Source organism: Paenibacillus thalictri, from assembly GCF_004307995.1.
Classification (GTDB): domain Bacteria; phylum Bacillota; class Bacilli; order Paenibacillales; family NBRC-103111; genus Paenibacillus_AF; species Paenibacillus_AF thalictri.
On sequence record NZ_SIRE01000009.1, the window covers coordinates 1 to 230,686 of the forward strand.

The window sequence follows — 230,686 nt, forward strand, 5'->3', positions numbered from 1 at the left end:
TCCTTCGTCAGTTGTCGCAAACTTAACGATAGGAGGATAATGGGATGCTGGCAAGTGTCTCTTTTCTTTGCAATTAGTTAAGCATTTTTATGCTGCAATGTTCGGCACTTTTAGTATGCAATATACAGCAGGCATTGCTGGGGATGCCACACGGCTAGTGACGGGGTGCAGGGGGCGTGCTCCCTGCGGTTCCCCTATAAGGGACGGAAGGGGATCTGTTAATGGCGCATGCTTCCCGGAAGGGTGGCTCAATTGAGCCGGAGACGTGGCTCAAACTTTCCGGAACAATGGCTCATTTTGCGCCGGAGTATTCATTAATTATAAAAAAGTAACAAACGATTTTGGTAATGAATAATAAATAGTCATACAAGGAGTACTCAAAAATCAAGGATAAGAAATTGAACTTAATAATTGGGCCGCATGTGTAGAGAGCGGCCCATTCTTATACTATAAGATATTTTTTTTTGAGTCTTTTAAAGTCTTTTTCTTTAACAAAATAAAGTTCATTTGTAGCTCTAGTCATTGCTACATAGAGTGGATTTATTTGAGCAGGTGATAAATTTGCATATGAGAAATCTTCATCAAATAATTTCTCAAAAGTCTTAGTAAGGATAATACAAGATTTATTGTAAGTATCACCTTTAGAATAACCCCAATTGATAGTAGGCAAACAATTGAATTTACGGCTGTCTTTATAGAATAACTTTATAATACTTGGATCTTCTATAACCTTAGTTATTCTAGTGTCGTCTTCTAGTAACTCATAATGCCCTTTAATTGTACTTGATGAATGTATATCAATTTTTAGCTTGTTTCTAACAAATTGGCATATCTCTTCTGGAACACGCCTACTCTTGATTAGGGTGCTTTCATCTATGTCTACATCTCCTTTAAAAAGTATTTTATATTCATCCTTTGAGATAAATGATTTTCCTTTCTTTGAAAAGGGTTTACTCGCTGTAAAATCTGACTTACTAACAGAATGTTGATGAAAGTCTCCTACTGCAAAGAGCTTTATTTTCTTTTCCTTAACAAACGTTAACAATAAATCAAAATCTCTACCCATAAAATCTTGAAGTTCATCAAAATAAAGATGATCAACAAATTTGGACAGACGTTCAATGATTATTTTTTTTACTTTCTTTGATTGAGATAATACTAAGCTAGACATTCTTGATGAATAATATTTTCGATTATATAAATAGTGTCTATAGTCATCCTGCGTAAAATACTTATAATTTGGTTTTCCATTAATTCTCTGAGGTTCGGGTTCTTTATTTATTTCCACTCCTGTTGTAATTATAGCTGCACCACTTCCAATATTTAAGATCGGTTCAAAGGGTTTCAGCAGCCATCTATATACGAAACTAGTGAAAGTTAGAATTTGTGTGTTGTTTGGCACCTCTCCATGTATATTCTTTATCTCTCTTTTTAAATTAGCCACATTCTGTTTAGTATATGTAATGACCAGATTTTTAAGAGTTGGATTTAGGTGATTTGCTATGCAATATGTTTTTCCTGATCCAGCTACTGCAAGCATTATTGTTGAACGAGCCACTTTATTCCCTCCTGAATGAACTCAGGTAATACAATAGCTTCTTTATAAAATTCTTCTTCAGATATTCTTAAAGCAGCTTCAGTCTTGTTTTTAAGCATATAGGCTATATCCTTATCCATTGGTACTTTACGATATTCAGCAATGGTACCTGGCTTAATATCCGAAATATTTTTAAGTGTAGGGGCATTCTTATTGAATAGACAAACTTCAAAAGTGAACTCACTAACCAAATCAGAACATTTGATTTGAATATTGCTATATTTCTTATTTAGTTCATGAATAGATTCAATAGTTTCTTGTTCTCCATCATTGTCAGTAATAACCAATAGAGAGTTTTTAATTACTTTAGATAGTTCAATATAATGTTTATAAGTAATACCCCCACCGGATAGGATTTCAATGTTTTTTTCATCTAGCGTATATGTGAGAGAATTCTTTGTAAGCTGTGGTAACAGAATAAATTCACTATTTCCCTCAACAAGAATTACTTTCTGAGCTAATATAAAATTCAATAATTGCATATTATCCGTTTTCATAAAGTAATCTGAGGTTTCTTGAGGAATGGTACTTAAGGAATGATATGTTTTTTCATTAATCCATATCGTGTTTCGTAAATCTAATCTACTAACAATTAAAGGATTATGAGTAGTTATTATCAATTGAGCACCGTCACACATATTTTGAATATCTTTGATAAGCTTTCGGGTACTAACATAACTTAAATGATTCTCTGGTTCTTCTAATAGTATTAAGTCACTTTCTACCTCTAAGGCAATTTCCGTTTTGATTAAATTTTCTTTACCTTTTCCTTTATTTTGAATTGAAACACCATCACTCTTTAAATCCAGTAGATTTTCTAAAATAGTTTTGTTTTCATCAATTCCGAAATTGTACTCGTTTATGGTTAATTGTGTGGTGTTTTCGTCTACAAAGTTTTGAATATTCTTTCTAAATTGATAAGAAAGATTCTGCTTATCTGACATCTTTAAATTATTATTAAATATTCTTTTTGAATAAGAATCAAAGAGATTGTTTCTTCTAATTGAATTATCAATTAGTACGTTTTTAATGGGAGATTTGTTGTTAATATATTTTCTGCCGGCGAAAGTGGTCCATTCTGCTATGTAGTATTCTGTTGGTATGAAGTTTCCATCATGACTATCATCATACATGCTCTCTAAAAGTTCACGATAATTTTCATCAAATCTGTATGAAAATTTTATGCCACTCTTGGAAATCGGAGAAGATGAAGAATGGAGTCCATTGAAGTATTCGTAATTTAAGGTATTTTCATCACTAAAAAACAACTCAATTTCAATTTGAGGTAGAGTTTCAATAGAAGGGGAATGCTTATATTGATTCACTAGATCATTAGTAAAATATTTTTCGAAGTTATTTGTAGTATTGAAAATTTTTTGATTAAGTGCGATATCAATAGCCTCTAGAATGGTACTTTTTCCAGCCTCATTCTCTCCAATCAATACATTAATACTTTTTTTAAACTCAATGGTAAAATCTTTGAACTTCTTAAAACCCTTAATCTTCACCTGCTCTATATACATAAGCCCTCCTTCAATCAAAAGAACTAGCGATGCAATTAAAATGATACCATTTTTTGTATGTTAATTGTAAGTGTTATATTTGGGTGAGCCGTTTCAGTAAATTCTTAAATGAAATGCTATGCGATAGCTAACGATTTATTATGGATATAAAGAAGTAATAGCTGATACAAATTCAATCATACCGAGGGTCTTATAGAGGAATTTCGGAAGAAATGAGTATGTCTTATTTCAAAGCAGATAGGGATACAGTAAGAAAGCAATATATGTGGGGAAGTGACTCTCATTTCTTTTCTTTTTCTTAGACTGTATCTACAGGAAAATAATGTCGTTTTATAGCCGATGTATTATAATGGAATTTATTAAGAACAGGTCTAGAGGAATAGTACTTTAGAATAGAAAGGAACAAGAAAAAATATGTCTGTAGTGCGTGGGATTAAGTGGATAATTTAACTGAATTGATTATATGTGTTTACGAATGTAGCTTAGATTATGGACGAACACGGTAGAAGTTTGTGGTGATGATTCATGTATCGCGAGTGGCTCTCAGTCAAAGAAAAGAGAGGTGTAAGATTAATTTGACGAAGAACTTACCAGAAGTGGCGGAATCCCACATGCAGGAGGCAGATAGTCTTAAATATTTTAACATATTAGTTCCATCTGACATGTTCTTAATACGTCAAGAAATTGGTGGGGACTATGGAGTTGACTTGATACTCGAGTTAAAAGAAACAAAATATGCTACTAATATTCGCGCTCATATTCAACTGAAAAGCACATCTAATAAGATATATGAAAATGATAGGCCATTTTCCTTTCCAATTCCGATAAAAACAATCAATTATTTGATGAACCAACCTAATTCAATTGTTATTATCTATATTAAACAAAGTAATGTATTTGTTTGGGAGTGGGCGTCAAAAATTAATGAGTTCTTAATTGGAAAGGAAATTAATATTGAGCGTACTTCTCAAGTTACGACATCATATCCATTCACATCTCTATTAACGACAGAATCATTTAAATCGATTTATGATCATATATCTAAGACAAGTACTCTTGTCAGAGAGATGGCTCTTCAATTTTCATCCTCACTTTTTAAAAAAGTAAGAAATGATAGCTTTAAAGCGATGTTATCACAAATGAATAATGAGTATTATGAAGCTGAAGAATTACTAAAAAAAAGCCGATATAAGGAAGCCCTATCTAGATTAAAACCCCTGAGTAAATATATAAAAGACGAAAGTATCTTTTTACGCTGTGCCTTAATATCTATCGAACTCGGACTATTTAAGGATTCTGTCAGGTATTGCGATGAGATATTGAAATTAAATCCCTACAGTAGCCAGTCTTATATACTCAAGGGGATCTCACAGTTTCAGCTGTCGCTTTATGATCAAGCAATTGGTTCTTTTGAAATGTCACTTAGCATTGTACAAACAGTTTTAGTCCGTAACTTACGTGCATTGGCAATATGGATGAATGGAGATGCTATTACTGCATTATCAGAATTATCTGAGTCATTAAAATTAACTAACGGAAAGGATAGGCAAGCCCTTTTGTATACTGCCATTTTGCAGTTTGAATTCTACAATTTCGATCAAGCTTTTCGCAATATCAACTTTTTAATTAAATTGGAGCCGAATAATGCTGATGCCCTAGCTGCGAAAGGAAGGTTTTTAAGATTTCTTGGTAAACGAGAAGAAGCTGACAGCTTCTTTAGAAAATGTCTCGTAGTAGATAAGGATCATTACCATGGTTTAATTGGTTTAGCATTAAATCTAGTAGAAAATAATGATGTTTTGGAGGCACTTTTATATTTATCATCTTGGATTAACCTGCATAGTAACATCATCTTTAAAAAGAAACTAAAAAATGGACAAGCAGTTGTCCTTATTGATTTGTTGTGGAAAACAACATTGTCAATTCATCTCGAAAAGTTAAATAATAGAGATTATGTCATTTCGATGCTAGACGGATCCAAAGTTAAATTCGATATATCTAGACCAAATGACTCGGTTATAATTGGAGCAATTTCAACATCTAATCCTTCTTACATGGTTCCATTCATTGTAAAGGCATATGAGAAAAACAGCGACTTTAAGAAGGTCCTTGATCGGATTACATCTACAACAAAATTAATACCTTTCTTTAATCCAAATCAACTTATATTTACAGGATTTTTTGAAAACGATAGCATAATTGTGAATATTAAAGAGAGATATGATGGAACTTATTTTGAAGTGTTGTTCAATGATCAACCTATGATATGCGGAATGACAGATACAGATAACAATAAAATTGGTTATAATGCCTTCAGGGAACACTTTAATAAAAACAAAGAAATCCAACTTAATTTGGTAAACCTTGAGAAGAAAGAAGAAAAAATAATACAAGGTATTAAAGATGTTAGATTTCATTGTGATATTAATCAAAATCGAGTTGGTAGGTAGTCCTAATATACAATCAAAGGATTATCTATTTTTTATGGGGGGGACGTGGGAATTCCCGTTGCCGTTGAAAGATAATGTCCAATTGCTGACGGGATTGCCTGTCGGAGAGTTGCTGAATATAATGACCTCACATTCCGCACCCGAATTTGAAAATGGTGAATTCTGGCATGTGCTAGAGTCATAAAATCGAGAGTCGGGTCGGGAGCGGATGGCGAACATGCAGATAGAAAATTTCTATGAAGTCAGTTATCTGCCGTTACTGAGCGGCCATCATGAACAATCTAGGATTGCGTCGGAAAAATCGATGAGCTTGTGCTTACCGCAGGCGGAGCCGTCCAGTTGTTAGTACTCGACACACTAAGCGGTCGAAATGCCTTGAAGAATGTGGACAAATGGGCAGCAGAGCAAGATTTGGACCCATTGCTCCATCCCGGTTTGCAGGCGTCCTGGTTTAACGACGATGCGCTCGGCCGTCATCTGGACCGGCTGAATGAAGCAGATATCCATCAAATCGACTCCGCGTTCCAATTGCATGTGTATCAACACGAGCGCATCCCGATAAGCGTGTTTCATGGCGATACAAAGAGCATGCCCGTCTAAGGCGCGTACACCAAACCGAGCAAAGCGCTGCAAATTGTCGAAGGCTACAGCCTCGACCGGCGAGGCGCGAAGCAAATCCAGTTCGGGTTGATCGGAAATAGCAACGGGATCCCCCTCTACGGCGATGTGCACGACGGGAACACCTCGGATAAAACCTGGAATCCGGATGTGCTGGAGAAACTCCATGCGCAGTGCGCCGCGGTGAAGCTGAAGGATTTCCTTTATGTAGCCGATTCGGCTGCGATGAGCAAGGCGACCCTCGACTCCGCGAAAGGCGCAGATACCTATGTATTGACCCGTGCCCCCAACCAATTGAAGATCGTCAAAGTAGCGATGGCGTCTGCTGATGCACCGAATGCGCCTTGCTCAGAGATGGTGACGTTTGTGTCATCCAAGGAAGGCGCCACATACCGCTGGCTGGCCACCGAGGCGGAGCACGAAGGCCATTCGCTCCGCCTGATCGTGGTGGAGTCCAGCGCGCTGGACAAGAAAAAGGAAACCACGTTAACCCGCGAACGGTAGTCTGAATGCGACCGGCTTACACAAGCCGCAAAAGAAACAGCCACAACGCTGTTTCATTGTCTGACCGATGCGGAGCAAGCCGCCGAAGCCTTTCGAGAGGAGCAGTTCTCCCGGTTTCATCAAGTGGACGTTACCGTTGAGCCGCAGGAAATCGTTCGCAAAAAACGCGGACGCCCGAGGCAAGGAGAGATTCCTGCGATCGACACCATCTATGTGCTGCAGATTGCGATCACCCCGGATGAAGTGCGTTTCAGGAAGCGCGGCGGCGGGCGTCCCGCTTTGTATTGGCAACCACCCTGCCGTCCGAGTGGCGGGGAGAAACGATGGAGGGGACGGACGGCGCTCCTCGGCCTGTATAAGGGACAAATTCATATGAATTTCTCCTTCCTGAAGGATCCGGTGTACACCGATGAAATCTACCTGAAGAAGCCGGGCTCGTGAAGGTGCTTGGGTACTTGTTCTTGTTGGCACTCACCGTCTACAGTGTGTTCCAGCGTCGAATTCGACAGGATATCACTGAGCAACAACCGATGCACGGATCGGGTGGTCGCATCCTGCGCAAGCCCGCTGTTTCCATCATCCTCCAAATCTTTAAGTACCGCAAAGTCGTCGTGTTTCGCATGCCGGACGGCACCCGAAGCCCACCCTTTGACCAAAGAGGAGAAGCGCGTGTTGACCAGTCCGGCTTGAATGAATCGGTGTGTCTCGGCTAATCAAATCGACCTGCTCCAGCGGTGGTTTTGCTTCTTGTACCATTGCTATATTCGTTTAATGGCTTGTTTGCCATCGAAAATTCCATCCGCTACCACGTGCCTGGGGTGCGGAATGTGAGTTACAACTTTTTCATTTTAAATCATTCACATTAAGAGGTTGTGGAGATTTGAAGAGATATAAATTAATTTGTTCCGATCATTAGGATAGATGTTTAAAGTGTTAAACGAAATAATGGAGTTAAATGGAAAACGGGACTGTTCCAATAAAGGTGATAGTTTGGAGAGGGATGTACAGATATGAGAAAATATATGACCGAATTCTGTTTAAATGTCTATTGTTCTTATAAAACATTTATTCCCATTGAACATATCGATAAGGTGAATGATGGTAAGCAATATAACATTTATGCTATCTTAACTAAACCTAGAGTTTACATAAAGCAAGGAAGCATAGGAAAACTCGGAGATACCCTAAGTTTTGAATTATATATGTTCAAAAATGGAAAAAAGGAACAAATTGCAATTAAGGATTTTTATCTTGGTCGTGACACAGAAGAGATTGAATTCGAAATCTCAGATAATGAAGAACAAATTAATATTACAATTAACGGTAAGAATGAGATTCCTTTTCGTGCTGAATGGTTCTATCAGCAGTACTGCTATCAAAACAATATTATTTATGAATTGGAAGTTCTATATGTTGGTCAAGCATTTGGAAAGAATGGAGAAAAGACTGCTCAAGAAAGGTTGAAAAATCACTCTACATTACAAAAAATACTAACTTACTATTTTGTAAATAATAGGGATAAAACTTTATTTGCACTTTTAATGGAAATGACTGACCAACATCATCTTTCAATGGACGGTATTACGGACGTCTATCAAAAGAGTGATGAAGAAGACTTGGCGCATATGGAGCAAGTTTTGAAAGCCCAACATACATACAGGCAGATTGTTAATATCTCAGAAGCTGCGATAATAAACTATTTCAAGCCGGAGTATAATACTAATTTCATTGATAATTTTCCTTCAGATACACATACCGGTTACAAGACATACTTCGACTTAGATTATAACCTTCTCGTTGTAGAGCTTGATATGGAACTTAACAATTTTCCGCAAATTGTTTTATATACAAAGTTTAATAAACTAAATAATCCATGGGAGTTTATTGAATATAAGCTTTATAATGATCCAAATAGAACTGTTATGTATGATATATTTAGTGACTCAAACGAAGATGAGCAGTAATTTTTCAAGACTTTGAAAATGAGTATCCGTTTTGCTTGGAAACTATGACTAATCCTTAATTGTACTATGATGGATAAATTGGTTTTCAAAAAACGATAAATAATTCATCATGAGAAAAAAGGTAAATATACTAGTGGAAACTTACTGTTCTTCTCGAATAAATCATTGGTGTTACTTAGTTCCGACTATCAACTTGGTTCACAACTTTCTTAACATGGTAATTCCTGACGGTTCACGACTTTCTTTTTTTCGCTTTTATCACGTGCCGCGGCGAACCCAGTAAAATCAACAAAAATGGTTCACGACATTTTTATCACGTGACACGAAATTATGGTTTTCATAATTTCGAGGTTCTTTGTATTTTAGGTGTTAAATGAAAATATAGTATTAGACTGGGAATGGCATTAAGCTACCGGGAGGATAGCTGGTTATGATAAATCGTAATCGACGAGCTTGAGGCGTTCGGTGGAGATCCAGCTGTCGTTGCGACCGCTCTGGCACTTAGAAATAAAGGAGTCGTGAAGTTGAATGAATGTAAATACAGTAGTTTTAGGCGGCATCTGACGATGCTGCCTTTTTGCCTTTAAAATCATGGAATTTCTATAAAAATAAAAGTGTTTTCCTCTTAATTCGCCTCATCCTCTTTTAATCATCCATGTAAAAAAACGTTTTATTTATATATGCTTATACGAAAGCCAAAGCTTTTTTAAGCGGCAAAAAATAAATAAAGGGGAATTTTGGGTGAACTCAAACACTGCTCTTTTAAGAAAAGGCGGAGCAAACGTGTCGTCTTCCAAACGTCTTCCGTGGGTCGGGTTGCTGGCCTTAGCCATGGCGGGATTCATCTGCATTCTTACGGAAGGACTACCTGCTGGATTACTGCCGCAAATTGCACATGATCTTGGGGTCACAGAAGCTCTTGCCGGACAATTGGTTACTCTCTATGCGGTTGGATCTCTTCTGGCCGCTATTCCTTTGACAACGGCTACCCGCGGGTGGAGGCGCCGGCCGCTTCTGCTGTTGTGCATCATCGGCTTTCTTGTATTTAACACCATCACCGCGTTATCTTCTGCTTATGTGCTGACGCTTGTCGCTCGTTTCTTCGCAGGTGTCTCGGCAGGTGTTCTGTGGGGGATGACGGCAGGTTATGCGCGGCGCATGGTGCCTGATTCGCTGAAAGGAAGAGCGATTGCCATAGCCATGGTTGGCACCCCGTTGGCATTGGCGGTGGGCGTTCCGCTTGGTACTTTTTTCGGTACTTATACAGGTTGGCGTCTCATTTTCGGAGCTGTATCATTACTGGCTGCAGCCCTTATTGGCTGGGTACTCTGGAAGGTGCCGGATTATGCCGGCGAGCCTGCCAGTGATCAGCTCCCTTTTCACAAGGTTTTCCTGATTCCCGGTGTACGGCCGATTCTGTTCGTCGTTTTGGCATGGATACTAGCTCATAATATTTTGTACACCTATATTGCACCGTATCTTGCGGAAACCGCGTTTGCTCAGCGAGTGGATTTGGTTCTTCTTATTTTCGGAATTACCTCTGTTGTCGGCATTTGGGTGATAGGCATGCTTATTGACCGTTTTCTAAGAATACTGGTTTTAATTAGCATCACGGGATTTGCTTTGGCTTCTGCAGTCTTGGGAATCGAAATGGATCAGCCTGCAATCATCATTCTTGGTGTTACGGCGTGGGGGCTTACGTTTGGAGGGGCAGCCACTTTGCTGCAAACAGCAATAGCACAAGCTGGGGGAAATAGCGCAGATATAGCCCAATCAATGCTGGTCACCGTGTGGAATGTGGCAATCGGCGGAGGAGGGATTATCGGTGGGTTTCTTCTCGAACTGCTTGGAGCCGGATTCCTTCCGGGCTCATTAATCATCCTGCTGCTTCCCTCCTTGCTTGCAGCTTGGCTAGCTAAAATGCATGGCTTTCCTTCCTAAAGGAATCCACGAGTGCAACATAAGCAAAAAAATGAATCCGCTGCAAATGCGGATTCATTTTTTGGGATTATCGAATTACGTCTTATGCGAGCAAATTCGTTTCTCCAATGAGATTTTTATAAGCGATCGGTGAAGACATTACGATCAGAGTCGTATAGGTTCCGTATTGATCGCACCGGTTTTCAAACTCCTCCAGCTCCTGGGTTGTTTCCGTGAGGACCTTCAATAAATAATTATGCTCACCGCTTATCCGATAACATTCCGTGACCTCCGGTGATGAACGACAAAAATCAAGGAAAGGATAGCAATTCCTGGTTCGAACAAGCATATAGGCTGTGCATTGCTTACCCACTTTTTGCGAAGAAATGACGGTTCGGTATTCCTCGATAACACCCTTTTCTTCCATGCGTTTTACACGTTCAGTTACGGCTGGCTGAGACAATCCCACCAGCTTTCCTAAATCTGTCATTGATAATCTCGCCTGGTCCTGCAAATGGAGCAGGATGTTTTTATCGATTTCGTCCAAGAAAATCGTTCTCCTTTAATTTAAAAGTTATTACTTTTAGATACCTTTAGAATCATCGAAAATTTCTTTATCTAACTTGTTTGTTTTATATAAGGAAGCGGAAATTATTTATATAATAAACACACTTGCTTTAAATAATCAAGTAAATTACAGCAGGAGAGGATTGAGAAACATGAGAAATATTGATCTGGAATTGGTGCATAAAAGCGTCAATGAGGTAATTGACCGCACACTTGAGGAAAAAAGGATCGTGGGTACCGTAGTCCAAATTGTATTAGGCGGAAACCTCGTTTACAGCAGGCCTGCTGGTTGGACCGACCGCGAGCAGAAACGGCCGATGCAGGAAAATGCTTTGTTTAGATATGCTTCGGTAACCAAGCCGGTTGTGTCAACGGCAGCCTTAGTATTAATTTCGCAAGGGAGAATGCAGTTAAACGATCTGGTGGAAAAATGGTTGCCCGCATTTCGTCCCAAACTGCCAAACGGACAGTATGCCTCCATGACCGTTCACCATCTGATGACGCATACCGCCGGCTTAACCTACCGTTTCTTCCAGGAAGAAAAGGGAACTTATGAGCTTGCTGGGGTATCGGACGGCATGGATTTGGCGGGAATTACACTTGAAGAGAATTTGCAAAGAATCGCTTCTGTACCGCTTCTATATGAGCCGGGGAAAATGTGGAGGTACTCTATAGCAACAGACGTGCTCGGAGCGGTCATCGAAAAGGTTACTGGAATGCCGCTTAGTGAAGCTGTACAGATGCTTGTAACTCATCCGCTTTCCATGATGGACACTGATTTCAAGGCCGTGGACATGGACAGATTGACCACAGCTTACGCAGACAGCGCTGGAGAGCCCCGGCGCTTGCACGATTTTGATACCGTTCCTTTCGTAGAGGGGACGGCAGGATTCCTCCTTTCACCCAATAGGTTTGCCGATAAGACGGCTTACCCTTCCGGAGGAGCCGGCATGATTGGCAGCGCAGGAGACTTTCTTAAACTGCTAGAAGCTTTGCGGCTGGGAGGAAATCCGATTCTACCGAGGGCTCTTGTCACAGAAATGACAACCAATCAAATCGGTAAGCTTGTAATGCCCAATTGGCCGGGGAGAGGCTTTGGACTTGGTTTCACGCTGCTTAAAGACCCAGCGAATGCCAATACACCTGAATCGCCGGGAACGTGGCGGATGGGTGGCACCTATGGTCACTCCTGGTTTGTTGATCCGAGTGAGGAGCTTAGTGTTGTAGCGTTCACCAATACGGCGCTTGAAGGAATATCAGGCAGATTTACAACGGAGCTGTGCGAATCTGTCTACAAGGGTATTCGAGGAGTTAAGTAATGAGTAAGAACATTATCTTGAACAAATATTCGGAGTATATAGACTCTAGATGGATATCTGATTACATTTACTTTTACTAAGTTAATTTGAGATGAGAATTTACCATATGAGCTATACAAAGCCTACGTATACCCTTGCTGTTGCGGATCCTGCGAAGCAGGAACGGTTTGTCGAAGAAACGTTTCCCGCTATAAAAAAGGGTTGAAGATGGCGAAATTGATCATCTTTTGTTTGAAGATGAAAGCATGATCCGTGATTATCAAGCGCTGCAACAAACGTGGTTTGAGAAAGGCAAGCATTACGATGGTGCTGGACAATGCTCGGATTCATCACGCCAAGTTACTCGAGCCGTTCATGAACGAAAACAAGCGACTCACATTCGTCTTCCTTCCACCTTACAGCCCGCAGCTCAATATTGTGGAAGGGCTCTGGAAGTGGATCAAAGGCGATGTCGTTAATAATGTCTTTTACCACACGGTAGCAGAAATACGTAACAATGTTCGTTCCTTTATGGAATCAATTATGAAGAATCCTCAAGCTATAATTGACCGTCTCTGCGTCCGCATGGAGTCCAATAGAATTGTGCAATTTCTTTAATTCAAGTTATATAGATGGTCATTGCGCTAGCGGCTAACTATAGCGTCATGACGAACAGGCAACTAGCATTATTGGCTGCCTGTTGAATTAATTAACAATCAAATTACGCAACTGTAAGTAGGTTATAAGCCAATTGTTGGTGACAACAGCGGCAGTCTAAGACTTTATTTTTCAAGTTTGGTTAGCCGCTGTTCCTTTTAATTAATCAGTCTAAAACTTATACTTCAAAAGCCGACGATTTCCTAACTCACAAACCGCGTCAAATCAACAACTCCAGTCTAATACTTTATTTTCTTCGAACACGAAATTATGGTTTTCATAATTTCGAGGTTCTTTGTATTTTAGGTGTTAAATGAAAATAAACCATTAGACTGGAAAATAAAGTGTTAGACAGAAATAAAGTTTTCTTAGTGTTTCATAGCTCAAACTAAAACTACATGCTACTATCGTAGGCAATAACCCTTGAAATAATTGGGCATATCATAACCTCTTTGTATAATATGGGTTTTACTGCACTATCATTAAATCCTGATATGCTACATTGGTCCCTTAGGAGCTCTAAAGAAAATTTGGATAGATAGTGCTTAGCTGCAGCAATTTTTGGAAGATTTATGAACAATCAAATTTCCATTGAAGTTGAAAAGCACAAATCAGAAATTAATAAATGGTATCAATTTTATGTGGGTTTAGACATCGGTGCAGATTTTCATGTTGCTGCTTGTATTTCCTTTGAAAAGTTCCGAGTGAAGGCCAGTGCAGCACTTCATCCTCGATTACCTGCAACTGCTCCATAGCCCAGATCATATTCAGCCAGTAGCTGTTGCAGATGAAGCTTGTACGCTTTCTAGGCATGCTTGCGAATGGGTGAACGAAGTATTTTTAAGCGAGAAAGTGGAGACCACTCGAACGATTGTTGTGCGAGAACGATGAAATCGCCGGGCATATGCGCTCAGCTCTTTGGATTTATATTTTAACGTTGATGCTCTTCGTTATCCCTGGCCTTCCGACGCAGTATTGTTCATGAAGTTGATCGCCCACGCCCACATATGGCCGTCCAAGACCTCGAAGGCCCATGATAAATAAACCCATGATCCTGCTAGTTATTCTATTGAGGCTGCTAGCTTCATTGCATATAATGAAGGTACTGCCCTTCGGGGAGATCGTTAAGGGAGGCCGCGATGAACGAGAATGCATTTGACGAACCATTATTTGCAGGCTTGAAGCCGGGCTTAACCTCGTTCTGTTACCGAATGCTAGGCTCCATGGACGATGCGGATGATGCCGTTCAGGAGACGAGTATTCGGGTCTGGCAGAGCTGGAGCACGTTCAGACAGGATTCCTCGTTTAAAACTTGGGTCTATCGGATTGCCTCCAACCTGTGCTTGGACAAGCTGAGACAATCCAAACGCCGCGCGCTTCCCGTTGACCTGTTCGATCCGGCCGTCGCCATCGTCGAGCCGCGCGACACGCTGCCGGACTCTGCCTGGATCTGGCCGTCTCCCGACTTTGGGGGCAATCCGGAGGATCGGCTCGTCCGCAGAGATACCCTTAAACTGTGCTTCATCGCTCTCTTGCAGACCTTGCCTCCGCGGCAGCGCGCGGTACTCATTTTGAAGGATGTATTTGAGTGGTCCTCCAAGCAGATCGCGGAAACGTTGGCGATGTCGCCGGCAGCGGTGAACAGCGCCTTGCAAAGAGCCCGAGAGACGATGGACCGGGCGCAGCTTCGCTCGGATGAGCTCAGCAGCATGGACGTTCAACCGGAGCAGCAGCTGCTATCTCGGTATGTGGAGGCCTTCGAGCAATTCGATATTGCTGCGCTCGTCGCGTTGTTCCACGAGGAAGGCTGCATGTCGATGCCGCCCTTCGAGATGTGGATCCGCGGCAAGGAAAATTTGTCCGCCTTCTATTCGCTTACTCGCTGGCATTGCGAAGGTTCGCGATTTGTGCCCATTACGGTGAATGGCGGTTATCCGGCGTTGGCCCAGTATATGCCGGGCAAAGAGGGCTCTGGTCTGGTACCCTGGGGTATCCACGTCATCGAAACCAAAGAAAATCAAATCCTGCACGTTCAAAACTTCATTCATACGCCATTATTTTCGCGATTTGGGCTGCCTGAGCGAATTGACCGATGAATTTCGTCATTGGCTTACGTCTATATTATTGAAGAATAAACAAATGACGAATATCATGAGAGAGGTGTCTATTTAATGGAAACGAGTCAACCGACGAAAGTAACCGTGCAAGCCGTCATTCAAGCCCCTGTCGAGAAGGTATGGCGCTATTGGACCGAGCCGGATCACACCACGAAGTGGAATCAAGCGTCCGAGGACTGGCACGCGCCGAGAGCCGAAAACGATCTGCGGGTCGGCGGCAAGTTTCTGACACGGATGGAAGCGAAGGATGGCAGCATGGGCTTTGATTTTGGCGGCGTCTACGATGTCGTGAATCGGCATGAGGCGATCGGCTACACCATGGAAGACGGAAGAAGAGTGGATATTGCTTTCGTCGATCAAGGGAATGAGACGAAGATCATTGAAACGTTCGACGCGGAAAGCTCCAATCCCGTTGAGTTCCAGCAAGCAGGCTGGCAAGCGATCATGGACAATTTCAAAGTCTATACCGAACAAAACTAATCATCGCGAAGAAGACGCCGGGGAAGATGCCCGACGTCCTTCTTTTTGAACCCTAGTACGAGCGTGCTCTCCGTTAGTTAGCCTTGACCTTGTGCCGCATCCATGTTCATGTAGTTAATTGCCCACAGATGGCCGTCCAAGTCCACGAAGCCCCAATGATACATGAACCCATGATCTTCAGGTTCAGCGTGCAATTTCCCGCCCAAGGAGACCGCGGTATTCACGATTTCATCGACCTTTTCCCGGCTCTCGAAGGCCAATGCGATCGTCATCTGCGCATACTTGCTCGTATCGACGGATTCCTTCTCCGTGAGCGTATTAAAGAATGCTTGATTGATCAGCATGACCTGCAGGTTGTCGCCAATCACGATGGCTACCGAAATCTCGTTCTCGGGGAATTGCGGGTTGAGCTCGAATCCGAGTCCGGTGAAGAACGCTTTCGATTGTTCTACGTTTTTTACAGGCAGGTTGAAGCTCGTGAATGCGGATGTTAATGCCATTTTCAAAACACCTCTTCGTCAAATTAGTTTGTGTTCATTTATGCCCTCGTTTATATAGACGACAGCCGATCCGGGAATTCATCGGTCTCATGGATTCGGAAGCGTAAATTTTTGAAAAATAACTTGGTATTGAGTTCGGATACCCGCCATTCCCGTAAGGTTGCTTATTCTTATTGTGCAGGGATAAAGATTGAACCTCTCTAAAAAGGCAGCAGATCGTATATTCGATCTCAACTCAGTCCTTATACTTTACTTTCAAAACAGGCTTTAAGCAGGAAGCGGCGGAGGCGCTGGCTGCAAAACTCGTGCAGCTATTTAACGAAAAAGGCAAGCGAATTCCAAGCCGTTGACGACTGAGGAAATTATCGAGGCTATGGACATCAAAGGCAGAACGCATCTGCCATTCCAACAAAGACGGATCAAATCGGGACTTTCAAAGGAAATAATTAAAAAACACAAAAGGAGCTTTGCCTTTAAACAATGGCATGCTCCTATTTTTGTATTACAAAGGCCATTACAAAGAATGAGCGATGTGTGTTAACCCTTTTGATCGTGCTTATACTTTTGAGCGGACAGGTCGGGCTTTTGAGCATGCAACTCTTTTTCAATGGTGGACTGAGATTTGGTGTTCTTGGTTTTGCTTTTATTTGACATAGAGAGTTCCTCCTTACGAATGGAATATACAGCATTGTTAATATGGGTAGTAATGCGAAAAAAATACAGAGCAATTGATAACTGGGATTGAGATGACTTCTATATGTTTTCTGGAAGTTTCGGGAGTTCTGTGTTTTACCTGATTTGGTGAGAGTATAGATTTCGTTACACCGGTAGGGACAGTTTTACTGTTCTTAGAATTTGGAATTCAGTAAAGAAAGGACAGGGCGGGTGCCCCTGTCCTTTCTTAATAGATGAGATTAAACGCGTGAAGAATTTATGGTCCGATCAAGGTTTACAGATCGACTCTCAAGGTGCCCAGCAGCTTGGCGAATTTTGGATCGTGGTAGGATAAGAAAAGAGTTTCCCGCGTATCGAGGGCGGAAATTTGTTGGATATCGTCCGCGCTCAATTCAAAATCGAAAATGTCGAAGTTTTCGACGATCCGCTCTTTTCTCACCGATTTTGGAATTACAACGACTTCACACTGAACAAGCCAGCGCAACACAACCTGGGCGACGGACTTGTTGTGTTTCTCTGCGATCGAGACCAGTACTTCGTTGCCGAACATGTTGTTAAGCCCTTCAGCGAACGGCGCCCACGACTGGTGTTGAACTCCCTGCTCTTTCATAAAAGCGGCGCTCTCAGTCTGCTGGTAGAACGGATGCGTTTCGATCTGGTTGACGGCGGGTACGATTTTGTTATGCACGATGAGGTCCATCAGACGGTCGGGCAGGAAGTTGCTGACACCGATCGCCCTGACCTTGCCTTCGTGGTACAGCTCTTCCATCGCACGCCAAGCGCCGTAGTAATCGCCGAACGGCTGGTGAATAAGGTATAGATCAAGATAGTCAAGCTGTAGCTTATTCAGGGATTTGGAAAACGCCAGCTTGGCACTCTCGTAGCCGGCATCCTGAACCCAAAGTTTGGTCGTTATGAACAGCTCCTCACGCGGTACGCCGCTACGTTTGATCGCGCGTCCAACCGCTTCCTCATTCAGATAACCGGCGGCTGTGTCGATCAGGCGGTAACCAGCCATCAGTGCTTCGTATACCGCGTTCTCGCATTCTTCAGCATCGGGAATTTGGTAGACACCAAAGCCGATGATCGGCATTTTCACACCGTTGTTCAATGTTACAGTTTGCATTGTAATTCCTCCTTGTTCAAATGTAAAACGACAAATGGCCGCGAATCCCGGGAATCGGGCACCATAGCGAGGATTTCGCTTACGGCGGATTTGCATTATAATAAGCCTATCGCCTTCGTGTTACACGAAGTCAAGTCCTATTCAACAATAGTTTTGCAAGGAGGATTGCACATGCATACGGTCAAAGAAGCCGCCCAGATAACGGGACTCACCGAGCACGCCGTACGCTTTTATACGGATAAAGGCCTGGTACCAAGCGTACAGCGCAATTCAAACAACATTCGGATGTTCGACGAAGAATCGATCAACTGGCTGCATGGCGTCAAATGTCTCAAGCAATCCGGGATGCCGATTGAAGTCATTAAAATGTACGTCGATTTCTGTCTCGAAGGGGATTCGACCATTCCGCAACGCTACACACTCATGATGGAGCATAAAGAAGCGGCGCTCGTTAAGCTCGAAGAAGCCAAGCAGCACGTTGCCCATTTGGAACAAAAAACCGCTTTATATCAGGCCATTCTGGAGCACCGCTCTCCAGACACGACCAATCCCGGCAACTGGGACAAAATCCAGCATATGCATTGTGACGTATTTTACTCGCCCTCTGTTCGTAAGGCGTGAGCGATATCGTGAGCACATCAACCGCTCTGAAGAAAATCTTCTGTTTAAAACTCCTGAATTGGCTTGGCAATAAAATGTAGACTGTTTAACCCGTCGCGATTTTTAACCGACTCACTTCGAATTTCTTGGGGAGGAAGCCGATTATGACGAAGCAAAAATTGGATAAGGCGAAGGCGAGCGCGCTGCAAGTTTTCCTTTCAAAGTATTTGTAGTATTTTCTGGATCCCGTTTTATGCCACGCTTATGATAAAAGAGCGGTAATTTTGACAGTCTGAATAGGAAAAAGAAGGAGTTAAACCTAATGGAACAAACGATGGCTTTCATTCTTATCGGTGCAGTTTGCATGATCGTTGTGATCGTGCTTCTGCGATTTACGAACCAGCCGGACTCGACTATTGAGGCTGCAAGGAAAGGATATGAGGAGGAGAAGAAAGCGAACGAAATCATTCGTCGCGGGCGGGAAAGGAACGAGCAAATAAGAAAAGAGCGAGAACGGATAAAATCGGAGCATGAGGCCAATATGAAAAAAATGAAAGATGAACATGAAAAGCGGCTTCAAGAAATAGAAGAAGCAGCGCGCCGGGAGCGTATCCAGGCCAATAAGGCAGAGTTGGAGCGGGATCGCCGGTTTCAACAAAGTATCGTCAATCAGCTTAGGATATGCAGGCTGAACGGAGAAATAATTGCCCTGGACACGAACATTCTTATGGAATTTGTCGCCCGTTATTCGAAAGTAGGGGAAGAGCTGAGCGAGTGCCGCGTCCTCATAAGCGATATTATTTTGGAGGAGCTGGACGGGCTGAAAAAAGCGGATTCCGCAGACGGTCATATTAAAGCGAAAAAGGCACGCGAGGCATCCGATTATTTACAGCTGCTTCAGGACAAGAAGCATGTTGAACTTCAATATTATCCGTCTTTCACCCAGGAGGATGAGCTTTTGCTGAGAAGCTGGGGGGCTCCGTCGCGACCCGACAAATTCGAAAAGCTGTATAACGACAAGCGGATCATCCGCCACTATTCTTGGCTTCGGCAGCATGAAGGGCTTCTGCTTAAGGTGTTCTCCGCAGATAAAAATTTCCGGATTATGGCTGAGAAAGCGGGTTTATCCCCGTTTGATGTGCGGTTGCCACAAGATGAGGGAGACGAGGCGCAGGGAGAAATGCAAGGTTTTACCGCATTAAAATAATTGTATTTTCACATTATGCCAGACGAGGGTTCTCCATTACAATGGGGCTGTTTCAGAGGACAACTCTAGATCAGCTCATGTCGAAGCAGGCGGTCCATTACGAAGATTTCGACTACATATTAAGGCCGCTGAATCGGAAGCAAATTTTATCCGCGCTGGAACGGGCGAAAACGATTATGAGGCTTTCCTTCAAAGGCCGTGAGGACGTGCTGAATACGGTACCGGTGGCACCGCAAGCGCCCTAGCTTATGAGGCCGCCGCGGGATCGATTGGGCAGCCTCATTAAGCCAAAGGGCAGTTTAATGGGGAAATGAATGAGATTATTGTCGATCTCTAAATTTCTTTATCGAGCACATGCTGCGATTTTTTAATTGTAAAACCAATTCGATTATAGAATTGGACGGCATCTGATCTAGTCTGATTGGTACGCACTCTTATTTTTGTGAATCCGGATTCTGCTGCCCATTGCTCACATGCTTGTACTAATTGTTTGCCAATCCCATTTCCTCGATAGGCACTGTCGACGACAAGTCCAGCTATCTCAACAAATGGTGTCGATTCGATTAAGAAACGTACATTAGCATGAATCCATCCGAACAAAACGTGGCTTGATTCCATCACATAAACAATATGGTCGTTGTGGTTAGAGATATATTGGAGTCTCTCTTCAAGTTGGGAGACATTTACTGGATAGCCCAATTGGCTTGAAAGCCTAGCGATCTCTTGGGAATCGCTCAGAAACGCTTTTCTAATCAAAATAACAACACCCTCTCGATGAAAGATACCAAATTGAATTTAACATAGATGTGTATAAGTATATAGGAGGACATGGGAATGGAACCGAACGTGAGAGGCATTAGTTTTGAAATACCTAACGAGTACGGTCAATGGCTTATTAATATTTTGAAGCCGATTGATTGTAAAAAATACAATTGGCTTATTGGATCAGGAGAAGAATATAGACTGAGAGATAATGATCTAATACCGTTATTTCCTCAAGGTGATAGGATACTTAAGGGTGAGGAATTACTTAGATTTATTGACACAGCGGAGTCTCAGTACATTATCTTTGTGGACCTAAAGGCTTTCCCTGAAGGTGCCAGTGTATTAGAGATCGATAAATATGATGATTTTGATGGCAAGTGACTGTGAACTAATAGTGTTAATTGCAGATTCTGCATACACGTCAATTTACTGTAAAGACTCCAAGGTATTGAGAGAATTGTACGACAACATGGAGTCACTCAAGGTTGATAAATTGGCATATATAACAGATGAAAATGACTTTAGACATACAGTAAAAGTGCGATAACAATGTTGTATCAAACTTTTGCACTGCTTTTGTATCAATTAATTGTATAGTCATTATGTAAGTAACAGGTACGCAAGGGGATGAGAACGAAACAATGAAAAAGTACATTCTCTTCGATCATGATGGTGTTCTGGTTGATACTGAATTCTGGTATTACAAAGCGGGAGAACGTGCTCTGGCTGACATTGGATTTACCTTGGATAAAGATCAATACCTCCGCGACATGACCCAGTCATTGGGCACTTGGTCCCAAGCTAGGGCGGCAGGTATTGATGAACAGACCATCAGCAAGCAGCGTGAGGTCCGTAACGTCTATTATCAGGAATATCTAAGAACAGAAGCTATAGAGGTTGAAGGTGTAGTTGAAACTCTAGCCGAACTGTCAAAGTACGTCCGCATGGCCATCGTGACGACTGCAAAACGTGTGGATTTCGAGCTTATTCATGAAAAGCGCCAGATTAGAAAATTTATGGAATTCGTCCTTGTTCGCGAAGACTACGAGCGCACCAAGCCGCACCCGGAACCATACTTGACCGGCCTAAAGCACTTCGGAGCTACCAAAGAAGAGACCCTGGTTGTAGAGGATTCAAACAGAGGGTTGAACTCAGCTGTGGCGGCTGGTATCGACTGTGCAATTGTCCATAACGACTTCACAAAAACACATGACTTCTCACAGGCCAGCTATCGAATCAAGACTTTGATTGAACTAAAGGACATTATTCTGAATGTAACCTGAGAGAGCATACGTCAGCGTGTCCCGTACTCACTTTAAAAGTGAAGAGCAGTGCGGGCGGCGCGGACTCACGTGATGCCCGTGGAACGCGGAGCTTGGCTACTGGGTACCATGGCATGTTCGGGTTGAATTAATCTTACTGATGATTTGAGAGTTGAAACGATTCAGGGAATGACTGCCGCGGCAGTCGTTTCCTATTTTCATTAAGCTATCTGGCAGTTTTGCGTAACATTGTTGTCTGCAAAAAAATTCAGATTCCCCCTTGAACCTTACGTAACGTCATGATGTATAGTGAACGTAACAGCAGGACAAAACACAGGGCAATGGCCAAATCATCGAACAAGATAAATTCGAAATCGAAGGAGAAACGGACATGAGAAAACTCGTATTGTTCATGCATGTGTCGCTGGATGGGTATGCGTCAGATTCGAACGGAGGACTGGATTGGATTCCGTACAACGAGGAATTAGAGAAATACGCCGAGGAGGTCGTAGCGGAAGTCGGCGCTCCCGTTTACGGACGTACTACGTATCAGATGATGGAGAGCTACTGGCCCGCGCTGTTGGATGATCCGAATGCGTCGAGGCACGATATAGAGCATGCTAAATGGCTGCAGGATGTTAAGAAGATCGTCATTTCCGGCACGATGGACAAGGCGGAATGGAACAATACGATGCTGGTCAAGGACAATATCGCAGAGGAAATCAAAGCGCTCAAGGAGCAGCCTGGCAAAAATCTCGTTATCTTCGGCAGCCCGGGGGCTGCGAAGACGCTGCTTGAGCTTGGCATGATCGATGAATTCCTGCTGACGATTTGCCCGGTGGTCCTGGGCAGGGGAAAATCGGTATTCGACGGCGGCATCGAGAAAATCAGGCTCAAGCTGCTGTCCAGCCGAACGCTCAAGTCGGGCATTATCGCGACCCGCTATGAGTTAGAGAAATAGCCGCGCCGTACAAGATGTTCCGCTCTAACGGGGACGTTACTTTAATTAACAGCCTGCCGGCGTGATCCGGCAGGCTGTTTAATTAAAGGGCACGAGGGCAATAAATATCACAGGGGCAGGCGACGCGGCGAACTGCCCCTGTTCTTTGAAGGGGGCAGTTTTAGTGCAACAATTTATCTGTTATGTCGTCTATACCAATATTCTATTTAATTCCAAGCTTTCACTTGCTGAAAGGAGCTTCAAAGCGTGAGCGACCATACCCCAGGTATTCAGTTAAGCCAATTGTTTTATGAAAATTATATTGTGCCTCGTCTTTCGTCTGCTATGTCCTCATTAATGTATGCATCAGCGCTTGTAGGCCCGGGTAGCGAAGTTCTAGGTTTTGATACTCCGATGTCGCGCGACCACGATTGGGGCCCACGTGTGCTGATATTTATCCGCGAAGCCGACGTGTCCCAGAGGGAATCCATTTGGGCGGCCCTCCATACGACAGCGCCCGCTATGTTTAATGGTTATCCGCTCCATGTCGATCAAACGATTGTTACCACTGTCTCCGCCTATTACGGCAGACGATTAGGACTCCCACGCTCCAATTTCGAGGGATTGGAATTACTCGACTGGTTAACTATCCCTTCACAGACGTTGGCAGAGCTTACGGGCGGAGCTGTCTTCCGGGATGATTTCGGCGAACTGACAACTGCACGCACGCACTTAAGTTATTATCCGAAGGATGTTTGGCTATTTCTGATGGCATCGGTTTGGAATCGTATCGGGCAGGAGGAGCATCTTATGCCCCGAGCAGGCTATGTTGGTGATGAGCTGGGGTCTGCTCTTATTGCATCTCGGCTCATTAGAGACGTAATGAGCTTGTGTTTCTTAATCGAACGACGTTATGCCCCTTATCCTAAATGGTTCGGAACCGCTTTCCGGCAACTTGATTGTTCAAATAAGCTATTCCCTTATCTGAAAGAAGCCCAAAATGCAAAAGATTGGCAAGAGCGTGTGCAAGCTCTGGCCAATTCTTATCAAATCATTGCACAGATGCATAACGATTTGCATTTGACCGAACCGATTGATGCAAAAGTAACTCCTTTCTTCGATCGACCATTTTCGGTAATCGGCGGTAGCCGTTTTGCAGAAGCATTGGTTTCTATGATTGAGGATTCATCGTTACGTAAACTAGCTGCTTATAAGTTTGGCGGCATCGACCAAATCAGCGATAGCACTGATTTTCGCGCTATAAGGGAACGGTTCGAATCACCATCTGGTGAAACAAACCCAATTCGTGCATTCTTTGAACGCTTGTTGTAGATTACGCTAACGGTGAACGAATGCTTATAAATATCACATGGGCAGCCGACGCGGCGAACTGTCCCTATTTTTTGAAGTAACGGGCAGTTACGCTTAGTGAAACAGTGAGGGAATGCCGTTATGGCATTGGTAGCATTGGTGATATAATCAAAGATGAAGCAGATCAAGATAGACCCACTTTTTCGATTGGAAGGTTGGTAAGATGACCATGGAAGCAACAGCCGAGCAGGTGGCCGAATGGATGCTGGAGAAGGTGAGGTTCGCGGGAATTTTGTACCAAGAGGAGGCCGTGAACTACATTCGTACAAATTTCGGAGAGCAGTTTATTTACGTGAATGAGAACGGGAATGCGTCGATTGATAAGAATGTAAAGAAGGTTTTCAAAAAGCTCCACAGCGGAAAAGCCGCTTGGGATCGGGACGGTTTTTTCTGGGGTTGGACATAAGGAAGGGACTAGCCGTCATGCTGGTCTCTTTTTTATATCATAGCGCAGCAGCTTCTCATTCCCTTGAATCGTATGTATATTGGCGGCATTTAATTATACGTGTTTGCAACAAACAGTACATTGGCTTCGTCATATGAATAGAAGAATTTTACATTGGAAGAGGAGAGGACGAATTGAAGAAACATTTTATTGCAGGTGTGTTGAGTGGTGCCATCTTAATGGCAACAACTTCTGTATTTGCTTCGAGTGCAATTGAAGCAACAAGTTTTCCAAGTAAAGTTACTTTTTTTCTAGCTAACGGACTCTCCAAAGAAGTACAACTACAGGAAGGTGAAGAGGTGCTGAACTATAATAACAAGGCCTATGTACCTCTTCGTTTATTCGCTGAAAGCAGTGGCGCTCTTGTAAAATACACAGAAGCTTCTCCTGAGACGGATAACAAACAAAAAATAGATGTTCACTATGTTGCTGAAGAGGCTCTTTCAGAGCAAACTTCAAACGCAGCCGGTAATAAGCCGCTTGAGGACTCAAAGGAACTGCAGCTACAAGATATGCTTGTCCTAAGTCTACTTCCGCATATGCAAGAGAAACTTGCCGATGTATACAAAGATGTTATTACAATACCACCCATTATCCATCCGGATTCTGTAAATGTGAAGAGCGTTGAAAGGGTAGCTGCTTTTCGAGGCTTTGATTTTTTAATCACAGTAGATGTTCAACCCATAGTCGGTCCGCATATACCTGTCGGTGAAGATGTACTTACATATCGGATCACGTCGGCTGGAGTTGAGCTTAAAAATTTTGAACATCTTAAAGGACCTGACAAGGATGACTTTCTCCCCAATTACCAAAATCTTTTGAAGTAACGAAAGACTCGCTCAATGTCCAGGGAGCAGATCGCCGCGGCTGGCAGCTGCTCCCACTTCCTTGGACATCTTCAATAAGCGCCGATTCTGGCCGCTGAACCGATAAGAAATGGAGCTGCCGATCCTTCGAGAAGCCCGCCAAATCTAAGCATAAGCATGATGCTGCACGAACAGATTGCTTTTTTCATAGAACAAAACCACCCCTTATCGGTCACGTTCAGCGCGCTTCGCCAAGATACGAAGCCCATGCTACCCGTATTATCCATAAGATGTGGTTTTGTTAAGTTAGCAAATTGGCTTAATTGTTTTCAGTGATGGAAAAAACGATCGAGTCGCCGTTATCCGCCGTACGAATATCTACGTTATAACCTCCTATGGTTGTTATGCTGTTGTCCATAAGTTGACCTGTCTGAAAATGATCCATTGCTTGTCCGAAAAGCTGCTTAAATGTCGCGGCGTCATAATTGAAAAAATAGCGCACGAACGCATCAATCGCTTCCTGATTTCGTGCGAGCACGCCTTCTTGCTTTCGAATCGTGATGCCGGATGTATTGTAGACAGGCTCCAGCCACAGCGAAACCTCATCGTAATGCGTATTTGCATCCGAGATCCTGCCGTTCAACGCCTTCGCTTTGGCATCTGCATCTTTAAACAACTGCAGCGTCGTTTCCGTGAGATCGTAATTCGTTCCTCGCGTGTAACCCGCTTGTTCGATGACACTGTAGGCCTTCTTCATTTTATCGGATGGAAAAACGATTTTCTTGTACTTGCCGTCCTTAGTCGGCACAATAAGCGTATTCGATTCCGCCGCTGCTTCTTTAGTGTGAACCCGTTTGGAACGATCCGTAAGCCGTTCAAGAATGGTCAGCGATTCCGCACGGGTTACATATTGCCCGATACCGAAATAGCCGTTGGGATACCCGTCCATAATGCCTTTCGTGAGCACTTCCGCCATAAATTTCTGTTCTCGCGGTTTGGCGCTCGCAAAATCGCCCATCCCGGCTGCAGCCTGCATACTAAAGGACTCGTCTTCAAGAAACTCGGTTGCCTTGATCGTGTAATAAGCGATTTCCGCCGCCTGCTCCCGCTTCAAATTGACTTTGAAATCCGGGAAGGAACTCTTGCTTACGAAATTCAGGTCGCTTGCCACATCGATAAAAGGCTTCGCCCAATAGCCGCTGCTGCTCGGCGTGAACGTAAAATCACTATAGTCCCGCTGCAAAATCGATTGGTTCAATTTGCTTAACGATTGTACAAAAGGCTGCTTCCAGCTGCGATCACCGTTCGGGTATTGATCTGAGTACGATAGGATAAGCATTTTGACGAATTGATCGGCTGTTACAGGTTCGTCCGGCCGAAATGTGCCGTCTTGGAAACCGTCCAAGATCCCCTCCCCGACCAGATGATTCACCGTCTGCGTCGCCCAATGTCCCTTTATGTCGCGAAACTCCGTCGCTGCACTCGCAGGCGCCGCTATTGCACTCCCCAAGACCCATGTACTTACCAATAAAAATAAAAATTTCTTGCCAATTCGACCTTTCATGCCGCTGTTTCCTCCGATTTGCCGTCTATTGGTGTAAGCGGACCTACTGCGTCCGCGACTTCCCTAGAATACGAGGAAATGGAGAGCGGGGGAAGCTACATTTTTCCTAAACATTCGACTTTGCTGTTTATTGCCTTTGTACTAGATCGAAAGACGCAATAAGGTGAAAGACTCATTTGAATCTCATGCATGGCCCCTTTTGAACCGTGAAATTGCTGGTAAAGCGGTGCTAACTATCCCATAATGGTGTTGCGTCGGAGACTATAGTAACAAACGAGCTGACGGAATCATCGACAGCCCGCTGAACGAGCGGGCAGGTTTGCTTAAATTGATATTTGACTGTACCACTAATGTCATGCTTTATAATGGCCTCATCATCCAGAAGGGAGTTGAAGTCATGATTGTATTGACATTCTGTTACAAACGGGATATCCCATTTGACGAAAACTATTATTTCAATTCGCACCTTCCCAACATGTCCAGGAAAACCGTTCTTGAAATGGGAGCTTCCAAGTACGAGGTCAAAAGGGTTTTATCTTCAGCAGACGGTTCGCCTGTACCCTATTCATTTGTATTTCTTCTGTATTTTGAATCTAGGGAAGCTTTAGAGTCATTTATTAAAGACCCAAGAATTAAAGCTTTGCAAGATGACGTTTCTAAATATTACATCGGAGAGCAGGATATATTTATTGAAGAAATCGTCACATCGTTTCCAGTAACCGGCTAAACTACGAGGGGGAACGATAGTTGAACCTAAAGAAGGAGCAGTTTGCCACGTTGGATATTCATTTTTCTAAATAAATATTAGCACATGTTAACTACTAGGCAATGAAAGTGAAATGGTTACAACTGGGCAGGCGCCGCGGCGAAGTATTGCTCAGGAGCGGAATGGGTTCCCTCATACAAGACAAAGAACGCCCAATAAAACGGAGGCGTTCTCGTAGCGTCGTAAATAGCCGTGTGAACTGGACTTAACGCGATGAAGAATTAAGTAAGCTTGTCATAAACAATGTTCAGGGAAATGATCGGGATTTCAGAACAAAAACCGACTAGCGTAAGGTTCACTACTATGGCTAAGAAAATAAGCAAATTGAGTCTTCGTGGAAACTGAAAGGGAGCTGCCTAAGACAAAAAACGACTTCACGTTACCGTGGCAACCTGCTTTAAGCTGGGACCATTATGATTTTCGCCCCACGCACACATGACTTCCAAAACCGGGATCAGCGTTTTTCCATATTCACTGAGCGCATATTCCACTTTAGGAGGAACCGAAGGGAAAATCGTACGTGTCACTAACCTGTCGGTCTCCAGTTCCCGCAGATGCTGCACCAGCATCTTCTGGGTTACCTCGGGAATAAGTTTCTCCAGTTCGCTGAACCTCTTGGTAGAGTCCAACAAATGCCATAAGATCAAAGGCTTCCATTTGCCACCCACTACTTGAATCACTGTCTCAATAGGGCATTTCCTTTCCGCCCCAGCCTCCGCGCGGACAAACATGATATCCCTCCTCCTGCCCATGCTTACTTTAAAGTGAGTACCCTACATGAAAGTGGGTTCTTAACAAGATTTTAGAGCGATGCTAAGCTTGAGTCAATTCGAAGATGTAATTACAAGGAGGAACGGTCGATGAAAATCATTGTTTTCGGAGCAACGGGAAATACGGGAAGAAGAGTGTTGGCGCAAGGGGTTAAGATGGGACACGAAATGACTGCATTTGTGCGAAATCCTGAGAAGCTTTATGAACAGCAAGGTGAGCATCTCGTACAGCATGTGAAAGTGATAGTGCGGGATATCATGGACCCGGAAAGCGTTTACGAGGCGCTCTCCAATCAAGAAGTAGCTATTATTGCAGCTGGAAATGCAGGCCAAGGAGAAGAGTTCGTTCGTATCGTCGATAACATTGTAAGCCAATGTGAAATTCACCCGAGCTTTCCTGGGCGGGTATGGTTAATAGGAGGCGCCGGCCTACTGGATATTCCATATACCGATCTCATTGGTAACAATTTACCGGGCTTCCCACCCATGTATAAAAATCATAATCGGAATCTTGAACGGCTGCGGCAGACTCAGCTCGATTGGTCTGTTATGTGCCCGGGAACGATGGTTGATTCGATAGAGCATCCGGCGCCGGTTCGTTTGCATGTGACAACGGAAACCTTGCCCGTAGCGATTCCGGAAACGATAAAGGAATTTTCCGAGGCCGATATGGCCGGTTACTTGTTCAGCCGGTTTCAAGAGCTGGATGTCGCTTACGAGGAGGTTGCGAATTGCATGCTGAACCATATCGAGCTTGCAGGGCCGTTTAAAAGGAAGAGGGTCGGTCTCGCCTACCGTAGCGATATTCCGGTGTGTTGAGGAAGGAGAGGACTGGTTTGTTAGGATTGCTTCTCGTTTTGCATATATTGGCTACAATTGCCGTAATCGGTACCGCTTTCGTGGTCCCCTTCATCCGAAGATCCGCCAGAACCGCCGGCCAACTGCGCTTTGCTTTCAGTATAACGACCAAGCTTGCCCTACTGCCTAAGATTGGCGGAGCGGTACTTATTGTTACCGGTATTTGGCTTATGATCATAACTAAGATGGGTTTATCCCAAATGTGGTTGAATCTATCCATCCTCTTATCACTACTCATGATCGTGATGATCGGCGGATTGATCGAACCACGTATGAAAAAGATCATGCAGATTGTATCAGAACGCCAAAGCCAAGGGGATGAAGTTCCTGCCGGGTTAACACGGTCGATGAGAAAGATCACGCTGCTTGAGTCGACGGCACAACTGCTGATGATTGCCATAACCGTACTTATGGTCGTTAAGCCATTTTAATAACATCATGACGTAAAAAGGCCATTCCCCAAAAGGATGGCCTTAAAACGATTACGCCAGCTGCTATAGGCTTGGGTTCAGTAATTCTGACTGCAGCCGGAGTTGCAGTTTCTCAACAATTGAAAAATCCGTCGCAGCCGTATAAAAGGATTTGATCTGTGAATCGATGGCTTCAGCTGCCGCCAAATATGAGGTGGCTTCTTTCATCTTTGCCGAGTACCGCTCTTTAATTGCGGCTATTTCCGCTGCATAGGTTTCATCCGTCCCTGGGGTCATGGCGCGTTCATACATATCCAAGATCTCATCCCCGTCCCGATCCGGGAAGTATTCATGAGGGGCGGTGCTGTCGAAAATAGCTGAACTCAACTGCGGGAAAATCAGCATATCTAGGCTGTTTGGATCCAAACCGCAATGATACACTTGAACTTCGATGCCTTTCTTCTCGGCTGCGGCAGCAAGTGTTTTCAGAAGCGTGGATTTACCGGATCCCGGTCTTCCTTTGATAAAAATCCGCCTGTTCAACTGAGCTGTCAAGCTTTGAATAAAATCAAACGCACCCTTCGGAGTCGCTGCCCCGAAAAACAAGTGACGTCCAATCGATGGTGTCGAGTTTTCATGACCAGCGTACAATTCCTGAATCAGCTCCTGCGTGATTTGGTCGGCCTTACCGAAGTCCATGCTTTCGATATAAAATTTTTCCCATTCATCATGAATCCGTAAAGCGGTTGCAAAGGATTCATATGTTTGGGAATAAGCATCGATGAGCTTTCCTTTGAGCTCTTCGATCGTTCCAAGAGTTTCCGTGGAAATACCTCTGTTATCAAGCGCCGCTCCGAAATCGTACTCAATGGTTGCAGCTGCGCTGTCCTCTATGATCCACTCGCTGGCTTGCCCATCGACAATACCAATCTTTAATTCGGTTGCAATCATGCCGTCCAGCTCATTCGGCCGAAGCGGGGAATGGAAGTATTGCACGTGCTGCCCTCTGTCCACCAGACTGTCCGCTAATTTACGAATGATTGTAGATTTACCTGTACCAGAGGGACCCGTCAGGACAAGAATTTTATCAAGCCCTTGGAAAGCCGATTTATACAAAAAGTGAGCTCCGCGTGCTGTATTGCCGCGGGCAAAATAGTGGGATGCATTGTCAATCAACCTGAACACTCCTTTGCGCGCCTATCCTGTGACCAGCAAAATTCGCATTTGTCATGGATCGGTAGGGATATAAGCGCATATGGGTTAGATGCCTATGATTCAACTTATTCCGGATGGTGTACAGAGGTGTTTATAATATTGAGATATATAAAGATAAACAAAGATCTCGTTTTCTGAAAACCCAATAAACAGGCACAGTAGGGCGAATGTATGTTTCTATCTCGAAAGCAAACGTGTGTTTTTAAGGTTTGCCAATTCATTCATAGTGTAATAACATAACTTCACGTCAACCAATTATTGGGAAAACGAGAAGGTTATTTGTTATCAATTTACCGGTGAAAAAACAAGAAAGGAATTTGCTTATGATTACCATTTATGATTGGTTTGGTTATGAATTGCCGATTAAGGATCGTTACCAGTTCATAAAAGCGGCTGGATTTGATGGGGTTTTATTATGGTGGAGTGAAGATTTTAACCGGAACGATTACCGCAATGGGCCGCAAATTGCGCGAGAAGCGGGTCTTTTTATAGAAAATATCCATGCGCCTATCAAAAACCAGAACAGCCTCTGGCTTGACAATCTGGACGGTGAAGCCTTAACCGATTGTTATTTGCAATGTGTTGCAGATTGCGCCGAGTTTGAGATTCCGACAATGGTGGTGCACCTGCCGAGCGAAGACAAACCATATAACGCATTGGGACTGGATAGAATCAAGAGAATCACTGAAAAAGCTGAACATCTCGGTGTCAATGTTGCACTAGAGAATTTACGGAACCTTGCCAACGTAGCATATGTGCTGGAGCAGGTAGATTCCCCGCGAATCGGATTCTGTTATGATTGCAGGCATCACTACCGCCACTATCCAAGCGACGATTTATTATCCATGTTTGGTTCCCGGATGATGGCACTACATTTACATGACAATAACGGGAGTCATGCTCAACATGGGTTACCCTTCGACGGCACGATGGATTGGTCTACAACGATGAAAAAAATTACGAAAACAAATTATTCAGGCGCGACTGCAATAGAGGCCATGAACTGGGATTATGAGCATTTATCGGCTAAAGAGTTTTTGCATAAAGCGTTTGAGCGGGCAAAAAGGCTGGAAGCCTTACGCTAACAAGTTACAAAGGTTAAAGGCGCCGGCTATTACGCCGACGCCCCCATTTCGTTTCATTTCCTAAAACACCTTCGTTGTCCACGATTCGCAATTCCACGTCTCCGTCACGACGTCCCGGTAAAATTCCGGTTCGTGTGAGATCAGCAGAATGCTGCCTTTGTACGCTTTCAGCGCGCGCTTCAGCTCTTCCTTCGCGTCCACGTCCAGGTGGTTCGTCGGCTCGTCGAGCACGAGCAGGTTCGTTTCGCGGTTAATCAGTTTGCACAACCGCACCTTCGCCTTCTCGCCGCCGCTCAGTACCGCGATTTTGCTCTCAATGTGCTTTGTCGTCAGCCCGCATTTCGCGAGTGCCGCGCGTACCTCGAACTGAGTGAACGAAGAGAACTCCTTCCACACTTCCTCGATACACGTGTTGTAGTTCGCATCCTTCACTTCCTGCTCGAAATAACCGATGTGCAAATATTCGCCGCGCTGGACCGAACCCGAAAGCGCCGGAATCTCGCCGAGGATGCTGCGCAGCAGCGTCGTTTTCCCGATGCCGTTTGCGCCGACGAGCGCCAGCTTCTGCCCACGCTCCATACGCAGGTTCAGCGGCCGCGACAGCGGGCTGTCGTAACCGATTACGAGCTCCGAGGTTTCAAAAATCAGTTTGCCCGACGCTCGCGATTCCTTGAAATTGAACTGCGGCTTCGGTCTATCCTTCGCCAGCTCGATCACATCCATCTTGTCGAGCTTCTTCTGACGCGACATCGCCATATTCCGCGTGGCCACACTCGCCTTATTGCGTGCCACGAAATCCTTCAGGTCGGCGATTTCCTGCTGCTGGCGCTTATAGGCGGACTCCAGCTGCTGTTTTTTCATCTCATAGACCTGCTGGAAATGGTCGTAGTCGCCGACGTAGCGGGCCAACTCCTGATTTTCCATATGGTAGATGAGGTTGATGACGCTGTTCAAGAATGGAATATCGTGAGAGATCAGAATAAACGCATTTTCGTATTCCTGCAGATAACGCTTCAACCAGTCGATATGCTGTTCGTCGAGGTAGTTGGTCGGCTCGTCCAGCAGCAGAATGTCCGGCTTCTCGAGCAGCAGCTTGGCCAGCAGCACCTTCGTCCGCTGTCCGCCGCTCAGGTCGTTGACGTCCTTATCCAGGCCGATGTCGGTCAAGCCTAAACCACGTGCGGTTTCTTCGATTTTGGAGTCGATCATATAAAAATCCTGGTTTGTCAGCGTATCTTGAATCGTGCCGACGTCCTCGAGCAGCTGCTCCAGCTCCTCAGGCGACACTTCGCCCATCTTGGCGTACATGTCGTTCATCTCTTGCTCCATATCGAACAGGTACTGAAAAGCGCCCTTCAGCACGTCGCGGATCGTCATTCCTTTATTCAGCACGGCATGCTGATCAAGGTAACCGACGCGCATCCGCTTGGACCATTCGATCTTGCCTTCATCCGGCTGCAGCTTGCCTGTAATAATATTCATGAAGGTGGACTTGCCTTCGCCGTTCGCGCCGATCAGCCCGATATGCTCCCCTTTGAGCAGCCGAAAGGACACATCGTTAAAAATCGCCCGATCCCCAAACCCGTGACTTAACCGTTCTACATTTAATATGCTCATCAATGACACCTTTTCTTCCTGGTCTATTTATCAGCCTCTATTATAAATGAGAATGGGGCCGGAACTCAATCCGCCGAAGCCCGCCAGACTTTGGATTTTTGCGATACGTGTTATCTTTCTCACTTATGGCCAAAGGTGACGTCAACCAAGCTAGGTTTGAGCGGCAGGGGTGTCCCGACGTAGGCGGACGGCATGTCCGCGGCGCAAGCCGCCGACTTCATCGTGCGCTCCGTGAGCAGGGATGCAGCCCCGGCTATATCGTCGTGGAGCTGACGCAGCTCGTCATCGCTCACAAGATTTATGAAGAAATGACACGTTTGGCCGAGACGATGCGTCCCTTCCAATTCGAATCCAGCTCGGTTACCGTAACGCCGATACCAACGCGATACGTATGCAGCAGCTTGTTATCGCCCAAATAAACGGCGACATGCCCGATTCGCTGCAGCCCCTTCTCGTTTTTGCGCTGCGGCGTTGTGAAGAACAGCAGATCGCCCCTGCGCACATCCTCGATCTTCACGTCTTGGCCGGTCTGGCTTTGCTGCCGGGAATCGCGGGGAAGCGTCACCCCGTTCTGACCGAATATATATCGGGTAAACGAGGAGCAATCGAACGTATCGGTTTGCTTCGAGGATGCCCCGAATTCGTAGGGGGCGCCCATATGCTTCAGCCCCGCGGCGATCACGTCGTCCGCCTTCTGCTCCCAAGCCGGGCGATCCGCCTTAAACCGGTAGTCCGTCGCCGATGCGGCGACATACCCGGTGCGGCCGTTCACGGCAACGGCAAGCCAGTCCCGGCTTGTCTCCGCCGTAACGTCCACCTTCGTACCGGCGGTGAGTGTCTCCAACACCGCTGCATTTTTGTCCGCTTGCGCCAGCATAACGGCGGATGATCTCAGTTCAGCGGCGCCGGGCATGTATTCGGTTTTAGAGGGGGCGGGCATATCCGATGCCGGGTCGTCGCTGCGGGCCGGATCGAGGATCGTGGCGGTTTTCGTCGCATCGTCCCAACCGACCTCGTAACCGAGCGTCTCCGTCAGCAGCCGAATCGGAATGTACGTCGTCCCTTTATAGTTCAAGCTGCCTGGAAGCTGCTCGGTACCGTCGTTATATCCATCGACCGCGGAAAAACGGGCATCCCCCGCCTTCCAATAAAAAGGTGCCAGATCCGCCGTTACCTGCTTCAGTTGACCTGAAGCAAGGGATACGCCCGAGCCGAGCCCTCCCGCAAAAACAACAAGCCCAAGCGCCGTATAGAGCAGTGACTTTTTCGCCATGATGTGCCTCCCGATGTAGATGTAGTTCATTGTCTCTACAAAGTTCGGAGAAACTTAATTATTTTGGCGGGAGCGGAGCGCAGACAGGGCAATCCAATTTTTACATGTATAAATTAAACGCCAAGCAGCTGCCTTGGACTTGTCATGCCGGGCCCCTTATCAAATCGCTGTTCCAGCAGAAGTGTATCGAATGTTCCAGCGCGTGCGATCCCGAGCGCTCGTTGCGGCGCTGCACGGCGGTTGGTTGAACCCCCAAGATCCTCTTGGACCAGTGACTTCTTTAGCTATTATCTTCCCCTTGCTCTTGTATAGCTGAGTGATTTCACAGAAATATCGGTGTATTTCTTGTATAATTAATAAGTTATTCAATTTCTTCCATCCAGAGGAGTTATTTCATGAAAAAACAGCTTTCCATTTTGTCATTATCTATTGCAATTCTAAGCACTCAATCAGCTTGTATGATGCTGGGCAGCCATCGTGCACAAGCTGAGTCATCTGTAATCATGTTCTCAGATATCCAATCGCACTGGGGGAAAGACACCATCGAGTGGGCAATAAGACAGGGGATTGCTAATGGCTATGAAGATGGCTCTTTTAAACCGAATGAGAATGTTTCTGAGTCTGAATTTCTCGCTATGCTCGTTCGTGCGTATAACCCCGATATCAAGAGTGGTCAAGGTAATGAGTGGGACAGACCCTATTACGAGTATGCCATCGTAAATAATTACCCGGTTATGGGGGCCAGCGATCCTCAAATCAGAAGCGCAGGGATATCCCGCACGAGAGTAGCAGAACTCATTTCCTCTACACAAGGAGTGAATTACTCAAACAATGATGCAATCAGATATATGCTTGGAAACTCTCTTGCAAGCGGCAGTGATCCGCATCATGTAACAATTTCCGGCTACAATGGCTCAGGATTACTGACACGTGCTGAAGCAGCGCAGTTCATTAAGAATTTGTTGGAACATGGAAATAAGAGTGCGCAACCAAGACCAAAGAAGGCCTCGGATTCATCCAAGTTAGCTAATATACCTGAAGTTACTGCACCGGACATTGCTGAGCAGCCAACAGAAGTTGTGGTAGAACAACAAACGAAAGAGGAATCCAATTGGGTACCCGATCTTCCGTATCAACCACCTGCCGGGTGGGTTCCGCCATTGATAAAATCGACAGCATCGGATTCTGATCAAAAAGCGAATTGGAAAGCATTAGATGAAGAGCTGGGACTTGTAGCTCTTAGCAATGGAGCGTGGTATAACTCCCGTGCAAAAACTACTGTACTTAAAAGCTTCTCTATACTTGGCGGTGACCGCTTCCTTGCTCAGATCGATTTTAGAGTTTGGAAAGGTACGGAATATACTCCAGAAGATTATAAAGTTCCCTATATTGCAAGGGAAGTGTTTAAATTTTATTTTCCTGAAAGTTACCAGACTTTATTTAAAATTATGGATGATGGTTATAGTGGCAAGGATGTCTCTGAGTACATAGGCAAAATCCTTAGTTACGATGGCAGACAAGTCAAGATTATTGAAACTGATTCCGGAGTTCGAGTAGTTATTGGGAGGAAGGGAGTAGATCTTCCCTAAATTGACGACATGTACGAAAAATGCGGTGATTTTTCCGGGGGCTTATTCATGTAACGGGGATGATCGTGAAATGATTACGACTGGAGCAGGCGCCGCGGCGATCTGCTCTTGTTGGTTCGACTAACGGGCAGGTCTGCTCATATTCATGAGAGCAGGATAGATTTGTTGAAGAAATCGTCACATATTATCGCGCTTTGTTCTGCCGGAGTAACACATCCGCTTCACCTACAATATGATGATCTAGGAATCTAAAGAGGTGAGCAAATGGCAGTCGTAAAAGCGAGGAAACAGGATATCGATATGTTGGCAAGGTTGCTTCGGGCTGAAGCTGAGACCGAAGGCGAAACGGGCATGCTCCTTGTTGGAAATGTTGGCATTAACCGAATAAGAGCGAATTGCTCCGATTTTAAAGGAATCCGGACAATTCCCCAAATGATCAACCAGCCGCATGCGTTCGAAGCGTTGCAACATGGTATGTATTATCAAAACGCAAGAGAGAGGGAACGCCGTTTGGCGCAACGAGCTGTGAATGGAGAGCGGAATTGGCCGGCCAAATTCTCGCTATGGTATTTCCGCCCAGGAACGTTCGAAAATCCCGGACCATGTCCACCAACTTGGTATAATCAGCCGCTTGTAGGAAGGTTTAGAAAGCACTGTTTTTATGAGCCAACCGCGGAAGAATGTGAAAATGTATATTCTACATTCTAATTCTTTAAGCGCAAAATTCAGGATCTCTTTGAATAAAGATGATTCCGCCGGAAACGCAAAAGAGGGGCTCACTGCCTCTCTTTTGCGTTTAATGTAATGCTGAAGATACTTTTTTTTCGGTCAGAAGACTTTGGAAAATAGCTCACAGCATACCTAATCGATCCCCCAAATCCCCCGTTTGGGGGATTTTTTTATAGCGAATATAGTCGTATAGTTAGGAACAATGGCGAAAAATGACGTGGGTTTCCCGCCATTGGGGCTTGATAATGAAGCTTTTATGACAGAGAAATGTTGGAGGCGTGTTGTGAGAAAGAATCAAAATTGTATGGTGTTCGTTGTTATTGCATGTTTATTGTGCTCATACTTTGGACCGGTTGTACAAGCCAAAGCATCTGATGCAACGGACATTCATGGACATTGGGCGCAAAATCAAATCTCTGCATGGATCGATAAGGGTTTTGTAACAGGGTATGAAGATGGCAGCTTTAAGCCAGACAGCCCGATTACCCGAGCAGAGTTTATCGTATTGGTCAACCGGGCGTTTGGGTTTACCGCACAAACTGCAATATCATTTCATGATGTGCCATCGAGCAGTTGGGCCTACGCTGATATCGCAAAAGCGGTACAAGCAGGATATATTACCGGCTATGAGGATGGCACTATAGGTGTGAATCTTCCTATTAGCAGACAAGAAGTAGCTGTCATCGTCAGCAGGCTGTTGAAATTGAACACGGCTCATGCCGAGGGAAATGCAATCATTGCGGATGCAGCCGGGCTTGCCAGTTGGAGTAAAGATGCAATTAACGCGGTAATTGCCGCGAAGATTATGCAAGGCTACAGTTCAGATCATACATTTAAACCAACAGCGTTTATTACTCGTGCAGAAGCGGTAGTCACGTTGGGGCGAGCAGCGGAAGCACAAACGCAAATGCAAGCGCATGTAGTTGCATTTGACCAAGCCGGCACTTACGGGCCGAAAGAAGGTGTAGAGACTGTTAATCAGAACGTTGCCGTCAATGCACCTGGGGTCACTTTAAGAAACATGGTGATTAATGGGGACTTGCTTTTGGGTGAAGGCATCGGTTCGGGGGATGCTTTTCTGGAAAATGTAAAGGTTACAGGAAAAGTAACGGTCCGTGGTGGCGGAGAGAACAGTATTCACTTTAATAACTCTGTCCTTGTTGATGTAGTTATCGATAAACAATCAGGGACAGGCGTTGTCAGAATTGTATCGGAAGGCGCAACAACGATAGCCTTAGTTATCGTGAATTCTCCGGCAACACTCAAAAACTCAAGCGCGTCAGGATTTGGCTTTGGGAATGTAAATGTAAGTTCGGATTTGCCGGCGGGTTCGAAAGTGACTCTGCAAGGCTCATTTGATACAGTGAATGTAAGCTCCATTCAAGCTCAAGTGGATTTGCCGGAAGGCAGTATTAATACCATGAGCGTCAGCTCTGCATCTGCTGGAACATCAGTTAACTTAAGTCAGAGCATGACTGTAAATTCGCTTGTTCTGGATGCCGTTGTTAACATACTGGGTAAAGGTACGATTGTCGCAGCAACGGTGAACGTGCCCGGATCAACGTTCGAAAACCCGCCTTCGTCGATAAAAACACCAGAATCACAACCAGCTACGACACCAAGCTCATCATCAAGTTCAGGTTCATCAAGTTCTTGGGTTAAATACCCACCGACAGCTTCCGGCGTTTCCATCAGTGGAACAACAGCTGTAGGGCAGACGTTGACGGGTATTTATACTTACTCTGATCCATATAGTAGTGCCGAGAACGGGACAACATATCAATGGTATCGCTCGTATGATGCGCAGCTTGCGAATCATACGAAAATAGCAGATGCAACCAATCTGACCTATGTGCTTCAGAGTGAAGACTTAGGTAAGTATATCTCTTTCCAGGTTACGCCGAAGAACGCAACTTTAGCGACAACGGGTGCAGCGGTGGAAAGTGCGGCAACGACAGTCGTAGTGAAAGCCCCTGCGGCTCCTGTGGCAAAAAATGTGACGATCAGCGGGACGGCTACAGAAGGTCAGACGTTAACTGGCACTTATACATATGAGGATGCTAACGGGGATGTCGAGAACGGTACAACGTATCAATGGTACCGGTCAGATGATGTGCAGCTCACGAATCATACGAAAATAACGGGTGCGAGCAACCTAACCTATGTACTGCAGAGTGAAGACGTAGGTAAGTATATCTCCCTTGAAATCACGCCAAAAAACGCAACAGTGCCGACAACGGGTGCGGCGGTGGAAAGTGAAGCAACAACAGTCGTAGTGAAAGCTCCTACGGCTCCTGTGGCAAAAAATGTGACGATCAGCGGGGCAACTACAGAAGGTCAGACGGTAACAGCCACCTATACGTATGAGGACGCTAACGGGGATACCGAGAACGGGACAACGTATCAATGGTACCGGTCGGATAACGCACAGTTCACGAATCATGCGAAAATAACGGGTGCGACCAGTCTAACCTACTTGCTTCAGAATGAAGACGTAGGCAAGTATATCTCGTTTGAAGTCACGCCAAAAAACGCAACAGTGCCGACAACGGGGACAGCGGTGGAAAGTGCGGCAACGACAGTCGTAGTGAAAGCCCCTGCGGCTCCTGCAGCAAAAAATGTATCGATCAGCGGGACAACCGCAGAAGGTCAGACGTTAACAGGCGCCTATACGTATGAGGACGTTAACGGGGATGCCGAGAACGGTACGACGTATCAATGGTACCGGTCGGATAACGCGCAGCTCACGAATCATGCGAAAATAACGGGTGCGACCAGTCTAACCTACTTGCTTCAGAATGAAGACGTAGGCAAGTATATCTCTTTTGAAGTCACGCCAAAAAACGCAACACCGCCGACAACAGGTGCGGCAGTGGAAAGTGCAGCAACGACAGTCGTAGTGAAAGCCCCTGCGGCTCCTATAGCAAAAAATGTGTCGATTAGCGGTACAACCACAGAAGGTCAGACGTTAACCGGCACCTATACGTATGAGGATGCTAACGGTGATGCCGAGAATGGGACGACATATCAATGGTACCGTTCGGATAACACGCAGTACACGAACCATACGAAAATCACAGGAGCAACCAGCTTAACCTATGTACTGCAGAGTGCAGATGTAGGTAAGTATATCTCTTTTGAAGTTACGCCAAAAAACGCAACACCGCCGACCACGGGCGCGGCTGTTGAACAAATGGCTTCCAGCAAAGTTCGAGCAATGCCCAACGTGCAGTTGGATGGCTCTTTATCGAACCACATGCCGGTTATTAACGTGAGCAATATAGACTCCGGAAACAAAGTGAAAGTATACGATACGGATGGCGTTACACTTGTAGGATCGGGAGACGCAACCGGGACCACCCTTACTATTTTATTGGACGCTTTAAGTACCGGATTGCATAATATCCATCTGCAAATCACCGATGCAACAGTTTCAAACAACGTGTACTCCAACGTGCTAAATTATTCAGTTGATCCTATCACCATAACTCCAGTCAATCAATTGTCTGAGGGAGCGGGCCATATGGTGGTGTTGGACAGAAACGGACAAGTCTATACGTGGGGAGCAAACTGGGGTGGCCAAATAGGAGACGGGACGATGACAACGCATCCTCAGCGATATCCGGTACCGGGCCTGCCCCAAGATATCATTGCTGTACAAGGTGCTATGAGCCAAACATTGGCACTGACCTCACGCGGCCAAGTCTGGAGGTGGGGGGCAGGATCAGCGAATACGCCTAGTGTGTTAAGCAGTCTTGATCATATAGTTGCCATTTCGTCAGAGGGCGGATCGAAATCTTTAGCTTTAAAGAGCGACGGTACCGTCTGGGCATGGGATGATTATGGAACACCGGCTAAGGTTACCGGTCTGGATCATGTGATTGCATTACAAGGCAGATGGGCGGCTACTTATGCGTTAAAATCAGACGGAACCGTCTGGGCATGGGGCATCAATTCGCACGGGGAATTGGGCGATGGCACGACGACCAATAGAACAGAGCCAGTTCAAGTAACCGGCCTGCCGCAGATTGCCTCGATCCATATGGGCAATACGCATGGATTGGCATTAACGGTTACGGGTACGGTATATGCTTGGGGTTCCAACGATAGAGGTCAAATAGGAGACGGAACAAATACGAACCGGCTGGTTCCCGTTCAAGTCCCGGGTTTATCTCAAATTAAGATGATTAGCGCTGGGGATTATAACTCATTTGCCCAAGATGTTAGCGGCAATATCTATTCATGGGGGTATAACGGCAACGGTCAGCTAGGTTTTGGTCATAGTAATGATACGAATACTCCTGCGGTTATCAACGGACTCACGGATGTGATCGCCATTACTGGGGGTGGAGGAAACACGACGATTGCCCTCAAAGTGGACGGAACGGTTTGGACATGGGGCGATGGCTACAATGGCATGCTTGGCGACGGAGGAAATAATAGCCGCTCAACGCCTGGCGTAGTAGCTGGTTTTAACTTGATCTCACCGCAGTAATGGTATCTGGGAGATCGTAGGGAAGGAAACCTTCTTAAATTATAAATGAATCGCGGCAGCCAGGGACTTGGAGTCAAGTTCCTAGCTGCCGTATTCTTTTTCAAATAACAATACTCACGGATTCGGGCTATAATAATCCATATGACTATTATGGATGCACTCGCTATTTTAAAATAAACGGTGATTATGATGAATCCTTCTTTGCACTTGCTGTACCGGCCGATCCAAGCGAACGGCAGAGTCGCCTCCCACCGCTATATAGAGATCCTGCCCTCGCCTGAACTGAGGCCCTATGTCGCATGTTACTGGTCGTCCGAGCCGCGTTTCCCGCCGGACTTATCTGCAGACGCTGCGGACATAACGGTCGTCGACCGGGTGCTGCCTGACGGATGCACCGACATTATCTTCGAGCAGAATCTTCGCGATCACCATTATCAAATCCGTTATTGCGGCATGTTCGATCATCCGTTCTTGCTCCGTTACGATACAGAGCGCCCGGTTCGCAGCTTCGGGGTACGTTTCTTCCCGGGCGGATCCTATTCGTTCATCCGCGCGTCCATGGCCGAATTTTCCAATCGGCATCAGGATTTGGATGGAATTTGGCCGGGGATAGCCGGCCAAATCGGCGAGCGCATCATGGAAGCGGCGACACTGGACGCCAAAGTGCAGGTTATGGAGCGTTTCCTGTTGACCATCGCCATGAAGAATGAAATGGCAGCCGATCACTTGACGGCTAACCTGCTTCATCGTATTTTTGCGGCCATGGGGAATGTTAAAGTCCGCGAATTGGCGGAGAAGGAAGTGGTCAGCGCAAGGCAACTGAACCGAAAATTTATCGAGCGGATCGGCTTCAGTCCGAAAACGTTTTGCGATATCGTCCGTTTTCAAACCCTTGTTTGCGATCTCAACGTGAATCGGGAAGCGGATATGCGGATGCTTGCATTAGAGCGCGGTTTCTTCGATCAAGCGCATATGATTCATGATTTCAAAAGATTTTATGGGGAGACACCGCTCATCGCAGCAAGGGAATATCGAAGGATGTCCGATTTTTACAATCCCGCTCGTAAGTGAATCTTTATAATAAAACCGAGACGAAATATTTAGGAGATGATGAAATGAGCGGCATTTTTCCATCAAAAACGTTGAGCGTTGCCATCAACCGCAAGCCCGCCGAGGTCTGTGAATATGTGTGGGACGGGAACAATCTCCCGGAATGGCTGATCTCCTTTTGTCAGTCAGTGCAGCAGGCGGGCGATGCGTGGATTCTCGAAACGACGGAAGGCCGGATGACTTTCAGATTCGTGGAAAAAAATCCATTTGGTGTGCTGGATCACGAAGTGACGCTGCCCTCCGGCAGCCGGATCATGAATCCGATGCGCGTTGTTCCGAACGGCTCCGGGTGCGAGGTGCTTTTTACGCTGCTTCAGCTGCCTGAAATGTCGGACGAACGATTTGCTGTGGATGCAGGGATGGTCGAGCGAGATTTATTGTCTCTAAAGGTCAGAATGGAACGCGCGGAAGCGAACAGTGAGGGCTAGTTGGGCAGCACTGCGAATGAATATTTGAAGCCTAGGCTAATTATTCGGCCTAGGCTTCTTATGCGAGTTATGGTGTAGACAAAATGGCATTATGAAAGTTCACTTCTAGCTGCTTTGCTTGGTTGGATAAGCTGCGCTTTCTCTTTTGCCGCTTTTTTCACCAGCAGGAAATAAGAAAGCATTGCCGCTGCGCTAGTGCATAGAATGATGGCGCCCAGCGGAACTGCCGTGTTTTCCCCTGCAATGCCAACTAGCGGAGAAACGACCGCGCCGAGCAAAAAGGGAATAACGCCCATCAGCGCAGCCGCACTACCCGCCATATGCCCCTGGCTCTCCATCGCAAGAGGAAAAGCGGCAGTGGATGTAATACCGATGGAAGCTACGAAGAAAACAAGCGGAATGACGAGTGCGTACAGCGGTCCGTGGAAAATGGCTACCAATAACACCGCGATGCTGGCAGCGCCGGCAAGGCATAAACCAAGCAGCAGGAAAGTCTGCTCCGACACGCGGTGAGCCATCCGGCCGACCAACTGCGAGCCGATGATCAAGGTGATGCCGTTGGAACCAAACAACAGTGCAAATACCGTAGGGGAAACTCCGTAAATATTTTGATAAATAAATGGTGTCCCGGAAACGTAAGCGAAAACCCCCGCAATCATGATCCCTTGTGCGAGCATATAACCTACAAATGAACGATCAAGCAAAAGCGACCCGTAGTTTCGCAGCTGCTGAGCGAAATTGCTGGGACTGCGGCGCTCGACCGGCAGCGTCTCTTGGAGTCTCCATTTTGTAATGATCAGGAGGTAGATCCCCAGGAGTGCCAAAGCAATAAAGACGCCGATCCAACTCGTGAGTGCTAGAACGCCACTTCCCGTCACCGGCGCCACCAGCGGCCCCAAATTTCCGACAAGCAAGAGCAGCGAGAAAAATTTGGTGAGCTCGTGCCCGCTAAATAAATCGCGTGCGATGGCGCGGGAGATGACAATGCCTGCCGATGCAACAAAACCTTGCACAAGCCGTGCAAGGATCAGCAGCCAAATACTCGGCGAGATCGCACAAGCTAACGATGCCACAACATAGATAGCCATGGATATGAGCAGCGGCTTGCGCCTGCCATACACGTCACTGAGAGAACCCATAACCAGTTGGCCGACGCCAAGTCCTAATAAGCAGGCGGTCAGGCTGAGCTGGACGAGGGAAGCTGTCGTGCCGAATTGTTCTACAATCTGAGGAAAAGCGGGTAAATACATATCGATGGTAAAAGGGCCAAGTGTCGAAAATAAGCCGAGAAGCAGTGCAAGTCTAACGGCTTGCTGTTTGTTCTTACCGGTCATCGTATGATGTTCTCCTATTCTTCATTCCATATCCGGAACTCTTATCTTTTTTTGTTACACCACTTTATCATAACTGAGTTGATTTTGACAACAGTTTTATTGTGATATTACTGTTAAGAAAAGATTCGCTATTTACAAGGAGGATAGGTGGAGAAAAAGGGGCATATAGATCAAGTTTAAGCAGAAAACAGTGCTGGCAAAAATATTCAGAATGCTTCGCAACTATCAGGAGATGCTAAGAAGAAAATCGTTGATTACTTGGAAAATCTACCGGACGGAAACTGCTTATGCCATGGGATTTTCACCCCAAAAACGTTATAATCGGCGAACGTAACTGGATTATTGATTGGATGACGGGTTGAACGAAAAACGCCCTTTAAGCTGCATCACAGCCTAAAGGGTGTTTTGATTATTTACTCTTTAATGCCTCATTTAGTTCCTGCGTAATCTTGGTGAAATTCGCGTCGGATTTCATCTTGGCTACGAAATCGTCCCAAGCGGCCAGCGGCTCCTTGCCCATAATGATCTTGATTTTCATATCCTGGATTTTCTTGTTCAGATCCGGTCCGGCGGTCAGGGCAGTATTGGAAATCAGGCCATAAGCCGGATCGGCCACGCTGAGGTCGGTGCGGTCGTCGATGAGCTTTTTGTTGCGCTCGTAGTAATCTTTTGGAATACCGCTGTAGAAAGCGCGCAGGTACTTATCGTACCGGTTGAAAATTTGCAGCAGATTGTTGCTGACGTCCGGAATATTGTCCGTTTTGGCCTGTTCGGTCGGAACTTTAAAGCCGTCGACGATCGTGTAGTGCTTATCCTTGAGGCCATAGTTGGCCAAATCGACAACGTCCTCGTTCATAGCTTTGTCCATGAACCCAAGGAGCTGTTTCATCTTAGCCTCGGGGACCGTCTTCGGAATGACGTACATTCCGAGCAGGCCGCTGTCCTTACCGGCAAACTTTTTGCCGTCCGGGCCGATCAGATAGGTTAGCGGGTAAGAATCCGCCTTCGGATCGATTTTACGCATAGCGTCGGTAAACAGCCATTGCGGATTTAAGGCCGAACCTAACATCCCCGCTTTATTGCCCATATATTGCTCACGGCTCTGCGTGGATTTGAGCACGGCGAAGTCTTGCACGAGCACCTTCTCGTCATAAGCCTTTTTCAGCCATTCCAAGGCCTGCCGCTCCGTCGGTTCAAAAATGACCGGCACCAGCTGCCCGTTAACCGTCTTATAGCTGCCCGGTGTGCCATTAAACACATTCTCAATCCAGGTTAATGAGCCCATCGACTCTTGGGTGACATCGCCGACGAGACCAATCGTGTCAGCTTTGCCGTTGCCGTCCGGATCTCCTGTAGTGAATGCTTTAACCACATTAAATACATCGTCCATCGTTTCGGGAACCTTGAGCCCGAGCTTATCCAGCCAGTCTTTGCGCAGCTGCACCCCCCAGCTGCCATCCAGCGGACGCGGACGCGGCACGCCGTAGTTCTTGCCCTTGACCTTGGCGTTGTCCCAGATAATCTGGGGCATTGAGCTTAAGTTTTTATAATCCTTGATGTAAGGAGTGACGTCCCAGAACGCCCCGGCTAATGACATTTGCACGACTTGGGCATCGTACGGGTTGCCGATGTAAGTGAGCTCCGATAAATCGCCCGAAGCGAGCATGACCTTTGTTTTTTCGTTAATGGTATTAAACGGTACCCAGTTAATGTTCAGCTTGGAGTTCGTCAGCTTCATAATTTCTTGCAGCACCGGATTGGATGGGTCGATGGCCTGAGCTCCCTGCTGATTAGCGAAAATGCTGATCTCGACCGGACCGGCTGGCGCAGCTGCAGTACCTGCCCCTGTACCCGTACCCGAGCCGGTATTCCCGGCTGGCGGGCTTTCTTTACTGCTGCAAGCGGCGAGTGTTGTGGAGAAGAGGAGAACGGTTGCAATGGAGAGCATCGTAGTCTTGTTCGGCATTTGAATAAGAACCCCCTTAATGATTATTGTACCATGTATAGAAAGGAAGACGGAGCTTTCCCTCTAACCTTTGACGGAACCAACCATAACGCCCTTGGCAAAATGTTTCTGCAGAAAAGGATAAACGAGCAGAATAGGTGCGGTCGAGATGATAATCGCCGCCATTTTCAGCGTATCGGTCGGAATGCGGATGTCGCTGGCAAGCGTGTTCGCCAATTCGCCCGAGGCGGAGCTGGAATTGTCGATCAGCAGCATCTGCAGCACGATTTGAAGCGGCCGCAAGTCGGCTTTGTTGATGTAAAGAACGGCGGAGAAGAAGGTGTTCCAATAACTCACGGCATAGAAAAGGCCAAAGGCGGCAAGAGAAGGCAATGATAGCGGCAAAACGATGCGCCAGAAGGTGCCGATGTCGGTGGCCCCGTCGATTTTTGCAGCTTCCTCAAGCTCGTCGGGCAGGCTCTCGAAGAAGCCGCGCATCAAGATGACGTACCAGCCGCTTGTCAGCACCGGGATAATGAGAGACCAGATGCTGTTGATCAGGTGAAGCTCGCGAACCAATAAATAAGGAGGAATAATGCCCGGGTTAAACAATGTAGTCATTAGAATCAGGATCAGCAGCACCCGGCGGCCTTGCAGCCGCTTGCGCGACAGCGCATAAGCTCCGGCGGACGTTACGATCAGGCTGAGCAACGTGCCTGCGGTAGCGAGAAAGGCGCTGACGCCGGTTGCTTTGACAAAGACGTTGTTCGCAAGCAGATAACGGTAGGAAATGAGGGACCATTCCTCCGGAAATAAAACGAGACCTTTTCGTAAATACTCTACGGGAGTTGTGAAGGAAACAACGAAGACATAATAAAACGGAAACAACATGATCAATGCAACAAACAGCAGCAAGACGATGATAAAGCTGTCGAACAGACGGTCGGATGAGCTTCGGATCATAAATGTAAGGCCTCCTTACGAAAGCGATAGGGTTAATAAACGCCTTCGCCGAATTTTTTGGCTAACCGGTTGGTGAGCACAACGAGGATGACGCCAACAATCGACTTGAACAAACCAACGGCGGTACTGTAGCTGAACTGTGCTTGTTGAATCCCGCTGCGGTACACATAGGTATCGAAGACGTCGGCCACTTCCGACACCGCTCCGTTTGTCATCAGATACACCTGCTCAAAGCCGACGTCCATCATATGACCGATGCGCAGAATAAGAAGGATGATGATGACCGTGCGGATGGCAGGCAGGGTGACATGCCAAATCTGACGCAGTCGTCCGGCGCCGTCCATCCGGGCGGCTTCATAAAGCTGAGGGTCAACGGAAGCAATCGCCGCGAGAAAAATGACGGTGCCCCAGCCGGCTTCCTTCCAAATCGATTGAAACGTTAGCAAGAGCCAAAACACGTTCTGATTCGTAAGGAAATCGAACTTGGCGAACCCCAACCCGGCAATCAACTTATTAATGATGCCGTCCGATGTGGAAAGCATCAGAAACGTGATGCCGCTGATGACGACCCATGAGAGAAAGTGGGGCAGATACACCACGGATTGAACGATACGCTTGAGCCATTCCTTCCTTACTTCGTTGAGCATGATGGAGAGCAGGATCGGGAGCGGGAAAAACAAAAGCAAGCTTAGCAGATTGATGGCCAGCGTGTTGCGCAGCAGCTGCCAGAAAGCTTCATTAGAGAAAAACCGTGCAAAGTGCGCAAACCCGACCCACTCGCTATTCCAAAAACCGGTATAAGGCGTGTAGTTTTTGAAGGCGATGAATACCCCCCACATGGGGACGTATTTAAATAATAGAAAATATAGCAGCATGGGAGCTGCGATGAGATAAAGAGCCCGGTCGCGGACCAGTCCGCGCCAGATGGCGGACAGTCTGCTGCGTCTTACACTCGTGTTTCGCTGTGCGCCCTCCTGATAAGGGAGCGTTGCGGGTTGTGATTGATTCGTATCCATGCATTCACCTCGCTAATGTGGTCTGTGGCTTAAGCTTATGACCGGCCGCCATTTTCCGCAATTGGACGTTCATTCCCGCTGCTTTACCGGAGATGCACTCTTTTTCCGGGCGATTTCCTGTCATTGCACTTTCATTCTGGGCATGATTTTCAATTGTTGCAGCGGAATTTTTGTAATATGATGTAGGTATTTCACGGGACTGGAGGTGGGGAGGATATGTGGAGAGGAAGAGGGAAGCATCAGCGGAGGAGCTTTCTTGTCGCCGCGATCAGCGCCTGCCTGCCTGTGGCATTGATTGGAATTCTCGTATATTTGATGGTGACGGACAGGATCGAAGCGGAGACCAAGAAGTTCCGCCAGAGCCAAGTCGCCTTCGCAACCGAGAGGATTGACAGCAATTTGAATCATTTGGAGCTCGCCATGGCACAGTGGACGTTTCGGCTTCCGCTCGAGACCAACCTTGGCGATCTGAATGTGGAAAACGATTACAAGGATGTCCAGACGATCTACCGGGCTCTGACCTGGGTGAAATCGTCCGATCCGCTTATTGAAGAGGTTACGTTGTATCTGGAAAATCAAAAGGTGCTTGTTCGCGACAATTCCGGCATTATTCGGCTGACAACACCTGACGAGATTGCGAGTTACCGGAAGCTGGCGATGGGGGATACGGATCTAAGCTGGACCCCGCTCTATTCGAAAAATGCGAACGCCGCCCAATATATGCTGGTCGTGCGTCTGCCGGGTCGCCTTGCTGCGCTGTTTGTCGAAATTAATGCCAAACAGCTCGATAAGCTGATCGGCGAGCTGGAGCCCGAAGGCAAGGGGGCGACGATTTTGCTGCAGGAGGAAGGAAAGCCGATCTCGCTTGGCCGCAGGGCGATCACCGATCCGTCCGATCTGGACGCGAAACTGCTGGAATCGGCCCGGGAGCTGCGGGGAACGGCGGGAGAACCGCGCATCGAGCGGTGGGAGGGCGGCACCTACTCCGTCTCTACCGGCAGTATGAAGCGGATCGGCAAGCTGTGGACCGTAGCCGCTGCTGCGCCGATCGAGCAGCTGACGAAGCCGGTGCAGGTACTGTCGCGTATCATTGTCGCAACCGGCGGCTTCGGACTGCTGCTTGCGCTTCTCTTATCATGGCTTGCTTACCGGCAAATCTATAGCCCGTTTCGTCGTCTTGCGCAGCAGTTAACGGGCCGGGCGGGCCACGATGCTCTTGATGACATCACAAGCGAGTGGAAACATCTGTCCCGCGAGAGCCAAATTCTGCAGGAGCGGGTCGATAGCCAGCTTCCGACATTACGGGAGAGCTTCCTGCTTCAGCTCGTGCAGGGGCATCTTTATTTCCTTAGCGAAAAGGAACTTGCGGAACGGATGGGGCAGTATGGCTGGGATGTGAGGGAGCGTATCTTCGCGGCGATGGTCGTGCAGGTGCACGGACTTTACGAAAGCGAGGGCAGGTTCTCGGAGGGGGATGAGCAGCTTGTCACCTTTGCGGCGGCGAACATAGCGGAAGAGCTGACTATGGGTAAAGCGTTGGAGGTTAGCGTCATTAACTTTCAAGATTTGACTGTTGGGCTGCTGCTGCGTTTCCCGGCACACCTTGCGCATGAACTCTTGAAATCCGGCTTGTATCATCTGGCGGATGAGCTCGCCGCTACCTTGCGAGGACTGCTGAAGGTCGAAATCGCCGTTTGTGTAGGCAAATCGGTGACAGAGCTGAGAGAGGTTCCCCGCCTGTTCGAGGATGCCCGCGCCGCCTTGAATCACCGCAAGCTGGGGGTACCGCAGCAGATTCTCGACGTCGAGGAGCTTATGCCGTCCGGCCGGGACGAGATCCGTTATCCATTCGAGATCGAAAAGGCGCTGCTCCAGGCAGTCAAGCTGGGGATGGACGAGGAGCTGGAGCGGCTGTTCATCGACTTCTTGGCGGAGCTGAAGGCTCAGGCGATCAAAGAGATCGAGGTCCGGCAAGGTGTTATGCAGTTGTGCGGGAACGTGCAGAACACGATTCTGCAGGCAGGCTACAATCCGTTTGAGCTGACCGGAGGAACTATGCTTTGGGAGGAAATGGGGGAGCAGCGGGATCCGCACGGGATTTTGGAGCTGCTTCGCAAAAAGCTGCTTCGTCCTTATTTGCGCAGGCTTCACGGTTCGCAGGATATGCAGTTAAAGCTGCTGATCGAAGGGGTGCTTGCGACGATTCACGCGAGCTACATGAAGGATATTTCGCTTGAATCGTGCGCTGATCTGCACGGAACGTATCCGAAGCGGCTTAGCTTGGGCTTCAAGCAGGTAACGGGGCAGACGTTCAGTGATTACTTGACAAAGGTGCGGCTGGATGAGGCCAAACGTCTGCTGTTCGAGACGGATGAACCGGTGGGGGAAATTGCTTTGAAGGTGGGGTATCAGCCGCCTTATTTCAACCGGTTGTTCAAGAAATACGAAGGCATTACCCCCGGTCAGTTCCGCGAGCGCCAAGAAGGTCAGGGCGGCTAACTTAAGTCTGAGAAAAATCACCTGAGTTCGCAAAGGGGATGTTCCGCATGGACTATGAATTTTTTAAGGGCTTTGATCCCAAAATTGTCGATGTCGTCAAACGAGACCTCCCATTTTGGCATAGTTCCGACTTCAGGTTATATCGGGAACGGACTCGTTTGCATATTTTGGCCTTGGTTGTTGCGGGGGAAGGGACACTTCGTCTCGGAGACAACGAACGGCAAGTGCTGCTGCCAGGCACCGTTTTTCAAGTATGGCCGGGAAACCGCATGGAAATTTTGACGAGCCCCGAACATCCCTTATGTTTTTATTCCATCCACTATCAGTATGGATTGCTGCATTGGTCCGGCAATAAAGCGGAATGGCACGGGGCTGAAGGGCCGCTGCCTTGCGGCGACTATTTGCCCGGTCTCGGGACACAAACGATGGATGAGAGCTTCATGCAGCTTCATCACATATGGCACCACAAAGAGGTCGGGTACGATTGGGAAGCACGTGTCGGTATCTTAAGCATCATCATGCACCTGACTGCTGCAGTAGCAAGAAGAAGAGCGGTTCAAGAGGCAGGAGCTGCGGCTATGATTGTGAAGGCGATTTCACATATCAAAGCGAATTATCGGGAAAACTTGACAAGAGAGATGATGGCGAAACACGCTTCGCATTCTCCGGCTTATTTTTCTAGTTTATTCAAAAAACACACAGGGTTCTCGCCTATTCAGTATTTAACGAGAATTCGGCTGGATAAAGCCAAACAGCTTCTCAGAGAAAGCCAAATGCCTATCAAGCAAGTGGCGGAGGAGGTCGGGTTCACGGATTCATTCTATTTTACCCGGTTGTTTACTCAAGATACGGGGCTGACGCCCAGCCATTATCGCAAAGCTTAACGATCGATCAAAAATCCAGATTTGAAGAACGATTCTGCATGTACTGCGGTTCTTTTATCTTCTATTCTTAAGCCATAGGAATTAGAAAACAAAGGAGATACAGCAGATGACAATCGATACGGAAACGAATGCAAAGCCGCGTATTATTGACGCCGACGTGCATAACGCGATTGCGAAACCAAAAGATTTATTGCCGTACCTGCCCAAGGTTTGGCATGATCAATGGCTAGGGGTTGGACCTGGATACGGCGGCGGATGGTATTCGCCTATCGGAGTTATGCGTAAGGATGCCAAACAACCGGACGGCGGCACTCCGGGCAGCGATCCGCATTTCATGCTGAAGCATCATTTTGAAAAATGGGGCATTGATTACGGGATCTTGACCGGCTCCGGTATTCTGGGCGTTTCCTTAAATCCTGATCCGGACTTTGGGAATGCGGTGGCAAGCGCTTATAATGACTGGCTTGTAGATAACTGGCTTGCGGTGAGTCCGGTATACAAAGGGTCGATCTTAATTAATCATGCGGATCCTCAGGCCGCTGCGAAAGAAATCGACCGCATGGCCAAAAACAAAGATATGGTTCAAATTATTATGTGCAGCGGCTCTAGAATGTTGTATGGGCAACGATTTTTCCATCCTATCTACGAAGCCGCTGAGCGCAACGGGTTACCTGTGGCTGTCCATCCGGGAACGGAAGGACGCGGTATAGCGGGAGCGCCCACGCCTTCGGGATATCCGACGAAGTATATTGAATGGCACAATATTTTGCCGACGAATTATATGGCGCATGTGAACAGCCTTGTATGTGAAGGTGTTTTTGAAAAATTCCCGGGACTTAAGTTCATCGCCATCGAAGGCGGTATCGCTTGGGCGCCGCACCTCATGTGGCGGATGGATAAAAATTATAAGGCGTTGCGCGATCAGGTGCCGTGGTTGAAAAAGTTGCCTTCGGAATACATCCGGCAGCATGTGTACTTTACGACTCAGCCGATTGAAGAGCCGGATAAGCCGGATCAGTTGAACCAGATTTTTGATATGATCGGCGCGGATACGAACATTTTGTTTTCCTCGGATTATCCGCATTGGGATTTCGATAATCCCAGAGTCGTGCTGCAGCCGATTCGTAGAGACTTGCGGCAGAACATTTTGTGCGATAATGCGATGCACTTATATAAATTGTACGAGCGGCCTCAAGTCAAGACGGAAGTCAGCATGCAAGGGGAGCTGTAGCCATGGAAGCGGAAAAAGCTATAGTGACTCCCCAGAATCGTGCGCAGGCGAAGGAGAAAGAGAAGACCGGGTATCCGGCCTGTTCCATCCATGATGTGCCCCAAGGAGGGCGAAAGATCGTTGAAGTCAGAGGGATGGAGATCGGGATCTTTCATATCGGGGATTTGTGGTATGCATGGCGCAACGTTTGCCCGCATGCGGCGGCGCCTGTCTGCGAGGGTGTTGTCTGCGGAACCCGAATGCCGTCTCTGGTGTATGAATATGAGTACGGTAAAGATCAAGAGGTCCTGCGCTGCCCTTGGCACGGATGGGAGTTTGATCTGTTAACCGGCAGGCATTTGGCAGAGGAGAGCGGTGTGCGGCTGAGAGGATTTGAAGTGGAAATTATCGATGACAATGTGTATGTATTCATTTAGGTCTGAGGTCTCTGAACAAGTGAACGCTGCATGTGCGAATCATTCTTCCGATCGCTGATTGTCCCCGAATTTCTTGGATTGTACCCGCTTGTGGCGGGTGAAATTCGGGGACAAAGGCGAACGCTGGCGCTTCTCCAGAATGATTTCGCTCACTCGGCTACTTTTTTCGGCGGCTGCTTCCGGTCTTACACCACCTTGCCCGGTTCCCCGCGCAAGGTGGTGTAAGACCTTTGTGAGACAGCTCCCTTATTGCGTAGGCCGCGTGGCTTCGACCGCCGCCATGTGCCGCCGGGACGCGCGTGTGGGAGTTCTTTCGTTCAGCAGCTTATACGCCGCCAGCCGCGGTTTCCGTTCGCTGCTCGGCGGAAGCCTCGCAGAAGCGGGAGTGATTAGCGGCAATGAGCCGGTTGATCTGCTCTCTCTTGGCCAGCAGCCATGCCTCCGACCGCGGATATTCGCTGAACGTGATTGGCGTCTGTAAATCGCCTTCCAGCAAAGCCATGACTTCTTCTCTTCCGATAAAACTTTCCAGCAGACGAAGCGCTCTTAAATCTTGCAAAGCTTCGTAAAACACTTCCATTCGCAGCGACTCGATCGGACCGCCTGCTCCGGGATATACCAGGAAGGCGTCGCCGGAAGGGAAAGCGTGGCTGGCGTCGGTCTGAACAAATGGGTTCAGCGGTCTTTTCGAATATTGCGAATACCAGAAATTGTAACCCCAGTGCAGAAAGCCGGCGGCGTCGAACTTGTACAGCTGGATGCCGATAATCCGGTTTCTCGCCGATGGAATGTTGAAGAAGCGGTTGGATGTGTTCACTCTCTGCGATACGCAATAATACGTCCATAACGGCCGAACTTGATGCTCGATAAAAGGTTCGATGTGATTGCTTGCCGGAACTGGAATTTTCACCGCTCCTTGCTCGTAAAACGAATAATCGGACAATGCGTCGATGATCGGGTAAGGGTCCAAGTACTGCCTTGTGAAGCGGCTCAGCTTCTGATATTGCTCCAGATCGCCGCCCCTCGGTTCGTCGGAATTGTGGAAATAACATCTTTTCTCCAACCCGTGCTGCCGGGTAAACTTCACAAGCTCCGGTAAAAATTGACCGAGGAAACCGAGATACTCCGGACCGCCCGCGTCCGTCTCCCAGCCGAATATTTTGCGGCGAACGCCATCTTCTTCCGCCATAATTTTGGGTGCATGTTTTGCGCCCCACTGCGTAAACAGGTGAGAGAATTCGAAATATTCGACACCCAGACGGTTGCACATTTCGACCCAGCGTTTCAATTTGCCGAATGAAAAGTGGTAAGAATCGCCGTGTTTCTCCACATCAATCAGTTGAACGGTAGGCCGTTCTCCTCCGATGGCCGTGTCCAAAGGAGGCGTAAACAGCGGAGTCAGAGTCATGTTGATGCCATGCCGGACCGCCGTTTCGATATAACGCTCGATCATCTGCCAGTGGGGCTCGCTGAACACGTCCAAGCCGTAGTAGGTTGCCAGACAGTCCGTATGCAGCCATTCCGTGTGTATGAGCTGCTGCTTCGGCAAAGAGGCCCCCACAATATCGAGTTCAAAAGTTTCTGAGCCGATCAGCTTGCCTTCTGCATTTTGGAACAAGATATGAATATCATATTTCCCGGGTTTCACGTCGCGGTCCGGTTCAACCGTGACCCAGACGGAGCGCCATTGTCCCGGCAGTGCAGCAATCCCGTCCTCCGGATGAATCGGATACAGCGGATCGGGGAATAATCCCGGCGTTTTGCGGAGCACATGCTCGTCGGAGTTTTGCAGGTAAGGCAGCTCCGAAGGAGCCAGCCCTACCGCCCGAAGCGATATCCGCGCGTTGATTGGAGAACTCGCGTTCACCTCAACCGACTTGATCAGCAAGGCGGCGCGATAAGCCACCTGGAACGAATAAGTTTCTTTTTTGAGCGCGCTGCCGGCTGAATAAGGTTCGGCGGTCAACTCCTCATCGGCGAACACTTTAGTTAATGAGCTTAAACATCTGGTTTCCAGCAAGTCTGTCATGCGCTCCACCTCTCTAGCTGAATGCTTGTTTTCCTTTCCCGGCCGGTCCGGCAAGCGACAGCTGCCCTCCGCCGCGAACCGGCTCCCGTACTCCGTCCAGATTCAGATCGACATAACGGACGAACCAATCGTCGAGTTCGCCCTTCAACAGTTCGACTTGTTCGCGATATAACGGATCGTCGATCAGATTGCGGCGCTCATCCGGATCCGCCGCCAAATGATACAACTCATGCGGTCCGTAAGGATACCGGTGCACGTACTTCCATTCCTGTGTACGCACCATCCGCACCGGCCCGTATTCATCGCAGATGAACACACGATCGCGTTCCGCCGTCTCTTTCCCAAGCAGCAGCGCTGCGCAGCTTCTGCCGGGCAGCGCAGCGCTCCCCTCATGCTCGAAGCCCAAATAATCAAGCAGCGTCGGCATAAAATCGTACCCGCTCACCAGCGCGGAGCATACCGTTCCTTGAGGAATCGTGCCGGGCTGACTGAAGATGGCCGGTACTTTAACGGAGCTGTCGTACATATTCAGCGGGAAGGTACCGTTGCCTTTTCCCCAAAATCCGTGCTGGCCGCAGCTAAACCCGTTGTCGCCCATAAAGACGACAAGCGTATCTTCTCTGAGGCCTTTCTCCTCCAGCTTGTCGAGCAGCCGTCCGATCTGCGCATCCATGGCCGTTACAGCGGCGAAGTAACCCTTCAGGTTCTCGCGCCAGTCGGTGCCCCACGGCGGATTCGGAATCGCCCATGGATGGGCCGGCTCCTGCGGGCAAGATTCGAATGGGCAATCGTCGTACAGCGCCACGAATAGTTCGGGATGATTGCCGATCCACGGGCTGTGCGGCGCGGTATAATGAACGCTTAAGTAAAAGGGCTGCGCCCCGTCCATACGGTCCAAAAATTGCAGCGCATCGTCCGTAATCACATCCGTCACATATTCCGGCTCGACGACCGTTTGGCCGTCCCGAATCATCGGCGCATTGTAGTAGGGACTGCCTCCGGATTGGTGCACAAACCAATGCACAAATCCTTTCTGCGGCGTCATGCTGTCGCCCAGGTGCCATTTGCCGCTCAGTCCGCACACATACCCGTTATCCGCTAAAATATCGGTATAGCCGATCTGTCCTTCCAAATAACGGATCGATCCGTCGCCCATATTGCCTTGCCGAATCCAATCGTGCACGCCGTGCTGGGAAGGGATACGTCCGGTGAGCAGAGAAGCTCTGGCCGGAGAGCAGACGGGCGAAGCGCAGAAAAAGTTGTCAAACCTCATGCCCGTCGCCGCCAGCCGGTCCAAATGCGGAGTCTGTATTTCGCGGTTGCCGGCGCAGCCCATCGCCCAAGCTCCCTGATCGTCCGAAAGAATGAATACTACGTTAGGTTTGTTTGTACGCTGAGCCGTTGTCATGCTTCCACTCCGTTGCTTTTATTTTTTGGCCGCCTTGTACGCGGCAGTCACTTCCTGCAAAATTTTGTTTCCGCCTTGATCGCGCCATTTCTTGGACAACTCGGCAATACCTGCGTCGATGTCGATTTTGCCGGTCAGCATGTTCATAAAATATTGGTTTTGCAGCTCGTTGACGACACCGCCGAATTCCGTCTCCGCCGCTGTGGTTACATTGACGAGGTTAGGCACCATATATTTTGTCGCGATCGTCACCGATTCTTTGGCGCGGTCGGCTTGCGGTTCCGTTTGCGGCAAATAGTTTTGCGTCAGCGGCCACATGACGCTGCCCCATGCGAGCGGGTGAGACCAGCCGCTTGGCGCAAAGCTGTCTTTGGCGCGTTCCGCTTCGTTATACGTAATTTTATCTCCCTGCTTGGTGTAATGCACGTTTTCGATGCCAAGCTCCAGCAGCTGGCGGCCTTCCTTGGAGAGCATAAACTCGATGAACTTGGCCGCTTTCTCCGGATTTTTGGCTCCTTTGGTCACTGCGGTGAACAACCCGGTTTTCGGCGCGCCGACCATCCCGGCTTTGCCTTCCGGTCCTGCGGGCGGGGCCATGTATCCGAGCTTGCCTTTCGGATTTACTTTTTGCAAGCTGGTTTCAATCCGGTTGACGTGACGGAACATGCTGGCGTCCATAAAACCGGCTTTTCCCTGATAAAATTTTTGCTCTTTCATCTGCAGATCGTTCAGCATAAATTCGGGATCAAGCAGTTTTTCATCCCACAGCTGCTTAATATACGTCATGCCTTTTTTGAAAGCGGGATGCTCGAATTTCGGGATCACATTTTGCTTGTCATCCAGCGCCCAATCACCATATGGCATACCGTAAGCGTAAAAGATGAAGTCGAGGCCGGCCGGACCGGGCTTGCGTGTCGTAAATCCGTATGCGCCTTTTTTATCGGGATCTTTAGCGACCGTTTCCTTCAGGGTGTTGCGGAATTCATCCAGCGTCTTCGGAGGCTGCAGGCCCAGTGATTCCAGCCAATCGGCCCGATAGCCAAGCAAATAATTCGACTTTTCCAGCTCAAGGAAAGGGTACCCGTAATATTTGCCGTCCACCGCGGTCCAGCTTAGCTTGCTCTCCAGCCGTTCCTTCACCGTCGGCATATCCTTCAAATAATCGTTGATCGGTACGAGAAGGCCTTCCTTAATCCATTGCGACAGCGAATTGGACGGGTAATTGATTGTCACGATGTCCGGAATGTCGCCTGTGGCCATCGCCACGTTGATTTTATCGTAAGCGCCTTCCGGAACGACCTTAAAAGTCAGATCGATGCCGAGCCGTTTGTTGATTTCCGCAACGATGCGGTCATCCGGCTTAATGCTGCTCGCGGCAACGTCCCCCGTCGTCATAAAAACAATTTTCGTCGGAGCATCGCTTTTTTTGCCGGAGCTTTCGGGTGTGGCGTCCGGTTTGCTCGAACAGGCCGCCAGCATAGGCAGCAGCATGGAAACGGTGACGATAACGGATGTTGTTTTTCCTATATGTTTCATAAATAGAGCCTCCCTTTTGATTTTCCGTGATAATGCGGCTTCGCTTACTCTTTAACCGCTCCTAATGTAACGCCTTGCACAAAATATTTTTGGAAAAACGGATAAATCAGCATCACGGGAATCGCCGACAGCATGATGGAAGCCATCTTGATCGACTGCCCCAGCAGAAACGGATTGTCTCCGCCGCCTTGGAAGCTTGCTTCGTTCTCCAGCAGCATCGCCCGCATAAACAGCTGGAGCGGCCACTTCTCTTTATCCGTAATATACATCACGGCGGTGAAAAACTCGTTCCAGCGGAACACCGCATAAAACAAACTGACGGTTGCGATGGCAGGCAGCGACAGCGGCACGACGATCCGGAACAGCACCCCGATGTCGTTGCAGCCGTCCATCCGCGCCGATTCTTCAAGACTTTCCGGAATGGATTGCAGGAAGGAGCGCATCACAATCAAGTTGTACGTGCTAAGTGCCGTCGGAACGATGAGGGACCATACCGAATTCATCATGCCGAGCTGCTTGATGACCATATACGTGGGGATGAGGCCGCCGTTAAACATCATCGTAAACACGATCAGGAACAGAAACAGCCGTCTTCCTTTCAGTTCCTTTTTGGTCAAGGCGTAGGCCGCCATCAAGGTAACGACAATGCTGATCAGCGTGCCTACAGCAGTAACGAATATCGTAACCCCGTAGGAGGACCACAGCTCTTTCATTTTAAAAATATAAGCGTAAGCTTCGAATGTAATCGTTTTCGGGAAAAGGTGCACATTGGACGCCAAGCTTTCGTCGAGCGGTATGATCGAAACGATCAGCGAATCCCAGAATGGATACAGCGTGGCCAAAGCGATCAGCGACATGATCAAATAATTAGCGGCATCAAATGTTTTGCTTGCCAAACCGCGTCTCATTCCCATGTTAGTAAACCCCCTGTTCGCCCGTCATCCGGGCCAGCTTGTTGGCAGCCACCAGGAGGAGGAAGTTGATGACCGATTTAAACAATCCGACCGCCGCAGCCAGGCTGAATCGACCTTCGGTCAAACCGATCCGGTAGACGTAGGTGTCGATGATGTCGGAAACCGCATAAACCGCAGGGTGATACAAGATGAAAATTTGCTCAAAACCCGCTTCCATTAAGTGACCGATTCGTAAAATCAGCAGGATGACAATTGTGCTTTGGATGCAAGGGAGCGTGATGTGGACAACACGGCGCCAGCGGTTGGCTCCGTCTATAGCGGCCGCTTCGTACAACTGCGGATTAACGCCGGTCAGCGCCGCCATGTAGATGATCGTATTCCAGCCGAACTCTTTCCAAATCATCGACCAGACCAAGGTGCCGCGGAAATGCTGCTCGTCGCTTAAGAAGCCGACCGGCGATCCGCCGAACGCCTGGATCAGTTTATTGACAACTCCGCTGTCGGTGGACAGCAGATTGATCAGCAGTCCGCCTAATATGACCCAAGAAATAAAGTGAGGCAAATAAATAATTGTTTGTACCGTTCTCTTGAAAGCGACAAGCCGGATTTCATTCATCAGCAGCGCTACAATAATCGGCAGCGGAAACCCGAACACCAGCCGGTATAAGCTGATCACGATCGTATTCCATAAGACGTCCCAAAATTTATCCAACGAAAACAAGTACTCAAAATGCTTGAAGCCCGCCCACGGGCTGCCGAGAATGCCTTTGGTGATGCTGAAGTCCTTAAATGCGATCAGCGCTCCGTACATCGGATAATAATGAAACACCCCGTAAAACAGCAATGCCGGCAGCAGCATCAAATATAAATACCGGTGAACCCAAATTTGTCTCCCAAACATGCTGCGTTTGGTCATTCGTCCTTTCGAACGAATACCCGCTCCGTTGTTGGCTATGGGAGTAGTCATGGGCATAATAAAACCTCCTTCTCCATTTAATTGTAAGCGCATCCAATCGTAAGGCTCGGATACTCCCGGGCGGCGATTGCGTCTCGAACGCCCTGTAGTTGTCATGGTATAGGAGAAGGTGGCCGGGGAAAAGATTCAATCCCGGATCATTGGTATGAAATGTTCGCTTCTTCAGGTATCAAATCTTCAGATTGGTGTCATTTGTGGTGTTTGTACCGTCTGCGAGGCGTTCGAATACCCCCATTTTGCGGTATTCGGTCGGCGTCATGCCGAAGCTTTTTTTGAAAGCACGAATCATATTTTGCTTTTGTCCGAACCCGCTGGCGGCGGCGATGTCGATAATATTACCGTTGGTTTCTTTCAAGAGACGGCACGCCTCCTGCAGCCGAATTTCCGCCAAATACTCCCCGAACGTCCAGCCGGACACTTCTTTAAACACTTTGCTGAAATAATGGGCATTCATGAAGACGGCGTCCGCTACGGACTGCAAGGTGTGCGGTTCGGCGCAGCTGCCGCGGATGTATTCGGTCACTTTTTGCACAAGCTCGGCGTTTTTATTGTCTCTTTTACGCTGAATGTAGTCCGCGGTCTGCTCCATAATCGTATGGAACCACGTCTGCATCATGGGCATGGAGGCTTGTCTGCCGAATTCGTAGTAGATGTTGTACCCGGGACCAAATACGTCTTCGATTTGCCCGTTTAATTCAAAGATGACCGTCACGATCCCGTTCACCATATCGGTCAAAATCATATGTTTATACTGATGGCCGGTGGCATGCTGCCCATTTAGCTGCTCCATGATACTGTCTTTGATGTCCAGCGCTTTATCCAGATGTCCCGTTTTCAGCTCGCTCATCATCTTGTCGGCGGCATTGCGGTAAGCGATAAATGCGTTGCGGTTGACAGAGTCCAACATGAGGTCACGAATCGAAATCAGGCTGCCGATGCCTTCCATCCGCTCGTACAGCAGCGCTTCTTGAGCTTCGTTGTAGGAAAGGTGGATATCTCGGGCTTGCTCGTAATAACCGCCGATCCCGATGGAGGTGAGCAGGGCCAATTGCTCCTCCACTTGCGTGCGGATATAAACGGCGATTTCTCGCGCCTTGTCCAGCGCCTCCGATTCGGCAGCGCCATCGTCAAAATTAAGCAGCACAATCTCGCGTTTCTGCACCTCGTTGATCACCACTCCGCGGGCGTAAAGCGCAATCGCTTCTTCGCATATCGCGCGAATGTGATAACTCGCCATGTTAATCAGCTGCTCCTGCGAGCCGTTTGGCTGCTCCTTATCATGAACCCTCAGCACAAGCACCAAATAATGCTGCGGCGTCAAATCCAGCTTGTAATATTCGATTTGCCGTTTCGTTTCTTCCGCATCGGCCGGTTTGCCCAGAACCAAGTTCAGCAGAAAGTGATCGCGCAAAATGAGCTCATTCTCAAGAAATTGGCTGCGGAATTTCTCATTTTGGTTCCATAAGTTATCAAATGAACGTTGGATGTAGCTGAATTCGTCTTTAAAAGCCGATACGTCGCCCAACTGGTTCATACGCGGGCTGATCGCCTGCATCATCTTTTTGATCGGACTGTAGTGCCGTCCGGAAACAAGCGCCATCAGCAGAAGGCCCACTGCGAGACATAAGCCGGAAATGGTCAGCGTCATTTGCAGCACGGCGTTTGATTTTTGAAATACTTCCTTGGAAGGATTAAGCGCTACATACTGCCAGCCGTTAAAGTCGGAAATGATATACGAGACGAACATTTCGGTCCCGTTCATGTTTTCGATCAAATAACCTTCTTTGTTCCCCTTCATCTTGCGGGAATCCGCGGCGTCCAGCCGGGTAAACAGGATGCTTTTATCTTTATATGACAGCACGTGCCCGTCCCGGTTGATAATCGCCACATTGCCTAACTTGCGGTTGTTGATGTTGATGACGGCATCATAAAGCAAGTCTTCCTTCAGATTAATGACGAGTATGCCGGCTTTGCCCCGATCCGAGGCCGGCACGCTAGTCACATAGCTGATAATATTTTCTTTGGAGCCGCTCGCGCTGACCAGTTCGCTCGTATCGTACCAGTTGGAGAAAACCGGCTCATCCAAAAAACGCCGGATCGAAGACGCATACCAGAATCCGTCCAGATCCACGATGCCCGAGTTGGAAATGACCTTGCCGTTTGCCGTGCTGTATAAATAGACGGACTGAATATAACGCGAGGAGGCCACCTTGTCGCGAAACGTATCGTTAATATTTTCCAGGAAACGGTATTCTTCGTTCATATCCCATTTTAACCAAAGCGCTCTTTGCACGTCCCGGTTTAATATGAGCGAAGAGGCCGTCTGCTGAATTTCCCCTAAAGCGATTTCAACAATTTTTTTCGTTTGCCCCAAAATTTCAATATTGGATGAGTACACTTCCTGCTTTAGCGTGCTGTTGACATAACTGTATACCAACGTGCCGGTAACCAGCGTAATAAACAGCACAGCCGCGATCAGACTAAGAAGCAGCCGCTTAAAAACGGTACGCCGCATAAATTCCCCTTTCACTCACATGAAAATGCGCATAGGATTCCAGATTTATGTGTTCATGGTACTTCAATTATAACGGCTTATGCCATAAGCACTCAATGACAGGATTTGACAATGACATCTGGAGGGGAGCAGTAAGCAGGTTCGCTGGGGATATTGGTGTTTTAGAGAAAGATGGTACGGGAGGGGTGTTTGGTAATTATGTCGAAACAAACGTTAATGGAAGAACGGTCATGCAGGGGGGCCTATCTGGGCTAGACAGAAGGCGAGAGGTTACCGGGAACCATCCGCATAGTTAGCGGGCTTGCGTGGCGATGCAAAGCCCGCTTTTTTTGTGTCTGGCGGCGGTCTCTCTGACAAATTTCCGTTATAGTTTCCACTGTTCTTTGACGAAATCCCATACCCGGTTTATAAAATACCGGTGCCCGCCGTTGCCGACAAACAGCTCGCACCGGTCTGCCGCGCCAAATTGCTCATAGATGGCTTGAACGTGCCGGAACGACAACTGTGTTCCTTCTATCGGGAACAGCGGATCCGCTTCGCCATTGATCATCAATACGGGACGGGGGGCGATTAGGCCGGCCACATCGTACATCTCCGCATATTGCATTAAGCCGGGAACAGCATTGCAGATACAGTGGTGAACCGAAACGATCGAATGCTCGAAGGTGCAAAAGTAGCAGCCCGGCGCAGCCAATCCAATTCGCTCATCCAATGCCGCGGCAAAAACGCAAACCGCGCCGCCGCTGGAGCTGCCGGTAATCATGACCTTCGACATATCGAGCTCCGGACGGCTTTCGGCATAATCCATCAATCTGCTTACGTCATGAACCCGTTCGCCGATTAACGACCTGCCCATCAGCAGCGAAATCCGCTGCAAATCGTCACACGACTTTGCTTTCCCCGCGTCGAGATCCTCGCGGCGGGCCATTTCCCAAAATCCCCGCACGTCGGGCACAATGGCCGCATAACCCTGCGAAAGCGCCTGCATGGCAAGGTCGCGGTCCTCGCTGACCGCCTGCTCCCGTTCTTCCTCGCTGTCATAATTCCCGGCGTACACTTCCTTGCCGCGTTTACCGTGTCCATGGATGCACAACACAACCGGCACAGGTTGTGCGGCATGCTTAGGGAGCAGCAGATAGAACGGCACTTCAACATCCGCCTCGCTCGCAATGTAAATTTTCTCCCGAATATAATCGCCGTATTCCACGATTTCCGCGATAAGCGGGGCAAGAGGCACGTCTGCCGAATGCCGCCTGATTTGCGTTAGCCCCGTGATTTCGGCCAACTTATGCCGCAGGTTATACTGCCATTCTTGCCAGTTTCCCGTTTTCATCGGCAAGCGGTAGTCGAATTCCCGGACTAGCTTGGATTGAACCGAGCGTATATATTTCTTTTCGTCAAATTGGATCATACAGATCATCCCTTCGTTTGTGATTTGCCGCTGTACTCGCGGGGCGGCAGGCCGATTTCATTTTTGAATAAACGGATAAAATAGCTTTTATTGTCATAACCCAGCATGTACGCGATTTCCTCTACCGTTTTATCGGTATGGTCGAGCAGTTCTTTGGCTTTGCCCATCTTTGTCTGAATGACATATTCAATGAAGGTAAGGCCGGTCTCCTTTTTGTACAATCGGCTGAAGTAAGACGGGTTCAAGTGAAGGTGGTCGGCCACTTCCTCCAACGTTATTTTTTGATCCAAATGGTTTTCTACATAGCGGTGGGCTTTGCGAATCTCACCTCGCTGCGATTGCCGGACAATCGCGCCCATTTGCATCAACATCTCGTTCAAATGAGCCAGTATCCAGCTTTTCAACCGGTTTACGTTGTCAATCTCGCTCATGGTGCCGTGCAGTACCTGATCGGAATACGCGGTATGAAGCCCTTGCAGCAATTTGAATTTCAGCCGCAGGTCCAAAATCAGCTTCAAAGCCCATTCCTTCGCTATATCGGGCGAAAACCGCCGCATCTCAATAAAATCGATCCACTTCGCAACCGCCGCTTCCATACCTTCAGCATCCTCCTGCAAAATAAGCCTTTTCAACTCATCCAATGCAGAAGAAAACGAGGCGAATAAATCATCCTTAGAAAACTCAGCCTCTTGTATAGTTCCGATATATTTTTCCGGCAAATAGAAACCGCTTTCGAGCGCAAGCAGCTGCCTGCGCATCACTGACTTCAATTCGCACGGTTGTTGGCACCATTCGCCGATATAAAACGAAACATCTGCCTTCAAATACGTTTTCAGCGCCTCCTGCACACGCTCCAACACGCGGAGATATTCGTTTTCCTTGCGTTCGTCGGGACTGGGAATCAGCATAAAACCGGCCTTGGCACTATAACGCAGGCTGATTGCGCCCAATGATGAGCCGGCTACTTCGTCAGTTATATTTTCCACTGCATAAACGAGCATATCGTCCGTCATATGGAGAATTGTTTTCGTTTCTTCATAACGCTCGACGCGGTAAAGCACGATGAGGCAGGAATGCGCAGCAAGATCGATACCGTATTGCTTCAGTGTTTCAAGCCAATCCTCCGGATGCCAGATCGGGTGGTGCAGCGTTTCAAGCAAAAATTTTTGTTTCAGCTCCGCTTTGCTGCCGTGCAAGATTAACTTGAGCTTATCCTGCCGCTTGCGGTTTTCCCTAGCTTCGTCCAACCGTTTACAAAGCTTTCGCAACTGACCGACGACCATGTCCGAGGAAATCGTCTCTTTCAGAATATAGTCCTGCACGTTCAGCTTAACGGCCTGCTGGGCGTACCGAAAATCGTTGTAACAGGAAAGGATGATGGTGTACAGGTCCCCGTCGATGTTCTTCAACTGCTCGATCAGATCGATGCCCGAAAGCAGCGGCATGCCGATGTCGGTAATGAGAATATCCGGCATTTCCGCTTTCGCTTGCTTTAATGCCTCAAGCGGATTGTCGTACATCCCCTGCAGCCGCAAGTTGAGCTCTTCCCATGGTATGATCTGAGCTAAGTACTGCACGACCGGATAATCGTCGTCAACGAGCATAACACTATACATCGGACCTCACCTCCTTGAAACATTCCCTTGGAATAAACAGCGTAATGATCGTGCCAACGTTATTTTCGCTTGCAATCGACATGTCGAACAACGGCCCGTAGGTCAGCTTTAACCGTTCGTAGGCGTTTTTCAGGCCGATTCCGGATATTCCCCCATGGTTTGCAGGCGTGTCGTCTCCTTCGTCGTTGGAGCGCAGCTTCTGAAGCAGCTGACCCAGCTTCTCCGGCTGCATTCCCGTCCCGTTATCCTCAACGGTCAGAATCAGCCGCCCCGTTTCCATGCGGCTGGACACTCTGATAACGCCAACTCTGTTCGCAAGCCCGTGCAAAATCGCATTTTCGACAAAAGGCTGGATGGAAAATCGGGGAATCTCCTCGAATAAAGTATTCGAAGCCGGCTCCAGCTCTAAGCTGATCTGCTCCTTATGCCGAAGGTTAACCAGCTTGACATAACTGGCAATCAACTCGAGTTCATCGTGCAGCGGGATATATTCATTGCTGCGATTGATGGTCATGCGCAGCAGGGCCGACAAGGATCCCAGCAATTCGGCGTTCTCCTCATCGCCCTTCATTAAAATTTTCATTCTTGTAGAATTCAAAATGTTGAACAAAAAATGAGGGTTTACTTGCGCCTGCAGCATTTCCAGCTCGGCAGCCCGCTTGCGTGTTTGCTCCAGCGTGATCTGACCGATCATCTGCTCAATCCGGTCAAGCATCTGGTCAAACGATTGGGCGAACCTCCCGATCTCATCGTTACTTGTTATATTGGATCTGAATGTCAGCTGGCCGCTGCGCACTTTAGTGACAACTTTGCCGAGCAGCTTGAACGGCTTCGTCATTTGATTCAACAAATAAAGCAGAATGATCAAAAATAAAGCGAAGCAAGTGATCGTAAGCAGCAGTACGTTTCGGTGGACCCGGCTGATGTTGTCGATAGCTTCTTTATATGGCGTCAAGCTGACCAAATACCAGTCGGAAAAAGCCAGCTTGCGTTTGACCAGCAGCAGATTGTTGTTCTCATAGTGAACGATGCTTGCGGTTCCGCCGTCGATCTCGTTCATATAAGGAAACACGGACCCAATCTTATCCCGGTTCGTGTGAGACAACACCGTACCTTCGCCGTTCACGAGCATAATCTCCTGAGAATTGCTGTAGCTGCGGAAAATATTGTTCACATCGGATTCGTATATGCTGGCGACCATATACCCGCTTGTCACCGAAGAATATTTCATAGTGCGCGCAATGGTAATCAAGTACGGGCTTTTATTTGCGCTGGATGCGATGTAGTTTTTTTGCGTGCCGACCCAATAGGTTTCCAGCGCATCCATATGTTCGAGCTGCCGGAACCAATCCATCCGGGTAAAATTGATCGGGTCGTAATCCTGAATGTAGGAATAATTGGAGAAAGCGGTCCCTGATGTGCTTATAACCGCCAAATAGAGCGGATTGCTTGACGCGGTAACCACGCTGGCAAACTTTTCGTTCATTTTTTTCATATTGTAAAATCGCTTTGTGGCGTCCTGTTCCGCGCTTTCGTCATCAAGAATCGATTTCACTTCGTTGTCGAATTGGATGGCATTGGTGACGGAAATCAAATTGTTGATCAGATTGGCAATGTACGTATCGAGGATAAGCAAGGATTGCTCCGTGTTTGCGATGGCCTGCTCTTTAAATACGTCTTTTGTCGCGTAATTCGAGACAACGACAACGATAACCATAGGAATGATCAAACAGAGAAAAGAGGAGGCGAGCAATTTTTGCCTGAATGACGTGACTTTCGACAACCTCAGCATCCTCGTTTCATCCTCCTGCTTCGCCCTGTTTGCGAAAAGGACCGGGGGAGCATACCGCTTCCCGATCCCTGCCGTGTTTATTGCTTTTTACCCGCTCCTGCAATTTTGATCAGCGCTTCGGTTGATTTGGAGATGGTCGCGTTCGCATCTTGCACTCCGAGCAAAAACTTCTCGACCTCGCCGTTGAACGTTTTTTGCGCTTCCGCATTATAAGAAGGCGGCATGTCAAGCTCGGAAAACTTAAAGGTGTTCAGCACATGCAGCAGCGATTCCTTGTCCATAAATTGCGGCTGAGCCACATTGCTTATAATTTTATCCGCCACTTTGGCCGTATCCGCCTTTCGCCAGGCCGGAAACTCTTTGCCTTGCAAAACGAGACCTTCCGTTGACAAATAACGCGCCGCTTTATAAGCTTCTTCCTTGTGCTTCGACTTGGAAGAAATGGCGATAAAATCGCCGTTAACTCCGGTATATCCGTTCGGATCATCCTTGGAAAACTTCGGATAAGGCGCGTAGACCGTTTTGAATTTGGCCGGCAATTGTGCCGTGCCGCCCGATTCCTTGACCATCCAGGAGCCTTCGAACATCATGCTGATGTCACCGTTCAAGAAGGAAGCGCGGGCATCCAGCTTTTGCGCGATTATATCGGCATACGGCATCGCCGTCTTGTCGACTTGCTCCGCTTTCCACATGATATCAAGCGATTTTCTCGTTCGGGCGTTATCGACGTTTGGCGTGCCGTCTTTTTTATACATCCCGTTTTCCTGCGGCTGGTTAGAGAGAACCGGATTCATAATCGAATTGGTAAAATGGCCGCCGTACCTTTTTTTCGTTCCTTCGCCTTTGGTCAGCTTTCTGGCGTATTCCAGATAATCGTCCCATGTCCATTCTTTCGGTACGGGCAGTCCGGCTTCATCCAAATGCTCTTTGTTCAACAATACCAGCTTGGCGCTATATTTTCCAGGAATGGCATAATATTTCCCGTTGTATTTCATATCGAGCATATATTCGTCGTTATAGTTCAGCCCTTCCTTTTTCATGTAATCGTCGAGCGGCTCCAGCATGCCCATGCCGATCCGCTGCGTATAGCTGCTGGCGCTGTTTAGCACGAAAATGTCGAGCTGCTCTCCGGATGCGGCAAGCAAATCCAGCTTTTTCATGGCGTCGGGGGCATTTTCCGTTAAAAACTCGTATTCCAGCTTAATGCCGGGATTTTTGGCGTTAAAGTCATCAACCGCCTTATTGATCGCTTCCCGCTCGTTTGTATACCAGCTGTGCAGTTTAATGACGACCGGTTTCTTAGAATCCGGACCAGCCGTCGCTTTGCCGTTTTCCGGAGCGGCTTTCTCGGAAGTGCAGCCGGTGACCAAGCTGAATATCAATGTGCACGTCAGAGGTAACGCCCATTTTTTTATACTCAAAACAAATCCCCTCCATATGTCGGTTAACTAGCCTTTCACTCCGCCAAGCGATATGCCTTCAATGACATGCCGCTGTCCGATAATAAAAATGATGAGCAGCGGAATAATCGCCGATACGGTGCCTGCCATAATCAGCGAATAAAACTGTCCGTTGTCGTCCGCGAACGACCGGATGCCCAATTGAAGCGTGTACAGCTTCGGAGAGCGAATGAAAATGAGCGGATTCTGGTAGTCGTTCCATGTCCAGATAAACCGCAAAATCATATAGGTGGCAATGGCCGGGCGAACAAGCGGAATTCCGATAGAAATAAATATGCGCCAATGGCCGGCCCCGTCGATTTTGGCCGACTCCAGCAGGTCGTTGTTCAGCCCCAAGAAAAATTGCCGCAATAAAAAGGTACCCAGCACACTGAAGCTGCCCAGCAGGATGAGCCCCGCATGGCTGTCGAACAACCGCAGCCAGCGGTAAAAAATGAATTGCGGCACGAGGATAGCTTCATGAGGGATCATGTAGGTGCAGAGCAAAATAATAAACAATGCGCTTTTTCCGGCAAATCGAATTTTGGAAAAGCCATAACCGGCCATACACGATACGAGAATCGATATACACGCGGTAATGACCGTAATTTTTAAGGAATTCCAATAATAAAGCGGAAAAGGCGACTTTCCGAGCCAAACCGCTTTATAGTTCTGCACTATATTCCAGTGCGTCGGAACCCACTCTACGGGATAACGAAACACATCCGCTTCCGGCTTTAGCGATGCCGAGATCATCCATAACAGCGGCAGCAAAAATACGATGCCAAGAATGGACATAAGCAAGGTGACGATGATTTTTCTCGGATTGAGGTTTGCCACTGCCGTCACTCCTAAACGTTTTGGGAAGCTATATTTGTTGTTCAAGCATGTTTTAATAATTGACCCACTTTTTTTGCCCATACCACTGGACTAGCGTAATGAGCAGAACAGACACAAACAGCACTAGGGACATGGCCGAGGCGTAACCGATATTCATGTTGACGAAGGCGGTTTCGTACAAATAATACACGATCACGGAGGTGGAGCGCGCCGGTCCCCCTTGCGTTAAAACGCTAATGACATTAAACACTTTAAACGATCCGATAATGCCGGTGACGAGCAAAAAAAACGAAGTCGGAGAGAGCAGCGGCACGGTAATGCGGACCAGCTTCAGCCAGCGGCTCGCTCCATCCATGTCTGCAGCCTCATATAGTTCCTTGGGAATGGATTGCAGTCCGGCCGTATAAATAATCAGATTAAATCCGATCCCGGCCCACGTCATGATCGCCATCAGGGAGGGGAGCGCGTAATGCACATCGGCCAGCCATTTGGGAGGAGCGGAGACGCCCAAGGACATGAGCGTTTGATTGACCGGGCCATGGCTCGGGTGGAATAAAACTTGCCATACAATGCCGATCGCCACAATACTCGAAATATAGGGCATAAAATAAACGATTTTAAATAAATCTTTGCCATATACAGATTTATGGATGATGACCGCCAACATAAGGGAAATCAGCATCGTCAAAGGTACGGTCACAATAAATATAAGGTTGTTCGCAATGGATTTCCAGAAGACGGGGTCGTCGCCCAGAAGCCTGAAATTGTCCAAACCGATAAACTTCATCTGATCAATCCCCGCCACAAAATTCCAGTCGGCAAAGCTGAGCAGCAGCGACGCGACAACAGGAATTAAAACAAGCACAAGCACGCCGGTTATCATAGGTCCCACAAACATATATCCGGTTACCGTTTCATTTCGGAGCCGTCTGTTCTTTTTAACCGCCGTTGCCTTCCCTGCATGTAAATCGGTTGCTGCGTTAAAGGGCAATAATAATACCTCCTCTGCGAAAACTGTTTAGTTGATCAACTAAATTAGTTCCAGTATAGAGGATGAATGTGATCTGCAAAATGCACAGGGTTGACCGGTTTGGAATTATTTTTACTTCATTTCCCGCTAGGATATTGAAGAAGCGATTCCCAACAAAAAAACATCGCCTGATGTTGACGATGTTTTTGTAATAATTGTTCAGCAGCCGATAGAGATGAACAGTTCGATAGTTCGCCACGTTAAATTAAATCAACCACAGAAGCGGCTCTCGGATCGCGATATTGCGCCTTATTTCATCGTCCGACGGATTGGCATCCAGTCTGCTCCAAAGCTCGAAATATTCGGGTTTGCTCAGCCCGGCACTGGCAAACAGCAGCCCCGCAATACGGGCCGGCCAGCCTTCGAAATGCTCGACATCCGCGCCGTAGGGCCATTTTCTTTTATCCTCCATGTAAGGGTAAAGAAACTGAAAGCCCTGTCCGATACCGCGTCCGTCCTCCAGCTCATACGTCCATAAGTTGTCTTCGGGCGTTGATAATACGTGGCATAAGGTCGCCATATTATCGAGTACGAAGATCGAATAACCGTAAGGTTTGGTACGGCCAAGCTCCCTGGGGAAGCTTCCATCCTCTTGCATTTGGCTAGGTAAAATGACCTTCTTATACCGTTCCCGGCAAAAAGCCAGCATCTCCTCATCCCCGGTAAAACGGGCAAATACGGCGGCCTGCACAAACCAGCAGACGCTGTGGTTGTTATCGGTGTTCATCTCGTCGATGCCGTACGGATGGGTGCTCATCCATTGTAAATACTGCGCGAACCAGTTGCGCAGCCCGTCTTCCGTCTCTTCGTCAAGCGCGGGGGACTGCTTCAGCGCTTCAATCGCATACGGCACATCGATTAGATGAAGTGTATCTATGATGCCGATGCCTCTGCCCGTGCAGACGCCCGGTATTGCCTGAGCATACAGCAGATGGGGATTCATCCGTGTAGCCGGCTCAAGAAAAAAGCGTTTTAGTCCTTGCACGGCTCGCTTAGCGTACTTCTCTTCGCCTGTAAGCTTGTATGCGGACGCGAGGCGTGCGGTTTGAGTGCGCAGCCGGCGCAGCGCTGTGCGGTGCGCGGAAAAGAAGTTAGGGTTTGAAAGCCCGTCCCGCCTAATGTAAGGAAGTCCGTCTGGCTTGCTTGGATCCGGCCACCAGTAGTCGCCGTTGGAGTAATAATCGTTGGGGGTACCCGGGCTTTCCGGCGATACCCTGTCCGTTATCGAAACGGGCTCCAACTCAAGCGCCAATTGCGCTTCTCCAATTGTAAATTCCCGGTCCAGGAGAACCACTTGCTCGCGGATGCGGCGTATTATTTTGTCGTCGGTCATGGAAACTTAACCTCCTGCAGCTTCTCTGGCGTAAAGTTCGCCAACAGAACCATAGCTGGCGTGTACAATGGCTGTATGAGCAATGTTAGTTCACTTCACAGTCAACCATCACATGAATCGTATCTCCTTTGTGCTGATTACGCAATTGGAAAGCCCGAGCGACTTCGGCCAAGGGCACAATATGTGTGATCATCTCTTTGGTATTCACCAGTCCGTCCATGACAAGCTGCAAGCCTTGGTCGAAGTAACGGCGGTTGTCGATATCGCGTTTGGGTTCGGTGGAAAATATATCAAGACGTTTTTTATGAATTTTAAAGAAATCAACCGGTTTTCGGCAAGTGCCTATACAGCCATACATCACGATACGGCCGTTCTGCGCGGTGGCATTGATAGCGTCGACCATGCCGTCGCCTTCAAGCAGGCACGGAATCACGACATCGAAGCCATCCGGGAAATCGGCCCCTACGATATCCATTGTATTTGCATGTTCATGGGGCATCTTATAGGTATGCGTCGCTCCATACTTGCGGGCCAGTTCCAGCTTCTCATCAAACAAGTCTGTCACAACCAGGTTGCGAGGACTGTAGAGGCTGATAACCTGAGTCATGACAAGGCCGCTGACTCCTTGTCCGGTAATCAATACATTCTTATGAGGAGAAATATCTCCAAGTTCGGCGGCATGAATAATCCCCGGGAGCACTTCAATCAGCGAACCTTCCAATAGCGGCAGCGATTTTGGCAGCACCTTCACGGAAAACGGACTGCAGCAAACATACTCCGAGAATGCGCCCCATACGTAACGAAGAGCAACATGATCACCTTCCCGCACGCCGATTACCCCTTCGGCTACCTTGTCCACAATACCGGCTACCTCATGTCCGAGACGGGTCGGATAGGAAATAAATTCGGGCTCGCGAGCCCCGCGGAATACTTCGACATCGCTTCCGCAAATGCCAACCCATTTAACCTTTACTCGGATTTCACCCCTTTTGGGTTCGGGGATCAATGCTCGTTTAATTGTAATTTCCCCCACCTGTTCAACGACAGCGCACAGCTGTGTGTCCGGACCTTCATGGTCAACCAATTCCATAGGGGGGACCATCATTTTACGCACCATTGTCATGACATCTCCTCTGCAATTTGAGCTAATCTAAATATGCTTTCATTATAAAGGAGGATATCTCTTTCATATATGACCATAATCCATTAAAATTTATCCTAAACTCACAATGAGAGGGGGCAGCCATATGCCAAAGTTCTGTTTTTCCAACATGCGCGACGAACAACTTAAGCTTCTTTGGACGGCACGTATCGATTACAGAAATCATAGCGGAGTCAAGCTGCATGATCACAGCGATTTCCATCAGCTCCTTGTCGTATTGGAAGGTTCCGGCACTATTCGAATAGGGGATCAAGTTTCAGTCCTAAGCGCAATGAGGTATTACTTATTATCGGAACGTGTTCCACATGAGTTTCTCTTTGAAACAGAGGGGATTACGTTAGACTATAAATTCGGGATTCAAAATGAGCAAATAAAACACTGGCTTCTGAGCCAGGCCCCCACCGGGGAATTGCCGCAAGGATGCCTGGAATCATTGAAGAGAACGTTTCAGCTGTCGCAAAGATATAAACAGAAACAACAAGATATACTTCCGCTGGCTATCGACTCCTTGTTTAAGTCCACGTTGTTACAACTATTTATGAATGGTACCGATCTGCATGCGGGTGGCAGCGCCATTCACCAGGATAGATCCTTTGAGATGGCCGATTACGTGCATCAGCACTATACGGAACCGTTGTCCCTTACGTACATTGCAGACCACTTTCGGTTTCATCCGCACCACGTAATTTATCTTTTTCGAAAACATACCGGAGTGACTCCCGGTCAATACATCCAACAAGTGCGGCTGGAAAGAGCAAAGGAACTTCTGGAATTCACCCGTTTATCGGTAACGGAAATTGCTGAGCAGCTGACCTGGACTTTGCCTTATTTCTCGCGGCTTTTCCGGGCCAAGGTGGGGGCTGCTCCGGCTGCCTACCGGGAAACCATACGTTCAGCAGTGGGCCATGACTTAATCTTAAGTGACGATTTCGCGAATACATGGCGTATTGAGGACACAGATGGTTAAGGTATACCGTTCATCCTGCGGATGAGTTGTTGTCTTGTCGGATCTTGCCTCCGATTTTCCGGTTTCCTCGCGCATATCGGTCAGTTCTGCTAAGCATATCGGGCAACGGAATACGGCGGTGTGACACGTTCTCAATTGCGTTTCCCCCGGCATGTTGACGGTAACATAACATGCCCCTGATGATAACAATAGTCAGCGGTGCTTCGGCTCAGACCATGTCGTCTGAACGAGAATCCGGGCTATAACAACTTTGGGAGGGAGCGTTGTGTCATATTAAAGCAAGCGCCGATAGTGGAATTTGAACGGCTGCAAAATCCGATTGTTGCTTATTCGGAATGGTCGGTAAAAGATGTATGCGTTTATTATGAGGACACGGAAGCAACGTTTTATTTATTTTTTTCCGCGTTTTGCTTGGAGCCTTTCCGGGTACATCTCGTTGAGGTGTCGACCCAAGATTTTATTTCGTTCTCCGAGCCGATCATTAATTGGAGCGGATTGGATGATGAGGTGGGGGGCTTCTGCGCTCCAAGCATCCTGAAAGCGGACGGGATGTATTACTTGACCTTCAATGCTTGGGGGGATATTCCCGGGCAACCGAATCAACTGTACTTTTCGGCCTCGACCGATCTGCGGAATTGGAACGGAAAACACCGGCTCGCCCGCAATCTGACGGAAGGCATTCGTTCCATAGACGCAGCAGTCGCATATGTGAACGGGAAGTTTTATGCAAGCTGGAAAGACCGTCAGCTCGGCAATCCGATTGCGTGGAACAGCCGAATGGAGCCGGACGGCTGGGAGCTTATCGGTAGGCCCGAGCTGGACCGCGTCTACGAAAACGGGCAGTTTGTGCGATTGGATGGAAGCTGGCATATGGTGCTGACCAATTGTGGCATGCCGCACGAAACACACATCTTCAAGATGAATGGTAATGGGGAACGGAAAGAAGATTGGCTGAACTGGAATACTAAGCTTACTTTTAAGGTCCCTGTTGAATCCTTTAATACGAAGGACTTTTCCAATGCCGGATTTTTGGCGGATTGGCGGCAATACGACGGCTATTACTATTTGTTCTATGCAGGGAATACAGAACTTGAGACGTACAAGGGCAGAGGGCATTGCCGGATCGGCATCGCTCGTTCCGCCGATCTGGTTACTTGGTTTGCTCCAGGACAGCCCGGACAAAACCTTTCCTCACACCATGAAGGGAGGTAAACGTATGGAGCAAACAGCGATCAATAAGCGCGGATGGGCTGAGAATCGAGTTGGCCGCAGCGCCAAACTGAGGCAGATGTTGAAGGACCGCCTGCTTTATTTAATGCTCGCGCCGGGATTGCTTTACTTTCTCATTTTCAAATATGTCCCGATGTGGGGGCTGCTGATCGCATTTCAAAACTATCAGCCGGTGCGTGGCTTTCTTGAGAGCGATTGGGCCGGACTGACTCATTTTGCGGCTTTTTTCCGCGACGAGCATTTTTGGATGTTGTTTCGCAATACGTTTGTGCTTGCCCTGTATAATCTGCTGTTTTTCTTTCCGCTGCCCATCGTATTGGCGCTTCTGCTCAACGAAGTTCGGATCGAGGGCTACAAACGGTTTATTCAGACGTTAATCTACATTCCGCATTTTGTGTCCTGGGTCGTTATTGTCGGCATCTTTTATATCTTTTTTACGACGGAAGGCGGGCTTGTCAATGAAATCATCGCGCGGCTCGGCTTTGAGAAGATCAACTTTTTGCTGAGCGGCGATTGGTTCCGAACGATGATAACAAGCCAGGTTATCTGGAAGGAAGCCGGTTGGGGGACGATCATCTTTTTGGCGGCGCTGTCCGGCGTCGATACGCAGCTGTACGAGGCATCCCGCATTGACGGGGCAAACCGGCTCCGGCAAATTTGGCATATTACGCTTCCGGCCATTCGCAGCACGATTGTCATTCTGCTGATTTTACGCCTCGGCCATTTTCTTGACACGGGTTTCGAGCAAATCTTCCTGATGCTTAATGCGATGAACCGCGAGGTCGGCGAGGTGTTCGATACTTATGTATATACCATCGGGCTGACGCAAGGCCAATTCAGCTTCAGCACCGCGGTCGGACTGTTTAAATCGCTTGTCGGGCTTGTACTTGTTGTGACGGCCAACTATTTGGCCAAAAAGTTCGGTGAAGAAGGGGTTTATTGATGATTCATCATCACAATGAGAAAGGAGTGTGCACCCCATGAACCGAGATGCGACCAAGCTCGGCCGGCTGGTCGACTGCGCTAATCTGGCGTTTTTGTCACTTGTTGGCGTCATGACCGTCCTGCCATTCGCTTACATTGTCGTTTCGTCGTTTTCGGCTACGGAGGCGTTAATTCCGACTGTGTTTACGCTGGATGGCTACCGGTACATTTTTTCCACGAAAACGCTGCTCCGCGGTTTGGGTGTCTCCATTTATATAACGGTAGTCGGCACCTTGCTGAATCTGTTGTTTACTTCCTTAATGGCGTACCCGCTTGCCCGCAAGACGCTTGTCGGGCGCAGTCCGCTGCTGCTGCTTGTGCTGTTCACGATGTTGTTCAGCGGCGGCATGATTCCGACTTATTTCATCGTCAAGGGGGTTGGACTGATCGATTCTTTGTGGGCATTAATGCTGCCCGGAGCCATCAGTGCGTTTAACCTGATTGTGCTCAAAAACTTCTTTCAGCAAATTCCGGACGGTTTGGAGGAGTCGGCCAAAATTGACGGGGCCAACGATTTGCAAATTCTTACCCGCATCGTGCTGCCGCTCTCTCTTCCGGCGATGGCTACGTTCTCGCTGTTTTACGCGGTGGGGCATTGGAACGCTTATTTCAACGCCGTTTTGTATTTAAACGACGCAGCCAAATGGCCTGTCCAGGTGCTGCTGCGGCAAATTGTCATTTTGTCGCAAGGGAATATTGGCGATTCGACGCAAATGGATCAAGATGCGGTGATTCAGCCGCAATCAGTCAAAATGGCGGTCGTCGTCATTTCCACGATTCCGATTATGCTCGTTTACCCGTTTTTACAGAAGCATTTTGCCAAAGGGGTCCTGCTAGGTTCCGTCAAAGGATAAGCACAAAACTACGAACATAACGATGAGGGGGTATATGAAAATGAATCATTATGGATGGAAAATCGCAGCCACATTGGCTGCCGGACTCGCAATTGCAGGCTGCAGCGACTCGAAAGAGAAGCAAGCAGCACCTGCCCCGGGACAGGCCGCCGCTCCGGCCGCTCCAGCCGGACCGCTGGAAATCAGCTTTATGGGCGCATGGGCGGGGGAGCCGCCACAGGCGAACAGCGAGTCGCAAAAAATCATCGAAAATGCCACCAATACAAAACTTACGTTCCAATGGCTGGCTTCCGCCGCAGCGGACGAAAAAATCAACGTCACCATAGCGTCCGGCCAAATGCCGAAAACGATCGGCACTTTCTTGAAACCAACGATCATCAACGCGATTCGCAACAATACATTTTGGGAAATCGGCCCTTATCTTAAGGATTACCCGAACTTGTCGAAGATCAGCCCGCTTATTTATCAGAATGTGGCGGTAGACGGTAAAACGTATGCGCTTCCCCGCGTCCGTCCGCTTGTCAGAGACGCTGTCATCTACCGCAAGGATTGGCTGAAAAATGTCGGCATGCAAGAGCCCAAAACGATCGATGAACTGTATGCGGTCATGAAAGCGTTCACGTTAAACGACCCTGACAAAAACGGCAAGAACGATACCCTCGGATCGTTTGAATATAAAAGTATGAATCTGTTCGATTTCATTCTTCCGGCGTTTGGCGCGCCAAACAAATGGAGCGTTCAGAATGGCAAGTTTACTCCGGACTTTATGACGAAGGAGTACATGGACGCAATGAAGTTTTACAAAAAATTGTACGACGAGAAGCTGATCAATCAGGATTTCGCGGTAGCGGAAAAAACGCAATTTACGGCGGCTTTTGATTCCTCTAAGGCCGGTACGCAGGCCGACGTCAGCCTTAATGCGGTTGCCCGGCAAACCGCTCTGCGCAAAACCGTTCCGCAAGTAGAGACGGACTTCATCGGTGTCATTGAAGGAACGCGAGGACCCATCGTGTACGCCGGACCGGGTAATAACGGGGTCGTTCTTATCTCGAAATCAAGTGTAAAAACAGAAGCGGAGCTGAAGCAAATTCTCGGTTTCTTCAATAAGCTGGCCGATGACCCGGTAGCGACGCTGCTTGCTTGGGGCATTGAGGGCAAACATTACAAGAAAGCCAACGGTGTGAATGAGCGCATCGACGCCAAGCTGTACGAAACCGAAGTTAAGCCTTACCGGGAAATGAAGGTGCATGGAGACGAGAAGGAATTCGAGGGCAATCTCGACCCGCTGACCGTCAAGGCCAATAAGTCAAACGCAGACCGGGAGAAGCTGGCTATCGCCGATCCGTCTCTGCCTTTGTTCTCGCAAACATTTACGGACAAAGGCGCTCAGCTAAACAAAATCATCGAGGATGCGCGAGTCAAATTTATCATGGGCAAGGTGGATGAAGCCGGATTTAAAGCGGAGATCGACCAATGGGTCAAGAGCGGCGGCGATAAGGTGATCAAGGAATATGAGGAGGATTTCGCCAGAGCTCAAAAAAAATAAGGTCCCCTATTAAGGAGCAGGGATCTGTGGAAGGGCAACGCCGCTCATCGGAAAGGAAGCGCGCTTCCGGAAATGGTACGGACAGCATCCGGAACCATGTTATAATAATAGTTGCTATTCGGCAACTCAGGGCAAGCTTAGGCTGTCGCGACGCATTATGAGATCAGGGGGTATCCCGATGTTTCCGGCCTACTTTTGGAAGCTGCTGCGCTACAGCTTTTTCCTTGGCGCGGTTCCGATTATCGTGCTTGGCTTCTTCTCTTATTACAAAGCATCGGACGCGCTGCAAAAAAAGAGTGAACGAAGGGAATCTTCAGGTTTTGTCGCAAACGCAGATGTCGATCGAGCAGCTGTTATATACGGTTGATTATGCGGCGACGCAATTTATTAGCTCGGGCCTCACTTCAGTGGCGCTGAACGAGGTGACCTCCTACCTGCAGGCGGACATATTACGGGAGGTATCCTCCGAGCTGCACCGGCTGCAGTTCGTGGAATTTGGAATAAGCGATGCTTCGCTGGTCAATTTGGATTACGGCTGGACATTCGGGAACGGCGGTTTTCAGACGTTGGACGAGGTGCAAGATCGCGGACAAATTTTCGATTACGGCGGAAGAGAGGCTTATTCCTTCTGGGAAAAACAAAACGATACTGTACATTTCGTCAAAAAGCTTCCCTCCGTGCTGAACACTAAATCGCCGAAAGGGCTGCTCATATTAGAAATTCCGCTCAAGAAGTTTTCGGACCTCATTTCCAAACAAAGTCGTTTAGGCGAAGTGACCATACTGGACCTGAATTACCAGCCAATCGCTTCCGCTAATGCTCATGGAATAGACTCTGGGATTCTGGACCAGCTTCGCCAAACGGCAAGCTTCCCGCAAGGAAGTCTTAAAGCGATGTCCGACGGCATCAGCCATGTGGTCACCTACAATCGTTCGGCCTACAACGGCTGGATCTACGTTTCCGTCATCTCCGTCCGGGAAATAACCGGCGAATCCCGCAGCATCGGCTGGTTCACACTGTTTGTGTGCCTGACCATCATCGCTTTAACCGCAGCTGCCGCTTACTGGATGTCGGGCCGCATTTACTCCCCCATCCGCCGTATTTACGAAGCGGCACTTGGTGTAAATCGTTATGAAGCCGAATATCGCGCCCGGGATGAGCTGGATTATATCGACAATCGTCTTCGCCAGCTTTCGCTGAACGAAGCTCAGATGGAAGAACAAATCAGGCAACAGCATTATCAGCTAAAGGTGTTTTTTGCGCAGCGTCTGTTTCTTCGGCAAATAACAAGGGACGAATTACAGGAGAAGTTAAAATTGTACGGCTTGCCGCATTCGTGGCGCTGGTTGTCCGTGCTGACATTGCAAATTGATACGCTTGAAGGAACGCGTTACCGGGATCAAGATTTCGATTTGCTCATGTTTGCTATCGGCAATATGGTAGATGAGCTGATCCCGGCCGGGCGGTGGCTGAACCCGATTTCACTCGATCGGTCGCAAGTTGTCGTACTGCTGAGCGATGCTCCGTCGGAGGAGGAGTTCCGGCAGGAGTTAGGGGCTATTGCCGAGAAAATCAAAGCGCATGTGGCCCAATATTTGAACATTGAGATCAGCATCGGCATCAGCCGTCCGTTTCGTGACTTATTGCACGCTCCCGACGCTTACGAGGAAGGTTTGGCCGCACTGCAATATCGGATAAGGCTCGGTACCGGTGTCATTTTGTTTATAGACGAAATCGAAGCCAAAGAGCAGGATCCGGCCTTATATCCGCGGAAAGAGGAGAAGATTCTGCTTGATGCGGTTCGTGCCGGGAGCCGGGAGGAAGCGCGGACTGCATTAAGCGAATTTATCGCCGAGGTGCTCTCCAGGGAACCGTCGCCGCAAGAGTATCAGCTTGTGCTGGGCGAATTGCTCGCCCATTTAGTCGAGCTGCTTCACGGCACAGGTCGAACTGTTCATCAGGTATTCGGGGAAAAAAGTTTGTTCGAGCATATTATTTCCGCTCGAACGGCCGATGAAACGGAGAAATGGCTGTATGCCGCTGTGATGGAACCTCTGATGGAAATATTGGATCAGCATCGGTTTACTCAAGCGGTCAACATAACGGAATCGGTCATCCAGATGATTCATGCGGAGTACAGCAGCGATTTGCAATTGGAAACGTGTGCGGCCCGGCTCAATTTCCACCCGGTCTACGTCGGCCGAGTATTCAGGAAGGAGGCGGGCTGCAGCTTCAGCGAATATTTGTCCAAATACCGATTAATGCAGGCCAAAAGTTTGCTGAAGGAAACGGATATGAAAATATCCGATATCGCGGGACATTTGAACTACCAAAGCTCGGCAACATTCATCCGGTATTTTCGCAAAATGGAGGGAGTTACCCCTGGACAATATCGCGAACAACATGCTTTACGGGACTAAGTGTGTTACCATATATTGATAGATAATGGTGTACATGAGTTTTCATTTTTTAGCGATACTCAGGGAGGCAGGAAAGGATTTGGACAATCATATCTATACGGCGGCAGTAGGACGGAAGTTTAATGAGGATGGTTCCGTGCGGCGTTTCCCCGGAAACACAATTATATGCACGATTGGACAGGATAATCCGCTTTATTCGGAGCTTGTCTCGTTTGCTGAGAGCTTTAAGGAACTGGACTGTTCCCGTAAGTATACACTGCTTCCGTCTTCAAGCTACCATATGACCGTCATTCAGGGAGTTTGCGAGGAAGTCCGCAAGCCGGAGCAGTGGTCGCGCCATCTCTCGCTTGATGCACCGCTTGAAGAGACGGACCGTTTTTTTTCTCAACAATTTACTAAAGTCCGTGTCCCTGAACAGTTCCGGATGAAGTTCAGCCATGTAAATACTTCAGGTATCGCTTTAACCGTAAATTTGCTGCCCGCTGAACTGGAAGTCGAGGCAGCGCTGCGAACGTTTCGCGACGAAGTGTCCGAGTGGCTGGGGCTTCGGTTTCCAAACCATGATACTTACAAGTTCCATATATCTATTGCCTATAAAATTTGCCAGCTGACTGAGGAAGAGGAATCGGAACTGCAGGCTTTTAAAGAGCAGGCCGAGTCTATTCTGCAGAAGCGTTTCGGCGTGCTGACCACGTCCAAACCGCAGCTTGTTTTTTTCAGTGATATGTTTAAGTTCGATCCAGCCGGCCGCTCCTAAGGTCTCGGTGGATGCATCCAGACACTTTGATTGGAATGTGTCGGAGTTGGAATATTGAGAAAGAAGCTGCTGCGTAGTAGGCAGCAGCTTCTTTTTTTATGGTAAACGGCGCCAATCACTTCTTTAACTTTTAATGCCGCGGTCCAAATGTAAGGCGATTTCATAGCCGTCTTTGGTTTCATATTCGTTAGTATAAGGATTCATAACTTGCAGTGTCATCTCATCGGTGGAAGGCCGGAATGTTAAGATTCGGAAGCGCCCCTCGCCGCCATTCTCTTCGCCCTGCCAATTTTGGAAAGACTGAAATACGAGGTTGTCATTGTCCCCTTTATCAACTCTGTAGCTGACGTTTCCATAAATATGATGGCCTGAGAAAACCGCAACCAAGTTTCCGTGTTTCCTTAATGATTTATTCCATAGGTCTTCACCGTCGTTAGCCTCAACCGCTCCAGGATAACTTTTCGGGTTATGCTTGTCTCCCGTTTTGGTTCGTTCCCCATAGATGTACATATAACAATGCGTAATCATGATGGCCAGATGATCGCTATGCGAGGTTAAAATCTCGTCGGCCCAAGCAAGCACTTGGTCTCTCGGACCGAACTCAAGCGACAGGAAAATAAACTTTCTGCCCGCGATTTCAAGCTTAAAAAAGCAATTTTCCGCTTGCCCCGCCTCAAAGGTACCCCCAAACCAAGGTTTGGTGTGATACCTGTGAACTCCAAAATATCGGTTAAACAGGGTTAAACTTCTGTCTTCTTTTATTAGATTATCGTAATCATGGTTCCCGGCAGCCACAAGCATCGGCAAATCGGCATGGTAGATCGTGTTGAAAGCCTCTTCCGCGATCTGAAATTCCGCTTCGCAGTTAGCTCCATGGTCTACAACGTCTCCTAGGTGCAAAATCATTTTCAAGTTCATTTCCTTAGCATGGTCTACAATCCAGCTTGTCATCGCTTTGTAGAAGGAAAGCTGGTTCACCGCCATCTTTTGTGTATCTGGAATAATCACAATTGCAAAATCGTCCGTATTCAAGCTGTTTGCTATAGACATTTGCTTCACCTCTACATGGTTTATTGTTGTTGCCATTTCACGTTTAGGCCAAGAAATAAAAAAAGAAAGTTCCATAACAAAAAGGCGCAAAATAGCAGCCATTTTGTTTGGAGCTTTCTCTCATTCGCTACTCAAAACAAATATGTCCATACACTCATATAATACGATCTGTGTATAAATTACTACAAGAAATACCTGAAGTCAATACGGATTTTGTTGACACAACAGATCTTGAAACGCTACTATAACAGTACTCATTTGGAAAAGAAAGGGATGCCTCTAGCGATGGCGCTACTTTATAAGATCGGCAATAATCCTATCATCGCCGCAGTGCGTAAGCTCGAAGACATTGAAAAGGCGCTTGAAAGTAAGGTAGACAACGTTTTTTTTATGGGGGGCAATGCTAAAGACATTATTCATGCCGTCCGTCTTACGAAAGAAGCGAAAAAGGGTGCCTTTATTCACCTGGATTTGATTCGGGGACTGTCAAGCACCGATAGAGAAAGTGTTGATTTTATTTCCGAATATGTAGGGGCCGACGGAATCGTTACGCCGAAAAGTTACTTAATCAAGGAAGCAAAGAGGGTAGGACTATACGGGATTCTGCACCTTTTTATGCTGGATTCACTGGCTTTAACCAATGGGGTGAGCTTGGCTCAAAACATTCTTCCTGACGGTATTGAGATTATGCCGGGCGTGATTACCAAGATTATTCATACGTTTTCTGAAACATTGAGTGAAGTCCCGATTATTGCGAGCGGTTTGATTCATACGAAAGAAGAAGTAAAAGAAGTTTTGCATGCAGGTGCGACATCGCTTTCGGTTAGCGATATGGCTCTTTGGAACCTTTCGTTTCAAGACTTGCAAGATAATAATTAATTAGCGCCGGCGGATCGAATCGTTCCAGTGCTTTAGGTCTTAATCTAGTTTATGAGGCGGAGATAGCGACCGTAGGTGTTCCGGCACCTGCGGTTTTTATTTATCCCCATTAACTTATATGAACCCGGCATTTGAACAGATTGACATTATTGGAGCAAAAAGTTCGCCACCTCCGTCCCCCGTTGACAACGGCAGCAGCAGTATAGGGCTGTCCGGTTTCAAGCGTGCATTCTTTTTACTGTAACTTTTTCTGAACTCACACGTGTTTAATTGGGGAGGGAGGGAATGAAGCCGAAAAACCTGGACGCCATTTACCAGCAGTACATGAAAGATGTTTACCGTTACTTACGTTCCCTCTGCTACGACCATCACGCTGCGGAAGACCTGGTGCAGGAAACCTTTTACCGCGCTTATTTGTATTTGGAAGACTGCAAGGAGGATAAGGTCAAACCGTGGTTATTTCGCGTCGCTTACAACGCATTTGTGGATTATAAACGGAAGGAAAGCCGCAGCAGTACGCAAGAACCGGACTTTTTCCGGCACCATGGCCACTCCGACACGCCGGAGGCCGCGGTGCTGAGGCAAGAACGTTGGGATGAGTTCGAAAGGTGGGTGACCAGGCTTCCGTACAAACAACGGCAGGCGCTGCTGCTGCACGATTTCGGCCGGCTAACGTACCAGGAGGCGGCTGAGTTAATGGGGGTTAGTCTGTCGCATTACAAAGTATTGCTGTTCCGGGCAAGACAGCAGCTGCGAAAGTCGGAACGAAAGGATGGAGAGGCATGAGCGAGGAATTCAAACGGAAACTGAAGCAATATGCGGACGGTACCTTACCTGAACATGAAAAAGACGAGATCGAGCGGGAAATGGAAAAAATGGAGGCTTATCAGGCATATTTGGACGAGCTGATGTCCGCAGACGATAGCAGAACAGGAGAGGCCGGCGGATTGGGGGCAGAGGACGCGGCCATAGCCATATCGGCAAAAGCAACGTCTAGTAAAGAAAAAAGTATTATACGCCGAGGGAAATGGAAAGCGCGGTTTACAAGTGCGGCAACCGTTTTGGCGATTCTGATCGTAATTACGATCGTAAGCTCGATCATAACCGGTCTTTTTTACGGCTTGGGGGAGCCGAACCGAATGACAAAATACCAGGATGTTATAACGTCGACAATCGCCGTTACCCGGCCGAATGTCACCATTCATCCGAGCGGGCAAGGCAACGCTTTTTTTACGATGGATTCGTCAGGCAAGCTGAACAAGCAGGTCGGCGACGAACAAGTCGTGATCGGAGATTTCTCCATGAAATTTCTACTTGGAGTGGCGGCGGCGCCTCAAGTTTCGTGGCTGGATAATGGGGGAAGCGGTCAATATACGTTTTATTTCCCCGGCATCCAGTCTTCATCAACTGCGCCCGGAGAAGCGAATCGTTTGAGCGGGGAACGGACGGACGGTTCGGAATGGGTTACACTCGAAAAGCTGCCCGAAGGTACGGTCGCCGAGGCGTATTTGTCGTTCGACCGATTGTTTACAACCGATGAGCTGCTGGCCCGGTTGGAGCACAAAAACATGCAGCCGCTTTGGTTTGCGGCGGATGCCGGCCCCGATTCATGGCGCCGGAACGAAGGCATCGTGGCCTATCCGGTCGGATTTCCGTATTGGCCGGTGTGGCACGCTGACGATTTAAAGATAGATCATTACGAGGAAAAAAAATCGGGATGGTTTGGCAAAATCGTCTCAAAAGGCGGTTCCTATCCTGCTCTTGCCGCATATGGCGACGGGGCGAAGCGGAACGAAAATTTTTTGAAGACGCTTAATTTGCTGCAGCAATATAAGTCGATTGCGAATAAAGCGGCTCCTTTCACTGATATTGACGGAGCTGCCGGCTATATCCGAACGAACGGCGTCAAGCTTTATGGAGCTGTTGTAACCGGCCCGGTCAAGGAACTGCTGAAGCTGCGGGAAGAGACTTGGATCAGGAACCTCCGGGTGGGCGAGGTTCGGTTGTGGAATTGGCGCGGCAGATAAATTGCCGATTGCGATCGAGTTCAGTTCGGTGCATTAAATGAAAGGTCGTTTGGCGTAAAAGAGGCTAAACGGCCTTTTTCTTGTTGTAATATACAGTTTGACTGTATATAGTATAACTATACAGTTTGGCGATATAAAGTCCGAGCGAATGTATGGAGGGAGAACATGAATAGAGATAAAAATTTGCCGCTTACAGAAACGGTTTATTATATTCTTCTGGCATTGATGGAACCGGCACACGGCTATTTCATTATGCAGAAGGTAGAGGAGTTAAGCGGCGGACAAGTAAGAATGGCGGCCGGGACGCTGTATGGAGCGATTGAGAATTTGGTGAAGCTGAAATATATTCAGCCGATCCAAAGCGAGGATAGCCGGCGCAAGGTTTATGCGATTACAGAGCAAGGAAAGCAAATTTTGCGGCTTGATTATGAAAGAATGAATCACATGCTTGAAGTGACCAAGGGGATATTAAGCTGAGGATGGAGGGAACGAGATGAGAGTGTTTAAGTTTTTTGTCGACTTCGAAAAGGAAGAAAAATGGCTGACGGATATGGCCAAGCAAGGATATCAATTCACGAATAAATCCATCGGGTATGAATTTCAAGCTGCCGAGCCTGAAAATGCCATTATCAAAATAGATTACCGCACCTTTAATAAAAAGGGGGATTTTGAGGATTACCGCGCTCTTTTTGAAGACTGCGGCTGGGAACACATCTCAGGAACGAAAAATTCGGGAGTTCAATATTTTAAAAAAGTGGATGAGAACGGCAGTGAACATATTTTTTCAGATGCCAGCTCCAAAGCCAGCCGGTATAAAAAAATATCTCAAATGTGGATCTCGCTGGCGACATGTTTTATCCCCATCTTTGCGGTGCTTATTTCGACAGGTTCTATCGATGTAAAAGCACTTCTGAATCCGAAATTGCTGTATTATACGCCGGGGCTGTGGGATTTAACCGGAGCCGCTTTTTGGAGAGCTTTTTCCTTTGAAACGCCGTTTGCATTTTTTAGAGGTTTTATTTGGGTCATCATTCCGCTCATGATCGTTTTATATCTTACATTTGCCTACAAAGCGAATAAACATTATGTGAATACAAAAGAAGATAAACATGAATAAAAGCCAGTTGGGGTTAGCCGCGGGGGATGGAACATGACGCGACCTCCGAGAATCCAAGATACGGGTTCCGGAGGCCGTTTGATTTCAATTCAAGTGTTTGAACGGGCATAAACGTGTTTCTCCGTAAGGACTCAATCAGAAGCTGCATCTGCATCTCGCCGCTTCCTCAAATCGGCGGCGAGCGCTTCGGTCCGCTGCTTGTTCAGCGGGTACAGGAACACGATAATTAACGCCACCACCAGCAAAAGAACGGCAGGGACCAGCGTGCCCAGCATATGAATGCCGCTGAGCGCGTCCGCAGTTTGCGTTTTGCCTCCGGCATTGTAGCCGACCTCGGCGATGGCAAAGCCGCCTAACCCGCCGGCAACCGCCTGACCGACCTTGCGGGCGAAAGAGTAAATAGAGTAAACGGTTCCATCTTCGCGTTGTCCGGTAATATATTCGTGGAAATCAATTACATCGGTGACGAAAGCCCAGATGAGCAGGTTAAAGAAGGCATACCCGAACATGGCGATCGTCAAAATCGCGATAAACGGCATGATGCCGAGACCGGGCTGCAGGTATAACGCGAGGTAGGCGACAGCGGACAGCAGCAGTCCGAGGGTGATGGTCGTTTTTTTGCCGAACCTGGACACCAGAGGTTTCACGGCAGGGATTGCCACAAACGCCGCCGCCGTCTGAAGCAGCCCGACCGTACTTAAAGCTTTGGCATTGCCGAACACATCCTTAAACAGGTACACGTTGACGGCGCCGACCATCATAAAGCACACCATGAAGATCAGCGATGCGGCGAGAATGGTCAGCATCGGCCGGTTTTTCACCAGCGCATGTAACGTTTGCCGCAAGTGGATTCTGGTGTGTTCCGTCTGGGTGATTCGTTCCGTAGACAACTTGCAGCATGCCATGTAACACGAAATCGAGAGGATTCCGAACAGAACGGCGCCCAACGTAAACCGGCCTGCATCGGCCTTATTGCCGACGAATAAGATGAGTGGTCCCGCTACATTGATGATCAGGCCGGCCAGCATCGCGCCCATCGTCCGGTAAGTGGAGAGCGCCGTGCGCTCTACCGGATCGCTTGTGATGACCGAGGCCATCGAACCGTAAGGGATGTTGACGGTACTGTAGAACGTGCCCCATACGATATAGGTGATAAAGGCGTAGATCAAATAAAAGTGGTCCGACATGCCCGGGAACTTGACGAACATCAGAATGCCGCTGAGCACAAGCGGGAAGGACATCCGGAAAATCCATGGCTTGAACTTGCCATGCTTGCTTGGCTTGCGGGTGTCAATAAACCGCCCCCATGTAATATCGGCGACGGCATCCCATAGACGCGCCACAAGAAACAATACCCCTACGGTGGCGGCGTGAATATGGAAGATGTCCGTGTAATACACCATCAGGAAGGCGCTCACCAGAATAAAGAAAAAATCGTTGCCGAAATCGCCGAACAAATACCCAAGCTTATCTCTTATGCCAAACTTGCGGATAGGATGAAGCGAAGCTGCCGGAGCAGCTTCGCTGATGATTGGAGTTGGCGTCATAGATTTCACCCCTTGTAACCGAAGTCAGGGATGGCCGACCATCTGCGACGGAGCTCGTGAGCCGCCGCTTTCGGTTTTCGGTCGCGGGTGAACACGCCTTTTTTGTTGCCCTGTACGCGCAGTACGCCTTGACTGGTATTAAAATCAGCGAAATTCCATACTTGTTCGCCAACAAAGCAGGCAAACCGATCGAAAATTTCGTGGTTAGCGCGCAAATACGCCACCTGGTATTCCTCCGTGAACATCACGGGGTCGACATCGTGCAAGCCCGCCACCGTATCGGCGCCGTATTCGGTCATCATAATCGGTTTGCCGGGGCAGCGTTCGGTCCACTGCTGCAATTCCTTGCGCAGCATGAGCCCCGCGGCAGCCAAATCTCCACCTTCGCTATACCAGCCGTAATAACGGTTCAGCGCCAGTACATCGACGAGCTCCGCGACTTTGCATACATCCGGCGTAGACCAGGCGTGAGTAACGATAGTAACCGGGCGCCGCTGCGGGTCGCAGGTTTTGGCCAGCTCTACCAGCGGCTTGAAATACTCATAAGCGCCTTCTTCTTCGGAGGCCGGTTCGTTGGCGATCGACCACATGACCACACAGGGGTGATTTTTGTCCCTGGCGACAAGCTCGCGGATGATGTCCTGATGATGGTCGAAGGTTCCGATATGCTCCCACGTGTTCCTGTGCTTCTTATGTCCGAACAGCGTTGCTGCAAAATTCAAGTGAACCCCGACGGCCGGCACTTCGTCGATCACGACGAGCCCTTCCCGGTCGGCAAGCCTCATCAATTCCTCGGAGTACGGATAATGCGCCGTCCGGAACGAGTTGGCGCCCATCCATTTCATCAGCCGGAAATCCGTAACGTTTACTGCTTCGTCGAAGCCGCGGCCATGGATCGGAGAATCTTCATGTTTGCCGAAGCCCTTGAAATAAAACGGCTTGCGGTTGATGAAGAAAGCGCCGTCCTTCACTTCCACTGTGCGGATGCCGAAGGGTTGCTCGTAAACGTCGATTCGCCGTCCGTCCTGTTCAAGCTCAACCCGAAGGGTATACAGATACGCATTCAGCGGCTCCCACAGCCGGGCTGACGGAATCCGAAACTGCCCCTCGCGGCCTTCAAGCCGCGCTGCGACCTCGCCGGCTTCGTCGATGATGCTTACTTGGATTTCAGCTTCGCCTTCAATAACGACTTCATAATCGACCTTACCCGTAGAATCTTCGACATCCGTAACAACGGTGATATCTTTGATGAAGACGGCCGGGGTCGTATAAAGCTTGACAGGCCTGTGGATACCGGCATAGTTAAAAAAGTCGAAATTAGGGCTGTTGCGCACGACCTTCCCGATGCCCTCCATGTCGGTTTCTTTGTAATTGCCGACCGGCAGCGTCGTTTCATCGACGATATTGTTCACAGCAACGGTCAAGCGGTTATTCCCCGGTTGTACAAGTCCTGCAAGCTCGGCTTCGAATGGAGTAAAGCCGCCCTTATGTTCTACGGCCAAAATCCCGTTGACATAGACCTTCGCCGTATGGGTAACGGAGCCGAAGCGCAGCACCAGACGTTGGGCTTCCAGCACCGCGGGAACGGCGAATTCGCGTTCGTACCATACCCAGCCGACGTGATTGCGGATGTCCCCGTATACGCCAATATCATTAAATGAGGCGGGAACCGCCATCGATATGGCGTTGCCAAGTTTGTTTTCGTACCACTTGTCCTCAAAACCTTTTCCAGCGTCCAACTGAAACGACCAAATCCCGTTCAGGTCGATGATGGCTCTTGTTTCGGTCACGATAGGATACAACATGACAAACAACACTCCAATTCAATTTGAAATCGTTAACATAATTTCATTATACTTAGATCACATGAAAGCCTATAAGACCAAAATAGCGTTTATAGGACTATGTTAACCCATGGAGGATACATGTTATGGAATCGTTAATTTCGGCGGGAACGATCGTTTTTTATTTGACCGATCTGAATACGTACGTCTGGGATGCAACAACCGGGCTGCAGCTTGCCTTCGACCGGACCCCGCTGCCGCAGTTTCTTCAAGATCAGCAGGCCGGCGACTTTGCGGCGATGTTGTCCGAGGTGCGGCAGTACCCGGATCAGGCTTGCGTGTATACGAATGACCTGGGTCTCTCTTACATAGCGGCGTTATGGACTGGGGAGGGGGAGCAGCGGCTGTTTGCCGTGGGGCCGTTCCTGACGCATATGCCCGAATTTTCCATGCTTGCCGCCGTAACGAATAAGGAGCAGAACAAGCAAATCGTGCTGGAAGCTTTTTTTCGCGGATTAAAGCTGATGGGCAACTCCAAAATTCACGGCATGGCCAGCATTGTATACCAGATCGGCGGGATTCGGCAGATCTCGCTGCATTTTGCGGACGTACGGCAGGCTCATGTGAAGTCAGGCGCACGCCAAGGCCTTTCTCTGCAGGAGGCGTTTTACCAGCCGGACCCCGAGCATGCCGGTTTGATCGAGCTCAGGTACAAGATGGAGAAACAGATGATGCATGCGGTCGAGCTTGGGGATATGACGAAGTTGAAGGCATCGTTTCTGAGGTCGCGGGATTTGTTTGATTTCTCCGAACGCTACCCGGGAAGGCCGCTGCGGGCCGTCAAAAACGGCCTTATCGTGTTAAACACGATTTTGCGGATATCCGCGGAACGAGGGAAGGTGCCTCCTTTTTTTCTTCACCATTTGTCGGAGAAATTTGCGATTGAGATCGAACGGCTGGAAAGCCTGGACCAGCATCAGAAGCTGGTGGAGCATATGTGCCTGGAGTATTGCAGTCTGGTCAGACAATACACGCTTGCCGGGTATTCGGCACTGATTCAGAAGGCGGTCGGCTATATGGAGGTACATCTCGGACAGCGCTTCGAGCTGGAAGGATTGGCCCGTTATTGTGAGGTTCATCCGGCGCATCTGTCCAGACAGTTCAAAAAAGAAACCGGCCGCACGCTGACCGATTTCCTGAACGGGCTGCGCATTCGCGAAGCCAAGATGCTGCTCCGGCTCGACCGCAGTCTCATCGAAGAGATTGCGGCCAAACTCGGATATGAGGACCCTGCTTATTTTGCCCGGGTGTTTAAAAAACACGAAGGCATGACTCCGCTTCAATACCGGAATGCGGCGGATGCGGAAGGTAATTGAAGAGGGACATAAGATGATGCGTCAAAATACGTCGTCATAAGCTTGTTCAATAATCCGCAAGTAATCGTCGCGGCCGATCGGCCGAACGTTGCTGGGCGTGGAGTTGTTTAAGAAAGCAAGCTCCGCGATGCGCGGAAAGTCCTCCGGCCGCACACCGGGCAGCTCCCGCAATTTGGGGATGCCAAGCTGCCGGGTGAATTCCCTTATTCCCGTTATGAGCTTGTGTATGGCCTGTTCGTCCGAATCCGCATGATCAGCAAAGCCCATATGCCGTGCCAGTTCAATATGGACGGACGTCTCGGCTTGCGCATTAAATTGCAGAACATACGGCAAAAATACGGAATTCGCCACTCCGTGAGGAGTATCGTACAATCCCCCAAGCGCTTCCGCTAAACAATGCACCGCGGCCACATCGGCTGAACCGAAACATAAACCGGCCAGCAAGCTGCCTTCCAGCATGCCGTAACGCGCTTCTTCGTTGCCTCCGTCGCGGTATGCCGCGGGCAGGGAAGCAACGATCTTCGCCATCGCTCTGGCTCCGACCGCCTGGGAGATGGGGTTGGTGACTTTACACGAATAACCTTCGATGGCGTGTACCAAGGCATCCACGCCCGTTGCGGCGGTGACCGCTTTAGGCACGGTCATCGTCAATTTCGGATCAAGTACGGCCAAGAGAGGGCGCAGCGCTGCATGTTTAAGCGTCAGCTTTCTGTGCGTAGCCGATTCGGTAATGACCGAGGAACGGGTTACCTCGGAGCCTGTGCCGGCTGTGGTCGGGACACAGATGATCGGCGCAATGTGTTCATACGCCTTTTTCCCCTCGACGTAATCGGTGGGCGTGCCGCCATTGGGCCCCAGCAGGGCGATGGTTTTCCCTGTATCCATGGCGCTTCCGCCGCCAATGGCCAGAACCGCCTCCAAACGCTGCTCGTTAAACACCTTGGCCCCCGCCAGACATTCGAGGTCGCGCGGATTTTGGGACAACGCATCGAACAGCACCACGCGATACCCTGCCGATTGAAGCCGGTCCACAATAGGCTGCACGATGCCGGCTTTGACGACCCCTGGATCACTGACCAGCAGGATGGACTGGCCGATCCCCAATGATTTCATCATATCGGGCAGCTGCCCGGCTTTGCCTAAATCCATTTCAATGCGCGTATTGCAAAAATAACTGAAGTTGTCCACTTGTCTCATGCCTCCGAGATACGGTATGGGCTAATCTTATTTCACCCTACGAGTATATCGCAAAACCGTAAACTTCGCAGTATCACTCATGAATTGGGCAAGCTGCTTTCCTATTCGAGATCATGCATCCTTTCATGTTTCGCTGCAAACTGAAAATTCATTTGGCTTTAAGGTTTCCGTCATAGGCATGTCATATGAAGCGGGTACGATAGGTGTTGTAACAAACATGCTTCGCAATAATATCTGGAGGTTATGTTCATGAACATGAAAAAAGCTTGGGCCACCATCTCGCTTGGTGCATTGATCGCCGCTCTGTCCGTCAGTTCCGCTTTTGCAGCGGATAGTACATCCGATGTTAAGGCAGCGAAGCATGCCGCCATTAAACAGGCCAAGCATCAGGCAAGTCTGGAAAAACATGCGGCTGCCAAAGGGTTAACGGTTGAGCAATTCACCGCCCAGCGTCAAGCCAAGGAAGCAGCGCTGAAGCAAAAGGCCGACGTAGCCGGCAAGACGGTCGAGCAGTACAAAGCCGACATGAAAGCGCAGCGTCAAGCTAAGCTCGAGCAGGCTGCTCAGAAGAAGGGTTTAACGGTTGAGGAATACAATGCAAAGAAGCAGGCGAAACATGAGGAAGTAAAACAAGCGGCCGCGGCGCAAGGACTTTCCGTTCAGGACTACAAAAAACAGCAGAAGGAACAACGGCAAGCCGCACATGCCGCCAAACAGGCGCAGAAGAAAGCAGCGAAGCAAACGGCGGCACAACCGCAAACGACAACGGATTAAATAGAGGGTGATCATGGGGCTGTCCCAAAAGGTCTGAGAAGACCTGAGGAGCAGCCCCTTTTTTTTTACACAAAAAGAAACCGGTACCTTCAAAGCCGTTCGAGAGAACATCGTGTTGAAGCGGATTGCCGGGAGACAGCGCACGACTTCCATCATTACGGCACCTAGTCCCTTTGCCCATCTTATGTAGCCCTCGGTAAGGAAGCGGTTGCGAAAATACGGCGCGCGATTCGGGATGTTTGAGCCAATAAAAGTTTCATGATCAACAGGATATTGGGAAAAGCGCACAGAACAGATTAAGAGCCGGATTCAATTGAGCAGATAAATAAATCAGGGGGAGATCCGTTTGTACGGGAAAAAAAGTGTTTTTTTGACTTTATGGCTCTCATATGTGCTGGTACTTGCGATTCCTGTTTCCATCGGTGCAGTGCTATATACCATGATGATAGGGACGCTGACGGATAATGCGAACCGTTCCAATCTGGCTATGCTGGAGCAAGTGCGCCAAGTGACAGACGAACACCTGAGAGAAATCGACAGGCTTACTGTACTTATTGCCACTCACCCCAAAATCCAGCAGCTGTGGATGAACGACGGGGGAGGCACAGATCGGGCGCTTCAATATGTGGAAGCGATTCGTGCGATGAACAGCATACTTAACAGCACGAATTATGTAAGCAATTTCTATATCCATGTGGACAATGAACAAACCGTCGTTGGGCCTAGCTTGAAGGCTGACGCGGATATATTTTTCAATCAGGCGTATCCGTTGCCGGGCATGAACTTTGAGCAGGTTCGCGGAACTCTGCTGACAGGTTACCATTACAAAAGTTTTTTTTCGCTGAACGCAAGCGGAGAGCGCTCCGGCAGCACGCTGCTGAGCACCGTCAGTTTACCAATCGGAGAGAAGGAGCGGCCGCGCGGAACATTGGTCATGCTGCTGGAGAACGAGCAAATTTCCGCGATGTTTAAGCCGATTCAGCAAAGCGGCAAAGGCACGGTATTTCTGGTGGACGGATCAGGCGAAGTTTTGCTTTCCACATCCGCCGATAAGCGGCTTCCTGATGGGTTAAAGGAAGCGGTTGCCGCCAAAAGCGGCAATTCTTCGTTCCATTACAAAGGCGAGCCCCACATGCTTTCATTTACGACCGGTCAAAATGACTGGAAAATTGTCTCTCTTGTCCCGCAATCGGTCGTTTTTCAGCGTGTCTACGAAATCAAATCATGGGCGATCGTATTGCTCGCTCTCATTCTAGTGGCCGGCACGGCGGCTGCATATGGAATGGCCTACCGCAGCTACAGTCCGCTCCGCGACATGGTGTTGGCGCTGCGCATCGGCAGGCCGGCGGACGATCCAAGCGGAAGCAACGAATATGAATATATCAAAACCTCTATAACCCGGACCCTTCTAGAGGGAGAAGAGTCGAAGCGGCGGCTTGACAGCATGATGCCCGTGGCCCGCGCTCATTTTTTGACCCGTCTGCTGAAAGGGCAAAGTACGCCTGCGGACTTGGAGAAGGACGCGCTGCAGCTGATCGGGCTGCACGTTTCGCAGCCGTATGTATATGCGGTTCTGATCGAATTGGAAGAGGACGGCGGATTTCAGATGAAGGAGAGCGAACGGGACCGCTTGTTGGCGCGTTTTATCGTGCATAATTTGGCGGCGGAGCTTGCTGATGGATCCGGTTATGTCACGGAAATGGACCGCAGCCGCTTTGTGCTGGTGATGAACACGCCAAGCAGGGAGGAAGAGGGAGCGCGGCAGCGCGAGCAATTGATCGGCACGCTGAAGCGGTATATCGAGGACCGGTTCCATATGAAAGTATGGATAGCGACCAGCTCCATTCGTCAGGGGCTTGAGGAAGCGGCTGCCTGCTATCAGGAGGCTGAGCATGCGTTAGATTACCGGATTTTGCATGAGGCGGGCACCGTCATTCATTATGAGCAGTTGGAGCGCCGCGAGCAATCGTTTTATTTCTACCCTCTGGAGCTGGAGGCCAAATTAATTAACCATATGAAATGCGGGGACGCGGAACAGGCGGTATCGATTCTTGATCAGCTGTATGAACGGAATATGACGTCCCGCAGATTGACCCCGGAGCTGGGGAAATTTTTATTTTTTGATATGCTGAGCACGATATTGAAGGTCATGCATGCGCTGCAGATCGGCGATCGGCTCTGGCTGGACGGTTTGGAAATTAACCCTGTGAAGCTGATTGCCGACAGTCATTCGGCGGAAGGAATGCTTCACAACATTAAGGAGCTGTGCGAACAAATTTGCCGGCACGTGCGGGAGGCTCCGGGCAGTCAAGCGCAGCTGCGGACGCGGCTGCAGCAGTACATTGAAGAGCATTATTCCGATCACAGCTTCAGTCTCAATGCGATGGCCGACCATTTTGAGATGACCCCGCCTTATATTTCCAGCATGTTCAAAAAACAGCACGGAATCAATCTTACGGATTATATCGCGAACCTGCGCATCGCGCGGGCGAAAGCATATTTGACCGAGTCGAACCTGACGATTCAGCAAATTGCCGAGAAGGTCGGCTATACGACCGATATCGGATTTATTCGCGTGTTTAAGAAATTGGAAGGCGTTACGCCCGGTAAATATCGCGAATTATCCCAGCCTGCTGCAAATTCTTAAATCCGGTTGGTCCATCGAAAAATAGGTTGGTTGCTTATCAAAAAAATGATTGGTGCATTTTAAATATTGCCAATAGGCCTGTTCGCCGATTCTTTCTATACTGAGGCTGCAACACCATCATGCCAACAGAACGCAGGGAGGAATGTAAGCAATGGGAAGTTTGTTGAAATCGACATCGGTAGCGACGATGTCCGCTTTGCTTGCCGTAGCCGCAGCCGGATGCGGCGGAGACAGAAATGTGAAGGATGCCGGCGCGGCTTCAGCGGCTAGTGACGGCAACCCGTATCCAAAGGAAATCTCGTATTGGGTTCCGATGAACGGAAATGCTTCGCCGGTCATGAAATCGTACAGTGAAATGAAATCGTTTCAAGCGCTGGAGAAGAAGACGGGAACGAAGGTCAACTTCCAGCATCCGCCGGCAGCGCAAGCGGCCGACCAGTTTAATCTCGTGCTGGCATCGGGCGCGTTGCCGGACGTGATTGAATATAATTGGTCGACCGTTGCGCGGAGCCCTGACAGTCTGATTAAAGATAAGCAGATCCTGAATTTGACACAGCTGATTAAAGAGCATGCGCCGAATCTGAATAAAGTGCTTGAGAGCAACCCGGAGTTCCGCAAATTGGTTACGACAGATGAAGGGAATATCTACACATTCCCGTTCCTGCTTGGCGATCCGGCACTGGGGACGACCAGCGGGCCGATTATGCGCAAGGATTGGCTTGATAAGCTTAATTTGAAAGCGCCTACAACCATTGATGAATGGGAGACGGTGCTCACTGCATTTCGCGACCGCGATCCTAACGGAAACGGGAAGAAAGATGAAATTCCGCTTTCCTTTGCAGGCATGTCCGAACTCGAGGCCTACAATATTTTTATCGGTGCATGGGGCATCACTCCCGGTTTTTATCAGAACGAAGGCAAGGTGCGATACGGCTCCGTCCAGCCGGAATATAAGCAGTTCTTAACGCTGATGGCGAAATGGTACAAAGAGGGGCTGCTGGATAAGGATTTTGCCAGCGGTACGGACAGTAAGGTGAAGGATGCCAAGGTGACTGGCGACCAGCTCGGTGCTTTTGTCGGATTTGCCGGCAGCGGACTAGGACGTTATTTGACCTTGATGCAGGAGAAAAATCCGCAATTCGCGCTAGTCGGCGTCAAATATCCTTCGCTGCAGAAGGATGGGAATTCGCTCGGCCAATACGTGTATCCCTTCCGCGGCCTTGGCGCATCCATCTCCGCGAAAGCCAAGGAGCCCGAGAAAATCGCCAAATGGCTGGATTACAAATACGGCGAAGAAGGCCACTTGCTGTTCAGCTTCGGGATCGAAGGCGAAAGCTACACGATGGTAAACAATGCCCCCAAATTCACCGATTTGATTATGAAAAATCCGGATAAGCTGCCTGTCGGGCAAGCGATGGCCAAATATTTGCTGGCTATGGGAGACGGGCCGTTTGTGCAGGATATCCGCTGGCTGGAGCAATATTACGAGCTGCCGGCGCAACGTGAAGCGCACAGCGAATGGAAGAAGTCCGATCATTCCAAAATTTTGCCGCCGATTTCGCTGACGTCTGAAGAGAGCTCCAAGGTCGCGTCGATCATGAACGACGTCAAAACCTATAGGGATGAAATGTTCAACAAGTTTATCATGGGCGTCGAACCGCTAGACAACTTCGACAAGTATGTGCAGACGATCAACAAGATGGGACTCGACAAAGCGATTGAATCTCAGCAGGCTGCGCTGGACCGCTACAACAAACGCAAATAATTGCTTAAGCGTCCCGCGGTCCGGGTCGCCGGCGCTGGCGGGGCGGGTCCAAGGGAGAGGAGGGCCAACTTGCGCCGCATCTTGCATGAACTCAAGGCGAACAAATACGTGTACGCCATGCTGCTGCCGGTCATCGCGTATTATGTCGTCTTTTATTACACGCCGATGTACGGCCTGCAGATTGCTTTTAAAGAGTATTCCCCAGGTTTGGGCTTCTGGAACAGCCCGTGGGTCGGATTTGCCCATTTCGAGAGCTTCTTTGGAAGCTATTATTTTTGGAGGCTGATCTCGAATACGCTGCTGCTCAGCTTATATGGAATCGTGTTCGGATTTCCTGCACCCATTGTGCTGGCGCTGCTGTTTAACGAGCTGCGGATCGCCGCGCTCAAGCGGATTGTGCAAACGATGACGTATATGCCGCATTTTATCTCAATTGTTGTCGTTGCCAGCATGCTATACGATTTTTTGGCCCGGGACGGGTTGATCAATCAACTGCTGAACGGCCTCGGTCTGAAGGAGCCAATTGCATTTCTGCAGGAAAGCGCCTGGTTCCGCTCGGTGTATGTATCCTCCGAAGTATGGCAAAATGTCGGCTGGGGTTCAATCATTTATTTAGCCGCCATTGCGGGCATCGATCCGGCTCAATACGAAGCCGCGCGCATCGACGGAGCGGGCCGCTGGAAGATGATGCTGCATGTGACAGTGCCGGGCATTATGCCGACGATTATTATTTTGCTGATATTGCAGCTCGGTCATGTCATGTCGATCGGAACGGAGAAGGTGCTGCTGCTGTACAACTCCAATACGTACGATACGTCCGACGTTATCGGTACCTTCGTTTACCGCAAAGGGATTCTGCAGTCGAGCTTCAGCTACAGTGCTGCGGTAGGGCTGTTTAATTCGGTCATTAACTTTGGCATGCTCGTACTTGCCAATCTGATCAGCCGGCGTGTCAGCGAAACTAAATTATGGTGATGGGGTGATGATATTTCATGCTGCGAAGAAGCTGGGGAGAACGGTGTTTTGACGGGCTGAACGCGCTGCTTATGATTCTCCTGTCGCTAGTGACGATTTACCCGCTTGTATATGTGTTGATGGCTTCCTTAAGTGATCCGGCTTCTGTGGTGCAGATGCGGGGGTTGATCTGGCGGCCTCAAGGTCAGATTACGCTGGAAGCTTATTCGCTTGTGTTTCAAAATCCGTCGATTGTTACCGGGTATGCAAACACGCTGGTTTATGTGGTGGCCGGCACAGCTCTTAACATATTGATGACCTCGCTGGCCGCTTACGCTTTATCGCGCCGGCGCATTATGTGGGAGAATCAGCTGATGTTTTTTATCGTATTTACGATGTTTTTCAACGGGGGCTTGATCCCTACGTTTCTGCTCGTCAACCAGCTCGGCATGATTGATTCGCGGTGGGCGCTGATCATTCCGGTTGCGCTGAGCACGTACAACATGATCATTATGCGCACTTCGTTTCAGGCACTGCCTGCCAGCCTGGAGGAATCGGCCAAAATCGACGGTGCAAATGACATTGTCATTTTGTTTCGGATCGTGCTGCCGCTGTCCATGCCCGTCGTCGCCGTCATGATCCTGTTCTATGGAGTGGCTCATTGGAACTCGTGGTTTAACGCCCTCATTTATTTGCGGAATCGCGAATTGTTCCCGCTGCAGTTGATATTGCGGGAGATTCTGATCTCGAACAGCACCGATTCGATGATGACCAGCGTGGGCAGCGGGGACAAAATGCCGATCGGCGAGACGATTAAATATGCGACGATTATGGTGGCGACACTGCCAATTTTGCTGCTGTATCCATTTTTGCAGCGGTATTTCGTTAAGGGCGTGATGATCGGAGCTGTAAAAGGCTGAGCGGCTTGCAGCACATGTAAACTATAAAAAAAGGAGGAGCGACGATTGAAAGTTTGTCTTATCGGCTGCGGCAGGCAGTCGCAGACTGCGCATGGGCCCGCATTGCAGCGTTACCGGAATGGCCGGCCCGATCTTCGATTGGCCGCATGTTGTGATTTGGATAAGCAGCTTGCCGAGCAATTCAGGTATCAATTCGGTTTTGAACGGGCATACGGCCATATGGACGATATGCTGAATGCGGAGAAACCCGATGCGGTTATCGTATCCGTAACGGAAAAGCGCTCGGCCTCCGTTGCCGCAAACATCCTGGAGAGAAGAATACCGCTTCTGCTGGAGAAACCGCCGGGTATGACGCTGCAGGAGGCGCGCGCCTTGGCCGGCATTGCCGCTCAAGGTGGAGGTGTGCCGCATCGGGTTGCCTTCAATCGAAGATACATGCCGTTGACGCGCAAACTGCGGGAATGCTCGGCCGAGCTGCTGGACACACAGCGGATTTATGCGATCGAATATGAGATGGTTCGTGTCAGACGAACAGACCCGGACTTCTCCACAACCGCAATTCATGCCATCGACACAGCGAGATATCTCGCTTGTTCCGCCTACAAGCAGGTCCGGTTCCATTATCGGGAGCTGCCGCACTTGGGTGACGGTGCAGCCGATATGACGCTGACCGGCAGCTTCGCAAACGGGATTTTTTTCAGGGTCGGGCTGCACCCCGTATCGGGCGTCAATGTGGAAAAGGTGATATTGCGCGGGGAAGAGCGGTCGTTCGAACTGACGTATCCGGTATGGGGCCCTCCGTTTGTCGGCGGCCGGCTGGAGTACACGGAGGCGGGAAAACCCTATGTCTGGGAGGAAGCGGGCAAGGAAGAACCACTAAGCGCTTTCGGTTACGAAGAACAGCTATGCGGTTTTCTCGAGGCGCTGCGCAGCGGCAGGGGAGCAGATTCGAATGATTTGCGCTCCACCTTGCAGTCGGTCGATTTGATGGAGTGCTTGCGGAACCGTCGCACGTCGTGGCAATGCGCACAGCAGCAGGAATAAGCAGATCATCATTCCATAAAGGATGTGGATCATGATATGAAAGCATATGCGAGTTCATTATGCGGCTGGCGGATCTGCCTGATCACAGGGTTATGGGCGCTGTTGATGATGAGTGCCGGAACTAGGCTGCTGGCGGCTGCGCCGGAGCCGACCTTCGACCTCAGCCTGCTGCCCAATCCCGGTTTTGAGCAAAATAACGGAAGCGGCATGCCGACGAGTTGGACGTTTGCCGGCTCGGCGGGCAGTTCGGCAGGCTCATGGGAAAACGGATCGGGAGCCGTAGTTGCGGAAGGGGCCCATGCCGTCAAAATTACAAATGCCGCCGGTGCGGAGGGCAGGTGGAATAGCGCTTCATTGGCGGTAGGCGCAGGGGAAACGCTGATGTTCAGCACGCTGGTGAAAACCGCCATAACCGATGGTCAGGCCGATATGAGCGTTATCTTCAAGCAGGGGACTACGGTTGTGAAGGAAGTGTATTCCGACGATGTCGTGCTGGGGGTCAGAGATTGGAAGCCGTTGTCCCTCGTGGCCGTGGCCCCTGCAAACGCCACTTCGGCTACCGTATCCTTGCGTTTGTCGGGCACGGGGGCGGCTTGGTTCGATTGGGTGACCGCCGAGCAGCCCGTAATGTATAACCGTGCCAGTAATCCGAGCGCTGAGGTGAGCGACAGCGGGGGCAATCCCGCCAATTGGTGGATCTCCGGCGAAACGGCGGTCTCCCAGCCGCTGCTCAATGGCGGGTTCGAAGCGAATCCGGCCAACAGCGGCTGGTGGGCGGCCAAATGGAGCGGTACAAGCACGCTGACCGCGGGGCCGCAAACGAGTTACGCAGGCTCACGGTCCGGTAAAATTACAAGCGCCGATCCGGCCAGCACGGCCGGCTGGGTTAATATGAACAACGGAGCTTACTACGATGTCACGCCCGGTCAAAACTACAGCGTCACCGTCTACGTATATGCAGCTGATCTGGGAACTGCGGCCGACGGCTCATCAGCCCGCGCGGAGCTTTCCGTTCTGCTTCGCGACAGCGCTTTGTCGGCGTCCAAGGAAATTGCCGCACCGGCCGTAGACACCGTGACGAACGGCTGGGTCATTAAACGTATGGATGTGATTATCCCGGAAGGCGGTTGGACGAAACTACGGATCAATCTGAAGCTGATCGGGGCGGGGACCGTATACTTCGACGAGCTCAGTTGGGCGCGGACGGGTTGGAGCCGCGATGCCTCCTTCGGCAGTAAGGATGGCGGAAAGACGGTCGTCTCCTGGGATTCCACTGAGCACTATGAAGGGAGTAAATCGCTCAAAGTCACGGTGACCGACAATACGTATGCAGCCGGCTGGACCGGCGCCGCGATCCCTGTTCGGGTGGGAGATTATTACGATGTCAGTGCGATGATCAAAACAGTTTCTGCGCAATATGGGGCTTATGTGGAAGCGGAGTTTCTGGACGCCCATGACGCTACGCTGGTAAAATACACATCGTCTCCGGTTCAAGGAACGCAGAACTGGACAATGGCCAAGCTGGGGGCCTGGGCGCCGGGCGGCGCCGCACGGCTGAGGATGAACGTCAAGCTGACGGCATCCGGGACGGCTTATTTCGACAATGTCGAAATCAATCAGCCATCTTACAACAGGGCCAAGAACCCAAGTATGGAATACACCGTCGGACTGTATTACGGTGTACAGGGACGGAGTCCGTATACATGGGCCGGGAGCGGGACAAGCGCAGTGGATACGTCGGTAGCCCATTCCGGGTCCAAATCGGCCAAATCCCAAGGCAGCTCGGCTGACGCGTATACAGGGTGGATCGGCGAGGATACGCCGGTGGAAGCGGGCAAACAGTACACCTACTCCGTCTGGGTCAAGACATCTTCCGTCAGCGGACATAGCGATTTGTACGCCATTTTTAAACAGGCGAATGGAAGCATTATTCAATCGGTGTCGCTGGCCTCGATCACAGGGACTAACGATTGGACGCAGATCAAACATGTGGCCTTTACCACACCGGCCTCCACGGCCGCGGTCCGTCTCGATTTTCGGCTGACCGGTATGGGCACGGCCTGGTTTGATGATGTTGTAATCGAAGGGCCGCTGGCCGTTCATCCTTCCCTGCTTTTCGACAACTCGGACAAGGCCGCGCTGCAGGCCAAGGGGACAACGGCCGGCGAATCTAAGGGTTTTGCCGATACGCTCACGGAACTTTCGGACAGAAATACGCTGTCTCAATTAAGCGACATTGCCTGGAATATCGATCCATGGGTAACCGAATCACTTGGTCTCGGCGATGCGTTTAACCCGGTTACCGCTCCGGCTCAAGCTGTGGCGGTCGGCATCGAGATCAGAGCAACGGGGAAGGGTACCGTCTATATCGACAATATCGGCATGACCCGCGTATTGACTAACGGATTGTCGGCGACGGTACCTGTATATAACGGCGGTTTCGAATCGGGTACGGCCATGCCTGACGGATGGTCCGCTCAATTGCGGTCGGGCATGGGCACGGCCGGCCTATCCAGTGTCGTACGCAGCGGCAGCGGATCGAAGTCGGTTCGCATCGACAATCCTTCCGCAAATGCGGTGACGGGCATTTCGCTGGATTCAGGTCGGCGCATAAGCGTGGCGGACGGATTTGTTCCGGGCGATTCATATCTGTATAAAGCGGATGTGCGCATCGATTCAACGGGGGTTACCGCGGTAGAAATTATCGTCACTTATTACGACGCCAGCAATCAGGTCATTCAGACAAATACGACAAGCCATGCCGAGACGGCAAGCTGGCCGACCGAAACGAATTACGGTATGGGCGCAGCGACAACCGGCGATGCCGCTGTATACGTCGCTCGAAACGATGCCGCATACGCGGAGAAGGCTAAGCAACGGCTATTGTATCAGCTGCGGCAGATGCACAAATGGACCGTCAGGCAGCTGAGCGGCGAGGACCCGAGAAACATCGCCGCATTTTATTCTACGACCCGAACCGTAAATTATTTGGCCCAGGTGTATGACGCCATCTACGATGCGGCAAACGGCGGGGTTAAAGTAATTACGCCGGAAGAGGATGCGGAAATACGTTACTTGTTTGCGTGGATGGGCGCGCAGTTCAGCAATATCGCCTATTACAATATTGAAGATGCGGAGCAGAAGAAGAACAATATTACCTTGGACCGCCATGCCGCACTGGGCATGTATGCGATGGCGTTTCCGGAGTTTACGAAATCTGGCGAATGGTATGCGTCCGGCATCAACGGAATCAAGTGGATGATGAAAAATGTGGTGACGGATGACGGGGCTTGGCCGGAGTCGTCCCGGTATCATGGGGGAATGATGAGGACGCTGGTTCCACTGGTTGCGGCGATGAAGAAGACACATCCCGGAGACGCGGCTTCCGACTGGTTTGCTTATACCAATACAGACCCGGATTTGGAGGTCAAACGGAAGTTTAAGCGTTTCGTCTCCTGGTTCGTGCAGATTCAGACGCCACGCGATCCGGTCGGTTATTACGCCGATCCAATTACAGGGGCGGCCAATTACCATAACGTCGCGCTGACTCCCGGAATTGACGACGCCAACTGGGAACCGGCCTGGTTTGCTCCCATGGCGTGGGCGGCCTCCCAGTACCGGGTATCAGATCCGGATACGGCTGGAAAGCTGATGTGGACGTGGGACCGCGGCGGCCGAATGTGGTCGCCGGAAGCGACGCCTGCCAACGTGCTTGCGTCTTACACGCTGCTCGATCCAAGTGTAAGCGCCGTAGCGCCGACGCTTTCGTCGGCAAGCACCGACTTCTTTTATCAAATATTGCGGGATCGGGTGAATACGTCCGAAGAAGATTATTTGCTTTTCGCTGCGGGCGACAAGCATATTCACGGCCATTTCGGGCATACGGGCATCTCGCTGTGGTCCAAAGGAACGCCGCTGCTGCTGGACAGCGGGGTCGTGGACTACGGGCAATCTTTGATTCAATGGTATAGAAGGTCGTCCGCGCAAAACCGGATCGCTCTGTACACCGATGCCAATATGGAAAATATTAAATTCTGGGGACCGTGGAATTCGACAGTTCTCCCGTCATCGTTTTCCGAAAAGCTGGATTACGTCGGCGGAGATACGGCTGTTCCCGCCTACTCGGATCCGGATGCGTCTCTTGCCGCGAAACGTCATGTATTTATGGTGAAGTCGCCGTTTAAGGCGTATGTGCTTTGGGACGATATGCGGGGAATTCTTCCGGCCTATACTAGCGCAGCGTATTGGCTGAACGCATTTACGAACCAGAATATTGGTTATTCCGGTTCGCTTGCCACCGTATACGGATACAATAATGTGGATTTGGACATTCAGTTCCTCGAACCGTCGGTTACGCTCAGCAGCGCCAACTTCGGAGATTCCGGCCTGGGCGGCGAACGTTACGCAGATAGCCAAAAGCTGAACCGGATTTCACAGCAGAAATTCATCAAGGTGCCTGTACCTATCGCTAACCAGGAACTGTCCGCTTTGACCGTGCTGTATCCTAAAGAGCATGGAGCGGCCGGATTGACGTACACAAACATGAGTGTGGTTTCGCCGCTTGATACAAGCAAGCTGAAGGTAGTGAAAGTCAGCGATAGCGCAGGACGTTATTTTGTTCTTGCCGTCAATGCGAGCAGCGCCGTCAAGAACGTGACCTTCACATCGGCGGACAGTTTGCGGGATATGAAATCGGGGGCCGTCTTCGCTGCCAGCAGCGGCGCGGTGACGCTGGAGCTCGCAGCCAATTCCATAGTCTTATTGGAAAAAAGTCAATGAATGGGCTTGGCGTATGGCAAGGAAGGGGACTGATTGCGGTGTTATAAAGCTAATTAAAATATGTCGCGTTTATTAGCCCGGCATGGGGACGGTATTGCTACCGTCCCCATGCCGTTTTGTTTTGTCTAGCGCTGCTTTGAGGTATGGTCATTCCTCTTTATAGCCGTAAGTCGCGGAGAGCTCTTTGCCTTTTTGCATAATAAAAGCGGCCATTTCGTCATCTTTGTGCTGCGGCACAATGTTGATGAATCCAACGACAACGATCGATCCGATCAGTTTATTGGCATAATTAAGAATTGGCACGGAAAGCGACGAAATTGAAGGCACCAGCGGCTCCTTGGCAAAAGAGATGCCGCTCGTCCGGATCAGCGAGTATTGTTCTTGTAACGCGGCCTTGTCCGAATCGCTCATATTGCCGGTTTGCTGAAGCAGCCACTCCGCGATGACGTCATGGTCCATGTAAGCCGCGAATATTTTGCCCGTTGCCGAAAGCACGGGCAGGGCGGTGCCGATCTGGGCGCCGATGTTCAGCCCGGAGTTCAGGTTGGTCATTTTGACAACCAATGGGCCATTAAGGGACCAGGTCGTCAGCAAGGTGGTGCATTTGGTGACCCTGCTGATTTCGTGAAGGGTTGAGGTGGCCCGGTCGATCACATTGTCGCGGTTGACCGCGGTCATGCCGTATTCAACCAGCTTGCTGCCCAGCGAATATAAGCCGGTCTCTTTTTCTCTGTATAAAATGCCCTGCTGAGTGAGTGTATTTAAATACTTGTACAGGTTGCTTTTGGTAATTTGGGTACCTTCATGAATCTCGTTAAATTTGAAGGGCTCCTCACGCGAAGCAACAAGATCCAGTATTTGAAAGCCTTGCTGCAAAGATTGAATCGTCGTGGAGGATTTGGATTCTGACATGCAGGACAACCTTTCTGTTATGTTCCGTTTTTTTTCTTAACTATAAATGAATCAAAAGCCGCAAGCAAGGAGATCGTCTGTGGAGCCTTCTCTGCAAAAAAAGAAAAAATAGAGGCTTTACACTCCAAAAAGATCAGAGTATATTATACGTATAGATAACTTAATTCACTATTATGATAATACATTAATGGATGGAGGTATCCAAGCATGAAAACATTCCTGGTGTTCATCCAAAGAAAGCCGGGTTTTACAGGGGCGTCGATCCCGGGCCATCGCGAGCATCTCACGCAACTTCGGGAGCAGGATCGCATCGTTCTGGCCGGAGGTTTTCCCGATCAAACGGGAGGAGCTTACGTCGTGAAAGCTGAGGATCATGAAGCGGCGGCCAAACTCGTTGAGTTGGACCCTATGTTTGCAGAAAATGAATGCGTTTACGTCGTGAAAGAATGGAATGCTCAATAATCAAGAACCACTGCAAATAGCAAAGGAGAGGTTATTTTATGAAACTGGTAACTTATCAGTCGGCAGGCATTAAACGAATTGGAAGCGTACACAATGAGCAAATCATCGACCTGAACTACGCTTACCGCAGCATGCTGGAAGCGGACGGCTCACTTCGAAGCGAGCAAATCGCCGAAGCGTTTGTGCCGCCGCATATGGTCGAATTTCTGAAAGGCGGGGAGCAAAGCATGCGTGCGGCAAAAGAAGCGGCGGCTTATGCTTTGAGCCATGCGGAATCGCTGTCTTACCAAGTGTTTCACAACGTTAACGAAGTGAAAATCGAAGCGCCGGTAACTACGCCGGGCAAAATCATCTGCGTCGGACATAACTACCGCGAGCACATTCTGGAAATGGGCCGTGAGCTTCCGACCATCCCGGTTGTTTTCGCCAAGTTTGGCAACACCGTGGTTGGTCCTCAAGACGATATTCCTTTCTACCCCGTATCCGATCAGCTCGACTATGAAGCGGAATTCGCTTTTGTCATCGGTAAACGCGCCCGCTGCGTATCCGAAGCCGACGCATTGCAATATGTAGCCGGATATACCGTGGCCAACGACGTCACTTACCGTGATCTCCAGCGCCGCACGATCGAATGGCTGCAAGGCAAAACGGTAGAGGGCAGCGCGCCGATGGGACCGTGGCTTGTGACCGCCGACGAGTTGGGCAATCCGGCGGGCCTGGACATCTCGCTGACCGTTAACGGCGAGCGGCGGCAGCACTCCAATACGGCAAATCTCGTATTTACCGTGCCGTTCCTCATTCAGTTTCTGTCCAATCTGATGACATTGGAGCCAGGAGATATCGTGCTGACCGGCACGCCCGGGGGAGTCGGCGTAGCCCGCGAGCCGCAAGCTTTCTTGAAAGAAGGGGATGTGGTTCGTGTGGAGATCGAGAACATCGGGGCGCTGGAAAACCGGGTTGTCCGGGTGAACGAGGGGGTGCGGGGATGATGAGCAACAAACAAGCGGTACAATCGGTTGAGACAACTCTGGAACAAATCATTGCCATCGCGGAAAAGCTTCCGGATGAGGTCGTGCGATATAAACCGGCGGAAGATAAATGGTCGGTGCTTGAAGTGCTATGTCATTTGGAAGAAGCGCTGCCTTATTGGCTCGAAGAAATTCAGCGTGTTGTAGCGGCTCCGGGCAGCGAATGGGGGCGGGGACTGACGCATGAAGGCCGCCTTCAGGCGGTGGCCGAGGCAAACTCGCGTTCCTTGGATGACGTACTGCCCAAGCTGGGGGCCGTAAAACGGCTGATTCGGGAGACGCTGACTTCCATCAGCGAAGAAGCGCTGCAGCAGCAAGCTCCAAGCCGCAACCCGCGTTTTGGAACGAAACCGCTGCAGTTTATCGTCGATCATCTGCTGGTGGAGCACGCCGCGACGCATTTGGCGCAAATCAACCGCAATATCCATCAATATAACGAATCTCATTCCACACAAAAATAAAGGAGTTGTTCTCGAATGGCTGAAAAAAACGAATTCATGCAAAGCAAAATCGTCACCGATTTTAATAAGGAAATCGAGCGTTTCCACCTCGGGCCGCTTTGGAACGCCATTCCCGATCTGATGCATCATCAGCCGACGCCGCAGGCGATTCCTTATCTTTGGAAGTGGGAAACGCTTCACGCCAAGCTGATGGAGGCCAGAACGATTTTTACCCCGGAGCGGGGCGGAGAGCGGAGAGCGATCTATTTGCAGAACCCCGGTTTGACTTACCGTCAGCCGTGGGGCTGGGCATCGACAACCGCCACGCTGTATGCGGCAGTACAGCTGATTTTGCCGAGGGAAACCGCACCGTCGCATCGTCATACGCAAAGTGCAATCCGGTTTATTATGCAAGGAAGCGGCGCATACACCATCGTGCAAGGAGAGCGGATCTATATGGAGGAAGGGGACTTCCTCATCACTCCGAAAGGACTGTGGCACGGCCATTCCCATCCCGGAACGGAACCGATGATTTGGATGGACGCCCTTGATATCCCGACCATTTATTCGCTGGGCGGAACGTTTTTTGAGAATTATCCGGAAAAAATCGAACAGCCGAGTTTACCGGACAATTACTCTTCCTCGCGTTATGAGGGCGGCATGGTGCGTCCCGTTTCGGACCGCTACCCGATGGTCGCTCCGCTGGGATCGTATAAATGGGCCCAGACGCTTGCCGCACTCAAAGGCTTAAGCCGTTTTGAGCCGGATCCGTACGAAGGGTATGCGGTCGAGTATATCAATCCGTCCAACGGGAAAACGGCTAATCCGACGATTGCTTCCTGGATGCAGTATTTGCCGAAGGGGTTCAAATCCAAAGCGCATCGCCATACAAGTTCGACGATTTATCAAGTGCACCAAGGTTCGGGCTGCACTGTAATAGGCGGCACCAGGTTCAATTGGTCGAAGGGCGATTATTTCGTTGTGCCGAATTGGGCTTGGCATGAGCATGAAGCAAGTGAAGATGCGTTTCTGTTCTCGGTCAGCGATCTGCCGATTATGGAGAAATTCGATCTTCAGCGTGTAGAAAGCTTCGAAGCAAATAACGGACATCAGAACGTAACCGAAGAATTCAGGCCATTATTGCCATAAATGATTGCTATCATTCACGATCAGCCTATTTTGCGAATGTTGCGGAATTCGCAGTGATTCTATGTAGAACACATGGACATACGGATCTATTACCATGAGAGGTGTATGAGGATGACACAAATAAAAGAAGCTCCATTTATTATTGTCGGCGGCGGAATCGGCGGTTTGGCCTCCGCTTTGGGGGTTGCCGGCACAGGAAGAAACGTCGTCGTATTGGAACAGGCTCCGGAATTCGGCGAGATCGGCGCAGGCATTCAATTGGCGCCTAATGCAACGGCTGTGCTTAAGCAGCTCGGCGTGTTTGATACGATTGCGCAGCATGCCGTTTTCCCGAAAAGACTGGTGCTGATGGATGCAATGAAAGGGACGGAGCTCGCTTCGCTTGATTTGGGCGACGCTTTTCTGGAACGGTACGGAGCGCCTTATATGGTGCTTCACCGCTCCGACCTGCATAAAGGCCTGCTGGAAGCTTGTATCGCCGACAGCCGGATCTCGCTTGTCAACAATCAGACGGTTGTAAGTGTAACACCGGTGGGCGGTCAGCGAACGGAACTGACCTGCCAGGACGGGACGACTTATATTGCCGAAGCCGTGCTTGGTGCGGATGGATTATGGTCCAAAACCCGGCCGTTGTTTTCCGACGATCAACCCGTATGCTCGCAATATGTGGCATACCGCGGGGCGCTGCCGATGTCGGAAATCCAAGTTGAAGCCAGCATGGACGATGTCATCATGTGGATCGGTCCCAATCTGCATTTAGTTCAATATCCGGTGCGCAGCAAAGAGCTTTACAACCAAGTTGTTGTGTTCAAAAGCTTCAAATATAAAGAGGGCAGCGACGATTGGGGCACTCCCGATGAGCTCGATGAGCATTTCGGGCCATGCTGCGAGGCGGTCCGCAATGCCGTGACGTACATTCAGCGTCAACGCCGCTGGCCGATGTACGATCGGGAGCCGATCGACAGCTGGGTGGACGGAAACATCGCCTTGATCGGCGACGCAGCGCATCCGATGCTGCAGTATTTGGCGCAGGGCGGCTGCCAAGCGCTGGAGGATGTGGCATGCCTGACGGAGCTGCTGAGCAACCACGAGGGCGGCAGCACCGCCGAAGTGTTCCAAGCTTATCAGCAAGAACGCCTCTCGCGTGCCTCGGAAGTGCAGCGCAGTGCGCGCAAGTGGGGGGACATCATTCACGCTGTCGATCCCACGACGATTCTGCTGCGGGATACGATTATGAAAAACCATAAGCCCCACGAATTCGGTTATGTGGATTGGCTTTATGGACGGCGCTACGGCGCAGCGCCTAAAACGGCTAGCTCCCAATAATTAAGCTTTAATAATCGTCCGTTTAATGCAGTCCGGCAGATTAATCCCGCCGGACTTTTTGTGTGCTGATCTTTGGGTCAATTACGGCCTTAAGGAACAGCGTTTTTTCTTTGCCGGACAAGCCGGAACAGCCGCAAAAAGCCGGATTTGATTATAGACGGTAACTCCGAAAATCGTTACGATTACATTGTCGATTTGATCGGCTCAAGCGGAGGAACGAATACATGAAGGCACTGAAATCGAGCTATTTTCACAAAATGATTATATTTTGCTTTTTTCTCATTACGTTCCCTGTTGTCACGGTAGGCGGGTTTTCTTATATCCGCGCCTCGCATACGATCCAGGAAAAAGTAAATACGGGCTCCCTGCAAATACTGCAGCAGATGCAAACCAGGGTCGAACAAAGCTTACGGACCGCCGACAACGCTTTAACCCAATTCATTGCGGCTTCTTCCGTTTCGAAATTGCTGGCCAATGATGTGCGGGATGTGCAACGGAGCAGCAATATTCAAATGATCGAAGAGCTGCAGGAAGGGCTTAGACGAATTCAGACCTATGACCTAGGCATGAGCGATGTCCAGTTTATTCAACTGCGTTACCAATGGAAGATGACGAACAAGGGATATGAACCGTTTGCGTCCGACGAGCCGGATTGGATGCGGATCCTTGGGTCCAAAAGGGGTTCTTACTGGAATATGGGCGACAACTCCATCGATTTGGTCAAAACGCTGCCGTTGACTGCCCTGGACCCTCCCGCGGCCGTCATCTTGAAGGTTCCTTATGTGGAGATCGCCAAATATTTATCCGTAAACGAGGAACTGGGAAAGCCGTTTATCATGGATGGCGCCTACCGGATCATTGCCGCTGCCGACTCTTCCCAAATCGGCTTGTCCACAGCCGCGCAGCCCTATATGCGGCAGCTGAAGGAAGCAAAAGAAGAGCGGGGCATCATTCCTATCGATATGAATGGGAGCCGCTACAATCTCATATTCAGCAGGTCCGTCTATAACGGCTGGACCTACGCATCCTTTGTCTCCATAGAAGCGATGACCCGCGAGTCCGAGTCGATCAAATGGTTTACGCTCCTCGTATGCGCATTAGTTCTTGCAGCTGGGATTGCCGTTTCGTTATTTGGCACGAGAAAAATGTATTTCCCCATATTGAGACTGTATCGGGAGCTGTTCTCTGCCGCTGCCGGGCAGACAGGTCCGCTTAAGGGCAAGGACGAGCTTCAACTGATCGGCGAGAAGTTTCGCGCTTATGCCCACACGGAGAAGAAATTGAGCAGCGAGCTGCAATATCAGCGTAATCAGCTTCAGGACTTCTATATCATGAAGCTGTTTCTAGGGGAAGCCAAGCAGCAGGAGATGGAAGACAAGCTTCTGGCGGGCGGCGAGACATGGAACAGCTTGCGGGTTGTTGTCGTGCAAATCGACACGCTGGAAGCGACAAGGTATGAGGAGAAGGACAAGGAACTGCTCTTGTTTGCCGTCAACAATATCGTCACCGAACTTGTTCCTGCGGCAGACCGTCTGCTCAGACCGATCGTGCTGGATCAATCGCAAGTCAATGTCATCAGAAGCAATCATCTCACTTCGGAAGAAGCTGCAGGGTTTATAGACCAAATAACCCGCGAAATTCAACAGACGGTTAAGCATTATTTGCATATCAAGGTGAGTTTGGGCATCAGCCGGCCGTTTCATTATGTAACGGGAGCCCATCGCGCGTACAAAGAGGCGCTTGAAGCGCTTAATTACCGCATTAAGCTAGGTCATGAGGCGATATTGTACATCGCCGACGTTCAGCCCCATGACCGTTCGTTGCCCGAATATCCGGAGAAGCTGAAAAACGATTTGATCGATGCGATCAAATTGTCGAATAAAGAACAAGCCTACCAGCTGCTGCAGCAGTTTTCGCATGAAGTGTTCAGCGTGCAGCTGTCGCATAGAGAATACCAGATCATGATGATCGGCCTGCTTACGGATTTGCTCAGGGTGCTGCAGGAATCGGGCGGGCTGCTGCAATCGTTGTACGAGGAAGAGAAATCGCTGTTCGATCGGCTGTTTGAGCTTCAGACCTCAACGGAAATCGTAGATTGGTTCTTCCATTCCATCATTGCTCCGTCGATCCGGCTCCTGGAGGAGCAGCAAAGCCGCCAGTATGTCCGCATATCCGAAGAAATGATCGGCATGGTGCACAGCGACTACGATAAAAATCTGACACTCGAAATATGCGCGTATCGGATTAATTACCATCCCGATTACATAAGGCATGTGTTCCGCAAAGAAGTGGGAATCCCCTTCGGTGAGTATTTGGCGCAATACCGGCTGCAGATCGCCAAGAAGTGGCTGGCCGAAACCGATATGAAAATATCGGAGATTGCTGAGAAGCTGCAATATAACAATTCGCAAAACTTCATCCGTTATTTTCGGAAAATGGAAGGCATGACTCCCGGGCAATACCGGAACGCTACAGACGCCGGCGCGGCGGATCTTCACTGATCCGGCCGCGTTTTTTGGCTTCGCACCGCACGTAAGCCGCTGCGGATTATGGAACAGCCGCCGGGGATTGTATCGGGTCCGGCTTCTTGCTCCCCGCATAAGCAGCCGCTGCGGATTGTAGACGGCACCGCTGCCGTTCTTTTACGATAACACCGAAACCAACGCTAACCGGAAATGGAGGACGTATATGAAATGGAGGAAACGTACGCGAATGCCGTAAAGACGAGGGTGCAGACGAGCCGTTTGCATCAGCGGATTCGTCAAATGAAGGTGGACCGCTGGCTGTACCTTATGCTGGCCCCGGGTATTTTATATTTTGTATTATTCAAGTATTTCCCGATGTGGGGCGTTTTTCTCGCCTTTAAGGATTACCAGCCTTTCCTTGGGTTTTGGGGCAGCAAATGGGTGGGCTTGCGGCATTTCGAGCGCTTTTTTAGCGACCCTTCCTTTTGGATTTTGTTTCGCAATACCTTTTACATCGCTTCTTACAATCTGATTTTTTATTTTCCGCTGCCCATCCTGATCGCGCTTATGCTCAACGAGGTGAGAAACGAGCTGTTTAAGCGGCTGGCGCAAACTTTCGTGTATGTGCCTCATTTTTTCTCGTGGGTCGTGATTTCAGGACTTACCTATATTTTGCTCACTACAGAAGGGGGAATCGTCAATGAGCTGATTCAATACGGGGGCGGGGAGAAAATTAATTTCTTGCTGAATAAAGACTGGTTTCGTACGATCATTACGTCACAGATCATTTGGAAAGAAACCGGCTGGGGGACGATCATTTTTTTGGCTGCGCTCTCCGGTGTCGATCCGTCCTTGTACGAAGCTTCGCGTATCGACGGAGCGGGCCGCTGGCGGCAGCTCATCCATATTACGCTACCCGCCATTCGCAGTACGATCATCATTTTGCTGATACTTCGGCTGGGCAATTTCCTGGAGCTGGGCTTTGAGCAGATTTATTTGATGTTGAACGCGATGAATCGCGAAGTAGGCGAGACATTCGATACGTACATTTACACCAACGGCATCCAGCAAGGGTTGTTCAGCTATACGACAGCGGTCGGATTGTTCAATTCCTCCATCGGCCTTGTCTTAATTGTGACCGCCAACGCCATAGCCAAACGCTTCGGCGAAGAAGGCGTCTACTAGAAATCCGCAAGGAGGAAAAGGAGCATGGTCCAAGACCGATCGCTAGGCAGCAGATTGTTTAGTATCATTAATTATACGCTCATTAGCTTGTTTGCTTTAACGACGATAATTCCGTTCGTTCATGTGACAGCAGCTTCCTTCACGACAGCGGAGGAGCTCCGGCAGCAGCCTTTTGTGCTGTTTCCGACTGCGTTCTCGCTGGATGCCTATAAGTATATATTGACTACCGATACGGTCGTTCGCAGCATGGGGGTTACCCTGTTTATCACACTTGCCGGTACGTTCGTCAATATTGCCATGACAACACTTATGGCTTATCCGTTATCCCGCAAAACGTTAGTCGGACGCAGCCGCATTATGCTGATGGTGCTGTTTACGATGCTGTTTCAGGGGGGCATGATTCCGACCTTCCTTGTAGTGAAGCAATTGGGGCTGCTTAATACGTATTGGGCCGTTATCCTTCCGGGAGCCATCAGCGCATTTAATCTCATTGTGATGAAAAATTTTTTTCAGCAGCTTCCCGACGGTCTGGAGGAGTCGGCCAAAATAGACGGAGCCAACGATCTGCTCATCCTGCTCAAAATCGTCATTCCGTTATCCATGCCGGCCATTGCGACATTTTCGTTATTTTACGCGGTGGGGCATTGGAACTCGTTCCTGACTCCCGTGCTGTATTTAAATAACCCCGAGAAATGGCCGATACAGGTACTGCTGCGGCAGATCGTGATTATGTCTCAAGGCGGCTTCGGCGATGCCGCGGAAATGGGAGCCGATTTTGTGCCGCCTCCCGAGCAGACGCTAAAGTCTGCGGTCATCGTGTTTGCTAACCTGCCGATTCTGCTTGTGTATCCTTTTCTGCAAAAGCATTTTGCCAAAGGCGTGTTTCTCGGCTCGGTGAAGGGCTGAGATCGAACTATGTGAAGGGAGCGATTTTTCAAATGCATACGCACACGAAACGATTTACGTCCGGAGCTTGCTTGGCGGCTTTATCGCTAAGCCTGCTGTCGGCTTGCGGAGATACTCCATCCGCGCAAACAGGGGGAGAGCCAAAGCCGCAAGTCCCGGCGCAGGGCCCGACAACGATTTCGGCCATGCTGCCTTATTTCACCACGGAGCCGCCCAAAGCGGACAATCCCGTGTTCAAGAAGCTGGAGGAGATGACGAACACCAAGCTTAACATGACTTGGGTGCCGAATGCGGCCTATAAAGACAAGCTGTCGGTCAGTCTGGCCTCCAATGACCTGCCGCAAATATCGGTTATCGTGAATTTGGAAGGCGGCATTTATGCGCCGAGCATTTTAAACGGCGTACGTTCAGGAGCGTTCTGGGAAATTGGACCGATGTTGAAGGATTATCCCAACCTGTCGAAGCTGAACAAGGAAGTGCTGGACAATATTTCGCACGACGGTAAGCTTTATGCGCTGTATCGCCCTCGGGTACTGGCCCGCGGCGGCGTGATTTTCCGCAAGGACTGGCTGGATGCGCTGAGCCTCAAGGAACCGCGTACGATCGACGAGCTGTACAACGTCATCAAAGCATTTACGTTAAACGACCCGGACAAAAATGGCAAAAACGATACGTACGGCTTGATCTCGCGCAAGGGCATCGCCGATCTGGATATGCTCTCCGGGTTTTTCGGAGCCGGCAACGGCTGGGAGCAGCGCGAGGGCAAGCTGGTTCCGAGCTTTCTGACGCAGGAATATATGGATGCGCTGCAGTTTTACCGCCGTTTGTATACGGAAAAATTGATGAATCCCGATTTTGCGGTTTCGGAAGGAAACCAAAGCAAAGCGTTGTTTGAAAACGGCAAGGGCGGGGTCGTTATTTCAACGGCCATCGACGATGTTATCGCCAATGACAGGGAAATTAAAAAGATCAATCCGAAAGGAGCCGCCGATATCGTTTCGCGGATTCAGGGACCGAAGGGTGAGAGAATACTGGCCTCCTCCGGCTACAACGGGATCTTCATGTTTCCCAAGAGTTCCGTAAAGACGGAAGCCGAGATGCGTGCGATTCTTACTTTCTTCGATAAGATGCTTGAGCCGGATATCGCTAACCTGCTGAATTGGGGAATCGAAGGCAAGCACTACCATATGGAGAACGGTAAAGCGGTGACTACGGAAGCGGAGCAAAAGCTGAAGGTGGACGATTTGACGCCGGTGATTCAGCTCAGCATTGCGATGGATACGGATGCGCCGCTTGAGGGCGTAAGCACGCCGCTTGAACAGAAGCTGAAAAAGATGTTTAAGGAGAACGTTCCGATTGCCGTGCAGAATCCGGCTGCATCGCTGATTTCGCCGACCCTTTCCGAAAAAAGCGGTGAATTGGATAAAATTCGCAACGATGCGAAGGTGAAATTTATTCTTGGCGAGATTGACGAAAACGGCTGGAATCAAGAGATGGAGAAGTGGAAAAAATCCGGGGGCGAGCAAGGCATCGCGGAAATCAACGCGGAATACGCCAAACGCAAAAAATAAGCCGCATCTGCACCAGGATACCTGCATAAGTACGTAACTTTATGAATGATGGGGGACGTTACTTTGAGAAAAAATGAGATATCCTTATTGCTTGCCGTATTGCTGCTGGCCTCTTTGTTTGTCGGGTTCCCGCAGAACGGCTACGCGGTGGCGGGGACTGGCGAACCGGCAAGCTCGCATGCAATGCAAGAGACATCTTCCGCAGCCAGCGCCGAGATCGTACCATATCCCGTATTGCCTGGAGCAGCAGCAAGCACCTCTTATACCGTAAAGGTGAACGGACAAGACGTGTTCACGGAACAATTCGGCGATGTCAGCTATGCGCGGTTTTCTTATTCGGGCACGGTGCAGGTCGACGTATACGCCGGCGAGACAATACAATCGTTTGGCATCAGTCCGCTTCACGATGAGATTGAGGGAGTCAAGGATGGAAACCGCCTCACCTTCAGCCTCTCGGAGCCCAAAGCTTTGATTATTACGGTGAACGATCTCGAGAGGCTGCTTCTTTTTGCCGACGGCTTGGAAACTGAAGCGCCTGTTATCGGCGCTCCCGGCGTCGTCAACCTAGCGAGCTATATGCCGGCCGACCGCGATTCCGATACGGCGGTGACCGCGCTGTTTCAGCAGGCGATCGACGATACTTCCGCGCTGGATAGCGGCGCGGGCGGGATTTTAGTTGTTCCCGACGGGAAATACATGACGGCCCAGCTGAAATTAAAAAGCAATGTGCATCTGTATTTGCAAAGCGGAGCATGGATACGCGCTGTGCCGGAATTTAACAGCATTAATTATCCGACGCAAAATAACGGCGATTCCTCTTTTATTTTTATAGGCGACGCCCAGCATGTGAAAATTACGGGAAGAGGCTTCATTGACGGCAATGGGATGGCCGTCCGCACGCTCAACCCTGATGCGAACATCAAGCTGCTGAGGACGGCCGATGCGTCGGATCTGCTGATCCGGGACGTGTACTTCAGAGATTCCGCCAGATGGTCGCTTCATCTGCTGTACGCCAGCGACGTCACATTGACAAACATTAAGCTGATTAATGATCTTCGGGGAGGACTGGACCCTGTCAATCCCGAGTTGCTGCGCCCGACGGTAACCAATACCGATGGAGTAGACATTGACGCTTCGCAGAATGTAACGGTGGAAGGCAACTTCATCTACACGGGTGACGATGCCATTTCGCCAAAAGTGAGCAACTATATGAATTTGCAAAGGCCGACATTCGGCCTGAATATTAAAAATAATGTATTATGGTCGTTAAAAGTTGCGATGAGAGTGGGCGATGAGTCGCTGGCTGATATGTATGACATCAACTTCGAAAATAACGACGTCATTCGCGCAGACCGTTTTCTAACTATTTGGGCGGGAGATGCAGTCCGTCTTCATGATATTAATGTGATTAATAATCGCGCAGAGTTTATCGGCGGCAATTACAATGAACGGTATTTTCAATTCGTAATCCAGAAGAAGCGCGCGGCCATAAATCCAGGCTGGATTGATCGTGTTCTTGTCAAGGATTTCACCGGCTTGAACAAGGCGGAGCAGCCTTCCAGTATCGAAGGTTTTGATGCCTGGCATCTCATTACGAACGTAACCTTCGACAATGTCAAGATCGCTGGAATAACGGCTGCAAACAAAGCGGATATGCCGTTGCGGTTCGTCAACCGCTACTACAACAATGTGGCGTTTCTTCCATCCGGGACCGCTTATTCCGGATCTTCGCTCACGCCATACACTTATCCTGATCCTTCTTTGATCACTTCCGTGGAAGCGGAAGACATGGAGCTTGTTCATTATACCGTGGAAGACCAGCCCATAGCATCCGGCGGGAAAGTAATCAAGGTGACCGGAACAGGCACGGCGGATCAGCTTTTTGACCGAAATACCGGCATTTACGACGTCATTGTTCATTATTTTGACGAAAACGACGGGAACGCTTCTTACAAGCTGTTTGTTAACGGATCTCAAGTGGATGCGTGGATTGCGAATCAGGATCTGGGCTCCGCTTCAGTCTCCGATAACTCGCGGACAACCCGGCTTATCCCGGGAGTATTGCTGAAACAATGGGATGAGGTCAGGATCGAAGGCACCTCTCAAGCGTCGGAAGCGGCGCGAATCGATAAAATCGAATATGTGTTCAAAACGGAGCCCGATTGGTCAGGCACCGGCGGGATTGCGGGGACGGTAACCGACGATCTGGGCAGCCCGGTTTCGGGGGCTTCGGTTCAGACCACCGTTTCCGGAGCGGTGTACAGGACATTCACGGATGCGGCCGGCGCCTATTTGCTCCAGCATGTTCCGGCAGGTACCTACGCCGTGAAGGCGGCAAAAAGCGGATATAGCGAAAGCACCGCGTCAGCAATTCCCGTGTCTGTGGGATCGACCATGTATAACGTCAACTTTTTGATGCCTGTTGTTTCCACGATTCCGCATCTGGCGGCTCTTCAGGTATCCGGTTCGATTCCAGCGCTGGCCGCAGGCCAAAGCGGTTACGATCTAAACAAGCTGATCGTCACGGCTCGGGATCAATTCGGCGGCGCCTATCCAATTTCAGGTCTGCCGCTGTCATGGCATGTTCAATCGGGAGCCGTTTACGCAGCCGTTTACGGCAGCATGCTTCAGCCCTTAAGCACGGGTACGGGGGCGGTCACCGCAACGATCAACGGCGTGGAAAGCAATACGGTCAGTTTCGCTGTCTATCCATGGCAAGGAAGCACTCCGCGGATATTGTCGGTTGACCGCAGAGGGCTTACCAGCGGCGCCTACTTGTCCATTGCCGCTGCCGTTAACAGCTCCCCCGCTCTGAAACCCGGGGATCGCATTCAATTAGTGCCCGGCAGCGGACCTTACCGCGAGACCGTGTCCATTCACGCATCCGGCACGCCCGGCAACCCGATCGTTTTCGAAGGCAACGGCGAATTGGTCACCGGCTTTAATACATTCCAATTCACTCAGGAGGCAAACGGACAATGGACGTACACGCTGCCTGCTCCTATCGAGAACACGACGACCGGCGGCAACTCCAATACGTTCCGCCATCTGGTGACATACAATGGCCAGCGTCTTATGCTGGATCAGCGTTCGGGTCAGAATGCCGGCCAATTTACAAGCGATTATGCGGTATTGTCCGCGGATGGGAAAAAGCTGGTCTTGAACGCAAGCAAATCTTCGCCTACAGAAGGGTGGGAGATATCCGTTCGTCAAAACGGGATTGCCGTAGCCAGTCCGTACGCTTATCAAACGTACCGCAATGTTCGCGTTTCGGGAGCGCAGAACGACGGATTTAATATTCACGGAACAGGAAAGGGACTCGTGTTCGAGAACATTGAAGGGTTCCATAACTTTGACGAAGGTTATTCCGCTCATGACAGCACGGAGTCGTCCATCGACGGCGGGGTTTTCTGGGGCAACGATAACGGTATTTATAACCAGACAAGCGCGGCGCTGCAATTTACGGCCATTAACGTTGAGGCGCACAGCAATATCGGTGCTGGATTCACCTCTCAAGCCGGCAATAATTACTTAAACAATGTCCGTGTTTGGGACAATGGGGTCAGCAATGTTCGGCTGGGAGGAACTGTTGCGACCGTGAATGTCGTGACATACGAAAGCCGGTGGAATACGCGGCCATGGGTAGGATTTCAGGAGCTGCAAAATTATTCGCTGGGGGTTCAACTGAAGCCTTACACTTATTCTGTATATGCGCCTATCACGTATACAGGCATGGCTCCAACCGTTGTGCCGGCCAGCCAGCTTCCTCCGATGAGAGTGCCGTTCGACGACTGGAGGTATATTTATTTCACGGCCGCTCAATTGGCCGATCCGGCCATAAGCGGACCAACGGCCGATCCCGATCATGACGGGCTCACTAATTACACGGAGTATGTCACGGGACAGGATCCTAATCATTAAACCGGAACGTCTTGCCTGAAAAGAACAGTTCCGTGGATGAGATGATGTGAGCATACAAGAGGCATGCCTGCTTTAGCCGCTGCTTCGCGCGTCATGATCCAAATTGGAAAGGAAAATGAAACGACCTCCGAGAAGCCTAATAACGGGCTCCGGAGGTTGTTTGGCTTTAATGTCTGTGGAGCGCCTATTGCGCGTATAGCCGACAACCGGATCACGATTATATGTCTTGTATGGCCGGGCTAACGTTCTACAATTTCCGGGAAGCGCGGTAGCGTGAGGGACTCGTGCCGTACCGGTGGGTGAATACACGGCTTAAATAAAATCCGTTTTCGTAGCCGCACTGCCGGGCGATGCGGTCGAGCGTCTCATGGGTATTGACCAGCAGCGCCTGCGCTTTCTTCAGCCGCAGGTTCGTGACATACTCATTGGGGGACACGCCGTGCGCCCGCGTAAACCGTCTCGTCAGCTGAACGGGGCTGATGCGGTAGGAGGCCGCAACCTGCTTTAAGCTGACGGGTTCGGCGAGATGCTGCTGCAGCCAATGGGCTATGGCTTGCATGTCCGGGTCCTCAGGGTGATGGCGTGCGGCATCCTGCACCGACTCCTGCAAAGCCAGCATGTACCACAAATCGTTCAGCAAGTGGGCCGCCACTTGCAAGCTGCCGGGCGAGTCGGCGCCTTGACTCCACACCGTGTAATTGGAGGCGAGTCGGTTCACATCGTTGATACGGATTGCGCCGCATACGGGAGTCGGCGAGTCCGGGACATGTGGCCAATCGAAATGACAGAAATGAAACGTCAAGGGATCGATCACCCGGCGATGAAAGGGCACCCCAGGCGGACAAAACACGAGATCCCCGAAGTCCGCATCTCCTTCCGACTCTCCCGTCCGATAATGAAACTTGCCTTGCTCTACCGCAAACAACGTCCAATTCTCATACGTATCCACATCGAGCAGAAACCGCTCTTTTTGCACCCAATGGATGTCGGTCAGCAGAACGGGCAGGCAGGTCCATGACGTCATCGGATGTCCTCCTTGAAGAAGTGAAATAAAGTATATGTTCTATGATAATTCACTGTATTCCATAAGTAAATACGCTTGGGATAAAGTGAAACTATGGATGTATTTTTATAAAGAGGTGAACAAGGATGAGAGAAGAAACGGTGCAAGCGGATATGACGGTCGTCGGTGGCGGGCTGGCGGGCATATGTGCGGCTATTGCTGCGGCACGGCTGGGGCGTTCCGTCGCCCTTGTGCATAACCGTCCGGTGCTCGGGGGCAATTCGAGCAGCGAGGTGCGGGTGTGGGTTTGCGGGGCTACCGGACACGGAGTACAACGTTATGCGCGCGAAAGCGGCATTATGGGTGAGCTGTTTGTAGAGAATCAGTACCGCAACCCGGAAGGCAATCCTTATATTTGGGACTTGGTCCTGCTGGAGGCCGTTAAGGAGGAGAAGAACATTCGGTTGTTCCTTAACACGGATGTTCACGAAGTGGAAGCAAGCGGAAGCGAAGACGACCGCCGAATCGACGCCGTTACCGGCTGGATGATGGGGTCGGAACGGCGTATTCGCTTTTTGAGCGGCATGTACTTGGACTGCACGGGGGACGGGCTTATCGGGTTCCTTGCGGGAGCCAAGTTCCGTCTTGGGCGCGAAGCCAGAAGCGAATACAATGAGGAATGGGCTCCGGATGCTGCCGACGGCATTACGTTGGGCAGCACGATTTTATTTTATACGAAGGATGCCGGCCAGCCTGTGCGCTACCAGGCTCCAAGCTTTGCCAAGGATATTGCAAAAACGTCGATTCCGCTGAAACGTGTCATTCGCAGCGGCGATTCCGGCTGTCATTATTGGTGGATCGAGTGGGGCGGCGAATTGGATACGGTGCATGAAAATGAGCGGATTCGCGACGAACTGTGGGCGGTTATTTACGGGATATGGGACTATATCAAAAATTCCGGGCAGTTCGACGCCGACCATCTGACCTTGGAATGGGTCGGGGCACTGCCGGGCAAACGGGAATACCGCCGGTTTATCGGCGATTATGTATTAAATCAGAATGATATTCTTGCTCAGACGTTGTTTGAGGACCGCATCGGGTTCGGCGGCTGGTCGATCGATCTTCACCCGCCGCAAGGCATGTATTCCACGGAAAGCGGCTCGAAGCACCTGCACTCCGATGGCGTCTACCACATCCCTTTTCGTTCGTTATATTCTGTGAATACGTCGAACCTGATGTTCGCCGGACGTAATATCAGCGCTTCTCATGTGGCATTTGGCACAACTCGCGTGATGGCGACCTGCGCCGTGCTCGGCGAAGCGGCCGGCACCGGCGCGGCGCTTTGTTCCAAGCTAGGGATTGCGCCCCGCGAGCTGTATCACACCCGGCTGGCCGAGCTGCAGCAGACGATGCTCCGGCAGGATGCTTCGGTGCTGGGCGTGCGGAACGAGGATGCCGCCGATCTGGCGCTCCGCGCGAAAGTAACGGCATCTAGCGAACTGCGCAGACTGGCCGTCGAGCAATCCGACGAAACATTCGAGTTAAAGAGCGACATTGGCTTGCTGTTCCCTATAGATGACGAGGTGCAGAACGTACAACTGCTCGTTAGCGCGGCGGCCGACACTTGCTTGGAGGTGGAGTTGTGGGATACCGGCCGGGCCGAAAATTACGTGCCTTGCCGCTTGCAGGCGCAGTCGGCGACAGCCGTCCCCAACGGAGACAAAGTGTGGGTCACCGTCCGGCTGCCATGGCGCCCGGAAACACCGCAAAACGGCTTCCTGATTGTGAAAGCGAATGAACACGTTTGTCTGCACGTATCTCATACGCCGCTAACCGGTGTGCTTTCCTTTATTAAAGGAGAGCGGCCGATCGTATCCGCGGATCTTGAAGACCACCAGCCGGATCAGCCGATCGTCCAGTGGAGCATGAAGAGCTTGGTGCGCAAGCCGTTCTGTTTCCGGCTGGACGGCGACAGCGGCGCGTATGCGGCATCCCAAGCGGTTAACGGCTACAAACGCCCTTACGGCGGACCGAACCTATGGATGTCGGAGCGATTGCAGCAAGGGGACGAGGTTTATGTGGAATTGACGTGGGATGAACCGGTCGTGTTGTCGGAAGTACGGCTGACCTTTAACGACGATTGCAATGAAGATTTGATCAATTTGCACCACCATCGCACGCCGTTTGACATCATCCCGGAGCTGGTCAAAGATTACCGTATCGAATGCGCCGGACAGGACGGACAGTGGAAGCTCCTTCATACGGAACAGAGCAACCGCCGCAGAACAAGACGGCACAAGCTGCCGCAGCCGGTGGAAACCGACAAGCTCCATTTGGTCGTAACGGCTACGAACGGCAGCCCGTTCGCCGAGCTGGTCGAAATTCGGGTGTACGAATAAAGCATAGCAGCCTTCGCCGCAGCGCATGGACAACTTTGGCTGGCGAAGGCTGCTTTTTGTCATTGTTTTTCCGTTAGCGAGTAATTGGCGCTGTAAGCCCGGTATACGGGGTTCTCGCCGCATACCATCAAACCTTGACCCCAGTTCACATGCACGTCGGCCGTCGGGATGTCCAGCGGGTCCCTGTATTGAAACAACACGTTGCGCCGGTAACGCTCGCTGCGGTTGACGTCCGAACCGTGAATCGTCAAATAATTAAAAAACAAGACGTCGCCGGCTTTGGCGGGACACGGCGTCGCCACGGAAAGCGGATACTCTTTGTGGTCCAAATAATAACGGCCGACATGAGGCATAATGTCCTGTTTATGGCTTCCCGGAATGACGCATAAACAGCCGTTTTCCATATCGGCATCGTCAAGGTGAACGCTTGCCGCCATCATCGTATGACTGGCGTGGGGGAAATAAGGAGCGTCTTGATGAAGCGGGAACGCGGCGCCTTTCTCCGGCGGCTTCACCAGCATTTTGCTGTGATGGAGCTGGACGTTCGGGCCGATCAGCTTGCAGAGCACGGCGGCCATATTCGGGTGAACAGCGGCCCGGGTAAAGGCGGCATCGTGGTAATGCACGTCGTGGAACCCTTTTAAGACCAGCTTCTTTAATTCCTCCGGCGGCAGGTAATCTCCTTGCCATGTCGAGTTCGCATCATACTTCGACTGCGCCGCGCGGTGGATAATGCCGTCCACCGCTTTTCTCATCTGCTCCACTTCCGCTTGCTTGAAAACTCCACGCACAAGCAAATACCCCTGCTCTTTGTAAAAATCGACATCATCTTGCTTGATCATATGTGTATTCTCCTCTCGACAGCCGTATCATCGTTCATTTACACTTCAAGCATAAGGATTTTTGGCATAGGTGTATTTATTGAAAACGGACATTCTTTTAAGAAATTCCGCCAGAAGGTGAAGGTATGAATACGAGTCAATTTGCCGCGGGACGCGATTTTCTAAATGAAACGGTACAGCACTGTACGACGGGCAGCCTTTCGTTTCACGTTCATTATTGGGGTTGGCAGCACGCGCATTACAGCAATAAAGTGCACCGGCATTCTTATTACGAAGTATGCTTTGTGCTGACCGGAGAAGGGGAATACCAGGACGACGAGACGGTGTACACGCTCCGCCCCGGCTCGATGTTTGTTTCACGTCCCGGGATATGGCACCAAATCAGAAGCGATACGGGACTGGGGCTTATGTATGTCGCCTACGAATTGGACAAAGACGGTTGTTCTGAAGCATATGACCGGCAGTATGGCGAAAGGCTGGACGATCAATCGGTTTATATTGAAAGCGGCCTCGATCAATGGGCGGCTTTATACTGGCTCGGCTACTATTCGCAAGCGGCGACCCGGCCTTACGGGGATGACGAAATAAAGAGGATGGGCGGCATCTTATTATCCGGCCTGCTTCATCCTTTCATCGAGCATGAACAACCGGCGAGCCGTAACCCGAGCAAACGAACAAGCGAAACCCATTCCGCGATAGTACGCCTGTCCAAGCAATATATTAGGGATAATTTATCGAGACCGCTGCGGGCCGAAGACGTGGCGCGTTATATGAATGTGTCCGCACGGCAGCTGTCGCGGCTTTTTCAAATGGAGGGAGGCGACACCTTCGTCTCTTATGTGCGCAAGGAGAGGCTGCGGTTTGCGGAGATGCTTTTGAAGACGACCCTTCACTCTCTAAAAGAAATTGCCGAAGATGCGGGCTTCGGGTCCGTCCATTATTTTACCTCGGTATTCACCGAGCAATTGGGTGTGCCGCCGGGAGAGTACAGGAAACGCCATATGGCGGATATAGAGCAGCGCGAGAAGATTTGAACGGTTCCGGCTATGGGTGGAGCCACTGAAAAAGCAGCGGAGCGAGCGAAATCATGCTGGAGAAGCGACCTGCCGGTTGTTGTCTGATGTTGTTGGAAAAGATGGCTATGTTTATTAAAGTAACGGGCGGGATAGTCCGATGAACCGTATCCCGCCCTCGGCCTTTGGCTTGATTTTGAATAGAAAATAGCTATAATTATGTTTAAGTGATTAAACGAATGAACGAATGAACGAAAGGGCGGATCGTATGAGCCAGCAAACCGAGGATGTTTTGCAACAATTTAAAGATTGTATCCCTCTATTGGAAATGCTGACCGATGAAAACCGTCAAGCCATTATTATCCTGTTGGCACAGAACAAATCGGGACTTAATGTTAATACAATATCAGGCCATATGAATTTGTCTAGACCGGCTGTATCCCATCATTTAAAGGTGTTGAAACAGTCTGGTTATATTAAATCCGAAAAAAAAGGCGTAGAAAACTATTATGTACTGACTGTCCGTAAACCGCTTGAACAACTCAAATCATTAATTACTTCCGTTGAAGACGCGTGCAATTCGGCTCAATGATTACCATTGGACTTAAAGGGAATACTGTAGGGAAAACTTATTTTGCCTAATTGGTTCATTTGTTTAAACCAATAATCATTGGAGTGATTTGAAATGAAAGCTATGATCATTGAGAAATACGGGAAACATGTTCCATTAGTGATGTCAGAACAACCAATGCCTGATATCGGAGAACATGATGTGCTAGTGGAAATTCATGCAGCCAGCTTAAATCCTATTGACTATAGAATTAAGGAAGGGAAAATGAAATTCCTATTGAATTACAGGTTTCCTCTAATTCTGGGAAATGATTTCTCCGGAGTTGTAGTCAAGGTTGGTGATCGGGTGAATACATTTAAACCCGGAGACGAAGTTTACGGAAGACCCCGCAAAAACCGAATCGGAACATTAGCTGAATTTATTGCTGTTCATGAGGAAGATATTTGGCTGAAACCGCAGAATCTAACCTTTGAAGAGGCGGCATCGATACCGCTGATTGGACTTACGACTTACCAAGCTTTTGTTGATATATTAAATCTTCAAAAAGGCCAAAAAATTCTGATTCACGCAGGTGCGGGAGGCGTAGGAACCTTCGCCATCCAAATGGCCAAGCTGATGGGCGCTTTTGTTGCCACAACAGCAAGCGAGAAGGGCTATGATTTAGTCAAATCATTGGGGGCCGATCTCATTATTAATTATAAAAAAGACCATTTTGAAGAAATGCTTACCGGATATGACGCTGTTTTTGATACTTTAGGTGGAGAAGCTTTGGAAAAATCATTTCGGATCCTGAAACCAGGCGGACAAATCGTATCGATCTCCGGCATGCCTAACGCCAGATTTGGAAAAGAAGCAAAATTGGGTTGGATGAAAAATACAATTTTATCCATTGCAAGCCGTAAGATCAAAGCTCAAGAGAAGAAGAGCCAAACGAGGTATCACTTTCTTTTTATGAAACCAAGCGGAGAACAATTGAAGATTTTAAAACAATTTATTGAAGGGGGTCTCATTAAGCCCATTATTGATAAGGTGTATCATTTGAAAGATGCCGGGCAAGCATTTAATTACCTGGAAAGCGGCAGGGCAAAAGGAAAGGTAATCATTAGAATAAAGTAATTTTGGGGAAAAGCCAACCGATCCATAGATCATATACCAACTTTATCTCAGACCCAGCCCGTATCGTAGGCCGGGTTTACTGCATTTTTGGCAGCCAACTCTATGATCAGGAAACACCGGCTATGCAACGCGTTACGCAGGTCTGTTATTCATATGAATACCATTATTTAATGCGGTCAATGAACTTGCTCGCCGCGCTGGATAACGGCATGTTTCGCATAATCATAAACCCTACCTGGGAAGGCGGCAGCTTTACGTCTAATTGGACCTCGAACAGCGAGCCGTCATCCAACTCCTTGGACACAAATTCCCGAGTAATGTACGAGATGCCAAGCCCTTTACGCGCGAGCTCGATAAGCAGATCGACGCTTCCCACCTCGATGCCGGGTTTCAGCTCGTAGCCGTAGCCTTGGAACAATTCCGTAATCGCCATCCGCGCCCGGCTGTTTCGTGAGAACAGGATGATCGGATGCGTAAGCAGTTGATCAAGCGATAATATTTTACCCTTCAATTCGGCAAAATGAGGTCCGGCGACAAAGCAATCCTGCAGCTGAATACCCTGCATCACTTCCAATTGGGGATCGACAATCGGCATGCGCACCACGCCGAGATCGATCCGGCCTTCTTTGAGGAAAGCGATGATTTCCGGTGTCGTGCCATGGATAAGGGAGAGGCTGATGCCGGGATGATGTTGATGATAGTCTTCCAAGAAAGGCAGCAAATAATGCTTGAAAAGCGAATCGCTGCCGCCGATTTTCAACTCCCCGCTGTCCAGATTTTTCAGGTCGGCCATTTTCTTCTCGGCCAGCGAGATTAAAATGTGCGACTGCTCGATATAGGAATAGAGTATGGTGCCTTCTTGCGTCAAAGCAACCCCTTTGGGGTTGCGGTAAAACAGCGTAATGCCAAAGCTGTCTTCGAGCTGCTTGATGGCGTGGCTGACGCTCGGCTGGGTCAAATACAGGGCTTTGGCCGCTTGGGTCAAGCTGCCGGTTTTGGCCGCCCAGTAAAACACCTTGTACAACTCATAATTGTTCATAGACGTGGTCTATAGCTCCTGTGAAATATATTAATTACTTGTATGCCTGTTATTTGTATTATAGTAGATCTCATACAGGGAAATCCAGAGCTTTCAGATCGGGAAGCGTAGGAGCCGCTGCCTTTCATTTCGGCGGTTCCGCGCTGCCCTGCGTTAGCTCATGCACATAGAGTTGAATAAGAGGTTGAAGCGGAAGGAGAGATCACGAGGTGGAACCAGTAACCTTTGTTTTGTTTGGCGCAACGGGGGATTTGGCGAAGAGAAAAATATACCCCGCTTTGTTTAACTTGTTTATCGACAAGAAGCTCCCGCCATCGTTTTCCGTCATCGGTCTTGGCAGAAGAGAGCTGTCGGATGAAACGTTCCAGGCGAATGTCGCACAGTCGCTGACCCAGTTCTCCAGAAGGCAAGCGGATGAGGCTGCAAAGCAGGAGTTCATCAGCGCATTCGGCTATAACATCCTGAACATCGACCGTAAAGACGATTATCTCAAACTGCTGGACCGGATTGAGCAGCGCGAGAAAGATCAGCTGCTGCCGCCGAACCGGATGTTTTACTTGTCCGTAGGGCCGGAGTTTTTTGCAACGATCGCGGCTAACATTGAGGAGAGCGGGCTTGGTTCGGCTAAGGGCTGGAAACGCCTCGTCATCGAGAAGCCGTTTGGCCACGACCTGCAGTCCGCCCGGGATTTGAACGAAAGCCTGAGCCAAGCATTCACGGAGCAGGAAATTTTCCGGATTGACCACTATCTCGGGAAGCCGATGGTACAGAAGCTCAGCGTGCTGCGGCAAAACAATCCGGTGCTCGACGCCTTGTGGACCAGCCGCTATATCTCCAATGTGCAGATTACGGCTAACGAAACCGTCGGCGTGGAGGAACGGGCGGGTTATTACGATCATGTCGGCGCTGTAAGAGACATGTTCCAGAACCATATGCTGCAGCTCTTGATGATGCTGGCCATTCAACTGCCGAAGAACAGTACCCCGGAGGGGGTTCGCGAGCAGAAGAAGCGGGTCGTGGAAGCCCTTGTGCCGCTGAAGAAACAAGAAGTCGGCTTAAGTGTCGTCCGCGGACAATATACGGAAGGGACCATTCAAGGCAAGCCGGTTGTCAGTTACACGTCCGAACCGAATATTGCGCCAACATCGATGAATGACACGTTTATCGCGGCCAAACTGCAGCTGGACGCCGCCTTTTGGCGTGAAGTTCCCTTCTATATCAGAACGGGCAAACGTCTAAAAGAGAAGACGACACGTATTGTCGTCGAATTCAAGGAGCCGCTCAAGCAGCAGCCGTCGGCGCAGGATGATCTCAAGCAGCCGAATCTGCTCGTATTTGAAATCAGTCCCAATGAAGGAATTTCGCTGCAGCTGAATACAAGAGACCCTCAGCATAAAGGGGAACTGAAGCCGATCCAGATCGACTTTCATGCGAACAGCCAAGAGCAGCCGGAAGCTTACGAAAATCTGATTTTCGACGCGCTGCAGGGAGATCCTACATTTTTTGCCCATTGGGATGAAGTGGAGCTGTCTTGGCAGTGGGTTGAACCGATTCTGCAGGCGTTCCAAGAAAATCTGCTTCCGCTCCATCATTATCCGGCCGGTTCCTACGGGCCCGCCGAGTCCGATGAGCTGCTTGCGAGCAGCGGCCATCATTGGTGGTTCGACGTCAAGCCGGAGCCAAATAAAGAAAAGACGAAAGGTGAAGATTATGCCTATCACGCAAACAATTGATCAATTAGCGATCGATACGATCCGCACATTGTCCATCGACGCAACAAACAGCGCCAACTCGGGTCATCCGGGCCTGCCTATGGGGGCCGCGCCGATGGCTTACGCCCTTTGGGCCAAATTGTTAAACCATAACCCGGGCCATGCCAAATGGTTCAACCGCGACCGCTTTGTGTTGTCCGCGGGCCACGGTTCCATGCTGCTGTACAGCCTGCTGCATTTGTCGGGCTACCAGGTTTCTCTTGACGATTTGAAGCAGTTCCGCAAATTAAACAGCAAAACGCCGGGCCATCCCGAGTTTGGCCACACCGACGGGGTGGAAGCCACTACGGGACCGCTTGGCCAAGGGATCGCGATGGCGGTTGGTATGGCGATGGCCGAAGCCCATTTGGCAGCGAAATTCAACCAGAACGATTTTCCTGTAGTCGATCATTACACCTATGCGCTTGTCGGCGACGGCTGCTTGATGGAAGGTATCTCTTACGAAGCCATGTCGATGGCAGGCCATATGAAGCTCGGCAAGCTGATCGTGTTGTACGATTCCAACGACATCTCCTTGGACGGTAAACTGGGCCTCTCGTTTGGAGAGCAGATTCAGAAGAGAGCGGAATCCGCTCATTGGGAATATTTAAGAGTAGAGGACGGCAACGACGTTGCCCAAATCGTAAAGGCGATCGAAGCCGCCAAGCAAAATCAGTCCCAGCCAACCTTGATCGAAGTGCGCACCATTATCGGTTACGGCAGCAAAGCGGCGGGTACGAGCAAAGTGCACGGCGCTCCGCTGGGCAAAGAAGAAGGCAAAGCGACAAAGCAAGCATACGGCTGGCAATACGAAGAAGAATTTACGGTGCCGGCGGAAGTAAAAGCTCATTATGCGCAGCTGAAGCAAGAGGGTCAAGCGAAAGAGGAAGCTTGGAACCGGCTGGTTGCTTCCTATAACGAGCAGCACCCGGCGTTGGGCCAAGAGCTTGCACAGGTTGTGGACGGCTCCGTTACGATTGATGCCGCGGACATTCTGACATTCGATTCTTCTAAAACATTGTCCACTCGTGTAGCCAGCGGTCAGGCAATCAATCATTACATCAAATCGGTTCCATCGATCTTTGGCGGCAGCGCGGATTTGTCGCATTCGACGATGACCAATATTGCGGGCGATCAGGTGTTTGCCGTTGATTCTTACTCCGCGCGCAATGTATACTTTGGGGTGCGTGAGCATGCGATGGGAGCGGCTGGAAACGGCATGGCGCTGCATGGCGGCGTAAAACCGTTCGTCAGCACCTTCTTCGTATTCAGCGACTATTTGCGGCCGGCGATCCGTTTGGCTGCTCTGCAAAAGCTGCCGGTTATCTATGTGTTTACGCATGACTCGATCGCCGTCGGCGAAGACGGACCGACCCATGAGCCGGTTGAGCATCTGGCCGCGCTGCGGACGATTCCGGGGCTTACCGTAATCAGACCGTCGGACGCAAACGAAACGGCGAGTGCATGGGCGTACGCTTTGCAGCAGCAAGAAGGCCCGGTAGCGTTGGTGTTAAGCCGCCAAAACCTGCCTATTTATGAAGCAACGAAAGCGGCGGGCGTTGACGGAGTTGCCAAAGGCGCTTATGTGCTGGCGGAAACAAACAGCGAGCCGGAAGTGATTCTGATCGGGACCGGTTCGGAGGTTTCCTTGGCGGTTAGCGCCAAAGAAGAGCTGGAGAGCGAAAACATCTCCGTGCGGGTTGTCGCTATGCCAAGCAGAGAGCTGTTTAACCGTCAATCGGCAGCGTACAAGGAAGCGGTGCTCCCTTCATCCGTAACCAAGCGGTTAACGCTGGAAGCCGGTATTTCTTTGGGATGGGAATACTATGCGGGTCCATCCGGCAAAGTGCTGTCCATCGATACGTTCGGCGCGTCGGGATCAGGTCCGGAAGTAATGGAAAGCTTTGGTTTCTCAACAAGCAATGTCGTTCAACTGGTTAAAAGTTTACTTTAAGAGGTTGTTCAGAAAAGTATAAATAAAAAAATTATTTGGAGGTATGTAACCATGAAATTTTTTATCGACACAGCCAATCTGGCGGACATTAAAAAAGCGTACAAAGTCGGCGTGCTCTCCGGAGTAACGACCAACCCTTCTTTGGTTGCCAAAGAAGGCGTGAAATTCGAAGACCGGATCGCTGAAATTTTGCAGGCCGTTCCTGAAGTGGAATCCGTATCTGCCGAGGTAACTCCGGATGCCGTTACGGCAGAAGAGATGATGGCGCAAGCGGATGAACTGATCAAAATCAACGGCGGTGACAAAAACATCACGATCAAGCTGCCAATGACTTTGGCCGGTCTTGAAGCATGCCGTTACTTGACGAAAAAAGGCGTAAAAACCAACGTCACGTTGGTCTTTACCGTCAACCAAGCATTGCTTGCCGCACGCGCAGGCGCCACTTACGTTTCCCCGTTCCTGGGCCGCTTGGACGATATTTCCGAAGACGGCGTATTGCTCGTATCCAAAATTGCCGAGTTGTTCCGCATTCATAACCTGGATTCGCAAATCATCGCCGCATCTGTGCGCCATCCGGACCATGTAACCCGTGTAGCGATGGCCGGCGCGCATATCGCAACGGTTCCATTCAGCGTCATCGAGCAGCTGACCAAACATCCGCTCACCGATCAAGGAATCGAGAAATTTGCCGCCGATTGGAAGAAAGCAGTTAAGTAAGCAGTCGTTATAGCACCTCAACAAACGCTTAAAGGAGTCGGTTCAGATCGCTATTTCATTTAATTATTCCAGTGCATTGCCCTTCATTCAGCAGCATGAAGTGGATTATTTCGGCGAGTTTGTCAAAACCGCGCACAACATGCTCCATGAGAAAAAGGGTCCCGGATCCGATTATGTGGGATGGGTGGACCTGCCGCTTCAGTACGATAAAGAAGAATTTGCGCGTATTAAGCAAGCCGCGGCGCGTATTCGCAGCCATTCCGACGCTTTGATCGTGATCGGGATCGGGGGTTCGTATTTGGGAGCGAGATCGGCGATCGAAGCGTTGTCCCACACCTTCCATAATGAGATGAGCGGCACAACGAAAATTTATTTTGCCGGTCAAAATATTAGCTCCACTTATATCTCGCACCTGCTTGAACTGCTGGATGGCAAAGATATTTCTCTCAACGTTATTTCCAAGTCGGGCACAACGACGGAACCGGCGATCGCTTTCCGGATTTTGCGCGATTACATGGAGAAGAAATACGGCAAAGAAGGCGCCAAAGAGCGGATTTTTGCCACCACCGACCAAGCGAAGGGCGCGTTAAAGAAGCTAGCCGACGAAGAAGGTTATGAAACGTTTGTTATTCCGGACGATGTGGGCGGACGTTATTCCGTGCTGACCGCTGTAGGCCTTCTGCCGATCGCCGCCGCGGGACTCGATATCGACAAAATGATGGCCGGCGCGGCCGCAGCTGCGGACAAATACAACAACGCCGACCTTGCAACCAATGAAAGCTACCAGTACGCTGCCGTTCGTAATGCGTTGTACCGTAAAGGCAAATCGATCGAGCTGCTGGCTAACTTCGAGCCGTCGCTGCATTTTGTAGCGGAATGGTGGAAGCAGTTGTTCGGCGAAAGCGAAGGGAAAGACCAGAAAGGTCTGTACCCGGCATCCGTCGATTTCACGACTGACCTGCATTCCATGGGACAATATGTGCAGGAAGGCCGCCGCGATCTGATCGAGACGGTGCTGCTCGTGAAGAAACCTCAGATCGAGTGGACCATCGGCGAAGACGCCAGCAACCTGGACGGCTTAAATTTCTTGGCCGGCATGACCATGGATGAAGTGAACAAACAAGCGGCTCTAGGCACACGCATCGCCCATGTGGACGGAGGCGTGCCGAACCTGGTCATCGAACTGGACGAGCTGAATGAATATACGTATGGAGAAATGGTCTATTTCTTCGAGAAGGCATGCGGAATCAGCGGCTTGCTGCTTGGAGTCAACCCGTTCGATCAACCGGGCGTGGAAGCCTACAAGACCAACATGTTTGCGCTGCTCGGCAAACCGGGCTTTGAAGCGCAAAAAGCCGAGCTGCAGAAGCGTTTGGCGGATACGAAGTAAAAGCGTGTAACTGAAGAACTTAAGATAAGCTAAGACCCCAAGTGACATGACGTCAATTGAGGCCACTGAAAAAGTAGCGAAGTGAGCGAAATCATGCTGGAGAAGCGCCAGCGTTCGCCTTTGTCCCCGGATTTCACCCGCCATAAGCGGGTATCATCCAAGAAATTCGGGGACAATCAGCGATCGGAGGAATGATTCGCACATGCAGTGTTCACACTTGTTCAGTGGCCTCCGTCATTTCGGGGTCTTTTTGCGTTTGCCGCAGCCGCACGGAGCTTTGCTGCTGTAGAATGCCCATTGGCTGCCTGCAGCATGGCGTCAGTTTTTTTTAGAAAGTGCTTTTTAAGGCTTCGAGACGTCCGCTCATCCGGCTTACCCCGGCTCGACAATAACACCTTCGAACGCGGAGCGGTAGATCGCCCGGATATCGGCTTCATGCAGCGGAAGCGGGCTGCGGGCAAGCAGCCGTTTCTGCTTCACTCCGTCGGCGGTCAGACTCTCCAAGGCATCTTCGGGAATGTTAAAGCCTGAAAGTCTCGTCGGAATCCCGACATCCTGCACCAGCCGCTGCAGATGCTCCACGCAAGCGTATGAGGCGTCCGTTTCGGATAAAAACGCCTTGTTCCCGCCAAGCGCCTCCAAAATGTCGCCCATCCGTTTGACGCAGCTTTGGCGGATATACCCCATTACGTAAGGCAGCAGTACGGCATTCGACTCGCCGTGCGAGATGTGGAATTGGCCGCCAAGCGGATAAGCGAGCGCGTGCACGCCGGCCACCCCGGCGTTAAAGAAGGCGAGCCCGGCCAAATAGCTGCCGTAGCTCATGCTGCAACGCGCCTGCCTGTCGCTGCCGTCCGCCACGGCTTTGCGCAGCGATCCGGCAATGAGGCGGATGGCATGGAGCGCAAGTCCGTCGGTAGCCGGGGAGGCGTTGACGGAAATATACGCCTCGACCGCGTGGGTTAACGCGTCGATGCCCGTTGCCGCGGTTACCTTGGCCGGTACCGTCAAGGTCAGATCGGGATCGACAATCGCCGTGTCGGCGAGCAGAAACGGATGGGTCACGACGTCTTTGGTCGTCGCAAGCGACAGAACTGCGATGTCGGTGACTTCCGAACCGGTGCCGGACGTCGTCGGAATTAAAATTTTCGGCAGTCCTTTATGCTCCGGCTTGCGGCTGCCGCTCAAATTCAAATAATCCGCGACCTTTCCGTCCTGAGGCGCCAGCACCGCGGCTAGCTTCGCCAAATCCATTGCGCTGCCGCCGCCGATGCCGATGACCAGATCGAAGCCGCCCGACCGGGTGTAAGCGACAAGCCGCTCGCCTACTTCAAGAGGGGGCTCGGGCACCGTATCGGAATAAATATCGATCGAGTAGCCCTCCGCGACCAGCGGCGCGAGCACGCCGTCAACGACGCCGATTTGCCGCAGCACCGCATCGGTAACGACGAGAATCCGCGACGGGCGGTGTTTGGCGACTTCCGGCAGCAGCTGAGCGATTGCGCCCGGACCGGTGAAGCTGAGCGGTGTAAATACAAGCTTAGCAAAACTCATTTGCGGGTAGCTCCTTTCATGCCGAAAGTTTACTCGTAGTAGCCTTCGGTCGATTTGCGGAATTTAGCGAACTGATCGGCATCGTGCCCGAACCATACCTGCGCTTTCGTCTCGTGAGCGAGCCGCCGGATTTTCTCAACGGAAGCGGTGTAACCGAGCGAATCGTAAATAATGCCTGGCGGCTTGACCGGCGGGCCATAACTTTCCGCCGTATAAATCGCGTCTGCGGCCAAAATGATGCTGCCGGTCTCCGGCATCTGCACGTGCAGCCCAAGCATGCCCCAGGCGTGGCCGCTGCCAAGATTGACGACGCGGATGCCTTCGGCCAGCGGCAGGTTGTCTTCGCTGCGCTTCACGGTGCGCCATTGCAGATTGCTTTTGATCCAGGCATCGATGTCGGCCCAGATGTAGGCGCCTTCTTTTTGATTGCGGGCGTACGTTTGCAAAGTGCCGTTAAATTCGTCTTCGTGCACGATAATCGTCGCGTTCGTAAACATTTCGAGACATCCGGCATGATCCAGATGCAGGTGGGAAGCTACGACGAACTTGATATCCTCCGGACGCACCTTCAACTGCTCAAGCCGGTTGTGCAGGTAACATTCCTCGCTGGCCGTCCAAGGAAAAGCTTGCTGCGTCGAGGACGCCCAACGGCCCTCCGGTCCCATTGAATTCGGATTGCAGGCGGTATCGAACAAAATTTTGCCTTCCGGATGGTCGATCAGCACCGTATAAATCGGGAACTCGACAAACTGCGCGGGAGCGTTCGGATTGCTGACCGTTGCCGGGTTGTGCATCGCGATCATCCAGTTTTTATCCATACTCATACGGCCGTTGTCCATCACATACAGTTTCGGTTTCGGGTGAATGATATTGCACATAAGAATATCCTCCTCAAAATGTAGTTTTTACGGTAACAAATTTAAGTTCGGTCATTTCCTGAACCGCATATTTAATGCCTTCGCGGCCATAACCGCTGTCTTTGACGCCGCCGTACGGCATATGATCGACGCGGAAGGTCGGAATGTCGTTAACGATGATGCCGCCCGACTCAATCTGCTTGGCCGCATAAAACGCCTTCTGTATGTTAAGCGTATAGATGCCGATATTGAGGCCGTAGGCCGAACGGTTCGTCAGCTCAATCGCTTCGTCCAAGTTATCGTAAGGCACGATGGACACAATCGGGGCAAAAGCTTCCTGGCAGGAGACGCTCATATCCGGCGTCACATCCAGCATCACGGTCGGCAAAAGCACTGCGCCCTCCCGCTTGCCGCCGCAGCCGATCCGAGCCCCGGCTTCAACCGCTTCGTTGATCCACGCTTCGATCCTCTCGGTTTCCCTCGCATGAATCATAGCGCTGATATCGGTTTGCTCGTCGGCCGGGTCGCCCACCCGCAGTTGCTTAGTTCTCTCCACAAAACGTGTGCAAAACTCGTCGTACACGGAACGGTGCACGTAGATGCGCTGCAAGGAGATGCATACTTGGCCGGCAAACGAAAAAGCCCCCTCCACACAACGCGGGACGATACTTTCAAGCGGCACGTCAGGTTCAATGATCAGAGCCGAGTTCGAGCCGAGCTCCAGCGTCGTTTTGCGCAGACCGGCTTTTTCTTTGATCGTCCGGCCAACCGCCGAGCTGCCGGTGAACGTGATCTTGCGCACGTGCGGATCGGTGACTAAGGCGTCTCCGAGCTCCCGGCCGCTGCCGGTCACTACCTGCAGGGCGCCCTCCGGCAGGCCCGCTTGATGGAACAATTCCGCGATCGCCAGGGAGCTCAGCGGAGTTTGTTCGGCGGGTTTAAGCACCACCGTATTGCCTGCGGCCAAGGCCGGGCCCAGCTTGTGGGCAACCAGGTTAAACGGGAAATTAAAAGGAGAAATCGCCGTAACGACGCCTAGCGGTTCCCTCCATGTAAAGCCAAGCCGGTTTTCGCCGCCCGGCGCCGCATCCATCGGAATCGTCTCGCCGTACAGCCGTTTGGCTTCTTCAGCGGAGAAGCGGTATGTGGCGATCGTACGCTCGATTTCCGCCCGTGCCGTGCGAATCGGTTTCCCGGCTTCCGCCGAGCAGATTTGGGCAAGCTCCTCTTTTTTGTCGATCATAAGCTGGACCACACCGTATAAAATATCGGCGCGCCGATGGGCGGGCAGCTCCTTCATGCGCTGAAAAGCTTCATTCGCCCCGGCAACGGCCCTTTCAACATCAGATGGGCTCGCCTTTGCGATGTGCGCGAGCAGCTTGCCGTCATAAGGCGAATGGAGCGGATAAGTCCGGTCCGCAGCGACCCATTGGCCGTTGATCCATAGTTGTTTTGTTATCGTTTCCAACAAAACGCCTCCTTTCTTTTGATTTCATTTTATATATAAGCAAAAAGCGTGCCAACTTTAGAGGTGTCCGTTCGATTCCTATCCGGACGGCCATTTTCGCCAAAAATTCAGATCAGCGCCGTTGATATAAAATGGCTAGAATGGTGAATATATTCACCGACTAGTGTGAGTACTCATCGAGCGAACCGTTGTTCTTTGCGGCTAGCATACCTAAGCGACTAAGCAGGAACTCCGCCCCTCCATGTAGAATGAATAGGTGCTGAATAAATTCACCACGTGCGGAAAAAATTCACCGGGAAAGAGGGACGTGATCTTGAAGAACGCGATGATGACGGAATACTGGAAGCCGATATTCGATTCCATGCACAACGGTGTTGTTGTCGTCGGATTGGACGGCAAGGTGCTGCAGCTTAATGCCTCGGCGCAAAAGCTGCTGCAGGTGCACGACGGCGAGTGGGAAGGCGTGCACATCACTTCGATTATTCCGAATACGAAGCTGCATCAGGTGGGTGAAAGCGGGCTCAGCACGATCGGCGAAAAGATGGAGATCCAAGGCCGGATGTGCATGGTGAACCGCACCCCGCTGTACCGCGGGGACGAGGTGGTCGGGGCAATCGGCGTCATTCAGGACATTTCCGAGATGGAGCATTACATCAGCTTGTTGAAGCAGCTGGATTCCATTGTGGAATTTTCCACCGACGGCATTTATGTCGTCGACCGGTACGGGAAAACGCTGATGGTCAATACCGCATACGAGCAAATTACCGGTTTTACGCGGCAGGAGCTGGTCGGCAGGCATATGGCCGACCTAACCGAAGAAGGTTACTTCGACCAATCCGTATCGCTGCTGGTGCTGGAGCAGAAAAAACAAATCTCGCTGATTCAGAAAATCAACCGTAAAAAAGAAGTGATCGTCACCGGTAATCCGGTTTTCGACAGCGACGGACATATCTCCATGGTTGTCACCAGCGTACGCGACATTACGCAGCTTAACGAAATGAAGCAGGAGCTGAATAAGGCGAAAAGCTTCTCGCAAATCCAAAATCACCGCTATACGCTGATGTTTGACGGGCAGGAGCATTCGATCGTGTTCAGAGGGGATAAAATGCGCCGGATTTACGAGCAGATTCGCCAAATCGCTCCTTTCCCAACCAGCATTATGATATCCGGACCGTCGGGTGCAGGTAAAGAAGTGATCGCCAATCTGATCCACCATATGAGTGACAGAAAAGACCAGCCGTTTATCAAGGTGAATTGCGCTGCCATCCCGGAAGCGCTGCTGGAGTCGGAGTTGTTCGGATACGAGGCGGGAGCGTTCACGGGAGCGCAAAAGGAAGGCCGGATCGGGCTGCTGGAGCTTGCCGATAAAGGTACGATCCTGCTCGACGAAATCGGCGAAATGCCGCTGCCGCTGCAGGTCAAGCTGCTCCGGGTGCTGCAGGAGAAGCAGGTGCAGCGCATCGGCAGCTCGAAGGTGCGGAAGCTGGACATCCGCATCTTGTCGGCCACCAACCGCGATTTGCGGGAGCGCATTCAGGCCGGCCAGTTCCGCGAAGATTTATACTACCGGCTGCTTGTGGTTGAATTGCAAATACCGCCCTTGTCGGAACGTCCGGAAGATGTAGCGGCGCTGATCGATCATTTTTTTCAATATTACTGCAAGGCGTACCGGATCGACAAGCAGCTGTCGGAGGAAACGCGGCATCTGCTGAACGGTTACCATTGGCCGGGCAATGTGCGCGAGCTTCGCAATCTGATCGAAAATTTGATCGTTTCCGTGCCTTCGACCGTTATCGAGACACATCATCTGCCCCGGCATATTTACGAGTCGGGATTGCCCGACAACCTCAGCAGCCTGAAAGCAAGGCTCGAAGAGTTTGAAAAACGCGCTGTAAGAGAGGCGCTGGAAAAGCACGGGTCCATCCGCAAAGCCGCCTTGGCGCTGGGGCTCGATCATTCAACGCTGGTCAAGAAGATGAAGCGGTGGAATCCTTAATGGAGGGAGCTTGGCTTGAATATAAGAGTTTAATGATATTAAGATCCATACTATCGGGTGCATGAGGAGATGGAGCGGTTGGAGGCAGTCATCATTGAAGATGAGAAGGAAATATTAAACGGGATGAAAGAAGTATTGGAGGAGCTGCACAGTCTGCCGCTCCACATCCATTCCTTTGATCATGCCGAGGAGGCGCTGCTGTATATCCGGGAACATCGTCCCGAAATTGTCATTACCGATATTGTGCTGCCGCGGATGTCCGGCATGGAGCTGATCGAGCATATCCAGAGCAGCGGCTGTCAGCCTAAAGTTATCATTGTAAGCGGATACAACAACTTCGAATATGCGCAAAAAGGGATCAAGCTGGGCGTTCACGATTATATTTTGAAGCCGTTTGATAATGTCCAGTTCCGCCAGGTGGTGCTCGGCATCATTGAGATGATCGGCAAGGAGCGGGAGGAACAGATGCGGCGCAGTCCGGAAGCATCGGCTTTGGGGGCCAAAGCCTTGCGGGATAAATTTCTTCATGGATTGTGCATGCAGCCGACGGCTTTGCAGGAGCACGTATATTACCGGCTCAAGTTTTGGTCGCTCGATTGGCTGGCTGAAGCGGATTATTACGTGCTCGCCATTGATTTTGCCAAGCCGCAAGGACAACGGATCACGGAAAATGAAGCCGAGCTGAAAAGCTTCGCGATCGGCAATATCGTCGAGGAACTGATTGCCGCTTACCAGCCATCCGTATTGTTCAGAAATACGCTGAACCATTGGTGTCTTATTACCGGCAGGCCTCATGAGATCGAAGCGCTTGCCGACGAGATTGCCGCCAAAGTGACAGCCTTTCAGAAATATCCCGTTCATATCGGGATCAGCGGGCGGACAAGGGCGGTTCAATCGTTAGCTGCGGCCTACGAGCAGGCCGTCCGCGCTTTGCACATGTGCCTGCTCGATCACCGCAGCCACAAGCTGCATTTTCCCGCGTTGACGGAACATACGGAGGCGAAGCAGGATTGGGTGCAGCGGCTTTCGGCCTGCATGCTGACGATGAACATGCAGGAGCTGGAATCGGCGGTGGAAGCGATGCTGAAGGAGTTTGCTTTGGCCGGGCATCCGACAAGCATTGGCGAGCTGTCGAGGCAATCGTTGGAACGATTGGTGGAGCTGCATTCGGCGCTGGCCTCCAGGCTGGAGAGCAGCCTGCATCATATTCCTCTGGAGCTGTGGGATGCGCTGGACCGGTGTACGGAATACGAAGAGCTCAAGCGGTGCATCGTCGATTATTTGAAGCAACTGGCGGGCCGGACCGTTTCCAGGCACTCCCACTATATTATTGAGAAGGCGAAACAGCTGATCGACACCCATTTCGCCGAAAATATCACGATGGCAGGTACGGCCGAAGTGCTGTCGGTTCATCCGGTTTGGCTCAGCCAGCTGTTTAAACGCGAGTGCGGCATCAATTTTGTCGATTATTTGGCGGATGTCCGCATTGAGCAGGCCAAGCGGCTGCTGCGCGATTCGGATTTGAAGATTTACGAGATTGTGCGCAAGATCGGCTACCAGGATTTACAGCATTTCGGGCAAATTTTCAAAAAGAAAACGGGAGTATCCCCCAAGGAGTATCGATTCGGCAAATGAATCCAAAAAATCCGATGAGCGAGAGTAATCCGGCGAGCCGAATCCATGCGGCGAACCGCTGGTTCCACCGGAAGCTGAAATGGCGGCCCCCTTCATTAACGCTGTTCCAAAAAATATTATGCCTGCTGCTGATCTCGGTCTATATTCCTGTAGTGATGCTTGGTTACCTGTCGTATAACCGCTATGGACAACAGCTGGAGAAGGCGGCGCAGGCGTTCCTGTCCAACGATCTGCGCAACAACGCGCAGCGGATCAACGAATGGTTCGATGAGGTAGAGCGCCGTTCCGTGGATATTTATGCGTCGGAGACCGTGCAGCAGTTGCTGCTGAATACAAAAAAGGGGGAGCTGGAGCAGACCGATTTTATTTACGAGTTTGCCAAAATTCGCTACAGCTTCGCCGGTCCTTACGATTTAAGCATTTACCCGGTGGACATCGACCGCTTTTCCAATACGAGTATGCTGAAGAACAGTATGCCGCAGCTGGAGGGAGGTTGGTTTGAGCAGGCGCTGAATTCCGATGGCCGCGGCTTCTGGGCATACCGTACCTATGAGGAATTCGGGATCGCTTATAACGATTTTTATTTTATTCGGCCCATCCGGTCCGTCAAGCTGGGTTTTGAAAATTTGGGGGTTATGGTGATCCGTGTGCCTGGTAAAATGGTGCTTGGCAAATTGATTTCCAATCAGCAGTACGCCAGCTACATGCTGACCGTGATCGACGGCAAAGGCAGAAATTTGCTTGAGCCGGAGTCGCCGTTTGGCGAGACGTTTTTCGCCAGGATGACGCCTGTTGGCCAGCAAGGTCAGTTTCAAGTGGTAACCGCCGGCAAGAAGCCCTATTTCGCCGATGCGGCGCCGGTTCGCTACAACGGCTGGCGGGTTGCGGCCGTCGTTCCCGTCTCCGATGTGATGGGCTCGATTCAAAGCATTCAAAGCTCGGCATGGCTCGTTTTGGCGGCCAGCCTGGCGGTAATTACCTTGCTGCTTGCGGTGATTACCCGAAATTTCACCGTTCCGATCCAAGGTCTGGTTCGGCATATGAAGAAGGTGCACCAGGGATTGCTGGAGCCAAGCACAGCCAGTGTTGCGCGCAGGGATGAAATCGGTCAGCTGGTCGGCGGCTACAATTCGATGGTTTACGGGATGCGCGATCTTCTGCTTGTCACCAAGCAGTCCGAGCAAGAGAAGCGGAAGCTGGAGATGCAAATGCTGACGAATCAAATTAATCCCCATTTTTTATACAATACGCTGGATGCGATCAAATGGAAGGCGCAAACGGCTCGCGAGCCGGGGATTGCCGACATGGTGACGTCGCTTGCCGATCTGCTGCGCTTCAGCCTCAACGACGGGGAAGAAATGACAACGCTGGAGCGGGAGATCGAACATGTCAAAAGTTATGTGCATATCGAACTGATGCGCAAGGGCGGATTCCGGATCATGTATCACATTCAGCCGGCCATTTTGAACGCGCCTTATATGAAGCTGATTATACAGCCGATTGTGGAAAATGCGATCCGGCACGGGATGGACGGCATGACGGGCGGGGAAGGCAAGCTGCTGGTATCGGTTTATCGGGACGGCCAGGATATCGTCTGCAAGGTGGAGGACAACGGCCCGGGATGCGATGAGCAGAAGCTGCAGCGGCTGCAGAGGATGCTGTCGGGCGGAACCCCTGCGGCACAGCAGGATGGACGGGGATTGGGGGTAATTAATGTTCACCGCCGTCTGATGGTCAGCTACGGTCACGGCTATGGCGTCCAGATGGAAAACAAGCCGCAGCAAGGATTTTGCGTAACCATCCGGCATCCGTTCATAGAAACTGCTGAAGGCCAGGAGAAAACACCCTAATTTACCCTTATTAAATAATAATTCAGCCTTGTTCAAATCCATATCGAACAGGGCTATTCTAGTTGTAGCGGGAACAAACAACAATAGAGAGGGGGATCGCTAGTGGGAAGCTCCAGCAGAATCGGCAAGCTGTGGGCCTTCGGGCCGCTGTATCTCATGCTGCTGCCGGGGCTAATCTATTACGCCACGTATAAATACGGGCCGATGTTTGGCGCGATTGTGGCTTTCAAGGATTACAACCTGGTGCAGGGCTTATGGGGAAGCGATTGGGCCAATCCGTGGTATAAGCATTTCAAATATTTTTATGATTCGCCTTATTTCACAACCGTCCTCGCAAATACGCTGCTAATCTCCATTTACAAGCTGCTGTGGGGCATGCCGCCCGGTATTATTTTTGCGGTTCTGTTGAACGAGATCCGGCTGCTGCCATTTAAGAGGGCCGTCCAAACGATCACGTATTTGCCGCACTTTTTGTCATGGGTCATCGTCTACGGAATGCTGCTGATCATGATGTCGGAAACAACCGGGCTCATCAACGTATGGCTGAAAGAGAACTTCAATTTCGTCATTCCGTTCCTAACCTCAACCGACTGGTTTCGCTCCATTCTGATCGGCTCGGAGCTGTGGAAGGAATTTGGCTGGAACGCGATCATTTATTTGGCGGCGATGACAAGCGTCGATCCTACACTATACGAAGCCGCACGCGTGGACGGAGCCGGCCGGCTGCGCTGCATCTGGCACGTCACGCTGCCGGGAATCCGCAATGTCATCATCCTGCTGTTCATTATTAAGCTCGGGCATATTTTGGACGCCGGCTTCGACCAAATCTACATCATGTACAACATTCAGGTGTATGAGGTTTCCGATATTTTGGACACCTATACGTTCCGTACGGGATTGGAGCAGTTTAATTTCAGCCTTGCTTCGGCCGTCGGTTTATTTAAATCGGTGATCGGACTGGTGTTGGTTGTCGGAGCGAACCGCCTGGCCAAACGGTGGGAGGGCGGCATATGGTAGCGATCGGCTGGAGGGACAGACTGTACCTTGGCATCATATATGCGCTGCTCGCGCTGGCTGCGGTTAGCGTCATTTTTCCGCTGATGTATGTCGTTTCCGTGTCCCTTACGCCTTATGCGGAGGTGTTGAAACGAGGGGGCTTTACGATCATTCCGAGCAGCATTACCTTTGAAGCGTATGCCGCTTTTTTGGAGGATTCCAGAATTCCGCGAGCTTATGGCGTAACTATTTTTATTACAGTTGCCGGAACCTTGGTTAATCTGCTGCTCACTTCTCTTATGGCTTATCCGCTCAGCCGCAAAGACATGCCGTACCGCAGCGTGCTGTTGTTTATAACGGTGTTTACCTTGCTGTTTAACGGAGGGGTCATTCCGACGTATTTGATTGTCAAAGCGACAGGCTTGGTCAACTCGTTATGGTCCATGATCATCCCGGGGGCTGTCAGCACATTTTATTTGCTGATTATGAAAACCTTTTTCGAGCAGTTGCCAGCCAATCTGGATGAAGCGGCCAAGCTTGACGGCGCAGGCGAGTGGAAAATTTTAATTGCCGTTGTGATGCCGCTGTCTCTGCCGATCATGGCGACAGTGGGACTGTTTTATGCGATTGGCCACTGGAATGAATTTTTTAACGCGATCATGTATGTTTCGGATACGAAAAAGCATCCGCTGCAGGTGATTTTGCGGGGCATTCTGAGCCAGAAGCAGATGCCGGAGACTAATTTCGAGCAGGTGCTGCCTACCGAGACACTGCAGATGGCGGCGGTGATTCTCTCCACGCTGCCCATCCTGGTAGTGTATCCGTTTATCCAGAAATATTTTACCCAAGGGGCGCTGCTAGGTTCGGTCAAGGGTTAGCGTCGGGACTGACGGCATTCGAAATGAAGAAAGCGATTGCACCAAATAGATGGCAGATAAGGGGAAGATGACTGTGAAGCAAAAAGGAAAAACTTTGACAGTTTCGATGCTAGCCTTCAGTTTCCTATTGGCGGCTTGCAGCAGCGGCGGCGGGAGCCCGACAGCGGGAACGGGCGCAGGCGGCGATGCTACAAATAGCAAGGGAGGCGGTGAGAAAGCTGCCGCCAAACCGGCCGAAGCTCCGGCCGCTCCGGTCAAAATCACCCTGCTTAAGGGCGGTACCGGCCTGCCGGCTCCGGACAAGGACGTGCTGCTGCAGCAGCTGGACAAGGATTTGAACATGGATCTTGAGTTTAATCTGATTCCTTCCGAATATGAGCAGCAGCTGAACGTCAGAATCGCCGGGGGCAACCCGCCGGACATGATGGTGCTGAACAAAAACCAAATGTTCGCTTACGCCAAGCAGGGCCTGCTCCTTGACCTGACGCCGTATTTGAAGCAAATGAACAATATTACGCCGGAGAACGGCTTCACCCAAGATTTTATGAAAAAAGGCCAGGTGAACGGTAAGCAGTATGCGATCCCTTACCGGCCGCTGATTCCGGTGCAGACGACATTCTGGGTGCGGCAGGACTGGCTGGATAAGCTGGGGCTGAAGCCGCCGAAAACGCTGGATGAGCTGAAGGTGGTGGCGAAGGCGTTTGTGGAGAAGGACCCGGACGGCAACGGCAAGAAGGATACGATCGGCATTACCGGTCTCGGATTTGAAGGTACGCTGAGCCCGATCTTCGCCGCCTTTGGTGTGGCGGCTCCAGGACACTTGATGATCAGGGACAATAAAGTCGTGTATTCATCGGCGCTTCCCGAAACGGCCAAAGCTATCGACTACATTAAAGGCATGTTTGACGAAGGGCTGATTGATCCCGAATTTTTAACCAATACCGGGCTGGCTCACCAAGAGAAGGCGTTTAAAGGGCAAGCCGGCATCGTCTACGCCCACTGGGCGCATATCAAGCGGCCGGACATGGTGCAGAAGATGAATTCCATTAACCCGAATCAGGTATGGACTCAGCTTGACGCGATGACGGGGCCCGGCGGCAAGTTTGCCGATTTCTTCGACGAGGGCAATACAAGCGGCCGTAATGTAATTTCCAAATCGTTGGAGAAAGATCCGAAAAAGGTGGAAAAAATCATTGAATACCTGAACTACGTTTCCGGCGGGAAAGGCCAGTTGCTCGTCAACTACGGTATTGAGGGCAAGCACTATAAGCTGAACAACGGTAAGGTCGAGATCAATGAAGCTACCGTGGCGGAGATCGGTCAAGCGACAATCCATCAGCTGACAGGCCGGATCGAAATGGACTATTTGAATACCCGCTTTGGCGCGCAAAAACAATACTTCGAATTTACGAACAATTTGCCCTACATTAAAGCTTACGACGGTTTCGTACCGGTGCCGGACGGCATCAATTTCTCGGATAAATCGAAATACGAGCTGGAGGAAATGGTGAAGTTCGTGTACGGCAAACGCCCGACAAGCGATCTGCCTAATTTTATCAAAACGCTGCAGTCCACGTACCAGCTCGACCGGATTTTAAGCGAAGCGGAGAAAGAGCTGAAATCGCTTGGCATTATCAAGTAAAGCCGGGTCGGATCACAGCGGATAGATTCAGCTAATCGATCTCGATGGCTTCTACAAGGAGGATAACGGTATGGATTCACAGGTGCTGCAGTATACAGCCGAGATACGGATGGTTGACGAATACGACATTGTTGTCTTCGGCGGCGGTCCGACCGGCTGCACGGCGGCCATTCAGGCAGGCCGGGAAGGGGCGCGGGTGGCGCTGGTTGAGAAAAACGGGATGTTGGGCGGCACGACGACCGTAGCGTCGGTTAATTTCCCCGGGTTGTTCCATACCCGGCTGGGCCGGCAAATTATCCGCGGCATCGGCTGGGAAATGATCGAGGAAACGGAAGCAAGGGGCGGCGCCCGGCTGCAGGATTTCTCGATCCCGTATGAGCCGAAGCAGCATCCGAAGCACCATATATGGCTCAATCGGTTTATTTACGCTACGGTGCTGGATGACTTCTGTCTTGCCGCCGGAGTACAGCTTCGGCTGCATGAAATGCCTGTCGACATCCGCATCGACAAGGAAAGCGGCAAGCACATCGTGGTGCTTGCCGGCAAATCCGGCTTGTCTGCGGTACGCGCCGGCAAGCTGATCGATGCCACGGGCGACGCCAACGTCGCGGGCATGATGGGGTACGCCACAGAGCAGGAAGAGCACGTCCAGCCGGGGACGCTCATCTACCATATGACCGGCTATGAGCTCGGTCAGGTGGATAAAGCGGAGCTCCGCCGCTTGGCGGGGGAAGCGCTGGCTGCCGGCACGCTGCTTGGCACCGACTTCTGCAATCCCCGGGAAGAGCCGCCGTTCTGGCGCGAGCTGGAAGGAGCGGGAGGCAACCGCAATCATATTGCGGGGATTGACGGGTCCACTTCGGAAGGCAAGACGCAGGCCGAACTGAAGGGGCGGGCCGCACTGCTGAGGGCCTATAAGTTCCTGCGTACGGTGCCGGGCTGTGAAAACCTGGAGATCGATTACGTCGCCAGCGAATGCGGCATCCGTGAGACGAAGCGGGTGGTAGGGGAGCGGCGCATTAGCGGACTGCAATACAAAACCGGCTTCAGATGGCCCGATGCCGTATGCTACAGCTATTATCCGATTGATATTCATCAGCATGACAATAACAGCATTGATATCCGCCCGCTGGAGGACGGTATCGTCGCTTCGGTGCCGTACGGGGCTCTAATTCCGCAGGGCAGCGATCATCTTCTGACAGCCGGACGCTGCATATCCGGCGATTCGGAGGCGCATTCCGCCTACCGCGTGCAGGCGTCCAGCATGGCGACCGGCCAGGCTGCCGGCGCTGCCGCCGCCTTGGCCGTGCGTCAAGGCATCTCGGTCCGCGAGGTCGATATCGGCGAGCTGCGGGAGATGCTGGTTAAGCACGGTGCGATTGTGCCGGATTAAGGCTTTCTAAAGTACTGCGCAGCCATACGTGTGATGGCTGCCTGTTTCATACAAACAAGCACTTCGGAGCGGCTGATCCAGCCATTCTGAAGTGCTTGTTGTGCTATCCGTTCCTAATTCAATTGGAGCCGGACGCCGAGGCGTCAGGTTCTGCAACGGCTTTGTAATTCGAAGCAATATAAGCCGATGCGGCTGCTTTGGTGATCACGGCGGCATTCATCGAATCCGGATCAGGATTGGTCAGCGTATAGGTGACTACCGCTTGGCCGTCTTGGCCAAACCGGATGCCGGTGATTGCGATGCCGTAACCCGCATTAGGCTTCTCTTCTCGGGTCAGAGTGACTTTGTTGACATCGTCGGTCACCTTCTCAACGGTAACGGCAACTTGCTCCACTGCTGCAGGCGGTTTCTGTGCGAACTTGTCTACAATCTGGGAGGCGTTATATACCCAAGTTGCCGCTTCACCGCGTGTAAGCTCTTGTTTCGGGTTAAAGTTTCCGCCGCTGTCCAGCGCGGTGATTTTGAAAAGCAGCAGCCGCTGCATCTCGCCTTGGTATAACGGGTTGATTTGATCGTTATCGTTGATGTTGATGTACATCTTGATCATCGGGAAGTTTCCCTTTTTCTCCAAGGCGCGGATCAGCAGGTCTCCGAATTGCTCGCGGGTAATCGCGGCATGCGGGTTGGCGTCCTTCGGAATTTCCAGACCGTTATAGTGGGCGATGATAAACGCATCCGCATACCAGGCGTCGTTGGCAACATGGGTGTAATAGTCGGTTGCGAGCGGCTGCTTAACAAAACGTATTGTATCCAGGTTCAAATTCAGCGCCTTAACGATCATCTGCACGCTTTGGCCATAACTGACTTTTTCTTTGGGAGCAAAATGCTCGGCATCGATGCCGCTGACGACACCGCGGGCTTGCAAGGAGGAGACCGCCTCGGCCTGCTCTTGCCCAACGTCGTTAAACGCAAATGCTGTGCTGAAAGTCATGCTGCCAAGCAAAAGTGACGAAAAAACGATAGTTGCTATTCTTTTCACGGTAGATTCTCTCCTTATAGTGAATAATTTTTAGTTTCTAAACCTATAAACGGGAACGCCAAAAAAATGTTGCAGCGGATCAGTGAAAAAAGTTCCCGATCGGCACATTTGGGTGCAATTTTCTTTTTATGGCTTAGCCGAGGGAGGCGGTTCTGTTGAATTTTGGAATTTATTCGTAGTTTGGTATATCGTAGTGTAAAATATAAATGAACTAAACTATCGTTTGAGGTGATGTCATTGCAAGTGAAACGCATTGTCGCAAATATACATACGCAGGATATATCGGCAGCCAAAAGTTTTTATCAGGACGCGTTAGGGCTCGATTTACTGATGGATCACGGCTGGATCGGAACATACGGTTTAAACGAGGAGATGGGCATACAAATCAGCATCGCCTCACAAGGGGGATCGGGTACGCCGACGCCCGATTTATCGATTGAAGTTGACGATGTCGATGAAGCGCTCGAGCGGATGAAGCGGGCCGGTTTTACCATCGAGTATGGCCCGGCCGACGAACCTTGGGGGGTCCGGCGTTTTTATGTGCGCGACCCGTTCGGCAAGCTTGTCAACATTCTTGCTCATCTGTGAAAAGCCGCAAACCAATGATAAAGCGATTACAGGACGGTGAATCTTATGAAAACATTTTTGCAATACGGCAAGAGCGCATTACCCGTCGAAGTACCGGACCACGCTGTCATTATCGAACCCCGGCATCTCTCCGGTCTGCCGGATGAACAAGCGGCGGTGCTGGAGGCGCTGCGCAGTCCGATCGGTTCGCTACCGTTAAAAAGCATGGTGAAACCTACCGATAAGGTGGCTATCATCATTAGCGACATTACCAGACCGACGCCGAATCATAAGCTGGTGCCTTGGCTGCTGAAGGAGCTTGACCACGTGCCGGACGGGCAATTTGTCATCATCAACGGAACGGGCACACACCGCGATCAAACGCCGGAAGAGTTCGCGCAGATGCTGGGCGATGAGGTCGTCAGCCGAATCAGAACCGTCAACCACCACTGTCATAACCAAGACGAGTTGGTCAACCTGGGACGCAGCTCATTCGGCTGCGATGTGTATTTGAACAAGGAATATGTCGAGGCCGATTTCCGCATTGTAACGGGTTTTATCGAACCGCACTTTTTCGCCGGTTTCTCCGGGGGACCCAAAGGGATCATGCCCGGCATCGCCGGCATCGAGACGATTCTCACCTTCCATAACGCCAGAATGATCGGCGACCCTTTGGCGACTTGGGGCAATATGGCGGACAATCCGCTGCAGCTTATGGCCAGAGAAGTGAACAGCCTGTGCAAGCCGGAATTTATGCTGAACGTCACACTGAATAAAGATAAAGAGATCACACAAGTATTTGCCGGCGAATTGTTCGCGGCGCATGAACGCGGCTGCGCTTTTGCCAAGGAGCATGCGATGATCGCTGTCCCGGACCGGTTCGACGTTGTTATTACGTCCAATTCGGGTTACCCGCTGGATCAGAACTTGTACCAGGCAGTCAAAGGAATGAGCGCGGCTCACAAAATCGTCAAGCAGGGGGGCACGATTATATGCGCGGCGGAATGTTCCGACGGTCTGCCGAACCACGGCAATTATGCGGACATTTTGCAAATGAGGAAGACGCCGGCCGAACTGCTGGAGATGATTAACGACGCGAACTTTCAAAAGTTCGATCAATGGCAGGTGCAGAAGCAAGCGGTCGTACAGGTATGGGCGGATGTATGCGTGTATTCCTCGCTGCCGGACGAATGGGTGAACATGGCGATGCTGCAGCCGATCCGCGATGTGGAGGAGACGCTCGAGCAGTTGAAGCTAAAATACGGCGAAGACATGACGGTTGCGGTACTCCCGCTAGGGCCGCTGACGATTCCTTATGTGAAAGAAGAGCAGGCGGCTTTAACCTGAATGTTCGATTGGAGCGGGAGGAAGCCGGTCTGATCCTTCCGCTTATCTGCCAATATCCCAAGACCAATAAATAGGGGAAAACATGCCGACATTTTCGAATATATTCAAGCTGAATTCAACCTTTCGGGCATTTGTGCCCTACCGTTATTTGCTGATGTGTGTGCTGTTGATTGGATTGCTGGCCGGGCTGAGAATCGGCTGGAATCAGGTGCTCTTCCCGCTGGACTCCGATTTCCATCCGGTCAACGGTGTTGCCGATCTGCGCGGGGTGAACCTTGAGCAAGTGGGACCGTTGTCGCTGGAAGGGCAGTGGGAGTGGTATCCAAACCGCTTATTGACCCAGCAGTATCCTCTCAGGGAGGCGTCCGAGGCAGCATTGCTGCAAGTGCCCGGAAATTGGAAGCCGTGGCTGCACTCCGAGAACGGCAATGCCTATGGTTACGGCACTTACCGGCTGCGTGTTAAGGTCGACCCGCTTAAGCAGCCAGTCTCCTTCTGGTTTAAAGGCATTCAAGCCGCGGCGGAGGTGGAGGTCAACGGAAATGTGCTGGGAGGGTCGGGCAGGGTCGGATTGACCAAGCAAACGTATGAGCCTAGCAACCGTTCGTTTGATGTCGTCTATTCGGAAAAAGGGGCAACGGAGATCGAACTGCTTGTCCGTGTTGCTAATTTCGACTCCCCTTACACCGGAGGGATAACCAGTTCCGTTCGTTTCGGCACGGAGAAATCACTGAATGCCTTGAGCGGTTATTCCATCGGCTTCCAGCTCATGATCATTCTAATCATGCTGCTTCACGGCTTGTATGCCTGCATTGTCTATTTATACAGACCAAGCGACTGGTCGTTGTTTGTTACAGGGCTGATTTATATATTGGTGGGGCTTGCGGTATCGACAGGCCACGACAAGACACTGCTGTTGTTCCTGCCGGTCAACTATGCATGGACGCTCAAGCTTCGTCTTATTGTGATGCTTTGGCAAAATTTATGCGTGCTGCTCATGTACCGGAAGTTTTCCGAGTCGCTGCAGGGCGGGCTGCTTTTGCGCGTCTATATCTCGGCGATTGTCATCCTGACGGCGCTGATTGCGCTTTCGCCGGCTTCGGTCGCCAACAGCTTGCTGGATACAAATGTGTATATATTTGTTTATTCGGTTCCTTTTCTTTGGTTTGTTTGGGTTACCGGCGTGATGGCGGTTCGAAGATTAGGCGAGAAGGACCTCCACTTGCTGCTTGTCACTGCGGTGTGCATCATCTCCAATTTGACATGGAACAATGTGGACACATTTATGACCCTAACCAACGTGTATTATCCGTTTGATTTGACGCTTGCCCTCATCGTGTTTTCCGTATACTGGTTTAAAAAGTATTTGCGCAATTCGGACGAGATTAGCGAATTGTACGAGCAGCTGAAAATCGCAGATAAGCTGAAAGACCGCTTTCTGGCCAATACCGCTCACGAATTGCGGACTCCGCTGCACGGCATTATGAACATTACCGGTAATGTATACGCCAGGGAGAAAGTGAAGCTGGAAGATATCAGCCGCAAAGAAATGGAACTGGTGGGGACTGTGAGCCGGCGTATGTCACTGTTGCTGGACGATTTGCTCGACATCGCGCGGCTTCAGGAGCATCGCATTGTGCTGCGGCTGGAATCGCTTTACGTCCAAGCGGTCGTTCCGGGTGTCATGGCCATGCTTACCTATATGACCGACGGCAAACCCGTCGAACTTCGCATGAACATTCAAGAATCGCTGCCGCCAGTTATGGCGGATGAAAAAAGACTGGTGCAAATATTTTACAACCTGCTGCATAATGCCCTGAAATATACGGAGAGGGGAACGATCTCCATTTCCGCGGAGGAAAAAGCCGGGCAAGTCGAAATACGGATAACCGATACAGGGGTAGGTATGGACGAGCAGACGCGTTCGCGTATCTTCGCGCCTTATGTGCAGGGTGAATACGGGATCAACGACGGGCGCGGGCTGGGACTGGGCTTAAGCATTTGCAAGCAGCTGGTGGAGCTGCATGGAGGAGAAATCGAAGTTGAATCCGCTCTTGGCCGCGGTTCAACGTTTCGATTTTGTCTGCCGCTTGCCGGTGCTTTACAGTCATCGCAGCCTCCTGAGAAGGTTTTATCCGAGCAGGGTGCCGCTGTTGTTGCCGGGTTGCCCACGGATGATGTTATTCGTTTTCCGGTTAGCGCGGCGGATCAGCAGCTCCTTCATTATTCCTTTCAGCAATTGTTGGGGGACAATCCGGTTCGCATTTTGGCTGTTGATGACGATCCGGTCAATCTGAACGTGCTTGCCGGTATTTTATCGGCGGAGCCTTTTCATGTGACGAGGGCTCTTTCCGGTCAAGAAGCTCTGGACTTGCTGGACACCGAAAACTGGGACCTGCTGATCGCCGATGTGATGATGCCGCGTATGTCGGGTTACGAACTGACGAAAAAGGTAAGGGAACGGTACTCCGTTTCCGAACTTCCGGTGCTGCTGTTAACGGCTCGCAGCCAGCTTGCGGACATATACACCGGTTTCTTGGCCGGGGCGAACGATTACATCACGAAACCCGCAGACGCGTTGGAGCTTAGGTACCGGATCCGCGCTTTGATTGCTTTAAAGCAATCGATCCACGATCGGCTGAGAATCGAAGCCGCTTATTTGCAGGCGCAAATTCAGCCGCATTTTCTGTTTAACACGCTGAACTCGCTGCTTGTGCTCAGCGAGATTGATACCGAGGAAATGCATAAGCTGGGGGAGGCGTTTGCCGCCTTTCTGCGCATCAGCTTCGATTATTTGAATACCGGGGATACGGTGGAACTGGAACATGAGCTTGAGCTGGTCGAAGCCTACTTATATATCGAGAAAGAACGGTTCATGGACAAGCTGCAGATCATCTGGAAAGTGGAGCCCGGTATCAAGCTGCAGCTGCCGCCCTTATCCATTCAACCGCTCGTTGAAAACGCCGTGAAGCACGGAATTATGAGCCGGGCGGCAGGCGGGACGATCCGTCTTGGCATCGTGCGAACCGAAGGCGGTGTTCTGATCGAAATTAAGGATAACGGGGTTGGCATCACCGAAGATAAAGTTGCCCGCCTGCTGAACCCGACCCGGAAGGAAAGAACCGGCGTTGGTATTGCCAATACCAACAGACGCTTGATCCAGCTTTACGGTCAAGGGTTATCAATTGACAGCACGCCTGACAAAGGGACGACCGTGTCCTTTACCGTGCCGGTGAAATAGACGGCTGAAATTGACGGCAATGCGGACGCCTGTAGTGCCGCTCATCCATAAAGACGCGATAAAAAAGCAGACCGGGATTCGTAAGATGAACCGGTCTGCTTTTGCTCTTTTGCCGTTGTTTGCTAGAATCCTTTACCGCCAATAGGCTTTAATTTGGTTGCTTCGACTCCCGCAATAAGCGGCATGGCGCGCTGAATGGCTGTTTTGGTTTCTTCCAGGGAAAGGGACGCCTCGTGAGCTTCGAAGCTGCTCCACAGCTCTGTAACCCATAACACATCCGGTTCCGTATCCGAAATATTGACGATATACAACTCGCATTCCTCAACATGCTGCGCAGCTGCCGCCGCTTCCAGCAGAATACCTGCCAATTCGTCCCGCCGGCCGGGCTTGGCCGTAAATTTTGCATACATTCCGAATTTCTCCATATGTTCACCTCATCATTATGATTAGCTGGCAAAGGATTTACTATCAATTGTTCTGTGTCCATAATAGCATAGCTATAGCAAAGCTGAGCGTATTGTAAAAACACGACAAATGGAAAATCATATGAAAACACCTATTTACAAACCGTCAGTCGGTGTGTAAAATAAAATTATACAAACCGCTGGTCGGTTTCTAAAGCGGCGAAGGGAGTTTTTAAACTATGGATGAAAATGGATATGACGTGATTGTGATTGGTTCGGGTATCGGGGGTTTAACCGCCGCGCTGGAGCTCTCCGGAAGAGGGAAAAAGGTGCTGGTGCTGGAGCAGCATTATTTATTGGGCGGAGCTTGCACCACCTACACACGTAAGGGAGGTTACCAATTCGACGCCGGCGTCGAGTCGATCAGCGGGTTGGGCGACAGAGGACCGGTGAGGCATTTATTGCAAAATCACAACTTGGATTCGCGGATCGTGTGGTTGCGGAACAGCTACGAATACCGGCATGCGGATAAATCCTTCATCATTCCCGACCGTTGGGAGGCATGGGGAGAGCAGTTGATGGAGCAGTATCCCGATCACGCGGCCGATGTGCAGCGTTTCTTTACAGATTGCCGCCTGGCGTTCGAAGAAACGTATCAGGCGTTTGCTCCGGATCGCTTGACGCCCTATTTGCCGAAAACGCAGGAGGATTTCAGACAGTACCCGGTTCGATACGCTCATCTGTACCCTTGGCTGGGCCGGACGTGGGGGCAATATTTGGACGCGTATTTGCAAAGCGACGAGATTAAACACCAGCTTTCTTTTTTGACGACTTATGTGGGGGATCAGGGGCGAGACACGCCGGCCCAGGTCATGTTTGCCTTGATGGGGTATTTTATCGACGGGGGTTACCGCGCTCAAGGCGGGTCGGGTGTGCTGGCCGAAGCTCTGGTCGACAAAATCCGCGAATACGGCGGAGAGGTGAAGCCGCGAACCGACGTGAAAAGCATTCGGGTAAAACTCGGTAAAGTGATCGGAGTGGAAACGGTGAAAGGCGTGTTGTACCGGGCGCCTGTCGTCATCTCCAACGTTGACCCGCGCATGACCTACGAGCAGCTTCTGGACCGCAGCGACGTGCCGGATTCCGTATGGGGTAACGTAGAGGCGCTTCGCCCGTCGATGTCGTTGATCGTGTGGACCGCGGCGCTGAGCCGCCCGTTTTGTTCGGACCGGCTTACATCGGTGCATGGAGTGAAGCCGCATCATTTGCCGCTTAACGATATGATTGTGGAAGGTTACGGGTACCATTCCTCCGCCGCCAAAGATCCCGGTTTGGCGCCAAAGGACGCGGGCAACGTCACCATCAACTTGCGTGCCAAGGCCAACGCAGGCAAATATGCGGCAATGAGCCCGGAGCAATATGCGGCTTGCAAACAGGAGCTTGACGAGTACTGCCGCGGATTACTTGCCGCGATTGATCCGGTTGCGGCGCAGCATCTTGTGTTTTCGGAAGTGGCTACGCCAAAGAGTATTCATTATTACATGAGAACGTACGAGGGTTCCATCTACAGTACAGTGAGAGATAAGCAAAGCGGATTTCCCAATTACCGGACGCATATTCAAGGGTTGTATCTAACGGGCGCGGGGGTCGGGTATGGCCCGGGAATTGAAGCTGTGGTAATCAGCGGTGCGGAGACGGCCGAGTTGGTGTATGAAGCTTTGGAAGAAAAACATGCCGTAAAATAATCTTCTTTACAAACCGACTGGCGGTACGTAGAATAAGATTAAAATATGCCGATCGGTTTCTTTAGGGGGAATAACAGATGGATACCCAAACGTTTCAAATGATTTTATCGACAACGGAACAGCTCATTAAAGAAAAGGGCTGCCAGAAAACGACGCTGCAGGATATTATGGCGCGAACAGGTTTATCGAAAGGCGCCATCTATCATTACGTGAAAAGTAAGGATGAGCTTTTCGGCAACATTCTGAAAAACAACATGGAAGAAACAAACCGTAATTTCCTCGCCGCTGTGAAAGAAGCCAAAAGCTACAGCGTGAAAGGTCCTGTGGATGCGATTATCGGCTCTTATGCCAATAACGCTACCGGGAATGAGATTCTGGTCTATCTCCTCAGCCAGCAGCATAATGAACAGATTAAAGCGATCCTTGACGAGCTGCATCAAAGCACGCTTACGCAGGCGGCTGAATGGATTCGATACGGCCAGCAGCACGGCGCCATTTCCGCCGAAATCGATGCCGAAGCTTTGGCTTCGATGTTTGTGACCTTCTCTTATGGCATTCATATGAGGCAATTGATCGATAAACCGGACCAACAAGCCCTTTTGCTGCAACAATTGTCCGGTTTTATGACAAATGCGTTGAAATCAAAGATCCCCTTCGAAGGATGAAAAACGATGAATCTTTTGCGGCCTGAACAACCCGAATTAAAGCTCAGCATACAAAGTTTGCAGCATAAGCTGCGGAAAGGGGAGTTCACCTGCGAGGACATCGTCAATAGCTGCTACGGCCGGTATAAGCAGGCGAATCCGCAGATCAACGCGGTTGTTCTGCCTTTATACGATCAGGCGCTGGAGCAAGCCCGGGAGGTCGACCGGAAGATTGCCGGGAAAGAGCTTCTGGGTCCGCTGTTTGGCGTGCCGGTTACGGTGAAAGAATGTTTTGACGTCAAAGGGACCCCGGCGACTTGGGGGCTGCTCAGCAGGAGAGACGAGGCTGCGGAGGCGAATGATCCGCTTGTCGAGCGGCTTTTGAGCGCGGACGCGCTTCTTATCGGCAAGACGAATTTGCAGCAGCTGGTCATGGGCTCCGAATCCGATAACCCGGTATACGGAAGAAGCAGCAACCCGCACCGGCTGGAACGAACGCCGGGAGGAAGCAGCGGCGGCGAAGGAGCGGCGGTTGCCGCGCATTTGTCTCAGATCGGGCTGGGGACGGACGCAGGCGGCAGCGTGCGCATTCCCGCCCACTTTTGCGGTATTCATGCGTTGAAGCCAACCTCGGGCACGTTCTCCATGCAAGCTCCGCGCGGTATATTCACCGTGAAGCCGGAGGTGGCCCGGGCTATCGTCCAACCCGGCGTTCTGGCGCGAAACGTTGACGATCTGAGAACCGCCTATCACGCACTTTCGGGGGACACTTGGCGGCCGGAAGATCATGACGGCGAGACAGCCATTGGCAATATGAAAATCGCCTATTTTAAAAGCGACGGCATCGTTGAGCCTTCCATGTCCATGCAGCGGTTGGTCGGCGAATGCGCCGCGGTTCTGGCCCGCCATGGCGCGGAAGTTGTGGAGATCGATATCCGCCCATTCGCATCGAAGATGCTGAAAGGTTATATGCAGCTGGTGATGCATGAAGCGGAGCTGGGATTTCCCGGGACGGTCGGGAACGATGCCGTTATTCCCAAAATCAAGGGCATGCTGAAGCTGATTTCCATGCCTTGGCCGATGAAACGGCTTGCTGCCCTGCTCCTCAAGACAATCAAGCAGCGAACCGTTGCCGAGTTCGTATTGTCTTCCTTCAAGCCGGAAAGGCTGGAGACACTGCTGGAACAAAGAGACCGGCGGATCGCGTCTTTCAGCTCATCTTTGATGGAGCGGCGGATCGACGCTATTCTTTGCCCCCCGTATCCAACGCCTGCTTTAAAGCACGGCGGATCGACTTCTTTACAGGTGGAAGGGGCATACGAGCAAATGTTCAACTATCTGGGTTTTCCTGCGGGGGTCGTTTCCTTATCGCAAGTAAAGCCGGGGGAAGCCGTCATGCGTCCGAAAGACGGGGACCGGATCACCGACGCCTTAAACGAAACCGATCAAGGCAGCGAAGGGCTGCCGATCGGCGTTCAAGTTGTTTCGCTGCCCGGACAAGAGGGCGCCGTGCTGCGGATCATGGCCCTTTTGGAAAGGGAGTTCATGGTATATTAACCGCGCTCATTTCATTGCCGACTTCGCGGCCAGCGGCCAAGAGCTGTCGGACGAGATGAACCGGCAGGGCTTCGATACACTTTTCGTGAAAACCGATGTAACCCGCGAAGACGATGTGAAAAACATGGTTGCGCAGACGGTAGGGAAATACGGCAGGCTGGACATCCTGTTCGCCAACGCGGGGATCGCCCGCGATGCGCCGGCGCATGAGTTGACGCTGGATGCATGGCAGAAGACGATCGATATCAATTTGACGGGCGTATTTTTGTCCGACAAATACGCCGTTGAACAGATGCTGATGCAAGAAACGGGTGGGGTTATCGTCAACTGCGGATCCATTCACAGCCATGCCGGCAAGGCAGGGGTGACCGCATACGCTTCCGCCAAAGGCGGAGTTAAGCTGTTGACGCAAACGCTGGGCGTCACGTACGCCAAAAACAATATCCGCGTTAATGCCATTTGCCCCGGATATATCGATACGCCGCTTATCGCCGGCCGCAACGAAGCGATGAATCAGCACTTGATCGGCCTGCATCCGATGGGACGCCTCGGCAAACCGGAGGAAGTGGCTAAAGCCGTGTTGTTCCTGGCCAGCTCCGACGCTTCGTTTATAACGGGAACGACCTTGCTTGTCGATGGCGGGTATACCGCTCAATAAAGGCGAGGTAGGGGAAACGGGTCCTATATTTAAAAGGCTCTGCCGCAGTAAATGCGCACAGAGCCTTTTTTGGCTAGCTTAATTATGCCATGCTCTCCGTGAAAAATTGGAACGTAATGCCGAACTTGTCCGTTATTACGCCATACGCGGAGCTGAAATGAGTCGCATGCAGCGGCGCGTCGATGCGACCTCCTTGCTGCAATCCGTCAAACAAACGTTGGGTTGTTTCTTTGTCCTTGGTGTTGACGCAGATCGTGATATTATTTCCCGCTTGGTACGGCTGGCCGGGAAACGTATCGGAGAACATCAGCGAGGATTCCCCAATCTGCAGCGTTGCGTGGCCAACACGGTTCTTTGCTTCTTCCGGCAACGGAAATTCCGGATTAGCCGGCATCTCTCCGAAAGATTGGCTGAACAGCACTTTAGCCTCCAGCGCCTCCACATAGAATTGAATGGCCTCGCCGGCATTCCCGTCCATAATTAAATAAGGAATCAATTTTATCGACATGAGGATGAGCTCCCTTGTTTATAGTTCAGGCCGGGTTTAGTTGCGGCATCCGTCCTGGTCGTTATTATTGTAACATTTTCATACTCCAAATATTTCTTTTGAATTGCTATTTCGATTGTTTTTTCGTTAAAATGGATACATACATTCGCATTTATTGATGCCGGAGCAGAGCGGCGACGATCCTTCATCCGTAATAGGGTAACTTGAAAAAGGAGAGGATTGACACAGTGATGGAACGGTATTCGGAAATTGACGGTGTGATTAAATATATTCATCAGCATATATGCGATCCGCTTTCGTTAGAGCAATTGGCCAAATACGCAGGGTACAGCCCGTATCATTTCACTCGTATTTTCAAAGAAAGAACAGGTCTTTCTCCGCTGTATTACGTATCGTCCCACCGGCTGCAGAAAGCCAAAGATCTGCTCCTGCGAACCAATTTAAGCGTCCGCGATATTGGACTCGAGATCGGCCAGCAAAGCTTGGGCACGTTTACGACCCGGTTTACCGAAAAGGTGGGGGTGACGCCCTCCGATTTTCGCAATCAGGTGATCCAGACGGATGATCGAATCCGCTCCCTTCAGGCGCTCGACGACTGGCGCACGCCGCAGACCGTGCTGTATCCGTTCAGCAGAGTAGAAGGAACAATCGAAGCGGAAGTTCCTTTCGACGGCATCATTTTAGTCGGGTTGTTTGCGAGGCCGATCCCGGAAGGGATGCCGTTGTACGGCACGCTTCTATCTTCGCTCGGCAAGTTCTGTTTCACGGGAGTTAAGCCGGGGACGTATTATCTGATGGCGACATCCGTGACCTGGGGGACAAAATCGCTGGATATTTTGCTGCCGCATTCGACCTTGCGGACCCGCTCCAAGGAGCCGATTGTGGTGAAACCTTATTCCTCCGTGCCGCCGCTTCAAGTGATGTTGTACGCCCCGCGGCTGGACGATCCCCCCATACTCATTTCATTGCCGCTGCTGATGGATCATTTTCTAAGCCGGGTTATGAAGAAAGCGGACACCCGAAAAGTATAATCCCATTAATTGCATAGAGCAGCTATACCCGGTCAGTCCTTCTGAATTGAGTAAAATAGCCAATCGCTTGCCCATAAATTGGACAAATGGTTGGCTATTTTTTACTACATGGTCTAACAATTTAACATAGAAGAACACAACGATTGCTTGTAAAGCGTAACGGCTGTAATCTTAAATATTATATAGTGTGTAAAAAATAAATAGTATGTAACAATTGAATCAAATAGTGTATACTATAGCTTATTGAAAATGACATTCATATTTTGGGGGGAAATCAATGGGAGAGGTTCGTCGTTTTAAAAAGGTGCTTGTCGCCAACCGCGGTGAAATTGCAATCCGCATATTCCGGGCATGTACGGAGCTGGGCATTCGGACGGTAGCGGTCTATTCCGAGCAGGATAATGTGTCGCTTCACCGGTTTAAAGCCGATGAGGCTTATTTGATCGGGGAAGGCAAAGGGGCGATTGAAGCTTACCTCGATATCGAGAGCTTGCTTCAAGTAGCTAAACGGTACGAAGTGGACGCCATTCATCCGGGGTATGGATTTCTGTCCGAGAACGCGGAATTCGCCAAACGATGCGCTGAAGAAGGCGTCGTATTTATCGGTCCTTCGGCCGAGCATATCCAGATGTTCGGTGACAAGGTAGATGCCAGAGCGATGGCTGTCAAAGCGGGCATCCCGGTCATACCGGGCACGCCGGAGCCGGTGGGCAAGCTGGATGAAGCGCTGCATTTCGGAAGGGAGCACGGCTATCCTGTCATTATTAAAGCGGCTTCCGGCGGCGGCGGCCGCGGCATGCGGATCGTCCGGGAAGACAGCGAAATGGCGGAAGCGCTCGATCGGGCCAGCTCCGAAGCAGGTGCGGCGTTTGGCAATAGCGCCGTTTACATCGAGAAATATTTGGAGCGGCCGAAGCATATCGAAGTGCAAATTATCGCCGACCGTTACGGACATTGTGTCCATTTATTCGAACGCGATTGCTCGATCCAGCGGCGTTACCAGAAGGTGGTCGAGGTGGCACCCAGTGTTTCGCTGCCGGAGCCGCTCAGGCTGGAGATTTGTGAGACGGCGCACCGGCTGATGAGCATGGCTGGATATTATAATGCGGGAACCGTAGAGTTTCTGGTCACGCCGGACGGCAAGTTCTACTTTATCGAGGTCAACCCGCGGGTTCAGGTAGAGCATACGATCACCGAGCTGATTACCGGCATCGACATCGTCCAGACGCAAATCCGCATCGCTGAAGGGTATGCGCTTAGCGATCCGGAGATTGCCATTCCCAGTCAGGAGGCGATCGTCACCCGCGGCTACGCCATTCAAAGCCGGGTAACAACCGAAGATCCGGTGCGCGGTTTTATGCCGGAAACGGGCAGATTGCTCGCATACCGTCCAGGCGGGGGTTTCGGCATTCGTCTGGACGGCGGCAACGACTATCCGGGCGCGGTCATTACGCCGCATTACGATTCGCTGCTTGTCAAAGCTTGCGCTTGGGCTGTTACGTATGAACAAGCGGCGCAAAAAATGATGCGCACGCTGCAGGAGTTCCGGATACGCGGCGTAAAAACGAATATCCCGTTTTTGGAGAACGTGGTGCAGCATAAGGCCTTCCTAACCGGCGATTACGACACCTCGTTTATCGACACGACGCCGGAGCTGTTCGAGTTCCCCGAGCGGAAAGACCGCGGCACCAAGCTGCTTAATTACATCGGGCAAACGATCGTCAACGGGCATCCGGGATTGCCGGCAGGCAAGAAGCCGTCGTTTGATCCGCCCCGTATTCCGAATTTGTCTGCGGTGCAAGAGCCGCTGCAAGGGACAAAGCAGATTCTCGATACGCAGGGTGTGGAGGGGCTTCTCACTTGGATTCGCTCAAGCGGCAAGCTGCTCGTAACCGATACGACGTTCCGCGACGCGCATCAATCGCTGTTTGCCACAAGAGTGCGGACCCACGATCTGCTCAATATCGCAGAGGCGACGGGGAAACTCGCCGGCGACTTGTTCTCCGTCGAGATGTGGGGCGGGGCTACCTTTGACACAACGATGAGGTTCCTGAACGAGGATCCGTGGGAAAGGCTGCGCCTGCTTCGCAAACGGATACCGAACGTATTGTTCCAGATGCTGTTCAGAGGTGCAAACGCGGTAGGGTACACGAATTACCCGGATAATGTAAACCGCCGCTTTGTGCAGTTGGCGGCTGAAGCGGGCATCGATGTGTTCCGTATTTTTGACAGCCTGAACTGGATCGAAGGCATGCGTCTGGCGATCGATTCGGTTCGCGAATCGGGGAAAGTCGCGGAAGCGGCGATCTGCTATACCGGCGATATTTTGGATGAAACCCGCGACAAATATTCTCTTGGTTATTATGTCGATCTTGCCAAGCAATTGGAGCAAGCCGGAGCGCACATTCTTGCGATTAAAGATATGGCGGGCCTCTTGAAGCCGTTTGCCGCCTACAAGCTGATCAGCGTCCTGAAGCAGGAAATCGGCATCCCGATACATCTGCACACGCACGATACGAGCGGCAATCAGATGTCGACGCTGGTCAAGGCGTACGAAGCCGGCGTGGACATCGTTGATGCGGCGATCAGCTCGATGTCCGGTCTGACCTCGCAGCCGAGCTTGAACGGCTTGGCTGCCTCCTTGCAAGGACAACCACGCGAGACGCAGCTGGAGCTTGCGGACCTGCAAAAGCTGTCCGACTACTGGGAGGACGTGCGCGTCTACTACAGCGGTTTCGAAAGCGGCATGAAGTCGCCCAGCTCGGAAATTTACTTGCACGAGATGCCCGGGGGACAGTACACCAACCTGCATCAGCAAGCCAAAGGTGTCGGGCTGGAGGAGCGCTGGGAAGAAGTGAAGACGACCTACGCCACAGTGAACCGGATGTTCGGCGACATCGTCAAGGTGACGCCGTCCTCCAAGGTTGTCGGGGACATGGCGCTGTTTATGGTGCAAAATCAGTTAAGCGAGCAGGACGTCTATGAGAAAGGCGAGCGGTACGACTTTCCGGAATCGGTGGTGCAGTTCTTCCAAGGATATTTGGGCCAGCCGCCGGGCGGATTCCCGGAAAAGCTGCGTGACGTCATTCTGAAAGGGCGCGAATATTTCACCTGCCGTCCAGGGGAACTGCTGCCTCCCGCCGATTTTGCTCAGGTCAAATCGGAGCTGGCAGCCAAGCTGGGCCGTTCCGTCAACGATTACGATATGATGAGTTACCTGATGTATCCGAAGGTGTTTCTCGATAAGGAGAAAATGACCGGTGAATTCGGAGATATTTCCGTGCTGGATACGCCGAGCTTTTTCTACGGCCTGCGTCTGGGCGAAGAGATTTCCGTCAGCATCGAGCAAGGCAAAACGCTGATCGTCAAGCTGATCGCGGTGGGTCCCGTATCGCCAAGCGGTACGAAAACGATTTATTACGAGCTGAACGGGCAACCCCGCGAGGTGACGATCCGCGATTTGTCCGCCGAGGTCAGCAAGGAGGCGCGCCGCAAAGCCGACGTTTCCGACCCGGGTCAGATCGGCGCATCGATGCCGGGCAAAGTCGTCAAAGTGATGGCCGAAGTCGGCGATAAAATCAAGAAAGGCGAGCATCTCTTCGTCACCGAGGCGATGAAGATGGAGATGAACGTGCAGGCGCCGATCAGCGGCACCGTTGTCGCGATTCATGTGAAGCCGGGCGATCTGCTGGAGCCGGGGGATTTGCTGATCGAGCTGCAGCCTGCCAAATCATAAATGCCGTTAAATAACATTGAATAATTAATAAGCCTTACTATCTGAAGTAATCTGCGTCCGAATTCCGACGATAATTAGCCGGAGAGGCAGTTCAGATGTAAGGCTTTTTTTGCACTCTACGCAATCAGCTTTAATCCAACCGCCGCGGCCAACACCAAGCTAATATAGAAGATGCGCCTCCGGCTTTTCGACTCGCCGTAGACAAACATTCCTACGACCGCGCTGCCAACCGTACCAATTCCCGTCCAAACCGCGTAAGCCGTTCCCATCGAAATCGATCTCATCGCCAGCGAAAGCAGCGTGAAGCTCATTATAAAGCTGACGGCCAACATGCCGTAAGTTTTCCAGCCTTTGTTCATCTTAAGTTTGTATAATGCCGTTGCCCCGACAATTTCGAACGTTCCCGCAAAAAATAAACAGATCCAAGCCATTTAAGCGCCAGCTCCTTCCGCGGTCGTTACCCTTTTCAGGCCGATTACGCCGTATAACAGCAAGGCAATGAGCAATATTTTGATCCAATTAAAAGGTTCGCCAAAAACGGCCATCTCGGTCAATACGGTTCCCGCCGTGCCGAGCCCGGTGAACACCGTGTATAACGTGCCGACCGGCAGCATTTGCGACGCCCGGATAAACAATCTGAACGATACAAAAATAGCCCCGAAAGTAACCAGCCAAGCCCACCACTGATCGGCATGCTTCAAGCCGGAAACCCAGATGACCTCAAAAATAATGGCGATGCCAATTCCCATCCAACCCGATTTCATGCGATATAACCACCTTTCATCACGAATATATAAAACTCAACCGGGCGAGCCGGTAAGACCCCGCCAATAAATATGCCACGCGCCTTCCAGCCGCTTGGTATAACGCGCGGTTCCGCCGAACAGCATTTCGATAAGGACGGCGTCCAGAACGCCCAGAAACGCATCCGACGCATACACGGCATTCACCGGAGCAATCTCGTTTTCTTGGACGGCACGTTCAAATAACGGGACGAGCAGCCGCTCCAGCCCTTCGAGATATGCGTAGCCGTATTGGACGATTGTCGCCTCGTGGGCCGCCGGCGGAAAATACATCATGCGCAGCCAAAATCGTTTCTGATCGTCTTTTTCATACCGGTTTTTATAATCTGTAATAAAGCCAAACAGCGTTTGCTGCAGCGATTTGCCCGCTTGTTCACGAAAATAACGGCCCACAAACACCTGTTCTTCTTCTACGATATCCGCAAGCACGTGAAGGAACAGATCGTCCTTGCTCTTAAAGTGGGTGTAGATGGACTGCTTCTTAATCCCCACATCGTCGGCAATTTGCCCTAGGGACGTGCCATCGTAACCATGAAGGGCAAACTGCTTAAGTGCAACTTTACGAATCAGTTGTGCGGTCGTCTCCATGTAAGTCTCCCTTCCGAACGTTCGTCAGGATAGAATTATATTATGCCCCGTTTGAACTGTCAAGCCGATATATTATTCATTATGTGGTGTATTGACTGGGCCCAACGAGTAAACCGTTTTCAGAAAATGAACGGTTGTCAGTTAACCCCAACTTGTGATACTATTCACTTTAACAGAATATGAACCTTCGGGGCAGGGTGAAATTCCCTACCGGCGGTGAGGATACGTGCGTAGTATCCGCAGCCCGCGACTCCCGGCCATATGGCTGGGACTGACTTGGTGAAAATCCAAGGCCGACGGTATAGTCCGGATGGGAGAAGGTACAACACAATTTGTTAAATTTCACAATTTAACAGGTTTGTTTGTCGTTGCCCCCGTTATTTATGTAACGGGGGCAACGTTTCTTCAGGAGGTTCAATTCAAAACATTCCTTGAGGAGGTTTTTGAATTGGAGAACACAATGGAATCACACGGGAAAGCTATGCATTTCAAAACGCACACCACCGAGAGGAACTTGGGCATCTGGTATGTTGCGTTAGGCGCTACGTTATGGGGGCTCGATCCGCTGTTTCGGATTTTGCTTCTGGAGAGCTTTACCTCCGCCCAGATCGTTTTTCTCGAGCATCTGCTGTTGATGATTTATGCGCTGCCGGTTTTTATTAAGCATCGCCGCGTACTTAGCGGGAAAATCACATTGGCCGTTATCGGCGCGCTGCTGTTTATTTCTTGGGGAGGCTCGGCTATCGCAACGATGCTGTTTACCTCCGCTTTCGCTTATGGCAACCCCAATGCAGTCCTGCTGCTGCAGAAGCTGCAGCCGCTGTTTGCCATCATCATGGCGCGCTTGATGCTCAAAGAAGCGCTGCCGTCGCGTTTTTTCGTTTATATTATTGCCGCTCTGCTTGGTACTTATTTGCTGACCTTCGGGATTGGCGCACCGTCGCTTGGCCTGCGCGATTTGGGCACGATTAGCTGCCTGTTCTCGATCATGGCCGCTGTGTTGTGGGGAGGCTCGACCGTTATGGGCAAGTTCCTGCTGCAGAAAAACATCGACTTTCATCTGGTCACGTCGCTGCGGTTTATGCTTGCTGTTCCGCTGTTATCGGGTGTGCTTATTGCCAGCGGCGATGCTTGGCATGTGAGCGGCGGATCCGGACATATGACGCTGATGCTGGTTAATTTGGCGTTTCAGGCTTTTCTGCCGGGGCTGCTCAGCATGCTGCTGTATTACAAAGGACTGACCTCTACGAAGGCGTTGTTTGCAACGCTTGCCGAGCTGGCTTTTCCCGCCGTCGGCGTGCTGGTCAACTGGCTGGTGTTTCATCAGGCGCTGACCATCGGCCAACTGCTCGGATTCCTGCTGATTTGGTCGACGCTGTGGTTTATGAGCCGCAGTCAGCGGGAACCGGAAGCAAGAGCCGTCGCGCCCGCGAAACTGGAGACAAGCGGATAACAATATGCCCCCCTCACCATACTGCGCATCGAAACATTTTCGGTGCATATGTAATGCGGCGAGGGGGGCTTTTTACGAAAAAATCAATAAATCGATTCTACAGGACTGTCGATGCGCCAGCCTATTCCTTCAATAAGCCGGAAGTTGACGTTCCTCTCTTCGAAACCGTCGCCTCCGTCGCCCAAAGGGACCGTAAACCGATAAGTTTTTAAATCGGCGCTGTCCTGGATCACTTTCAATGTCGCATGGGCCCAATTCAGAAGGCTTCCGCCGTCCGCATCGTTCTTAGCCAATCTGCCGTCTATCTCGGTGATAATGCCCGTTTCAATTTGTTTATCATAGAAGCTGACTGCCTGTTCGGCAGTAAATAGCTGCTCAAAATAAGCGATGTATTTAACCTTCGTATCCAAGTCGTCGCCCATCCAGTGGTAAGTAATATCCCGGCCTTTTACCGGGAAGCTTTGCACAAGTCCTTTCAGATTCCCTCCGTTTGCAGCATACCAATAATGATTTTTGGCTTCACCGGCCATTTGTACAGCATCCGGCGCGCTGAACTGCGCGATGGGTTTCTCTACAATAACGGCTTGATTTGCTTCATCCCATGTCACTTTGGCTCCAAGTGCTTCAGCCAAAGCTCGAGCCGGTACCAGAGTGCTGCCATTAATCATTTGGCCAGGGACCTCGGAATGAATTTCCTTACCGTTCACAATCAACTTGACAACCGCAGGCGCCGCAAACGAAACGCTTGAAAAAAGTACGGATCCCACTATAGCCCCGCTCACAAATGATCTCACATTAAATCTGCTCAACATTCTTCCACCTCGAAATGATATAACTTCCAATCATCTTGACGTTGCTCTAATTCCAATTGTTGCATATGAAGTAAAGTTTTTTTTGATTTGGATTGCCGTCGCTTTATCAATTTGATGGTGGGAAGGCTTAAGATTAGAAATCCGAAAAGGGGATTGCATTCAAGCGGCTCAATTGCTACGCTGGCTATATATACCAGATACAGAGAAACCGCTGTGTACAAACGGGAGGAGCCGGATGCGCAATGTTAAAAGTAGCCATGGTTGGCTGCGGTACAATGGGAAGAAGCCACGCTTATAATCTCTCGCGGATGCCCGAGGTGGAGTTCGTCGGCATTTATGACGCGCAGCATGAACTGGCTGAGAAAGTGGCTGCCGAATATGGCGCCGCTGCTTTTGCTTCCTTCGACGAAATGATCGGAACCGCCGATCCGGATCTGGTATGCGTGACGCTGCCGACGTATTTGCATAAGGAATACGTGCTGAGAACGGCGGAATACGGCAAGCACGTCTTCTGTGAAAAGCCGATCGCACCTACGGTGGAGGATGCCGCGGAAATGATGCAGTTTTGCGAAAGCAAGGGCGTCAAGCTGTTTGTCGGGCATGTAGTCCGCTTTTTCCCGGAATACGCGGATATGAAGAAACATATCGATTCAGGCGCAATCGGCCGCATTGGGGTGGTACACACCAAACGGATCGGCTCACATCCGGGCCAAGCCAGGGCATGGTACAAAAACGCCTCGCTCAGCGGTGGAGTGATCATGGATCTGATGATCCACGATATCGATTATTTGCGCTCCGTGCTGGGAAAGGCTGTCAGCGTGTACGCCGTGCAGAAAACGTCGGAATCGCTGGACTATGCATTGGTCACCTTAAGGTTCGCTAATGGAGCGATTGCCAATTTGGAAGCGAGTTGGGGGTATCCGGGGCCATTTACGACTGCTGCAGAATTTGCCGGAAGTGAAGGCGTAATCCGTTTCAATAGCGAACAGGCCAAGTCGCTGAAAATCGCCAAAACGGTCATAGACGAGCAAGGCGAACATGCCGTCTCCGTACCGAAAAGCCCGACCATGTTTGATCCGTATTACCTGGAGCTGAAACATTTTATCGAGTGCATTCAAACGGGCGCCGAACCGATCGTGTCGGCGGCCGACGCTTGCGCGGCACTGGCGATTTCACTGGCCGCGGCCGAGTCGGCCCGGACGGGCAAGCCGGTCGCTTTGCAGCCGGCGGAAGGGGGATTGTAATATGAAGAAGCTGAAGATCGGCTTTATCAGCTTTGCCCACGGTCACGCGTTCAGCTACATCAACTGCATGTCCCGTCTGCCCGAGGTGGAGATTGTCGGTATTGCCGACGACAACGAGAGCCGGGTCGCAGAAGTTGCGGCAAAATACGGTGTGCCTTATTTTGCCGATTATAACGAGCTGCTGCAGACCGATGTGGACGCTGTCGTCATCTGCTCGGAGAACGTGTACCACGCTCCCATCACAATAGCCGCGGCGCGCGCGAAAAAACATATTTTGTGCGAGAAGCCGTTGGGCACGTCCACGAAAGATATGGAGCAGATGATTCGGGAATGCCGCGATCACGGCGTACAACTGATGACCGCGTTCCCGTGCCGATATATACCGGCTGTTGTGCAGGCTAAACAGGCAATTGACAGCGGCGAGATCGGAGACATTGTGGCGATCAAAGGTACGAACCGCGGCCGGATGCCGGGCCGTTGGTTTATCGATAAGTCGCTGTCGGGCGGCGGCGCGGTATTTGACCACACCGTACATGTCATGGATCTAATGCACTGGTTTCTCGGCTGCAAAGCAGTCGAAGTATATGGCATTGCGGATACGCTGTTTAACGATGTCGACATCGACGATGCAGGTATGGTGCATGCCAAGTTCGCCAATGGCGTGGTGACGGTTCTCGACCCCAGCTGGTCGCGGTCGCAGAAGTCGTTTCCGATGTGGGGCGACGTCACAATGGAAATCATCGGGACTAAAGGCGTCATTTCCGTCGACGGTTTCGCCCAGAAAAACGAACTTTACAGCGATCAGGCGATCAAGCCGCAGTGGAGCCACTGGGGAGACGATATGGACCAATATTTGGTCCAAGCGTTCGTGCAGGCGCTGCTTACCGGAACGCCGGTTCCGATTACCGGCGAAGACGGGATGAACGCCGCCGCGGTAGCGCTGGCCGCTTATGAATCGGCGCGCACCGGCGAACCGGTTCGCTTGGATTAGGTTTTACATCCACATAGGAAAAAAAGGAGCCGACTGCGCTCCTTTTTTTATTGGGCCGGGTTTAATCCACTTTTGCACCAAACGAACGCAAGAACACAACGGCTTGCGCCGCATCCATGCGAACCCCTTTGACGTCCAGTGATTTGAAATCGATTCCTTCCACGAAAGCCCCGCGTAAATCCGCGTTGTGCAGTCTGGCTTTGCTTAGTTGGGTACGCGTCAAATCTGCGTCTCTTAAGTCTGCTTTCTCCAGATTGGAGCCGTACAGATCGGCTTCATAGAAGCGGACACCCCGTAAATTTTGTTTGGACAAGTTGACTTCCCGCAGGTTAGTGTAGGACCAGTCTCCCTTGGCAATCGTGATGCCATCGAATTGGGCTTGGGTAAAGTCGGAACCGGTCATTTTACACTCGGTAAATTTGGCGACGAACAGATTGGCCCCTTGAAAGTTGCAATTGGTGAAGGCCGACTCATTATGTATGGAAGCATTTAGCGAGGCGCCGCGAAAATCGCATTCCGTAAATCGGCATCCGTAGGTATTGATCTCCTCCAAGGAAGCGCCGCGAAAGCTGCAGCGTACGAAGGTGCATCTCAGCAGTTCCCCGTCCCTTTGATCGGATCGGCTGAAATCGGTATCTTCATAGGTTTGATCCGTATATTGATACATAGCTTGGTCATCCCCCATCAAAATCGTTCGAATAAATCCAGTATATCAAACAAATGTTCGTAAATAAAAGGGGTAAACAGAGATTCCTAACTGTGAGCTGCTTTTGTCGATTTTGAAAAGTTGGAGGAGATAAGAACTATGACCCGGTTTATATCATATTTTAGTATAAAAAATAAAAAAATGTAGACATATGGGATAAAATAGGTAATATTGTAATTAATTATTTGTTTTATTAAGAGGAGATTGTTTCGTGGAATATGTCGCGTTCTTTATTCTCGGTACTATTGATATATTTTTGGTTCTGGCCTTCATCTTTAAAATATTTCGTTGGCCTCTCGGTTCCTATATTAAAGAGTGCATTCTCATAGCGTTTTTATGTTCTCTTGAATCGTTTGCGAATCGATTTGTCTTTGATCTGGCTGAATACGATGCTTTAATACAAGTAGTGACTATTATGCTGTGCGTGCATTATATCTTGCGAGTAAATTTCTATCATGCGATAACGTTATCGGTCATTGGCGTGATGGCCTACTTTGAAGTAGTTTATGTTATGTATCAAGTACTAGAACAAATTGATATCGTTTCCACTTCTGATGCAGCGGCTTCGGTTGGTGAAGGTACATTTATAATTCAGCTTACAAGCGAAACTTTCGCTGCGATAATCGTATGGTTAATATATAAGTTTAATCTGGGCTTTTCTTATGTTGCTGTTCCTCCCCATGACCGCAAAACCAAGTTTACAGCCGAAGAAAAGATAAATATGACAGTTGATTTTGTGGCGGCTCTTGTTATTTTTGCTACTAATTACTGCATTATCACATTAGGTCGACTTGGAATCGGCGCTATGATGGTTTCGGAATTTATCGCTTTATGTTTGTTGTTATATCTGGCAAGAAGGAGGGATTATGCACATGACAGACCCCATTGACTTTGCCGCCGAGCGTATATCGAATTTGATTAAAAAATTAAATCCTGAAGAAACTGTTGAAGTCGAAGTCATGAACTACTCGTTGAGTCTGGGAATGAATTTGCTACTGACAGTATCTTTTATTATGGCGATCGGATTTATGACGAATACTGCTTTATCGACGCTTCTCTCCTTCCTGATATTCGCAGTCCAACGTTTTTTTGTGAAAGGATTCCATTTCAAGTCTTTGACACTATGTGTTTTGGTCACAACTACGCTAATTGCCTCGATACCGCATTTACCATTACCACAGCTTGCTATTACCCCTATCGGAATTGTATGTACACTAATTATCCTCTATAAGGCTAAAGTAAAGCCGATTGCCAAATTGATTCCGTTTTTTGTTATAGCTATCGGTATGATTCTTCAAGATTCTGTAATTATATTAGCATGTGCTGCTCAGGCGATAACACTGGTACCGAAAGGAGGTGATTTTAATGTCGAGTACACTCGTAAAAAAAATTGCTAAGTATTCTTCACAAGTATTAAGCGTGGTCGCATTGATTCTTGTTGTCACTAACAAGCTGCCGATTGGTGACAAAGAAGTTCCCGCTAGCTTGAGAAAGTAGTACCGCCTATGAATTCAGTCATCAGTCTGGATGTTCCTTGTTACGATGAAACCGTATCTACAAACGAGATTCTTTTTATCGAGCTGGCATACAAGAATAAGGTTCCCAAAATACTTGTCCACACCAAGGAAAATGAATTCGTTTCCAAAATATCGGGATCGATGGAAGCCATGGAAATATTGCTGGCCAAGTTCGGGTTTGTTCGTGTGGACAGCGGGGTTCTGGTTAATCTGAACTACTTCGGCTCATTTGAGAAGAATTTTTATGGCGGTATCAACTTATGTTTTATTGACTCTGCGAAAAAAGTAAGTTGTTCTCGTTCCGGTTACTCCAGAGCTAAACAAATATTGGAATCTGATGGTTAAAGTTAAACATCGGGTTCCTTTTTGTTTTTCATTCTATTATCATAGGAGATAAAATTCGTCAATAGCAGATTTTATATGGTAAATCCGTCGTTCCAAAACTGTAAAAAATTGTGGTATATTGTGAATACACAACTTGCAGATTGTACACTTGAATACAATATAAGGGTGGCTAATCGCATGGTTATACAGTCTGGAGAGAAGCTTTTTCAAGCCATTAACGAAATCATACAACCCCATATGGCGGGTCTGGATGACGAAACCTTGCAGCAATTAACCGATGCTGTTGCAGCAGCTATCAATCAACATGAAGCGCGGCTGCGCGCTCTGGTGCTGGATCCGAACGAACCGGGAGAATTGATCAATATTTTCGTGGATGAAATCTTGTATATAGATACCGATAAAAAAAGACGGATCGTACATCATCACAAAAATGGGGCCGATTACATGGAGGCCGCATCATTAAACGATTTTAATGAAAGTGTCTCGTTTTTTGAACATGGCTTTCGGATGCTGGACAACTCAAATTTCGTGAATGTCGATTTGGCTCGCAGTTTTAATAAAACGCGCGGTGAAGTGTATTTTGACGAAAATCAGCGTAAGGCGGCAAGCGTCGCAAGAACTCATGCCTCATTGCTGCAGCATGAACTGAAAATTCGGGGTCTTTAATCGATTGCAAACTTATATAAACGACAACTAACCGGCTGCGGCCGGTTCATTTGCGTTGCAGCTAATGAAAAAACAATCCAATCCAAAGCCTTCCGCTCCTTCCTCCCGCAACAATTCAAGTAGAGTGTAAAATAATGGGTTAAAAGAGGTGAGGAAGCTTATGCAGTTGATAAAAGGAATAAACTATACGTCTTTCATCAAAAGCCGAGCTGCAATTCTGTTAGCGGGTGCACTGATCTTGAGCTTCTGTGGCATATTATACAGACAATATGAGTTGCATAGTCAGAAGCAAAATGTTCAAGCCGTTATCGGCGCATTGCAACTATTGGATCACCACTTTTTGAAGTATGAGACGCTGTTGGATTCGGTTGTTTCCAATATGACTGAGGAGAAACAGGTTGCGATCATTTCTGAAGACCCGTATGAACATTTTGTGGCATCCGAGAAATTACAACGGGAAGTGCTTACCCCATTATTATTAACTCATCCGGAGATAAGCTTTCTACAATTGCAAGTGGAGGATGGGGTGGAGATATCAAGTGGAAATGAATTTAAAGGTGGAGGGACCAAGCTGTTTGATCCCGTATCCGATTTTATTACGGTAAATCTCAATCATTCTTTTACCATGATTAAGCCAATAAACCTATATTCCAAACGAGCGAATTTACGGTTGGACTTACAACCTGACAGTGTATTATACGACGAGTTGGATTCCAAAGGCTGTTTCGAATGCTCATTGGTTATATTAGCAGATGATGGAAAGACGGTCTTCCCAAGCGGGCATGCCACCTTAATGGACATGGATTCAAACCGCACTTATACCCGACAGTCGGATTACTTGCGATGGTCCGTTACCGGAATAGAGCCTTCGATATATCAATTGTTCGTAAATCTAAAATGGGTGTATCTTTTTTTATGTATTTCACTGGTATGGATCAGTTGGCGAATATGGAGCAGGCAGCCAAAAGCTAAATTAGCAGATTTGGACGAAAACGGGAAGCGATTCATTGAAACGATGCAAACTAAAGGAGAATGCGCGGTCCAAAACGAAAGTAAAGCGTCGCTTTCCACGGAAGAATTTCTGAATTATAGCGCATTAAAGCTGCAATATAACGAGCATTTCTTATATAACACGCTTGAAACGATCAATTGCTACGCCATTTTGCATGATACAGGCGAAATCTCGGAAATCGTTGAAGCCGCAGCCGGCTTGATCCGCTATTCCGAATCGAGGAAACAAAAGGCAACACTTAAGCAAGAGCTTGAAAACATACGCCAATTTCAAATTGTGCTGGAATACAGGCTGCAGAAAAAAGTGAATCTGGTCGTAGAGGTGCCGGATCGGTATGAGCAAGTGATTTTACCCAAACTGACTTTACAGCCCCTTGTGGACAATTGCATATTGCATGCCTTTAAGGACGGACTGGATTCGGAGCATCGCATTCGGATCTATCTTGAGGAAGCGGAGCGGCACTATGCCATTTATGTTGAAGATAACGGATGCGGCTTCAAAGCAGATGCGGCACCCATGCTCAGGGAGCACCTGAGTACAGGGCAACCTGAAGTAGGCAGGGGATTGGTTACGGTAGAGCAGCGGTTACAGCTGATTTTTGGACCGGCGTCTGGTTTGGAGGCGGTCAGTATCAAGCCGCATGGGGCAGAAGTTCGTATCCTCATACCAAAGCAAATTTCGGTCAATGGAGAAAGAGCGCCCGCAAATTGTGCAGCTCGCTGGGGTTATTTTTTTGAAAATGCAAGTAAAAGCGAGATATGCTGTGCGGCAAAGAGAATTTGTGGAGGGCGGGGCCAATTTGGTTTGCCAAAATGTCTCCATTCGGCCGCCAAGCAGTCCAGGATTTCTTTACAGCCAACCGCTCCGGGTGTAGTATTCAAATCAAGATTTATCGGCAAGGTCCGATAAGCGAATCGCTGAATTTCTTCGTAGTGAAGAAAGCGGGGGAACCAATGTGTCGTGAAGTGCCTGCGTGAAGAGCGGTAAACATGACTTGGGGTGAATCCGGTTGTGCGGAGCGAGTGGGCTCCGCCACACGGTAGGGCGACTCTCACCGTCCGAATCCGACAGCTAACCTCGTAAGCATATGGAGAGAGAACCGCGTTCGAGCTATGCGGATTGCGCGCAATTTGTCCAAGAGCCCGAGAGCAGGGATCCTCTGCTCTTTTGGGCTTATTTTGTTGTATTCAGAGACTTATATGAACGATTGGGAGAGTGGTAGAAATGGTTGAAGTAAGTGACCCCCTGACTGGCATAAGTGACATTCGCTTAGCGAATAGCAGGGTAGGATTAATGGAAATATTCCGGTTCGATTGCGATTGGGCAGCAGGCCATCAGATGAACAGCTGTGCAGGAGAATATTGCTGCGGAGTGCTTAAAATCTGCAGCAGCGGGGCCAGCGGATGGGGAGAATTCGCTTTTGCTTACCCGCAGCAGAAATTCGATATGATTCATTGGGCGTGTGTCTTTACGCATCTGAAGGGACTTTCCATCGCCGGTGCCATTCGTTACGTGCAATGCGGACCTGAAGGATGGGACGATATCAGGCAGAAAGCGGCGTTGGCCGCTTTATCTGATCTGGCCCGGCAACTGCTGCATCCCGCAGACCAGCCGCAAGCAGCGGCCTACCCGCTAACGCGTTCCTACTTAATTGCGCATTCGCAGGCTTATTTTTCTTGTTAGCGCAAGCTTCCCCAATCAAGCTCCTGTTCGATTCGCAACGCGGACAGGAGCCGCCGCTATGAAAACCATCCCTTCCGCCGAAACCACACATACATGCCGACGCCAATCCCAAACATGACGCCCAGCACGAAAAAGTACCCGTATTTCCACGATAGTTCCGGCATATTATCGAAATTCATACCGTAAATACCGGCGATAAACGTTAGCGGCATAAAAATCGTCGTAATGACCGTGAGTGTTTTCATAATATTGTTCATCCGGTTGGAGCTCATCGACATGTGGCCGTCGCGAATATCCGATGTGATCTCGCGATTGGTTTCAATCATCTCGGACAATTTCAACAGGTGGTCGTAAATATCTTTGAAATAAACGGCATAATCCTGAATGCCGGCGATTTTTTCCGTATATTGTATGCGGTACAGCAGGTCGCGCATCGGCACGATCGTCCTCCGCAGTTTAAGCAGTTTCCCCCGTATTTCAAAAACAAGGTTCATCACATCGTCGATTTTGCTGCGTTCATCTTCATCTTCAAGGTCCGCCACTTGGCCTTCCAACGAAAATACGCTGGGAAAATACTCGTCCACCAGCTTGTCGATAATCGTATAAGCGACAAACAAGTGGTTTTTTTCCGCCATTGTTTTATCGTTCACCAGCTTGCTCCAGGCGCTGTCCATCTCGCTCAGCACGCTGTTATGATACGTGACGATGTAGTTGGGCCCGATAAACATGTTGACTTCTTCGGCTTTGAGCAGCTTGGGGTTGATCGCATGCAGCACAAGAAATTGAACGTCGTCATAATGGTCCAACTTCGGCCGCTGCAGCAAATGCAGGCAATCTTCTATGGCCAGAGGGTGAAAATGAAAGCCATGCTCCAATAACTGGGTTTCTTCTGCCGTCGGGGCGTTTAAATCGACCCAATACCAAGAAATATCCGACTTCATCAACCGCTCTAAAGGCTCGTTCTGCAAAAGCATCGAATCATGCGTGACGGCTATAGACCGAATCATGGAAAACCTCCTGTCCTGCAAATTCGTCTGTCCATCATGAGCAGGATATCATATAAAGTAAAACATGAAAAATACGTTCATTTCCAGTGTTGTTTGAAGAAACGGATGTGAAAGCGGATTCAATTGCTGGAATCGTGAATTCTCTCCTATAATGCTGCTTCAAGCTCGTTATTTTAAAATATTCGCGAGAACCGTAGAAATCATGTGTATGAAAGAGATAATTAGAGGCGGCGGAGTTGTTTCATACTCTTAATTGTCTCATTTCAGCTAAAAAGGTGCCTGAGTTTTCTTTACAGTCCCATGTGCCGGGTGTAATATTCAATTCATGATTTATCACTAATATTTCCAACAATGATCGCTGAATTTCTTCGTATTTGAAGAAAGCGGGGGAACCAATGGGTTGCGTGGTGCCGGTGTGAGAGCCGGTTATCGCAACATGGGGTGAATCCTGGAGACGGAGCGCCATGGGCTCTAACTCCGGGTAGGGCGACTCTCACCGCCCGAATCCGACAGCTAACCTCGTAAGCGTGGAAGACGAAACAGCCTCTTATATTGTCTTGTAAGCAGCTGTATTCGTTATGGAGAGGATGATGGAGCTTGTGATCGTATAATCGGCCACAGAGCTTGATGCCTCTGTGGTTTTTCACTGTCTTTTTTTGAAAAAGAAATGAAAAGAAATACGCTGAATTTTTTCCGTTCATGGAAAGAAGCGGGGGAACCAACTAGGACTGAGGGGATCGCATTAATGTGTATCCCTCAATCTAACGGGGTGAATCCCGGCTTGTGGTGCGAAGCAATGCGCCACCGCCAGGTAGGGCGGCTCTCTCGCCCGAATCCGACAGCTAACCTCGTAAGCGTATAGAGAGGCAACGATGGCCGCGATATGGACACAGTGTTTTTTTGTGCCTGGACGAAGCCGCGGGAAAAGCTCTCTCTTTTCCTGGCAGGCTTCTTTTTTGTTGCTTCCTCTGCAAGTATTGTAGGAGGGAAACGTAAATGGAACCGGAGTGTATATTAGTTTCTGCGCCGACCAAAGCCGGAGAACGGTTTATCTGTGAGCTGCTGAACCGGCATTTGCCTGTCGCAGCGATGACCAATAGCAAAGCGGAAGCTATAAGATTAAAAGAGCTTGGTGTTAAAACCATAATCATAGTAGATACTATGGATCAACTGGCCTGGAAAAATCCCAAATTTCCAGTCGGGCAAGTGTATTTGTTTGAACGAAGCTTTACGTTATGCTGCCGCTACATTCAAATTTGCCGGTCATGGACGTCGAAACCGATCTGCGTAGTTACGGATTCGGATCATGCCCGCCTTGTTTATAAAAGTCTTGGGGCGGCATTTGTCGTTCATTCGCGCAGCGAAGACGTCTCGTTCCTAATTCCGAAGGGGTAGACGCTTATGTCCGTAGGCGACTACGGAACAGTCGCTAGTTCCGCCATTTTGCAGGATAGATTCATATTTTAAGTGAAGCGGAGGTTGTTATGATGCTAGATCTCTGCATGATCATCATGCTTGCAGTAACTTATGTACTGTTCGTCCTATTTATGTCATGGTGCGGTTCTGTTATCGAGGAATCGGGAGGAGAACGGAAATGATCGTAGTCTATTTGTTTACGGCATTTATTTTTATTTATTTGGTGTACGCCTTGATACATCCCGAAAAGTTTTAAACGTCGGTTGTTTTAAACGTCCGGTTGTTTTAAGTGGTCGGCCGTGTTACTTATCTAAAAGTATGTAGGAGGTTACCCCGGCATGGGCATATTGCAGATCGTGATTGTGATTGCAGTGTTGACGCTGCTTGTCAAACCGTTAGGCACTTATTTGTACAACGTTTTTTCCAATGAGCCTAACCGTACGGATAAATGGTTCTCATTTTTGGAACGGCCGATTTTTTCCTTAATCGGATTAAAGAAACGGCAAGGGATGACGTGGAAGACGTACGCGCTCAGCTTTATGATCACGAATATCGTGCTTGTGGCCGTCAGTTATCTCATTTTGAGGCTGCAGAAGGTGCTGCCGCTGAATCCGAACGGCACGGATAATATGGAAGAGACACTGTCGTTTAATACGGTAATCAGCTTTATGACCAATACGAACCTGCAGCATTACAGCGGCGAGTCGGGGCTCAGTTACTTCGCGCAAATGGCCGTCATTATGATGATGATGTTTACGTCTGCGGCTACAGGATTTTCCGTGGCCATTGCATTTATTCGTGGATTGACTACTAAGGGTCGGACGATCGGCAACTTTTTTGAAGACTTCGTCAAAGCGCACACGCGGGTGTTTATCCCGTTTGCTATCGTCATCACACTGCTGCTGGTTGCATTAAACGTTCCTCAGACGCTGCAGCCGACCGTAACAGCAACAACGTTGGAGGGTGTGGAGCAGCACATTGCGATTGGTCCCGTCGCTTCGCTGGAATCGATTAAGCATCTGGGCACGAATGGAGGCGGATTTTTCGGCGCCAACTCGGCTCACCCGTTTGAAAATCCGAATCCGCTGACGAATGTGATCGAAATGTTATCGATGTGGATGTTATCGGCGGCTCTGCCTTACACGTACGGCTTGTTCGCCAAAAACCGAAAACAGGGCTGGGTCATATTCGGCTCGATGATGATCCTGTTTGTCGTGTTCCTTTCACTGGTATACTCGGCAGAATCGGCCGGCAACCCGGTCATGAACCGCCTGGGTATCGATGCTTCCGGAGGCAGCATGGAGGGCAAAGAGGTCCGTTTCGGCATCGCGCAATCCGCGCTGTTTACAACTGTGACAACTGCAGCAACGACAGGTTCGGTCAACAATATGCACGATACGCTGACACCGCTTGGCGGGATCACGCCGCTTGCTCTAATGATGCTGAACTGCGTATTCGGGGGAAAAGGCGTCGGACTGGTTAATATGCTCATGTACGCGATATTGGCCGTATTCTTGTCCGGACTGATGGTGGGCCGCACGCCGGAATTCCTCGGCAGAAAAATCGAAGCCCGCGAGATGAAGCTGATCGTCGTAGCGATACTGGCCCATCCGTTTATTATCTTGGCGCCAACGGCGATTGCTTTGGTAACCGATCTGGGGACGGCGGCCATTACGAATCCGGGCTTTCATGGGATTTCCCAAGTGCTCTACGAATATACGTCGTCCGCAGCGAATAACGGTTCCGGTTTTGAAGGACTTAGCGACAATACGCCATTCTGGAACATTTCAACAGGTCTGGTCATGCTGTTTGGCAGATATATCTCGATGGTGGCGATGCTCGCCGTTGCCGGATCTTTGCTGCGGAAACAGTGGGTACCAGAGACGATCGGCACGTTCCGTACGGATAACGGTCTGTTTACCGGTATATTGGTCGGTACCGTGCTGATTATCGGCGCGCTGACGTTTTTGCCGGCCATCGTGTTGGGCCCGGTTGCCGAGTATTTAACGATTCGTTAACGGATGAGGTGAATGAGGATGAATTCGAATAGAAAAAGTATGCTGACCGGTCCAATTGTAAAAAATGCGCTGAAGGACAGTTTTATCAAGCTGAATCCGGTTACGATGATGAAAAATCCGGTCATGTTTGTCGTAGAGGCCGGTACGGCGGTGGTGCTGCTGATGACGGTGCTGCCCGGATATTTCGGGACACAGGAGCAGATCGGGTTTAATTTTACGGTATTTGTGATTTTGCTGCTAACCTTATTGTTCGCCAATTTTGCCGAAGCGCTTGCTGAAGGGCGTGGCAAAGCGCAGGCCGATTCGTTGAAAAAGACGAAAAAAGAAATTACCGCCAATTTATTGGTTAACGGTACAATCAAGCAGATTCCATCCACGGATTTGCGCAAAGGCGATATTGTCATCGTAGCCCAAGGGGAAATGATTCCCGGCGACGGCGAAGTGATTGAAGGGCTTGCCTCGGTCGACGAGTCGGCCATTACGGGTGAATCCGCTCCCGTCATTAAAGAGGCGGGCGGCGATTTCAGTTCGGTGACGGGAGGAACACGTGTCGTCAGCGACCGGATCCAAATCCGCATTACCAGCGATCCGGGAGAGTCGTTTATCGACCGGATGATTTCTCTAGTAGAAGGGGCGAAGCGGCAGAAAACGCCAAACGAAATCGCATTGAACACGCTGCTGACCAGTTTGACCTTAATCTTTCTGATCGTTGTTGTCACTCTTGCGCCGCTTGCGCGTTTTCTGGAAATCAATCTCGAAATTCCCGTTCTGATCGCCTTGCTCGTATGTTTGATTCCGACCACGATCGGCGGTCTGCTCTCGGCTATCGGTATCGCCGGTATGGACAGGGTCACGCAGTTCAATGTGCTGGCGATGTCCGGTAAAGCGGTGGAAGCGGCGGGCGACATTAATACGATGATCTTGGATAAAACGGGTACCATTACGTTCGGTAACCGGATGGCAAGCCGGTTTATCCCGGTTGGCGGGGAACAAGAAGCGGAGCTGGCCGCATGGGCTGCCGTCAGCTCCGTCAAGGACGAAACGCCGGAAGGCCGTTCGGTGCTTGAGCTGTTGAAAAAACAGGGTATGACATATCCCGAATCATTGGGAGATAACGGGACATTTATTGAATTTAAAGCGGAAACCCGAATGAGCGGCTTTGATTTGGCGGACGGCCGGAAAGTGCGCAAAGGCGCCGTGGACGCCGTCAAAAAATGGGTGGAGGCGGCGGGTGGAACGGTGCCGGGCGATTTGGACGACAAGGGCAACACTATTGCCAAAGAAGGCGGGACGCCGCTTGCCGTCGCCGTGGACGGCCGGATTTTCGGCCTGATTTATTTAAAGGATACGGTGAAACCCGGCATGCGGGAGCGGTTTGAGCAGCTGAGAAGCATGGGGATCAAGACGGTGATGTGTACCGGCGATAACCCGCTGACCGCCGCAACTATCGCACGTGAGGCCGGAGTGGACGATTTTATAGCGGAAAGCAAACCCGAAGATAAAATCGCCGTAATCCGCAAGGAGCAGAACGAAGGCAAACTCGTAGCGATGACCGGCGACGGCACCAATGACGCTCCGGCCTTGGCGCAAGCCGACGTGGGACTTGCGATGAACAGCGGAACGATAGCCGCCAAGGAAGCGGCGAATATGGTCGATCTTGATTCCGACCCGTCCAAAATCATTGAAGTCGTAGCCATCGGCAAACAGCTGCTGATGACCCGCGGCGCATTGACCACGTTCAGCATTGCCAATGACGTCGCCAAATATTTTGCCATTATACCAGCTATGTTTACACTGGCCATCCCGCAAATGGAGGCGCTCAACGTGATGCGGCTTGGCTCGCCGATGTCGGCTATTTTATCGGCATTAATTTTTAATGCCATTATTATTCCGATCCTCATCCCGCTGGCGATGAAAGGTGTCGCCTACAAACCGATGAGTTCGACACGGCTGCTTAGCCGCAATATCTTCGTTTATGGATTGGGCGGCGTGGTTGTTCCTTTTGTCGGGATCAAAATCATCGATCTGATTGTTCATACGTGGATATAAAAAGAACATCGCATATAAATAGAGAGGAATGAAAAAGGATGAGCACAACGGTTCATGACGAACAGGAAACGGCTGCTTTCTCGATAGGTACGGCGATTCGGGTCAGTCTCGTATTTATAGTCATTTGCGGGATCATATATCCCTTGGTGTGCACGGGGATTGCGCAGTTAACGATGCCGGGCAGGGCAAATGGCAGTCTTATCGCCAATGCGAAAGGCGAGGTGATCGGTTCCGAGCTGATTGGTCAAAAGTTCGACGATCCGAAGTATTTTCAAGGACGGGTATCCAGTATCGCTTACAAAGCAGACGCCTCCGGTTCGAACAACTACGCGCCGTCCAATCCCGATATGCTGAAGCGGACGGAAGCATCGATCGAGGAATGGAAAACAAACAATCCCGACGTGCCGGTCGGCAAGCTGCCGATCGCGCTTATTACGAATTCGGGGTCCGGGCTTGATCCGCATATCACTCCCGAATCAGCGGCGGTGCAGATCCCGAGAATCAGCAAGCTGACGGGCATTTCCGCCGATCAGCTGACTAAGTTGGTAGGGGATCATACGGAAGGACGCGATTTGGGGATATTCGGGGAACCGCGGGTGAACGTGTTGAAGCTGAATCTTGCCTTAAATGATCTGCTGCGTAAATAAGCAGGGCGCGCGGGAAGGGCTTGGAAACGGCCGGAGGTTCGCTGCGTTAAGCGCCGTTACGTGGGGAGCTGCGCTAATGAGGAGCGGGACTGGGAGGGGACAATGATGGAGTTTAAGCGCAGGTCGCCCGAGGACATATTGCTGTCCATATCTCAGCTGTACCGGGGCCGGTTGAAGGTATATATAGGCGCAGTCAGCGGCTCGGGCAAAACGTATCATATGCTGCGGGAGGGACAGGCGTTGGCGCAGCAAGGAATCGATGTCGTCATCTGCGCGGTGTCCACAATGCAGCGGCGCGAAACGGTGGAACAACTCGGCAGCTTGGAACGGGTCCCCAGCATCCATTGGATGAACAACGGCGAAGAAAAGAAAGATTTGAATCTGGACGCCTTGCTGGCACGTAATCCGGAAGTGGTGCTGGTGGATGGGCTCGCTCACCGGAACCGCAAGGAGGCGCGTTTTCCGACGCGGCTTGACGATATTCAATTTCTGCTGAGCCGCGGCATCGGTGTCATCACGACGGTTAATGTATACGAGCTAGAGGGCGTACGGGAGCTGGCGCATAAATGGACCGGCATCGCAGCGGGAGAAACGGTGCCGGCGGATACGCTGGAGAAGGCGGACGAAGTCGTCTTGGTCGATGCGACTCCCGAGGCGCTCTTAAGCCGCGCGGCCGAAGGCAATGTCAAGCCGGATCCATCCGGCGGGGTGTATCAACGCGGTAATTTAGCTGTGCTGCGGGAGCTGGCGCTGCGGCTTGTTGCCGAAGGAGTCAATGATTCGCTGGAAAAGCATCGCGAGGAAATGGGGCTTATCGGCGCTTCGGGAGCGGCGGAACGCATTCTCGTATCCGCGCAGTATCACTGGAACGGCTCCATTTACGTGCGCAGAGGGCAGCAGATCGCCAAGCGGCTGAACGGGGACCTGCTTGTCGTCACCTTCGTGGACAAACGCAAAGAGCTAAACAAAGAGGAGGCGGCGTTCCGAAGGTCCGTGAAAAAGCTGGTGGAGAAGGTGGGAGGCGAGTTTGCGGAGCTGCCTTTCTCCTCGAGGAAGATGCTGCCGGAGGCGCTGGTCCGCTATGCGCAGGAGAACTGCGTAACGCGCATCGTGCTGGGACACTCCAAGCAGACGAGATGGCAGGAGTTTTGGCAAGGTTCCATTGTGCGTAAAATGCTGAACAAGGCGCGTAATGTCGATGTTTTTATCGTGGCTGACCGTACCGGAGTGGAAGGCGAGCGGATATTGCCGGCCAAGCTGAACCGTCCTGCTGCGGAAGCCGAGCTTTTCCGCCGCTTAAGCACGCAAGAGGTTGAACGCCAAATGAACCGGATCCGGCGCGGCCAATTCAAGGTCTACATCGGTGCGGCTCCCGGGGTCGGGAAGACGTATACCATGCTGCGTGAAGGCAACGATCTGCTGAAGAAGGGAGTTAATGTCGTTGTCGGTTTGCTGGAAACGCACGGCCGCAAAGAAACCGCAGACCAGATCGGCGATCTGGAGCTGATTCCCCGCAAGGTGCTTGATTACCGCGGGACCCGGCTGCAGGAGATGGATACGGAACGGTTAATCGGGCTTAACCCCGAGGTCGTGCTTGTCGATGAGCTGGCCCACACGAATATGCCGGGAAGCCAAAACAAAAAGCGGTACGAAGATGTGCTGGAGCTGCTTGCGGCAGGGATTTCGGTCATCTCTACGGTAAATGTGCAGCATTTGGAAAGCTTAAACGATGCGGTGGAACAAATTACCGGGATCCGGGTTAGGGAGACGGTACCCGACCATATTTTAAGATTGGCCGACGAAGTGCAATTGATTGACGTTTCCCCGCGGTCGCTGCAGGAACGGATGAAAGCCGGCAACATTTACGCGTTGAATAAGGTCGACGAGGCGCTGGCCAACTTTTTCAAGACAGGCAATTTGATCGCTTTAAGGGAGTTGGCGTTGCGGGAAATCGCGGACGATGTGGATGAACGGCTTGAGGCATGGGAGCGCAAAAGCCCGCTCAGGGGACCGTGGCGGCGCAAAGAGGTGATTTTTGTATGCGTAAGCAGCAGCGCTCAAGCCGAAAGGCTGATCCGCCGGGGATTCCGTATCGCCCATCGGCTGAAGGCCGCCTGGTACGTCACGTATGTGCAATGTCCGCGTAAAGGGACGCAAAGCGCGGAGGCAGACGCCGAACGTAACGGGCGATTGAAGGCACTGGCCGCACTGACTGAACGATTGGGCGGCAAATTTGAGCTGCAGGAAGCGCGGAAACCAAGCAGCAAGCACATATCGGAGACGCTGATGGCCAAAGCAAACGAATATCAAGCAACGCAGCTGATCGTAGGGCAATCCAGGCGCACATGGTGGCAGAAGCTTCGGCACGGTTCGGTGGTGGCCAGACTGCTCCGCGCTTCCCGGCACATGGACGTGCTTGTTGTGGCCGAATACGATCCGCTGAATGTGAAGCGAAAGGACCGGACTCAGGCATAAACATCGGCGACTTCCATTCTGTTCCAATACTTCGTTATGCCGTCCAAAGAATAGGAGCCACGCAGAAAACTGTGGGCTCCGTTTTGTTTTTTCTAATTGCTTAAGTAACACGGTAGCGGAATAATGAAGTCCAGAAGTGCTTTTTCTTCGGGGGGCGGTGGCGCTCGGTCCGCGAGACATGAATCGGCTTGAACGAAGGATAATAAGGGTCGGGTTCGGCCGCTACGGCTGCTTCCAGACCGTTCATTGCCACGATATCTGCGTGCGTCTGAATTTCCTCGGCCAATTTCGCCAAGCTTGCCGCTTCATCTGCAGCAAGTCCGGACATGGGAGCCATCGTGGCGCCAATTAGCGCCGTCCCCGCCGTTGTTTCCGTTATTCCTGCGGCTTCGTATGCAGCGGCAGTCTGGATCCGCTGCTCGTACATGTCGCTCCAATGCCGCTCCAGAGTCTCAATTCTTGCCGCCATCGATTTGATTTTCTCCTGCTTCAGCCGGGTTTCGTTTTGCTGCCGCTCCAGCTTGACGAGGCGTTCGGAAAGCGCCGCATTTTGGCGCTGCAGCTCAGAAATCAGCGAGTCGGCTAATTTTAAGGATAGCTTCGGCTTTTTGAACTCTTCTTCAGGGGTTCCGTTAGGCACGTTAGCAGCCTCCTTTAATAAAATAAAATCTAGTAATAAATTGAATTGCGCTTTAGTAGACTTATTGTATATAAAACCGTTTAAGATTACTGTCGAAGCCCGCTGTCAAAGTTACAGAACAACTGCCGAGCGGGGGGCGATCGGCGCGGCTTTGCTCTAAACGGACAAGTTCTTAAGAAAAACTTCAGATTTTTTTAGTTCGTCTTGGCAGGGATATGCCGATTTTAATTTAATATGTTTTTAAGGCTTATCATTTACTATGAACTGAAGCGATTGGTAAAAAAGGAACGAGAAGGGCGGGATGTGTCTAGTGGCAGTGAGCAGTTCTCTATTGTTTCTCAAAAAATTCATTTATAATCCAGGACAAATCGGCAGTGTATTCCCAAGCTCAATGCTTCTGGCCAAGGCGATGACGGATCCGATTCCGTGGGAACAGGTTCAGGCTGTAGCCGAACTCGGCTCGGGAACCGGGGCGATTACACGTCTGATCGAATCGAATCTGTGCCAGCCGGCCGATGTGTTTCTATTTGAGAAAGACGATGTCATGCGAGCCAATCTTCAGCGTCAATACGCTCATTTCAAGTGCTGCTCCAATGCGAGCCAGCTGTTAAACGTCATTCAGCAGAACGGAATCAAGCAGCTTGATTGCATCATCAGCGGTTTGCCTTTCTTTAATTTCCCGAAGCAGCAGCGGGACGTGCTGATGGATCAAATCGTGCGCTCTTTGAAGCCGGGAGGATATTTCGTAGCTTTTCAATATTCTTTGCAGATGAAAAAGCAGCTTAACGATATGTTGGAACTGGAGAGCATTAAATTTGTGCCGCTGAATATTCCCCCCGCATTCGTATATATTTGCCGTAAAACCTAAGCATCATGCCGGTATCCGGCATCCTCAATACGCATAATCATAGAGAGAAGACCCGTGCCCCGCGAGGCAAAGGTCTTCTTTTTGCGTTTAGGGCGGTTGCCGGTTGCGGTTCCCGGACGTTGTGAATCTAATAGATTAAGAGATTCGCAGCCACTTTGCTGAAAAAGGAGGGGATGGAATTGCTGCAATCCGGACATTATAATTTGCCGCTTGTCGTTCTGTCTTTTGTGGTTTCGCTTGTTTCGTCGTTTATCGCGCTGGATATGGCCCGCAGGGTCATGCAGTCCCAGGGCTCGGCGCGCAAAATATGGCTCATCGGCGGTGCGCTGGTGATGGGCATCGGCATCTGGGGAATGCATTTTATAGCGATGCTCGCTTACCGGATGGATTATTTGGTTGTATACGACATCAAAATGATTGTTTTGTCGGTCATCGTTGCAATCGCAGCTTCATTTTTCGCGTTGTCTCTGGCGGGATTGCCGGTCATCCGCAAGTATGAGCTGGCCGGCGGCGCGTTGTTAATGGGACTGGCGATTAGCGGCATGCATTACACCGGCATGGCTGCGGCAACGATGATGCCCCAAAGTTTAGATCAAGCGGCAGTCCCCTCCCTTGATGGGAATATATTGGGCGTTGCGATCGCTTTTGGCACTTTGATTTTGCTGGGAGTTACGCTGATCGACCGGCAGTTGGCGCATCAGACCGCTTTCAAAGGTTCGATCCTGGAATCGGCGATTGACAGCATTATGATGTTCGACCACCGGAAGCGGATTATCGAATTTAATCCGGCGGCGGAGCGGATTTTTAACCGGCGGCGGGAAGACATGATCGGCAGGCCGCTTGAGCTTGTTCTGGATGTAGCCGCTATTTTGAAGGAGAAGCGGAAGGTTGAGGGGATGGACGAGGACCCGATACAGAGCATTCTCGGACAGAGGCTTGAGACGTTGGCCTTCCATGCGGACGGAACGCTGATTCCGGTAGAGCTGACCGTCACCCGTGTGAAAATTGAAGGCGAGCTGCTGTATACCGCTTATCTCAGAGACATTACGGAGCGGGTGCGTTCCGAAAATTTAATTAAAGAGATGGCTTATCATGACATGTTGACCGGATTGCCTAACCGCAACGGCTTCAACAGCATTGCCGTCAAGCTTTTCGATTACGCTGCGGCCGTCAATAAAACCGTAGCGATGTTATTTGTCGACTTGGACCGGTTTAAGCTGATTAACGATACATTGGGGCATCAGGCCGGCGACATGCTGCTGCAGGCGTTCTCCCAGCGGCTCAAAAAGTGTGTCCGCGAATCGGACACGGTTTCGCGCTTGGGCGGCGACGAATTTCTGCTGCTGCTGCCGGGTGCGACGCCCAATTGTGCGGCCAAAATCGCCCAGCGCATGGTTGCGGCGATGACGGAGCCTTTTATCCTGGGCGGACAGACGGTATTCGTTACTTCCAGCATCGGCATTACGATGTTTCCCGCAGACGGCGAAAATTTGGAAACGCTGGTGAGGCATGCGGATACGGCCATGAACGCAGCCAAAGAGTGGGGGAAGGATACGTACCGCTTCTACGAATCCCAAATGAACGAAGCCACCTCGCGTAAAATGGAACTGGAGCAGTCGCTTCGCAAGGCGCTTGAGCATAACGAATTCGTGCTGTATTATCAGCCGAAGTACAATTTGCTCACGGGAAAAGCGTTTGGTGTTGAAGCTCTGGTCCGTTGGCGGCATCCGAAGCTCGGAATTGTGCCGCCGTCGGAATTTATTCCTCTGGCTGAGGAAACGGGACTGATCGTACCGTTAGGCGATTGGATCTTGCGCACGGCCTGCATGCAGAACCAGAAGTGGATCAATGAGGGGCTTCCGGCAATGAGAATGGCTGTGAATCTGTCCATGCTGCAGATCAGCCAAGATAATTTGGTAGAGTGGGTCCAAAACGCCCTGGATTACTCGGGCATGGATCCGGATTATCTGGAGCTGGAGATTACGGAGAGTATCGCCATTCTGAATGAATACGGGATCGAAAGGAAGCTGCATGCGCTGCGGGCGATGGGCATCCGTATTTCCGTCGACGACTTCGGAACGGGTTACTCCTCGCTGAGCCGTTTAAACCAGCTGCCGATCGATACGCTCAAAATCGACCGTTCCTTTATTCGCGATATCGCTTCTTCTGAAGAAAGCTCGGTCATTTTGAAGGCGATTATTTATATGGCCCGCAGTCTGAATCTAACGGTGCTGGCGGAGGGCGTGGAGACGGAGGAGCAGCTGCGCTTTCTTCAGAAACATCTTTGCATGGAAGGGCAGGGGTATTACTTTAATAAGCCGCTGTCTGTGGAAGATATGGAGCGGCAGCTGATGATTTGGGGTCCGGCATAAGACTATCTTTTTTTACCTTCGTTTTAGTTTATCTTAATATTCCGTTAAGTTTGTGGGCGCATGATTGTACTTGTAAGCAGCACGATACACCATGAATCGTCGCTAACAATCATCCTGCAAATTATCAATATAAACGGAGGTAATTTATTATGGAAGACAACAACAAATTCATAGATTCCAATCATGAGGAACAACAGCAGCCGACCAAAACAGAGCACAACCAAGAGCATTCGATGAGCTGGAGAAGCCAGCCGCGGTATATCGATGTCGGACCTTCTTCCCAGCTTCAATCGGAGCCGTACCGCAAAAAACGGACCAGCGGCAAAAGTGTTTTTTCCGCCTTCATGGCCGGAGCCATTGTCGTCGGAAGCTTGATGTTTGTCTCGGATAAAATGGACTTATTCTCTGGAGGATCTCATCCGCTCGCTGCCGGAACGCCTGTCGCATCGGTCACCGGTTCCAATAACGGAGGTGTGAAGACCGCCTCGGTATCGGACATGGCCGGTACAAACACGATTGCTTCGATCTCCAAACAAGCCAGTCCGGCAGTCGTCAAAATTGAAACAAAGGAAAAAGCGAAAAGTACAAAAGGCAGCACGATTTATGACGATCCGTTTTTCAGACAGTTTTTCGGCGGGGGCGGCATGCAGCAGCAGCCTTCTCAGCAGGAAGATCAAAGCGGGGAACTTCAGCCCGCAGGCATCGGATCCGGATTTATTTTCGAAAAGACCGGTTATATTTTAACAAATGAGCATGTGATCGACGGAGCGGACGAAATTGACGTTTACGTCCAAGGCAGCGATGAGCCGTACAAAGCCAAATTGCTTGGCAACAGCTATGATCTAGATTTGGCGGTGCTGAAAATCGAGGGAAGCGACTTCCCGACGCTGCCGATCGGCAACTCGGATAATGCGGAAGTAGGCGAATGGGTAGTGGCGATCGGCAACCCGTACGATTTCGACTACACGGTTACCGCCGGACTCTTGAGCGCTAAAGGCCGTCCGATCAGCATCTCCGATACGAAAGGTACAAGAAATTACAAAAACCTGATTCAAACCGATGCAGCTATCAACCCCGGCAATTCCGGCGGCCCGCTGCTTAACATGGACGGAGAAGTCATTGGGATCAATACGGCAGTTAACTCCGAAGCGCAAGGCATCGGATTCGCTATCCCGACCAGCACAATCAGCTCGGTTCTGGAGCAATTGAAGAACAACGTCGCTATTCCTAAAGAACCGTCTCCATATATCGGGGTCAGCTTGCAAAACTTGTCCCAAGATATGTTGAACGATCTGAAGATAGATAGCACCGAAGGCGCGCTTGTTGCCGACGTCCAACGGAAAACGCCAGCATTTGAAGCCGGCATTCGTCCTTATGACGTTATTGTCGCCGTAAACGGCAGCAAAGTCGCGACAACGACAGAGTTAACGAAGAAAGTGCAAGCTGCCAAAGTTGGAGATAAACTGACCTTAACCGTCATTCGTGATGGCAGCAAGCAGGATATTGTCGTCAAAGTCGGCGATAAAAACACAAGCAGCGACACAAACAAATAAGTATTTATAATGTGCCTGCTTTTCATATAGATTATGCAATGCACAGCGAGCGCCGCCCTTTCGAGGGCGGCGTTTTGCGTGCGTCGCCGTCAGGCTTTTTGGCATCCTGCCTTTTCTTTGTTATGATAAATACAAGTATAATTTTAGGAAAGCGGGGATTGTTACATGACTGAACGTATGAACTCCCATGAACACAGCGGATATGAACTGGCGACTTTTGCCGGGGGATGCTTTTGGTGTATGGTTACGCCGTTCGAACAAATGCCGGGGATTAAAAAAGTAGTGTCGGGTTATATCGGCGGGCATACCGTAAATCCGACCTATGAGCAGGTTTGCTCGGAAACGACGGGTCATGCTGAGGCGGTGCAAATCACGTTTGATCCGGTATTGTTCCCGTATAAGAAGCTGCTGGAGCTGTTCTGGCAGCAGATCGACCCGACGGATGCGGGCGGACAGTTCCATGACCGGGGTTCGTCTTACCGGACGGCGATATTTTATCATAACGAAGAACAGCGGCAGCTTGCCGAAGCTTCCAAGCAGGCACTTGAGCAGAGCGGCCGGTTCGATCGTCCGATCGTCACGGAAATCACCGCGGCCAGCGAATTTTATCCCGCTGAAGAATACCATCAAGACTACCATCACAAAAATCCGTTAAGATACAAAATGTACCGGAAAGGTTCCGGCCGCGACGCTTTCCTTAAGCAGGTCTGGAATACGCCCAAGGATAAGGAAACGCGCAGAAGCAAGCTGACTCCCATGCAATATGAAGTAACGCAGAATAGTGCGACCGAACCGCCGTTTCGCAATGAGTTCTGGGATCATCATGAAGAAGGCATCTATGTCGACATCGTATCCGGAGAACCGCTGTTCAGCTCGCGCGACAAATTCGATTCGGGCTGCGGCTGGCCGAGCTTTACGAAACCGATGCACAACGGATCCGTTATAGAACATCAAGATCTCAGCCACTTGATGATCCGTACCGAGGTTCGCAGCAAGGAAGGCGATTCGCATCTTGGCCATGTGTTTGAAGACGGCCCGAAGGAATTCGGCGGACTGCGTTACTGCATCAACTCGGCCGCGCTTAAGTTTATCCCGGCCGGCGAGATGGAGAAGGAAGGTTATGGAGCGTACCTTCGTTTTCTGAAAGAAGAGAACCGTTGATATAAACGGAGGGTATAAACATGTCGCTGGTCGGCGAAGAGCGTAAAAAAAAGATATTGGATCTGCTCGACAGCCATGGCAAGGTTCGCTCTCCCGAGCTGGTGAAACACCTGGATGTTTCGGCGGAATCGGTGCGCCGGTATCTGGAAGAGCTTGAGCAGGAGCAGAAACTGCGGCGTGTATACGGCGGGGCAGTCAAATGGGAGGCGGCACACGCCGAGCCGCCTTATCGCGCCCGGGAAATCATGCATCTGGAGCAGAAAATGAAGATCGGCCGCAAAGCGGCGGAACTGGTTGAAGACGATGATGTCATCTTTTTGGACGACGGCACGACCGGGCTGCAGATGATCGGTTTTCTGCAAGGCAAGAAGCGGCTGAAAGTCGTTACGGTATGCGTCTCTTCGTTAAACACGCTGATCGAGCAAAAAAACAAAGGTTGCTTTGACGGCGAGATTTTGTTTATCGGCGGCCGGATTAATGCCGAGCATAACCGTGTATCGGGGGCGCTCGCATGCGATTTTGCCGCATCGCTGCATGTGGACAAAGCGTTTATTGCCGCCGACGGAGTGCATATTGAAGGCGGCGTGACCAGCTTTGATGACGAACGGGGCATCTTATCGCGGCTTTTTTTGAAAAACTCGCAACAGGTGATTGTGTTGTCCGATCATACCAAGTTAAGCAATATCCATCTTCACCGGATCGGCAGGATGGAGGAAATCGATATGATTGTCAGCGATGTTCCTCCTCCGGAAGAATGGCGGGCCAAGCTGGAAGAATACGATATTCATTGGTTCGATGCGAGCCTTCAGGAATCATAATAAAAAGGGAGCTTATACCGGAAACATGCAAATCTGTGGATTTGCATGTTTTTTTGTTGCGCTGTGGGACAGCGAAAGATACCGATTTGATCAGATGCTCTTATGTTAAATTTTTTTTGAAAACGTCGTTGGTTTGTGTTGTTATTAGTTGTCATTGGTTGTAATATAAAGTGGAGTTGTTTGTTGCTTTCTACATTAAACTGAATAATCGAGGTGATAAGTCGTTGTTTGCAGCCGCTTTGATTCTGGTGCTTGCGTCGGGCATGACGCATTCGATCTGGAACTTATTTACCAAAAGAAGCACCAAACGGGTTGTGTTTCTTTGGTCGCTCCACAGTCTTTCATGTATTTGTTTACTGCCTTATCTTATTCGCGAATTGACAACCGTTTCGTTCCCGCTGCATGTGTATTTGATGATGCTGCTTTCAGGGGGAGTTCAGGGCTGTTATATTTGGTTGTTGAACAAAACATACGCTTACGGGGATATGTCGCAGGTGTATCCGTTCTCCCGCGGCACGGCAGCAGCGCTTATTCCCTTGGTCAGCCTTGCGGTATTCCATGAACGCATTTCATGGTTGGGATGTATAGGTCTTGGCATCATCATTGCCGGGTTGTTTATATTAAGCGGGGCTGCGCGTATTCGCACATGGACGGCATCGAACCGTAAGGCGCTGCTTTATGCCGTCTCCGTTGGTATCTGCATTACTTCTTACACGCTGATCGACAAGACGATCATTGGCGCAGGTTTTTCGCCAATTGCTTTGATTGAAATATCGAATATCGGGAGCGTGCTTGTATTGACGGCTCCGGCGCTTTCTTCAATGGCCAATTTGAAACAGGAATGGCGCATCAATTGGAAGACGATCGTGCTTGGTTCCATTTTATCGCCGGGATCGTACGTATTGTTTTTATATGCAATGAAATTAGCGCCGCTCTCGCATATCGCTCCTGTCCGCGAAATCAGCACCGTGTTTGGAACACTGCTTGGCATCTTCCTGCTGAAAGAATCGCAAGGAAGGATTCGAATTATTATGTCCGCGTGTATTACATGCGGCATCATCACTTTAAGCCTATGGGGCTAGGAGAGGCGGAGTCGAAATGAGTCAACAGGTTGTGGAAAGGGTTGTTATTATTGGAGTGGATGGGGCCGGCAACTATGTGACCCAAGCGCATACGCCGCAATTGGATGCGCTTTTTGCTAGCAGTGCCCATACGTTTGAAGCGCAGACCGTATTCCCGACCATCAGCGCGGAATGTTGGGGAGCGATGCTTTACGGCGTTTTGCCGGAGGAACACGGCTTAAACAATGATATCGCCGCTGCATCGGCGATTCCTGACGATTTCCCGCATCGCTCCGTCTTTGGCGTCGCACGTCATCGTTATCCCGATGCCAAGCTGGCATCCTTCTGCTGCTGGTCCCCCATCAATACGGGCATTCTCGAAAGTGCCGCCGGTGTGCATACGGAATCCCTGCCGGATGAGGAGCTACCGCAGGCTGCGATACGTTATATGCGGGAAAACCCGGACTTCAAGCTGCTGCAGGTCATTTTTGACGGGGTGGATGCCGCGGGACACAAGTTTGGTTACGGAACGGCGGACTACTTGGATGTGATCACTGCAACAGACGGACGGGTAGGAGAAATCATAGAGGCTTTGAAGCAGCACAATTTATGGGAAGGGACGGCGTTGATTACGGTTACGGATCACGGCGGAGGGGGATTGCACGAAACCGGACATGGCAGCGACGATCCGCGGGATATGACGATTTTTTGGTCTGTGGCCGGTCCGGGGATACACCCCGGTCTCATTAAGTCGCCCGTATCGATACTGGACACCGCTCCGGTGATAGCCAAACTGCTGGAGCTGCCTGTACAGGAGAAGTGGAAGGGGAGCGTTCCGGGGGACGTGTTTTTGAGCTGAGCTGCTCATCTTTTTTTACGAAACAAAAATGGATCTCAGGGTACGCCCTAACAAGCGAATAGGATTATCCATATTTACAACACGAGACATTAGTCTCGTGTTGTCCTTCAAGGTCATTCGTAGGTCAGGTAGAGTTCTCTGCACTAAATTCATAAACTACTGAGGATTACCCGGTTGAAAATAGAATACTCCGCTGTTATTTGAAAAGCAGGTGAAAGGACTCGTGGGCGCGAATATAGTGGGTGACATGCTTACGAAGATAGTTTCCGCTATGCGGAAACTCAGCCAATCCTTACGAAGCAGTTTTTGCTCCGCAAAAACTTTTAGGAGTGAATCCCATGAACGAGCTTACCCGGCTAAAGCCTGAAGTGCGCGCTTATTTGCAGCGCATCGGTTACGAAGGGCCGCTTGACGGCAGTGCGGAAGCGCTTGCCGAACTTCAGGAGCGGCATCTTCATACGGTGCCGTACGAAAATTTTGATATTTTACGCCGCATCCCGCTCTCTTTGGAAGTTACCGCTCTCTATGACAAAATTGTCACCCGCCGCCGAGGAGGATACTGCTTTGAGCTGAATGCACTGTTTGGCTGGCTGCTGCGCGAGCTGGGTTATCCGGTTACCGATTTGTTCGCCCGCTTCTGGCGCGACGAACCGAATCCCCCGCCCAAACGGCGGCATCATGTGCTAAAGGTCGAAGCGGCGGGCAACTTCTACTTGTGTGATGTCGGTGTTGGAGGTATTGTCCCCAGGCGGCCGATCCAAATGACAGAGAAGCTCGAGCATCGGCAAGGCGACGAATGCTACCGGCTGGAAACCGATGCTTATTACGGCTGGATGCTGTGTGAACTGAAGCGCGGAGAATGGTGCAAGCTGTACTCCTTTACGGAGGAACCGCAGTTGCCCAAAGATTACGTAATGGCGAGCTATTGGTGCGAAAATGCGCCGGAGTCGATTTTTACCCAAGCCGCGATGGTAGCGGTCCGCACCCTTGACGGACGCAACAGCGTCGCCGGTAAAGAATTCCGCATCTTTACTCCTGCGGGCGTAAACGCCTTTACTCCGCAGACGGATGAAGAATACAAGGAAGCGCTGCGCACTTATTTTGGCATCGTATTGGATTAGGGGTATCCCGCTTAAAAATTGAATTACAAACGGAGAACCGGAGCTTAACAACTCCGGTTTTTTTGTGTTAGTGCACAACTTTGGTAAAATTGAAACAATTAGCAGGGAGTTGACGTTTAGTAAGTATCGTTTATACGACGTATTGACGTTTGCAGCGCATTTTGGAAAAAATCGTCATGAAATTTGCCGTTTGGTCCATAATAACAACCATGCGCTTTGATAATCACCACGATCAGGAGGCCCTTTATGATTAGAAAAACGTTTAGTGTTCTTGCCGTATGTGCCTTATTTGCAGCCGCCGGATGCAGTGGGTCGGGTTCAGGCTCAGCGTCTCAGCCCAGCGGCCCGGCCGTCGCCGTATCCGGCGCAACAGCGGATTCCGCTTCAACCGGAGGGCAGCCGACTTCACCTGGAGCTTCCGCTGCACCTGCAGGCCAAACCGCAGCAGACGGGGGAAAAACGGCTTCGCCGGTTTCACAAAATACGGACGCGCCGAACAGCCCGTCCCGTCCCGCATCCGAAAATACGCCGATGAGTGAAGTGACGGCCGTGCGCATTATCGATCCGGCTTCCGGCTGGACCGGCGGCAACGGCTGGATTGCCCGCACCGATAATGGCGGTAAGGCTTGGGCCAAACAATACGAAGGAAAAGAGTCCATTAAGCAGCTGTTTGCCTTAAACGGCAAGGAAGTATGGTCGGTGACAGGCAACGGCGGCGCTTCGGGCACTAACGCTGCCGAACGGCTGCAGCTTCTGCACAGCACGGACGGCGGGAAGAAATGGTCTTCAGCCGGTACGGTGCCAAACGGCGGCTTCCTGCACTTTGTCTCTTCGCAGGAAGGTTTTGCGGCCAATGCGCATACCATAGACGGCGGCAAGAGCTGGGAACAGCTAACGGTGCCTAGCCCTATCGTGGGCGATGCGTATTTTCACGACAAAAAGAACGGTTGGGCGGTTGCAGCCGACAACGGCAAGCTGCTCGTAAAACGGACGACGGACGGCGGAGCCACATGGCAAAACGTGATGTCGCGGGATTCGGCAGCGCCGGTGAACGGCGCGCTCATCCGCTCGGCGGGCGTCAATGACGCATGGATCGAAGTGATCGGCGACTCCGGCATGTCGCAGACGTCGTATTCGCTGTTTCATACGCCGGACGGCGGCAAAAGCTGGGTGACCGTCATCGCCAATTCCACGGCGGGTGCGGGACCAGCGCCCGGTTTCCCGGCCGGTTACAACGACGGGCCGAAAAACAACGGCAGCAAACCCGGCATGTTGTACGTCGTCGATACGAACACCGCGTTTATGAGCGGATTTTGCCCGGCTTGCGACAAACCAAACACCGTAGGCTGGACCCATGACGGAGGTAAGACGTGGAATAACGGCACCGAGTCGTTTGGGGGCTTTGGCGGTTCGCTGCTTGCTATGGCGGACAGCAACAACGGCTGGATGATTACGACCGACCGCACGGAACCATCGATCATGTATACGACATCGGACGGCGGAAAGCATTGGACTGAAGCTCATAAGTTCGACAAACCGAAGCCATCCGCTTCGTAAACGAAACAGGCCCTGACGGTTGCATACCGCTTCAGGGCTTTATGTTTTTTTGTTGACATACCGACCGAAGGTATGTAGAATAAAAACAAAAGTACCGACCGAAGGTATGTTGGGCGATTGCTCAAAGAAAGGGACTGAGTATATGAATAAAACAAAAAAAGAAATCATTTTTACCGTCGTATTAAATATTGTTTTGCCTTATTTGGTTTATCAACTGCTGATTCCTTATACAAGCGGGATTACAGCTTTGTCGGCCGCGGCGTTGATTCCGCTCTGCGATTCGCTGTATACCCTCATCCGTACGAGGCGGATGGACGCATTTTCCGGTTTTATTTTTCTAAGCATCGTCTTGGGCATTATCGCCGTGGCTATCGGCGGCGACGAAAGATTTATTTTGCTGAGAGAATCCTACATTACCGGTGTCATGGGGCTTTTGTTTCTGGTTTCGCTGTTGTTCTCCAGACCGCTTATTTATTATTTTGCAGAGCGGTTCATGGGCAGCGAATCCAACATGAACGATAAATGGCTGAGCTCTATGGGGGTGCGCAGGACGATGCGCTTGATGACGTTTGTTTGGGGAATCAGCTTGCTTTTTGAAGCGTGCGTCAAGGTTATGCTCGTATATGCGATATCGATTCCTACTTTCTTAATCATATCGCCGATTGTCACTTACGGGCTGATCGGCTTGACGATCTGGTGGAATGTTTATTATGTCAAACAAATCAGAAAGAAATCCGCGATCGCTTAATCGTCGCGCAAATAGGAGTGATCTTATGACGGAAAAAACGATAAATCCCAGTCTGCAGCTGATTCTGGACATTGCCGAGAAGTTGATCCTGGAGAGGGGCTGCCGCAACACGACACTGCAGGATATCGCCGATCAGGGCGGGTTAACCAAAGGCGCAATTTATCATTACGTAAAAAGCAAAGACGAGTTGTTCGGCTTGATCCTGGAGGCCGGACTGCAGCAGACGAACCGGCGTTTTATGGAGTCGGTGTCCGACTCCGTTTCACAGAAAACAAGCTCCAGAGGGCCCATCGAGCTGCTGGCGCGGCGGCTGCATGCGTTATCTGACGGGAGCAACGCGATCGGCTTGATCTTTATATATTTGCTCAGTCAGAAAGACAAACCGGCGATTGCTGAGATACTGAACCGCTATTACGCAACGTCGATTCAAATGACCCAAAGTTGGATTGAGGTCGGCAAGCAGCACAAGGTTATTCCCGAGCAGGTGGATGCGGAGAAGGCCGCAAAGATGTTTGCCATTTTCAAAAACGGCCTGCAAATTCAGAATCTGGTTTCGCTTGAATCGGGACATGTGCCGGATGACGAGATTTACGTGTTTGTATTAAGCGCATTGGGAATTAAAGATGTGTAACCGCGGGGGCATGGCCCGGTCCGGTCCGATCATATTTGCCGAGACAACCGCCGCCTAATAGCCAAACGGTTTCCTCCACATACAATAGACTAAATACACGCCTCATCCCCCGGAAGCTTGAGACTGACAGGCACCGTTACTTAAACGGTGCGATGTATCATCCGGAAATGAACATCCTCCGGAACATGCGGTGCTTGCAGGATGAAGTCGATTGCGGAAGATGGGCGTATGGGGAGGATACCGCCATGCCATATTCGGATGTAAACAGGGCTGACCCGGTTGAAGCCGCTCGCGGCATTATCAATCGTCATTTTCCAGGCTGCACCGTTGCTATCTTATCGGGAAGCGCGCTGCGTCACGTTACGCCGACCTCCGACCTGGATCTAGTTGTCTTTGATGCCTCTTGCGGAGATGTATTCCGCAAGTCGTTCACCGATGGCGGCTGGCCGGTCGAAGTGTTCCTGCTGCAGCAGGAAAGTTACCGGTTTTATTTGGACGAAGCGGCATACAGCGGGGTTCCCTCTTTGCTGCGCATGTGCGCAGAAGGTGTCGTTATTAAAGATGACGGCAGCGCGGCTGCGTTTATTCAGGAAGCCAGAGAATGCCTGCTCGAAGGTCCTCCGGAATGGGAGGATAACGACAGCAGACGCTGCCGTTACCAGCTGTCGGAATTGCTTGACGATTTTATCGGCGGAGAGAACGGGGCCGAGCATATGTTTACGATCTCCCGAATCGTGCTGCTGTTATCCGAGTTCGTGCTGCGCAGCAACCGCTGCTGGATCGGGGGAGACGGCAAATGGATGAGCCGCGCGCTGGAAGACTTCGATCCGGATCTTGCTGACGGCCTGCTGCGGGCTGTCGGATTGTTTTATTCGCGCAGCGATAAAGAACCCTTGATCCAGCTGTGTGAGGAGCAGCTTGCCGCTTATGGAGGCCGGTTATTCGAAGGTTATGAGGAATAACGCTTATAAGGTGTTTCCAGCTGCTGCAGGCTTCTTCCGCTATCTTGCCATGGGCCAGCGAATGGTGTAACGTATTAGGATGATACACTTCTAATACTGATGAGGCGGAGGCATGTATGAACCGGGATTTTACTCCAACCTATTATTCCATCAAGCGGAATATTAAAGACCAAATAGCCCGAAACATCCTCCAGCCGGGCGAGCTGCTGCCGGGTAGAAAGGCGATGTGCGAGCTGTACGATTGCAGTTGGAGTACACTCAACCGGGCGGTCAACGAGTTGATCCTGGAGGGCGTGCTTACGGCTGAGAAAGGCAAGGGCACCTATGTCTCAAGCCGGCCGCAGCCGGGTGCGGCCGGAGGCGAGCAACCTAAGACGCTGAATGTATGGCTCTGCAATCCTTATCCGAGCGTATACGGCATGATTTCGGAGATGATGGACGGCATGCGCGAGGAAGCGCATCAGCGCGGAGTATCCATCCGTTTTCTGGATTTGGTCGATTCGGCGATTCCTAAGGAATTGGATGAATATATCGTGGTTACGCCTTCCAATGAACAGTTGGTTTCGCTAATCGAAGCTTACGAATACGGCTCCCGGTTTGTCGTCGTCAATTCAAGCTGGCAGGGCGCGCCATATCCATGCATCGACGCGGATATTTTCGGAGCGGTGAGCGAGGCGACAAGTCTGCTGCTTCACAAAGGCCACCGGAACATCGGTCTGCTTGGCATCCGCAGCGGATTGTCCAACTACGAACGCCGGGTTGATGCGTTTCGCGGCGCCTTCCTTCAAGGCGGTCTGCCTCTGTCGGACGAGTGGATCGTAGGCCGGCCGGAGAACCGGGAGGAAGCGAAGAAGCTTTACGGCGAATGGCTCGACCGCCATTCCGAAGTAACCGCATTGTTCGCCGCCGACTATGCGACAACGCTCATTTTGCTTGAGTTATTGGCGGAGAAAAACATCAAGGTACCGCAGCAAATCTCGCTGTTCACGGTAGGTGCGCCGCGGTTTGCTTCGCTGCAGAATACGCCGATCAGCACGATTGTGCAGCCGTTTTACGAGATGGGCCGTCTGTCCGTTGTCCGGCTGCTGGAACGGCAAATGACGGGCGGAACGGAGCTGTTGGCTTGTAAGCTGCTGATGGGTGATTCGGTCAGCACCGTATGAGCAAGGCATTGAATCGTCAAAAAGCCGCAGTTCGACAAGTCGTTAGCGATTGTTGATAGGCGGCTTTCGCCTCGTCGATAAGTCCGATGGAAAAAAGTCGTCCTCTTCGAAGGTTTTTTTGTTGACAGAAACGATGGCTTCATACTAACATTGATATATATGTATAAATGTATACATGAGGAGGTGAGCATTAAAAATGAGATGCGCATTTTCACTGGCCATCATACCTGGGCGGGAGGAGGAATATGACCGGAGGCATCAGGAGGTGTGGCCGGAACTTCTTCAGCTGCTTAAAGAGAGCGGTTTCAGAAATTACTCGATTTTCCGCCGCGGTTCGGTTTTATTCGCCTATATGGAGTCGGAGCAGCAACCGCTGCAAGCGTTTGTGCGCATGCAAGAACATCCGGTACAGATCAAATGGCGGGACTATATGTCCGATGTGCTTGTCCGCGACGAGAATATGGGTTTTACGTTTATGGATGAAGTATTTCACTTGGAGTAAAGACAGGAGGAAGCTTTCATGTCACAGCCGCCGGGAACAACTGCGGAGCAACCCTTGAACATTTTGTTTATTATGGCCGATCAACTTCGGTACGACAGTCTTGGTTATACCGGCCATCCGCTTGTTCGGACGCCGCATATCGATAAGCTTGCTTCGGAAGGTACACGTTTTGAACGGACGTATGTGCAGTGTGCCGTCTGCGCGCCTTCCCGGGCATCCATTTATACGGGGCGTTATATGCACAATCACAAGGTGCGCTTTAACGAGGTGCCGTTTGGTGCGGGTGAACGGACGATCGCCGATTATTTCAATGACGCCAATTACAGATCGGCTTTAATTGGCCGGACGCATTTTACGCCGATTACGGAAACGTACGGCTTCGAGTATTACGCCTACTATGACGGTTTGCCGGCCAAGGACGGCTTCTCCGCTTACCCCGACTATTTGCGCCGCTGCGGTTACAGCGAAGAGGATATCCGGCTGCGTTATTGGCCGAAGGAGCTGACGCCGAAGCCGGGACACGAAGCGTATCCCGAAGATTTTGCCGAAGCGCATTATCCCAGCCGCATCCGGGAGGAGCATTCGGACACAGCTTATTTAACCAACGAAGCGATCCGGTTTATGGAGGAGACGGCGGACCGGCCGTGGATGCTGCATTTGTCGTATTGGAAGCCGCATCTGCCGTTCAGCGTGCCGGAGCCGTACTTTAGCATGTACGATCCTGCCGAGGTGCCCATGCCCGAGCTGCTGGAAGGGGAGCTGGACAACAAGCCGCCGCTACAAAATCTGTTCCGCGAGGAGCGGCGAGGCCGTTTTCTGGCCGACGAAGAGCGGCTTCGGCGCGTGCGCGCAGCGTACTACGGCATGATTACCCAGCTTGACGACCATTTGGGCAGACTGTTCGAAGAAATGCGCCGAATGGGTGTGCTCGATCGCACCCTCATCGTATTTACATCCGACCACGGCGAATATTTGGGCGATCATTACATGATCGAGAAGGAGCTGTTCTACGAGCAGGCGCTGCATGTGCCGCTGATTATGAAGCTTCCCGGCGTCATTCCCCAAGGCCGCAGCATCCCGGAGTTCGTGGAGTCGGTAGATATTTTACCAACGTTGCTTGAGGCTGCCGAGCTTAAAGTGCCTAACGCCGTTCAAGGAAAAAGCTTGTTTCCGCTGATGAACGGTACCGCGCGTGCTTGGAGGCAGGAGGTGTATGCCGAGTGGGACTTTCAATATTACCACTGCCGCCGTTTGCTGGGTCTCGAACCGGATCAATGTAAAGCGGTGATGGTCCGCGACGACCGCTGGAAGTATGTGCATTACAGCGATCAGCCTTGCGAGCTGTACGATCTGCATGCCGATCCCGGAGAGCTGCGCAATCTGGCCGATCGGGAGGAGTTTCGGGAGCTGATGGAGGAGAAGCGGCGGCAAATTCTTGAATGGCGGATGCGCACGGAGGATACGACGCCCGATGTGGACCTGACGTTCGCCACCTATTTGCGCGATCCATGGGTTGCTGGTTAGCAGAGAGGGGGAGACGGTTTGGAGAACACGCAATTGACGTCCGCCCAAGCGGGGCGGGCCGCGGCTTCGCAAGCCAAAAGGGCGAAAATGATCCGCAAACATGTAATCGCTTACGCTTTTCTGGTGCCCATTTTTGTTTCCATGGCGTTATTTAAGTATTATCCGTTTTTTACGGCAATCGTGAAATCGTTCTATCAATGGAACGGGGCGAATATCAACAAGTTTGTCGGATTCGACAACTTCGTCAAGCTGTTTCAAGACCCGACCTTCTATGTCTCGCTCAAAAATGTAACGCTGCTGACGGCCAGCTTTGTCGTGATCCAGCTCACCTTGCCGCTTTTCGCCGCTGTGTGCGTGTTCCATGCCCGAGGCAGGATTCAGAATATGTACCGGGTGTTGTTTCTGGTGCCGATGGTCGTCCCGTATATCATTATCTACTTATTGTGGCGCTGGATCTACGTGAGCAATGGCGTGTTGAACGCCTTGCTCCAAAGCGTCGGGCTGGAAAGCTGGACTCACGCTTGGTTGGGAGAAAGCGCGACGGCGCTAGGCGCGATCATATTCGTCAATTTCCCTTGGATCGGCGGGATTTATTTCCTTATTTATTTGGCGGGGCTTATCACGATTTCGCAAGAGCTGTTCGAGGTCGGCAAACTGGACGGCATGAATGTATGGCAGCGGTTCTGGCATATCGAGCTGCCGCTGATCCGCAACCAGATTCGGCTCATCATCGTGCTGGCGATTATCTAGCAGTATCAGAGCTTCGAGAATGTGCTTGTACTGACGAACGGCGGGCCCGGTTTTTCTACGCTGACCCCGGCGTTGTATCTGTACAAAAAAGGCTTCGAATACAACGAGTTGGGTTATGCCTCAGCGATCGGCGGAACGATCTTTGTCATCCTTGTTTTATTTACACTCGCGGCAAACAAGCTGATTAAACAGACGGACAAACTGGATTAAGAAGGGGGAGAGCGAGTGCGGAAATTTTCTATCAGTGCGGCGGCGGGCCATCTGGCGCTGGCTGTGCTGCTTGTCTTGACGCTGATGCCGTTTTACTTGCTGCTGATCACATCGGTAAAGTTCAAGGATCAGATCGTATTTGATTTCTGGTCTCCCGCATTCCCATTGCATTTCGAGAATTATGCCGGGGCCTTCCTGCAGACATGGCCGTTTATTCTGAATTCCATTCTGATTACGGCAGGGATTATTGTTTGTGTGCTGATTAATTCGGCGCTGGCCGGATATGCGTTCGCAAGATTTCAGTTTTTCGGCAAGGAATTCCTGTATTTTATTGTGATGATTCTGATGATGGTGCCGGCTTTCCTGCTGCTGATCCCGCAATTTATATTGTTTAAAAATCTCGGTTTGCTCAACACGTATTGGGCGCAAATTTTCGGACCGATGGCAGGAGCTTCCTCGCTGGCGGCAATGCTGATGCGCACGTTCTTCGAAGGCATATCCGGCAGCTTGCTGGAGGCTGCGGAGATGGAAGGCGCGGGTGAGGTGCGGATTTTTTGGCAGTTTGTGCTGCCGCTCTCCAAGCCGGTGCTTGCTACGGTGACGATTATTAATGCCCTTAACGGCTGGAACAACTATATATGGCCGCTTGTCGTCACTTCGGGCGATAAGGTGCGGCCGATCATCTTGGCCTTAAGCAATATCAAAGGCCCATTGGACCAGGTGGAGGGCTTGCAGTTCTCCGGTTATGTCATTGCCGCGTTTCCGATGCTGGTGCTGTTTTCGTTTGCCACCAAATCGTTTATAAGCGGGATTACGGCGGGAGCGGTGAAAGGGTAGCTGATTCACTAAACCGTACTGCCCCTGTGGAAGGGGGATCGATCCGTTAACAAGATGAAAGCTTCACCGCATGAAAGACCAATTCATGAAAGGGTGTTGAATCAATGATGATGACAAAAAGCGCCTCCGTACGTGCGGTTGCTGCCGGTTCTGCCGTTCTGCTGCTCCTGGCCGGGTGCAGCGACACTCCTGCCGCAAGCACCGGCGGAGGGAATCAAGCGGGGAATACCCCTGCGTCGGGCAAAAAAACCGAGCTGAACGTGATGATTATGACAGAAACCAACGGCGACCAGGCGGAACAGCAAATTTGGGAAGAAACGGTCAAGTCGTACATGGAGCAAAACCCGAATGTCAAAATCGCCCTGCAGCTGCAAAATTTCGGCGGTGTGGAGCAGCACCGGGCTTGGGTAACGACACAGCTGATCGGCGGCACCGCCCCCGATGTGTTTACGACGCGGTACATTTGGGACCAGGAAGACTTGAAGAAGGACCTGCTACTTGACTTGACGCCGTATTATTCCAAGAAAAGCGCGCAGCTCGGCGATAAGACGTGGGAGGACGTATTTCCGAAGTCCGTTTTGCAGCGGCTGATCGGCGATAACAAAACGTATGCCAGCGTCCCGACCAGCATCGATTCCGTGCGTGTGCTTTACAACAAAGACCTGTTCGCCAAAGCCGGTATTCAGGCCGTGCCGAAGACGTGGAACGAATTTTTGGACGCTCAGGAGAAGCTGAAGAAATCGGGCGTCACCCCGTTTGGATTCCCCAATACGAAACCCGGGGACTACAATTACAGCTGGACTTCGCGGATTTTGACCGAAGAGCTGATCGCCGGGCAATACGATAAGATGGACGTCAATCAAAGCGGTTTTATCGAAATGAACGAATACGTGCGCGCCGTCGATACAGGCATGGTTGATATAACGAAATCGCCGTACAAGGACGTCTTCCCGATCATCAAGGACTGGAGCAAATATTGGGAGAAAGGTTTTAACGGCGTCGATTTCAATACGTCCTCCGACATGTTCCTGCGCGGCGAGGTGGCGATGATTATGCGTACTTCCGGACAGAGCAAGGAAATTTACGAATCGAAGGCCAAAAAGTTCGAGGTCGCCGCATTCCCGCTGCCTTATTTGACCAAGGAAAACCACCCCGACGCCGTAGGCAAGCTGATGGAAATCGGGGGTGTTCCGGCCGGCAACTTGGCCGTGCCGAAGACGATCAAACCGGATAAGGTCGATGCTGCGGTTGATTTTATGGCATATGTAACATCATCCAAAATTCAGGGCAAGCTGGCCGAGAAGCTGTACCGCACGCCGGCTACCGCGACCGCGGACATCCCGGACAACTTGAAGGGATTTATGTTTGTCGGCGATCCGATGAAACTGAACATCTACGGCGGCGAAGTCGACAAAAACGTCACGGAAAACAATCAGAAAATCGGCCAGCTGTACTTGGAAGGCTCCGTTCCGATCGAGAAATACATGGATGAACTGAAGAAGGTCATGCTGGAAGGCGCCAAGCAGAAGAAGCAGGAGAATAACTGGAACGCGGAAAATAATTACGGTAAAAAGTAAGGCAGCCGGTTCTGCGTTTGTTGAACGCAGAGATATTCAGGTAGACAATAAGAATACGTTTTGCGTTGGGCGCTGGTTTTCAGTCATTTCGGCTGAGAGTCAGCGTCTTTTTATTTGGGCGGATGCACCGAATGCCCAGTTCACTAATAAACTAAAGCAATGATATGGATTATGGAGAAAGGGGGAACTGCCGATGTATTGGTACCCATACGACTATGCCCGGGTTTTGAACGATCCCAAATTGATAGATGATGTGGCCAAAGCCATTAACGGCGAATACAGCGCCATTCAATGTTATGAGCGGCTCGCCAAGCAGGCGCCAAATGAAGAGGAGCGGAAACAAATCCTCGAAATACGCGATGATGAAATCCGGCATTTTCACGTTTTTACGCAGATGTATACTTCATTAACCGGCAAGCAAGCTAACCCGCAATGGACCGAAGCTTGTCCCGAAGGTTATTTGGAAGGACTGCACGCAGCCATTCAAGATGAGCAGCGCACGGTGGACTTCTATAACGGAGTCGCCGATAGGGCGGGCGATCCTCATATTAAGGAGACTTTTCGCCGGACGGCTGCCGATGAACAAAATCATGCGGTATGGTTTTTATATTATTTAACAATCCGTTTACAAAAAAGAAGTAGCCGCACAAACGTTCCGCATATATGATGAAGAGGGGACCAGCCCTCTTTTTGTTTTTCCGGACGAGCCGGCTATTTGCAGACGAGGAGTGAGCGAGCTTGTATTGGAAGTCGCTTGTTGAAATATTGCGGGTATCTCTGAAGCTGGGTCTGACCTCGTTTGGCGGCCCGATTGCCCACTTGGGGTATTTTCACAACGAATACATACGCAAAAGAAAATGGATGGATGAGCGCAGTTACGCCGATCTGGTGGCGCTTTGCCAGCTGCTGCCCGGTCCTGCGAGCTCGCAGGTAGGCATCGGGATCGGAACCGTTCGAGCCGGATTATTAGGCGGGGTGGTGTCGTGGATTGGTTTTACGGCGCCTTCGGTTATTGTATTGACGCTTTTCGCGCTGCTGACGCAAGCTTGGCATGTCGAGCAATCCGGCTGGATACACGGGCTCAAAATCGTCGCGGTCGTCATTGTGGCTCAGGCGGTTTTGGGAATGGGGCAAAAGCTTGCAACAGGCCGCAACCGGATGACCATTGCCGCGGCAGCGGCAGCGATTGTATTGTTATGGCAATCCGCGGCCGCGCAAATCGTTGTTATTTTGCTTGCGGCGGCAGCAGGGTATCTGTTATTTAAGGATAAGGCCGTCTCGGATGAATCGGCGCTGCACATTCCGGTTAGCCGAACAACGGGCGTCGTTTGTATCGTTTTATTCGCGGCCCTTCTGTTGGGGCTGCCGTTATTGCGAAGCGTTGCCGCATCGCAGGAGCTGGCTGTACTCGACAGCTTTTACCGCGCCGGTTCCCTTGTGTTTGGCGGGGGACATGTCGTGCTTCCGCTGCTGGAGAAGGAAGTTGTTCCTGCCGGCTGGGTAAGCAAGGAAAGCTTCTTGGCAGGATACGGCGCAGCGCAAGCGGTACCGGGTCCGCTGTTCACCTTTGCCGCTTATTTGGGAGCGGTGCATAATGGCATCGGCGGCGCGCTGCTTGCGACGATCGGCATCTTCCTGCCGGCTTATTTACTGGTGATCGGGGCGCTGCCTTTTTGGGGCGTGCTGCGGACGAATCCGAACATTCAAGGCGCCTTGGCCGGCGTGAACGCGGCGGTGGTGGGCATACTGCTTGCTTCGCTGTATAACCCGATATGGACTTCCGCCATTCTGGTTCCTGCCGATTTTGCGTTGGCGCTTGTGTTGTTTGTGCTGCTGATCGGCTGGAAACTGCCTCCTTGGGTCATTGTGGCTGCGGGGGCGGCGGGAGGAGCGCTTATCGCCGCAGTCTAACGCGGAGCAGCGGCGTTACGGACATCCAAGTTCGTTCGAATCCCGTGTAACTAACTGCATAGAGGCGCGTTCCTCCTTGGCCTCAGCGGTATCCGAGAGCATTTGTGAAACATGATCTTGTCATACAAAAAAAGGCTCGCCCAGACGGTTTGCGTCTTCGGCGAGCCTTTTTTGGTATGGAATACCATTATCCGTCCGTGTCTCGAAATTACACCAAAACAGCGGCGTTATCGAGCACCTTCCGGCCTTTGCCGTAAGGGATGCACATCGGAGTGCCAAACAGCGGATCATAGCTGACTTGGCATTGCAGGTCGAACACCGAATGGATCATCTCTTCGTTTACGATATCTTCGGGTTTGCCTTGCGCGAAGACCTTGCCATTTTTGAGCGCTACGATATGGTCGGCGTAACGGCATGCCAAGTTAATGTCGTGAAGCACCATGACAATCGTCCGCTGCTGCTGGGCGTTTAGTTCAAACAGCAGGTCCAGCACCTCTACCTGGTGTGTGAGATCGAGGTAGGTGGTCGGTTCGTCCAGCAGAATCGTGTCCGTTTCCTGCGCAAGCGTCATGGCGATCCAAGCCCGCTGTCTTTGTCCGCCCGACAAGGAATCGACCGTTCTTTCCGCCAAGTCGGTCAAACGGGTAGCGGCTAAAGCGCCCATTACATGGTCTTCGTCTTCTTGAGACCATTGGCGAAGCCAGCTTTGATAAGGATAGCGGCCTTGCTTGACAAGCTGCAGTACGGTCAGCCCTTCGGGAGCGATAGGTCCCTGCGGCAAAATAGCGAGCTGCTTGGCGACCTCTTTGGTCGGCATGCTGGCAATGCTGTGTCCGTCCAGCAGAATCGAACCCTGTTGCGGCTTCAGCAGCCTGGCCATCGAACGCAGCAGCGTAGACTTGCCGCAGCCGTTGCTGCCGATAAACACGGTTACCTTCCCTTTGGGAATCAACAGATTCAGCTGTTGAAAAATCGGGTCGCCGCCGTAGGTCAACGTCAAATTTTGAGTTTCAAGTATAGTCGTCATATGAACATCTCCTAAGGGCTTTCCGCAGGAAAGCCGGCATCGAAAGCATAAGCTAAGGGCTTTCCGAAGGAAAGCCGGCATCGAAAGCATAAGCTAAGGGCTTTCCGCAGGAAAGCCAATGGCACTTATTAGCGGCTGCGGTGTTTGTACAACAGGTAAATGAAGAATGGAGCGCCGACGGCTGCGGTGAACACGCCTGCCGGAATATCAAGCGGCGAAAACGCCGTGCGTGCAATCAAGTCGGCCAGCAGCAGTACAAACGAGCCGGTTAACGCGCTGACCGGCAGCACGCCTCCGAAGGAAGGGCCGACCAGCTTGCGAGCGATATGCGGCGCCATCAAACCGATAAAGCTGACCGCCCCGCAGATGGCTACCGCCGCACCGGCGAGCGCTACGCTGCAGCAGAGCAGCAGCAGGCGCTGGCGCTGCACTTTGGAACCGATGCCGGCGGCAACATCGTCGCCTAGCTCCTGCACATTGATGTTGCGCGCCTGTAGGAATACGAACGGCAGCAGGATACACACATAAGGCAGCATCGGGAAAACGTCCGTTTCCCAAGCGACACCGTAAATGCTGCCGGTCATAAAAGTGAGCGATTTGTTCGCCAGCACGATCGGCCCGGAAATCAGCAGCATATAAGTGAGCGAACTCATCGCGGTCGACATGCCGATCCCGATCAGCACAAGCCGCAGCGGAGAGACCCCGCCCTTCCAGGCGAACATGTAAATGATGCCGGATACGATAAAAGCTCCGATGACGGCGGCGATAGGCAGCAGATGAATCGTGATTGTCTGCCCCAGAAAATAAAAGAAACTGACCGCCCCAAGTGTCGCTCCTCCGGTAATCCCGGCAATATCCGGCGAAGCCAGCGGATTGCGGATAATGCCTTGCAGTATTGCTCCGGCTACGGCAAGCGAGGCGCCGGCCAACAGGGCAATGAGAATTCGCGGCAAACGCAGCGTGTAAATGATCGTCGAACTTGTATCGCTGCCGTAACCAAACAGCGTTTTAATCACTTCATCCACAGGAATGCGGCTGCTGCCGACCCCGATGCTGATAACGGCAAGAATGATATTAATAATGGCAAGTATGATGCAAACCCAAATCGTTTTGTAAGAAAGCAGCGCCGAGAAGCGGCCGCCCCGGTCGCGGAGGGCGAAACTTTTATGCAGCTTCATGATGAGAACCCTCCTTTTCTTGCTATGTACACAAAGAAGGGTACGCCGATCAGGGCCGTCATGACACCGACGGGAACCTCTTTCGGCATGGCGATGAATCTTGCGCCAAGATCGGCTCCGACAAGCAGGATCGCCCCAAGCACAATACAGTACGGAATGACCCAACGGTGATCAGTGCCGACTAGAAAACGGGTGATGTGCGGGATGATAATCCCGATAAACGCGATGGGTCCGGCTACAGCGACGGAGCCGCCGGCCAAAAATACGATCACAACCGCGCATACCAGCTTAATCATCGCAGTCCGCTGGCCCAAACCTTTGGCCACATCGTCACCCATAGCGAGCACATTGACCTGCCTGGCAATAATCAGCGATGCGACAAACCCGCATAACATATAAGGAAAAACACTTTCCAGCATGGACATTTCGCGGCCTGCAACGGAACCGACGATCCAGAACAGCACCTGTTCGAACGTTTTCCCGTTTGTCAGGAGAATCCCCTGCATTAACGAAGCGAATAAAGCGGTAACCGCCGCCCCGGCAAGTGTAATCTTGATCGGATTCATGCCGTCGCGGCCGATTGATCCGAGAGCGTAGACGACGATTGCGCTGATCGCGGCCCCGGCGAAAGCGAGCCAGGTAAATGCTTTTAAGCCCGATACATTAAAAAAACCGGATGCGATGACGATCAGCAGCGCGGCTCCCGAGTTAATGCCGAACAAGCTGGGCGATGCCAGCGGGTTCCGCGTAAGAGCCTGCATCAGTGTGCCTGCAACGGCTAAGCTTCCGCCAACCGCAGCGGCGATCAAAGCTCGCGGCACGCGGGCTGTACGGATAATGAGATGCTCGGTGGAGCCGTTAAACTGACTGTAAGCTTCAATGACTCTGGCAAAAGGAATCCGGGTTATCCCAAACAATATACTGCCCGCCATGCAGAGCAGCAAAATAACAAGAAAAAAAATCAGACCGGCGGTCTTCTGCCGGGCGCTTTGCAGCCGAACCATGAGACAAGCCTACTTTCGCAGTTAAGTTGTAGCTTTACGTTCTATATTAGGAGAACTAGCCGGATGTGTCAATGACTCTGATAATCATTATCAACATTATTGTTGACAACAAGGCAATTACCGTTTATAGTATCATACGGTAATGATAATCGTTATCATCATTTATTAAGATGCTACATATGAAAAAGGAGGCACATCGGGTGCAAAACAAACACAATAGAAACTTCATCCGGGGGTTCATGGTCGTGCTCTCAATCATGTTATTTTTGGTTGGTTGCGGCAGCAAAGAACAGGCGGCACCGGCTCCGGCGGCGAATACAGGCGGCAACGCAGCTGCTCCTAAAACAGACGAGGTTCGCGTCATTAAACATGCGATGGGAGAAACGGAAATTAAAGGAACTCCCCAAAGAGTCGTCATTCTTACTAACGAAGGTACGGAAGCGCTGCTTTCCGTTGGGGTAAAGCCGGTTGGTGCGGTTAAATCCTTCACCGGCAATCCTTGGTATGAACATATCAAAGCGGATATGCAGGGCGTTACGGTAGTCGGCGAAGAAAGCCAGCCGAATATCGAGCTGATCGCCGGTCTGAAGCCCGATCTGATCATCGGCAATAAGATGCGCCAGGAAAAAGTATACCCGCAGCTTAAAGCGATCGCGCCGACAGTTATGTCCGAAACGCTGCGCGGTGAATGGAAAGAAAATTACAAGTTGTATATGGAAGCTTTGAACAAGAAAGCCGAAGGCGCGAAGGTCATTGCCGACTTCGACAAGCGGATCGACGATTTTAAAGGTAAAGCCGGAGACAAGCTGAAGAAAACGGTTTCCGTTGTACGTTTTATGCCGGGCCGAATGCGGATTTACCGCGAAGACACGTTTACCGGCGTCATTTTCAAACAAATCGGCATTGCTCGTCCGGAGAGCAAAAGCAAGGAAACGTTCGCGGATGAGATTACGAAAGAAAGACTCCCTGAAGCGGAAGCCGACATGATGGTGTACTTCACGTATGAAACCGGGGACGGTAAAGGAACCAAGCTGGAAGAAGAGATTCTGAACGATCCGATCTGGAAAAACTTGAACGTCGTCAAAGCGGGCAAAGCTTTCAAAGTGGATGACGCGATCTGGAACACAGCCGGAGGCGTTAGAGCGGCTAACCTGCTGCTCGACCAATTGTTCAAAATGTATGACAACATGAAATAAAAGCTTTAAGTCAAATAAACCATGTATCTTGAGCGCGGCTCAGTGCATGGTTTTATTTTTACCCTCTCATTCAAATAAAAAGAAGCAAACCTTTTGAAGGTTTTGTACGTATGTACTAAAGTAGGTTATGATATTACATAACGATATTAAGTAAGGGGTTGGACATTTTTGAATAACACGACAAGCAAAGCCAGCTACAAAAATCAGCGCAAAGCTGAGAAGCAAAAGCAGCAGCAGAAAATGAAAAATTTAACCTGGATTACGGTATCGGGGCTTGTGGTATTGCTTATTCTTGCTTTTGTTTTTATACCGAAGCCTGCGCCCGCCGCTTTTGCATACGACAAGCTTCCTATACTGGGATCGCCCGATGCGCCGGTGAAAGTGGTCGAATTCGGCGACTACAAATGTCCTTCCTGCCAATTTTTCAGCCAGCAGATCGAACCGCAGATTAAGAAGGATTTTGTCGACAAAGGCGGGGTTTCCTTTTATTTCATGAACTTTACGTTTATCGGACCGGACTCATATACCGCTGCGCTGGCCGCGCAGTCGATTTATCATCAGAACAACGACGCTTATTGGAAGTTTTACGACGCTTTGTACAAAAATCAACAGAACGAGAAGCTCCAATGGGCAACACCTGAATTTCTGGTGAACCTGGCCAAGCAGCAAAACCTGCCTATCGACTTCAACAAGCTGCAGCAGGATATCGTTTCGAGGACGTATGCGGCCGAAGTGGACGAGCATAACGCGATGGCCAAAAAACTAAACGTAACCGGCACGCCGACGTTGTTTATCAATGGCGAGAAGATGGAAGAGGCGATGGACTACGCCAAGGTTAAGGCAGCCATCGAGAAAGCTCAAAAAGGTGCGAAATAATCGATGAGTGATTCGCGGGTACGACGTACGATGTATGATTATGCGCTATATTTTGCCTGGGTAGTGTCGCTGGTGGCGACGCTGGGCAGCCTGTTTCTGAGCGAGGTCATCGGTTTTGCGCCATGCAAGCTTTGCTGGTTCCAGCGCATCTTTATGTACCCCCTGGTGATTCTACTCGGAAGAGCAAGCTACACGAACGACCGCGGGCAGATCGCTTATGCGCTCCCGCTTAGCATTATTGGCGGCCTGTTCTCGTTGTATCATTATGCGGAGCAAAAAATACCCGGTTTGGCCAAGCTGCTGCCCTGCACCTCCGGCGTTCCCTGCAACGAAGATTATTTGAACTGGTTTGGGTTCATTACGATTCCGTTTATGGCGCTGATCGCTTTTATTCTCATCACGATATTTTTGTGGTGCGGAAGAACAAAACCGGAGCAAGCGTAATGACGGGCCGGGATAAATGGTTCTACGGAATTGCCGGCTTTGTGATCGTAGTGGATCAGCTCGGCAAATGGCTGATTCGTTCTCATTTCACATTGGGAGAAACCATGCCGCTCTGGAACCATCTGCTGACCTTGACATATTACGAGAACAGCGGCATGGCCCGGAGCCTGTTTCAAGGGTATGCCCGGTTGTTTATGGTGATGGCGCTTCTTTTTGTCGCAGGTGTAATGTACTACCGGAAACAAGGCTCGTTTCGCGGCGGATTGATGGACGCGGGCATGGCGTTTCTGGTCGGAGGGGCGCTCGGCAATGCGATAGATCGGCTGCTGTTTGGAAAAGTGACGGATTTTCTCGTTTTCCGCGAAGGGCACGGTGTCCTGAACTTGGCGGATCTGGCCATCAACGCAGGCATTCTGCTGGTTATTGCGGACATTGCCGTGCAGATGATCAAAAATGCCATTTACAAGCGCGGCGGGGACAGATATAATAAACCATAAGTTTTCTAGGGTTCCGCGGCGCTAACGCCGGTCCGGTCCGAGAGAAAACGCATGGCGCGGCCATGTTCACGGAGGGATAAAAGCCCGGGAGGATATCTTTTCAGATATCTTTCCGGGCTTTTTTTGCTTGCTCCGGAAACAATACAACAAGAGAGGAGTTGGTGGTTATGGCATGGGTGTATGTGCTGATCGCCGGTTTGTTTGAGGTCGTATGGGCGATTTCCTTGAAGGAGACAAACGGATTTACAAGGCTGGTGCCGTCAGTGATTACGATTGTCGGTATGGTGATCAGTTTTTATTTTCTGGCGATCGCGACCAAAACGCTGCCTATCGGCACCGCTTACGCGGCTTGGACAGGGATCGGCGCGGTCGGCGCGGTACTGGTCGGGATTTTGTTCCTGCATGAGCCAAGCAACTGGCAGCGGATTATGTTTTTGTTATTTATCGTGGTTGGTGTCGTGGGATTGAAATTTTCCTCCGGGCACTAATGAGCGGCACAAAAAAACGTCCTGTCAGCTTAAGACATGCTGGCGGGACGGTCCTTATGTGCGAGCAATTGCGAGTATTGGCGGAACATCGCCAATCGCCACGGTAAAATCATGCCAAACGCCAGCAGGAAAAAGACGGCGCCTGTTTGCGGAATCGAAATATATTGCTCCACGATATTGTGCAGCGCCAAACGAATAATGAGCAGTCCGATCAAGATAAAGGCAAACCATTTCGAACGTTTCATGTAAACTTGTCCGTCGGTGATCTGAAAACGTGTCGTCAATATAAGCGGCACGGAAAAAAGACAAGCTCCGACCAAAAAAGCGACAAGCGCCATTTCCCAGGAGATGCGCACTAACGGAACGGCGAACATCAGGAACCCCGTGCTCATGCCCAGCGGCGGAATCATAATTTTTTTGGCGGTTACCGGTCTGCTGCCGGCTTTCAAACGAATGAAGATGGAGAGAACCGCCATGCATATGACGCCGATCGTGGCGGTTGTTTGTATATTTAACGAGCCTAAATTCATTGTATCAGCTCCAATCCAAGAAACCTGCTTTATCCATTATAGCATGGTGTAGCAATGAAATCGAAGGCGGCCATTAGCGGAAATGGCGGGATTTACCTGCTGGCGAACTCTTCGACCATCTGGGCGCTTACGAATTTGCGCAGCGGCGAAATGCCTTGTTTGGCGTGTTCGTTAATAAGCTGGGTATAGCGATTAATTTCGTCGACGGTAAAAGGCTGACCCGCTTTGCAGGACGCAATAGCTTTCTCGATCGCTTGTTCGCGAAGCGCATCCAGCTCGACAAATTGTTCAAGATGTTGATTCATTTTTTTCGTGTGGTCGGTAATAGCTTGGCGGACATCCATCATGACATTCTCCTGTTCGTCGTTCAAAATATAAAAAAAACTCCGGTCGTTTTTGTTATACCACATATTGCAGGCCGGCTCAATTGGGAGACAGCCGCGCAGCGGCAGATTCGCCGTATGCAAAGCATGTTGTAACGGAATTGACACTGCCGCCGGAATGTGATTTAATATCCTTTAATTAAATACCGTCAAAGCTATGAAGGACACGGCGGATTGCCGCCATAGTAAGAATCGTGATGCTGCTTGCAGAGAGCCGGTGGAAGGTGCAAACCGGCACAGCCATGAATCCGAATTACAGTCCCGAGCAGATAGAGGGGAACATGCCTGCGGGCACCAGTAGCTTCTACCCGGCAACACCGTTTGCCGTTATCAAAAACAATGAGTGGAGGAAGCCGGTGGCCGGCTTTTTCAAATAGGGTGGTACCGCGAGCGCAGCTTCTCGTCCCTTACAGGACGATAAAAGCTGCGTTTTTTTGTGTTTTTCAAGGAACAAACAAGCACACTATTGCCAGGGAGGAATGAATCATGATGAAGTGGGAACAGCTCACCGCCGAGCAGCAGCACGAAGTGAACCGCCAGTTGGATACGATACGCCGCGGTGTGGCCGATATTGTACCGGAGGCGGCTTTGAAGCAGAAACTTATCCAATTTGTCGTAACCGGAGAACCGTTAAAGGTGAAGCTGGGCTTAGATCCTTCGGCTCCGGATATTCATATCGGACATACGGTCGTGCTGCATAAGCTGCGGCAGTTTCAGGAGCTCGGGCATGAGGTTCAGTTGATTATCGGCGATTTCACCGGCCGGATCGGCGATCCTACGGGCAAATCGGAGACACGCAAACAGCTCAGCGAAGAAGACGTAAAGCGCAATGCGGAAACTTACCAGAAGCAGATCTACAAGGTGCTGGATGCGCACAAAACCAAATTTTACTACAACTCGCAATGGCTTGGCGCGATGAACTTTGCCGATGTGCTGCAGCTTGCCGGCAAGCTGACGGTGGCGCGGATGCTGGAGCGCGACGATTTTGCCAAGCGGTATGCCGGAGGTCAGCCGATCCATATTCACGAGTTCTTTTACCCGCTGATGCAGGGTTACGATTCGGTTGCGCTGCATACCGATATCGAGCTGGGCGGGACCGATCAAACCTTTAACATCCTGATGGGCCGTACGCTGCAAAATGCTTATGACAGCGGGGAAGGGGACGGCCAAGTCGCGATTTTGATGCCGCTGCTCGAAGGTTTGGACGGCGTGCAAAAAATGAGCAAAAGTCTCGGCAATTATATCGGTATCGACGAGGCCCCCAACGAAATTTTCGGCAAAACGATGTCGATCCCGGATGAGCTGATGCTCAAATACTACGAGCTGACGACTTCGATTTCAAACGAGGAATTGGCCGGGCTGCGTCAAGGCTTGGAGGACGGTTCCGTCCATCCGCGCGACGCCAAGGTACGCTTGGCTAAGCAGTACGTTGCGATGTATCACGGGCAAGAAGCCGCGGACGAAGCGGAACAGCATTTTGTCACGGTGTTCCAGAAGCGTTCCTTGCCGGAGCAAATTGACGAGGTGACGCTTGCGGCGGACCAGTTGGAGGCGGGCACGATTTCCGTCTTCAAGCTGCTGACGGCGCTGGGACTTCAAGCATCGGGCGGGGAAGCCCGCCGCAGCGTTGCACAAGGCGCGGTGAAGCTGAACGAGCGCAAAATCACCGACCCGAACGAGCAGCTGCAGCCGCAGACCGGCGACATCATTCAAGTCGGCAAACGCAAATTTGCCAAGATCGTAATGCAGTAACACATACGCTGGCGAAGAGGACATACTCTTCCTCGGAAGAACAAATCCCCCTCTGGTTTGCATGTCTATGCGGCCGGAGGAGGATTTTTTTTACTATCCGGTGCTGATACAAGGATAATTACAACACTATGGAGTTGCCGCTGAGTTAGATTTTTGATCCGCATCGCGGCGTAAGCCGCTTTTTCAATGAGGGGTGGCGGCTCCCGCACTCCATCTCTCTCCCCACTCACGCATACGCAGCAGCACGCCGCTGTACTCCCATCCGCTTTCCGTAAGAGAATATTCCACACTGACCGGAACGGTCGGGAACACCTCGCGGTGCACGATTCCGTTTTGCTCCAGATGGCGCAAGGTGTCGGTTAATGATTTGATGCTAACCTCACCCAAACTTCGCCGCAATTGGTTGAACCGTTGAGGACCTTGGAACAACTGGACAATCACGAAATAGGACCACTTGCCGCCAATCACATCCATCGCTGCGCGAATCGGCACATAACAGGGAGACTCAGCTGCTGGATTCATAGCAAGGTACCTCCTTATTTATAGTAAGCTGCTCTAGCCAACTGAAGCATATAAAAATAAATTGCGTTCTTATGCAAGTATAACATTTGAATTATGCTCGTAATAGGAAATATGCGGCGCCTGTTGAAAAGGGACCAGGCGCTCGCCCCGTTATAGTTGGATACAGGGAGGAGCGCTTCATATGACGGAAACTCAAAATAAAACCATTTTGGTGTTTGGCGCTACGGGACAACAGGGCGGTTCGGTCGCCCGGCATCTGCTTGCGGGCGGGTGGAAGGTACGCGCATTTACCCGGGATGCAGCAGGAGCTGCAGCCAAAGAACTCGCGCTGCAGGGCGCCGAGTTATACGAAGGCGATATGGCTGACCGCGCCGCGCTGGAGCAGGCAATGCAGGACATATATGGCGTATTCAGCGTGCAACCTCCGGTATGGGATTTAACCGCGGTCGACGGGGAGGTTGAGCTGGGAAGCAACGTTGCTAATGCAGCGCGGCGAATGGGCGTACAGCATTTCATCTATGCGTCGGCGAGCGGTGCTGAAACGCAAGCGCATTTCCGCCCGCTGGCCAAGTGGGAGATTGAGAAGTATATCCGGGCTATCGGATTGCCGGCGACGATCTTGAGGCTGACGTTTTTTATGGAAAATTACGTGAGTCCGTATTCCGCTATCCGCGAAGGCGTTTATTCGGAAGCAATCGCCCCGGATGTACCGGTTCATTTGATCGCAGTTGACGATATCGGGGCATTCGCCAAACTGGCGCTGGATCATCCGCAGCGGTATATCGGCCGAACGCTGGAATTGGCCGGCGATGCGCTTACCCCTCCGGAAATAGCGGCTGCCGTTAGCCGCGCTACCGGGCAATCCATCGAGTATGCCCGGATTCCCATGGAGGTGCTGCGTGAGCAAAGCGAAATAGCGGCAAGCATCTACGAATGGCTTAATGCGAGAGGCCATGTGGCGGATCTTCCGGCATTGCGCGAATGGTATCCCGGTCTCACGTCGTTTGAAGCTTGGCTGAGTAAGAAAGGCGCGGCGGAGTTCGCCGCGATGTCCGGCCGGTAAACCGGCGAGTCCCCGTAATTGAATAAGGTGAAAAGCCATCCGCTTATCAGCGGGTGGCTTTTTAGCATTTCGTGAGAAGCCCCTTCGAGCACTTTCACCATGCCTGAATACAAGTTTTTTCTTACATGGAAATAAAAAGTTTGGCTTTTTTGTGATAAAAATATGAAGTCTTTGTGTAGGATTTCGTAAGATTCGGTAGGTGGGGGCTAAAATGAAGTCATCAGATGTTACCAATTCTTACACTGTGCTCCGGCGGCCTTATACAAGCGGTCTGCTGAAGCCCATTGGATTCATCGCTTTATCTGATAGAAAGGGGGGTTCTATGATCTCGTTTCAGCAAGTGGAGAAGCACTACGGCGAGTTTCATGTACTTAAAAACATCAATCTGGAAATCAGTCAAGGCGAAGTGGTGGTTGTGATCGGCCCGTCCGGCTCCGGTAAAAGTACGCTGCTTCGCTGTATCAATCGTTTGGAAGCGATTACGAGCGGACAATTGACCGTAAACGGCGTACAGGTGAACGACGGCAAAACCGATATCAACAAGCTGCGCCGCAACATCGGCATGGTGTTTCAACATTTCAACTTGTACCCTCATATGAAGGTGCTTGACAACATTACATTAGCCCCGATGAAGGTGCTTGGCATCTCAAAAAAGGAAGCCGAAGAAACCGCCATGTATTATTTGAACAAAGTAGGCATCGCAGACAAGGCGGATCGTCATCCGTCCCAGCTTTCCGGGGGCCAGCAGCAGCGTGTGGCAATCGCCAGAGGGCTAGCGATGAAACCGCAAATCATGTTGTTTGACGAACCGACTTCCGCGCTGGATCCGGAGATGGTCGGCGAGGTACTGGATGTTATGAAGACGCTTGCTCAAGAAGGCATGACGATGGTCGTCGTTACACATGAGATGGGTTTTGCCAAGGAAGTATCGGATCGCGTTGTTTTTATGGATAAGGGTCAAATTATGGAGGTTTCGCCACCGGAGCAGTTTTTCTCGAATCCGCGGGAAGAGCGGGCGCAATTGTTCCTTAACCGTGTGCTGAATCATTAAGGTTGTGCTTAAATACTTAACGATATGAGGGGAGTTTTGCTGAATGAAAACGAAAAAATGGTTAACGATGGGTGTCTCGATTGTAGCAATTTCCGCATTGATGCTGACCGCCTGCGGATCGAAGGATAGCGGCAGCGCAAGTGGAGGTTCCGCGGGAGCGAAATCGGCTTCGGTGATGGATGAAATCAAGAGCCGCGGCAAACTGGTGGTCGGCGTTAAATACGACACCAAGCTGTTCGGCTTGAAGGATCCGGCGAGCGGCAAGGTTGAGGGTTTTGACGTCGATATCGCCAAAGCGCTGGCCAAGCGGATTGTCGGCGACGAGAACAAGATTGAGCTGAAGGAAGTAACGTCCAAAACCCGGATCCCGATGCTCGACAACAAAGAGATCGATATGATTATCGCAACCATGACCATCAACGAAGAACGGAAAAAGCAGGTTGATTTCACCGATGTGTATTTCAAGGCCGGTCAATCGCTGCTTGTGAAAAAAGGCAGCCCGATCAAAAGCATCACCGACGTGAAAAAAGGCACCAAGGTGCTTGCGGTTAAAGGCTCCACTTCGGTAGACAACGTTAAGAAGCAAGCGCCGGACGCAACCGTGCTGGAATTCGACAACTATCAAGACGCCTTCAGCGCGTTAAAAGCGGGTCAAGGCGATACGCTTACGACGGACAATGCGATTTTATACGGAATGGCCGTTCAAGATCCCGGCTTTGAAGTAGTCGGCGAACCGTTTACCGACGAGCCATACGGCATCGCGATTAAGAAAGGCGAATCCGCGCTGGTTGCTAAAGTGAACGAACAGCTGAAAGCGATGCAGTCGGACGGCGAATACAACAAAATTTACGAAAAATGGATCGGCAAAACTCCTGCGAAGTAAAGCAAGTGGAGAAAAAGGAAGATGGGAGACCCCTCCGTCGCCCATCTTCTCATATTTCGGACAGAAGAGTAGAAAGGAGGATGTATCTTGCCCAATATTGACATTTTTACGGACTACTTCGATATCTATATGAAAGGTTTCGGCAATACGATTTGGGCCAGCGCGATCTCCCTTCTGGGCAGCTTTCTGCTTGGCACGATCATTGCCGTCTTCCGTATTACCAACATCAAACCTCTGCAATGGATCGGGACGGTGTACGTCGAATTTATCCGCAATATTCCGCTGCTGCTTGTGGTGTTTGTGTTTTTCTATGGACTGCCGGCCGTAGGGGTGACCTTAAGCGGTTTTGTATGCGGTACGATCGGTCTGACGATATATACGGCTTCTTTTGTAGCGGAAGCGATCCGCGCCGGCATTATGGCTGTAGCCAAAGGACAGACCGAGGCGGCAAGAGCTTCCGGTCTTACCTATATGCAGACGATGAGGCACGTTATTTTGCCGCAGGCGGTCAAAATCGTCATTCCGCCGCTCAGCAACCAGTTCATTAACCTGGTGAAAAACTCCTCCATCCTTGGCGCTTTCGCCGGATTGGACCTGATGTATTACGGCGATCAGGTAGCGAGCAAAACCTACGCTACATTTGATACGTACATTTTTGTCGCTGTGCTTTATTTGGTATTGACCCTTCCTTTGAGCTACATGGCATTGCATTTTGAGCGCAAACTGGCGAAGGCCGGCTAAGGGGGGAGCTTATGGATATCATTAACGCGCTTTCAGGTCATAATATTGTTTTTGTATTGGAAGGTTTTCTCGTTACCTTACGGGTGGCGTTTATCGCCATCGTGCTCAGCTTTATTATCGGCTGCATCGTCGGTACGGTTCGTTATACGAAGATGCCGGTTGTGTCTCCGATTCTCGCAGTCCTTGTAGAGCTGATTCGGAACCTGCCGTTATTGCTCATTATTTTCTTCACTCGCTTCGCCCTGCCGGATATCGGCATTAAGCTGGGCGTCGAAAACTCGGCCATCGTTGGTCTCGCCGTATTCGAGGCGGCGATGATTTCCGAAATCGTCCGCAGCGGTCTTGCCTCGATTGACAAAGGGCAGATCGAAGCCGCTCGTTCTTCCGGACTCGGTTACGTCCGCACGTTATGGCACATCGTGCTGCCCCAGGGGCTGCGCCGGATGATGCCGCCGATGGTGAGCCAGTTTATTTCGCTGCTGAAGGATACCTCCTTGGCGATTGTCATCTCCTTGCCGGACTTGATGCACAACGCCAAAATCGTTATCGGCCAAAGCTACAATTACACGATTCCGATTCTGGCATTGGTGGCGCTACTTTATTTTGCCGTCAATTACGCGCTGTCGCTTGCCGCCAAACGAATGGAGAATAAACTGGTGTAGGGGGTCTGGCGGGCGGAAGGAGATTGTGAATATGTATTCGTGATTGCGGTCATTTCGAGAAGGGATTGCCTCTCCACCGCTCGTGAAAACCGTATTTTTTTGAATTTACTTTTCGGTAAAAATACGGTTTTCAAGGCGGACGTAAACTTTACGAGGCAATTCCCTTGCCCTCCATGACCGCACGAATACATATTCACAAAAATTCCAGTCCCGCCAAACCCCTGGAGTAAAATATAAAATAAAAGCTAACCTCCACATTAACCGAGGTTGGCTTTTTCACAAATGCAGTGAATTAATATTTTTTGGAAAGTGCAGTACAATAAGAAGTACGGGTTGGGGATACATGTCCCGTTGGGTACTATTGTGTGTTCGCGGCGGAGGTTGGGTTATGGGATGGATGCAAAATCATGTTAAAAGCCAAGGCGTGCAAATCCTGATCATTGCGCTTTTTGTCGCTATCGCCGGGGAGTTTAAAATTACGCCGTTCAGCGGCGAGATCTTTCGCATCGGTCTGGGCAGCAGCACCTTCCTGCTGCTGTTATTGCTGATTCGCCAGCTGCCGTATATCAAAACAGGGATTGCGGTCGGCGTTACGGTGCTGCTGTTTCGGACTTTGCTTGATATTGCTTCTACCGATCACCTGATGCTGCTGGACAGTTTGCGTAAACATTTTTCCGCGATGCTGTATTATATTGTGTTTGCGATTGGCATGAGGCTGATCCAGGAACGGCTGCATGAGCTGCATCCGCTGATTCTTGGAGCGTGCACCGCTGTGATCGATTTTATGTCCAACGAAATGGAATTGATCGCCCGCAGCACGCTGTATCATTTGCCTTTTGTCCAGCCGTCGCAGTGGCTGCTGATTTCCGTGACCGCGGTGGTCCGCTGTTATTTTACAATCGGTTTGTACAGCAGTATTATGGTCAGCCAAATGCGCATTGTGCACGCCGAGCAGCAGAAGCGGATGGAGCAGATGCTGACGATTAACAGCGGTTTATACGGCGAGGTATTTTACTTGAAAAAATCGATGGACGCCATTGAGAAAATTACCGTAAAAAGCTACGATTTGTATTGCCGTTTGAACGAGTCGCCGGCAAGCAAAGATTACAGCAAGTCGATTCTTGAAATCACCCAGCAAATTCATGAGATCAAGAAGGATTCCCAGCGTATTCTGGCAGGCCTCATTAAGCTGACCGATAAGGAAACCGCTTCCGAATTGGCGCTTTCCGAGATCGTGCAGTTTGTCCTGAAATCCAATCAGGAATACAGCAGCATGCTGCGTAAAGAAATCCGGATGGAGCATGAGCTGCGCACGAATTATCCAACTTCCCATTACATACCGCTGCTGACGGTGCTGAACAATTTGGTGTCCAACGCCGTTGAAGCCATTGAGGTCAAGGGGACCATCCGCATTCAGGTGTACGCCTTGCTTCAAGATACGGTGTTTATTGTCAGCGATACGGGATCCGGCATTTCGGAACCAGATAAGGAAGTCGTGTTCGAACCCGGGTTTACAACAAAATTTAACCAAGAAGGCATAGCGGCCACGGGTATCGGGCTTTCCCATGTGCGTGACATTGTGAAGTCCTTCGGAGGTTCGATTGAGCTCAAACCCTACAAGCACACGGATGAGACCACTTTCGTAGTGTCGTTTCCAACTAAGGCGTTATATAAGGAGTGAGGCGAACCGATGCTTAGCTACTGTATTGTCGACGATGATGCTGTAAGCAGAAGGATGCTGCAATCGATCATTGAACAAAGCGGTCTTGGCGAGGTGGTGGCTACCGCCGGGAGCGGGATCGAAGGGGCCAGAGCGGTGCTGGATGCGGCCCCCGATGTGGTCCTGATCGATCTGTTAATGCCCGACCAAGACGGGATTGAAACGATTGCGCAGCTTCACCGCGAGGGTTATCAAGGCAAATTTGTGATGATCTCGCAGATCGAGAATAAAGAAATGATCGGCAAAGCTTATCAGGCCGGAATAGAGTTCTATATTCACAAACCGATTAACCGGGTCGAAGTGGAGGCCGTGCTTACCAAGGTCGGTGAGCAGTGGAAAATCGGACGGTATCTTCAAGAGATCAAGCAGTCGCTTGCCAAGCTGGACGTTCTAGGTTCGGATACGGGGAACAACCGCCGCAAGCCGACTGCCCGCGATATCGTTCAGCCGATTCTCATGGATATGGGCATTATCGGAGACAGCGGAAGCCGGGATATAATCGAGATCATCGAGTTTCTCGTATCGCAGCATAAAGAAGAAACGCTGCCTCCGCTGAAGGACTTGTATGAGGCCGCGGCTCGTGCCCGCATGCATAAATCGGACGGCTGCGATCCGGATAAGGACATGGTGGATAAAGAAGGGAAAGCTGTAGAGCAGCGAATCCGCCGTACGGTGATGTCTGCGCTGACCCATCTGGCCAGTATCGGCCTCACCGACTACGGGAATCCGAAATTCGAGCATTACGCGACGCTTTATTTTGACTTCCAGGATGTGCGGCTGAAGATGAAGGAGATCGATGAAGACCGTACGCAGGATAAGGGAAAGATTAACATTAAGAAATTTCTGCAGGTGCTTTATTTGCAAACGATGGATAAAATGAAGGGTTAGGAGTCTGTCCGACGAAGCAAAACGATGAATTTTTATTCAGCTGACCGTTACGACAAGAAGGGATTGCCACTCCACCGCCAATGAAAACCGTGTTTTTTATTTGATTTTACCTTACGGTAAAAACACGGTTTTCAAAGCGGACGTAGACTTTTCGCGGCAATTCCCTTCCCTCTGTATCGTCCTGAATAAAAATTCATCAACGTCAATCCGTCGGACAGACTCTATTGTAAAGCGGCTGTTCCCAGGTGTTTAGCCGGGGAACAGCCGTTTTGTTTTAATATCAGAATGTTTAACGCTTTACAGTGACAAAGCAAGAGGAGTACTCTTTCTGATGGAGGGAGAAGGTGGGACCCTAACGAACCGCGCTTACGCCTCGCTCGTGGAAACTGTTATATCACACGGAAAGGAATTTCCTTGGTAGCGGTGCGAAATTTCCGTCGCGGCGGGAAATCGGGCGTTGCGTAAGGAAGTAAGGAAACGTCTGACTGTCCGAAGGTAAAAGGTTTCCTTTCGATGGAAGAGATTGTCTTTAAGCCTGGTCATCCCGCGAATTTGCCCAGCAAGAAAGAACTGAGCTACTTTGGCAAAGAAAATAATTTCCTCACACAATGAAGTGAGTGGGCCGTTGTGCGATGGAGCGGGGCTATCCCGATACCGGATGGTTTTCTTCTGTCTAGGGTGGCAGCGGCATCAGGAAGAGGCGAACTAGCACAGAGTAGACCAAAGGGATGGGCAGGGGGTGGAGAAGCGCTAGCGTCCGCTTTTAAAATCGAGGCCCGACCACTCTAGATTGTTCATAGGGACTCGATTTTAATGGGCGGTCGGAATCCTCTGCTCATCCCCAACAAACGCGCAAAAAGTAGCCCATCGCACAAAAGAGACCGTCAGGGTGATTTTCCCTGAAGGTTTTTGTTTTGGCTTTTTTATTGTTGGACTAGTCAGTAGCCGTTTCCGTTAGAGATATTTGGTATAGCATATTAGTAGCTTTTTGCTTTGTGGAAGGGGAGTGGGCTTATGGAAGAAAGCAAGATGTTAAGCAGCGGCGAGCTGATGGATAAAATTTTGGAGGCTCTGCGCTGCAAGCAGCCGCTATCCGTTGTATCCGTTGGAGCGACAGAGTCCTTCGTCATGGCTCAATATACACTTATGCCGGAAGAGGAATTTATGAAGCATTCGGAAGCCGTTATTGCAAATAAAGGTGAAAAATCAGGTTTTCTGCACAGGGGCGTCCGTTTTCCTAATGTACAATTGCGAGATGAAGTTGTGGAGGCCGTTCGCCAAGCGGACATTATCGGTTATAACACGCTGATCCGTTTCAAGGATGCCGGCAGGCTGACGGAAAGGGTATTCAACGCATACGGCATTCAGCCCAAATATATTTATGAAGCTTATTTGCGCCGGGTCATCATGTTCTCGCAGAAAGATAAATTCGACCAAATGTTAGCCGGAAGGAAGGTGCTGCTCATTGGATCTCCTGCACAACAAGTGCGTGATACATTAAATAAGACAAGAAAGCACGCTCTTGGCTTTGAAATCGTCGGCACGGTAGCTATTGACGAATACGAGGATGTTCCGGAAGCGAAAAATCAGATCGACCGGTATGAGTTCGATTTGTGCCTGTTAGCTGCGGGAACAAACGCGCTTATATTAAGCGCGTATATCTCCAAGGTGCACGGTAAAGTAGCCTTCGATTTGGGCTCCGGGTTGAATAGTTTGCATACAGACGTCATTTACTCGGACTATTGGCTTGATCATCTAATCGGCATCAATAAATTGAGGGGAATGTAACGTTGTTCAGCGCCTGCATAAAGGGGGATTTACATGAGAAGGATAAAGCTTCTTATTACCACGGGAGACTTCAGCCGCTGGGTTTCTCCTCACTTTCACTACCTGCTTGAGGAGCTTGCCCGAATAACGGATTTGACGATTTGGCATAAATCGGGAGATATCCGGGACATAGTAAAACAGCTGTCTTTGCAGCCGGATTTTATTCTAATCAACGAGTACGGTGAGAAAAATTCACCGAAAATTTCCGGGCTCCAATCCTTGACAATTCCCTTCGGGGTTTACTTGCATGATCTGCATTACGACATCGAGCAGCGGAAGAAAGCCTTAATGAACGATAAGGTTCAGCACATTTTCAGCTACTATAGAGATAAATTTTTGCACTGGTTTCCCGAGCTGTCAGACCGTTTAAGGTGGCTCCCTCACCATGTGAATACAACCGAGGTATATAAAGATTACGGCCTCAAAAAGGAAATCGATTGGTTGTTGATGGGGGCTACTTATTCGTGTTATCCGCTCAGAAATCAAATGATCAAAGAGATGGAAGGAAAACCGGGTTTTGTTTACCATCGTCACCCGGGCTACCGCAACTACAACGAGAAGGATCAGGAACATTTTATCGGTCAACGTTATGCCATGGAGATGAATCGCGCAAAAATGTTTTTAACGTGCGACTCTATCTTTCATTATCCTCTTAGAAAATATTATGAGGTTCTAGCCTGCAATACGCTTCTCCTTGCTCCGTCGTCCAATGAATTGCGGGATTTGGGATTTATCCCCGGGGTTCATTTTGCGGGAGTGAGCGAAGCGGATTTTTTGGATAAAGCCGAATACTATTTAACGCACGAAAGCGAGAGGAAAGAGATTGCCAAGATGGGGTATGACATGGTGCAATCCACACATTCCACGGTCAAGCGGGCTGAACAGCTTGTCGGCATGTTACGTGATATTTTATGAATGAACAACAAAGCAAGTCGATAGGAATAGCCAGAGGAGGATGAGAGACACGTGTTCCCGCGAGATACGGAAAAATTACAGAAGTCGCAGGTGTATCGGAACCATCACAATGCATTTGTGGCGGCTCTCAATCGAATATGAATCGGTGGACAAATACAACGGTATCCATCATCATTTTGACAAGAAACGGCTTGGAGTTTACCCGGAGATGTGTGGAGAGTGTCATGAAGCGCACAAAAGAAAAATACGAGCTTATTTTCATAGATAACGCCTCCAACGACGGAACCGTATCCTATTTACGAAGCATTACCGGGGCAAAGCTGATATTAAACAAGCAGAATAAAGGGTTTGCGGGGGGCGCCAATCAAGGATTGGCTGCAGCCAGAGGAAAATACATTACCCTGTTGAACAACGATACGGTAGTAACCGAAGGATGGCTAACCCGCATGTTGTGGTGGCTTGGCAAGGACCGGTCCATCGGCATTGTGGGGCCAAGATCGAACAAAGTATTGAAGTCCCAACGCATCGACCGGGTAAATTTCAAATCTATTGATGAAATAGAGAGTTTCTCCAAGATTTGGTCGGAGGAGCACGACAAGGATGGTTATTGTACCGACAGATTAAGCGGGTTTTGCATGGTTTTCCATAGAAAGCTGGTTCAGAAAATT

Annotated in this window: 193 protein-coding genes, 3 pseudogenes and 5 riboswitches (1 of these 201 cut by a window edge); of the genes and pseudogenes, 140 read left to right on the plus strand and 56 right to left on the minus strand. The window is 50.3% G+C overall.

The window, feature by feature from the left end:
• Positions 1 to 442 precede the first annotated feature (442 nt).
• Complete coding sequence (locus EYB31_RS13190; RefSeq protein ID WP_131013815.1) at positions 443 to 1,558, minus strand: DEAD/DEAH box helicase family protein; 1,116 nt, start codon at positions 1,556 to 1,558, stop codon at positions 443 to 445.
• The gene (locus EYB31_RS13195; protein ID WP_131013816.1) at positions 1,540 to 3,120 is read right to left on the minus strand and encodes an ATP-dependent nuclease; all 1,581 of its coding nucleotides are present in this window, start codon (positions 3,118 to 3,120) and stop codon (positions 1,540 to 1,542) included. Before EYB31_RS13195 ends, EYB31_RS13190 begins: the two co-directional genes overlap by 19 nt.
• A gap of 518 nt (positions 3,121 to 3,638) precedes the next feature.
• On the opposite strand from EYB31_RS13195, the gene EYB31_RS13200 reads away from it, so the two are divergent.
• The 4 genes and pseudogenes from EYB31_RS13200 to EYB31_RS13230 all read left to right on the plus strand — a co-directional run bounded on the left by EYB31_RS13200 (position 3,639) and on the right by EYB31_RS13230 (position 10,597).
• Positions 3,639 to 5,570, plus strand: coding sequence for a DUF4365 domain-containing protein (locus EYB31_RS13200; protein WP_131013817.1), 1,932 nt, complete (start codon positions 3,639 to 3,641; stop codon positions 5,568 to 5,570).
• A gap of 217 nt (positions 5,571 to 5,787) precedes the next feature.
• Positions 5,788 to 7,405 (plus strand): annotated as a pseudogene (locus tag EYB31_RS41520) (IS1634 family transposase).
• 297 nt (positions 7,406 to 7,702) lie between these two features.
• Positions 7,703 to 8,656: a hypothetical protein gene (locus EYB31_RS13225; protein ID WP_131013821.1), complete on the plus strand. Its 954-nt coding sequence runs from the start codon at positions 7,703 to 7,705 to the stop codon at positions 8,654 to 8,656.
• 741 nt (positions 8,657 to 9,397) lie between these two features.
• Positions 9,398 to 10,597 (plus strand): MFS transporter, encoded by a 1,200-nt coding sequence (locus EYB31_RS13230; protein WP_131013822.1) that lies wholly within the window; start codon positions 9,398 to 9,400, stop codon positions 10,595 to 10,597.
• A gap of 82 nt (positions 10,598 to 10,679) precedes the next feature.
• On the opposite strand, the gene EYB31_RS13235 is transcribed toward EYB31_RS13230, so the two are convergent.
• The gene (locus EYB31_RS13235; protein ID WP_131013823.1) at positions 10,680 to 11,123 is read right to left on the minus strand and encodes an Lrp/AsnC family transcriptional regulator; all 444 of its coding nucleotides are present in this window, start codon (positions 11,121 to 11,123) and stop codon (positions 10,680 to 10,682) included.
• 172 nt (positions 11,124 to 11,295) lie between these two features.
• On the opposite strand from EYB31_RS13235, the gene EYB31_RS13240 reads away from it, so the two are divergent.
• The 5 genes and pseudogenes from EYB31_RS13240 to EYB31_RS13260 all read left to right on the plus strand — a co-directional run bounded on the left by EYB31_RS13240 (position 11,296) and on the right by EYB31_RS13260 (position 15,695).
• Complete coding sequence (locus tag EYB31_RS13240; RefSeq protein WP_131013824.1) at positions 11,296 to 12,462, plus strand: serine hydrolase domain-containing protein; 1,167 nt, start codon at positions 11,296 to 11,298, stop codon at positions 12,460 to 12,462.
• 106 nt (positions 12,463 to 12,568) lie between these two features.
• Positions 12,569 to 13,059: pseudogene (locus EYB31_RS13245) on the plus strand (transposase); the annotation flags it as partial.
• A 611-nt stretch (positions 13,060 to 13,670) separates the two neighbouring features.
• Positions 13,671 to 13,853, plus strand: a complete 183-nt coding sequence (locus tag EYB31_RS13250; RefSeq protein WP_131013826.1) for a hypothetical protein — start codon at positions 13,671 to 13,673, stop codon at positions 13,851 to 13,853.
• Positions 13,854 to 14,237: 384 nt separating this feature from the next.
• Positions 14,238 to 15,194, plus strand: a complete 957-nt coding sequence (locus EYB31_RS13255) for a sigma-70 family RNA polymerase sigma factor (RefSeq protein WP_131013827.1) — start codon at positions 14,238 to 14,240, stop codon at positions 15,192 to 15,194.
• Between the two features lie 75 nt (positions 15,195 to 15,269).
• Positions 15,270 to 15,695 (plus strand): SRPBCC family protein, encoded by a 426-nt coding sequence (locus EYB31_RS13260; RefSeq protein WP_131013828.1) that lies wholly within the window; start codon positions 15,270 to 15,272, stop codon positions 15,693 to 15,695.
• A gap of 77 nt (positions 15,696 to 15,772) precedes the next feature.
• Here EYB31_RS13260 and EYB31_RS13265 read toward each other — a convergent pair whose 3' ends face one another.
• Together EYB31_RS13265 and EYB31_RS13270 are read right to left on the minus strand one after the other, a co-directional pair.
• Entirely contained in the window at positions 15,773 to 16,195 is a 423-nt protein-coding gene (locus EYB31_RS13265) for a VOC family protein (RefSeq protein WP_131013829.1), read from the minus strand.
• Between the two features lie 949 nt (positions 16,196 to 17,144).
• Complete coding sequence (locus tag EYB31_RS13270) at positions 17,145 to 17,996, minus strand: aldo/keto reductase (protein ID WP_131013830.1); 852 nt, start codon at positions 17,994 to 17,996, stop codon at positions 17,145 to 17,147.
• A 171-nt stretch (positions 17,997 to 18,167) separates the two neighbouring features.
• On the opposite strand from EYB31_RS13270, the gene EYB31_RS13275 reads away from it, so the two are divergent.
• The 3 genes from EYB31_RS13275 (at position 18,168) to EYB31_RS40210 (ending at position 20,048) form a co-directional block, all read left to right on the plus strand.
• A complete protein-coding gene (locus tag EYB31_RS13275; protein WP_131013831.1) occupies positions 18,168 to 18,617 on the plus strand; it encodes a MerR family transcriptional regulator in 450 nt (149 codons plus the stop codon).
• 301 nt (positions 18,618 to 18,918) lie between these two features.
• Positions 18,919 to 19,803, plus strand: a complete 885-nt coding sequence (locus tag EYB31_RS13280) for a PIN domain-containing protein (RefSeq protein WP_131013832.1) — start codon at positions 18,919 to 18,921, stop codon at positions 19,801 to 19,803.
• 77 nt (positions 19,804 to 19,880) lie between these two features.
• Positions 19,881 to 20,048 carry a response regulator gene (locus tag EYB31_RS40210; RefSeq protein ID WP_165452398.1) on the plus strand — a complete coding sequence of 56 codons (168 nt, stop codon included), beginning with the start codon at positions 19,881 to 19,883 and terminating at the stop codon, positions 20,046 to 20,048.
• A gap of 88 nt (positions 20,049 to 20,136) precedes the next feature.
• On the opposite strand, the gene EYB31_RS13285 is transcribed toward EYB31_RS40210, so the two are convergent.
• Positions 20,137 to 20,559, minus strand: coding sequence for a GNAT family N-acetyltransferase (locus EYB31_RS13285; RefSeq protein ID WP_240762393.1), 423 nt, complete (start codon positions 20,557 to 20,559; stop codon positions 20,137 to 20,139).
• A 78-nt stretch (positions 20,560 to 20,637) separates the two neighbouring features.
• Between EYB31_RS13285 and EYB31_RS13290 the strand changes: the two genes are divergently transcribed.
• From EYB31_RS13290 to EYB31_RS13320, 7 genes are all read left to right on the plus strand, one after another.
• Entirely contained in the window at positions 20,638 to 20,949 is a 312-nt protein-coding gene (locus EYB31_RS13290; RefSeq protein WP_165452399.1) for a DUF2691 family protein, read from the plus strand.
• On the plus strand, positions 20,939 to 21,115 hold the full coding sequence (locus EYB31_RS41525; protein ID WP_420819440.1) for a DUF2691 family protein: 177 nt from the start codon (positions 20,939 to 20,941) through the stop codon (positions 21,113 to 21,115). The genes EYB31_RS13290 and EYB31_RS41525 overlap by 11 nt, the downstream gene beginning before the upstream one ends.
• Positions 21,116 to 21,209: 94 nt before the next feature.
• Positions 21,210 to 21,851, plus strand: a complete 642-nt coding sequence (locus EYB31_RS13300; protein ID WP_131013836.1) for an HAD family hydrolase — start codon at positions 21,210 to 21,212, stop codon at positions 21,849 to 21,851.
• Positions 21,852 to 22,221: 370 nt separating this feature from the next.
• Positions 22,222 to 22,791 carry a dihydrofolate reductase family protein gene (locus tag EYB31_RS13305; RefSeq protein WP_131013837.1) on the plus strand — a complete coding sequence of 190 codons (570 nt, stop codon included), beginning with the start codon at positions 22,222 to 22,224 and terminating at the stop codon, positions 22,789 to 22,791.
• A 246-nt stretch (positions 22,792 to 23,037) separates the two neighbouring features.
• Positions 23,038 to 24,102, plus strand: a complete 1,065-nt coding sequence (locus EYB31_RS13310) for a DUF4037 domain-containing protein (protein WP_131013838.1) — start codon at positions 23,038 to 23,040, stop codon at positions 24,100 to 24,102.
• A 208-nt stretch (positions 24,103 to 24,310) separates the two neighbouring features.
• Positions 24,311 to 24,547 (plus strand): DUF6953 family protein, encoded by a 237-nt coding sequence (locus EYB31_RS13315; protein ID WP_131014059.1) that lies wholly within the window; start codon positions 24,311 to 24,313, stop codon positions 24,545 to 24,547.
• 173 nt (positions 24,548 to 24,720) lie between these two features.
• Positions 24,721 to 25,413, plus strand: a complete 693-nt coding sequence (locus EYB31_RS13320) for a DUF3888 domain-containing protein (protein ID WP_131013839.1) — start codon at positions 24,721 to 24,723, stop codon at positions 25,411 to 25,413.
• A gap of 298 nt (positions 25,414 to 25,711) precedes the next feature.
• Here EYB31_RS13320 and EYB31_RS13325 read toward each other — a convergent pair whose 3' ends face one another.
• Positions 25,712 to 26,956, minus strand: a complete 1,245-nt coding sequence (locus EYB31_RS13325; protein WP_131013840.1) for an S-layer homology domain-containing protein — start codon at positions 26,954 to 26,956, stop codon at positions 25,712 to 25,714.
• A gap of 397 nt (positions 26,957 to 27,353) precedes the next feature.
• Between EYB31_RS13325 and EYB31_RS13330 the strand changes: the two genes are divergently transcribed.
• Positions 27,354 to 27,683, plus strand: a complete 330-nt coding sequence (locus EYB31_RS13330) for an EthD family reductase (RefSeq protein WP_165452400.1) — start codon at positions 27,354 to 27,356, stop codon at positions 27,681 to 27,683.
• Positions 27,684 to 28,096: 413 nt separating this feature from the next.
• On the opposite strand, the gene EYB31_RS13335 is transcribed toward EYB31_RS13330, so the two are convergent.
• Positions 28,097 to 28,453 (minus strand): winged helix-turn-helix transcriptional regulator, encoded by a 357-nt coding sequence (locus EYB31_RS13335; RefSeq protein ID WP_131013842.1) that lies wholly within the window; start codon positions 28,451 to 28,453, stop codon positions 28,097 to 28,099.
• A 129-nt stretch (positions 28,454 to 28,582) separates the two neighbouring features.
• On the opposite strand from EYB31_RS13335, the gene EYB31_RS13340 reads away from it, so the two are divergent.
• Both EYB31_RS13340 and EYB31_RS13345 read left to right on the plus strand, forming a co-directional pair.
• The gene (locus EYB31_RS13340; protein ID WP_131013843.1) at positions 28,583 to 29,311 is read left to right on the plus strand and encodes an NAD(P)-dependent oxidoreductase; all 729 of its coding nucleotides are present in this window, start codon (positions 28,583 to 28,585) and stop codon (positions 29,309 to 29,311) included.
• Positions 29,312 to 29,328: 17 nt separating this feature from the next.
• Entirely contained in the window at positions 29,329 to 29,781 is a 453-nt protein-coding gene (locus EYB31_RS13345; RefSeq protein ID WP_131013844.1) for a DUF2269 family protein, read from the plus strand.
• A gap of 63 nt (positions 29,782 to 29,844) precedes the next feature.
• Here the strand turns inward: EYB31_RS13345 and EYB31_RS13350 are convergent, their stop codons facing one another.
• Positions 29,845 to 30,936, minus strand: coding sequence for a PRK06851 family protein (locus tag EYB31_RS13350; RefSeq protein ID WP_131013845.1), 1,092 nt, complete (start codon positions 30,934 to 30,936; stop codon positions 29,845 to 29,847).
• A 335-nt stretch (positions 30,937 to 31,271) separates the two neighbouring features.
• On the opposite strand from EYB31_RS13350, the gene EYB31_RS13355 reads away from it, so the two are divergent.
• The gene (locus EYB31_RS13355) at positions 31,272 to 32,060 is read left to right on the plus strand and encodes a sugar phosphate isomerase/epimerase family protein (RefSeq protein WP_240762395.1); all 789 of its coding nucleotides are present in this window, start codon (positions 31,272 to 31,274) and stop codon (positions 32,058 to 32,060) included.
• Positions 32,061 to 32,120: 60 nt separating this feature from the next.
• On the opposite strand, the gene EYB31_RS13360 is transcribed toward EYB31_RS13355, so the two are convergent.
• On the minus strand, positions 32,121 to 33,677 hold the full coding sequence (locus EYB31_RS13360) for an ABC-F family ATP-binding cassette domain-containing protein (RefSeq protein WP_131013846.1): 1,557 nt from the start codon (positions 33,675 to 33,677) through the stop codon (positions 32,121 to 32,123).
• Positions 33,678 to 33,975: 298 nt separating this feature from the next.
• The gene (locus tag EYB31_RS13370) at positions 33,976 to 34,950 is read right to left on the minus strand and encodes a C40 family peptidase (protein WP_165452401.1); all 975 of its coding nucleotides are present in this window, start codon (positions 34,948 to 34,950) and stop codon (positions 33,976 to 33,978) included.
• Between the two features lie 395 nt (positions 34,951 to 35,345).
• Here EYB31_RS13370 and EYB31_RS13375 point away from each other — a divergent pair, with 395 nt between their 5' ends.
• The 5 genes from EYB31_RS13375 (at position 35,346) to EYB31_RS13395 (ending at position 43,301) form a co-directional block, all read left to right on the plus strand.
• Complete coding sequence (locus tag EYB31_RS13375; RefSeq protein WP_131013849.1) at positions 35,346 to 36,539, plus strand: S-layer homology domain-containing protein; 1,194 nt, start codon at positions 35,346 to 35,348, stop codon at positions 36,537 to 36,539.
• Between the two features lie 264 nt (positions 36,540 to 36,803).
• Positions 36,804 to 37,247 (plus strand): cell wall hydrolase, encoded by a 444-nt coding sequence (locus tag EYB31_RS13380; RefSeq protein ID WP_131013850.1) that lies wholly within the window; start codon positions 36,804 to 36,806, stop codon positions 37,245 to 37,247.
• Between the two features lie 253 nt (positions 37,248 to 37,500).
• Entirely contained in the window at positions 37,501 to 41,763 is a 4,263-nt protein-coding gene (locus EYB31_RS13385) for an RCC1 domain-containing protein (protein WP_165452402.1), read from the plus strand.
• A 186-nt stretch (positions 41,764 to 41,949) separates the two neighbouring features.
• Entirely contained in the window at positions 41,950 to 42,834 is an 885-nt protein-coding gene (locus EYB31_RS13390) for an AraC family transcriptional regulator (RefSeq protein ID WP_131013852.1), read from the plus strand.
• 44 nt (positions 42,835 to 42,878) lie between these two features.
• Positions 42,879 to 43,301: an SRPBCC family protein gene (locus EYB31_RS13395; protein ID WP_131013853.1), complete on the plus strand. Its 423-nt coding sequence runs from the start codon at positions 42,879 to 42,881 to the stop codon at positions 43,299 to 43,301.
• Between the two features lie 89 nt (positions 43,302 to 43,390).
• Here EYB31_RS13395 and EYB31_RS13400 read toward each other — a convergent pair whose 3' ends face one another.
• From EYB31_RS13400 to EYB31_RS13415, 4 genes are all read right to left on the minus strand, one after another.
• The gene (locus EYB31_RS13400) at positions 43,391 to 44,635 is read right to left on the minus strand and encodes a multidrug effflux MFS transporter (protein ID WP_131013854.1); all 1,245 of its coding nucleotides are present in this window, start codon (positions 44,633 to 44,635) and stop codon (positions 43,391 to 43,393) included.
• 409 nt (positions 44,636 to 45,044) lie between these two features.
• Positions 45,045 to 46,601 carry a type 2 periplasmic-binding domain-containing protein gene (locus tag EYB31_RS13405; RefSeq protein ID WP_131013855.1) on the minus strand — a complete coding sequence of 519 codons (1,557 nt, stop codon included), beginning with the start codon at positions 46,599 to 46,601 and terminating at the stop codon, positions 45,045 to 45,047.
• Between the two features lie 63 nt (positions 46,602 to 46,664).
• The gene (locus EYB31_RS13410; RefSeq protein WP_131013856.1) at positions 46,665 to 47,543 is read right to left on the minus strand and encodes a carbohydrate ABC transporter permease; all 879 of its coding nucleotides are present in this window, start codon (positions 47,541 to 47,543) and stop codon (positions 46,665 to 46,667) included.
• Positions 47,544 to 47,575: 32 nt separating this feature from the next.
• The gene (locus EYB31_RS13415) at positions 47,576 to 48,559 is read right to left on the minus strand and encodes an ABC transporter permease (protein ID WP_131013857.1); all 984 of its coding nucleotides are present in this window, start codon (positions 48,557 to 48,559) and stop codon (positions 47,576 to 47,578) included.
• A gap of 216 nt (positions 48,560 to 48,775) precedes the next feature.
• On the opposite strand from EYB31_RS13415, the gene EYB31_RS13420 reads away from it, so the two are divergent.
• From EYB31_RS13420 to EYB31_RS13435, 4 genes are all read left to right on the plus strand, one after another.
• A complete protein-coding gene (locus EYB31_RS13420) occupies positions 48,776 to 51,058 on the plus strand; it encodes a helix-turn-helix domain-containing protein (protein WP_131013858.1) in 2,283 nt (760 codons plus the stop codon).
• Positions 51,059 to 51,105: 47 nt separating this feature from the next.
• Complete coding sequence (locus EYB31_RS13425) at positions 51,106 to 51,942, plus strand: helix-turn-helix transcriptional regulator (RefSeq protein ID WP_131013859.1); 837 nt, start codon at positions 51,106 to 51,108, stop codon at positions 51,940 to 51,942.
• Between the two features lie 106 nt (positions 51,943 to 52,048).
• Positions 52,049 to 53,173: an amidohydrolase family protein gene (locus EYB31_RS13430; RefSeq protein WP_131013860.1), complete on the plus strand. Its 1,125-nt coding sequence runs from the start codon at positions 52,049 to 52,051 to the stop codon at positions 53,171 to 53,173.
• Between the two features lie 2 nt (positions 53,174 to 53,175).
• Entirely contained in the window at positions 53,176 to 53,589 is a 414-nt protein-coding gene (locus tag EYB31_RS13435) for a Rieske (2Fe-2S) protein (protein WP_131013861.1), read from the plus strand.
• Between the two features lie 325 nt (positions 53,590 to 53,914).
• Here the strand turns inward: EYB31_RS13435 and EYB31_RS13440 are convergent, their stop codons facing one another.
• The 14 genes from EYB31_RS13440 to EYB31_RS13505 form a co-directional block, all read right to left on the minus strand.
• Positions 53,915 to 55,618: a DUF4091 domain-containing protein gene (locus tag EYB31_RS13440; protein ID WP_131013862.1), complete on the minus strand. Its 1,704-nt coding sequence runs from the start codon at positions 55,616 to 55,618 to the stop codon at positions 53,915 to 53,917.
• A 13-nt stretch (positions 55,619 to 55,631) separates the two neighbouring features.
• Complete coding sequence (locus EYB31_RS13445) at positions 55,632 to 57,026, minus strand: sulfatase family protein (protein ID WP_131013863.1); 1,395 nt, start codon at positions 57,024 to 57,026, stop codon at positions 55,632 to 55,634.
• Positions 57,027 to 57,044: 18 nt separating this feature from the next.
• The gene (locus tag EYB31_RS13450) at positions 57,045 to 58,562 is read right to left on the minus strand and encodes an extracellular solute-binding protein (protein WP_131013864.1); all 1,518 of its coding nucleotides are present in this window, start codon (positions 58,560 to 58,562) and stop codon (positions 57,045 to 57,047) included.
• Positions 58,563 to 58,606: 44 nt separating this feature from the next.
• Complete coding sequence (locus EYB31_RS13455; protein WP_131013865.1) at positions 58,607 to 59,476, minus strand: carbohydrate ABC transporter permease; 870 nt, start codon at positions 59,474 to 59,476, stop codon at positions 58,607 to 58,609.
• A gap of 1 nt (position 59,477) precedes the next feature.
• Complete coding sequence (locus EYB31_RS13460) at positions 59,478 to 60,449, minus strand: ABC transporter permease (RefSeq protein WP_131013866.1); 972 nt, start codon at positions 60,447 to 60,449, stop codon at positions 59,478 to 59,480.
• A gap of 172 nt (positions 60,450 to 60,621) precedes the next feature.
• Positions 60,622 to 62,967, minus strand: coding sequence for a helix-turn-helix domain-containing protein (locus EYB31_RS13465; protein WP_131013867.1), 2,346 nt, complete (start codon positions 62,965 to 62,967; stop codon positions 60,622 to 60,624).
• Positions 62,968 to 63,331: 364 nt separating this feature from the next.
• Positions 63,332 to 64,378, minus strand: coding sequence for an alpha/beta hydrolase family protein (locus tag EYB31_RS13470; RefSeq protein ID WP_165452403.1), 1,047 nt, complete (start codon positions 64,376 to 64,378; stop codon positions 63,332 to 63,334).
• A gap of 5 nt (positions 64,379 to 64,383) precedes the next feature.
• Entirely contained in the window at positions 64,384 to 65,994 is a 1,611-nt protein-coding gene (locus tag EYB31_RS13475) for a response regulator transcription factor (RefSeq protein WP_131013869.1), read from the minus strand.
• On the minus strand, positions 65,987 to 67,786 hold the full coding sequence (locus EYB31_RS13480) for a sensor histidine kinase (RefSeq protein WP_131013870.1): 1,800 nt from the start codon (positions 67,784 to 67,786) through the stop codon (positions 65,987 to 65,989). Before EYB31_RS13480 ends, EYB31_RS13475 begins: the two co-directional genes overlap by 8 nt.
• Before the next feature lie 77 nt (positions 67,787 to 67,863).
• The gene (locus EYB31_RS13485) at positions 67,864 to 69,207 is read right to left on the minus strand and encodes an ABC transporter substrate-binding protein (protein WP_165452404.1); all 1,344 of its coding nucleotides are present in this window, start codon (positions 69,205 to 69,207) and stop codon (positions 67,864 to 67,866) included.
• A 27-nt stretch (positions 69,208 to 69,234) separates the two neighbouring features.
• Positions 69,235 to 70,065 (minus strand): carbohydrate ABC transporter permease, encoded by an 831-nt coding sequence (locus tag EYB31_RS13490; RefSeq protein WP_420819437.1) that lies wholly within the window; start codon positions 70,063 to 70,065, stop codon positions 69,235 to 69,237.
• A 52-nt stretch (positions 70,066 to 70,117) separates the two neighbouring features.
• Positions 70,118 to 70,948 carry a carbohydrate ABC transporter permease gene (locus EYB31_RS13495; protein WP_420819438.1) on the minus strand — a complete coding sequence of 277 codons (831 nt, stop codon included), beginning with the start codon at positions 70,946 to 70,948 and terminating at the stop codon, positions 70,118 to 70,120.
• Positions 70,949 to 71,300: 352 nt separating this feature from the next.
• Positions 71,301 to 72,428: an alginate lyase family protein gene (locus EYB31_RS13500; RefSeq protein ID WP_131013873.1), complete on the minus strand. Its 1,128-nt coding sequence runs from the start codon at positions 72,426 to 72,428 to the stop codon at positions 71,301 to 71,303.
• An 85-nt stretch (positions 72,429 to 72,513) separates the two neighbouring features.
• Positions 72,514 to 73,518, minus strand: coding sequence for a zinc-dependent alcohol dehydrogenase (locus tag EYB31_RS13505; RefSeq protein ID WP_240762397.1), 1,005 nt, complete (start codon positions 73,516 to 73,518; stop codon positions 72,514 to 72,516).
• Positions 73,519 to 73,699: 181 nt separating this feature from the next.
• On the opposite strand from EYB31_RS13505, the gene EYB31_RS13510 reads away from it, so the two are divergent.
• The 8 genes from EYB31_RS13510 (at position 73,700) to EYB31_RS13545 (ending at position 82,348) form a co-directional block, all read left to right on the plus strand.
• Positions 73,700 to 74,557, plus strand: coding sequence for an AraC family transcriptional regulator (locus tag EYB31_RS13510; protein ID WP_165452405.1), 858 nt, complete (start codon positions 73,700 to 73,702; stop codon positions 74,555 to 74,557).
• A 291-nt stretch (positions 74,558 to 74,848) separates the two neighbouring features.
• Entirely contained in the window at positions 74,849 to 75,769 is a 921-nt protein-coding gene (locus tag EYB31_RS13515; protein ID WP_131013875.1) for a glycoside hydrolase family protein, read from the plus strand.
• Between the two features lie 4 nt (positions 75,770 to 75,773).
• A complete protein-coding gene (locus EYB31_RS13520; protein ID WP_165452406.1) occupies positions 75,774 to 76,730 on the plus strand; it encodes an ABC transporter permease in 957 nt (318 codons plus the stop codon).
• A gap of 37 nt (positions 76,731 to 76,767) precedes the next feature.
• Positions 76,768 to 77,625, plus strand: coding sequence for a carbohydrate ABC transporter permease (locus tag EYB31_RS13525; protein ID WP_131013876.1), 858 nt, complete (start codon positions 76,768 to 76,770; stop codon positions 77,623 to 77,625).
• A 40-nt stretch (positions 77,626 to 77,665) separates the two neighbouring features.
• Positions 77,666 to 79,171 carry an extracellular solute-binding protein gene (locus EYB31_RS13530; RefSeq protein WP_165452407.1) on the plus strand — a complete coding sequence of 502 codons (1,506 nt, stop codon included), beginning with the start codon at positions 77,666 to 77,668 and terminating at the stop codon, positions 79,169 to 79,171.
• A 178-nt stretch (positions 79,172 to 79,349) separates the two neighbouring features.
• On the plus strand, positions 79,350 to 79,538 hold the full coding sequence (locus tag EYB31_RS13535) for a hypothetical protein (RefSeq protein ID WP_131013878.1): 189 nt from the start codon (positions 79,350 to 79,352) through the stop codon (positions 79,536 to 79,538).
• On the plus strand, positions 79,492 to 81,591 hold the full coding sequence (locus tag EYB31_RS13540) for a helix-turn-helix domain-containing protein (protein WP_165452408.1): 2,100 nt from the start codon (positions 79,492 to 79,494) through the stop codon (positions 81,589 to 81,591). The genes EYB31_RS13535 and EYB31_RS13540 overlap by 47 nt, the downstream gene beginning before the upstream one ends.
• 79 nt (positions 81,592 to 81,670) lie before the next feature.
• Entirely contained in the window at positions 81,671 to 82,348 is a 678-nt protein-coding gene (locus tag EYB31_RS13545) for a DUF1868 domain-containing protein (protein WP_165452409.1), read from the plus strand.
• A 123-nt stretch (positions 82,349 to 82,471) separates the two neighbouring features.
• On the opposite strand, the gene EYB31_RS13550 is transcribed toward EYB31_RS13545, so the two are convergent.
• Positions 82,472 to 83,500, minus strand: coding sequence for a metallophosphoesterase (locus EYB31_RS13550; protein WP_131013881.1), 1,029 nt, complete (start codon positions 83,498 to 83,500; stop codon positions 82,472 to 82,474).
• A gap of 156 nt (positions 83,501 to 83,656) precedes the next feature.
• Here EYB31_RS13550 and EYB31_RS13555 point away from each other — a divergent pair, with 156 nt between their 5' ends.
• The 5 genes from EYB31_RS13555 to EYB31_RS13575 all read left to right on the plus strand — a co-directional run bounded on the left by EYB31_RS13555 (position 83,657) and on the right by EYB31_RS13575 (position 87,421).
• Positions 83,657 to 84,277 (plus strand): glycerol-3-phosphate responsive antiterminator, encoded by a 621-nt coding sequence (locus EYB31_RS13555; RefSeq protein ID WP_240762399.1) that lies wholly within the window; start codon positions 83,657 to 83,659, stop codon positions 84,275 to 84,277.
• A gap of 285 nt (positions 84,278 to 84,562) precedes the next feature.
• The gene (locus tag EYB31_RS13560) at positions 84,563 to 85,063 is read left to right on the plus strand and encodes a sigma-70 family RNA polymerase sigma factor (protein ID WP_131013882.1); all 501 of its coding nucleotides are present in this window, start codon (positions 84,563 to 84,565) and stop codon (positions 85,061 to 85,063) included.
• Positions 85,060 to 86,304, plus strand: coding sequence for an anti-sigma factor (locus EYB31_RS13565; protein ID WP_131013883.1), 1,245 nt, complete (start codon positions 85,060 to 85,062; stop codon positions 86,302 to 86,304). Before EYB31_RS13560 ends, EYB31_RS13565 begins: the two co-directional genes overlap by 4 nt.
• 165 nt (positions 86,305 to 86,469) lie before the next feature.
• Positions 86,470 to 86,781 carry a PadR family transcriptional regulator gene (locus EYB31_RS13570; protein ID WP_131013884.1) on the plus strand — a complete coding sequence of 104 codons (312 nt, stop codon included), beginning with the start codon at positions 86,470 to 86,472 and terminating at the stop codon, positions 86,779 to 86,781.
• A 16-nt stretch (positions 86,782 to 86,797) separates the two neighbouring features.
• Positions 86,798 to 87,421, plus strand: coding sequence for a DUF2812 domain-containing protein (locus EYB31_RS13575; RefSeq protein ID WP_131013885.1), 624 nt, complete (start codon positions 86,798 to 86,800; stop codon positions 87,419 to 87,421).
• A gap of 131 nt (positions 87,422 to 87,552) precedes the next feature.
• Here the strand turns inward: EYB31_RS13575 and EYB31_RS13580 are convergent, their stop codons facing one another.
• Both EYB31_RS13580 and uidA read right to left on the minus strand, forming a co-directional pair.
• Positions 87,553 to 88,968, minus strand: coding sequence for an MFS transporter (locus EYB31_RS13580; protein WP_131013886.1), 1,416 nt, complete (start codon positions 88,966 to 88,968; stop codon positions 87,553 to 87,555).
• Positions 88,969 to 88,973: 5 nt separating this feature from the next.
• On the minus strand, positions 88,974 to 90,773 hold the full coding sequence (gene uidA, locus EYB31_RS13585; protein WP_131013887.1) for a beta-glucuronidase: 1,800 nt from the start codon (positions 90,771 to 90,773) through the stop codon (positions 88,974 to 88,976).
• Between the two features lie 125 nt (positions 90,774 to 90,898).
• Between uidA and EYB31_RS13590 the strand changes: the two genes are divergently transcribed.
• Entirely contained in the window at positions 90,899 to 92,128 is a 1,230-nt protein-coding gene (locus EYB31_RS13590; protein ID WP_131013888.1) for a helix-turn-helix domain-containing protein, read from the plus strand.
• A gap of 21 nt (positions 92,129 to 92,149) precedes the next feature.
• Here the strand turns inward: EYB31_RS13590 and EYB31_RS13595 are convergent, their stop codons facing one another.
• Positions 92,150 to 93,316: an iron-containing alcohol dehydrogenase gene (locus EYB31_RS13595; protein ID WP_131014065.1), complete on the minus strand. Its 1,167-nt coding sequence runs from the start codon at positions 93,314 to 93,316 to the stop codon at positions 92,150 to 92,152.
• Between the two features lie 258 nt (positions 93,317 to 93,574).
• Here EYB31_RS13595 and EYB31_RS13600 point away from each other — a divergent pair, with 258 nt between their 5' ends.
• The 7 genes from EYB31_RS13600 (at position 93,575) to EYB31_RS13630 (ending at position 106,208) form a co-directional block, all read left to right on the plus strand.
• Entirely contained in the window at positions 93,575 to 94,099 is a 525-nt protein-coding gene (locus EYB31_RS13600; protein ID WP_131013889.1) for a hypothetical protein, read from the plus strand.
• Positions 94,100 to 94,445: 346 nt separating this feature from the next.
• Positions 94,446 to 96,746, plus strand: a complete 2,301-nt coding sequence (locus tag EYB31_RS13605) for a helix-turn-helix domain-containing protein (RefSeq protein WP_165452410.1) — start codon at positions 94,446 to 94,448, stop codon at positions 96,744 to 96,746.
• 151 nt (positions 96,747 to 96,897) lie between these two features.
• A complete protein-coding gene (locus tag EYB31_RS13610) occupies positions 96,898 to 98,511 on the plus strand; it encodes an extracellular solute-binding protein (protein WP_131013891.1) in 1,614 nt (537 codons plus the stop codon).
• A gap of 117 nt (positions 98,512 to 98,628) precedes the next feature.
• On the plus strand, positions 98,629 to 99,486 hold the full coding sequence (locus EYB31_RS13615; protein ID WP_131014066.1) for an ABC transporter permease: 858 nt from the start codon (positions 98,629 to 98,631) through the stop codon (positions 99,484 to 99,486).
• A gap of 17 nt (positions 99,487 to 99,503) precedes the next feature.
• Positions 99,504 to 100,385, plus strand: coding sequence for a carbohydrate ABC transporter permease (locus EYB31_RS13620; protein WP_131013892.1), 882 nt, complete (start codon positions 99,504 to 99,506; stop codon positions 100,383 to 100,385).
• Positions 100,386 to 100,430: 45 nt separating this feature from the next.
• Entirely contained in the window at positions 100,431 to 101,429 is a 999-nt protein-coding gene (locus tag EYB31_RS13625; RefSeq protein ID WP_131013893.1) for a Gfo/Idh/MocA family protein, read from the plus strand.
• Between the two features lie 36 nt (positions 101,430 to 101,465).
• Positions 101,466 to 106,208, plus strand: coding sequence for a carbohydrate binding domain-containing protein (locus EYB31_RS13630; protein WP_131013894.1), 4,743 nt, complete (start codon positions 101,466 to 101,468; stop codon positions 106,206 to 106,208).
• Between the two features lie 147 nt (positions 106,209 to 106,355).
• Here EYB31_RS13630 and EYB31_RS13635 read toward each other — a convergent pair whose 3' ends face one another.
• Complete coding sequence (locus EYB31_RS13635) at positions 106,356 to 107,120, minus strand: IclR family transcriptional regulator (RefSeq protein WP_131013895.1); 765 nt, start codon at positions 107,118 to 107,120, stop codon at positions 106,356 to 106,358.
• 207 nt (positions 107,121 to 107,327) lie between these two features.
• Here EYB31_RS13635 and EYB31_RS13640 point away from each other — a divergent pair, with 207 nt between their 5' ends.
• From EYB31_RS13640 to EYB31_RS13685, 10 genes are all read left to right on the plus strand, one after another.
• Positions 107,328 to 107,582, plus strand: coding sequence for a YciI family protein (locus EYB31_RS13640; RefSeq protein WP_131013896.1), 255 nt, complete (start codon positions 107,328 to 107,330; stop codon positions 107,580 to 107,582).
• A 38-nt stretch (positions 107,583 to 107,620) separates the two neighbouring features.
• Positions 107,621 to 108,571, plus strand: coding sequence for a fumarylacetoacetate hydrolase family protein (locus tag EYB31_RS13645; protein ID WP_131013897.1), 951 nt, complete (start codon positions 107,621 to 107,623; stop codon positions 108,569 to 108,571).
• Entirely contained in the window at positions 108,568 to 109,071 is a 504-nt protein-coding gene (locus EYB31_RS13650) for a DinB family protein (RefSeq protein WP_240762400.1), read from the plus strand. The genes EYB31_RS13645 and EYB31_RS13650 overlap by 4 nt, the downstream gene beginning before the upstream one ends.
• Before the next feature lie 15 nt (positions 109,072 to 109,086).
• The gene (locus EYB31_RS13655; protein ID WP_131013898.1) at positions 109,087 to 110,199 is read left to right on the plus strand and encodes a cupin domain-containing protein; all 1,113 of its coding nucleotides are present in this window, start codon (positions 109,087 to 109,089) and stop codon (positions 110,197 to 110,199) included.
• 111 nt (positions 110,200 to 110,310) lie between these two features.
• On the plus strand, positions 110,311 to 111,525 hold the full coding sequence (locus EYB31_RS13660; protein ID WP_131013899.1) for an FAD-dependent monooxygenase: 1,215 nt from the start codon (positions 110,311 to 110,313) through the stop codon (positions 111,523 to 111,525).
• A gap of 224 nt (positions 111,526 to 111,749) precedes the next feature.
• The gene (locus EYB31_RS13665) at positions 111,750 to 114,026 is read left to right on the plus strand and encodes a helix-turn-helix domain-containing protein (RefSeq protein ID WP_131013900.1); all 2,277 of its coding nucleotides are present in this window, start codon (positions 111,750 to 111,752) and stop codon (positions 114,024 to 114,026) included.
• 264 nt (positions 114,027 to 114,290) lie between these two features.
• Positions 114,291 to 115,175 (plus strand): ABC transporter permease, encoded by an 885-nt coding sequence (locus tag EYB31_RS13670; protein ID WP_131014068.1) that lies wholly within the window; start codon positions 114,291 to 114,293, stop codon positions 115,173 to 115,175.
• A gap of 24 nt (positions 115,176 to 115,199) precedes the next feature.
• Positions 115,200 to 116,081 (plus strand): carbohydrate ABC transporter permease, encoded by an 882-nt coding sequence (locus EYB31_RS13675; protein ID WP_131013901.1) that lies wholly within the window; start codon positions 115,200 to 115,202, stop codon positions 116,079 to 116,081.
• Between the two features lie 32 nt (positions 116,082 to 116,113).
• Complete coding sequence (locus EYB31_RS13680) at positions 116,114 to 117,652, plus strand: extracellular solute-binding protein (protein ID WP_131013902.1); 1,539 nt, start codon at positions 116,114 to 116,116, stop codon at positions 117,650 to 117,652.
• A gap of 63 nt (positions 117,653 to 117,715) precedes the next feature.
• A complete protein-coding gene (locus EYB31_RS13685; protein ID WP_165452412.1) occupies positions 117,716 to 121,573 on the plus strand; it encodes a carboxypeptidase regulatory-like domain-containing protein in 3,858 nt (1,285 codons plus the stop codon).
• 247 nt (positions 121,574 to 121,820) lie between these two features.
• Here EYB31_RS13685 and EYB31_RS13690 read toward each other — a convergent pair whose 3' ends face one another.
• On the minus strand, positions 121,821 to 122,597 hold the full coding sequence (locus EYB31_RS13690) for an AraC family transcriptional regulator (protein WP_131013904.1): 777 nt from the start codon (positions 122,595 to 122,597) through the stop codon (positions 121,821 to 121,823).
• A gap of 125 nt (positions 122,598 to 122,722) precedes the next feature.
• Here EYB31_RS13690 and EYB31_RS13695 point away from each other — a divergent pair, with 125 nt between their 5' ends.
• Positions 122,723 to 124,975: an FAD-dependent oxidoreductase gene (locus EYB31_RS13695; protein ID WP_131013905.1), complete on the plus strand. Its 2,253-nt coding sequence runs from the start codon at positions 122,723 to 122,725 to the stop codon at positions 124,973 to 124,975.
• A gap of 59 nt (positions 124,976 to 125,034) precedes the next feature.
• On the opposite strand, the gene EYB31_RS13700 is transcribed toward EYB31_RS13695, so the two are convergent.
• Positions 125,035 to 125,817 carry a phytanoyl-CoA dioxygenase family protein gene (locus EYB31_RS13700; RefSeq protein WP_131013906.1) on the minus strand — a complete coding sequence of 261 codons (783 nt, stop codon included), beginning with the start codon at positions 125,815 to 125,817 and terminating at the stop codon, positions 125,035 to 125,037.
• 125 nt (positions 125,818 to 125,942) lie between these two features.
• Between EYB31_RS13700 and EYB31_RS13705 the strand changes: the two genes are divergently transcribed.
• The 3 genes from EYB31_RS13705 (at position 125,943) to EYB31_RS13715 (ending at position 128,517) form a co-directional block, all read left to right on the plus strand.
• Positions 125,943 to 126,851 carry an AraC family transcriptional regulator gene (locus tag EYB31_RS13705; RefSeq protein WP_131013907.1) on the plus strand — a complete coding sequence of 303 codons (909 nt, stop codon included), beginning with the start codon at positions 125,943 to 125,945 and terminating at the stop codon, positions 126,849 to 126,851.
• A 247-nt stretch (positions 126,852 to 127,098) separates the two neighbouring features.
• Positions 127,099 to 127,422 carry an ArsR/SmtB family transcription factor gene (locus EYB31_RS13710; protein ID WP_131013908.1) on the plus strand — a complete coding sequence of 108 codons (324 nt, stop codon included), beginning with the start codon at positions 127,099 to 127,101 and terminating at the stop codon, positions 127,420 to 127,422.
• Between the two features lie 93 nt (positions 127,423 to 127,515).
• Positions 127,516 to 128,517, plus strand: coding sequence for an NADP-dependent oxidoreductase (locus EYB31_RS13715; RefSeq protein WP_131013909.1), 1,002 nt, complete (start codon positions 127,516 to 127,518; stop codon positions 128,515 to 128,517).
• 163 nt (positions 128,518 to 128,680) lie between these two features.
• Here EYB31_RS13715 and EYB31_RS13720 read toward each other — a convergent pair whose 3' ends face one another.
• The gene (locus EYB31_RS13720; protein ID WP_131013910.1) at positions 128,681 to 129,556 is read right to left on the minus strand and encodes a LysR family transcriptional regulator; all 876 of its coding nucleotides are present in this window, start codon (positions 129,554 to 129,556) and stop codon (positions 128,681 to 128,683) included.
• 209 nt (positions 129,557 to 129,765) lie between these two features.
• Between EYB31_RS13720 and zwf the strand changes: the two genes are divergently transcribed.
• From zwf to EYB31_RS13740, 4 genes are read left to right on the plus strand one after another with little or no spacing between them, the layout of a single operon-like run.
• Positions 129,766 to 131,289: a glucose-6-phosphate dehydrogenase gene (gene zwf, locus EYB31_RS13725; RefSeq protein WP_131013911.1), complete on the plus strand. Its 1,524-nt coding sequence runs from the start codon at positions 129,766 to 129,768 to the stop codon at positions 131,287 to 131,289.
• Entirely contained in the window at positions 131,273 to 133,261 is a 1,989-nt protein-coding gene (gene tkt, locus EYB31_RS13730) for a transketolase (protein WP_240762422.1), read from the plus strand. Before zwf ends, tkt begins: the two co-directional genes overlap by 17 nt.
• 51 nt (positions 133,262 to 133,312) lie before the next feature.
• Complete coding sequence (gene fsa, locus EYB31_RS13735; protein ID WP_131013913.1) at positions 133,313 to 133,978, plus strand: fructose-6-phosphate aldolase; 666 nt, start codon at positions 133,313 to 133,315, stop codon at positions 133,976 to 133,978.
• A gap of 46 nt (positions 133,979 to 134,024) precedes the next feature.
• Complete coding sequence (locus EYB31_RS13740) at positions 134,025 to 135,368, plus strand: glucose-6-phosphate isomerase (protein WP_131013914.1); 1,344 nt, start codon at positions 134,025 to 134,027, stop codon at positions 135,366 to 135,368.
• A 372-nt stretch (positions 135,369 to 135,740) separates the two neighbouring features.
• Here the strand turns inward: EYB31_RS13740 and EYB31_RS13745 are convergent, their stop codons facing one another.
• The 3 genes from EYB31_RS13745 to EYB31_RS13755 are packed head-to-tail and all read right to left on the minus strand — an operon-like array spanning position 135,741 to position 139,250.
• Positions 135,741 to 136,922 carry an iron-containing alcohol dehydrogenase gene (locus tag EYB31_RS13745; protein WP_131013915.1) on the minus strand — a complete coding sequence of 394 codons (1,182 nt, stop codon included), beginning with the start codon at positions 136,920 to 136,922 and terminating at the stop codon, positions 135,741 to 135,743.
• 29 nt (positions 136,923 to 136,951) lie between these two features.
• The gene (gene ahlS / locus EYB31_RS13750; protein ID WP_131013916.1) at positions 136,952 to 137,800 is read right to left on the minus strand and encodes an AhlS family quorum-quenching N-acyl homoserine lactonase; all 849 of its coding nucleotides are present in this window, start codon (positions 137,798 to 137,800) and stop codon (positions 136,952 to 136,954) included.
• A 13-nt stretch (positions 137,801 to 137,813) separates the two neighbouring features.
• On the minus strand, positions 137,814 to 139,250 hold the full coding sequence (locus EYB31_RS13755; RefSeq protein ID WP_420819439.1) for an aldehyde dehydrogenase family protein: 1,437 nt from the start codon (positions 139,248 to 139,250) through the stop codon (positions 137,814 to 137,816).
• Positions 139,251 to 139,560: 310 nt separating this feature from the next.
• On the opposite strand from EYB31_RS13755, the gene EYB31_RS13760 reads away from it, so the two are divergent.
• The 7 genes from EYB31_RS13760 (at position 139,561) to EYB31_RS13790 (ending at position 149,637) form a co-directional block, all read left to right on the plus strand.
• On the plus strand, positions 139,561 to 141,243 hold the full coding sequence (locus tag EYB31_RS13760) for a sigma-54 interaction domain-containing protein (RefSeq protein WP_131013918.1): 1,683 nt from the start codon (positions 139,561 to 139,563) through the stop codon (positions 141,241 to 141,243).
• A 78-nt stretch (positions 141,244 to 141,321) separates the two neighbouring features.
• Positions 141,322 to 142,878 carry a response regulator gene (locus tag EYB31_RS13765; RefSeq protein ID WP_165452413.1) on the plus strand — a complete coding sequence of 519 codons (1,557 nt, stop codon included), beginning with the start codon at positions 141,322 to 141,324 and terminating at the stop codon, positions 142,876 to 142,878.
• The gene (locus EYB31_RS13770) at positions 142,875 to 144,728 is read left to right on the plus strand and encodes a sensor histidine kinase (RefSeq protein WP_131013920.1); all 1,854 of its coding nucleotides are present in this window, start codon (positions 142,875 to 142,877) and stop codon (positions 144,726 to 144,728) included. The genes EYB31_RS13765 and EYB31_RS13770 overlap by 4 nt, the downstream gene beginning before the upstream one ends.
• 156 nt (positions 144,729 to 144,884) lie before the next feature.
• Positions 144,885 to 145,745 carry an ABC transporter permease gene (locus tag EYB31_RS13775; protein ID WP_131014069.1) on the plus strand — a complete coding sequence of 287 codons (861 nt, stop codon included), beginning with the start codon at positions 144,885 to 144,887 and terminating at the stop codon, positions 145,743 to 145,745.
• Positions 145,739 to 146,602: a carbohydrate ABC transporter permease gene (locus tag EYB31_RS13780; protein WP_131013921.1), complete on the plus strand. Its 864-nt coding sequence runs from the start codon at positions 145,739 to 145,741 to the stop codon at positions 146,600 to 146,602. Before EYB31_RS13775 ends, EYB31_RS13780 begins: the two co-directional genes overlap by 7 nt.
• Positions 146,603 to 146,675: 73 nt before the next feature.
• Complete coding sequence (locus tag EYB31_RS13785; protein WP_165452414.1) at positions 146,676 to 148,244, plus strand: extracellular solute-binding protein; 1,569 nt, start codon at positions 146,676 to 146,678, stop codon at positions 148,242 to 148,244.
• 70 nt (positions 148,245 to 148,314) lie between these two features.
• Positions 148,315 to 149,637 carry an FAD-dependent oxidoreductase gene (locus EYB31_RS13790; RefSeq protein ID WP_131013923.1) on the plus strand — a complete coding sequence of 441 codons (1,323 nt, stop codon included), beginning with the start codon at positions 148,315 to 148,317 and terminating at the stop codon, positions 149,635 to 149,637.
• A 118-nt stretch (positions 149,638 to 149,755) separates the two neighbouring features.
• Here EYB31_RS13790 and EYB31_RS13795 read toward each other — a convergent pair whose 3' ends face one another.
• Positions 149,756 to 150,676, minus strand: coding sequence for an S-layer homology domain-containing protein (locus EYB31_RS13795; protein WP_240762403.1), 921 nt, complete (start codon positions 150,674 to 150,676; stop codon positions 149,756 to 149,758).
• A gap of 237 nt (positions 150,677 to 150,913) precedes the next feature.
• Between EYB31_RS13795 and EYB31_RS13800 the strand changes: the two genes are divergently transcribed.
• The 3 genes from EYB31_RS13800 (at position 150,914) to EYB31_RS13810 (ending at position 155,831) form a co-directional block, all read left to right on the plus strand.
• Positions 150,914 to 151,264 carry a VOC family protein gene (locus EYB31_RS13800; RefSeq protein WP_131013924.1) on the plus strand — a complete coding sequence of 117 codons (351 nt, stop codon included), beginning with the start codon at positions 150,914 to 150,916 and terminating at the stop codon, positions 151,262 to 151,264.
• A 45-nt stretch (positions 151,265 to 151,309) separates the two neighbouring features.
• A complete protein-coding gene (gene larA / locus EYB31_RS13805) occupies positions 151,310 to 152,590 on the plus strand; it encodes a nickel-dependent lactate racemase (RefSeq protein ID WP_131013925.1) in 1,281 nt (426 codons plus the stop codon).
• Positions 152,591 to 152,672: 82 nt separating this feature from the next.
• The gene (locus EYB31_RS13810; RefSeq protein WP_131013926.1) at positions 152,673 to 155,831 is read left to right on the plus strand and encodes a hybrid sensor histidine kinase/response regulator; all 3,159 of its coding nucleotides are present in this window, start codon (positions 152,673 to 152,675) and stop codon (positions 155,829 to 155,831) included.
• Between the two features lie 122 nt (positions 155,832 to 155,953).
• On the opposite strand, the gene EYB31_RS13815 is transcribed toward EYB31_RS13810, so the two are convergent.
• Positions 155,954 to 156,256 (minus strand): putative quinol monooxygenase, encoded by a 303-nt coding sequence (locus tag EYB31_RS13815; RefSeq protein ID WP_131013927.1) that lies wholly within the window; start codon positions 156,254 to 156,256, stop codon positions 155,954 to 155,956.
• A 218-nt stretch (positions 156,257 to 156,474) separates the two neighbouring features.
• Between EYB31_RS13815 and EYB31_RS13820 the strand changes: the two genes are divergently transcribed.
• The 4 genes and pseudogenes from EYB31_RS13820 to EYB31_RS13835 form a co-directional block, all read left to right on the plus strand.
• On the plus strand, positions 156,475 to 157,980 hold the full coding sequence (locus EYB31_RS13820) for a phytoene desaturase family protein (protein WP_131013928.1): 1,506 nt from the start codon (positions 156,475 to 156,477) through the stop codon (positions 157,978 to 157,980).
• A 77-nt stretch (positions 157,981 to 158,057) separates the two neighbouring features.
• Complete coding sequence (locus EYB31_RS13825) at positions 158,058 to 158,645, plus strand: TetR/AcrR family transcriptional regulator (protein ID WP_131013929.1); 588 nt, start codon at positions 158,058 to 158,060, stop codon at positions 158,643 to 158,645.
• Positions 158,646 to 158,651: 6 nt separating this feature from the next.
• Positions 158,652 to 160,181: an amidase gene (locus EYB31_RS13830; protein ID WP_131013930.1), complete on the plus strand. Its 1,530-nt coding sequence runs from the start codon at positions 158,652 to 158,654 to the stop codon at positions 160,179 to 160,181.
• A 13-nt stretch (positions 160,182 to 160,194) separates the two neighbouring features.
• Positions 160,195 to 160,839: pseudogene (locus EYB31_RS13835) on the plus strand (SDR family NAD(P)-dependent oxidoreductase); the annotation flags it as partial.
• Positions 160,840 to 160,921: 82 nt separating this feature from the next.
• Here the strand turns inward: EYB31_RS13835 and EYB31_RS13840 are convergent.
• Positions 160,922 to 161,347, minus strand: coding sequence for a VOC family protein (locus EYB31_RS13840; RefSeq protein ID WP_131013932.1), 426 nt, complete (start codon positions 161,345 to 161,347; stop codon positions 160,922 to 160,924).
• 230 nt (positions 161,348 to 161,577) lie between these two features.
• Between EYB31_RS13840 and EYB31_RS13845 the strand changes: the two genes are divergently transcribed.
• On the plus strand, positions 161,578 to 162,378 hold the full coding sequence (locus EYB31_RS13845) for a helix-turn-helix transcriptional regulator (protein ID WP_131014071.1): 801 nt from the start codon (positions 161,578 to 161,580) through the stop codon (positions 162,376 to 162,378).
• A 277-nt stretch (positions 162,379 to 162,655) separates the two neighbouring features.
• On the plus strand, positions 162,656 to 166,114 hold the full coding sequence (gene pyc / locus EYB31_RS13850; protein WP_131013933.1) for a pyruvate carboxylase: 3,459 nt from the start codon (positions 162,656 to 162,658) through the stop codon (positions 166,112 to 166,114).
• 116 nt (positions 166,115 to 166,230) lie between these two features.
• Here the strand turns inward: pyc and EYB31_RS13855 are convergent, their stop codons facing one another.
• The 3 genes from EYB31_RS13855 to EYB31_RS13865 are packed head-to-tail and all read right to left on the minus strand — an operon-like array spanning position 166,231 to position 167,505.
• Positions 166,231 to 166,545: a DMT family transporter gene (locus EYB31_RS13855; RefSeq protein ID WP_131013934.1), complete on the minus strand. Its 315-nt coding sequence runs from the start codon at positions 166,543 to 166,545 to the stop codon at positions 166,231 to 166,233.
• On the minus strand, positions 166,546 to 166,878 hold the full coding sequence (locus tag EYB31_RS13860) for a DMT family transporter (RefSeq protein ID WP_131013935.1): 333 nt from the start codon (positions 166,876 to 166,878) through the stop codon (positions 166,546 to 166,548).
• 36 nt (positions 166,879 to 166,914) lie between these two features.
• Positions 166,915 to 167,505, minus strand: a complete 591-nt coding sequence (locus EYB31_RS13865) for a TetR/AcrR family transcriptional regulator (protein ID WP_131013936.1) — start codon at positions 167,503 to 167,505, stop codon at positions 166,915 to 166,917.
• A 179-nt stretch (positions 167,506 to 167,684) separates the two neighbouring features.
• A riboswitch (FMN riboswitch) is annotated at positions 167,685 to 167,831 on the plus strand.
• Between the two features lie 134 nt (positions 167,832 to 167,965).
• Here EYB31_RS13865 and EYB31_RS13870 point away from each other — a divergent pair.
• Positions 167,966 to 168,958: a DMT family transporter gene (locus EYB31_RS13870; RefSeq protein ID WP_131014072.1), complete on the plus strand. Its 993-nt coding sequence runs from the start codon at positions 167,966 to 167,968 to the stop codon at positions 168,956 to 168,958.
• 83 nt (positions 168,959 to 169,041) lie between these two features.
• Here the strand turns inward: EYB31_RS13870 and EYB31_RS13875 are convergent, their stop codons facing one another.
• The gene (locus EYB31_RS13875; protein WP_165452415.1) at positions 169,042 to 169,740 is read right to left on the minus strand and encodes a DL-endopeptidase inhibitor IseA family protein; all 699 of its coding nucleotides are present in this window, start codon (positions 169,738 to 169,740) and stop codon (positions 169,042 to 169,044) included.
• 272 nt (positions 169,741 to 170,012) lie between these two features.
• Here EYB31_RS13875 and EYB31_RS13880 point away from each other — a divergent pair, with 272 nt between their 5' ends.
• Together EYB31_RS13880 and EYB31_RS13885 are read left to right on the plus strand one after the other, a co-directional pair.
• Entirely contained in the window at positions 170,013 to 171,014 is a 1,002-nt protein-coding gene (locus EYB31_RS13880) for a Gfo/Idh/MocA family protein (RefSeq protein ID WP_131013938.1), read from the plus strand.
• 1 nt (position 171,015) lies between these two features.
• Complete coding sequence (locus EYB31_RS13885) at positions 171,016 to 172,005, plus strand: Gfo/Idh/MocA family protein (RefSeq protein ID WP_131013939.1); 990 nt, start codon at positions 171,016 to 171,018, stop codon at positions 172,003 to 172,005.
• Positions 172,006 to 172,066: 61 nt separating this feature from the next.
• On the opposite strand, the gene EYB31_RS13890 is transcribed toward EYB31_RS13885, so the two are convergent.
• Complete coding sequence (locus tag EYB31_RS13890) at positions 172,067 to 172,672, minus strand: pentapeptide repeat-containing protein (RefSeq protein ID WP_131013940.1); 606 nt, start codon at positions 172,670 to 172,672, stop codon at positions 172,067 to 172,069.
• A gap of 250 nt (positions 172,673 to 172,922) precedes the next feature.
• Here EYB31_RS13890 and EYB31_RS13895 point away from each other — a divergent pair, with 250 nt between their 5' ends.
• From EYB31_RS13895 to EYB31_RS13920, 6 genes are all read left to right on the plus strand, one after another.
• Complete coding sequence (locus EYB31_RS13895) at positions 172,923 to 173,600, plus strand: hypothetical protein (RefSeq protein WP_131013941.1); 678 nt, start codon at positions 172,923 to 172,925, stop codon at positions 173,598 to 173,600.
• Complete coding sequence (locus EYB31_RS13900; protein ID WP_165452416.1) at positions 173,584 to 174,108, plus strand: accessory gene regulator B family protein; 525 nt, start codon at positions 173,584 to 173,586, stop codon at positions 174,106 to 174,108. The genes EYB31_RS13895 and EYB31_RS13900 overlap by 17 nt, the downstream gene beginning before the upstream one ends.
• 108 nt (positions 174,109 to 174,216) lie before the next feature.
• Entirely contained in the window at positions 174,217 to 174,573 is a 357-nt protein-coding gene (locus EYB31_RS13905) for a LytTR family DNA-binding domain-containing protein (protein WP_131013943.1), read from the plus strand.
• A 75-nt stretch (positions 174,574 to 174,648) separates the two neighbouring features.
• Complete coding sequence (locus EYB31_RS13910; RefSeq protein ID WP_131013944.1) at positions 174,649 to 175,239, plus strand: LytTR family DNA-binding domain-containing protein; 591 nt, start codon at positions 174,649 to 174,651, stop codon at positions 175,237 to 175,239.
• Between the two features lie 160 nt (positions 175,240 to 175,399).
• The gene (locus EYB31_RS13915) at positions 175,400 to 177,160 is read left to right on the plus strand and encodes a sensor histidine kinase (protein ID WP_131013945.1); all 1,761 of its coding nucleotides are present in this window, start codon (positions 175,400 to 175,402) and stop codon (positions 177,158 to 177,160) included.
• A riboswitch (cyclic di-AMP (ydaO/yuaA leader) is annotated at positions 177,157 to 177,353 on the plus strand. Its footprint overlaps the gene before it by 4 nt.
• A 191-nt stretch (positions 177,354 to 177,544) precedes the next feature.
• The gene (locus tag EYB31_RS13920; RefSeq protein ID WP_131013946.1) at positions 177,545 to 177,934 is read left to right on the plus strand and encodes a hypothetical protein; all 390 of its coding nucleotides are present in this window, start codon (positions 177,545 to 177,547) and stop codon (positions 177,932 to 177,934) included.
• Positions 177,935 to 177,990: 56 nt separating this feature from the next.
• Here the strand turns inward: EYB31_RS13920 and corA are convergent, their stop codons facing one another.
• Positions 177,991 to 178,941, minus strand: coding sequence for a magnesium/cobalt transporter CorA (corA, locus tag EYB31_RS13925; protein WP_131013947.1), 951 nt, complete (start codon positions 178,939 to 178,941; stop codon positions 177,991 to 177,993).
• 346 nt (positions 178,942 to 179,287) lie between these two features.
• Positions 179,288 to 179,484: riboswitch (cyclic di-AMP (ydaO/yuaA leader) on the plus strand.
• 127 nt (positions 179,485 to 179,611) lie between these two features.
• A riboswitch (cyclic di-AMP (ydaO/yuaA leader) is annotated at positions 179,612 to 179,812 on the plus strand.
• A 125-nt stretch (positions 179,813 to 179,937) separates the two neighbouring features.
• Here corA and EYB31_RS13930 point away from each other — a divergent pair.
• The 6 genes from EYB31_RS13930 to EYB31_RS13955 all read left to right on the plus strand — a co-directional run bounded on the left by EYB31_RS13930 (position 179,938) and on the right by EYB31_RS13955 (position 187,546).
• The gene (locus EYB31_RS13930; RefSeq protein ID WP_131013948.1) at positions 179,938 to 180,336 is read left to right on the plus strand and encodes a hypothetical protein; all 399 of its coding nucleotides are present in this window, start codon (positions 179,938 to 179,940) and stop codon (positions 180,334 to 180,336) included.
• Between the two features lie 199 nt (positions 180,337 to 180,535).
• Positions 180,536 to 180,613 carry a K(+)-transporting ATPase subunit F gene (gene kdpF / locus EYB31_RS41530; protein WP_420819441.1) on the plus strand — a complete coding sequence of 26 codons (78 nt, stop codon included), beginning with the start codon at positions 180,536 to 180,538 and terminating at the stop codon, positions 180,611 to 180,613.
• A gap of 82 nt (positions 180,614 to 180,695) precedes the next feature.
• Complete coding sequence (kdpA, locus tag EYB31_RS13940) at positions 180,696 to 182,375, plus strand: potassium-transporting ATPase subunit KdpA (RefSeq protein WP_131013950.1); 1,680 nt, start codon at positions 180,696 to 180,698, stop codon at positions 182,373 to 182,375.
• Between the two features lie 18 nt (positions 182,376 to 182,393).
• Positions 182,394 to 184,424 (plus strand): potassium-transporting ATPase subunit KdpB, encoded by a 2,031-nt coding sequence (kdpB, locus tag EYB31_RS13945; protein ID WP_131013951.1) that lies wholly within the window; start codon positions 182,394 to 182,396, stop codon positions 184,422 to 184,424.
• 38 nt (positions 184,425 to 184,462) lie between these two features.
• Positions 184,463 to 185,071, plus strand: coding sequence for a potassium-transporting ATPase subunit KdpC (gene kdpC, locus EYB31_RS13950; protein WP_131013952.1), 609 nt, complete (start codon positions 184,463 to 184,465; stop codon positions 185,069 to 185,071).
• 102 nt (positions 185,072 to 185,173) lie between these two features.
• Positions 185,174 to 187,546 (plus strand): universal stress protein, encoded by a 2,373-nt coding sequence (locus EYB31_RS13955; RefSeq protein ID WP_131013953.1) that lies wholly within the window; start codon positions 185,174 to 185,176, stop codon positions 187,544 to 187,546.
• A gap of 100 nt (positions 187,547 to 187,646) precedes the next feature.
• Here EYB31_RS13955 and EYB31_RS13960 read toward each other — a convergent pair whose 3' ends face one another.
• Complete coding sequence (locus tag EYB31_RS13960) at positions 187,647 to 188,186, minus strand: hypothetical protein (RefSeq protein ID WP_131013954.1); 540 nt, start codon at positions 188,184 to 188,186, stop codon at positions 187,647 to 187,649.
• Between the two features lie 301 nt (positions 188,187 to 188,487).
• On the opposite strand from EYB31_RS13960, the gene EYB31_RS13965 reads away from it, so the two are divergent.
• From EYB31_RS13965 to chrA, 21 genes are all read left to right on the plus strand, one after another.
• Entirely contained in the window at positions 188,488 to 189,054 is a 567-nt protein-coding gene (locus EYB31_RS13965; RefSeq protein WP_131013955.1) for a class I SAM-dependent methyltransferase, read from the plus strand.
• A 179-nt stretch (positions 189,055 to 189,233) separates the two neighbouring features.
• The gene (locus EYB31_RS13970; protein WP_165452417.1) at positions 189,234 to 191,426 is read left to right on the plus strand and encodes a putative bifunctional diguanylate cyclase/phosphodiesterase; all 2,193 of its coding nucleotides are present in this window, start codon (positions 189,234 to 189,236) and stop codon (positions 191,424 to 191,426) included.
• A gap of 149 nt (positions 191,427 to 191,575) precedes the next feature.
• A complete protein-coding gene (locus tag EYB31_RS13975; protein WP_131013957.1) occupies positions 191,576 to 192,979 on the plus strand; it encodes a S1C family serine protease in 1,404 nt (467 codons plus the stop codon).
• A 165-nt stretch (positions 192,980 to 193,144) separates the two neighbouring features.
• Positions 193,145 to 194,140, plus strand: a complete 996-nt coding sequence (gene msrA, locus EYB31_RS13980; protein WP_131013958.1) for a peptide-methionine (S)-S-oxide reductase MsrA — start codon at positions 193,145 to 193,147, stop codon at positions 194,138 to 194,140.
• A gap of 20 nt (positions 194,141 to 194,160) precedes the next feature.
• Complete coding sequence (locus EYB31_RS13985) at positions 194,161 to 194,958, plus strand: DeoR/GlpR family DNA-binding transcription regulator (protein ID WP_131013959.1); 798 nt, start codon at positions 194,161 to 194,163, stop codon at positions 194,956 to 194,958.
• A 224-nt stretch (positions 194,959 to 195,182) separates the two neighbouring features.
• A complete protein-coding gene (locus EYB31_RS13990; protein WP_131013960.1) occupies positions 195,183 to 196,040 on the plus strand; it encodes a DMT family transporter in 858 nt (285 codons plus the stop codon).
• Positions 196,041 to 196,056: 16 nt separating this feature from the next.
• Positions 196,057 to 196,878, plus strand: a complete 822-nt coding sequence (locus EYB31_RS13995) for an alkaline phosphatase family protein (RefSeq protein WP_131013961.1) — start codon at positions 196,057 to 196,059, stop codon at positions 196,876 to 196,878.
• Positions 196,879 to 197,216: 338 nt separating this feature from the next.
• Positions 197,217 to 197,999, plus strand: a complete 783-nt coding sequence (locus tag EYB31_RS14000; protein WP_131013962.1) for an arylamine N-acetyltransferase family protein — start codon at positions 197,217 to 197,219, stop codon at positions 197,997 to 197,999.
• A 246-nt stretch (positions 198,000 to 198,245) separates the two neighbouring features.
• Positions 198,246 to 199,556 carry a beta propeller repeat protein gene (locus EYB31_RS14005; RefSeq protein WP_131013963.1) on the plus strand — a complete coding sequence of 437 codons (1,311 nt, stop codon included), beginning with the start codon at positions 198,246 to 198,248 and terminating at the stop codon, positions 199,554 to 199,556.
• Between the two features lie 142 nt (positions 199,557 to 199,698).
• Positions 199,699 to 200,304 (plus strand): VC0807 family protein, encoded by a 606-nt coding sequence (locus tag EYB31_RS14010; protein ID WP_131013964.1) that lies wholly within the window; start codon positions 199,699 to 199,701, stop codon positions 200,302 to 200,304.
• 25 nt (positions 200,305 to 200,329) lie between these two features.
• Positions 200,330 to 200,935 (plus strand): TetR/AcrR family transcriptional regulator, encoded by a 606-nt coding sequence (locus EYB31_RS14015; RefSeq protein ID WP_131013965.1) that lies wholly within the window; start codon positions 200,330 to 200,332, stop codon positions 200,933 to 200,935.
• Between the two features lie 245 nt (positions 200,936 to 201,180).
• Complete coding sequence (locus tag EYB31_RS14020) at positions 201,181 to 201,897, plus strand: nucleotidyltransferase domain-containing protein (RefSeq protein WP_131013966.1); 717 nt, start codon at positions 201,181 to 201,183, stop codon at positions 201,895 to 201,897.
• A gap of 116 nt (positions 201,898 to 202,013) precedes the next feature.
• The gene (locus EYB31_RS14025) at positions 202,014 to 203,060 is read left to right on the plus strand and encodes a substrate-binding domain-containing protein (protein WP_131013967.1); all 1,047 of its coding nucleotides are present in this window, start codon (positions 202,014 to 202,016) and stop codon (positions 203,058 to 203,060) included.
• Between the two features lie 196 nt (positions 203,061 to 203,256).
• Positions 203,257 to 203,562, plus strand: coding sequence for an L-rhamnose mutarotase (locus EYB31_RS14030; protein WP_131013968.1), 306 nt, complete (start codon positions 203,257 to 203,259; stop codon positions 203,560 to 203,562).
• 18 nt (positions 203,563 to 203,580) lie between these two features.
• Positions 203,581 to 205,086, plus strand: coding sequence for a sulfatase-like hydrolase/transferase (locus EYB31_RS14035; protein ID WP_131013969.1), 1,506 nt, complete (start codon positions 203,581 to 203,583; stop codon positions 205,084 to 205,086).
• An 18-nt stretch (positions 205,087 to 205,104) separates the two neighbouring features.
• Positions 205,105 to 205,836, plus strand: coding sequence for a carbohydrate ABC transporter permease (locus EYB31_RS14040; protein ID WP_131013970.1), 732 nt, complete (start codon positions 205,105 to 205,107; stop codon positions 205,834 to 205,836).
• A 21-nt stretch (positions 205,837 to 205,857) separates the two neighbouring features.
• The gene (locus tag EYB31_RS14045; RefSeq protein WP_131013971.1) at positions 205,858 to 206,046 is read left to right on the plus strand and encodes a sugar ABC transporter permease; all 189 of its coding nucleotides are present in this window, start codon (positions 205,858 to 205,860) and stop codon (positions 206,044 to 206,046) included.
• A gap of 15 nt (positions 206,047 to 206,061) precedes the next feature.
• Positions 206,062 to 206,883 carry a carbohydrate ABC transporter permease gene (locus tag EYB31_RS14050; protein ID WP_131013972.1) on the plus strand — a complete coding sequence of 274 codons (822 nt, stop codon included), beginning with the start codon at positions 206,062 to 206,064 and terminating at the stop codon, positions 206,881 to 206,883.
• Positions 206,884 to 206,987: 104 nt separating this feature from the next.
• On the plus strand, positions 206,988 to 208,460 hold the full coding sequence (locus EYB31_RS14055) for an ABC transporter substrate-binding protein (protein WP_131013973.1): 1,473 nt from the start codon (positions 206,988 to 206,990) through the stop codon (positions 208,458 to 208,460).
• A 193-nt stretch (positions 208,461 to 208,653) separates the two neighbouring features.
• A complete protein-coding gene (locus EYB31_RS14060) occupies positions 208,654 to 209,127 on the plus strand; it encodes a ferritin family protein (protein ID WP_131013974.1) in 474 nt (157 codons plus the stop codon).
• A gap of 71 nt (positions 209,128 to 209,198) precedes the next feature.
• Positions 209,199 to 210,371: a chromate efflux transporter gene (gene chrA, locus EYB31_RS14065; RefSeq protein WP_131013975.1), complete on the plus strand. Its 1,173-nt coding sequence runs from the start codon at positions 209,199 to 209,201 to the stop codon at positions 210,369 to 210,371.
• Between the two features lie 208 nt (positions 210,372 to 210,579).
• On the opposite strand, the gene EYB31_RS14070 is transcribed toward chrA, so the two are convergent.
• From EYB31_RS14070 to EYB31_RS14080, 3 genes are all read right to left on the minus strand, one after another.
• Positions 210,580 to 211,398, minus strand: coding sequence for an ABC transporter ATP-binding protein (locus tag EYB31_RS14070; RefSeq protein WP_131013976.1), 819 nt, complete (start codon positions 211,396 to 211,398; stop codon positions 210,580 to 210,582).
• Positions 211,399 to 211,526: 128 nt separating this feature from the next.
• Positions 211,527 to 212,576, minus strand: coding sequence for a FecCD family ABC transporter permease (locus tag EYB31_RS14075; RefSeq protein ID WP_131013977.1), 1,050 nt, complete (start codon positions 212,574 to 212,576; stop codon positions 211,527 to 211,529).
• Positions 212,573 to 213,580: a FecCD family ABC transporter permease gene (locus EYB31_RS14080; RefSeq protein ID WP_131013978.1), complete on the minus strand. Its 1,008-nt coding sequence runs from the start codon at positions 213,578 to 213,580 to the stop codon at positions 212,573 to 212,575. The genes EYB31_RS14075 and EYB31_RS14080 overlap by 4 nt, the downstream gene beginning before the upstream one ends.
• Positions 213,581 to 213,819: 239 nt before the next feature.
• On the opposite strand from EYB31_RS14080, the gene EYB31_RS14085 reads away from it, so the two are divergent.
• The 5 genes from EYB31_RS14085 to sugE all read left to right on the plus strand — a co-directional run bounded on the left by EYB31_RS14085 (position 213,820) and on the right by sugE (position 217,081).
• Positions 213,820 to 214,776, plus strand: coding sequence for an ABC transporter substrate-binding protein (locus EYB31_RS14085; RefSeq protein WP_240762424.1), 957 nt, complete (start codon positions 213,820 to 213,822; stop codon positions 214,774 to 214,776).
• Between the two features lie 168 nt (positions 214,777 to 214,944).
• Entirely contained in the window at positions 214,945 to 215,652 is a 708-nt protein-coding gene (locus EYB31_RS14090) for a DsbA family protein (RefSeq protein ID WP_240762405.1), read from the plus strand.
• Between the two features lie 3 nt (positions 215,653 to 215,655).
• The gene (locus tag EYB31_RS14095) at positions 215,656 to 216,096 is read left to right on the plus strand and encodes a disulfide oxidoreductase (protein ID WP_131013980.1); all 441 of its coding nucleotides are present in this window, start codon (positions 215,656 to 215,658) and stop codon (positions 216,094 to 216,096) included.
• Positions 216,096 to 216,593, plus strand: a complete 498-nt coding sequence (lspA, locus tag EYB31_RS14100) for a signal peptidase II (protein WP_131013981.1) — start codon at positions 216,096 to 216,098, stop codon at positions 216,591 to 216,593. The genes EYB31_RS14095 and lspA overlap by 1 nt, the downstream gene beginning before the upstream one ends.
• Positions 216,588 to 216,686, plus strand: a riboswitch (guanidine-I (ykkC/yxkD leader). Its footprint overlaps the gene before it by 6 nt.
• Before the next feature lie 74 nt (positions 216,687 to 216,760).
• Positions 216,761 to 217,081 (plus strand): quaternary ammonium compound efflux SMR transporter SugE, encoded by a 321-nt coding sequence (gene sugE / locus EYB31_RS14105; protein ID WP_131013982.1) that lies wholly within the window; start codon positions 216,761 to 216,763, stop codon positions 217,079 to 217,081.
• 29 nt (positions 217,082 to 217,110) lie between these two features.
• Here the strand turns inward: sugE and EYB31_RS14110 are convergent, their stop codons facing one another.
• Both EYB31_RS14110 and EYB31_RS14115 read right to left on the minus strand, forming a co-directional pair.
• Positions 217,111 to 217,611 (minus strand): CcdC family protein, encoded by a 501-nt coding sequence (locus EYB31_RS14110; RefSeq protein ID WP_131013983.1) that lies wholly within the window; start codon positions 217,609 to 217,611, stop codon positions 217,111 to 217,113.
• Between the two features lie 92 nt (positions 217,612 to 217,703).
• The gene (locus EYB31_RS14115; RefSeq protein ID WP_338119940.1) at positions 217,704 to 218,078 is read right to left on the minus strand and encodes a YpbS family protein; all 375 of its coding nucleotides are present in this window, start codon (positions 218,076 to 218,078) and stop codon (positions 217,704 to 217,706) included.
• Between the two features lie 110 nt (positions 218,079 to 218,188).
• Between EYB31_RS14115 and EYB31_RS14120 the strand changes: the two genes are divergently transcribed.
• Both EYB31_RS14120 and tyrS read left to right on the plus strand, forming a co-directional pair.
• On the plus strand, positions 218,189 to 218,371 hold the full coding sequence (locus tag EYB31_RS14120; protein WP_131013984.1) for a hypothetical protein: 183 nt from the start codon (positions 218,189 to 218,191) through the stop codon (positions 218,369 to 218,371).
• Between the two features lie 112 nt (positions 218,372 to 218,483).
• Entirely contained in the window at positions 218,484 to 219,746 is a 1,263-nt protein-coding gene (gene tyrS, locus EYB31_RS14125; RefSeq protein ID WP_131014075.1) for a tyrosine--tRNA ligase, read from the plus strand.
• A gap of 183 nt (positions 219,747 to 219,929) precedes the next feature.
• On the opposite strand, the gene EYB31_RS14130 is transcribed toward tyrS, so the two are convergent.
• A complete protein-coding gene (locus tag EYB31_RS14130) occupies positions 219,930 to 220,268 on the minus strand; it encodes a winged helix-turn-helix transcriptional regulator (RefSeq protein ID WP_131013985.1) in 339 nt (112 codons plus the stop codon).
• Positions 220,269 to 220,449: 181 nt separating this feature from the next.
• Here EYB31_RS14130 and EYB31_RS14135 point away from each other — a divergent pair, with 181 nt between their 5' ends.
• The 10 genes from EYB31_RS14135 to EYB31_RS14180 form a co-directional block, all read left to right on the plus strand.
• Positions 220,450 to 221,331: an NmrA/HSCARG family protein gene (locus tag EYB31_RS14135; protein ID WP_131013986.1), complete on the plus strand. Its 882-nt coding sequence runs from the start codon at positions 220,450 to 220,452 to the stop codon at positions 221,329 to 221,331.
• 322 nt (positions 221,332 to 221,653) lie between these two features.
• Complete coding sequence (locus EYB31_RS14140; RefSeq protein WP_131013987.1) at positions 221,654 to 222,382, plus strand: amino acid ABC transporter ATP-binding protein; 729 nt, start codon at positions 221,654 to 221,656, stop codon at positions 222,380 to 222,382.
• 43 nt (positions 222,383 to 222,425) lie between these two features.
• Complete coding sequence (locus EYB31_RS14145) at positions 222,426 to 223,265, plus strand: glutamate ABC transporter substrate-binding protein (RefSeq protein WP_131013988.1); 840 nt, start codon at positions 222,426 to 222,428, stop codon at positions 223,263 to 223,265.
• A gap of 129 nt (positions 223,266 to 223,394) precedes the next feature.
• Positions 223,395 to 224,006, plus strand: coding sequence for an amino acid ABC transporter permease (locus tag EYB31_RS14150; RefSeq protein WP_131014076.1), 612 nt, complete (start codon positions 223,395 to 223,397; stop codon positions 224,004 to 224,006).
• 11 nt (positions 224,007 to 224,017) lie between these two features.
• Positions 224,018 to 224,668, plus strand: a complete 651-nt coding sequence (locus tag EYB31_RS14155) for an amino acid ABC transporter permease (protein WP_131013989.1) — start codon at positions 224,018 to 224,020, stop codon at positions 224,666 to 224,668.
• A gap of 388 nt (positions 224,669 to 225,056) precedes the next feature.
• Complete coding sequence (locus EYB31_RS14160; protein WP_131013990.1) at positions 225,057 to 226,349, plus strand: ATP-binding protein; 1,293 nt, start codon at positions 225,057 to 225,059, stop codon at positions 226,347 to 226,349.
• Positions 226,350 to 226,358: 9 nt separating this feature from the next.
• Entirely contained in the window at positions 226,359 to 227,276 is a 918-nt protein-coding gene (locus tag EYB31_RS14165; RefSeq protein WP_131013991.1) for a response regulator, read from the plus strand.
• A 1,014-nt stretch (positions 227,277 to 228,290) separates the two neighbouring features.
• A complete protein-coding gene (locus tag EYB31_RS14170) occupies positions 228,291 to 229,064 on the plus strand; it encodes a GT-D fold domain-containing glycosyltransferase (protein WP_131013992.1) in 774 nt (257 codons plus the stop codon).
• Between the two features lie 33 nt (positions 229,065 to 229,097).
• A complete protein-coding gene (locus tag EYB31_RS14175; RefSeq protein WP_131013993.1) occupies positions 229,098 to 230,018 on the plus strand; it encodes a glycosyltransferase in 921 nt (306 codons plus the stop codon).
• A gap of 137 nt (positions 230,019 to 230,155) precedes the next feature.
• A protein-coding gene (locus tag EYB31_RS14180; protein ID WP_170318231.1) for a glycosyltransferase family 2 protein crosses the window boundary here: on the plus strand, positions 230,156 to 230,686 show its 5' portion. The gene runs 285 nt beyond the window's last position; only the first 531 of its 816 coding nucleotides appear in the window; the start codon lies at positions 230,156 to 230,158; its stop codon lies beyond the right edge, outside the window.

Coding starts and splice junctions, on each gene's coding strand:
- EYB31_RS13195 (WP_131013816.1), bottom strand. CDS start 3,120: ATGTATATAGAGCAGGTGAAGATTAAGGGTTTTAAGAAGTTCAAAGAT.
- EYB31_RS13200 (WP_131013817.1), top strand. CDS start 3,639: ATGATTCATGTATCGCGAGTGGCTCTCAGTCAAAGAAAAGAGAGGTGT.
- EYB31_RS13225 (WP_131013821.1), top strand. CDS start 7,703: ATGAGAAAATATATGACCGAATTCTGTTTAAATGTCTATTGTTCTTAT.
- EYB31_RS13240 (WP_131013824.1), top strand. CDS start 11,296: ATGAGAAATATTGATCTGGAATTGGTGCATAAAAGCGTCAATGAGGTA.
- EYB31_RS13250 (WP_131013826.1), top strand. CDS start 13,671: ATGAACAATCAAATTTCCATTGAAGTTGAAAAGCACAAATCAGAAATT.
- EYB31_RS13255 (WP_131013827.1), top strand. CDS start 14,238: ATGAACGAGAATGCATTTGACGAACCATTATTTGCAGGCTTGAAGCCG.
- EYB31_RS13260 (WP_131013828.1), top strand. CDS start 15,270: ATGGAAACGAGTCAACCGACGAAAGTAACCGTGCAAGCCGTCATTCAA.
- EYB31_RS13265 (WP_131013829.1), bottom strand. CDS start 16,195: ATGGCATTAACATCCGCATTCACGAGCTTCAACCTGCCTGTAAAAAAC.
- EYB31_RS13270 (WP_131013830.1), bottom strand. CDS start 17,996: ATGCAAACTGTAACATTGAACAACGGTGTGAAAATGCCGATCATCGGC.
- EYB31_RS13275 (WP_131013831.1), top strand. CDS start 18,168: ATGCATACGGTCAAAGAAGCCGCCCAGATAACGGGACTCACCGAGCAC.
- EYB31_RS13280 (WP_131013832.1), top strand. CDS start 18,919: ATGGAACAAACGATGGCTTTCATTCTTATCGGTGCAGTTTGCATGATC.
- EYB31_RS40210 (WP_165452398.1), top strand. CDS start 19,881: ATGTCGAAGCAGGCGGTCCATTACGAAGATTTCGACTACATATTAAGG.
- EYB31_RS13290 (WP_165452399.1), top strand. CDS start 20,638: ATGGAACCGAACGTGAGAGGCATTAGTTTTGAAATACCTAACGAGTAC.
- EYB31_RS41525 (WP_420819440.1), top strand. CDS start 20,939: ATGGCAAGTGACTGTGAACTAATAGTGTTAATTGCAGATTCTGCATAC.
- EYB31_RS13300 (WP_131013836.1), top strand. CDS start 21,210: ATGAAAAAGTACATTCTCTTCGATCATGATGGTGTTCTGGTTGATACT.
- EYB31_RS13305 (WP_131013837.1), top strand. CDS start 22,222: ATGAGAAAACTCGTATTGTTCATGCATGTGTCGCTGGATGGGTATGCG.
- EYB31_RS13315 (WP_131014059.1), top strand. CDS start 24,311: ATGGAAGCAACAGCCGAGCAGGTGGCCGAATGGATGCTGGAGAAGGTG.
- EYB31_RS13325 (WP_131013840.1), bottom strand. CDS start 26,956: ATGAAAGGTCGAATTGGCAAGAAATTTTTATTTTTATTGGTAAGTACA.
- EYB31_RS13330 (WP_165452400.1), top strand. CDS start 27,354: ATGATTGTATTGACATTCTGTTACAAACGGGATATCCCATTTGACGAA.
- EYB31_RS13335 (WP_131013842.1), bottom strand. CDS start 28,453: ATGTTTGTCCGCGCGGAGGCTGGGGCGGAAAGGAAATGCCCTATTGAG.
- EYB31_RS13340 (WP_131013843.1), top strand. CDS start 28,583: ATGAAAATCATTGTTTTCGGAGCAACGGGAAATACGGGAAGAAGAGTG.
- EYB31_RS13360 (WP_131013846.1), bottom strand. CDS start 33,677: ATGAGCATATTAAATGTAGAACGGTTAAGTCACGGGTTTGGGGATCGG.
- EYB31_RS13370 (WP_165452401.1), bottom strand. CDS start 34,950: ATGGCGAAAAAGTCACTGCTCTATACGGCGCTTGGGCTTGTTGTTTTT.
- EYB31_RS13375 (WP_131013849.1), top strand. CDS start 35,346: ATGAAAAAACAGCTTTCCATTTTGTCATTATCTATTGCAATTCTAAGC.
- EYB31_RS13380 (WP_131013850.1), top strand. CDS start 36,804: ATGGCAGTCGTAAAAGCGAGGAAACAGGATATCGATATGTTGGCAAGG.
- EYB31_RS13390 (WP_131013852.1), top strand. CDS start 41,950: ATGATGAATCCTTCTTTGCACTTGCTGTACCGGCCGATCCAAGCGAAC.
- EYB31_RS13395 (WP_131013853.1), top strand. CDS start 42,879: ATGAGCGGCATTTTTCCATCAAAAACGTTGAGCGTTGCCATCAACCGC.
- EYB31_RS13400 (WP_131013854.1), bottom strand. CDS start 44,635: ATGACCGGTAAGAACAAACAGCAAGCCGTTAGACTTGCACTGCTTCTC.
- EYB31_RS13405 (WP_131013855.1), bottom strand. CDS start 46,601: ATGCCGAACAAGACTACGATGCTCTCCATTGCAACCGTTCTCCTCTTC.
- EYB31_RS13410 (WP_131013856.1), bottom strand. CDS start 47,543: ATGATCCGAAGCTCATCCGACCGTCTGTTCGACAGCTTTATCATCGTC.
- EYB31_RS13415 (WP_131013857.1), bottom strand. CDS start 48,559: ATGGATACGAATCAATCACAACCCGCAACGCTCCCTTATCAGGAGGGC.
- EYB31_RS13420 (WP_131013858.1), top strand. CDS start 48,776: ATGTGGAGAGGAAGAGGGAAGCATCAGCGGAGGAGCTTTCTTGTCGCC.
- EYB31_RS13425 (WP_131013859.1), top strand. CDS start 51,106: ATGGACTATGAATTTTTTAAGGGCTTTGATCCCAAAATTGTCGATGTC.
- EYB31_RS13430 (WP_131013860.1), top strand. CDS start 52,049: ATGACAATCGATACGGAAACGAATGCAAAGCCGCGTATTATTGACGCC.
- EYB31_RS13435 (WP_131013861.1), top strand. CDS start 53,176: ATGGAAGCGGAAAAAGCTATAGTGACTCCCCAGAATCGTGCGCAGGCG.
- EYB31_RS13440 (WP_131013862.1), bottom strand. CDS start 55,618: ATGACAGACTTGCTGGAAACCAGATGTTTAAGCTCATTAACTAAAGTG.
- EYB31_RS13445 (WP_131013863.1), bottom strand. CDS start 57,026: ATGACAACGGCTCAGCGTACAAACAAACCTAACGTAGTATTCATTCTT.
- EYB31_RS13450 (WP_131013864.1), bottom strand. CDS start 58,562: ATGAAACATATAGGAAAAACAACATCCGTTATCGTCACCGTTTCCATG.
- EYB31_RS13455 (WP_131013865.1), bottom strand. CDS start 59,476: ATGGGAATGAGACGCGGTTTGGCAAGCAAAACATTTGATGCCGCTAAT.
- EYB31_RS13460 (WP_131013866.1), bottom strand. CDS start 60,449: ATGCCCATGACTACTCCCATAGCCAACAACGGAGCGGGTATTCGTTCG.
- EYB31_RS13465 (WP_131013867.1), bottom strand. CDS start 62,967: ATGCGGCGTACCGTTTTTAAGCGGCTGCTTCTTAGTCTGATCGCGGCT.
- EYB31_RS13470 (WP_165452403.1), bottom strand. CDS start 64,378: ATGATCCAATTTGACGAAAAGAAATATATACGCTCGGTTCAATCCAAG.
- EYB31_RS13475 (WP_131013869.1), bottom strand. CDS start 65,994: ATGTATAGTGTTATGCTCGTTGACGACGATTATCCGGTCGTGCAGTAC.
- EYB31_RS13480 (WP_131013870.1), bottom strand. CDS start 67,786: ATGCTGAGGTTGTCGAAAGTCACGTCATTCAGGCAAAAATTGCTCGCC.
- EYB31_RS13495 (WP_420819438.1), bottom strand. CDS start 70,948: ATGATAACCGGCGTGCTTGTGCTTGTTTTAATTCCTGTTGTCGCGTCG.
- EYB31_RS13500 (WP_131013873.1), bottom strand. CDS start 72,428: ATGACCGACGACAAAATAATACGCCGCATCCGCGAGCAAGTGGTTCTC.
- EYB31_RS13505 (WP_240762397.1), bottom strand. CDS start 73,518: ATGGAATTGGTTGACCATGAAGGTCCGGACACACAGCTGTGCGCTGTC.
- EYB31_RS13510 (WP_165452405.1), top strand. CDS start 73,700: ATGCGCGACGAACAACTTAAGCTTCTTTGGACGGCACGTATCGATTAC.
- EYB31_RS13520 (WP_165452406.1), top strand. CDS start 75,774: ATGGAGCAAACAGCGATCAATAAGCGCGGATGGGCTGAGAATCGAGTT.
- EYB31_RS13525 (WP_131013876.1), top strand. CDS start 76,768: ATGAACCGAGATGCGACCAAGCTCGGCCGGCTGGTCGACTGCGCTAAT.
- EYB31_RS13530 (WP_165452407.1), top strand. CDS start 77,666: ATGAATCATTATGGATGGAAAATCGCAGCCACATTGGCTGCCGGACTC.
- EYB31_RS13535 (WP_131013878.1), top strand. CDS start 79,350: ATGTTTCCGGCCTACTTTTGGAAGCTGCTGCGCTACAGCTTTTTCCTT.
- EYB31_RS13550 (WP_131013881.1), bottom strand. CDS start 83,500: ATGGCTGCTATTTTGCGCCTTTTTGTTATGGAACTTTCTTTTTTTATT.
- EYB31_RS13560 (WP_131013882.1), top strand. CDS start 84,563: ATGAAGCCGAAAAACCTGGACGCCATTTACCAGCAGTACATGAAAGAT.
- EYB31_RS13565 (WP_131013883.1), top strand. CDS start 85,060: ATGAGCGAGGAATTCAAACGGAAACTGAAGCAATATGCGGACGGTACC.
- EYB31_RS13570 (WP_131013884.1), top strand. CDS start 86,470: ATGAATAGAGATAAAAATTTGCCGCTTACAGAAACGGTTTATTATATT.
- EYB31_RS13575 (WP_131013885.1), top strand. CDS start 86,798: ATGAGAGTGTTTAAGTTTTTTGTCGACTTCGAAAAGGAAGAAAAATGG.
- EYB31_RS13580 (WP_131013886.1), bottom strand. CDS start 88,968: ATGACGCCAACTCCAATCATCAGCGAAGCTGCTCCGGCAGCTTCGCTT.
- uidA (WP_131013887.1), bottom strand. CDS start 90,773: ATGTTGTATCCTATCGTGACCGAAACAAGAGCCATCATCGACCTGAAC.
- EYB31_RS13590 (WP_131013888.1), top strand. CDS start 90,899: ATGGAATCGTTAATTTCGGCGGGAACGATCGTTTTTTATTTGACCGAT.
- EYB31_RS13600 (WP_131013889.1), top strand. CDS start 93,575: ATGAACATGAAAAAAGCTTGGGCCACCATCTCGCTTGGTGCATTGATC.
- EYB31_RS13610 (WP_131013891.1), top strand. CDS start 96,898: ATGGGAAGTTTGTTGAAATCGACATCGGTAGCGACGATGTCCGCTTTG.
- EYB31_RS13615 (WP_131014066.1), top strand. CDS start 98,629: ATGCTGCTGCCGGTCATCGCGTATTATGTCGTCTTTTATTACACGCCG.
- EYB31_RS13620 (WP_131013892.1), top strand. CDS start 99,504: ATGCTGCGAAGAAGCTGGGGAGAACGGTGTTTTGACGGGCTGAACGCG.
- EYB31_RS13630 (WP_131013894.1), top strand. CDS start 101,466: ATGAAAGCATATGCGAGTTCATTATGCGGCTGGCGGATCTGCCTGATC.
- EYB31_RS13635 (WP_131013895.1), bottom strand. CDS start 107,120: ATGTCAGAATCCAAATCCTCCACGACGATTCAATCTTTGCAGCAAGGC.
- EYB31_RS13640 (WP_131013896.1), top strand. CDS start 107,328: ATGAAAACATTCCTGGTGTTCATCCAAAGAAAGCCGGGTTTTACAGGG.
- EYB31_RS13645 (WP_131013897.1), top strand. CDS start 107,621: ATGAAACTGGTAACTTATCAGTCGGCAGGCATTAAACGAATTGGAAGC.
- EYB31_RS13650 (WP_240762400.1), top strand. CDS start 108,568: ATGATGAGCAACAAACAAGCGGTACAATCGGTTGAGACAACTCTGGAA.
- EYB31_RS13655 (WP_131013898.1), top strand. CDS start 109,087: ATGGCTGAAAAAAACGAATTCATGCAAAGCAAAATCGTCACCGATTTT.
- EYB31_RS13660 (WP_131013899.1), top strand. CDS start 110,311: ATGACACAAATAAAAGAAGCTCCATTTATTATTGTCGGCGGCGGAATC.
- EYB31_RS13665 (WP_131013900.1), top strand. CDS start 111,750: ATGAAGGCACTGAAATCGAGCTATTTTCACAAAATGATTATATTTTGC.
- EYB31_RS13670 (WP_131014068.1), top strand. CDS start 114,291: ATGAAGGTGGACCGCTGGCTGTACCTTATGCTGGCCCCGGGTATTTTA.
- EYB31_RS13675 (WP_131013901.1), top strand. CDS start 115,200: ATGGTCCAAGACCGATCGCTAGGCAGCAGATTGTTTAGTATCATTAAT.
- EYB31_RS13680 (WP_131013902.1), top strand. CDS start 116,114: ATGCATACGCACACGAAACGATTTACGTCCGGAGCTTGCTTGGCGGCT.
- EYB31_RS13690 (WP_131013904.1), bottom strand. CDS start 122,597: ATGACGTCATGGACCTGCCTGCCCGTTCTGCTGACCGACATCCATTGG.
- EYB31_RS13695 (WP_131013905.1), top strand. CDS start 122,723: ATGAGAGAAGAAACGGTGCAAGCGGATATGACGGTCGTCGGTGGCGGG.
- EYB31_RS13700 (WP_131013906.1), bottom strand. CDS start 125,817: ATGATCAAGCAAGATGATGTCGATTTTTACAAAGAGCAGGGGTATTTG.
- EYB31_RS13705 (WP_131013907.1), top strand. CDS start 125,943: ATGAATACGAGTCAATTTGCCGCGGGACGCGATTTTCTAAATGAAACG.
- EYB31_RS13710 (WP_131013908.1), top strand. CDS start 127,099: ATGAGCCAGCAAACCGAGGATGTTTTGCAACAATTTAAAGATTGTATC.
- EYB31_RS13715 (WP_131013909.1), top strand. CDS start 127,516: ATGAAAGCTATGATCATTGAGAAATACGGGAAACATGTTCCATTAGTG.
- EYB31_RS13720 (WP_131013910.1), bottom strand. CDS start 129,556: ATGAACAATTATGAGTTGTACAAGGTGTTTTACTGGGCGGCCAAAACC.
- fsa (WP_131013913.1), top strand. CDS start 133,313: ATGAAATTTTTTATCGACACAGCCAATCTGGCGGACATTAAAAAAGCG.
- EYB31_RS13745 (WP_131013915.1), bottom strand. CDS start 136,922: ATGAGTTTTGCTAAGCTTGTATTTACACCGCTCAGCTTCACCGGTCCG.
- ahlS (WP_131013916.1), bottom strand. CDS start 137,800: ATGTGCAATATCATTCACCCGAAACCGAAACTGTATGTGATGGACAAC.
- EYB31_RS13770 (WP_131013920.1), top strand. CDS start 142,875: ATGAATCCAAAAAATCCGATGAGCGAGAGTAATCCGGCGAGCCGAATC.
- EYB31_RS13775 (WP_131014069.1), top strand. CDS start 144,885: ATGCTGCTGCCGGGGCTAATCTATTACGCCACGTATAAATACGGGCCG.
- EYB31_RS13780 (WP_131013921.1), top strand. CDS start 145,739: ATGGTAGCGATCGGCTGGAGGGACAGACTGTACCTTGGCATCATATAT.
- EYB31_RS13790 (WP_131013923.1), top strand. CDS start 148,315: ATGGATTCACAGGTGCTGCAGTATACAGCCGAGATACGGATGGTTGAC.
- larA (WP_131013925.1), top strand. CDS start 151,310: ATGAAAACATTTTTGCAATACGGCAAGAGCGCATTACCCGTCGAAGTA.
- EYB31_RS13810 (WP_131013926.1), top strand. CDS start 152,673: ATGCCGACATTTTCGAATATATTCAAGCTGAATTCAACCTTTCGGGCA.
- EYB31_RS13815 (WP_131013927.1), bottom strand. CDS start 156,256: ATGGAGAAATTCGGAATGTATGCAAAATTTACGGCCAAGCCCGGCCGG.
- EYB31_RS13820 (WP_131013928.1), top strand. CDS start 156,475: ATGGATGAAAATGGATATGACGTGATTGTGATTGGTTCGGGTATCGGG.
- EYB31_RS13825 (WP_131013929.1), top strand. CDS start 158,058: ATGGATACCCAAACGTTTCAAATGATTTTATCGACAACGGAACAGCTC.
- EYB31_RS13830 (WP_131013930.1), top strand. CDS start 158,652: ATGAATCTTTTGCGGCCTGAACAACCCGAATTAAAGCTCAGCATACAA.
- EYB31_RS13840 (WP_131013932.1), bottom strand. CDS start 161,347: ATGTCGATAAAATTGATTCCTTATTTAATTATGGACGGGAATGCCGGC.
- EYB31_RS13845 (WP_131014071.1), top strand. CDS start 161,578: ATGGAACGGTATTCGGAAATTGACGGTGTGATTAAATATATTCATCAG.
- pyc (WP_131013933.1), top strand. CDS start 162,656: ATGGGAGAGGTTCGTCGTTTTAAAAAGGTGCTTGTCGCCAACCGCGGT.
- EYB31_RS13855 (WP_131013934.1), bottom strand. CDS start 166,545: ATGGCTTGGATCTGTTTATTTTTTGCGGGAACGTTCGAAATTGTCGGG.
- EYB31_RS13860 (WP_131013935.1), bottom strand. CDS start 166,878: ATGAAATCGGGTTGGATGGGAATTGGCATCGCCATTATTTTTGAGGTC.
- EYB31_RS13865 (WP_131013936.1), bottom strand. CDS start 167,505: ATGGAGACGACCGCACAACTGATTCGTAAAGTTGCACTTAAGCAGTTT.
- EYB31_RS13870 (WP_131014072.1), top strand. CDS start 167,966: ATGGAATCACACGGGAAAGCTATGCATTTCAAAACGCACACCACCGAG.
- EYB31_RS13880 (WP_131013938.1), top strand. CDS start 170,013: ATGTTAAAAGTAGCCATGGTTGGCTGCGGTACAATGGGAAGAAGCCAC.
- EYB31_RS13885 (WP_131013939.1), top strand. CDS start 171,016: ATGAAGAAGCTGAAGATCGGCTTTATCAGCTTTGCCCACGGTCACGCG.
- EYB31_RS13890 (WP_131013940.1), bottom strand. CDS start 172,672: ATGTATCAATATACGGATCAAACCTATGAAGATACCGATTTCAGCCGA.
- EYB31_RS13900 (WP_165452416.1), top strand. CDS start 173,584: ATGACAGACCCCATTGACTTTGCCGCCGAGCGTATATCGAATTTGATT.
- EYB31_RS13905 (WP_131013943.1), top strand. CDS start 174,217: ATGAATTCAGTCATCAGTCTGGATGTTCCTTGTTACGATGAAACCGTA.
- EYB31_RS13910 (WP_131013944.1), top strand. CDS start 174,649: ATGGTAAATCCGTCGTTCCAAAACTGTAAAAAATTGTGGTATATTGTG.
- EYB31_RS13915 (WP_131013945.1), top strand. CDS start 175,400: ATGCAGTTGATAAAAGGAATAAACTATACGTCTTTCATCAAAAGCCGA.
- EYB31_RS13920 (WP_131013946.1), top strand. CDS start 177,545: ATGGAAATATTCCGGTTCGATTGCGATTGGGCAGCAGGCCATCAGATG.
- corA (WP_131013947.1), bottom strand. CDS start 178,941: ATGATTCGGTCTATAGCCGTCACGCATGATTCGATGCTTTTGCAGAAC.
- EYB31_RS13930 (WP_131013948.1), top strand. CDS start 179,938: ATGGAACCGGAGTGTATATTAGTTTCTGCGCCGACCAAAGCCGGAGAA.
- kdpF (WP_420819441.1), top strand. CDS start 180,536: ATGATCGTAGTCTATTTGTTTACGGCATTTATTTTTATTTATTTGGTG.
- kdpA (WP_131013950.1), top strand. CDS start 180,696: ATGGGCATATTGCAGATCGTGATTGTGATTGCAGTGTTGACGCTGCTT.
- kdpB (WP_131013951.1), top strand. CDS start 182,394: ATGAATTCGAATAGAAAAAGTATGCTGACCGGTCCAATTGTAAAAAAT.
- kdpC (WP_131013952.1), top strand. CDS start 184,463: ATGAGCACAACGGTTCATGACGAACAGGAAACGGCTGCTTTCTCGATA.
- EYB31_RS13955 (WP_131013953.1), top strand. CDS start 185,174: ATGATGGAGTTTAAGCGCAGGTCGCCCGAGGACATATTGCTGTCCATA.
- EYB31_RS13965 (WP_131013955.1), top strand. CDS start 188,488: ATGTGTCTAGTGGCAGTGAGCAGTTCTCTATTGTTTCTCAAAAAATTC.
- EYB31_RS13975 (WP_131013957.1), top strand. CDS start 191,576: ATGGAAGACAACAACAAATTCATAGATTCCAATCATGAGGAACAACAG.
- msrA (WP_131013958.1), top strand. CDS start 193,145: ATGACTGAACGTATGAACTCCCATGAACACAGCGGATATGAACTGGCG.
- EYB31_RS13985 (WP_131013959.1), top strand. CDS start 194,161: ATGTCGCTGGTCGGCGAAGAGCGTAAAAAAAAGATATTGGATCTGCTC.
- EYB31_RS13995 (WP_131013961.1), top strand. CDS start 196,057: ATGAGTCAACAGGTTGTGGAAAGGGTTGTTATTATTGGAGTGGATGGG.
- EYB31_RS14000 (WP_131013962.1), top strand. CDS start 197,217: ATGAACGAGCTTACCCGGCTAAAGCCTGAAGTGCGCGCTTATTTGCAG.
- EYB31_RS14005 (WP_131013963.1), top strand. CDS start 198,246: ATGATTAGAAAAACGTTTAGTGTTCTTGCCGTATGTGCCTTATTTGCA.
- EYB31_RS14010 (WP_131013964.1), top strand. CDS start 199,699: ATGAATAAAACAAAAAAAGAAATCATTTTTACCGTCGTATTAAATATT.
- EYB31_RS14015 (WP_131013965.1), top strand. CDS start 200,330: ATGACGGAAAAAACGATAAATCCCAGTCTGCAGCTGATTCTGGACATT.
- EYB31_RS14020 (WP_131013966.1), top strand. CDS start 201,181: ATGCCATATTCGGATGTAAACAGGGCTGACCCGGTTGAAGCCGCTCGC.
- EYB31_RS14025 (WP_131013967.1), top strand. CDS start 202,014: ATGAACCGGGATTTTACTCCAACCTATTATTCCATCAAGCGGAATATT.
- EYB31_RS14030 (WP_131013968.1), top strand. CDS start 203,257: ATGAGATGCGCATTTTCACTGGCCATCATACCTGGGCGGGAGGAGGAA.
- EYB31_RS14035 (WP_131013969.1), top strand. CDS start 203,581: ATGTCACAGCCGCCGGGAACAACTGCGGAGCAACCCTTGAACATTTTG.
- EYB31_RS14055 (WP_131013973.1), top strand. CDS start 206,988: ATGATGATGACAAAAAGCGCCTCCGTACGTGCGGTTGCTGCCGGTTCT.
- EYB31_RS14060 (WP_131013974.1), top strand. CDS start 208,654: ATGTATTGGTACCCATACGACTATGCCCGGGTTTTGAACGATCCCAAA.
- EYB31_RS14070 (WP_131013976.1), bottom strand. CDS start 211,398: ATGACGACTATACTTGAAACTCAAAATTTGACGTTGACCTACGGCGGC.
- EYB31_RS14075 (WP_131013977.1), bottom strand. CDS start 212,576: ATGAAGCTGCATAAAAGTTTCGCCCTCCGCGACCGGGGCGGCCGCTTC.
- EYB31_RS14080 (WP_131013978.1), bottom strand. CDS start 213,580: ATGGTTCGGCTGCAAAGCGCCCGGCAGAAGACCGCCGGTCTGATTTTT.
- EYB31_RS14085 (WP_240762424.1), top strand. CDS start 213,820: ATGGTCGTGCTCTCAATCATGTTATTTTTGGTTGGTTGCGGCAGCAAA.
- EYB31_RS14095 (WP_131013980.1), top strand. CDS start 215,656: ATGAGTGATTCGCGGGTACGACGTACGATGTATGATTATGCGCTATAT.
- lspA (WP_131013981.1), top strand. CDS start 216,096: ATGACGGGCCGGGATAAATGGTTCTACGGAATTGCCGGCTTTGTGATC.
- sugE (WP_131013982.1), top strand. CDS start 216,761: ATGGCATGGGTGTATGTGCTGATCGCCGGTTTGTTTGAGGTCGTATGG.
- EYB31_RS14110 (WP_131013983.1), bottom strand. CDS start 217,611: ATGAATTTAGGCTCGTTAAATATACAAACAACCGCCACGATCGGCGTC.
- tyrS (WP_131014075.1), top strand. CDS start 218,484: ATGAAGTGGGAACAGCTCACCGCCGAGCAGCAGCACGAAGTGAACCGC.
- EYB31_RS14130 (WP_131013985.1), bottom strand. CDS start 220,268: ATGAATCCAGCAGCTGAGTCTCCCTGTTATGTGCCGATTCGCGCAGCG.
- EYB31_RS14135 (WP_131013986.1), top strand. CDS start 220,450: ATGACGGAAACTCAAAATAAAACCATTTTGGTGTTTGGCGCTACGGGA.
- EYB31_RS14140 (WP_131013987.1), top strand. CDS start 221,654: ATGATCTCGTTTCAGCAAGTGGAGAAGCACTACGGCGAGTTTCATGTA.
- EYB31_RS14145 (WP_131013988.1), top strand. CDS start 222,426: ATGAAAACGAAAAAATGGTTAACGATGGGTGTCTCGATTGTAGCAATT.
- EYB31_RS14150 (WP_131014076.1), top strand. CDS start 223,395: ATGAAAGGTTTCGGCAATACGATTTGGGCCAGCGCGATCTCCCTTCTG.
- EYB31_RS14155 (WP_131013989.1), top strand. CDS start 224,018: ATGGATATCATTAACGCGCTTTCAGGTCATAATATTGTTTTTGTATTG.
- EYB31_RS14160 (WP_131013990.1), top strand. CDS start 225,057: ATGGGATGGATGCAAAATCATGTTAAAAGCCAAGGCGTGCAAATCCTG.
- EYB31_RS14165 (WP_131013991.1), top strand. CDS start 226,359: ATGCTTAGCTACTGTATTGTCGACGATGATGCTGTAAGCAGAAGGATG.
- EYB31_RS14170 (WP_131013992.1), top strand. CDS start 228,291: ATGGAAGAAAGCAAGATGTTAAGCAGCGGCGAGCTGATGGATAAAATT.
- EYB31_RS14175 (WP_131013993.1), top strand. CDS start 229,098: ATGAGAAGGATAAAGCTTCTTATTACCACGGGAGACTTCAGCCGCTGG.